Source organism: Cytobacillus sp. BC1816 (genome assembly GCF_051353635.1).
In the GTDB taxonomy this organism is placed as follows: Bacteria; Bacillota; Bacilli; order Bacillales; family Cytobacillaceae; genus Cytobacillus; species Cytobacillus oceanisediminis_C.
This window is the reverse complement of sequence record NZ_CP195611.1, coordinates 2,611,164-2,841,849: the sequence shown is the minus strand read 5'-3', so window position 1 is coordinate 2,841,849 and position 230,686 is coordinate 2,611,164. Positions and strand designations below refer to the sequence as shown.

At 41.3% G+C, this 230,686-nt stretch carries 226 protein-coding genes, 2 other RNA genes and 1 pseudogene (1 of these 229 running past the window's edge); 176 read left to right on the top strand and 53 right to left on the bottom strand.

Annotated elements, in window-relative coordinates; translation table 11 throughout:
- The 12 genes from ACR42H_RS14565 to ACR42H_RS14510 form a co-directional block, all read left to right on the top strand.
- On the top strand, positions 1–143 hold the 3' portion of the coding sequence (locus tag ACR42H_RS14565; protein ID WP_113884831.1) for a (2Fe-2S)-binding protein. It extends 181 nt beyond the left edge of the window; only the last 143 of its 324 coding nucleotides appear in the window; the start codon falls outside the window, past its left edge; its stop codon occupies positions 141–143.
- Positions 133–1,212 carry an NAD(P)/FAD-dependent oxidoreductase gene (locus ACR42H_RS14560; RefSeq protein WP_436371383.1) on the top strand — a complete coding sequence of 360 codons (1,080 nt, stop codon included), beginning with the start codon at positions 133–135 and terminating at the stop codon, positions 1,210–1,212. The genes ACR42H_RS14565 and ACR42H_RS14560 overlap by 11 nt, the downstream gene beginning before the upstream one ends.
- 29 nt (positions 1,213–1,241) lie before the next feature.
- On the top strand, positions 1,242–1,553 hold the full coding sequence (locus ACR42H_RS14555; protein ID WP_436371381.1) for a (2Fe-2S)-binding protein: 312 nt from the start codon (positions 1,242–1,244) through the stop codon (positions 1,551–1,553).
- A gap of 18 nt (positions 1,554–1,571) precedes the next feature.
- Positions 1,572–2,645, top strand: coding sequence for an NAD(P)/FAD-dependent oxidoreductase (locus tag ACR42H_RS14550; RefSeq protein WP_436371379.1), 1,074 nt, complete (start codon positions 1,572–1,574; stop codon positions 2,643–2,645).
- An 86-nt stretch (positions 2,646–2,731) separates the two neighbouring features.
- Positions 2,732–3,067, top strand: a complete 336-nt coding sequence (locus ACR42H_RS14545) for a DUF1904 family protein (protein WP_436371377.1) — start codon at positions 2,732–2,734, stop codon at positions 3,065–3,067.
- A gap of 82 nt (positions 3,068–3,149) precedes the next feature.
- The gene (locus ACR42H_RS14540) at positions 3,150–4,496 is read left to right on the top strand and encodes a M20 family metallopeptidase (protein WP_436371375.1); all 1,347 of its coding nucleotides are present in this window, start codon (positions 3,150–3,152) and stop codon (positions 4,494–4,496) included.
- Between the two features lie 49 nt (positions 4,497–4,545).
- Positions 4,546–6,102 (top strand): ABC transporter substrate-binding protein, encoded by a 1,557-nt coding sequence (locus ACR42H_RS14535; protein WP_436371373.1) that lies wholly within the window; start codon positions 4,546–4,548, stop codon positions 6,100–6,102.
- A gap of 63 nt (positions 6,103–6,165) precedes the next feature.
- Positions 6,166–7,083, top strand: coding sequence for an ABC transporter permease (locus ACR42H_RS14530; RefSeq protein ID WP_436371371.1), 918 nt, complete (start codon positions 6,166–6,168; stop codon positions 7,081–7,083).
- Positions 7,084–7,095: 12 nt separating this feature from the next.
- A complete protein-coding gene (locus ACR42H_RS14525) occupies positions 7,096–8,013 on the top strand; it encodes an ABC transporter permease (protein WP_436371369.1) in 918 nt (305 codons plus the stop codon).
- Between the two features lie 13 nt (positions 8,014–8,026).
- Entirely contained in the window at positions 8,027–9,019 is a 993-nt protein-coding gene (locus ACR42H_RS14520) for an ABC transporter ATP-binding protein (protein WP_436371367.1), read from the top strand.
- Entirely contained in the window at positions 9,016–10,026 is a 1,011-nt protein-coding gene (locus ACR42H_RS14515) for an ABC transporter ATP-binding protein (protein ID WP_436371365.1), read from the top strand. The genes ACR42H_RS14520 and ACR42H_RS14515 overlap by 4 nt, the downstream gene beginning before the upstream one ends.
- Positions 10,027–10,057: 31 nt before the next feature.
- Entirely contained in the window at positions 10,058–11,185 is a 1,128-nt protein-coding gene (locus ACR42H_RS14510; protein ID WP_436371363.1) for an NAD(P)/FAD-dependent oxidoreductase, read from the top strand.
- 61 nt (positions 11,186–11,246) lie between these two features.
- Here ACR42H_RS14510 and ACR42H_RS14505 read toward each other — a convergent pair whose 3' ends face one another.
- The 5 genes from ACR42H_RS14505 to ACR42H_RS14485 form a co-directional block, all read right to left on the bottom strand.
- Positions 11,247–11,384, bottom strand: a complete 138-nt coding sequence (locus ACR42H_RS14505) for a YvrJ family protein (protein ID WP_113884848.1) — start codon at positions 11,382–11,384, stop codon at positions 11,247–11,249.
- Between the two features lie 78 nt (positions 11,385–11,462).
- Complete coding sequence (locus tag ACR42H_RS14500; RefSeq protein ID WP_113884837.1) at positions 11,463–11,681, bottom strand: DUF2922 domain-containing protein; 219 nt, start codon at positions 11,679–11,681, stop codon at positions 11,463–11,465.
- Positions 11,682–11,723: 42 nt separating this feature from the next.
- Complete coding sequence (locus ACR42H_RS14495; RefSeq protein ID WP_113884838.1) at positions 11,724–11,942, bottom strand: DUF1659 domain-containing protein; 219 nt, start codon at positions 11,940–11,942, stop codon at positions 11,724–11,726.
- Between the two features lie 65 nt (positions 11,943–12,007).
- Positions 12,008–12,511 carry a sigma-70 family RNA polymerase sigma factor gene (locus ACR42H_RS14490; protein WP_436371361.1) on the bottom strand — a complete coding sequence of 168 codons (504 nt, stop codon included), beginning with the start codon at positions 12,509–12,511 and terminating at the stop codon, positions 12,008–12,010.
- A 195-nt stretch (positions 12,512–12,706) separates the two neighbouring features.
- On the bottom strand, positions 12,707–13,519 hold the full coding sequence (locus ACR42H_RS14485; RefSeq protein ID WP_436371359.1) for a hypothetical protein: 813 nt from the start codon (positions 13,517–13,519) through the stop codon (positions 12,707–12,709).
- A 531-nt stretch (positions 13,520–14,050) separates the two neighbouring features.
- Here ACR42H_RS14485 and ACR42H_RS14480 point away from each other — a divergent pair.
- Complete coding sequence (locus tag ACR42H_RS14480) at positions 14,051–14,446, top strand: hypothetical protein (RefSeq protein ID WP_113884841.1); 396 nt, start codon at positions 14,051–14,053, stop codon at positions 14,444–14,446.
- A gap of 775 nt (positions 14,447–15,221) precedes the next feature.
- Here ACR42H_RS14480 and ACR42H_RS14475 read toward each other — a convergent pair.
- Together ACR42H_RS14475 and ACR42H_RS14470 are read right to left on the bottom strand one after the other, a co-directional pair.
- On the bottom strand, positions 15,222–15,656 hold the full coding sequence (locus tag ACR42H_RS14475; RefSeq protein WP_113884842.1) for a CBS domain-containing protein: 435 nt from the start codon (positions 15,654–15,656) through the stop codon (positions 15,222–15,224).
- Positions 15,657–16,122: 466 nt separating this feature from the next.
- Positions 16,123–17,532 (bottom strand): YfcC family protein, encoded by a 1,410-nt coding sequence (locus ACR42H_RS14470; protein ID WP_436371356.1) that lies wholly within the window; start codon positions 17,530–17,532, stop codon positions 16,123–16,125.
- Positions 17,533–17,642: 110 nt separating this feature from the next.
- Here ACR42H_RS14470 and ACR42H_RS14465 point away from each other — a divergent pair, with 110 nt between their 5' ends.
- The 7 genes from ACR42H_RS14465 to ACR42H_RS14435 all read left to right on the top strand — a co-directional run bounded on the left by ACR42H_RS14465 (position 17,643) and on the right by ACR42H_RS14435 (position 24,698).
- Positions 17,643–18,440 (top strand): MurR/RpiR family transcriptional regulator, encoded by a 798-nt coding sequence (locus ACR42H_RS14465; protein ID WP_436371354.1) that lies wholly within the window; start codon positions 17,643–17,645, stop codon positions 18,438–18,440.
- A gap of 12 nt (positions 18,441–18,452) precedes the next feature.
- On the top strand, positions 18,453–19,583 hold the full coding sequence (locus tag ACR42H_RS14460) for a M20 peptidase aminoacylase family protein (RefSeq protein ID WP_113885889.1): 1,131 nt from the start codon (positions 18,453–18,455) through the stop codon (positions 19,581–19,583).
- 1 nt (position 19,584) lies between these two features.
- Positions 19,585–20,730 (top strand): o-succinylbenzoate synthase, encoded by a 1,146-nt coding sequence (gene menC, locus ACR42H_RS14455; RefSeq protein ID WP_436371352.1) that lies wholly within the window; start codon positions 19,585–19,587, stop codon positions 20,728–20,730.
- An 830-nt stretch (positions 20,731–21,560) separates the two neighbouring features.
- Entirely contained in the window at positions 21,561–22,079 is a 519-nt protein-coding gene (locus tag ACR42H_RS14450) for a YfiT family bacillithiol transferase (protein WP_436371350.1), read from the top strand.
- 977 nt (positions 22,080–23,056) lie between these two features.
- Positions 23,057–23,464 (top strand): NUDIX hydrolase, encoded by a 408-nt coding sequence (locus ACR42H_RS14445; RefSeq protein ID WP_134177292.1) that lies wholly within the window; start codon positions 23,057–23,059, stop codon positions 23,462–23,464.
- A 427-nt stretch (positions 23,465–23,891) separates the two neighbouring features.
- Positions 23,892–24,491: a hypothetical protein gene (locus ACR42H_RS14440; RefSeq protein WP_436371348.1), complete on the top strand. Its 600-nt coding sequence runs from the start codon at positions 23,892–23,894 to the stop codon at positions 24,489–24,491.
- A gap of 30 nt (positions 24,492–24,521) precedes the next feature.
- Positions 24,522–24,698, top strand: coding sequence for a hypothetical protein (locus ACR42H_RS14435; protein ID WP_436371346.1), 177 nt, complete (start codon positions 24,522–24,524; stop codon positions 24,696–24,698).
- Between the two features lie 195 nt (positions 24,699–24,893).
- On the opposite strand, the gene ACR42H_RS14430 is transcribed toward ACR42H_RS14435, so the two are convergent.
- Complete coding sequence (locus tag ACR42H_RS14430; RefSeq protein ID WP_436371345.1) at positions 24,894–26,642, bottom strand: ABC transporter ATP-binding protein; 1,749 nt, start codon at positions 26,640–26,642, stop codon at positions 24,894–24,896.
- Between the two features lie 617 nt (positions 26,643–27,259).
- On the opposite strand from ACR42H_RS14430, the gene ACR42H_RS14425 reads away from it, so the two are divergent.
- The 9 genes from ACR42H_RS14425 (at position 27,260) to ACR42H_RS14385 (ending at position 35,235) form a co-directional block, all read left to right on the top strand.
- The gene (locus tag ACR42H_RS14425; RefSeq protein ID WP_436371343.1) at positions 27,260–27,550 is read left to right on the top strand and encodes a CBO0543 family protein; all 291 of its coding nucleotides are present in this window, start codon (positions 27,260–27,262) and stop codon (positions 27,548–27,550) included.
- Positions 27,551–27,948: 398 nt separating this feature from the next.
- The gene (locus ACR42H_RS14420; protein WP_436371341.1) at positions 27,949–28,683 is read left to right on the top strand and encodes an urease accessory protein UreH domain-containing protein; all 735 of its coding nucleotides are present in this window, start codon (positions 27,949–27,951) and stop codon (positions 28,681–28,683) included.
- Between the two features lie 170 nt (positions 28,684–28,853).
- Positions 28,854–29,558, top strand: coding sequence for a response regulator transcription factor (locus ACR42H_RS14415; protein ID WP_113885655.1), 705 nt, complete (start codon positions 28,854–28,856; stop codon positions 29,556–29,558).
- Positions 29,555–30,970 carry a sensor histidine kinase gene (locus tag ACR42H_RS14410; RefSeq protein ID WP_436371338.1) on the top strand — a complete coding sequence of 472 codons (1,416 nt, stop codon included), beginning with the start codon at positions 29,555–29,557 and terminating at the stop codon, positions 30,968–30,970. The genes ACR42H_RS14415 and ACR42H_RS14410 overlap by 4 nt, the downstream gene beginning before the upstream one ends.
- Positions 30,957–31,154 carry a hypothetical protein gene (locus ACR42H_RS14405; protein WP_113885653.1) on the top strand — a complete coding sequence of 66 codons (198 nt, stop codon included), beginning with the start codon at positions 30,957–30,959 and terminating at the stop codon, positions 31,152–31,154. Before ACR42H_RS14410 ends, ACR42H_RS14405 begins: the two co-directional genes overlap by 14 nt.
- 4 nt (positions 31,155–31,158) lie before the next feature.
- A complete protein-coding gene (locus ACR42H_RS14400; protein WP_436371336.1) occupies positions 31,159–32,376 on the top strand; it encodes a F510_1955 family glycosylhydrolase in 1,218 nt (405 codons plus the stop codon).
- A 36-nt stretch (positions 32,377–32,412) separates the two neighbouring features.
- Positions 32,413–32,613, top strand: a complete 201-nt coding sequence (locus ACR42H_RS14395; protein WP_243856057.1) for an SHOCT domain-containing protein — start codon at positions 32,413–32,415, stop codon at positions 32,611–32,613.
- Between the two features lie 142 nt (positions 32,614–32,755).
- On the top strand, positions 32,756–32,965 hold the full coding sequence (locus tag ACR42H_RS14390; protein WP_436371334.1) for a hypothetical protein: 210 nt from the start codon (positions 32,756–32,758) through the stop codon (positions 32,963–32,965).
- Between the two features lie 404 nt (positions 32,966–33,369).
- Positions 33,370–35,235: a copper resistance CopC/CopD family protein gene (locus tag ACR42H_RS14385; protein WP_436376940.1), complete on the top strand. Its 1,866-nt coding sequence runs from the start codon at positions 33,370–33,372 to the stop codon at positions 35,233–35,235.
- A gap of 653 nt (positions 35,236–35,888) precedes the next feature.
- Here the strand turns inward: ACR42H_RS14385 and ACR42H_RS14380 are convergent.
- Positions 35,889–36,509 (bottom strand): NAD(P)-dependent oxidoreductase, encoded by a 621-nt coding sequence (locus ACR42H_RS14380; RefSeq protein ID WP_436371332.1) that lies wholly within the window; start codon positions 36,507–36,509, stop codon positions 35,889–35,891.
- 250 nt (positions 36,510–36,759) lie between these two features.
- On the opposite strand from ACR42H_RS14380, the gene ACR42H_RS14375 reads away from it, so the two are divergent.
- Positions 36,760–37,137, top strand: a complete 378-nt coding sequence (locus ACR42H_RS14375; RefSeq protein WP_113881221.1) for a hypothetical protein — start codon at positions 36,760–36,762, stop codon at positions 37,135–37,137.
- Positions 37,138–38,082: 945 nt separating this feature from the next.
- On the top strand, positions 38,083–39,018 hold the full coding sequence (locus ACR42H_RS14370; RefSeq protein ID WP_243856058.1) for a transporter substrate-binding domain-containing protein: 936 nt from the start codon (positions 38,083–38,085) through the stop codon (positions 39,016–39,018).
- Between the two features lie 238 nt (positions 39,019–39,256).
- Here ACR42H_RS14370 and ACR42H_RS14365 read toward each other — a convergent pair whose 3' ends face one another.
- Entirely contained in the window at positions 39,257–39,943 is a 687-nt protein-coding gene (locus tag ACR42H_RS14365) for a YwaF family protein (RefSeq protein ID WP_436376938.1), read from the bottom strand.
- 308 nt (positions 39,944–40,251) lie between these two features.
- Between ACR42H_RS14365 and ACR42H_RS14360 the strand changes: the two genes are divergently transcribed.
- The 10 genes and pseudogenes from ACR42H_RS14360 to ACR42H_RS14315 all read left to right on the top strand — a co-directional run bounded on the left by ACR42H_RS14360 (position 40,252) and on the right by ACR42H_RS14315 (position 47,766).
- On the top strand, positions 40,252–40,719 hold the full coding sequence (locus ACR42H_RS14360; protein WP_113881219.1) for a flavodoxin: 468 nt from the start codon (positions 40,252–40,254) through the stop codon (positions 40,717–40,719).
- The gene (locus tag ACR42H_RS14355; protein ID WP_113881218.1) at positions 40,712–41,599 is read left to right on the top strand and encodes a hypothetical protein; all 888 of its coding nucleotides are present in this window, start codon (positions 40,712–40,714) and stop codon (positions 41,597–41,599) included. Before ACR42H_RS14360 ends, ACR42H_RS14355 begins: the two co-directional genes overlap by 8 nt.
- Before the next feature lie 15 nt (positions 41,600–41,614).
- The gene (locus tag ACR42H_RS14350; RefSeq protein ID WP_113881217.1) at positions 41,615–42,064 is read left to right on the top strand and encodes a flavodoxin; all 450 of its coding nucleotides are present in this window, start codon (positions 41,615–41,617) and stop codon (positions 42,062–42,064) included.
- Positions 42,065–42,096: 32 nt separating this feature from the next.
- Positions 42,097–42,237: an FbpB family small basic protein gene (locus ACR42H_RS14345; RefSeq protein ID WP_243856059.1), complete on the top strand. Its 141-nt coding sequence runs from the start codon at positions 42,097–42,099 to the stop codon at positions 42,235–42,237.
- Positions 42,238–42,770: 533 nt separating this feature from the next.
- A pseudogene (locus ACR42H_RS14340) lies at positions 42,771–43,247 on the top strand (small multi-drug export protein).
- A 314-nt stretch (positions 43,248–43,561) separates the two neighbouring features.
- Positions 43,562–44,188: a GNAT family N-acetyltransferase gene (locus ACR42H_RS14335; RefSeq protein ID WP_436376936.1), complete on the top strand. Its 627-nt coding sequence runs from the start codon at positions 43,562–43,564 to the stop codon at positions 44,186–44,188.
- Positions 44,189–44,333: 145 nt separating this feature from the next.
- Positions 44,334–46,574: an ATP-binding cassette domain-containing protein gene (locus ACR42H_RS14330; RefSeq protein ID WP_113881215.1), complete on the top strand. Its 2,241-nt coding sequence runs from the start codon at positions 44,334–44,336 to the stop codon at positions 46,572–46,574.
- Positions 46,575–46,654: 80 nt separating this feature from the next.
- Positions 46,655–47,377 carry a GNAT family N-acetyltransferase gene (locus tag ACR42H_RS14325; protein ID WP_113881214.1) on the top strand — a complete coding sequence of 241 codons (723 nt, stop codon included), beginning with the start codon at positions 46,655–46,657 and terminating at the stop codon, positions 47,375–47,377.
- Between the two features lie 98 nt (positions 47,378–47,475).
- Positions 47,476–47,601, top strand: a complete 126-nt coding sequence (locus tag ACR42H_RS14320) for a hypothetical protein (RefSeq protein ID WP_436371328.1) — start codon at positions 47,476–47,478, stop codon at positions 47,599–47,601.
- Positions 47,602–47,610: 9 nt separating this feature from the next.
- A complete protein-coding gene (locus ACR42H_RS14315) occupies positions 47,611–47,766 on the top strand; it encodes a DUF3221 domain-containing protein (RefSeq protein WP_436376934.1) in 156 nt (51 codons plus the stop codon).
- Positions 47,767–48,193: 427 nt separating this feature from the next.
- Here ACR42H_RS14315 and ACR42H_RS14310 read toward each other — a convergent pair whose 3' ends face one another.
- Together ACR42H_RS14310 and ACR42H_RS14305 are read right to left on the bottom strand one after the other, a co-directional pair.
- Positions 48,194–48,961: an alpha/beta fold hydrolase gene (locus ACR42H_RS14310; protein ID WP_436371326.1), complete on the bottom strand. Its 768-nt coding sequence runs from the start codon at positions 48,959–48,961 to the stop codon at positions 48,194–48,196.
- A 239-nt stretch (positions 48,962–49,200) separates the two neighbouring features.
- A complete protein-coding gene (locus ACR42H_RS14305; protein ID WP_436371325.1) occupies positions 49,201–49,797 on the bottom strand; it encodes a DUF421 domain-containing protein in 597 nt (198 codons plus the stop codon).
- A 306-nt stretch (positions 49,798–50,103) separates the two neighbouring features.
- Here ACR42H_RS14305 and ACR42H_RS14300 point away from each other — a divergent pair, with 306 nt between their 5' ends.
- From ACR42H_RS14300 to ACR42H_RS14290, 3 genes are all read left to right on the top strand, one after another.
- Positions 50,104–51,114, top strand: coding sequence for a helix-turn-helix domain-containing protein (locus ACR42H_RS14300; protein ID WP_436371323.1), 1,011 nt, complete (start codon positions 50,104–50,106; stop codon positions 51,112–51,114).
- Between the two features lie 38 nt (positions 51,115–51,152).
- Positions 51,153–51,947 (top strand): SDR family NAD(P)-dependent oxidoreductase, encoded by a 795-nt coding sequence (locus tag ACR42H_RS14295; protein ID WP_436376932.1) that lies wholly within the window; start codon positions 51,153–51,155, stop codon positions 51,945–51,947.
- 424 nt (positions 51,948–52,371) lie between these two features.
- A complete protein-coding gene (locus ACR42H_RS14290) occupies positions 52,372–52,869 on the top strand; it encodes a hypothetical protein (RefSeq protein ID WP_436371321.1) in 498 nt (165 codons plus the stop codon).
- Between the two features lie 752 nt (positions 52,870–53,621).
- Here the strand turns inward: ACR42H_RS14290 and ACR42H_RS14285 are convergent.
- Positions 53,622–54,803, bottom strand: coding sequence for an ROK family transcriptional regulator (locus tag ACR42H_RS14285; protein WP_113881207.1), 1,182 nt, complete (start codon positions 54,801–54,803; stop codon positions 53,622–53,624).
- Positions 54,804–54,984: 181 nt separating this feature from the next.
- Here ACR42H_RS14285 and xylA point away from each other — a divergent pair, with 181 nt between their 5' ends.
- The 4 genes from xylA to xylE all read left to right on the top strand — a co-directional run bounded on the left by xylA (position 54,985) and on the right by xylE (position 60,480).
- Positions 54,985–56,316 (top strand): xylose isomerase, encoded by a 1,332-nt coding sequence (gene xylA, locus ACR42H_RS14280; RefSeq protein ID WP_113881206.1) that lies wholly within the window; start codon positions 54,985–54,987, stop codon positions 56,314–56,316.
- A gap of 106 nt (positions 56,317–56,422) precedes the next feature.
- Positions 56,423–57,925 (top strand): xylulokinase, encoded by a 1,503-nt coding sequence (xylB, locus tag ACR42H_RS14275; RefSeq protein ID WP_436371318.1) that lies wholly within the window; start codon positions 56,423–56,425, stop codon positions 57,923–57,925.
- Between the two features lie 21 nt (positions 57,926–57,946).
- Positions 57,947–58,984: an aldose epimerase family protein gene (locus ACR42H_RS14270; RefSeq protein ID WP_113881204.1), complete on the top strand. Its 1,038-nt coding sequence runs from the start codon at positions 57,947–57,949 to the stop codon at positions 58,982–58,984.
- 95 nt (positions 58,985–59,079) lie between these two features.
- Positions 59,080–60,480: a D-xylose transporter XylE gene (gene xylE, locus ACR42H_RS14265; RefSeq protein ID WP_436371315.1), complete on the top strand. Its 1,401-nt coding sequence runs from the start codon at positions 59,080–59,082 to the stop codon at positions 60,478–60,480.
- Positions 60,481–60,614: 134 nt separating this feature from the next.
- Here the strand turns inward: xylE and ACR42H_RS14260 are convergent, their stop codons facing one another.
- The 4 genes from ACR42H_RS14260 to ACR42H_RS14245 are packed head-to-tail and all read right to left on the bottom strand — an operon-like array spanning position 60,615 to position 63,615.
- Positions 60,615–61,001, bottom strand: a complete 387-nt coding sequence (locus ACR42H_RS14260) for a metal-dependent transcriptional regulator (RefSeq protein WP_436371313.1) — start codon at positions 60,999–61,001, stop codon at positions 60,615–60,617.
- A 34-nt stretch (positions 61,002–61,035) separates the two neighbouring features.
- The gene (locus tag ACR42H_RS14255; RefSeq protein WP_113881202.1) at positions 61,036–61,977 is read right to left on the bottom strand and encodes a metal ABC transporter solute-binding protein, Zn/Mn family; all 942 of its coding nucleotides are present in this window, start codon (positions 61,975–61,977) and stop codon (positions 61,036–61,038) included.
- 34 nt (positions 61,978–62,011) lie between these two features.
- Complete coding sequence (locus ACR42H_RS14250; RefSeq protein ID WP_243503323.1) at positions 62,012–62,869, bottom strand: metal ABC transporter permease; 858 nt, start codon at positions 62,867–62,869, stop codon at positions 62,012–62,014.
- The gene (locus tag ACR42H_RS14245; RefSeq protein WP_436376930.1) at positions 62,869–63,615 is read right to left on the bottom strand and encodes a metal ABC transporter ATP-binding protein; all 747 of its coding nucleotides are present in this window, start codon (positions 63,613–63,615) and stop codon (positions 62,869–62,871) included. Before ACR42H_RS14245 ends, ACR42H_RS14250 begins: the two co-directional genes overlap by 1 nt.
- Before the next feature lie 350 nt (positions 63,616–63,965).
- On the opposite strand from ACR42H_RS14245, the gene ACR42H_RS14240 reads away from it, so the two are divergent.
- The 4 genes from ACR42H_RS14240 to ACR42H_RS14225 are packed head-to-tail and all read left to right on the top strand — an operon-like array spanning position 63,966 to position 68,300.
- A complete protein-coding gene (locus tag ACR42H_RS14240; RefSeq protein ID WP_113881199.1) occupies positions 63,966–64,544 on the top strand; it encodes a glycerol-3-phosphate acyltransferase in 579 nt (192 codons plus the stop codon).
- 3 nt (positions 64,545–64,547) lie between these two features.
- Complete coding sequence (locus ACR42H_RS14235) at positions 64,548–66,158, top strand: aminotransferase class V-fold PLP-dependent enzyme (RefSeq protein WP_436371310.1); 1,611 nt, start codon at positions 64,548–64,550, stop codon at positions 66,156–66,158.
- Positions 66,145–67,974, top strand: a complete 1,830-nt coding sequence (locus ACR42H_RS14230; protein WP_436376928.1) for an LTA synthase family protein — start codon at positions 66,145–66,147, stop codon at positions 67,972–67,974. The genes ACR42H_RS14235 and ACR42H_RS14230 overlap by 14 nt, the downstream gene beginning before the upstream one ends.
- 20 nt (positions 67,975–67,994) lie before the next feature.
- Complete coding sequence (locus tag ACR42H_RS14225) at positions 67,995–68,300, top strand: hypothetical protein (protein ID WP_436371308.1); 306 nt, start codon at positions 67,995–67,997, stop codon at positions 68,298–68,300.
- 409 nt (positions 68,301–68,709) lie between these two features.
- Here ACR42H_RS14225 and ACR42H_RS14220 read toward each other — a convergent pair whose 3' ends face one another.
- Positions 68,710–69,186 (bottom strand): DinB family protein, encoded by a 477-nt coding sequence (locus ACR42H_RS14220; RefSeq protein WP_436371306.1) that lies wholly within the window; start codon positions 69,184–69,186, stop codon positions 68,710–68,712.
- Positions 69,187–69,404: 218 nt separating this feature from the next.
- On the opposite strand from ACR42H_RS14220, the gene ACR42H_RS14215 reads away from it, so the two are divergent.
- The gene (locus ACR42H_RS14215) at positions 69,405–70,013 is read left to right on the top strand and encodes a hypothetical protein (protein ID WP_113881194.1); all 609 of its coding nucleotides are present in this window, start codon (positions 69,405–69,407) and stop codon (positions 70,011–70,013) included.
- Here ACR42H_RS14215 and ACR42H_RS14210 read toward each other — a convergent pair.
- Positions 70,010–70,903, bottom strand: coding sequence for an AraC family transcriptional regulator (locus ACR42H_RS14210; RefSeq protein ID WP_113881193.1), 894 nt, complete (start codon positions 70,901–70,903; stop codon positions 70,010–70,012). The two genes, ACR42H_RS14215 and ACR42H_RS14210, sit on opposite strands and share 4 nt — an antisense overlap.
- Positions 70,904–71,008: 105 nt before the next feature.
- On the opposite strand from ACR42H_RS14210, the gene ACR42H_RS14205 reads away from it, so the two are divergent.
- The 5 genes from ACR42H_RS14205 (at position 71,009) to ACR42H_RS14185 (ending at position 77,969) form a co-directional block, all read left to right on the top strand.
- Positions 71,009–71,962, top strand: coding sequence for an EamA family transporter (locus tag ACR42H_RS14205; RefSeq protein ID WP_113881192.1), 954 nt, complete (start codon positions 71,009–71,011; stop codon positions 71,960–71,962).
- Between the two features lie 491 nt (positions 71,963–72,453).
- Complete coding sequence (locus tag ACR42H_RS14200) at positions 72,454–73,455, top strand: LLM class flavin-dependent oxidoreductase (RefSeq protein WP_113881191.1); 1,002 nt, start codon at positions 72,454–72,456, stop codon at positions 73,453–73,455.
- Positions 73,456–74,121: 666 nt separating this feature from the next.
- On the top strand, positions 74,122–75,684 hold the full coding sequence (locus ACR42H_RS14195) for a spore germination protein (RefSeq protein WP_436371304.1): 1,563 nt from the start codon (positions 74,122–74,124) through the stop codon (positions 75,682–75,684).
- Between the two features lie 24 nt (positions 75,685–75,708).
- On the top strand, positions 75,709–76,800 hold the full coding sequence (locus ACR42H_RS14190; protein ID WP_113881189.1) for a spore germination protein: 1,092 nt from the start codon (positions 75,709–75,711) through the stop codon (positions 76,798–76,800).
- Positions 76,797–77,969, top strand: a complete 1,173-nt coding sequence (locus ACR42H_RS14185) for a Ger(x)C family spore germination protein (RefSeq protein WP_436371302.1) — start codon at positions 76,797–76,799, stop codon at positions 77,967–77,969. The genes ACR42H_RS14190 and ACR42H_RS14185 overlap by 4 nt, the downstream gene beginning before the upstream one ends.
- Positions 77,970–78,004: 35 nt before the next feature.
- Here ACR42H_RS14185 and ACR42H_RS14180 read toward each other — a convergent pair whose 3' ends face one another.
- Positions 78,005–78,733, bottom strand: a complete 729-nt coding sequence (locus ACR42H_RS14180; protein WP_436371300.1) for a hypothetical protein — start codon at positions 78,731–78,733, stop codon at positions 78,005–78,007.
- 265 nt (positions 78,734–78,998) lie between these two features.
- Here ACR42H_RS14180 and ACR42H_RS14175 point away from each other — a divergent pair, with 265 nt between their 5' ends.
- Positions 78,999–79,880, top strand: a complete 882-nt coding sequence (locus ACR42H_RS14175; protein WP_436376927.1) for a LysM peptidoglycan-binding domain-containing protein — start codon at positions 78,999–79,001, stop codon at positions 79,878–79,880.
- 32 nt (positions 79,881–79,912) lie between these two features.
- On the opposite strand, the gene ACR42H_RS14170 is transcribed toward ACR42H_RS14175, so the two are convergent.
- Positions 79,913–80,137: a hypothetical protein gene (locus ACR42H_RS14170; protein ID WP_436371298.1), complete on the bottom strand. Its 225-nt coding sequence runs from the start codon at positions 80,135–80,137 to the stop codon at positions 79,913–79,915.
- Between the two features lie 194 nt (positions 80,138–80,331).
- On the opposite strand from ACR42H_RS14170, the gene ACR42H_RS14165 reads away from it, so the two are divergent.
- The 6 genes from ACR42H_RS14165 (at position 80,332) to ACR42H_RS14140 (ending at position 83,350) form a co-directional block, all read left to right on the top strand.
- A complete protein-coding gene (locus ACR42H_RS14165) occupies positions 80,332–80,757 on the top strand; it encodes a VOC family protein (RefSeq protein WP_436371296.1) in 426 nt (141 codons plus the stop codon).
- Positions 80,758–80,793: 36 nt separating this feature from the next.
- Positions 80,794–80,916, top strand: coding sequence for a hypothetical protein (locus tag ACR42H_RS14160; RefSeq protein WP_436371294.1), 123 nt, complete (start codon positions 80,794–80,796; stop codon positions 80,914–80,916).
- A gap of 173 nt (positions 80,917–81,089) precedes the next feature.
- The gene (locus tag ACR42H_RS14155; RefSeq protein WP_436371293.1) at positions 81,090–81,212 is read left to right on the top strand and encodes a hypothetical protein; all 123 of its coding nucleotides are present in this window, start codon (positions 81,090–81,092) and stop codon (positions 81,210–81,212) included.
- A gap of 124 nt (positions 81,213–81,336) precedes the next feature.
- Positions 81,337–81,888, top strand: coding sequence for an N-acetyltransferase family protein (locus ACR42H_RS14150; protein WP_436371292.1), 552 nt, complete (start codon positions 81,337–81,339; stop codon positions 81,886–81,888).
- 217 nt (positions 81,889–82,105) lie between these two features.
- The gene (locus tag ACR42H_RS14145; RefSeq protein ID WP_436371290.1) at positions 82,106–82,750 is read left to right on the top strand and encodes a DUF6944 family repetitive protein; all 645 of its coding nucleotides are present in this window, start codon (positions 82,106–82,108) and stop codon (positions 82,748–82,750) included.
- A gap of 12 nt (positions 82,751–82,762) precedes the next feature.
- Positions 82,763–83,350, top strand: a complete 588-nt coding sequence (locus ACR42H_RS14140; RefSeq protein ID WP_436371288.1) for a DUF6944 family repetitive protein — start codon at positions 82,763–82,765, stop codon at positions 83,348–83,350.
- A gap of 164 nt (positions 83,351–83,514) precedes the next feature.
- Here ACR42H_RS14140 and ACR42H_RS14135 read toward each other — a convergent pair whose 3' ends face one another.
- The 3 genes from ACR42H_RS14135 to ACR42H_RS14125 are packed head-to-tail and all read right to left on the bottom strand — an operon-like array spanning position 83,515 to position 86,652.
- Positions 83,515–84,606 (bottom strand): acetyl-CoA C-acyltransferase, encoded by a 1,092-nt coding sequence (locus ACR42H_RS14135; protein WP_436376925.1) that lies wholly within the window; start codon positions 84,604–84,606, stop codon positions 83,515–83,517.
- Positions 84,602–86,053, bottom strand: a complete 1,452-nt coding sequence (locus tag ACR42H_RS14130; RefSeq protein WP_436371286.1) for an AMP-binding protein — start codon at positions 86,051–86,053, stop codon at positions 84,602–84,604. The genes ACR42H_RS14135 and ACR42H_RS14130 overlap by 5 nt, the downstream gene beginning before the upstream one ends.
- Before the next feature lie 35 nt (positions 86,054–86,088).
- Positions 86,089–86,652, bottom strand: coding sequence for a biotin transporter BioY (locus ACR42H_RS14125; protein WP_113881181.1), 564 nt, complete (start codon positions 86,650–86,652; stop codon positions 86,089–86,091).
- Positions 86,653–86,890: 238 nt separating this feature from the next.
- Here ACR42H_RS14125 and ACR42H_RS14120 point away from each other — a divergent pair, with 238 nt between their 5' ends.
- From ACR42H_RS14120 to ACR42H_RS14025, 20 genes are all read left to right on the top strand, one after another.
- Complete coding sequence (locus tag ACR42H_RS14120) at positions 86,891–87,031, top strand: hypothetical protein (protein WP_166672419.1); 141 nt, start codon at positions 86,891–86,893, stop codon at positions 87,029–87,031.
- A gap of 217 nt (positions 87,032–87,248) precedes the next feature.
- A complete protein-coding gene (locus tag ACR42H_RS14115; RefSeq protein WP_113881180.1) occupies positions 87,249–88,067 on the top strand; it encodes an alpha/beta fold hydrolase in 819 nt (272 codons plus the stop codon).
- A 76-nt stretch (positions 88,068–88,143) separates the two neighbouring features.
- Positions 88,144–88,926, top strand: coding sequence for an IclR family transcriptional regulator (locus tag ACR42H_RS14110; RefSeq protein WP_436371283.1), 783 nt, complete (start codon positions 88,144–88,146; stop codon positions 88,924–88,926).
- 293 nt (positions 88,927–89,219) lie between these two features.
- Positions 89,220–90,497 carry an MFS transporter gene (locus tag ACR42H_RS14105; protein WP_436371281.1) on the top strand — a complete coding sequence of 426 codons (1,278 nt, stop codon included), beginning with the start codon at positions 89,220–89,222 and terminating at the stop codon, positions 90,495–90,497.
- A gap of 146 nt (positions 90,498–90,643) precedes the next feature.
- The gene (locus ACR42H_RS14100; RefSeq protein WP_113881177.1) at positions 90,644–91,180 is read left to right on the top strand and encodes a cupin domain-containing protein; all 537 of its coding nucleotides are present in this window, start codon (positions 90,644–90,646) and stop codon (positions 91,178–91,180) included.
- 152 nt (positions 91,181–91,332) lie between these two features.
- Complete coding sequence (locus tag ACR42H_RS14095) at positions 91,333–92,247, top strand: VOC family protein (protein ID WP_436371279.1); 915 nt, start codon at positions 91,333–91,335, stop codon at positions 92,245–92,247.
- 23 nt (positions 92,248–92,270) lie between these two features.
- On the top strand, positions 92,271–93,062 hold the full coding sequence (locus tag ACR42H_RS14090; RefSeq protein ID WP_436371277.1) for an SDR family oxidoreductase: 792 nt from the start codon (positions 92,271–92,273) through the stop codon (positions 93,060–93,062).
- Positions 93,063–93,088: 26 nt separating this feature from the next.
- Positions 93,089–94,810 (top strand): thiamine pyrophosphate-binding protein, encoded by a 1,722-nt coding sequence (locus ACR42H_RS14085; RefSeq protein WP_113881234.1) that lies wholly within the window; start codon positions 93,089–93,091, stop codon positions 94,808–94,810.
- Positions 94,811–94,824: 14 nt separating this feature from the next.
- Complete coding sequence (locus tag ACR42H_RS14080) at positions 94,825–96,270, top strand: aldehyde dehydrogenase family protein (protein ID WP_436371275.1); 1,446 nt, start codon at positions 94,825–94,827, stop codon at positions 96,268–96,270.
- Between the two features lie 12 nt (positions 96,271–96,282).
- Positions 96,283–97,065, top strand: coding sequence for an aspartate dehydrogenase (nadX, locus tag ACR42H_RS14075; protein WP_113881173.1), 783 nt, complete (start codon positions 96,283–96,285; stop codon positions 97,063–97,065).
- 92 nt (positions 97,066–97,157) lie between these two features.
- Positions 97,158–98,465, top strand: coding sequence for an aromatic ring-hydroxylating dioxygenase subunit alpha (locus ACR42H_RS14070; RefSeq protein WP_436371272.1), 1,308 nt, complete (start codon positions 97,158–97,160; stop codon positions 98,463–98,465).
- Positions 98,466–98,502: 37 nt separating this feature from the next.
- Positions 98,503–99,012 (top strand): aromatic-ring-hydroxylating dioxygenase subunit beta, encoded by a 510-nt coding sequence (locus ACR42H_RS14065; protein ID WP_113881171.1) that lies wholly within the window; start codon positions 98,503–98,505, stop codon positions 99,010–99,012.
- A gap of 15 nt (positions 99,013–99,027) precedes the next feature.
- Entirely contained in the window at positions 99,028–99,813 is a 786-nt protein-coding gene (locus ACR42H_RS14060; RefSeq protein ID WP_113881170.1) for an SDR family NAD(P)-dependent oxidoreductase, read from the top strand.
- Between the two features lie 31 nt (positions 99,814–99,844).
- On the top strand, positions 99,845–100,807 hold the full coding sequence (locus tag ACR42H_RS14055; RefSeq protein WP_436371270.1) for a VOC family protein: 963 nt from the start codon (positions 99,845–99,847) through the stop codon (positions 100,805–100,807).
- 106 nt (positions 100,808–100,913) lie between these two features.
- On the top strand, positions 100,914–101,240 hold the full coding sequence (locus ACR42H_RS14050; RefSeq protein ID WP_113881168.1) for a hypothetical protein: 327 nt from the start codon (positions 100,914–100,916) through the stop codon (positions 101,238–101,240).
- Positions 101,237–101,797, top strand: a complete 561-nt coding sequence (locus ACR42H_RS14045; protein WP_113881167.1) for a hypothetical protein — start codon at positions 101,237–101,239, stop codon at positions 101,795–101,797. Before ACR42H_RS14050 ends, ACR42H_RS14045 begins: the two co-directional genes overlap by 4 nt.
- A 107-nt stretch (positions 101,798–101,904) precedes the next feature.
- The gene (locus ACR42H_RS14040; protein WP_113881166.1) at positions 101,905–102,669 is read left to right on the top strand and encodes an alpha/beta hydrolase; all 765 of its coding nucleotides are present in this window, start codon (positions 101,905–101,907) and stop codon (positions 102,667–102,669) included.
- A gap of 37 nt (positions 102,670–102,706) precedes the next feature.
- Positions 102,707–104,407 (top strand): ABC1 kinase family protein, encoded by a 1,701-nt coding sequence (locus tag ACR42H_RS14035; protein WP_436371267.1) that lies wholly within the window; start codon positions 102,707–102,709, stop codon positions 104,405–104,407.
- Between the two features lie 111 nt (positions 104,408–104,518).
- Positions 104,519–105,481: a bile acid:sodium symporter family protein gene (locus tag ACR42H_RS14030; RefSeq protein ID WP_436371265.1), complete on the top strand. Its 963-nt coding sequence runs from the start codon at positions 104,519–104,521 to the stop codon at positions 105,479–105,481.
- 379 nt (positions 105,482–105,860) lie between these two features.
- Complete coding sequence (locus ACR42H_RS14025) at positions 105,861–106,313, top strand: S1 domain-containing RNA-binding protein (RefSeq protein ID WP_009334297.1); 453 nt, start codon at positions 105,861–105,863, stop codon at positions 106,311–106,313.
- A gap of 303 nt (positions 106,314–106,616) precedes the next feature.
- Here ACR42H_RS14025 and ACR42H_RS14020 read toward each other — a convergent pair whose 3' ends face one another.
- A complete protein-coding gene (locus ACR42H_RS14020) occupies positions 106,617–108,290 on the bottom strand; it encodes a ribonuclease J (RefSeq protein WP_436371263.1) in 1,674 nt (557 codons plus the stop codon).
- 338 nt (positions 108,291–108,628) lie between these two features.
- On the opposite strand from ACR42H_RS14020, the gene ACR42H_RS14015 reads away from it, so the two are divergent.
- The 14 genes from ACR42H_RS14015 to ACR42H_RS13950 all read left to right on the top strand — a co-directional run bounded on the left by ACR42H_RS14015 (position 108,629) and on the right by ACR42H_RS13950 (position 127,759).
- Entirely contained in the window at positions 108,629–109,978 is a 1,350-nt protein-coding gene (locus ACR42H_RS14015; protein WP_436371261.1) for an aspartate aminotransferase family protein, read from the top strand.
- Complete coding sequence (locus ACR42H_RS14010; protein WP_436371259.1) at positions 109,975–111,447, top strand: pyridoxal phosphate-dependent decarboxylase family protein; 1,473 nt, start codon at positions 109,975–109,977, stop codon at positions 111,445–111,447. Before ACR42H_RS14015 ends, ACR42H_RS14010 begins: the two co-directional genes overlap by 4 nt.
- Complete coding sequence (locus ACR42H_RS14005) at positions 111,444–113,225, top strand: IucA/IucC family protein (RefSeq protein ID WP_436371257.1); 1,782 nt, start codon at positions 111,444–111,446, stop codon at positions 113,223–113,225. Before ACR42H_RS14010 ends, ACR42H_RS14005 begins: the two co-directional genes overlap by 4 nt.
- Positions 113,209–113,796 (top strand): GNAT family N-acetyltransferase, encoded by a 588-nt coding sequence (locus ACR42H_RS14000; protein ID WP_436376922.1) that lies wholly within the window; start codon positions 113,209–113,211, stop codon positions 113,794–113,796. The genes ACR42H_RS14005 and ACR42H_RS14000 overlap by 17 nt, the downstream gene beginning before the upstream one ends.
- Entirely contained in the window at positions 113,768–115,096 is a 1,329-nt protein-coding gene (locus tag ACR42H_RS13995; protein WP_436371255.1) for a lysine N(6)-hydroxylase/L-ornithine N(5)-oxygenase family protein, read from the top strand. The genes ACR42H_RS14000 and ACR42H_RS13995 overlap by 29 nt, the downstream gene beginning before the upstream one ends.
- Positions 115,097–115,108: 12 nt before the next feature.
- The gene (locus ACR42H_RS13990) at positions 115,109–116,908 is read left to right on the top strand and encodes an IucA/IucC family protein (protein WP_436371253.1); all 1,800 of its coding nucleotides are present in this window, start codon (positions 115,109–115,111) and stop codon (positions 116,906–116,908) included.
- A gap of 626 nt (positions 116,909–117,534) precedes the next feature.
- Entirely contained in the window at positions 117,535–118,665 is a 1,131-nt protein-coding gene (proB, locus tag ACR42H_RS13985) for a glutamate 5-kinase (protein ID WP_436371251.1), read from the top strand.
- A complete protein-coding gene (locus tag ACR42H_RS13980; protein ID WP_436371249.1) occupies positions 118,656–119,888 on the top strand; it encodes a glutamate-5-semialdehyde dehydrogenase in 1,233 nt (410 codons plus the stop codon). The genes proB and ACR42H_RS13980 overlap by 10 nt, the downstream gene beginning before the upstream one ends.
- Positions 119,889–119,982: 94 nt before the next feature.
- Positions 119,983–121,674: a PrpR N-terminal domain-containing protein gene (locus tag ACR42H_RS13975; protein ID WP_436371247.1), complete on the top strand. Its 1,692-nt coding sequence runs from the start codon at positions 119,983–119,985 to the stop codon at positions 121,672–121,674.
- A 185-nt stretch (positions 121,675–121,859) separates the two neighbouring features.
- Positions 121,860–122,852 carry a 2-keto-3-deoxygluconate permease gene (locus tag ACR42H_RS13970; protein ID WP_436371245.1) on the top strand — a complete coding sequence of 331 codons (993 nt, stop codon included), beginning with the start codon at positions 121,860–121,862 and terminating at the stop codon, positions 122,850–122,852.
- Between the two features lie 14 nt (positions 122,853–122,866).
- Positions 122,867–124,174, top strand: a complete 1,308-nt coding sequence (locus ACR42H_RS13965; protein WP_113881151.1) for a four-carbon acid sugar kinase family protein — start codon at positions 122,867–122,869, stop codon at positions 124,172–124,174.
- On the top strand, positions 124,161–125,168 hold the full coding sequence (gene pdxA / locus ACR42H_RS13960; RefSeq protein ID WP_436371243.1) for a 4-hydroxythreonine-4-phosphate dehydrogenase PdxA: 1,008 nt from the start codon (positions 124,161–124,163) through the stop codon (positions 125,166–125,168). The genes ACR42H_RS13965 and pdxA overlap by 14 nt, the downstream gene beginning before the upstream one ends.
- Positions 125,169–125,310: 142 nt before the next feature.
- Entirely contained in the window at positions 125,311–126,570 is a 1,260-nt protein-coding gene (locus ACR42H_RS13955; RefSeq protein WP_113881149.1) for an ATP-binding protein, read from the top strand.
- A 106-nt stretch (positions 126,571–126,676) separates the two neighbouring features.
- Positions 126,677–127,759, top strand: coding sequence for a hypothetical protein (locus ACR42H_RS13950; protein ID WP_436371241.1), 1,083 nt, complete (start codon positions 126,677–126,679; stop codon positions 127,757–127,759).
- 171 nt (positions 127,760–127,930) lie between these two features.
- On the opposite strand, the gene ACR42H_RS13945 is transcribed toward ACR42H_RS13950, so the two are convergent.
- The 4 genes from ACR42H_RS13945 to ACR42H_RS13930 all read right to left on the bottom strand — a co-directional run bounded on the left by ACR42H_RS13945 (position 127,931) and on the right by ACR42H_RS13930 (position 129,111).
- A complete protein-coding gene (locus tag ACR42H_RS13945; protein WP_436371239.1) occupies positions 127,931–128,218 on the bottom strand; it encodes a hypothetical protein in 288 nt (95 codons plus the stop codon).
- The gene (locus tag ACR42H_RS13940) at positions 128,199–128,525 is read right to left on the bottom strand and encodes a redoxin domain-containing protein (protein ID WP_258549804.1); all 327 of its coding nucleotides are present in this window, start codon (positions 128,523–128,525) and stop codon (positions 128,199–128,201) included. The genes ACR42H_RS13945 and ACR42H_RS13940 overlap by 20 nt, the downstream gene beginning before the upstream one ends.
- An 18-nt stretch (positions 128,526–128,543) precedes the next feature.
- On the bottom strand, positions 128,544–128,711 hold the full coding sequence (locus tag ACR42H_RS13935; RefSeq protein ID WP_166672420.1) for a hypothetical protein: 168 nt from the start codon (positions 128,709–128,711) through the stop codon (positions 128,544–128,546).
- Positions 128,712–128,937: 226 nt separating this feature from the next.
- Positions 128,938–129,111, bottom strand: a complete 174-nt coding sequence (locus ACR42H_RS13930) for an aspartyl-phosphate phosphatase Spo0E family protein (RefSeq protein ID WP_113881147.1) — start codon at positions 129,109–129,111, stop codon at positions 128,938–128,940.
- A 255-nt stretch (positions 129,112–129,366) separates the two neighbouring features.
- Here ACR42H_RS13930 and ACR42H_RS13925 point away from each other — a divergent pair, with 255 nt between their 5' ends.
- The 5 genes from ACR42H_RS13925 (at position 129,367) to ACR42H_RS13905 (ending at position 136,854) form a co-directional block, all read left to right on the top strand.
- Positions 129,367–130,227, top strand: a complete 861-nt coding sequence (locus ACR42H_RS13925; RefSeq protein ID WP_436371236.1) for a glycerophosphodiester phosphodiesterase — start codon at positions 129,367–129,369, stop codon at positions 130,225–130,227.
- Positions 130,228–130,594: 367 nt separating this feature from the next.
- Positions 130,595–131,857: an L-lactate MFS transporter gene (locus ACR42H_RS13920; RefSeq protein WP_113881145.1), complete on the top strand. Its 1,263-nt coding sequence runs from the start codon at positions 130,595–130,597 to the stop codon at positions 131,855–131,857.
- 475 nt (positions 131,858–132,332) lie between these two features.
- Entirely contained in the window at positions 132,333–134,693 is a 2,361-nt protein-coding gene (locus ACR42H_RS13915; RefSeq protein WP_436371234.1) for an FdhF/YdeP family oxidoreductase, read from the top strand.
- A gap of 895 nt (positions 134,694–135,588) precedes the next feature.
- The gene (locus tag ACR42H_RS13910; protein ID WP_436371232.1) at positions 135,589–136,470 is read left to right on the top strand and encodes a LysM peptidoglycan-binding domain-containing protein; all 882 of its coding nucleotides are present in this window, start codon (positions 135,589–135,591) and stop codon (positions 136,468–136,470) included.
- Positions 136,471–136,725: 255 nt separating this feature from the next.
- Positions 136,726–136,854, top strand: coding sequence for a hypothetical protein (locus ACR42H_RS13905; protein WP_436371230.1), 129 nt, complete (start codon positions 136,726–136,728; stop codon positions 136,852–136,854).
- 248 nt (positions 136,855–137,102) lie between these two features.
- Here ACR42H_RS13905 and ACR42H_RS13900 read toward each other — a convergent pair whose 3' ends face one another.
- Positions 137,103–137,594, bottom strand: coding sequence for a CBO0543 family protein (locus ACR42H_RS13900; RefSeq protein WP_113881142.1), 492 nt, complete (start codon positions 137,592–137,594; stop codon positions 137,103–137,105).
- Positions 137,595–137,794: 200 nt separating this feature from the next.
- Between ACR42H_RS13900 and ssrS (ACR42H_RS13895) the strand changes: the two genes are divergently transcribed.
- Together ssrS (ACR42H_RS13895) and ACR42H_RS13890 are read left to right on the top strand one after the other, a co-directional pair.
- Positions 137,795–137,990: non-coding RNA, 6S RNA (gene ssrS / locus ACR42H_RS13895), on the top strand.
- Positions 137,991–138,083: 93 nt separating this feature from the next.
- A complete protein-coding gene (locus ACR42H_RS13890; RefSeq protein WP_436371228.1) occupies positions 138,084–138,794 on the top strand; it encodes a polysaccharide deacetylase family protein in 711 nt (236 codons plus the stop codon).
- A 31-nt stretch (positions 138,795–138,825) separates the two neighbouring features.
- Here ACR42H_RS13890 and ACR42H_RS13885 read toward each other — a convergent pair whose 3' ends face one another.
- Positions 138,826–139,101 carry a YqhV family protein gene (locus ACR42H_RS13885; RefSeq protein WP_436376920.1) on the bottom strand — a complete coding sequence of 92 codons (276 nt, stop codon included), beginning with the start codon at positions 139,099–139,101 and terminating at the stop codon, positions 138,826–138,828.
- 344 nt (positions 139,102–139,445) lie between these two features.
- On the opposite strand from ACR42H_RS13885, the gene ACR42H_RS13880 reads away from it, so the two are divergent.
- A complete protein-coding gene (locus ACR42H_RS13880) occupies positions 139,446–140,144 on the top strand; it encodes a class I SAM-dependent methyltransferase (protein ID WP_436371226.1) in 699 nt (232 codons plus the stop codon).
- Between the two features lie 24 nt (positions 140,145–140,168).
- A complete protein-coding gene (locus ACR42H_RS13875) occupies positions 140,169–140,690 on the top strand; it encodes a GrpB family protein (protein WP_113881139.1) in 522 nt (173 codons plus the stop codon).
- A 107-nt stretch (positions 140,691–140,797) separates the two neighbouring features.
- Here ACR42H_RS13875 and ACR42H_RS13870 read toward each other — a convergent pair whose 3' ends face one another.
- Positions 140,798–141,016: a hypothetical protein gene (locus ACR42H_RS13870; RefSeq protein WP_134177216.1), complete on the bottom strand. Its 219-nt coding sequence runs from the start codon at positions 141,014–141,016 to the stop codon at positions 140,798–140,800.
- Positions 141,017–141,067: 51 nt separating this feature from the next.
- Positions 141,068–141,799: a GntR family transcriptional regulator gene (locus ACR42H_RS13865; RefSeq protein ID WP_113881138.1), complete on the bottom strand. Its 732-nt coding sequence runs from the start codon at positions 141,797–141,799 to the stop codon at positions 141,068–141,070.
- A gap of 285 nt (positions 141,800–142,084) precedes the next feature.
- On the opposite strand from ACR42H_RS13865, the gene ACR42H_RS13860 reads away from it, so the two are divergent.
- The 5 genes from ACR42H_RS13860 to chbG all read left to right on the top strand — a co-directional run bounded on the left by ACR42H_RS13860 (position 142,085) and on the right by chbG (position 146,344).
- Entirely contained in the window at positions 142,085–142,390 is a 306-nt protein-coding gene (locus ACR42H_RS13860) for a PTS sugar transporter subunit IIB (protein WP_113881137.1), read from the top strand.
- Positions 142,391–142,392: 2 nt separating this feature from the next.
- Positions 142,393–143,727 (top strand): PTS sugar transporter subunit IIC, encoded by a 1,335-nt coding sequence (locus ACR42H_RS13855; RefSeq protein ID WP_436371223.1) that lies wholly within the window; start codon positions 142,393–142,395, stop codon positions 143,725–143,727.
- A 12-nt stretch (positions 143,728–143,739) separates the two neighbouring features.
- The gene (locus tag ACR42H_RS13850) at positions 143,740–144,054 is read left to right on the top strand and encodes a PTS lactose/cellobiose transporter subunit IIA (protein WP_436371221.1); all 315 of its coding nucleotides are present in this window, start codon (positions 143,740–143,742) and stop codon (positions 144,052–144,054) included.
- 13 nt (positions 144,055–144,067) lie between these two features.
- Positions 144,068–145,390 carry a 6-phospho-beta-glucosidase gene (locus ACR42H_RS13845; RefSeq protein ID WP_436371219.1) on the top strand — a complete coding sequence of 441 codons (1,323 nt, stop codon included), beginning with the start codon at positions 144,068–144,070 and terminating at the stop codon, positions 145,388–145,390.
- A 255-nt stretch (positions 145,391–145,645) separates the two neighbouring features.
- A complete protein-coding gene (gene chbG, locus ACR42H_RS13840) occupies positions 145,646–146,344 on the top strand; it encodes a chitin disaccharide deacetylase (protein ID WP_436371217.1) in 699 nt (232 codons plus the stop codon).
- 39 nt (positions 146,345–146,383) lie between these two features.
- Here the strand turns inward: chbG and nagE are convergent, their stop codons facing one another.
- Positions 146,384–147,763 carry an N-acetylglucosamine-specific PTS transporter subunit IIBC gene (gene nagE, locus ACR42H_RS13835; RefSeq protein ID WP_436371215.1) on the bottom strand — a complete coding sequence of 460 codons (1,380 nt, stop codon included), beginning with the start codon at positions 147,761–147,763 and terminating at the stop codon, positions 146,384–146,386.
- Positions 147,764–148,053: 290 nt separating this feature from the next.
- On the opposite strand from nagE, the gene nagB reads away from it, so the two are divergent.
- The 3 genes from nagB to ACR42H_RS13820 are packed head-to-tail and all read left to right on the top strand — an operon-like array spanning position 148,054 to position 149,705.
- Entirely contained in the window at positions 148,054–148,791 is a 738-nt protein-coding gene (nagB, locus tag ACR42H_RS13830; RefSeq protein WP_181782252.1) for a glucosamine-6-phosphate deaminase, read from the top strand.
- Positions 148,792–148,805: 14 nt separating this feature from the next.
- Complete coding sequence (locus ACR42H_RS13825) at positions 148,806–149,543, top strand: SIS domain-containing protein (RefSeq protein ID WP_436371214.1); 738 nt, start codon at positions 148,806–148,808, stop codon at positions 149,541–149,543.
- 3 nt (positions 149,544–149,546) lie between these two features.
- Positions 149,547–149,705, top strand: coding sequence for an aspartyl-phosphate phosphatase Spo0E family protein (locus ACR42H_RS13820; protein ID WP_243856067.1), 159 nt, complete (start codon positions 149,547–149,549; stop codon positions 149,703–149,705).
- A 160-nt stretch (positions 149,706–149,865) separates the two neighbouring features.
- On the opposite strand, the gene ACR42H_RS13815 is transcribed toward ACR42H_RS13820, so the two are convergent.
- The 4 genes from ACR42H_RS13815 to ACR42H_RS13800 all read right to left on the bottom strand — a co-directional run bounded on the left by ACR42H_RS13815 (position 149,866) and on the right by ACR42H_RS13800 (position 154,500).
- On the bottom strand, positions 149,866–151,806 hold the full coding sequence (locus ACR42H_RS13815; protein ID WP_436371212.1) for an FtsX-like permease family protein: 1,941 nt from the start codon (positions 151,804–151,806) through the stop codon (positions 149,866–149,868).
- The gene (locus ACR42H_RS13810) at positions 151,796–152,557 is read right to left on the bottom strand and encodes an ABC transporter ATP-binding protein (RefSeq protein WP_113881128.1); all 762 of its coding nucleotides are present in this window, start codon (positions 152,555–152,557) and stop codon (positions 151,796–151,798) included. The genes ACR42H_RS13815 and ACR42H_RS13810 overlap by 11 nt, the downstream gene beginning before the upstream one ends.
- A gap of 250 nt (positions 152,558–152,807) precedes the next feature.
- Entirely contained in the window at positions 152,808–153,812 is a 1,005-nt protein-coding gene (locus tag ACR42H_RS13805; protein ID WP_436371210.1) for a sensor histidine kinase, read from the bottom strand.
- The gene (locus ACR42H_RS13800; protein ID WP_436371208.1) at positions 153,805–154,500 is read right to left on the bottom strand and encodes a response regulator transcription factor; all 696 of its coding nucleotides are present in this window, start codon (positions 154,498–154,500) and stop codon (positions 153,805–153,807) included. The genes ACR42H_RS13805 and ACR42H_RS13800 overlap by 8 nt, the downstream gene beginning before the upstream one ends.
- Positions 154,501–154,611: 111 nt before the next feature.
- On the opposite strand from ACR42H_RS13800, the gene ACR42H_RS13795 reads away from it, so the two are divergent.
- The gene (locus ACR42H_RS13795) at positions 154,612–155,328 is read left to right on the top strand and encodes a sulfite exporter TauE/SafE family protein (protein WP_436371206.1); all 717 of its coding nucleotides are present in this window, start codon (positions 154,612–154,614) and stop codon (positions 155,326–155,328) included.
- A 76-nt stretch (positions 155,329–155,404) separates the two neighbouring features.
- The gene (locus tag ACR42H_RS13790; protein ID WP_436371204.1) at positions 155,405–155,872 is read left to right on the top strand and encodes a hypothetical protein; all 468 of its coding nucleotides are present in this window, start codon (positions 155,405–155,407) and stop codon (positions 155,870–155,872) included.
- A 48-nt stretch (positions 155,873–155,920) separates the two neighbouring features.
- On the opposite strand, the gene ACR42H_RS13785 is transcribed toward ACR42H_RS13790, so the two are convergent.
- Positions 155,921–157,702, bottom strand: coding sequence for a M4 family metallopeptidase (locus tag ACR42H_RS13785; RefSeq protein WP_436371202.1), 1,782 nt, complete (start codon positions 157,700–157,702; stop codon positions 155,921–155,923).
- A 227-nt stretch (positions 157,703–157,929) separates the two neighbouring features.
- On the opposite strand from ACR42H_RS13785, the gene ACR42H_RS13780 reads away from it, so the two are divergent.
- From ACR42H_RS13780 to ACR42H_RS13770, 3 genes are all read left to right on the top strand, one after another.
- On the top strand, positions 157,930–158,643 hold the full coding sequence (locus tag ACR42H_RS13780; RefSeq protein WP_436371200.1) for a DUF4047 domain-containing protein: 714 nt from the start codon (positions 157,930–157,932) through the stop codon (positions 158,641–158,643).
- Positions 158,615–159,151 carry a signal peptidase I SipW gene (gene sipW, locus ACR42H_RS13775; RefSeq protein ID WP_113881121.1) on the top strand — a complete coding sequence of 179 codons (537 nt, stop codon included), beginning with the start codon at positions 158,615–158,617 and terminating at the stop codon, positions 159,149–159,151. Before ACR42H_RS13780 ends, sipW begins: the two co-directional genes overlap by 29 nt.
- 79 nt (positions 159,152–159,230) lie before the next feature.
- Positions 159,231–159,830, top strand: a complete 600-nt coding sequence (locus tag ACR42H_RS13770; protein WP_436371197.1) for a TasA family protein — start codon at positions 159,231–159,233, stop codon at positions 159,828–159,830.
- A 44-nt stretch (positions 159,831–159,874) separates the two neighbouring features.
- Here ACR42H_RS13770 and ACR42H_RS13765 read toward each other — a convergent pair whose 3' ends face one another.
- Both ACR42H_RS13765 and ACR42H_RS13760 read right to left on the bottom strand, forming a co-directional pair.
- Positions 159,875–161,134: a helix-turn-helix domain-containing protein gene (locus ACR42H_RS13765; protein ID WP_113881119.1), complete on the bottom strand. Its 1,260-nt coding sequence runs from the start codon at positions 161,132–161,134 to the stop codon at positions 159,875–159,877.
- A 241-nt stretch (positions 161,135–161,375) separates the two neighbouring features.
- Positions 161,376–162,620 carry a helix-turn-helix domain-containing protein gene (locus ACR42H_RS13760; RefSeq protein WP_436371195.1) on the bottom strand — a complete coding sequence of 415 codons (1,245 nt, stop codon included), beginning with the start codon at positions 162,618–162,620 and terminating at the stop codon, positions 161,376–161,378.
- A gap of 385 nt (positions 162,621–163,005) precedes the next feature.
- On the opposite strand from ACR42H_RS13760, the gene ACR42H_RS13755 reads away from it, so the two are divergent.
- Complete coding sequence (locus ACR42H_RS13755; RefSeq protein ID WP_436371193.1) at positions 163,006–166,518, top strand: S8 family serine peptidase; 3,513 nt, start codon at positions 163,006–163,008, stop codon at positions 166,516–166,518.
- A gap of 61 nt (positions 166,519–166,579) precedes the next feature.
- Here ACR42H_RS13755 and ACR42H_RS13750 read toward each other — a convergent pair whose 3' ends face one another.
- Both ACR42H_RS13750 and ACR42H_RS13745 read right to left on the bottom strand, forming a co-directional pair.
- Positions 166,580–167,782 (bottom strand): MFS transporter, encoded by a 1,203-nt coding sequence (locus ACR42H_RS13750; RefSeq protein ID WP_113881116.1) that lies wholly within the window; start codon positions 167,780–167,782, stop codon positions 166,580–166,582.
- A gap of 1 nt (position 167,783) precedes the next feature.
- Positions 167,784–168,179 carry a MarR family winged helix-turn-helix transcriptional regulator gene (locus ACR42H_RS13745; RefSeq protein WP_113881115.1) on the bottom strand — a complete coding sequence of 132 codons (396 nt, stop codon included), beginning with the start codon at positions 168,177–168,179 and terminating at the stop codon, positions 167,784–167,786.
- Between the two features lie 391 nt (positions 168,180–168,570).
- Here ACR42H_RS13745 and ACR42H_RS13740 point away from each other — a divergent pair, with 391 nt between their 5' ends.
- From ACR42H_RS13740 to ACR42H_RS13725, 4 genes are all read left to right on the top strand, one after another.
- A complete protein-coding gene (locus ACR42H_RS13740; protein WP_436371190.1) occupies positions 168,571–169,290 on the top strand; it encodes a GTP pyrophosphokinase in 720 nt (239 codons plus the stop codon).
- A gap of 14 nt (positions 169,291–169,304) precedes the next feature.
- Positions 169,305–169,730, top strand: coding sequence for a DUF5392 family protein (locus ACR42H_RS13735; protein WP_113881113.1), 426 nt, complete (start codon positions 169,305–169,307; stop codon positions 169,728–169,730).
- A 13-nt stretch (positions 169,731–169,743) separates the two neighbouring features.
- Complete coding sequence (locus tag ACR42H_RS13730; protein WP_113881112.1) at positions 169,744–170,352, top strand: TetR/AcrR family transcriptional regulator; 609 nt, start codon at positions 169,744–169,746, stop codon at positions 170,350–170,352.
- Positions 170,353–170,474: 122 nt separating this feature from the next.
- Entirely contained in the window at positions 170,475–171,740 is a 1,266-nt protein-coding gene (locus ACR42H_RS13725) for an L-lactate MFS transporter (RefSeq protein ID WP_436376788.1), read from the top strand.
- A gap of 173 nt (positions 171,741–171,913) precedes the next feature.
- On the opposite strand, the gene ACR42H_RS13720 is transcribed toward ACR42H_RS13725, so the two are convergent.
- From ACR42H_RS13720 to ACR42H_RS13695, 6 genes are all read right to left on the bottom strand, one after another.
- Positions 171,914–172,045: a hypothetical protein gene (locus tag ACR42H_RS13720; protein WP_436376786.1), complete on the bottom strand. Its 132-nt coding sequence runs from the start codon at positions 172,043–172,045 to the stop codon at positions 171,914–171,916.
- Between the two features lie 12 nt (positions 172,046–172,057).
- The gene (locus ACR42H_RS13715) at positions 172,058–172,273 is read right to left on the bottom strand and encodes a heavy-metal-associated domain-containing protein (RefSeq protein WP_113881110.1); all 216 of its coding nucleotides are present in this window, start codon (positions 172,271–172,273) and stop codon (positions 172,058–172,060) included.
- Between the two features lie 6 nt (positions 172,274–172,279).
- Positions 172,280–172,786, bottom strand: coding sequence for a DUF1641 domain-containing protein (locus ACR42H_RS13710; protein WP_436376784.1), 507 nt, complete (start codon positions 172,784–172,786; stop codon positions 172,280–172,282).
- Positions 172,761–175,751 carry a formate dehydrogenase subunit alpha gene (gene fdhF / locus ACR42H_RS13705; protein WP_436376782.1) on the bottom strand — a complete coding sequence of 997 codons (2,991 nt, stop codon included), beginning with the start codon at positions 175,749–175,751 and terminating at the stop codon, positions 172,761–172,763. The genes ACR42H_RS13710 and fdhF overlap by 26 nt, the downstream gene beginning before the upstream one ends.
- A gap of 634 nt (positions 175,752–176,385) precedes the next feature.
- A complete protein-coding gene (locus ACR42H_RS13700) occupies positions 176,386–176,583 on the bottom strand; it encodes a hypothetical protein (protein ID WP_436376780.1) in 198 nt (65 codons plus the stop codon).
- A gap of 84 nt (positions 176,584–176,667) precedes the next feature.
- A complete protein-coding gene (locus ACR42H_RS13695; RefSeq protein ID WP_436376779.1) occupies positions 176,668–176,802 on the bottom strand; it encodes a hypothetical protein in 135 nt (44 codons plus the stop codon).
- Between the two features lie 142 nt (positions 176,803–176,944).
- On the opposite strand from ACR42H_RS13695, the gene ssrS (ACR42H_RS13690) reads away from it, so the two are divergent.
- The 5 genes from ssrS (ACR42H_RS13690) to ACR42H_RS13670 all read left to right on the top strand — a co-directional run bounded on the left by ssrS (ACR42H_RS13690) (position 176,945) and on the right by ACR42H_RS13670 (position 180,340).
- Positions 176,945–177,141: non-coding RNA, 6S RNA (gene ssrS / locus ACR42H_RS13690), on the top strand.
- Between the two features lie 104 nt (positions 177,142–177,245).
- Positions 177,246–177,386 (top strand): hypothetical protein, encoded by a 141-nt coding sequence (locus tag ACR42H_RS13685; RefSeq protein ID WP_166672422.1) that lies wholly within the window; start codon positions 177,246–177,248, stop codon positions 177,384–177,386.
- 103 nt (positions 177,387–177,489) lie between these two features.
- Positions 177,490–178,467, top strand: a complete 978-nt coding sequence (locus ACR42H_RS13680) for a ring-cleaving dioxygenase (RefSeq protein WP_113881106.1) — start codon at positions 177,490–177,492, stop codon at positions 178,465–178,467.
- A 107-nt stretch (positions 178,468–178,574) separates the two neighbouring features.
- Positions 178,575–179,813, top strand: coding sequence for an MFS transporter (locus ACR42H_RS13675; RefSeq protein WP_436376776.1), 1,239 nt, complete (start codon positions 178,575–178,577; stop codon positions 179,811–179,813).
- 47 nt (positions 179,814–179,860) lie between these two features.
- Positions 179,861–180,340 carry an SRPBCC family protein gene (locus tag ACR42H_RS13670; protein WP_436376775.1) on the top strand — a complete coding sequence of 160 codons (480 nt, stop codon included), beginning with the start codon at positions 179,861–179,863 and terminating at the stop codon, positions 180,338–180,340.
- Positions 180,341–180,525: 185 nt separating this feature from the next.
- On the opposite strand, the gene ACR42H_RS13665 is transcribed toward ACR42H_RS13670, so the two are convergent.
- The 3 genes from ACR42H_RS13665 to ACR42H_RS13655 form a co-directional block, all read right to left on the bottom strand.
- Positions 180,526–181,395 (bottom strand): AraC family transcriptional regulator, encoded by an 870-nt coding sequence (locus ACR42H_RS13665; RefSeq protein ID WP_436376773.1) that lies wholly within the window; start codon positions 181,393–181,395, stop codon positions 180,526–180,528.
- A 257-nt stretch (positions 181,396–181,652) separates the two neighbouring features.
- Positions 181,653–182,024 (bottom strand): VOC family protein, encoded by a 372-nt coding sequence (locus tag ACR42H_RS13660; RefSeq protein ID WP_436376771.1) that lies wholly within the window; start codon positions 182,022–182,024, stop codon positions 181,653–181,655.
- A 429-nt stretch (positions 182,025–182,453) separates the two neighbouring features.
- Positions 182,454–182,732, bottom strand: a complete 279-nt coding sequence (locus tag ACR42H_RS13655) for a hypothetical protein (protein WP_436376770.1) — start codon at positions 182,730–182,732, stop codon at positions 182,454–182,456.
- A 325-nt stretch (positions 182,733–183,057) separates the two neighbouring features.
- On the opposite strand from ACR42H_RS13655, the gene ACR42H_RS13650 reads away from it, so the two are divergent.
- The 12 genes from ACR42H_RS13650 to ACR42H_RS13595 all read left to right on the top strand — a co-directional run bounded on the left by ACR42H_RS13650 (position 183,058) and on the right by ACR42H_RS13595 (position 195,051).
- Positions 183,058–184,266 (top strand): acyl-CoA dehydrogenase family protein, encoded by a 1,209-nt coding sequence (locus ACR42H_RS13650; RefSeq protein ID WP_436376769.1) that lies wholly within the window; start codon positions 183,058–183,060, stop codon positions 184,264–184,266.
- 18 nt (positions 184,267–184,284) lie between these two features.
- Entirely contained in the window at positions 184,285–185,058 is a 774-nt protein-coding gene (locus tag ACR42H_RS13645; RefSeq protein ID WP_113881100.1) for an SDR family oxidoreductase, read from the top strand.
- Between the two features lie 27 nt (positions 185,059–185,085).
- On the top strand, positions 185,086–186,699 hold the full coding sequence (locus ACR42H_RS13640; RefSeq protein WP_436376767.1) for a long-chain-fatty-acid--CoA ligase: 1,614 nt from the start codon (positions 185,086–185,088) through the stop codon (positions 186,697–186,699).
- A gap of 50 nt (positions 186,700–186,749) precedes the next feature.
- Positions 186,750–187,313 carry a TetR/AcrR family transcriptional regulator gene (locus ACR42H_RS13635; protein ID WP_436376766.1) on the top strand — a complete coding sequence of 188 codons (564 nt, stop codon included), beginning with the start codon at positions 186,750–186,752 and terminating at the stop codon, positions 187,311–187,313.
- Between the two features lie 107 nt (positions 187,314–187,420).
- Entirely contained in the window at positions 187,421–188,305 is an 885-nt protein-coding gene (locus tag ACR42H_RS13630) for a 3-hydroxyacyl-CoA dehydrogenase family protein (protein WP_436376764.1), read from the top strand.
- 11 nt (positions 188,306–188,316) lie between these two features.
- A complete protein-coding gene (locus ACR42H_RS13625; protein ID WP_436376762.1) occupies positions 188,317–188,718 on the top strand; it encodes an acyl-CoA thioesterase in 402 nt (133 codons plus the stop codon).
- A gap of 40 nt (positions 188,719–188,758) precedes the next feature.
- Positions 188,759–189,832 (top strand): phosphotransferase family protein, encoded by a 1,074-nt coding sequence (locus ACR42H_RS13620; RefSeq protein WP_436376761.1) that lies wholly within the window; start codon positions 188,759–188,761, stop codon positions 189,830–189,832.
- Between the two features lies 1 nt (position 189,833).
- Positions 189,834–190,574, top strand: a complete 741-nt coding sequence (locus tag ACR42H_RS13615; RefSeq protein ID WP_436376760.1) for a 2-phosphosulfolactate phosphatase — start codon at positions 189,834–189,836, stop codon at positions 190,572–190,574.
- An 8-nt stretch (positions 190,575–190,582) separates the two neighbouring features.
- Positions 190,583–192,358 carry an acyl-CoA dehydrogenase family protein gene (locus tag ACR42H_RS13610; protein WP_436376758.1) on the top strand — a complete coding sequence of 592 codons (1,776 nt, stop codon included), beginning with the start codon at positions 190,583–190,585 and terminating at the stop codon, positions 192,356–192,358.
- A 25-nt stretch (positions 192,359–192,383) separates the two neighbouring features.
- Entirely contained in the window at positions 192,384–193,361 is a 978-nt protein-coding gene (locus tag ACR42H_RS13605) for a quinone oxidoreductase family protein (protein WP_436376757.1), read from the top strand.
- A gap of 118 nt (positions 193,362–193,479) precedes the next feature.
- Positions 193,480–194,253 carry a class I SAM-dependent methyltransferase gene (locus ACR42H_RS13600; RefSeq protein WP_436376755.1) on the top strand — a complete coding sequence of 258 codons (774 nt, stop codon included), beginning with the start codon at positions 193,480–193,482 and terminating at the stop codon, positions 194,251–194,253.
- 12 nt (positions 194,254–194,265) lie between these two features.
- Positions 194,266–195,051, top strand: a complete 786-nt coding sequence (locus ACR42H_RS13595) for an SDR family oxidoreductase (RefSeq protein WP_113881092.1) — start codon at positions 194,266–194,268, stop codon at positions 195,049–195,051.
- A 420-nt stretch (positions 195,052–195,471) separates the two neighbouring features.
- Here the strand turns inward: ACR42H_RS13595 and ACR42H_RS13590 are convergent, their stop codons facing one another.
- A complete protein-coding gene (locus ACR42H_RS13590; RefSeq protein WP_436376754.1) occupies positions 195,472–196,647 on the bottom strand; it encodes an MFS transporter in 1,176 nt (391 codons plus the stop codon).
- Positions 196,648–196,756: 109 nt separating this feature from the next.
- Here ACR42H_RS13590 and ACR42H_RS13585 point away from each other — a divergent pair, with 109 nt between their 5' ends.
- The 33 genes from ACR42H_RS13585 (at position 196,757) to ACR42H_RS13425 (ending at position 230,648) form a co-directional block, all read left to right on the top strand.
- Complete coding sequence (locus ACR42H_RS13585) at positions 196,757–197,797, top strand: P1 family peptidase (protein WP_436376752.1); 1,041 nt, start codon at positions 196,757–196,759, stop codon at positions 197,795–197,797.
- Positions 197,798–198,012: 215 nt separating this feature from the next.
- Entirely contained in the window at positions 198,013–199,371 is a 1,359-nt protein-coding gene (locus ACR42H_RS13580) for an ethanolamine ammonia-lyase subunit EutB (protein ID WP_436376750.1), read from the top strand.
- A gap of 15 nt (positions 199,372–199,386) precedes the next feature.
- Positions 199,387–200,253, top strand: coding sequence for an ethanolamine ammonia-lyase subunit EutC (gene eutC / locus ACR42H_RS13575; RefSeq protein ID WP_113881088.1), 867 nt, complete (start codon positions 199,387–199,389; stop codon positions 200,251–200,253).
- Between the two features lie 180 nt (positions 200,254–200,433).
- Positions 200,434–201,858 carry a sensor histidine kinase gene (locus tag ACR42H_RS13570; protein ID WP_436376748.1) on the top strand — a complete coding sequence of 475 codons (1,425 nt, stop codon included), beginning with the start codon at positions 200,434–200,436 and terminating at the stop codon, positions 201,856–201,858.
- A 2-nt stretch (positions 201,859–201,860) separates the two neighbouring features.
- A complete protein-coding gene (locus ACR42H_RS13565) occupies positions 201,861–202,433 on the top strand; it encodes an ANTAR domain-containing response regulator (protein WP_113881086.1) in 573 nt (190 codons plus the stop codon).
- 182 nt (positions 202,434–202,615) lie between these two features.
- Positions 202,616–203,875 (top strand): ethanolamine utilization protein EutH, encoded by a 1,260-nt coding sequence (eutH, locus tag ACR42H_RS13560; RefSeq protein ID WP_113881085.1) that lies wholly within the window; start codon positions 202,616–202,618, stop codon positions 203,873–203,875.
- Positions 203,876–203,903: 28 nt separating this feature from the next.
- Positions 203,904–204,245: an ethanolamine utilization microcompartment protein EutS gene (gene eutS / locus ACR42H_RS13555; protein WP_436376745.1), complete on the top strand. Its 342-nt coding sequence runs from the start codon at positions 203,904–203,906 to the stop codon at positions 204,243–204,245.
- A gap of 13 nt (positions 204,246–204,258) precedes the next feature.
- The gene (locus ACR42H_RS13550) at positions 204,259–204,759 is read left to right on the top strand and encodes a EutP/PduV family microcompartment system protein (RefSeq protein WP_436376743.1); all 501 of its coding nucleotides are present in this window, start codon (positions 204,259–204,261) and stop codon (positions 204,757–204,759) included.
- Between the two features lie 162 nt (positions 204,760–204,921).
- Complete coding sequence (locus ACR42H_RS13545; RefSeq protein ID WP_436376741.1) at positions 204,922–206,391, top strand: ethanolamine ammonia-lyase reactivating factor EutA; 1,470 nt, start codon at positions 204,922–204,924, stop codon at positions 206,389–206,391.
- On the top strand, positions 206,388–207,752 hold the full coding sequence (locus ACR42H_RS13540; protein WP_436376739.1) for an ethanolamine ammonia-lyase subunit EutB: 1,365 nt from the start codon (positions 206,388–206,390) through the stop codon (positions 207,750–207,752). The genes ACR42H_RS13545 and ACR42H_RS13540 overlap by 4 nt, the downstream gene beginning before the upstream one ends.
- Before the next feature lie 12 nt (positions 207,753–207,764).
- Positions 207,765–208,781: an ethanolamine ammonia-lyase subunit EutC gene (gene eutC / locus ACR42H_RS13535; RefSeq protein WP_113881081.1), complete on the top strand. Its 1,017-nt coding sequence runs from the start codon at positions 207,765–207,767 to the stop codon at positions 208,779–208,781.
- A 12-nt stretch (positions 208,782–208,793) separates the two neighbouring features.
- Positions 208,794–209,447 carry an ethanolamine utilization microcompartment protein EutL gene (eutL, locus tag ACR42H_RS13530; RefSeq protein WP_113881080.1) on the top strand — a complete coding sequence of 218 codons (654 nt, stop codon included), beginning with the start codon at positions 208,794–208,796 and terminating at the stop codon, positions 209,445–209,447.
- Between the two features lie 36 nt (positions 209,448–209,483).
- Entirely contained in the window at positions 209,484–211,013 is a 1,530-nt protein-coding gene (locus tag ACR42H_RS13525) for an acetaldehyde dehydrogenase (acetylating) (RefSeq protein WP_436376737.1), read from the top strand.
- A 16-nt stretch (positions 211,014–211,029) separates the two neighbouring features.
- Positions 211,030–211,323, top strand: coding sequence for a BMC domain-containing protein (locus ACR42H_RS13520; protein WP_009334386.1), 294 nt, complete (start codon positions 211,030–211,032; stop codon positions 211,321–211,323).
- Between the two features lie 30 nt (positions 211,324–211,353).
- Complete coding sequence (locus tag ACR42H_RS13515; protein WP_436376735.1) at positions 211,354–212,007, top strand: phosphate propanoyltransferase; 654 nt, start codon at positions 211,354–211,356, stop codon at positions 212,005–212,007.
- Positions 212,004–212,678: a hypothetical protein gene (locus ACR42H_RS13510; protein WP_436376733.1), complete on the top strand. Its 675-nt coding sequence runs from the start codon at positions 212,004–212,006 to the stop codon at positions 212,676–212,678. The genes ACR42H_RS13515 and ACR42H_RS13510 overlap by 4 nt, the downstream gene beginning before the upstream one ends.
- Positions 212,660–212,932 (top strand): EutN/CcmL family microcompartment protein, encoded by a 273-nt coding sequence (locus tag ACR42H_RS13505; protein WP_421515439.1) that lies wholly within the window; start codon positions 212,660–212,662, stop codon positions 212,930–212,932. Before ACR42H_RS13510 ends, ACR42H_RS13505 begins: the two co-directional genes overlap by 19 nt.
- 1 nt (position 212,933) lies before the next feature.
- On the top strand, positions 212,934–213,320 hold the full coding sequence (locus tag ACR42H_RS13500) for a BMC domain-containing protein (protein ID WP_436376732.1): 387 nt from the start codon (positions 212,934–212,936) through the stop codon (positions 213,318–213,320).
- A gap of 36 nt (positions 213,321–213,356) precedes the next feature.
- Positions 213,357–214,307, top strand: a complete 951-nt coding sequence (gene mdh, locus ACR42H_RS13495; protein WP_113881074.1) for a malate dehydrogenase — start codon at positions 213,357–213,359, stop codon at positions 214,305–214,307.
- Between the two features lie 203 nt (positions 214,308–214,510).
- Positions 214,511–214,702 carry an IDEAL domain-containing protein gene (locus tag ACR42H_RS13490; RefSeq protein WP_113881073.1) on the top strand — a complete coding sequence of 64 codons (192 nt, stop codon included), beginning with the start codon at positions 214,511–214,513 and terminating at the stop codon, positions 214,700–214,702.
- A gap of 1,094 nt (positions 214,703–215,796) precedes the next feature.
- Positions 215,797–216,963, top strand: a complete 1,167-nt coding sequence (locus ACR42H_RS13485) for a pyridoxal-phosphate-dependent aminotransferase family protein (RefSeq protein ID WP_436376731.1) — start codon at positions 215,797–215,799, stop codon at positions 216,961–216,963.
- Between the two features lie 29 nt (positions 216,964–216,992).
- Positions 216,993–217,691, top strand: coding sequence for a hypothetical protein (locus ACR42H_RS13480; RefSeq protein WP_436376729.1), 699 nt, complete (start codon positions 216,993–216,995; stop codon positions 217,689–217,691).
- A gap of 122 nt (positions 217,692–217,813) precedes the next feature.
- Complete coding sequence (locus tag ACR42H_RS13475; RefSeq protein WP_436376727.1) at positions 217,814–219,712, top strand: sigma 54-interacting transcriptional regulator; 1,899 nt, start codon at positions 217,814–217,816, stop codon at positions 219,710–219,712.
- A gap of 12 nt (positions 219,713–219,724) precedes the next feature.
- On the top strand, positions 219,725–221,161 hold the full coding sequence (locus ACR42H_RS13470) for an FAD-binding oxidoreductase (protein WP_113881069.1): 1,437 nt from the start codon (positions 219,725–219,727) through the stop codon (positions 221,159–221,161).
- Between the two features lie 16 nt (positions 221,162–221,177).
- Entirely contained in the window at positions 221,178–222,512 is a 1,335-nt protein-coding gene (locus ACR42H_RS13465; RefSeq protein ID WP_436376725.1) for a (Fe-S)-binding protein, read from the top strand.
- A 356-nt stretch (positions 222,513–222,868) separates the two neighbouring features.
- A complete protein-coding gene (locus tag ACR42H_RS13460; protein ID WP_113881067.1) occupies positions 222,869–223,858 on the top strand; it encodes a tripartite tricarboxylate transporter substrate binding protein in 990 nt (329 codons plus the stop codon).
- A gap of 270 nt (positions 223,859–224,128) precedes the next feature.
- Positions 224,129–224,782: a GntR family transcriptional regulator gene (locus ACR42H_RS13455; RefSeq protein ID WP_436376723.1), complete on the top strand. Its 654-nt coding sequence runs from the start codon at positions 224,129–224,131 to the stop codon at positions 224,780–224,782.
- 157 nt (positions 224,783–224,939) lie between these two features.
- Positions 224,940–226,160, top strand: coding sequence for a CaiB/BaiF CoA transferase family protein (locus ACR42H_RS13450; protein WP_436376721.1), 1,221 nt, complete (start codon positions 224,940–224,942; stop codon positions 226,158–226,160).
- A gap of 19 nt (positions 226,161–226,179) precedes the next feature.
- Positions 226,180–227,001 (top strand): enoyl-CoA hydratase-related protein, encoded by an 822-nt coding sequence (locus tag ACR42H_RS13445; protein WP_436376719.1) that lies wholly within the window; start codon positions 226,180–226,182, stop codon positions 226,999–227,001.
- A gap of 88 nt (positions 227,002–227,089) precedes the next feature.
- Complete coding sequence (locus ACR42H_RS13440) at positions 227,090–227,596, top strand: tripartite tricarboxylate transporter TctB family protein (RefSeq protein WP_436376717.1); 507 nt, start codon at positions 227,090–227,092, stop codon at positions 227,594–227,596.
- Between the two features lie 30 nt (positions 227,597–227,626).
- On the top strand, positions 227,627–229,138 hold the full coding sequence (locus ACR42H_RS13435; RefSeq protein WP_113881062.1) for a tripartite tricarboxylate transporter permease: 1,512 nt from the start codon (positions 227,627–227,629) through the stop codon (positions 229,136–229,138).
- A gap of 18 nt (positions 229,139–229,156) precedes the next feature.
- Positions 229,157–229,699 carry a gamma carbonic anhydrase family protein gene (locus ACR42H_RS13430; RefSeq protein ID WP_113881061.1) on the top strand — a complete coding sequence of 181 codons (543 nt, stop codon included), beginning with the start codon at positions 229,157–229,159 and terminating at the stop codon, positions 229,697–229,699.
- A gap of 118 nt (positions 229,700–229,817) precedes the next feature.
- A complete protein-coding gene (locus tag ACR42H_RS13425) occupies positions 229,818–230,648 on the top strand; it encodes an ABC transporter ATP-binding protein (protein ID WP_436376715.1) in 831 nt (276 codons plus the stop codon).
- The last annotated feature ends 38 nt before the right edge of the window (positions 230,649–230,686 follow it).

Here is a 230,686-nt window from a genome sequence, read left to right as displayed (position 1 = left end):
CGCGCGGGAGATGCTGCAGCTGCTATATGACGATTGACGGTGAGGATCATGTACGGAGCTGCATGACAGTGGTTAAAGATGGCATGCGAATATACCCGAATATGGAAGACCCCGAGGTAAGGAGGGAGATTGATGAAGACTGATGTACTTATTATCGGAGGTGGTCCTGCAGGTCTATCAGCAGCAATTGAGACGGCATCAAGGGGACTGGATGTAACAATTGTTGATGAAGCTTCTCAACTTGGCGGGCAGCTAAACCAGCAGACTCAAACGCTGCGTCCGCTTCCTTCTGTATATGAACCCATGCGTGGCTTTGAATTGGCAAATAAACTAATTGAGCAGATTAAGGGTTTTAGTGTAAAGCCGCTCCTGAACCACCGTGTGGTTGGATTTTACGCTGATGGAAGTGCCGGAATTACCGATGAAGAAAATGTATTCCCGGTAAAAGCAAAAAAGATTATTGTGGCTTCCGGAGCGGCTGAAAAGGCCGTCGCTTTTCCAAAATGGACAATGCCGGGGATTATGACAATCGGTGCTGCACAGACATTGATCAATCGTGATTTTGTGATGGCTGGGAGAGAAGCTGTTATTGTGGGCTCCAGTGATTTTGCCATGGAAACGGCAATGCAGCTGATGGCTGTGGGCACTCGGGTGAAAGCAATCATAGAAAAACAAAGTGAAGCTTCAGCAATAGAGCAGGAAAAAGTGAGTGAACTATCAAGGAATGGAATTCCTTTTTATTTTAATAGTTTTATAAAAGAAGCAAGAGGAAATGGGCAGGTGGAACAAATTGATATTGAACTGCCTGATGAAGTCATTACCCTGAATGTGGACCTCGTTTGCATGGATGGAGGCAGGATGCCCATACTGGATGTTTTTTACCAGCTGGGCTGTTCCTTTGGATTTCATGAGGAGCTGGGCGGCTGGGTCCCGCAATATAGTAATACATTCCAAACCGACAGGGAGGATGTATTTATAGCTGGGAATGCGGCAGGCATCAGCACTCAGGGGCCGTTGCTTCTGACAGGAATGATTGCCGGCATTAGTGTATGTGAAGAATTACAGGCAATCCGCTCGGCAGAGGCAAATGAGATGAGAGAGACACTTTGGAAAGAACTCGGATTATTGGAGTACAAAGAAGTGTACAGCGGAAGAGTCAAACATCTCGAGAACTTTACAAGCCCAATACTGAAAGATCAATTTATCTCCTAGATAGGAAAAGAGAGAAGAAGGTGAATTAGTTGGATAAAACGACGATCATCTGCAGATGTGAAGAAATCAGCTGTGAAGAAGTGGAAGAAGTTATCAGCAATGGCGGAAGGACCTTTGATGATGTTAAGAGGATTACCCGCTGCGGAATGGGTCCTTGCCAGGCTAAAATCTGCACCAGCATGGTGGCAGAAATTATTCACCAGCAGACTGGGCTGTCACTTTCAGAGATTCCGCTGCCGAGGATGAGGATGCCGCTATCCCCCATTAAGCTTGAAACACTGGCAACGAACAGTACATCCTTTAGTGCGGTCAAATCTGTCCTTGATGAGGTGGAAATTTAAGAAGGGAAGGTGAGGTAATTGGAAACAAACTATGAAACAATTGTTATTGGAGGAGGTGTAGTGGGCAGCGGAATTGCTTACCATCTTTCTGAGCGATACAAAGAAGGCGTGCTTGTGCTTGATAAAAAATACCCCATGTCAGGCACCTCCGGATCCACCCAGGCCTGGGTATGGGTACATAATAAAACTCCTTCCTGGTATGCGGAATTTAGTATGTACAGTGCGGAACTCTATCCTTATCTGTCTAAAAAGATTGGGGACGTAGAATACAAACGTACAGGGGGGCTATCACCATTTTTCAATGAAAGTGATCGTGAAAAGGCAGAGAAGCTCGCGGAATCTTATCGAAAAATCGGCATCAAAATCAAAGTCTTATCCAGGGAAGAAGTTCTCGAAAAAGAGCCCTATATGAATCCAGAAGTAGCCGGGGCTACCTACAGCTCCATTGATGGCAATGTCAATCCATTCCGCCTCATTGATATGTATATGAGAGCAGCTAAAAGAAATGGCGTCCGCTATTCTACCTATAATAAGGTAACTGAGATTAAAAAGCACGATGGAAAATATGCAGTTGTATCAGATAATGGGGCGTATGAATGTAGAAACCTTATTCTTGCTGGCGGAACCTGGTCAAGAGAAATCGGTGACATGCTTGGAATTAAGATTCCTGTTAATCAATTAAGAGGGCAGATCCTAGTGTCTGAACCATTAAAGCCTTTCTTAAATTTTACAATCAGCGGATTAAGGCAGGCTAACAATGGTGAAGTACTGATGGGGTATTCAATGGAAGAAGCTGGCTTTAATCGGGCTACAACGCTTGATGTGATTCAGGAAACAGCCAATATGGCAGTCCAATATGTACCCGGATTAAGAAAAGCCAAAATTGTCCGTGCTTTTTCCGGAATCCGGGCAATGCCTGAGGATGGTTTTCCGATTCTTGGTAAAGTGCCAGGCCATGAAAACCTTTATGTAGCCGCCACCCATAGTGGAGTTACACTATCTCCTTTAATTGGTACCCTTATAACAGAGTTAATCATGGATGGGGAAACTTCGATTCCGATCGACAGGTATTCTTTAAGCAGGTTTGGCTAGAGTGAATCATATTAAGTTATAATATTATAACTTTTTTAAAAGGTAGTCAGGAAAAATATTATGTAAACAAAATTGGAGGAAATAAGATGCCGCATTTGTTTATAAGGGGAATATCAGTGGATCAGACTAAAGAGATCAGTACACAGCTGGTTAAAGACCTGGCTCGGCTTTGTGACTGCGGAGAAGATAACTTCACATTGGAAGTTTTGAATTCAACATTTGTGTTTGATAAAAAAGAGGTTTCAGCATATCCATTTATAGAAGTAAAGTGGTTTGACAGGGGCAAAGCAGTTCAAAACCAATTTGCCGGGATTGTTTCGAACCATGTTCAGTCGCTTGGGGTGCCGGAGATAGAAGTCGCATTTTCAGCTTTTTTAGAGGCGGATTATTATTTGAATGGGAAGAGTTTTGCGGAAGATTAAGCAAAGCAATGAAGCAAAAATTATAATGTTATATTTTTATAATTTTGAATCCTGAAGTGTTAGCGGAAGGGGAAACTTGATAATGAATAAAGTTTATCAATTTATTGAGGAAAACTCAGATATGTATATCGAATGGCTGATTGAAGCATGCAATCAGCCTAGTGTTTCAGCTCAAAGTCGAGGGATGCTTGAGATGAAGGAACTAGTAAAAGCTTTTTTGCAAAGAGTGGATGCAAGTGTAGAAGAGATTGAAACTGATGGTTTTCCAATTATTTATGCACATCTTGATAGTGAAAAGGAAAAGACATTAACCTTCTACAATCACTATGATGTGCAGCCTGAGGACCCTATTGAGCAATGGCTTAGTGATCCCTTCAAGGCAGATATAAGAAATGGCCAAATCTTTGTACGAGGTGTTGCGGATAACAAGGGTAATCTTATAGCCCGAATTTGCGCAGTACATGCATACCAGCAAGTGTATGGCAAACTGCCGATAAATATCAAATTTATATTTGAGGGAGAGGAAGAAGTAGGAAGCCCTCATTTGGAATACTTTGCAAACCAATTCCCTGATAAGCTGGAAACTGATGGAATTATCTGGGAAGGGGGAACTCGAGGGGTAAAGGATCGGAGACCACACGTAGGTTTAGGAGTTAAGGGAATTTGCTATGTTGAGTTAATATGCAAAGGAGCCAAATTTGATCTTCATTCCTCTGAGGCTGCAATAATAGAGAACCCAGCATGGAGATTAATCTGGGCGTTAAACTCACTAAAAGATGAACAGGAAAACATTTTAATTGATGGTTTTTATGACGATGTGATTTCACTTAGTCAAAAAGATAGAACCTTCATTCAATCGATGGATTTCAATGAGGAAGAAATAAAGAATTTATATGGCATAAAAAGCTTTCTAAAAAATGTTACTGGAAATGAATTAAAGGAAACTCTAACCGCTGAACCAACCTGTACTATTTGCGGTATAAATTCGGGATATACAGGTGAAGGCTCAAAAACAGTCCTGCCATCGACTGCAATGGTTAAACTTGATTTTCGTTTAGTACCAAACCAGACACCTGAGAAAATAGCAGATTTATTAAGGAAACATTTAGATAAGAACGGGTTTCATGATATAGAGATAAGGCAATCTCACGGGATTCATCCGTTTAACACTGATCCATCTAACCGTTTCGTTGAAGTTGTGCTTGAAAGTGTAGAGCAAGTTTATGTTGAAGCGCCTGTTATTCTGCGAAACTTAGCAGGTTCAAGCCCGATGTATAAAATGCTGAAAAATACCGGCATTCCTGCGGTGCAAATTGGCGTAGCCAATTTGCAGTCAAACTACCACGCTCCAAATGAGAATATTTTTATCGATGACTTTATTCAAGGCATTAAAGTGACTGCAGCAGTGATGAAGAATTTCAGTCAATAGTTAGTTATCTGAAATTTCTAATTAAATAATTAACAGGGGGAAGATGTATATGAAAAAAACATTAAATTATCTAATTGTTTTTTTTCTTATTTCAGCAATTGTTGTTTCTGGCTGCAGCAGTAACACAGAATCCACTGGTGGTAATGATAATGGAAAAGAAGGCAGTGATAAAACAAATCTGGTAATTGCGCAAAGTGCTGATATTACTACTTTAGATCCCCAGAATTCATTAAGCACCAATGGAGATCGTGTTTTCAGAAATATGTTCAGCAGATTGTTTAATCGTGATAGTAAAATGGAGATTCAACAAGAACTTGTTGAAAAATATGAAACTATCGATGATGTTACCTGGCAATTTAAGTTAAAAGAAGGTGTTACTTTCCATAATGGAGACCCATTAACAGCCGAAGATGTTAAGTTTAGCCTTGAAAGAGTAATGAATGATGAGTCTTTAAAGGAGTATCCTTATTTCACTCAAATTAAGGAAGTAAATTCCATTGATGAATTAACTGTTGAAATTGTGACAGATGGACCTATGCCAACTTTATTAAGGTTATTGGCAAAAAGCGGTGCGGATGTAATACCCAAAAAGTACTTCGAGGAAGTGGGACTTGAGGAATTTCAAAAAAATCCAATTGGTTCAGGACCATACAAATATGTGGATTGGAAACGGGATGATAGAGTCATCCTCGAAGCGTATGATGATTATTTTGGTGATAAACCAAAATGGAAAGAAGTTGTAGTCAGGGCAATACCTGAGAGCTCTACCCGTGTAGGTGAATTGCTGACTGGAGGTGTAGATATTGCAACCGATATTCCTCCTAATGAGTGGGATCGGGTGAATGGAGAGAGCGGGATATCACTCATAAATGGGGATACAACACGTGTCATGCTTTTAATGCTTCGCCATACAGAGGGTACTGTTACCGCAGACCCAAAAGTTCGGGAAGCAATTGATCTTGCTATTAATGAGAAGGCTATTGTTGATTCTGTTTTAAAGGGAACTGCTGTTCCAGTTCAATCCAGAGTTCCAGAAGGCGTATTAGGTTCAAATCCAGATTTATATGATTCATATGTGTATGATTTAGAAAAAGCGAAGAGCCTGTTAGCAGAGGCAGGGTATAAAGATGGGCTGGAACTAACATTTACAGCTCCTAAGGGCAGATATCCGCTGGATGGTGAAGTAGCACAATTGGTTGCGAGCATGCTTGGAGAAGCAGGGATTAAAGTGAATTTACAACTGCTTGAGTCTAGCGCCTTCCTGGATGTATATAACTCCAAATCTAACAAAGAATTAATCATGATAGGATTGGCAGATGGCCTCCTCGATGCATCTTACTCATTAGTTCATTACACAAAAGAACGTGCAGCCGGGCAAACAGATTATTATAACGAGGAAGTTGAGAAGCTTTTCCATGATGCAGGCCGTAATCTTAATGAAGATGAGAGGGTAAAACAATATCAGAAAATACAAGAGATTGTAGCCGAAGAAAGACCTCACATTTTTCTTTTCCAGCAAGGAGCCAATTATGGAGTTAGTGATAATGTTCAATTTGAACCGAGATTGGATGAAGTCATAAACTTCTCAGATATCACTATTAAATAATACTATTTGCGGGGCTGGAAAGTTGAAGGTCCAGTCCCGATTTATATTATAGGAGGTCTGGCTTTGAAAAAGTATCTTTTAAGAAGATTTCTGCAAATTATACCAGTCCTATTCATAATCACCTTTGTTGTATTTGTATTGGTATATTTGGCAGGCGACCCAGTCTCTTTAATGCTGCCTGAAGATGCGTCTGAAGCAGATAGAGAGGCTTTGAGAGAAGCCTTAGGGTTAAATGAGCCTTTTGTTTACCAGTATTTCCATTTTATTGGAGATTTGATCACTGGAAATTTTGGGACATCCTTCAGATATAATCAGGAGGCATTGCCCTTGGTTTTAGAGAGGCTTCCAGCAACATTTGAATTAGCTGCAGCTTCGATGCTGGTAGCTATTATTATCGCAATACCCTTAGGAATATATTCAGCAAAAAAGAGAAATAGCTTCATAGATTTATTTATTACCGGGGGATCTGTGCTGGGAAAAGCCATGCCGAATTTCTGGCTTGGAATCATGCTGATATTATTATTGTCCGTAAATTATCAGCTATTCCCCGTTTCCGGCAGAGGATCGGTTATGCATATGGTTTTACCCGCGATAACCCTGGGAACAGGTATCGCTGCAGAAATGACAAGATTAATTCGATCAAGTATGCTAGAAATTTTAAATCAAGATTATATTCGTACAGCTAAAAGTAAAGGTGCAAGTGAAATGAGCGTAGTCTTTAAGCATGCCTTCCGGAATTCATTAATCCCAGTAGTAACAATAATGGGGCTGCAAGTGTCACATCTTGTCAGTGGAGCACTAATAACTGAAACTGTCTTTTCGTGGCCAGGGTTAGGTCTGCTTTTGGTTCAAGCAGTTAATGGAAGAGATATGGCTGTCGTCCAGGCTGCCGTTTTTGTGATTGCCATATTGGTTATTGTTGTTAACCTGATTACTGATATCGTTTATCGTGTTTTGGACCCAAGAATTAATTATTCATAGGAGGTGTATCACATGGAAGCAGAAGTTAAAATGAGTTCCGAAACTACCATAAGCACCGTCCAGAGAAGAAAACCATGGGTAAGATGGGTAAAGCTGCTGCTTCAAAGTAAAACGGGAACTGTGGGGTTCCTCATTGTTTCTTTAGTAATATTTGTTGCAATATTCGCTGACATTTTGGCTCCACATGATCCGGCATCGAATAATTTGGGTGATATGCTAAAGCCCCCTGTGTGGCTAGATGGCGGTTCACAAAATTATATCCTAGGAACAGATAATTTAGGAAGAGATATATTGAGCCGTATTATTTATGGCTCGCGTGTTTCCTTGCTTGTTGGGGTTTTTTCCGTTATTTTAGCCGGTTTCATAGGCATAATAATCGGACTAATAGCAGGCTATTATGGTGGAGTTATAGATAACTTATTAATGAGAATTGTAGATTCATTCCTGGCGATTCCCAGCATTCTTTTTATCCTGGTCGTTCTTGCCGTCTTTGATCCTAGTATTTTGGTTCTGATTATTGTAATTGGATTAACTAATTGGGTTACATATGCCAGAGTTGTCAGGGGAGAGGTCTTAAGTATTAAAGAAAGGGAGTTTGTAAAGGCTTCAAAATCAATAGGTACAAATAGTTTAACCATTATGCTGCAGCATATCCTTCCTAACATCCTTTCTTCATTTATTGTGATATCAACATTAAGCGTTGCTACGACAATAGTTTTAGAAGCATCGCTAAGTTTCCTTGGATTGGGGATTCAACCTCCAGATGTTTCTTGGGGCGGAATGTTAACAGATGGAAGAAACTATCTAGCAACTAATTGGTGGCTTGCTACCTTTCCTGGCATTGCCATAACAATTACAGTTCTTGGGATTATCTTTTTGGGGGACTGGCTGCGAGATGTACTTGATCCGCGAACACAGGTGAAAAAATAGGAGGGATGATCTCTTGAGTGAAACTGATACGTTATTAGAAGTGAAGGATTTGAAAACTCACTTTTTTACAGAGGACGGTGTAATTCCCTCGGTAAATGGAGTTTCTTTTACCGTAAAGAAAGGGGAAACGATTGGCATAGTAGGTGAATCTGGGTGCGGGAAAAGTGTCACTTCACTGTCAATTCTTCAATTGGTAAGTAAGCCAGGAAGAATTGTAGGAGGACAAATATTATTAAATGGAACTGACTTAATGAAAAATTCAAATAAACAAATGAGGAAGATCAGAGGAAATAAAATTTCGATGATTTTTCAAGAACCACTGACATCCCTAAACCCAGTCTTTACGATTGGCAGTCAAATATCAGAATCAATTAGACTTCACCAAAAGATTGATAGAAGAAAAGCGAAAGAACTGGCAATTGATATGCTCTCAAAGGTGGGTATATCAAATGGAGATAATTTGTACAACTCTTTTCCTCATCAATTGAGTGGGGGAATGAGACAGAGGGTAATGATTGCAATGGCTTTATCCTGCAGACCTCAATTATTGATTGCTGATGAACCTACAACTGCTTTAGATGTTACGATTCAGGCACAAATACTTAAACTCATGAAAAATCTAAGGGAAGAATATAATACCTCTATCATAATGATCACTCATGATTTAGGAGTAGTGGCAGAAATGGCAGATCGTGTGATTGTTATGTACGCTGGACAAATTGTAGAACAAAACAATGTATTTGAACTTTTCAAGCATCCAAAACACCCATATACCCAGGGACTTTTGAACAGTACCCCAAAAATTCATCAGTTAAAGGACCAATTAGAATCAATAGAAGGGAACGTTCCCACTCCATCCAACTTGCCAAAAGGCTGCAAATTCCATCCTAGATGTCCGTTTTCAATGGAAAAGTGCAGTCAGCAAGAACCCCCTTTACTTCAAGTGGATTCAGAATCTTTAGTAAGATGCTGGATTCATGAAGGTAAAGAGGTGATAGGACTATGAATAGCATACTAGATGAAAATAGTGTTAATCAGGAGAGCTTATTAAAAATCGAAGGGCTGAAAAAGTATTATGAAACTTCTTCTGATTTTTTTGGCAGAAAAAAGAATTACGTAAAGGCTGTTGATGATATTAGCCTATATGTCAATAAGGGCGAGACATTAGGCATAGTTGGGGAATCAGGCTGCGGCAAATCTACAACCGGCACTACTATCTTAAGAATGCAGGAGCCCACAGACGGAAAAATTTATTTTGAGGGAACAGAATTAACATCGCTGAATCACAATGAGATGAAAAAAATTAGAAAAGACATACAAATGGTCTTTCAAGATCCATATTCATCATTAAATCCAAGAATGAGAGTCTTTGATATTATCGCTGAGCCCCTAAGAACCCATAAAGCTGCTAAAGGGAAAGAGCTTGAAAACATTATATTTGACCTTATGGAAACTGTAGGCCTAGATCGCTCCTTCTCCAAGAGGTATCCACATGAATTTAGTGGAGGACAGCGGCAGCGTATCGGCATTGCCAGAGCCCTTGCTCTAAAACCAAAATTAATTATTTGCGATGAGCCGGTATCTGCACTTGACGTTTCAATTCAGGCGCAAATATTAAATTTGCTAATAGATTTACAGAGGAAATTCAATCTAACGTACGTTTTTATTGCGCATGGAATTCCTGCTGTTAAATATATTAGCGACCGAATTGCGGTCATGTATATGGGTGAAATTGTGGAAATGGCTTTAAAAGAAGATTTATTTAATGAGACCATGCATCCATATACAAAAGGATTAATTTCTGCTGTTCCGGTACCAGATCCAACTTTAAGGGACAGAAAGGACAAATATTATATTCATGGTGACGATCTTCCAAAACAGGCGGAGGATGCAACAGGATGCAAATTTTACTCAAGATGTCCATTCAAGCAGCAAGTATGTAAAGTCGAAAGACCCAAATTAAAACAAGTAAAACATGATCATTTTGTTTCCTGTCATTTTCCATTACAGTAAAAAATTTTTACTAGAAAGGAATGTTTAATCTATGAAAATAGCAGTCATAGGCTCAGGAATTGCAGGTTCAAGTGCAGCCTATCACCTCTCAAGAGAAGGTGCAGAGGTAGTCATTATTGATAAGGCACATCAGGGGCAGGCAACGGCAGCAGGCGCAGGAATCATTTGCCCGTGGATTTCCAGAGTAAATCACAAAGACTGGTACACCATTGCAAAACGAGGCGCTCTTTACTATCCATCTTTAATAGCGAACCTTAAACAAGATGGAGAAGAGGATTTTGGATATAGAATGGTAGGAGCTCTGGCAGTCAGCAGCAGTTCTGATGAGCTGGATGCGATCGAGCAAAGTGTTCGGCAAAAAAGAGCTGAAACCCCTGAGGTTGGGGAGATTACGAGATTATCAGCAGTGGAAGCCCGGGAACTTTATCCTCCGCTCCGCGAGGATCTGCAGGCTGTCCATGTTACAGGTGGAGCCAGGCTGGATGGAAGGCTGTTAAGAGACGCTATGCTAAATGGTGCAAAAAAACATGGTGCAGCAATAATTGAAGGTGAAGGTGACCTTGTATTTCAAAATAATAAGGTTACAGGAGTAAAAGTGAACGGGGAGGTCATTGCGGCCGATGCAGTTATCGTTACAGCCGGTGCCTGGGCTAAAGACTTACTTGCCCCGTTAGGCATTGATCTGAAAATCGAGCCGCAGCGCGGGCAAATTGCCCATCTGGAAATCGACAGTATGGACACCTCCAGTTGGCCGGTTGTACTTCCGCAAAGCTCTCACTATCTAGTGGCTTTCGACCATTCCAAAGTAGTAGTTGGAGCTACCAGGGAAACGGGCTCCGGGTTTGACTATAGACTAACGGCGGCAGGTGTGAAAGAAGTGCTGGATGAGGCATTAGCGGTGGCACCTGGATTAGCTGAAAGCACGCTAAAAGAAGTAAGGATTGGCTTCCGTCCGGCTGGACCTGATATTTTGCCGCTGATGGGTACGGTTCCTGCTGCAGAGGGGCTGGTTATCGCAACAGGATTAGGAGCATCAGGGCTTACGATGGGACCTTACGTGGGTACATTGGCTGCAGATCTTGCTTTGAAAAGAGAGATGGAAATAGATCTATCACCTTATGATCCATTAAGAAAAGGCTTGGAAGCAGAAATAAAATGAAACTAAGAGTTAGGTAAAAAGGAGCTGCCATACTGTTTTAATGGCAGCTTAATTGTTTTTCCTACTCCTTCAATCGATCCGGCAATCCCTGAATGGAAGACACCACAACATCAAGTTTCGCTTCGATCCGGTTCAGCAGAAAAAACGTGACAACGATTGGGAAGCCGAGTTCGCTGATCAATGTAACCATCTGTTCCATACCAGTTGCTCCTTTCTCATGAATTACCTTTACCTGCATTAAAAATGGCCGGGTTTCAAAGAATCCGGCCACTGCACCTTACATTAATTCATAATCAGTTACATTACGCTCAACCAGCCGGACACTATCCGCTGTAATCAAGTCACCGCCATTGCCGATAAAAGCATTGGCAGCAATGATTTGTTCCATAGCTGCTTTCACAGCTTCAGGATCAATCGGCTCGATGGGGTTATCGACGGATAATTTCGTTGGCTTGCCCAGTTCGGACAAAAAAGTCATCTCTAATGATTTAGCCATTTTAATTCCCTCCTTAAAATTTTAGTTTTTTAATAGAATGAATTAGCCCAGGATTTCGAAGCTGTCATTTCTATTCATTTCAGCCAGTGGATAGCTGCATAGTCCAGAGATCGCTTGTCCCACTGAGAAAAGCTGGTCTGCTGTTGCCGATTGCTTTACGCGACTGTAGGTTTTGGACTTGTGGATTGGTTTGCCCTGCGTATTAAGGCCTGTTTCAAACACTAAACGAAGTTTGGAATCAGTGATAATTGCTTGCGCCATCTTTGTTCACCCCCTTTCATGCTCTATATACGAATTATGGGGAGATAAGGACAGGGTAAAATTGATTAATCTTCCAAAAAGCGATTATTTTCCATTATATTTTTCAGCTTCTCACGGGCACCATGCCGCCAGTTTTTGACTGCTGACAGGCTGACTTGTTCTTTTTCAGCTATTTCCTTGACAGACATCTGATCACATAATGTATACTGCAGCCATTTCATTTGATTGGCAGTTAATAGCCCGCATCTTGTTAGCAGCTCGTGTGTATGATCTGTGGCGGGGAATGGGGAGGGGCCTTCAATAAGTTCCCAGAATTCATCTTTCGGATAGAAATATTGTTGGCTTTGTTTATTCTGTCTTGTTAATTCGTTCATGATTTTCCCTTTTACCATACTGTAAGAATAGGAAAAAAAAGTCCCTTTTTCAGCGTCATGATTTTTCCACGCCTGCCAAAGTGAAATTAATCCCAGCTGGTAAAATTCCTCCTTGTTGTTAAAGATGTTCAGGCTATGCATGATTTTATGGATCATTGGATCATATTGGGCTGCTAACTGTTCAAAACTCTCCATGAATATTATCCCTTCAAGGAAAGCGCGCTCTCTATGTATTCCCGGGTAGCTCAAACATAGCGTGTAAAAAATATTTTGGCGAATCAAGAAAAAGTCCCAGTTCAGTGAGTTAACCCCCCTAAGTCCGGAGTTAAGGGGTCCAAGTCCGGACTTAAGGGGTCTAACTCACGAAAAACGGGTAGTTAGCCTGTTTTTTTATTTTTTGTAAAAAAAATTCATGAAGAAGCCATTATCTTCAGCTAAAAACCCCATTTTAAACAAATCCTCAAAGTACATTTCTTCAAATTTCTTAGTCAAAATTCCATAGAAATAAGCGACAGGATTATTAATGGCGCGGGTTTTCATCTTACCGATCAGCTGCTTAAATGAATGGATGGCCGCTGCCAAAACAGCGTTCAAATTTTGTTCACAATTGTTTTTATATGCTGCAATGGATGCCATTTTCCAAAACTCCTCAATTTGCTTTGCTTTCGGAAAAAAGTATTTTACAGTGCTTGTGAATGATTGTGGTACACGATCACTAGTGTAGGTGTGATCAAGGACGGTATCGTTACGTTTATTAATCTTTTGACTTTTATTAGCTTTAGAAAGATTGATAGTTTTATTAGGGTGGTCCAATTTTTCTTTCTTAGGTGGCTCACTCTTGGGAAAACGATTAAAAACATACAAATTACTGGACTGGGACCCGTTTTTTCTCTCTGTTTCAAGTACAGTGATAATCCCTATCTCTAAAGCTTTGGCAATCATCCTTTTAAAAGTGGATCGGGAAATGCCATTTCCGTTATATTCTTCGTGGATGGCTTTTAAAATGGTGCCAATTTTAGCATTGGAGACTCCAGGAATTTTCGCAGCAAAACGAACCAGCCTCTTTAAACCAGCTAGTTCACCTTTTGAGAACTTTTCCTTATGCAGCGAAAGCCACATCTCCACATGCGCATTAAACTCCTGAAGATTCTTAAATTGGGAATATCCTTCAAATTGCTCAATTCTGCCTGATTTTAAATTCATACATATGCACCGCCCTTTCACCTCCTAAATACAAATGAAGGGTGGGGGAAGGACAGGGGGTTTTTGGGTACATTGTGACGAAATCGTGAACGGGGGTGTTTTTTGGAACTAGCTGTTGAAGCGTGGCGACAAAGAATAAAGCTTCATAGGCCATAAAAGATTTATGTAGACTGAGTTTCGCAGGTTCAAAGTAAAACGCACGCCATTTGAAATTCATGTCTACAAAAATTCGAAGGTACAAGTAAAAACGGTCGCCAAGCTAAATAATTATGACCTGCCCTAATATCTTGACAATGATAATCATTTTCATTTAAAATAAACTTTATCAATGATAATCATTATCAATCAATTTAGTTTACATCAAAATAATCTAAACTGAGGGAGGGATATAAGTCGATTAAACATCACATTTGCGGCTGGTGCGGTTATATGGCGGATACTGAATCTGATGAAAATAACGAAGCCCAATGCCCTTGCTGCGGTTTGGATCGTATCGAGGCAGCTGATTATGAAATGTAGGAGAGTTGAAAAATGAGTGAACTTTATATCGCAATAGATCATTTTGATCATCAAATCGATTGCTTTTGCCCGGATGCTGATCATGTGAATATACTGCATTTTCAAAAGGGGGATTTAATTGAGGTCACTCCTGAACGTAAATCTACAATGCTGGGATGGTATGCGCTAGTGGTGATTAATGGACAGCAGGCATTTTTCATGGCTATAGAGGATATTGAGAGATATTTCATGAGTGAATGCATATCATCACAGTTAGATATAGACCTGAAAATCAATTATCTGCAATATAAAATTGATCAGGATCTTGAAGCGGGGGACAAGGACTCTTTTGAAGAGAATAGCAGAAAGCTGAGCGAAACCTGCAGACTGAAAGAGGAATTAGAATATTACATAGCCAAAGCCATCTAAAAGGTGTAAACAGGAATAAAGTTAACGTATCTGAGCGTTAGCTTTATTCCTGTTTATTCCATTTATGTATCCCAATATAGAAAATTTCCACGCATGAAATCTGGCCGCCTGTAAAATACCTTTTTCCTTTTGGATGCAAGGATGTGATTCCTTTTACCAAACCTTTTCACCCTCTCCATATTAGTTACTGGTATTGCAGCAAATTTGCTGTACCGTTTAAAAAAGTGTCAGTCAAATTGTCACAACCCGCCAGTTTTTATGTAGTAGGGACGATGATAAGGATTGGAGGGAATTGCTTGACTTCAAACTCTGAGGTGCCGAAATTAGATCTGATAGATTTAATCAGCGAGCGGCTTAGTCTTATCCCAAAGATGAGGTAGATGAAATAATGAATAATCCATTAGTAATAAGAAGAGAGCCTTTATTTAGATTTTCGCATTATTTTTTTATAAATTACTTACATTACACCTTATTTTAGGGTTTGCTATGGATGGAATTTTTGGTTAATGCTAATTAGTGTTCTAATTAAAAAAGCAATCCTTTTGCTTCAAATCTTCTATTATTTACCCACTAAAAAAGTAAAGAAATACTTCAAATTTTTATATGTATCTATCTATTAATCCTAATGGATTAGGGTAACCCAAATAGAACGTGAAGGTTACAAGTTTACTTTTTGCAACAATTGATAAGACCTTGAAAGACATTTAAAATAATAAGCACAGACCCAATATAGGTCTGTGCTTATTATTTTTTTAAATACCAAAGGAACCCCTTACTACTCTTGCGGTGCAGAAGGAGTTGAAATACTTTGTAATGCCTGTTCTGCCTCATTTGCATATTGGTTCTGTACGGCTAGATCTCCTAGAGCTACCATTCCGACTATTTGTCCATTTTCCACTACAGGCAATCGTCTAATTTGCTGCTGTGCCATTAAATTTGATGCTTGATGAACATCCATATCAGGGGTCCCTTGTACAATTTTCTGTGCAGTCATAACTTGCGAGATTGGTGTTTGAACATTTTCTCCTTGAGCGGTGGTACGAAGTGTTATATCACGATCTGTTACAATGCCAACGATATGCCTGGCGTTATTAACTACAGGGATAGCTCCGATATTATATTGGCTCATTAATGCCGCAGCTTCCTGTACCGTCTGTGTTTCGTTAACTGTAACAACATTTGATGTCATGATATCTTTTAATTGTGCCATAGTAATACCTCCAAATTTTTTTGTTCTTTAGATAGGATGTGGAAAATTGGTGATATTATTTATGATTATTTATCCTATTTTTTTATAAGGCAGCCACTTTCCTATTTTGATTAAAAGAATCACTTGGTATAGTTCTTTCACTGGTAGTTTTACCAATGCTGTTAATAACAAATTTAGAAAAAATCTTGCTTGTCTTTATACTTACTGAGGATCAAAAAGTAAATAGATATTTTTCTATAGGCAGCATTTTTGTTATTTAAATAATCAGAATACAAAAGGCTATGGAGGTACAAGTTGAGTTTAAAAAATGATATTTAAAAAGACATTATGAAGGACAAGTAGAAGGCACTTGTAATTTAATAACAATAAAAAAAGCCTTCTTTCTATAAGAAGAAAAAAGGCTCTTAATTACAGTATACCTTCATTATTATTTTCAAACTGTAATCGGCAGCTCTAAAATCACAATTTAAAAGGGACCCCAATTCATCCACACGCCGATTACAAGGAAAACTGATCCAAGGATGATCCAAATCATAAGTAATGGAAAAATGAACCGGATCCATTTTATCCATGATACACCTGCAATTGCTAAATTCGCCATCAATATCCCAGATGTAGGTGTAATTACATTTGTAAAACCATCTCCCATTTTGTATGCTTGTACGGCAACTTGTCTAGGAATTTCCATAATATCTGCCAACGGAGTCATAATTGGCATTACTATAACGGCCTGGCCACTTCCAGAAGAAACTAAGATATTAAATAATAGGTTGGCAATAAACATTACCAATGCACCCATAACACTGGTAAAAGGTGTCATAAGATTTGCCATTCCCTGAACAATTGTATCTAAGATCTTCCCATCTTCTAAAACTACTACGATGGAACGAGCCATCCCAATAATCATTGCTCCATACACTAATCCCTTAGCACCCTTAAAGAATTCTAATACAAGTTTGTTTGGTGTTATCTTTGCAATGATTGCAGTTCCCACTGCAATTATTAGAAATATTGCAGCCATCTCATTTAGAGACCAATTGTATTGAAAAACCCCAAATACATAGATCCCAATTCCGATTACAAGCCAAAATAACACAAGTTTATGTACACCTGTAAGAACAATTTGTTTATTTAACTGATTTTTCTCTTCAATTTTCGGAAAAGGGGTATTTCCTAATACACTTTTTGCAGGATCATTTTTTATTTTATTGGCATAATAAGCAATGTAGGCAATTGTTGTAATTAGTATTGTGATGTATATGATAATTCGATACCCGATGCCAGAAAACAAAGGCAGCTGGGCAATTTGCTGTGCAGTACCTGTTGTTAGCGGGTCAAGGAAAGCGGTATTAAATCCTGCGTAGGCGCCAAGATATATAATTGAGATTCCCACTATAGCATCCATCTTCATTGAACGGGCCAAGATGATACCAATAGGTATAAATGCAATTACAGCATTAACGATAATCCCTAGGGCTCCAAAAATTGAAAAGAGTATACATACGACCGTTATCAGCAGTAATTCTTTATTTTTTGTTTTTTCAATCGTTTTTAAAATCATAGCATCAATTGCACCAGTCGATTCAATGACGGCAAAAGATCCTCCAATAATCAATACTAGGAAAATCAAAGGAGCAGAACTAATCATCCCTTCTTGAATGGCAAGAAATATATCTATGAGACTTGCAGTTGAGGAATCTATCTGTTTATAGCTATCTGGTACGACCATTGTTATACCTTCGACTTCTTCTCTAGAGAATTCACCAGCTGGGATAAGATAAGTCATAACCGCCATAAGGACTAAAATTCCAAATAAAATAACATACGCATCAGGTATACCCCATTTTAACCCCTTCTTTTCTTTAGTTTTCTCCATTGCAAACACCTCCGTTTGAATTTTCTTAATATTCATTGACTTTTATTATGATAAAGCATAAACTTTATTTTAACAACAATAAATTAAATACTTTATTCTGGAGTTGAAACATGTCTTATATTGAAAAAACAAACAAACACTATGATTCGTTAACGAAAGGATTAAAAAAAGTAGCCGAATCATTACTCTCCAATCCGGTTTTATTTGCCACACACCCAGCTAAAAAAGTAGCTTCTTTAATTGATGTCAGCGAGACAATGGTTATCCGCTTTTGTAAAGCTATAGGGTACATTGGCTTTGCAGAATTACAAAAAGATGTTCAATACAGATTGTTAACGATTCAGCCACCAGGTAAAGAAGTTTCACTTAATACATCTGATTCATTTGAAAGTGTAATGAGTATTGATGAAGGCATCATCCATCAGGTTGCTAAAAATATTGACTGGGATATTGCTAGAAATATTGTTGACCAGATTGTTGGTTCTCGTTCAGTAAAAATAGTGGGGTATTACCAATCTTTTGCTTATGCACACTGGTTTTCATACGTTTTAAATAATCTTCTGGATAACACCACTTTATATCGACCTGAAACTGATGTTGGAATCACTAAAGATGGTAAAGAACATACGGTTTTAATTTTTTCCTATTATCGATATGCTTTGGAATCAATTAGATTAGCAAAAGAGGCAAAATCAAATGGGAATAATATTATCGTCATAACTGATTCACAGATTTCACCAATTGTGGAGTATGGAGATCTCGTTTTAACAATTAACACATCTCAAAAGTCTTTATTGGAAAAAGGTCCTGTAACCTTTTCTGTTTTAAACGCACTTCTGCTCCATATAGCCCAAAAGGTTGGAAAGCTTGATTTTGTGAATCCCACAAATCGATACTATATTCAATGAAAGGTGATAAAAATGGTAGCTTATCTAAGAGAAAAGATTTATGAAACATTTGATTATTTACATTCCCACCCAGAACTAAGCTGGAAAGAAACTAGTACGACAGAATATATTAAAAAGCGTTTGGAACAGGCAGGATGTTCAGTCAGAACGTTTGAGGATTGTACAGGAGTAGTAGGGGATTATGGAAACTTCTCAGGAGATGTGCCAATTGTTGCAATTCGTGCAGACATGGATGCCCTCTGGCAAGAGGTAAACGGTGAATTACAGGCTAATCATTCATGCGGACACGATGCCCATATGACTATGGTTTTGGGCGTTCTCTGGCAAATACAAGAGCAAAAGGGTCTTAAAGACAAAGTCGGTGTAAGGTTTATTTTCCAGCCTGCAGAAGAAGTTGGTGCAGGAGCACTAAAACTAGTAGATAAAGGAATCGTTGATAATGTCGATTATCTATATGGGATTCATCTAAGACCAGTCCAAGAAACACCAGATGGCTATGCTACTCCCGCTATTATGCATGGTGCAACAGGTTCTATGGAATTTGAAATCAGAGGAGATGATGCACATGGTGCTCGTCCTCATTTAACTCATAATGCAATTGAAATCGGAAACTCTATTCTAAATTCCTTTAATACAATTCATCTAGATCCAAATGTGGCTCACACAATAAAAGCTACTCGATTTATTTCAGGAGGAAAAAATACTAATATCATCCCTGGCAGTGCTTCTTTGGCTATTGATTTACGTGCACAGACAAATGAAATTATGGAAAAGCTAAGGCAGAGAGTACTCGAAATTTTACAATCCTCCAGTGAACTTTTTAATACAGATATCGTATTGACGAATGATTATGGAATTGCGGCAGCTGAAGTCAGCAATGAAGCATTAGAAATGGCAGAGCAAGCAATTATTAATTGTTTAGGTGAAGAAAAGCTGGCGGCGCCCCTTATTACACCTGGTGGAGATGATTTTCATTTTTATACGATTAAAAAGCCTCATCTAAAAGCAACTATGGTTGGACTAGGATGTGACCTAAAACCTGGCCTTCATCATCCGAATATGACTTTTAATAGAGATTCCTTACTCAATGGAATAAATATTTTATCTGAAATTATCATTCTACATAGTAAAAAGGAGTGTTGATATGAAAGGAATTTATATAAAAGAGGTGGTACTACATCATACTAGGGTATCTTTGAAAGCCCCATTTACTACAAGTTTTGGCACTATCCAATCTAAAGATGTTTGTATCGTTGAAGTAATTGACGAATCTGGTATCTCAGGTTGGGGAGAAACGGTTACCAGCAATGAACCATATTATAACGAGGAAACAACTTATACCGCAGTTTATATGTTAAAAGATTTCCTTGTTCCTAGAATTCTTCAAAAAAAAATCTCCCATCCTAAAGTAATCCATAACATGCTCTCTTTTGTACGCAGAAACCAAATAGCTAAAGCTGCCCTTGAAACGGCCATGTGGGATGTTTTTGCGAAGAAAAATGGAAATTCATTGTCAGAGGTTCTTGGAGGGATAAAGAAAGAGATAGCCGTTGGAAAAAGCATTGGTATTCAAGAAACACCTGATCAATTAGTTGAAAAGGTAGGGATGTATGTTAAGGAGGGATTTAAAAAAATAAAAGTGAAAATTGCCCCAGGAGCTGACATTGAATATATCGGTGCTGTTCGCAAGAAATATCCCGATGTCCCCCTTATGGCTGATGCTAATTCCGCTTATACCTTAGAGAATATTGAACACCTCAAAAAGTTGGACAAATATAACCTCATGATGATAGAACAGCCTTTGGCCCATGATGATATTATTGATCATGCTATTTTACAGAAAAACATCTCTACACCAATCTGTCTTGATGAAAGTATTCATAGTTATGAAGATGCACGAAAGGCAATTGAACTTGGCAGCTGCAAGATCATAAATATAAAAATCGGCCGTGTTGGAGGGCTCCAGGAATCTATTAGAATCCATGATTTATGTAAAGTACATAATATTCCTGTATGGTGCGGAGGAATGCTAGAGACTGGAATAGCAAGAGCCCATAATATTCATATGACTGCACTATCTAATTTCTCGATGCCTGGAGATACGGCTCCTTCTTCCCATTATTGGAAAGATGATATAGTAAAGCCCGAAATCACAATGGAAAATGGATACATCCAGGTTCCAGAAGAATTGGGAATAGGTTATGAAATTGATCGAGAGAAATTGAAGAAAATATTGACTCATTCCGAAAGAATCTATTCAATTGAATCTACCCACCCAATCCCAGGATAGTTAAAAAAAGATATTTTTTAGAGGAATAATTCATATATCGCTAGGAGTTACAAGGGGTAAAACATCCTTCATAAAATTAGAAGAATTGATTAAACCAAGTCTTTAATAATACAATCGGGTGCTTATGTTCAAAATTAGCTGCTAATCAGGCAGCTTTTTCTTATTCAACAAACGGGGCAGGTTTGTTGAATAAGAGCTTTCTTATAATGAAAGCATTTATAATAATGAGTGTAAATTTAAACTTAAAAATGGAGTGGATAGGGTGTCGGCTTCTATTTTCTAAGGGGGAAGAAAATTAAAAAAGTGGCATTTTTTTATATGGATTTTAATGATAATTGCAACTGTATTAGGTGTGTTCGGACAATCTTTAGCCTATTTTATGGATGAACAAATGGCTAATACATATCCTACGGTATATTATTTAAGAATTTTTAAGGTTATTAGTGTTTTCATTTACTCAGTTAGCCCTTAATTAACATATTTGATTATAAAATTTAAAATATTCATATGAAATTTACTAATATATACATATTGGGCTTTGGAATGCCAGGTACATGTGTATCTATATGGTCACTATTTGTTTGTGCGATGTGGTGGGGTTAGATTATCTAATACTGTATTATTTATATTACTCACAAAACAAATACTTAGTGTTGAATTACGGAGTGATAACTAAAAGTTTGAAAAAAGCTTAGGCTGCTATGCCCTCTTATTCTTCTTTGTTAGTTACGTAACATTGTAAAGGAATTAGAGGATTTGATGGAGAATTCATAGTATTAATCCTTTATTTAGTTAGGCGCAATTATCAAGTGTTTTAGGAGGAAAAGCAGATGGATTTGAAATACCCAATTGGTCAATTTCAATTTGATGGTGAAATTACTAACAATGTTACGAGCATTTGGATAAATGAGATTGAAGATTTACCAAGATTATTACGAGATGCTGTAAGGGACTTAGATAATATAAAGCTAGATACAGCCTATCGTACAGGAGGGTGGACTGTTCGACAAGTAATACATCATCTTGCGGATAGTCATATGAATGCCTATGTTCGCTTTAAATTGGCTCTTACGAAAGAAACCCCTGTAATTAAGCCATATGATGAAACAAGTTGGGCGGAACTATCTGATTATAAATTGTCGATTGATATTTCACTTTCACTTCTCGAAGTATTGCACAAACGCTGGACCTGCCTATTACGTAGTCTAAGTCCAGCTGATATGGAAAAAACATTTATTCACCCTGATTCAGGAGAAGTTTCAATAGGTGAAAATATCGGAATCTACGCTTGGCATGGTAAACATCATCTTGCGCATATTACTTCTTTATGTAATCGTATGGGCTGGTAAGTGTTTAGTTGAATTAATACAATTAAATTACTATAAAATCTGGCTGCCAAAACAGGCGGCTTTTTTCTTTTTGAAATAAAGGGGCAGATTTGACTAATTTTATCATTAAGGAATTTATCCAAGAAGATCTGTATAATCATGATGATAGTATAGAGTCCTTCAATAAGATTCTACACAATATAGGTTCATACTATTTTATTGAAGAATTTGAGGAGAAAAATTGGATGTATTTATCCCAAGATTAATAAATGTAAAATGCAACAAAAGAATTGTCATAAATCAAATTATTTCACTGTTAACAATCTACGAAGCATAAGTTGAGCACCTATGCTTCTTTTGACCTTTTAACTTTCTTCCATTGTGAATACATCTCAAACACTGAAATAAATAAGACGAACCATAAAAACCCATTGTCAAAGGCTATACCAGAAGATGATTGGCCACCTAAAATTGTAAATATCCCCATTAAAATAAGGATATAGATGGTCGAAAAAATTTGCCATTTTAGTATTTCTTTATTGTTTGTGTTTCGGTATTTTTTGAACATCAGACTAAACAAGAAAAGTCCTAAAACAAGTGCAATAAGAACAACTTTTGGAATTGCGTTAGCAAGTGGAATGTTAGGGAAATAGTCATAAACAAATAAGAGGGTAAAAGCCAAAATAACAATAAAATCTAATGGTTTTAGAAATTTAATAAGACTACCCCCTTTTTCTAAATTATACCATATCCCTAATGGTATTCATTTAATAAAAAGCAGCAAAGTTTACGAAAATAGCCTTATTAAAAGATCCCTGGAAACAATTTTTGACGAGAAAAATACATTTGATAAAAGAGCGTTGCGTTGATCTTTATAAGAAAGATTGGAGCTATTTTATATTAAATTCCCTTTAAACTAACGGGGCAGGTTTGTTGAAGAAGGTGAAAGAAAAAAAGCAGCGAATTAATTAAGTATTCTATTAATGCGAGGTCAGGATATGTTACCACCAAAACATATTGTTTCAGCAGCAACTATTGTACTTAATGAGCAAAAAGAGATTTTATTAATTAAAGGTCCTCGTAGAGGATGGGAAATGCCTGGGGGACAGGTTGAAGAAGGAGAATCATTAAAGGACGCTGCAATCAGGGAAACAAAAGAAGAAACTGGTATAGATATTGAAGTTTTAAAATTTTGTGGAGTATATCAAAATGTAAGTGATTCTATATGTAACACATTGTTTTTGGGAAAACCAATCGGAGGAGAACTGACAACATCTCCAGAGAGTTTAGAGGTAGGATTCTTTCCAGTTAAAAAAGCCTTGGAAATGGTCACTTGGAAAAATTTTAGGCAAAGAATTGAGTTTAGTTTAAACGAAAAACTTCATCCTTTTTATATCGAATTTTGATTTAAGATACATTTAGCTAACGGGTGCTTATGTTCAAGATTAGCTGCCAAACCAGGCGGCTTTTTGTTTAATTAAAGGGGCAGGTTAGTTCACAAGTAGTATGATATCATGGAATAAATTAACTGTTTTCATGCAATTTTATGGAAGAACATAAATGAAAATATTTGCACTTAGTGATGTAGAACCGCATTTTTTTAGTTTGCTTTGTTCGTAACGCTCTTTTTCTGTGTCTATGATTATATAGTTTCAATAATCTCAACCTCTCGGAAACAAAATACACTGCTCCAAAAACCCTAAGAAATGCAAAAAACACCAACTATTTTTCTCGATATAATACAGTTAATGGAGTACAAAACAAGGAATAGATTCTGGTACTTACATCTAAGTCCCGTCTGATAATGGTAGTTTTTATATATGAGGTGTCAGTATGATAAATAGAAATCAGCGGATTATTTTATATATTTTTATTGCATTATTTTTGGGTATTTCATGGATAGGAATTTATAAAGAAGTTGGGAATGAAATGCAAAACAGTTATGCATTTTATACGATGATTGTTCCTTGTTTTTCAATTCTTACAGGATTATTTACACTATTAATCGGGAGAAGAATAAATTATTCGGTATCAATAAGTTGGGTAGTCATGACATTGGCGAATATTTTTTTGATTTTCATTGGAATGATAAATTTTAAAAGTGATTTGAGCTATGACACGTTTTTTCTTTTCTGGATTTTAGGTAGTTGGGTTTTACTTACTTTAATTGGAATTGTCAGTGTTAAAGGAGGAAATAAGGAAAACTTAATGCGGAGCATTTACATTACAACAGGCATAGGTTTCATCAGTTTTTATTCACTTTCTTATTTAAATGAAAGACTAACGTCATTAAGTTATATTCATTTTCTAGAAAATATATCAGGTGTTACTATGTTCATTTTCATCTCTTATGCAAAAGTTGTCTTTTTTGCTCTACTAATTATTATAGTTCTTTTTGATGTATATAAAGATGATTTATTAAAAGTTGATTAATCATTGATTTTGAAGGGGTGAGAAAAATCAGTGGGAAACGGTAATAAAAATATTAATCAAAAGCAAGGTAAAGTTCAAAGCATATATAGAATGATAAAAAATCAAAATACAAAAAAGAGTGATGATAATAAATTCGGGGCATTTGGGGTAGTAATTGTTATTATATGGATTATTCTTCTTTCTTTAAATGCAATCTTTGATATATAGATTCGCTACATTCCTAAAAAGGAAAAGAGCTATGAAAATGAGTCCTTGAAGTAATTAAAGCCCCTCTCGGATGAGAAGGGCTTTTGATTTCTTATAAAACTAAAGGGGCAGGTTAGTTTAATAAGAATTACAGAGCTGCAAATTTAGTCTTAGATAAAAAAAATCAGCCCGAATAAGGGCTGATTTATTGTAATATCATAAAGTTAATTCAAACTGACGGGAATATAGGTTGGAATAAACTCCATCGCTTTCAAGTAAAGAATTGTGAGTACCTTGTTCCACAATACCATCCTCAGTTAAGACAATGATCCTTTGAGCATTACGGATAGTTGAAAGGCGATGGGCAATAACAATAGTTGTACGCCCTTTCGCCAGCTTTTCGAGTGATTCCTTGATAATGCTTTCACTCTCGTTATCTAATGAACTAGTTGCCTCATCTAATATGAGAATAGGCGGATTCTTAAGAAATACACGGGCTATACTTACTCTCTGTTTTTGCCCTCCAGAAAGTCTAACTCCTCGTTGACCAATAATGGTGTGGTATCCGTTTGGCAAGTTCATGATAAAATCGTGAGCGTTTGCATCCTTAGCTGCATTTATTATTTCCTCATCGCTGGCTGATGAATTTCCGTAACGAATATTTTCCAATATTGTTCCCCCAAATAGGTAAACATCCTGCTGTACAATTCCTATAGCTTTTCTTAAAGACTGAAGGTCAATAGAGCGGACGTTTTTCCCATCCAGTAATACCTCGCCATTTGTTACTTCATAAAAGCGGGGTATTAGCGAGCAAAATGTTGTTTTTCCAGCACCTGATGGACCAACTAAGGCTATATATTCTCCGGTTCGGATATGAAGAGACAAATTTTCCAAGACATAGCCAGAATTATCTTCATAACGGAAGAAAACATTATTGAACTCTATTTCACCCAGTACTTCTTCCATAGGCAGAGGCACGGCATTCGGTTGGTTTTCGATTGAAGGCTTAAGGTTCATAATTTCCATAAATCGCTGGAAGCCAGTGATTCCTTCCTGAAATTGAGTACTCATATGAGTCAGTTTTTGAATTGGCTCAATCATATAGTTGATATAGAGTAAAAATGTGATTAAATCGGCCAAATCAAATGAGTTGTTTACAATACTGGCACTCCCGATAATAATTACTGTGATTGTAATCAGCTGGATAATTGTTTGAACACTATTGTAAAACTTGGCTTCGACGTTGTAAAACTCTTTTCTGCTCTCAAGGAAACGATTGTTTTCCCGGCTGAACTTCTCAATTTCATAGTGCTCGTTGCCAAATGATTTTACTGCTCGGATTCCTGATAGACTATCCTCTACCTGTGCGTTTACGTCTCCAATCCTTTCTTTGTTTCTTCTTAATGCCTTGTTTTCAATCTTATTAAAATATAAGGAAAGGGCACCTAACAAAGGAAGAAAACAGAAAGCAACAATTGTTAATTGGGAGTTAATAAAGAATAAAATAACAAAGGCTCCAATAAAACGGACTAGGTATTTGAGATAGTCTTCCGGGCCATGATGATACAACTCGGAAAGCAGCAGCAGATCATTAGTAATCCTTGACATAAGTTGACCTGTTTTTTCTTTATCGAAAAAACTGAAGGAAAGCTTTTGCATATGAGCGAACAGTTCATTACGCATATCACTTTCCATTCGAGCCCCAACTTCATGTCCTTTGAAGTCCAAAAAATAGTTTGCTATATTTTGGATTGCTACTAAAACAAGCATTAGCGCGCCAATCCAATAAACTTTAGGTAAGGCGATCGATAAATCTCCTTCCAAAACATTTTTCGTTATATACCTAACAAGTAGCGGAAGTACCAAAGTCACACCTGAGACAATTACTGCACAGGCCAATACTGTTAGATACAACTTTACATATGGTCTGTAATACGAGAGAAATTTTTTCATTGGAAAATCCATAAGTTACCCCTTTTTGTGTTATTTAAATAAACACATATTAGGGGGTACACCGTAAACAATTAAGAGAGTGTTACACCCCAATATGTTTCAACGGATGTGTTAATCATTTTTCGCATGGAAAATTCCTCCTTGACAATTGATATATCAATTATATGTGAGTACTCCAATAAAGTACAGAATATTTAATTAATTGTCATTGCTAATAAAAATAAATGTTTTATGGTTTTGTATTTATACTAACGGCTCAATGATCTGGAAGTAATAATGTACTTATTGCTAAACTTTTTGGTATGCTAAAGGGCGCGTTGTTCCCAGAAGGATTAACGCTTGAGTTCGGTCTGGACTCCAACTTCGACGCTGCGACCGTGGCCTGCCTCGAACCGCTTGAGTAATCCGCCGAGGAGCTATCCGCTTCTTCCGCGGTGACCTCCAAGCAGACTGAAATTGCGATGAAAGTGGTAACATGCAGCTTCCTTGACGTTTTCTTTTTATGAGTCGGAAACACACTTCGGGGTCTAAAAAACTAACGAAGATAGTAAATATCGAGGATGCCGTATATGAATCTAGCTCATTCTAATCTGAAGTAATCTTTCATTTAGAAGAAAACTATATGGAGTTTGACCCTCTCCCTTGAGTCATCCTTACTAATTGTATTTGATGGACCAGTTATAAAGACAAAATATTTGCAATATCCACATCGCTTTCCACCAAAAATATTCGATTCAAATATTGTGTTTCTTTACATACTATGTCCTCTAACATGTGTCATGTACAATCAATTCACCTATAAAATGAAACCATTAAAAAATGTTTTAAGCGTGGTCCTTTTTAGCGGCCCTATGACTCTTTTTGAGAATTGGCTAGAAAAAAACACAAAAGGGGGAGGTTTGTTGAATAAGAAATTTTAATAATTTTACAAATATATACCCATTTCAATAAGAAGGCAACAATGGGGACTATTCATATTGAAAAGTAAAACCAGTGAGGTACTTCCTTACTGGTTTTTTTACTTCAAGTTGGAGTGGGAAATTAATTAATTTGGATAGTATAAAGTTTCAGACTAAACGCTTTAACCAATTCCAAAATACCATTTTGGAATCCAACCCACGAGATATCCACGATTGGTACGTTATTGTCCAATAAATCCTCTGGTTCTCTGGCTAATACAAAAGTCACAGAAAGGTAAAGGCTCCTCATTTTTGGACAAAAAAAAACCAAGATTCAAGATTAGTTTTGAATCTCCATATTTTCTACAAAACTTCCTATTAAAATATGTTGGTGTGAATAGATAGAAAAGGGGAGTTTTATGTATTCGTTTTTCAGTCAAATCAGTAACATTTTCACGCAGCCAATTATAAGTTTAGCCCGAAACTTCGAAACGATGCCTATGCTGTTTGCTTTTCTACTTGGAATTGTCGGCGCCATGGCTCCCTGTCAGTTTTCCGGCAATATCGGAGCCATTACTCTTTATGGAAATAAGTCCTTACAAAGAGGTATAGCTTGGACTGAAGTGATTTTCTTTACTTTGGGTAAAATTGCTGTTTTCTCTGGGCTGGGTCTATTGGTTTGGATGTTAGGGAAAGAGTTTCAGAGAGAGCTGGTTCTTTTTTTTCCCTGGTTTCGCAAAATAATCGGACCAATGTTTGTGCTGGTGGGAATATTTATGCTTGGGCATATAAATTTAAAGGGGACGTGGACCATCTTGGAGATTCCCGAAAGGTTTTTTAAAAACGGGAAACTAGGTTCTTTTTTTATGGGGGTCAGTTTTTCCCTTGGGTTTTGTCCAACCATGTTCGTATTATTTTTTCTATCATTAATGCCAATCGTTCTCTCTACTTCCTATGGGGCTGTCCTTCCCAGTCTTTTCGCTGTTGGAACGTCGCTGCCGCTATTTATAGCCATCTTCTTAATTTGGTATTATGGTGCTGGAGGCTCTGTTCTAAAGAAGGGCAGAAAAATTGGTTCGTATGTACAAAAAGGTGCTGGAGCTATTATGGTTCTTATAGGGATGCTCGATACATTGACCTACTGGACGATTTGAAAAATTTTTAATTCGAGGTAACAATATGGAGAAACTAACATTAACTGGCTTATTTTTGTTGACGACTTTTAGTCCAGTAGGAAGGGCATTCGCCCAAAACGGGGTGGAGAGTCAAATAGGGGGACGTGGGCAGTCTTACAGAAGCATCAGTAACTAGGAGGTATTCCTTGATGAACAAAGACACAGTATTAATTGTTGATGACGAATGGAATATGAGGCAGTTGCTGAAAATTCACTTATCTCCCCATTTTCATATCAAACAGGCAGGGAGCGGCAAAGAGGCTCTATCCTGTTTGGAAAGGGAAGAAGTCGATTTAATTATTCTTGATATCATGATGCCCGAAATGAACGGCTGGGAAGTGTGTGAAAAAGTCAGGGCAAGAAGCGAGGTTCCAATCCTTATGTTAACGGCTCGCGGGGATGTAAAGGATAAGGTGCAGGGCTTAAGCATCGGAGCAGATGATTACCTTGTAAAGCCTTACATCCCGGAGGAACTAGTAGCAAGGTCAAAAGCCTTGATCAGGAGATCCTTGCAGTCCTCTTCCGGTAATACGGAGGAAGAAACAATTGAAATATCTGACCTTAAAGTAAATCGGAGTGAAAGACAAATTTTCGTTGATGATTCCGAAGTGGAGGTAACACCAAAGGAGTTTGATTTACTGGAACTTCTTGCGTTAAATCCAAAAACCATCTTCACCCGAGATATGTTACTAGACCAAATATGGGGGATCAACGGAATTCGTGATATTCGTACAATCGACACCCATGTCAAAAACCTTAGGGAAAAAATAAGGAAAAAAGGACTTTCTTTTAATCCGATAAGAACCGTTTGGGGGAGGGGCTATAAGTTTCAGGCTCCGGATGAAAATGAATGAATAGGAATAGCATTGTTGTCAAGATAGGGACTAGCATTTTATTGATTGTATTGGCAGTTCTCCTGCCATTGGGTTTTATAATGAATCAATTATTTACTGGTTTTTATTTTAATAAAACGCAAGAGCGTATTAATGACTTGTCTGACAGATATGCGGCATCTATCTCATCGCTCAAGCAGGAAGAATTCCTCGATATGTTCGAAACATTGGGAGGCTTAACAGGTCAGCAAATCGTGATTGTGGATGACCAGGGTACGGTGATTGCAAATTCTGGTCTTCCTAGCCTGGCTGAAGGGCAAAGGATAGACGAATCAGCTTTTGCGCTTTTAAAGTCAGGTTCCACTGTACAGGAGATGTACGCTGATCAAAAAATAGGGGAACGTTTTCTTAGCGTCGGCAAGCCTATTTTTTCTAACGACCGATTTATTGGCGCAATCTTTGTTCTGGAACCGGTCGAAGACATGTACCAGTCGGTTGATATGGTTGAAAAAGCAATGGTATTAGCGGGAATTGGTGCGCTTTTTCTAGCCATTGGCTTTATCTTTATTGTGTCAAGAAAATTATCCAATCCTCTGTTGGAAATGGAAAAAGCGACCCGAAACATGGCAGAAGGGGACTTACAGATTCGGTTGGATGCTTCAACAAAGGATGAAATTGGATCCCTGGCTGTAGCCATAAATGATCTTGCGGTAGAGCTTGATCGGTTCCGGTCAAACAGGAGAGAGTTTTTCGCCAATATTTCTCATGAGTTACGCACACCCATTACGTATTTAGAGGGATACGCAAATGTGCTTGAAAATGAACTTTACCAAAACGAAGAGGAAAGACAGCAGTATCTTCAGATTATCCAACAAGAGGTACGACGGATGTCCAAACTCGTTGAAGACTTGTTTGAGCTATCAAAGTTGGAAGAAGGACGGCTGGCTCTCGATTGCGAAGAAGTGGATGTAATGGAGGTCGTAGAAAGTGCTGTAGTAAAAACTCGAATGAAAGCCGAGGAAAAGGGGTTGAAATTAGAATTTCACAAAGAGAACGATCTGCCAAGCCTGTATGCAGATGGCTTAAGAATGGAACAAATTCTGATTAATTTAATCGATAATGCCATCCGATACACTGAATTCGGAAAAATTAGAGTCCGTTTAACAAAGGAATCAAATAATATCATGATATCCGTTATTGATAGCGGTATGGGAATCCCCGAAGAGGATCTTCCATTTTTATTTGAACGATTTTATCGTGTGGAAAAATCCAGATCCCGGGAACTGGGCGGAACAGGTCTTGGTCTCGCCATCGTGAAACAGCTGGTTAAGCTTCAAAGAGGGAGGATAGAAGTAACAAGTGAGGTTGGAAAAGGGACTGCCTTCCACCTGACTTTCCCGGTAGAAAAGAGGGATGAAAATGAAGAAGATTGAAGTATTATTATCTGTTCTTTTAATCGTCACTGGACTTGTTTGCTTGACGATGTCCGGAACGATGATGATTAGGCAGGATATAACGGCGTATTTTAAAACATTTCTACAAACCTGTGCCTGGATGGGTGTTCCCATAATTCTGGCAGGGATTGTTTATTTGATCATTGTAAAGAAAAGGGGATAACAAGGTGAAACTAAAAGGAATTTTATTTTCAATTTTTATGTTTTTATACTCAAGTCCAATCGGTGTCTTGGCACATGGGACGGAAGAAGAGCACCAACAGGAAGTGGCATCTAATACGTTTGCTACCAATGGGCTGCTGGTTTCCGCTGCTATTCTTGTTACGGGCATCATTTCGATTTTTGTAATGAATAGGCGGATGAAAACCCTCAATGTTAAAAAACAAAAAGAGAAAGGAAAACGAGACAGCCTGCAAAAGGGAGTTAAAATTGGGCAATGGGTCTCTATTGTGTCTTTGGTTGGGGTCATTTCATTTGGTATTTTTTCTTTTATTAATACGAAAGCGAAGGATATTGAGAACTCGGTAGAATTAATGCATGTTCACGGCTTAGGTATTACGAATGATGGAGAAGAAATCTATGTACCTGCGCATGACGGCTTGAAAGTTTTCGAGGCTGGAGAATGGAGAAGTGCAAAGGGGGACAAGCACGATTATATGGGATTCTCCATGGTTGATGATGGTTTTTACAGCAGTGGACATCCTGAACCTGGTTCTAGCATGAAAAACCCTTTTGGCGTGGTTAAGAGCAACGATATGGGAGAAAACCTGGAGATTCTGGATTTGTACGGAGAAATTGATTTTCATGGAATGTCTGTTGGCTATAATTCTCATACAATATATGTTTTCAACCCTCAAGCTAACTCCCGAATGGATGATGTTGGACTACACTACTCCATGGATGATACGAAAACATGGGTAAAAGCTGAGCTAAAGGGAATTTCAGGCAAGCTTTCAGCGATTGCTGCACATCCAACAGAAGAAAAGACGGTTGCTCTTGGAACAACAGAAGGAGTATTTGTTTCGCATGACGGGGGGCAAACGGTAAATCAAATCTCGAATCTACCTGTTTCTGGACTTGCCTTCTCTCGTCAAGGAGATTTGTTTGCAGGTTTTGCATCAGATAAAATGGCTATATCCAAGATCAATCTTGAGACAAAGGAACAAACAGCATATGAAATTCCATCGTTAGGCGAGGGAAATGCCATCAATTATATAGCCGTAAATCCAAATGATGAAAATAATATTGTGTTTGCCACGGGTCAAAAGGATCTTTATTTGACCATTAATAATGGAGAAGAATGGGAGAAAATTGCGGATAAAGGAACGGGAATTGCAAGCCATTCATTAACAGGAGAAGGTGAACATGAAGACAATGGGGAGTGAGGTTTTTACCGAATAAAAGAAAGGAGAAGAACAATCATGATGGGATTAGGAATGATGCTGAGCATGCTTTTCTGGATCATTGTCATTGGATTTGCGATTTATGGGTTCATAATGCTTATTGCAAAGCCTTTTGAAAATAGGAACAATAAACCTGAATCGCTATTGAAAGAACGTTTTGCACGCGGAGAAATCAGCGAGGATGAGTACAAGGAAAAAAGACGTGTCTTAAGGGAATAGAATAAACGGAATGTAAAAAAGGGGCTGTTTAAAGGCAGTCCCTTTCCGCTTTTACTGGAAAAATAAAAAGATTTATAAAGTCCATATTTCCTTCAAACTTTATCTTTATCATTAGATTTAGAAAACAAAGGAGGGATTGGAAATGAAAAAGAAAATAGTATTGGTTTTATCTTTTGCCCTTTCATCTATACTGGTCGTTGGTCAGTTCGCTCTTGCGGATAAGCCAGATAGTATGATGAGTGGGAATGGCAATGGGATGATGAATATGATGGAAGCGATGGATTCTCCTGAAGGTCAAAAAATGATTAAAGCTTGTGGAAACTTTATGGATTCTTACAATAGTAAAGAGTAAAAAGTAAAAAGTAAAGGACCTAAGTTTAGGTCCTTTACTGAAAAAGGAGTTTTTATTTGGAATGGTTTTTATACCTGCCGTGTCCTCTTATCAAGCTGCTTTGTATGGAAGGAATGTATTCAGGCGAAAAAACAGAATGCATGCCATAGAAAGATTCAAATGAACCAGCCGACGTAAAAGCACTACAACTCCAAATGAAAAGCTGCAACAGTAAATTGGAAAGCTGATGGAGGAAATAACCAACCGCAAAGGACAGCCTAACGGTTGTCTTTTTTATGGGCTTGATTTAACTGTTGGGTTGGGACAAAATTTAAAATGTAGATTAAATAGGGTCTTTGATAGATCTAAAATGTTTTTGGGAGGCTTTTTGTTTGTTGCACTGTTTTCGATTTTTTATTTTATTTATGGCGTTTGCCCTGCAGCTTATGATTCCAAGCAATAGCAATATAGCTTTTGCTCATTCTGAATTGGAAAAAACCTATCCGCAGGAAGAGAAGACGATATCTGAAGGACCTGAAACTTTTGAGGTTTGGTTTCAGGATCCGGTCGTGACCCATTCGGATTCCATCCAAGTTTTCAATTCAGACGGGGAGCTTCAGGAAACTGGAGCAGTTTCGGTTGACCCGGAGGATAAAACCCACATCCTGACAACATTTAAAGGTGATTTGCCGAATGGAAATTATCTCGCAAGGATTAAAGTTATTGCTTTGGATGGGTATATTTTGAATGAAGAGATACGCTTTACGGTTAAAGAACAAGAGGAGATTTCGGTAGAGGAAGCTTTAGAAATTGTTGATTTTTCCCCAGCGGACGGCGAAATTCTGGATGCCTCTCCTCAGAAAATTGATTTATGGTTCAACCAGCCGGCTGAGATTACAGCTATTGGGTTATTCGATGACCGTCAACAGTCTATTAAGTTAAAAAAACCTTACGCTGACTCAAGTGATCCAACACATTTTATTGTGGAGATAGACGAGAAACTGACACCTGGAACGTACCAGGTTACATGGTATGCCCGTCAAATGGATCCTAAATCTCAGCCTGATAGATTAGATGTCTTTTATTTTGCTGTAGATCAATTTACTCCTATTACGCAAGAGAACACAGGAGAACCCGCCTCCTCTGTTTGGTTTACTAACTTAGGGTTAAAGCAAGTTGGATATTGGCTATTTTTTATCGGAATTACAATCTTGTTCGGAGGGGCTTTTTTCAACGCCTTCATACTGAAAAAAACATGTGATAGGAGATGGAACAAAATATCTCTGCTTATTCTTCTCTTCGTCCTTGTTGGCTGTACTTTTATAATCTCTGTTCAGCAGAAAGAGTTACAATCGCTCACTATCGATCAATTTCTCTCAATAAAATTCGTGTGGATACCAATTGTACAACTCATTTTGCTTGTGACAGGATTTTTCTTTCATAAAATAAAACTTCTTTTCTATTTTGCAGCACTTATTCTTTCCGTATTTATTATTGGTCACGCTCCGTATCCCCGGTATGGAGGATATATAACGATGGCAGTTAATGCTCTACATTTAACGGCGGCTTCTGTCTGGGTTGGTGGGTTGTTTGCGCTTATTTTGATACCTCAAAAAGAAAGAATGAAAGAATGGCTTAAAGATGTTCTCCCGCGGTTTTCAAAATGGGCATTGATTAGCCTTTTTGCCATTATCATAACTGGTTTGGTAATGGTTACTCAATATGTTCCATCTTTTACTCTGGAGAGTTTCATGAAAAGCGAATGGGGGAAATCCATTTTACTAAAAGCTGGTCTTACATTAATCGTTTTACTCATTGGGATTTTTCAGTGGAATACAGTAAAAAAACTGGCTGCTAAGACGATTAATGTTGTGATTACACGGGCGAAAGTTGAAATGATTTACAGCGTCCTGATTTTATTTTTTGCGTCCCTGCTGGTGGTTTCGACACCTAGTGCAGCAGAGCAGGGAGTTTATCCATCTTCAATAAAAAAAGAGGAAGTTGGATTAAGTGTTGAGATCTCTCCGTTATATCCAGGTCTTAACGAGCTTACATTACAGTTTGATAAAGAAAATATAAAACAAGTAGAAGTAACCTTGAGCATGCCGCCAGAATATAATGTCACTTATAACGCCTTTCACGTTGGAAGGGGAGAATTTAAGGTAACCGGAAATTTACTACATGCAGCCGGGACCATGAAATTGAAGGTAAAGGCCACTTTGGATAATGGAACTACAGTAAAATTTCCTTTCAAAATTGTAGTTCCGGGAGAAATGAGTTTAAACGAATAATTTTTAACATTAGGACTTTCATTTCTTTTTCGAAACTGTAAAAAGTCTTGTTAGAACAAATTAAACCTGGTCAAAAAGGAAATGGTGCAGAGCAGTGAAGCGATTTAACTGCCTTTTAGGAAATTACGAGAGTAATCTTTAGAAAATATAGGATTTTGGAATATTCAATTTTATATTTATGATTTGGGTACTATCATTTCACCACATACCTTAATCCATACATTTGCTGCTAATTTAGCTCGGTAGGGGATGCCATTAGCCTGTATACAGGTTCTATTAGGGCATTATGGCCCGCACCGAACACAGCTGTATGCTCATTTATATCATGAAGCAAGAAAAGAACTGTATGATCAGTGAATGTAAAATAAGGGAATGAATGTTCGTGTAATACAAATTAACGCATTCATAAACCTTGTTAAAAAAGTGTCCTATCCCTTGGTATATAAGGGATGGGGCATTTTTAAAATTATATCCTATTTAACGTTAAGAAGGATTAACGCCTTTTTTGTGGGATTTCTATTGAACAAACGGGGCAGGTTTGTGGAAGAAGAAATTGTTTTATAGCAGCTGTTGTGACATTCATAAAGACGGTTTCCCCGTCTATTTGTTTTGTTTATCAAGCTTATCTGTATGAAAGTAGTATAAGAATATTATTAGTAGGCGATACCTACACGTGATTTTATATAATCGCTTGTTTTTATCTGGCTAAATGTAAATTCTGCTGTATCCGGTACGGATATTTCAACTCCATCCTCCGGCAAAAAACTTCGCTCTATACGATATTTGCCTATCCTTTCTCCATCCGGCAAGTAGGTAGGACAGACAATCGTCCATTCGAGGGTTGATTGTTTGAGTATATCATAAACTTTATGATGTTCTTTCGCTGCCCGAGTTGTCTTACGCTTTGATTCACTTGATTGATAACGCAGAGAATTTGGCGTGGTCCTACTTTGCAGGATACCTGCGGTTCCTATAGTTATTATTCGTTTTATACCTTCATTTTCCATTGCTTCTATAATAAGTGGCATACTTTCTGATAGAGTGGTGGTGCCATCAGTATTTAGCGCACTAATAACTATATCAATCCCATGCATAGCACGTACGATATCATCATTATTTAAAACATTCCCTCGAATAATGGTTAAATTTTCATTATTTAATTGAATCTTCTCGGGAGTACGAACTAATACAGTAACATTATGTCTGTCATGAAGGGCATAAGTAACTATTTGCCTTCCAACTCGTCCAGTTGCACCCAAAATTAAAATATTCATAAGAATGAGCTCCTTTTGCAAATACTAATATTTTACTATATAAGTTACTTTATTGTCTTTTTAAACTAACGAGGGCTAAAGTTGAAGATCAAGGTTTGCTTCGGCAGCTTTTTCTTATACGAATAACGGGGCAGGTTTGTTGAATAGCACTAACTTGCGTCCAGTATGGTTATCAAGGGAAATCTATTGGTTTTATTTAGTAAGAATTGTTACCATTAAGGAGCAATCAAGTTAATTTAGAGGTGAGCTTTTGCGAAATAAAAAAGTAATTCTTCCACTTTTAGTTATTGTAATAATTGGGTTCATCATAATATTGAACAATTTATTAACAACAAGCTCTACAACAGCTATCGTTACAGTTTTAGAAAAAAAATATTCAGAAGCAAATGAAGAAGCATTTGTTGTAGTAGTTCCTCCCAATATGAAAATATCTGAAGGTTATCATGAGGAAGCTAAAACTAAAATATTTATTAAAGAACCGATGGTATGGAATTTAATTAAAGAAAATAAAACCTACCTTGTAAACTATAATAATAAACAGAATGGTGTGAGCATACTAGACCACATTCAAAATATTGATGATAATAATGCTATTGATTTAAACCAAACTAAGAATTACTTCAACTAGCAGATGGCAATAGTTGAAGATCCAGGCTGTCCCTATGACAGCTTTTTCTTATTATACTTACTGGGCAGGTTAACGGAAGTTAGGTTTAAGGGGAAAGATTCAAGTAAATGTAAAAATATAAGATTAGAGAAAATATTATTTTAAATAAAAGGTGGGATTTTTTGATTTGGTTTTTATTGGGGTTTTTATTTGTGATATACGTAATTTTTAGTCTTTCAACAATAAAATATCAGTTAAGATCGATTATTAAACACCTTAACATTAATGAAGAACCCTCTAAAGTACCTGATGAGGAAATTGAAAGAGAATTAGAAGAAGACAAAAAGGGGTAGTTTAAAACGTTAAGATTGTGAAGAAATGTACTTAAACAAACGAGGGCGTTAGTTCATCAAGGAACATAAAAAGGATCAAACCTTGATTTATAGCTACAGCATAAACGGAGAAAACCCCTTGGCCACCAAGGGGTTTTCTTTTTGATGGTTCCTTAAAGAGTGTTTGTGCCAACTAGTTTTTTATTCATCGAAGGTTCGATTGTTCCAGCTTTGTACATTGGGCCATTTCAGGCAGAGGTAAATATTCAAAATCAGGGGGAGCATTTATAAGCTTATCCCGTCTTTTTAATTAAGTAAAAAATATTCGGAAACCGTTAAGTAACAATAAAGTCGTTTAAAAAATTATAAGCTTTAAAAAAAGCCGGTCACAAAAAAATACAAACGAGCGCTTTTCTGTAACAAGGAAAGTGCTTCATTACATATTAGGACCATTAGCGGAATATCAGGTGCATAATTAACTTGTCTAAGGGTCGAACGTTATTGTGGTTAAATAATCTAGGGGCTATTTTCCTCGTATAAACGAACTGTTTTATTGAAAATTCGGAAAATAAATTTACTTTAAGTACCTTCCTAAAGATAATAGACATAACCAATTGAATAGGAGGGAAACATTTTGCCAAAAAAAGTATTTATCGTTTTTGCTCTTTTTGCATTATTGATTACCGGAGGGACAAGCCTGTCGCTAGCTGACAGCCAAACCGAGCAGCTTGAGTTAAACGGAAAGACGTTAAGCACGGTTACAGTAAATGGAAATCCTTATGTATCAGTGAAACAGGTAGCCCAGGCTGCAGGAGGGGATGTACATAAAAAGGCCAATACATACGTCATTGGTTCAAGGCTCGACCATATTTTAAAGAAAGGTGTGATTCGGGTAGGTACAACTGGTGACTATAAGCCATTTACGTACTTTAATCCGAAAACAAAAGAGTATGAAGGCTATGATATCGAAGCGGCTAAATTAATGGCAGAAGACCTTGGGGTGAAGATCACATTTGTTAAAACTTCCTGGCCAACCTTAATGGAGGACCTCAATAAAAATAAGTTTGATATAGCGGTTGGCGGGATCAGCCGCAATACCGATCGGCAAAAAACAGCACACTTAACGCATCCTTATATTAATGACGGAAAGGCTCCTTTAATCCGACAGGAAGATAAGGAGAAATATACAAGCTTGGAAGCGATTGACCAGCCAGATGTCACCATCGGCGTAAACCCAGGGGGAACCAACCAAAAATTCGTAAATGCCAACATTACACAGGCAAAGGTTGTCGTAATCGAAAACAATTTGGATATTCCGAATATGGTTGCTGAAGAAAAAGTAGACGTGATGATTACCGACAGCATTGAGGCCATCTACTATGCAAGCCAGGATTCCAGGCTTTATGCAGCTCTGACGGACAATACGTTCACGAAGAGCCAGAAAGGCTATCTTATGCATCGCGGGGATGCAGTATTCCAGAACTGGGTCAATCTCTGGATGGAGGAGATGGAGCTCAATGGAGAATTTGACCGATTAAAAGAAAAATGGATTTACAACAAGGGAGTATAGTAGAAAAGAATAGGCCAGACATCCATATCCTTTGCTATTCTATTAGAAAAAAGAGATGACAGAATAAAATGGGTGGTTTTGCAGCGTATATTATGGAACGAATCTGCAAAAAAAGCCAGCCATATCGCATGTGACAATGAATGTTGAGATTTCAAGACAGGCGAAACTAAAAGGTTTTATAAGGAAAAGCTGCTATCACCTGGCAGCTTTTCTTTTTGACTAAAATCAGCCCATTTCATTAAAAATGGGAACGTCCTTTATGGCTATTTTCCCGTTTTCGCAAGATAAACCATGTGATTAGGCTCAGAACTAGCAGTAAGCTCTCCAAAGAGAAGATATACCATGGATAGGGACCCAATATGTCAAAGAAACTTGGAGTTTCAGGTTTATGACGCAAAAACCAATAATTCCCATTCGTTTGATGGTTAATGAGAAGGATTGCCGGCAAGAGTACATTGATAAATACAATTAGCTTTATGACCGATTGGAATGATGGATAATAATTTCTAGCCCACAAAAAATATAAGGCTGACCATACAACCATCATGTGTGCATAGAAAAAGTGAAAAAAGCGAAAGTGAGGAAAATCGTATGTTAACGCTGGAGTAAATATTGCTTGAGTAGCACCCAATATCGCAATAAAAAACAATAGTTCAAAAATAAATTTTTTTCTAGTCATGAGTAAAAGGATACATAATATAACTCCAATATTACACAATTCCAATGGCATGGACCTGCCAAATTTCCAGACTCCATTCACTAACATCCATACGTGATTTAATATCTCGACCAAAATTAAAGAAATGGCTGATCCAACTTCAAACCTTCTCCATCCATCCCCATTCAGCTTTTTCCGGTAAAGAAAAATAGCAGATGATACAAAAAAAAACACTGCCAATGTAACAAGATGACTGGCTGAAAACATCTCAAAATGGAAATACTTATGACTTTTGCCAAACCACTCCATCTATGCACACCCCAAGTCTTATTAAATAATCAGACATAAGTTGTGCATCTCCTCTATTTTTTATACAGCATTTCGGCTCCACGACGTTCAAGCTTACTCATATCTGCTCAGTTGACTTATGCAACACATATTTCCTCCCTTTGCTTTTTATCACATCACTCAGGAAAAAGGTCACAAAATTAAAAATTTCATTGACACTGATAATCATTATCATTTATTATCAATTTAATAGTAATTGAAAATTATTATCAATTAGGAGGCGAAAAATGAAGGCTTTCATTGGATATTTAAGTATGTCAGGAAATACAGAAGATATGGCATCCATTATGAAAAAAGTTCTTGTCTCTAAAGGGTGTGAAGTGGATATGGAAAGCCTGGAATTGACAGAAATTCATAGTATTCTTGCCTATGACTGTATTTTCATTGGTGCTTATACATGGGGGGATGGCGACCTTCCTTATGAAGCTGAGGATTTTTTTGATGAATTGAATGATCACGATTTAACAGGAATAGATGCTGCGTGCTTTGGTTCTGGTGATCATGCCTATCCAAAATTTTGTGCAGCAGTGGACACGCTTGCTGACAAATTGAGTGAAAGAGGAGCCAATGTTTTTCAGCAAAGGTTAAAAATAGAACTCAACCCTGATACAGATGAGCAAATTCTTGAGTGTAAGCAATTTGCCGAATCTGCCTATGAATGGGCAGTGAAAAATGGGGAGATGGAACATGTTTAATAAGGGCTCCACTGCAGTGCTATCAACCCCAGATCTTCCCTTCATAGTAGCAGTAAAGCAGGCAGGCATTTATTCCTTTGAGGATGGAGACTGGTTCCTTCAGTATGGGTTAACACAAAATATATACAAACTTGTCCAATTAGGTCATTTCATATTCGGCATCGGAGACAATGGCACAATTATCCGGTACGATCTTCAGCGGAAAAAATGGAATCAGACCTCATTCCCAACCGCCCAGCGGCTGTGGGATATTACTGGAAACCAGAGGGGATATATCGTAACACATGGCGGCAGCTGCTTATACATATCAGCTAATTTCGGTTCGGATTGGTCTGTATTAAGTCCATTTCAACATATGTCCCAAAAGCCCCTTATACGATCTCTGTTATACCATCAGGGGAGCATTTATATTGGGACACAAATCAACTCCCAGAATGGAGGGTTATGGAGATATGATGTCAGAAGCGGGGAATTACAGCTTATAAAAAAAGAAAAGCATTCAATGATATCCTCCATTTATAGAGATGAAAATGACCTTCTTATCATTGCAAAGGGAAACGCCCGTTCCGGGATGGGAACAATTGAGATGCTGAATCCTTTTACGAATAGATGGGGTGTATGCCAGCAGCAAATATCAGAAAGAGCTTTCCTGGATATTTTTGAGGCGAATGAAAAAGTATATGCGACGACGAGTCAGGATGAAGATGGTTTTTCAAGAATCTACGAAGTCCATAAGAGTAGAATGTACCTGATTCCCATTGAGACCGTAGCTGGACATGGATTCAGGGGTGCGGGCTTTGATGACCAGCTTTTTATCTGTTCACATAGAGAAAGTAAATGGATCAGCCACAGATATAACACAACAGCATTAATTCATTGATAGGAGTGACGAGGAATGAAAATTGGCGTATTTTATGCAAGTATGTCGGGGAACACAGAAGCAATTGCGGACCTAATCTCGGGGGAGCTGAAGAATCAAAATCATAATGTGGATTTAGAAGATTTTATGAGTGTTCAAAGTGCTTCTGAACTACTAAACTATGAACTTACTTTTATTGGATTGTATACATGGGGTGATGGGGATTATCCTGATGAATGTCTCGATATGATTGAAGAAATCGAACAGCTGGACCTTGAGAATCATCCCTTTGCCATCTTTGGATCAGGAGATACCTCCTACCCTGAATTTTGCGGCGCCCTAGACCACCTTCAAAGACTTATAGAAGAACGGGGGGGAACAGTTGTCGGGAAACCCCTGAGAATAGAATTCAATCCGGAACCGGAGGACGAAGAGGAAATAAAAAAGTTTGTCTCTGAAGCTTTGATGTTAAAGGAAACCTGCTGAGTATGGCAGCGAGTTTAGAAAGGATGGCCTTAATGAAAAAGAAAACATTTCATAAACTCGTAGAAGAAAACATGAAAAATATCCTAAAAGATAAAGATCAATTGGAAGAAATATATCGAAGGATTGATGAAAATATTTTGATGGAGACAGAAAAAACAAGAGAAAATCAATAGAAATATTAAGGCTGGAAAAGGAAAGAAATATGCGTTTCTGCAATATGCAGGGACGCATATTTTAATGTCAGCAGTCCGTTGTTTTCCAGTTGGAGAGAACTGCTTCTGTTTTAAATTTCAAAAAAAATCCCCCCATAGGGAATGAAAGAGTAACTCATTATTTTGATTTTTTCTCATTCGACTTTTCCTTTTGAAGCTTTTCTTTTTCAAGACGCTCTGCATCCTTCTTATATGCTTCCATAGCTTTGTAATAGAGGAAAGTCATTGGTTTTCACCTCCTTACCTGTTTACTTCGTTATCTGAATTCTTTATACCTTCTTCTATTTTTTGTAAATAAAATTTTTGACTGCAGGAAACACCTTTTAAGTAATTTCAGCAGTCTTTGAGTAAAAGGAATACTTAGTTAAAGTCAGGTGGAATAAAGTGACAAAATTGTCACATCCCCATGAGGATTGTTAGGTATTACGATGGTGATTGTATGCTTTTATTCATAAGGTAAGAGTAGGTTGGATTTTTTATTGGAGGGAAGAGATATGCTGGAATGGGCACAAGATGCACCTATATACATACAATATGCCGTATTATTTTTGCTTGCGGCAGCACCCTGGATGGATGTATCAATTGTTGTACCTCTTGGGATTCTTTGGGGACTATCGCCGATCGGAGTCAGTCTTATTGCATTTACGGGAAATCTTCTGTTAATTCTTTTGCTGGGTGCCTTCTTTAAACAGGTTGAAAACTGGCGGCAGGCAAGGAAATTAAGAAAGGGCATTACAGAACCATCAAGAAAAGAAAGACGTTCAAAGGAAATTTGGCAAAAATACGGGATCCCGGGATTAGCATTATTAGCGCCAATATTTGTCGGAACCGATATTGCGGCCATTATTGCTCTGGCATTTGGGGCATCAAAATCGGGAGTGATAAGATGAATGACCATAAGTTTGGCACTCTGGACTATCATTTTTGCTGCAGGTGCAGTGTATGGGTTCAGCTTTTTAAATCTTTTATAAATAAAGTGGCAGGAATTTTGTATTTTGGGTTGAATGTATTTTGGGTTGAATATGAAGTGAAGTTCCAAAGCTGTAAAAAGGGTTTGAAAAGGAGTGATTATTTGATAAATACAACAAACTTTACGGATAGGATAAAAAGAATCATAAAAAATGCCGAACGGGAAGCCAGCTTTTCAGAAAAAAAAGTGCTCCATCCAGTTCATCTGCTTATCGCATGCCTGGAAGAAAAGACAGGGGCACTGGGTGAAATTTCTTTGAAAATCAATTTCAATAAATTTTCTTTAAGTAATTTGGCTGGGAATATAAATGGCAAAATGCAAAGCGAACTTTTTAGCATTACTGTTACAAAAGAAGTGGTGCAGATTTTTGAATCTGCCTTAAATTATATGAAAATGTATAATCAGGTTTATGTTAACGAAGGTCATCTTCTTAAAGCTTTGTTAACAGACTCCTCCTTAAAACACCATTTATCTGAAGAAGATAAGAATACCATTTTAACCCTCGGTACAACCTCAAGAGACATGATCGCTCACCTTGGCAGCTATACCTTCCCCAGGATAAACTCCCAGACTATTCGCAAAGCAAGAAGATATGATGAAATCATGCTGGTAAACTTTGTTAAGGAGAATTTCTCCAAGGAATGGTCTCATACCATTCGCAGCGGATTCCAGAAAGAGAAGCTTTCCATTTATATTGCGCTTAATCAAAATGATGAAATAAATGGATTCGCAGCATTTGATGTCTACCGGAACAAAAAGGGATATTTCGGCCCTATGGGTGTCGTAAAAACCAGCAGGGTTAAAGGCGTAGGAAATGCATTGCTTCATCACTGCTTAAGAGATATGAAAGAAATAGGATATGAATATGCAATTATTGGAGGAGCAGGGCCAATTGAGTTTTATGAGAAAGCTTGCAGGGCTGTTGTTATTCCTTCTATATAATCTTCAATCACAGGAAGAGTCGTTTTTCTCATAAATTTAAAAATAATTAAAGAATATTGTTGCAATTTGATTTTCATTATTGGTATGATGGTTCTCCGCGCATATTTCATACATAAGAAAAGTGATTTTAAAAGGAGCTGATTGTGTGAAGCAGGAATTCATCGAAATTTTCAATGCCAGAGTAAACAACCTGAAACATATTGATCTGCAGATTCCAAAAGGAAAGATCACGATTTTTACAGGTGTCTCCGGTTCAGGCAAATCATCTATTGTTTTTGATACGATTGCCCAGGAAGCAGGCCGGCAGTTAAATGAGACTTACAGCAGTTTTCAGAGGCTTTTTCTTCCGAAATATAGCCGTCCGGAAGCAGATGAAATCAACAATCTTTCTACTGCCGTTGTAGTCGATCAAAAACGGCTCGGCGGAAATGCCCGATCCACACTTGGAACCGCTACAGATATTAATCCTCTTCTTCGCCTGTTATTCTCTCGGTTTGCAGAACCTCATATAGGTTACAGCAACGCATATTCATTCAATGATCCCAGCGGCATGTGCCCGGAATGTGAGGGGATTGGGAGAATTATCACCCTAAACCTTGATGCTGCTCTTGATAAGGAAAAAACCTTAAATGAAGGAGCTATTCTGCTTCCGGGATTTGGACCCGGAACTTGGCAATGGAAGGCGTATGCGGAGTCTGGATTCTTCGATATCGATAAAAAGATTAAAGATTATTCAGAAGAAGAATTTAATAGGCTTGTCTATGCGGAGCCGCAAAAAGTAACAGTCAGTTATATGAATAATGATATGAATGCAACCTATGAAGGCCTGGCAGTCAAATTTATGCGGCAGCATGTGAAGAGGGACAAAGAGACTTCAAAATCAGGCGAGAAGCTCCTGAAAAACTTTAGCACCATGACGAAATGCCCTTCCTGCGAAGGAAAACGGTACAATAATAAGGTGCTTTCATCCACAATCAATGGCTATTCCATTTTTGACCTGACGTCCATGCAATTGGATCAGCTAATTAAAACTCTCCCAAAGATTACATCACCGGAAGCTAAACCAATTGCTGACGGGATCATGGAACGATTGGAAAACCTTTGTGATATTGGGCTGGGCTATATGGATTTAACAAGGGAAACGCCAACACTATCGGGCGGTGAATCCCAAAGGGTGAAAATGGTCAAATATTTATCCAGTAACCTAACCGGCCTCATGTACATATTTGATGAACCCAGCACCGGCCTTCATCCGCGGGATGTCTACCGGTTAAATGAATTGCTGGTTCGGCTGCGTGACAGGGGCAATACCGTACTAGTTGTGGAGCATGATCCGGACGTCATCCAGATAGCCGATCATATCGTTGATGTCGGGCCTCAAGCCGGAACACACGGCGGAGAGATTATGTTTACCGGCAGTTATCAGGATTTCTTATCTTCTGACACTTTGACTGCCAATTATTTAAACCGAAGTGCAGAGATCAACGCCAATCCGAGACCGGTTTCCGAGTTTATGGAAAGCAGGAAAAGCACCCTTCACAATTTGAAGAATGTGAGTCTTTCAGTTCCAAAAGGGGTTTTTACTGTCATTACCGGAGTAGCGGGTTCTGGGAAAAGCACACTTGTGAACGAAGTGTTTGCAAAAGATTTTCCTGAGTCAATCCGTATTGATCAAAGCCCGGTCCACGCCAACATACGGTCCAACCCGGCAACTTTCACTGGCATTATGAATTCGATCCGTAAATCTTTTTCAGATGCCAATGGAGTGGAGAGCGGATTATTCAGCTATAATTCTACCGGGGGCTGTCCGTCGTGCGGAGGCACTGGGACGGTTGAGATCAATTTATCTTTTATGGATACAATGGAAGTCGAATGCAGCGAATGTCATGGAAGCCGTTTTAGGCAGGACGTGCTCCACTACTTATATAAAGGCAAAAGTATTGTTGAAATCATGGAGATGTCTGTAGCGGATGCTGTGGAGTTCTTTGATGCCAAAGATATTCAGAAAAAACTCAAAGCTCTAGAGACTGTCGGTCTTGGCTATTTGTCATTGGGCCAGCCCCTGACCACCTTGTCAGGAGGCGAATGTCAAAGGCTTAAGCTTGCAAAGGAACTGAATACTAAAGGAAACATTTATATACTTGATGAACCAACAACTGGATTGCATATGTCCGATGTCGCTAATATTCTGGACATCATTAATAAATTGGTGGAAAAGGGCAATACCGTTATAGTCATTGAACATAATCTGGATGTTATCCGAAAAAGTGATTGGATCGTTGATTTAGGTCCGGATGGAGGTGCTGGAGGCGGTGAAATCCTGTATGAAGGACCGCCGGCACGAATTTTGGAATATGAGCGTTCGGTTACTGCCCAGCATCTGTAATGGAATAAGTATAAAAGATCAAATGGCCATGGAATTTTTTCAATGGCCATTTTCTTATCACTTATGTGGAGGTGATTACAATGGATGAACTATTAAAAGACCTGAAAGCAGGGGGTGTACATAGTATAAAAAGTGATTCCGTGATTATTTTGGAAATCTTTCAAGATGAACGAATAAGTCCTAATAAAGTAGATTATTTAATAAATAGGCTTCTTACCTTGGATGAGAGCAGCATTGAAAAAGTTAAGCTTGAGTGCCCTCAAGGAATTTTGGATAAATTAATGGTCACGCGAGGAAAAATGAAAGTGATTGGTGAGAGAGTTATATTTAAAAAGCGGTTTGCAGAATGTGAGAATGAAAAAGTCCCTCCTTTTGAAGTTTGGCCGCTCCTTAATAAAAGTTCCATTGCTTTTTTATCTGAAGTTATGAATTTTACTTATGAACAAACTGAGACCTTTTTAAAGACCATGAAGTCAGAGCTTCCTGAACAAGCAGAAAAAATGTTTACGGTTTATACAGTTAATTCTGAACCGGCTGGAGCCGTTTTTCCTCATTTGGAACCAGACCGGGAATGTGAAGGAAGGATTTTTTGGATTGGCATCCACCCTGATTATAAGGGTAAAGGGTATGGTAAGAACCTGCATTTAATTGGGCTCCATAGATTGCAGTATGATTTTAAAGCTGAAAAATATCTCGGGGCAACCCGTGCCGATAATGCAGCCATGAAAAAAGTTATGGCAGCAAATGGATGTATTCAGGAGAGCAATTCTGTTTTTTCCTTAGAGTATTCTTTTTCTGAATAATCAAGAATGATGTATAAAAAACACGGTTGGAGAGAAGCGAAACAATGAAAAGGGTAATAGGCATTTTATTCATATTAGTATTGTTGTTGCTTTGGTTTATGGGAAATTTAAGTCAGCGGTCACAAGTTAATGAAGGAACTGCCACTATGGAAGGAACGATCGTTTTGAATGGAACTATCATCCTCCTGGTTGAAGATAAAGGATTTACGAAGGCAGATGCTTAAAACCAATCAATTAATGAAATAATAGGAGATTATAAATCTGTTTATAAATTGAATAATGCTGTTTTGAGTGGAATAAAGAGTGGAGATAAGGTGAGAATCTGGTTCTCAGAAATACTGGAATCCTTCCCGGCACAAGTGAAGGTGTTAAAAATAGAGAAATTGTAAGAGGAAGAACGTTTTTCATAAAGTTAGAGGTGGGGCAAGTCCGTTAGATATCTTTAAAGATAACCCGCTATTACAAAACCAGCAGAGGTTATTGAGGAAACTATATATAGGATGGAACTCCAGTTGAAGTTGAGTTATATTGTCACCCTATTAAGATAGGGGATACAAGGGCCATCGAAACTTATGTAAAAGACATTATGGAGAGAAAAAAACAAGATAAAGCACAATAGGAAATGAATATACAAATAAATGAGTTTGTTTTATTCGATAAAAATTTTAATAGATCATACAGAGAGTCGTTAATAGTATTCGATAGGGCTAAAGAGGCCATTGTACATAAATTAAACACATATGAATTTTTTCTTTGAGGTGTTACCTGGACATTAATGCTAGGCATCCCCTTAAAAACTTAGAAGGTGATAGGTCTCTATATGGTGTTTACGAATTGAAGAATTAGCTGGTTAAGTTCATTTGCACTCTTTGTCGGGATACGGTGGTCAACATTCTCGATAAAATGCAATTCGTTTTGGGGCAATTTCTCATGTAATTGCCTTGCATATGAATGAAAAGGCTTATCCTTTTGACCATAAACCAATAAGATAGGCAGAATGATCTCATTTAGCTGATTTACACAATTATATTTTAGACTATAACGGTAATATTGCTCGATGTTGCGGTAATCCCCTTTTTTTGCTTCTGAATACATGTGTTTAAACAGTTTTATATTATTTGAATTCTTCCAGGAGATGGACCAGGCTAATAAGCTAATCGCTCCTTTACCTGAAAGCTTTATTCCTAAAGAAATCTTCTTTCTCAAGAAATCATCGTTTACATTGGGCATTGCTCCAATCGAAATTCCCCCTAAAGCTCTTTCAGGAAATGTCAGCATGAATTCTAAAACAATAGAACCGCCCGTAGAATATCCACATAAAAACGCTTTATTTATATGAAGGTGGTCCAATAGCCGAATGATATCCTTACAAATCAGCGGATAGGTTATTGGTTCGGAGGAGTATGGGCTTTTTCCGTGACCGCGTATATCAAAAGTAATTATCTGAAAACTCTTTGAGAGTTCCTCTAATTGATATTTAAAATTTACTGAAGTCAATACAGGCGGGTGGATAAAGACAATCGGAGTTCCGCTTCCTTTTACAGTATAATACAGGCTGGCGCTGTTCATATTCAGCATTGGCATGGATCTGTCACCTCAATTACATATTTTCTTTAACCATTTTGCCGGATAGAAAGGGTGGCAAAGATCATCAATCCATATGGAAATACATGCATGGATTCCCTGCTGCCAGCGACAAAGACTTTCTCTTTACCTGCACAGATGATCTAATAGCCTAATGGGACGCTAAACGATATAAGATAGATTAATTACAAAGAGAGGTCACACGAAAATTCATTCTTGACCGAATTCATTGTCGTTATTTATTGCAGGTGTTTTGGTACATCAGGTGAATTTTTCGTTACAGTTTCAATGAAAATGTTGTCGTAAAGCGGTTTTTGACTGCTTAGATTCACGGGTTGGCCAGTTTGGATCAGCTGAATAAGATTTTGAATATCTTCCTTTGTGGCAGGTTGTTTTTGCGGTTTTAAAATGTATCCCATTTGTCCGCTGGATTCTATAGTTGCGAATTCAACGTCACCGATAGATGAAATTCCTGACTGACGAAGCCGAGCCTCTAATTTATCTACAGGCAGGCGTAACTTTTGCAAGTTCTTTTCATTTAAAGTTCCGTTTTCAATCACGGGAACTGCTTTACCGGAAATAATGGTTTCACCGCCATCAAACTTTAATTGGATGTATTCGATCACAATTAGGCTTAAGATTAGGATCAGAGCAACACCAAAGGTCGCCCAAAGCCCCTTTCCGGTGACAGGTTGAATAAGAAGTGTCCCGATTCCAATCATAATAACTGTTTGAGGTATAGTCATTTGTGAGATCGATCTCCTCCCACTAATTCTTAAGAGGATATTACCAACCAAAAAAATAAGAAGGGTTTGCCATATAAGATTTAAATCCATATTTTTCACCTCGATTTATAATTAGAACTATTGTCTGCAGAATTACATTCTTATATTCAACTAAGATCCTGTTGCAAATTTAAATAAAAGACACAATTTCAATATTTATTAATTTAAGACTCTAATGAAGGTTATGCGTATACAAGAAGCTCATTAATTGTGGCGTCAAATGCTAGTGTATTGTCGTTTTATGCTAGTTACAGAAACGGATTATAAAAGTAAAATGAAATAACTATCCCCTTAACAAACATAGCTACGATCATTTTCTAATAACGTTAATGTGTTGATAGATGAGAGGTGTAATATATGACTTCACATAATCGTATTAAAATTCCGGATGGATTTTGGGCAGGGCTGTACAGACTTGGAATTACAGCTCAAGATGTGGTTAGGAAAGCAAAAATGCCACTTACCGTAATCGCTGAATCTGTTGTTACTACTGATCAATATTTCGCTATATGGCAAGCATATTCCGATATAATCGGTGATATGGAGGATGGGATAATTAAGCTTCCGACAGTATTTGCAGAATCTCAATATCCACCTTCTGTAATGGCAGCTTACCATGCTCGTGACTATCGGGATGCTCTAAAGAGAATGGCTCGTTACAAAGAAATGTGTCCTCCTGAAAATATTCGAATTGAGGAGGAAGGCGGCAGTTGTACAATCGAAGTGGAATGGGTAGATACGGATAAATCTGGTCCACCGTTGCTTGTTGGAACAACACTTGCATTTTTACTGGAGATAGGGCGACGAGGTACTGGTTTGCCTTTAAAAGCGAGCTTAGTAGAATTTAAACATACAATGAATCAAGTACAAGGGATAGAAGCTTACTTTGGCTGCCCTGTTCAGATTGGTGCAAAATGTAACAGATTGACATTGCATAGAGGAGATTTGGATCGCCCATTTGCGTCTTATAATGCTGAATTACTGGAGGTATTAACTCCTGTATTGGACCAAACATTGGAAGAGCAGCAGCGCCGTCATTCTATAACGGAGATAGTTAAGTGGATAGTAAAACGCAGTATAACAGGAGAGCGACCAGAAATACAAGATGCAGCAAGAGAGTTGGGTATGAGCGAACGCACCTTACAGCGCAGGCTAACTGACGAACAAACAAGCTTCAAACAGCTATTGAGAGAAGCCCGGCATGAACAGGCAAAAGAGTACTTGGCAAACCCTTCTTTAGATATAAAAGAAGTGGCTTTTCTTGTAGGGTATAAAGATCAGAGCTCGTTCTATCGAGCCTTTCGCTGCTGGGAAGGTACTACCCCTTTGAATTGGCGTAATAAATATGCAAGTATTTCAATAAACTGAAACCCTCTTAAATGAAAAATTAAAAGGAGAAATATATGATGGAAATGGGATTAAACAATAAAACAGCCTTAGTTACAGGTTCCACCAAAGGAATAGGTAAAGCAATTGCCAAAGAACTTGCCAAAGAAGGAGTTAACGTCCTTATAAATGGACGTCATTATCAAGAGGCAGAACAAACTGTAAAGGAAATTAAATCAGCTTTTCCAGCCACTTCTCCTCAAAATGCTACAGCTGATCTTGTTGATGCCCTACAAAGAGAAGCATTATTTAAAAAATTTCCCAATGTCGATATTTTAATTAACAACATCGGAAAATATGAAATTATGCAATATGCAGATGTTACAGATGAGATATGGGAAGAATACTTCCGTACTAACGTATTAGCCGCAAATGGATTATCCAAATATTATTTAACTAAAATGCTGGAAAATAATGATGGCCGAATTATCTTTATTGCAAGTGAAGAAGCAGTAATGCCTTCTGGACAGATGCCTCAGTATTGTATGACAAAGTCCATGCTTTTATCATTATCAAAAAGCCTATCTAAGTTAACAAAAGGAACGGAAGTTACAATCAATACGATTATGCCTGGACCAACGCTTTCTGAAAATGTACAACAAATTATTGAGGATATTTACAATAATGAAAAAATGCCTTTTTCAGAAAAAGAAAGACAATTTATGATTAATAATCTGCCTCAATCTGAAATACAGCGATTTATTAAACCGCTGGAAATAGGGAGACTAGCTACATTTTTATGCAGTCCATATGCTTCTGCATTTAAGGGATCTCCAATCCGTATGGATGGAGGAATGGTTCCAACCATTTATTAATGGAACTGTAAATGAACATAAGTTTGAATACAATTAAACAATAAGGTTGTTTTATGTTCAAGATTAACTGCAAAATAAGGGGCAGGTTGATTGAGGAAGAAAAAAGGATAGTTATTCACCTGTAAAATAAGTGGAGACGCATTTTCTCATAGAGATGAGAAAAAGGAGACAAATATTTTTTGAGTTAATGGGTGCTATCCTTGATTGGGATAGTGCTTTTTTAGATAAAGGCCAATTTGTTGAGTATAGGAGGAATTGATAAAACGTAAATCTAACCCCAAAATGATGAAGGTAATGGGCAGCTTAGCGGAGGAGAAATGATGATTGTTTATTCTTAGAATACCTTAGATAAAACTTAATACAATGTATTAACATGTTTACCCAGCTTTCAGGCATTACCGTATTAACGTGAGGAGTGAAGTCAATGGAAATTCAAGAAATACTGGAATGGGCTTTTCAGAGGCATCTAAATCCGTTAAGCTGGTATATTCGCCCTGTCTTTTTAATCGTATTGGTTTATTTTGCATATAAACGCAGCTTGAAAGGTGTTATCATAACGTTTGTTTTAATGATGAGCAGTATGGTCTGGTTTCCAGCACCAGAGACGATTAATCAGCAAATGCAGGCAGTTTTGGAATACGAGCAAATGCTCTTAAGTAACCCTATTTCCGCTAGTTTTACGATTGCTTTAATGATGGTTTTTGTGGTTTTAATCTTAATGTCTTTTTGGAAGCATTCCCTTATACTTGGTTTGATCATATTGAATGTTACACTTGTTGGAAAGGTTGGCCTGTCATTACTATTTACAGGCGAGAATGGCTGGGCACCTCTAGGAAACACGATTTTTGGGCTGATTTTGATAAATGGTACCGGTGCGTTCATAATGTATAGAAAACGAAAAAATAAATTAGTAAAGGAATAAACTTTTTCATAAAAAAGCGGCAATTTTTCTTTTAAACTACCATGAAAAGCCCTACTAAATAGACGCAGTTCAATCAGTTTAGAATGCCTGGTCAGTAATTTATTTTTTTGGAAGGAGGCTTCCGAAATGGTTTCCAGTATATCCTAAGTTCTTGAGTCTTCGAACTGAATGCCGAATATTGGACACCGGCCTTTGCTTGTCAAAGTAATCTGCACCTAAATCAACATACATTTCTTTTCTGGTAAGCAGATAATATGCAATACGCACTTTCGGAGAGGTAAAGCCTAAAACCGGTAGTATAAATTAATGCCCTTCTCTCAAGAAGGGCATTAATTTTTCTTTTTCCATCTATTCCGTTTGTTTTTATTGGTGCGATGTTCCCGTGAACCATCCCATTAAATTTTAAGGGTGTTCGATTTCGCCAAATACCTTACAACATCCGCTGGCTGCCCATTTATCACGGAAGGGCTTGCCATAAACATATATGGTGATTAGGGGCAGGTATAAATTGAAACAGTTATAGTCTTCGCAGCCCACGGCTCCGTTCATAGCCAGTACACTGCTATCACATCATTTCTTGCTTTAAACAAGCCTCGTGTTCCCACTGCAGATCCATTACCTGTACAATTCAATCTCACTGCCAATAGTGCTAACCATCCACTATACTAATCTATTAAACCGGTGAATCACGCACCGAAAGAATGTCCCGTATTTATCTGGGACATTCTTTTTATTTCGGCCGATCAATTGGTCTATTTATTCAGGTTTTCCTGCAGATCCGAGTTCAGAAAATTTTCAGTTGCATAAGCGGAGGCTCCAAGTGCTGTGGAGTAGATCGATAAATCTGCAAATGTAATGTTCAGGTTTTTTTGATTAAATTTTAAGGAATGGGAGTCGACAACTTCCATAATTGAATCTTTCAATAATTCTCTGGCAATTGCTAAGCGATTTCCTATAATGATTTGCTCGGGGTTGAATGTATTGATGATATTGTTGATGCCAATGCCGAGGCATCTGCCAATTTGACGGAACAGATCTTTCACTTCCTCATCTTCTTCCGCCATTTCAACTAATGACTCCAGGTTCAGATCATCCCGTTTTAAGGATGATTGAATATTCTTTGCCTGGGTTAGTAGTGCCTGTTCAGAAGCGTACAATTCCCAGCATCCTTTGCTGCCGCATCTGCATTCTTTTCCATCTATATCAATCACCATGTGGCCCATTTCACCGGAGAAGCCTTCAGCGCCCCGATATAGGCTGTTTTGTAAAATAAAGCCGACTCCTATTCCAATACCAGCACTTACATAAATAAGGTTTTCAAACTCTTTCCCGGCACCGAAACGCTTTTCCCCGTATGCTCCGGCGTTTGCTTCGTTGTCGATAATAACGGGAAGGTGAAACTCTGTTTCGATTTCTGCCTTTAAATTGATATCTGTCCAGCCCAGATTAGGTGCCAGCAGGATATTGCTGCCTTCCTTATTGACGATTCCTGGAACACCAATACCGATTCCGATCACACCATACGGGCTCTCAGGGGTAGAGTCCAATAAAGATTGGATAACTTCTTTTATGACAAGTATGGTTTCTTCATATCTCATACTTTTCATATGCTTCAAATTCTCGCTCACAATATTGCCAGATAAATCAGTTATGACACCTAAGATATAATTAACCCCTAAATCAATTCCAATTGCATATCCTGCTCGTTCATTAAAGAGCAGCATAACAGGGCGTCGTCCGCCGCTCGATTTGCCTGGTCCTGTTTCGGAACAGATTTTTTCTTCTATCAGCTCATTGACTAATGAGGAAACAGTTCCTTTAGTCAGTCCCAAATGCTGTGAGATATCAGCCCGTGAGATAGGGGATTGGTCGATGATCGTCTGCAGAACGCGCGATTTGTTTTTCATTTTTACCAGCTGCTGATTCCAAGTCATTATCTTTCTCCTCAAATCCTCAATTTCTTTGTCTATTACAATCATATTCCATTTATACCATAATTAAAAATAAAAATAAAACTTAGTTCATCCAATAGACAAACTAAGTTTATGGTGGTAAAATCGATTTGTAATCAAATGAAAGCGATAACAAATCAAAAAAAAAGATGGAGGAATGAAAATGAACTACTTTAATAATGTAAATGGAGTAAAATACGAAGGTCCAGATTCTAATAATCCATTGGCTTTTAAATATTATAATCCTGAAGAAATCATCAACGGCAGAAAAATGGAAGACATTCTCCGCTTTGCAGTGTCTTACTGGCATACCTTCACTGCGGAAGGCACAGATCCTTTCGGAGATGGAACGATGATCCGTTCATATGACAGATTTTCCGGAATGGATTTGGCCAAGGCGCGTGTAGAAGCATCCTTTGAATTCTATGAAAAACTGAATGTTCCATTTTTCTGTTTCCATGACGCTGATATTGCGCCTGAAGGGAATACATTAAGCGAAACTTTTAAGAACTTAGATGAAATTACGGCCATGATGAAGGAATACATGAAATCCAGCAAAACAAAGTTATTATGGAATACCGCTAATATGTTTTCACATCCGCGCTGGCTTCACGGAGCCGCGACGGCACCTAACGCTGATGTTTTTGCCTATGCAGCAGCAAAAGTGAAAAAGGGACTTGAGATTGGCAAGGAGCTGGGTGCTGAGAACTATGTATTCTGGGGCGGCCGAGAGGGATACGAAACATTGCTGAATACGAATATGAAGCTTGAATTAGATAATCTTGCGCGCTTCTTCCATATGGCAATCGATTATGCAAAGGAAATTGGGTTTGATGCACAATTCCTGATCGAGCCGAAGCCGAAGGAGCCTACTAAACATCAATATGATTTTGATGTGGCAACCAGTTTATCATTCTTGCAATCTTATGGCTTAAAAGACTACTTTAAATTCAATATTGAAGCAAACCACGCGACCCTTGCCGGCCATACATTTGAGCATGAACTGCACACTGCGCGCATAAATGGAATGCTTGGTTCTGTAGATGCAAACCAGGGAGATACCCTGCTGGGATGGGATACTGACGAATTCCCGACAGACATCTATTCAACTGCACTGGCAATGGTAGAAATTCTTAAAAATGACGGCCTTGGAACAGGCGGCCTTAACTTTGATGCGAAAGTACGAAGAGGATCATTTGACCCTGAGGACCTGTTCTATGCTCATATAGCAGGAATGGATACATTTGCGGTTGGCGCAAAAGTTGCACAGCGTTTAATTGAAGATAAAGTATTAGACAACTTTATTGCTGACAGATATAGCAGCTATACAGAAGGCATCGGCCTTGAAATCGTTGAAGGAAGGGCAGACTTCCGCAAGCTTGAAAAGCATGCCCTTCACCTTGAAAAGATTGAAAACAAGTCGGGAAGACAGGAACAGTTAAAAGCTGTCCTAAATAAATACATTCTCGAAGCCTATGCGAGTGTAAAAGCGTAAGAGATTAAGATAAAAAGATTAAATGTACTGGGAATGCAATAGTGCCCCAGTACATTTTTAAAAGTAAAGATTAGCATACATTTCATTAACTAAAGGATGATCAATCATGAAATATGTAATCGGGATTGACCTTGGCACCAGCTCGGTAAAAGTTTTATTAATGAATCAAATGGGAGAAGTATGCAGCGAAGTTTCCAGGTCTTATCCGCTCATTCATGAAAAGTCGGGTTATAGTGAACAGGACCCCGGTGAATGGATTGATAAAACAGCGGCTGCTCTTAATGAACTTACAGAGCAGTTTGATGGAAGTGCGGAAGACATTCAAGGAATCAGTTTTTCAGGCCAAATGCACGGCCTGGTCCTTCTGGATGAAGAGTATAAGGTTCTGCGCAATGCAATCCTCTGGAATGATACCCGAACGACAGAGCAGTGTAAACAGCTCTATGAAATGGCTGGTGAGAAGCGTCTGCTTGAAATCACAAAGAATCCGGCATTGGAAGGATTTACTTTACCAAAGCTGCTTTGGGTGAAGCAGTATGAGCCGGAAGTTTTTGAAAAAGCGGCTGTATTTATGCTCCCTAAAGATTATCTTCGCTTTAAACTGACTGGAAGGATTCATAGTGAATATAGTGATGCAGCGGGTACTTTGCTTCTGAATTCCGGCCGGAAAATGTGGAGTGAAGAGATATGCGGGCTAACCGGGATTGATGTGAATATCTGTCCGCCTTTAGTTGAATCCCATGAATGTGTAGGGACGTTAAAGGATGAGATTGCTGAGAAGACGGGATTATCTCCTTTAACGAAGGTATTTGCAGGAGGAGCTGACAATGCATGCGGTGCGATCGGTTCAGGTATTCTGTCAGATGGCAAAACATTATGCAGCATTGGCACATCCGGAGTCGTTTTATCCTATGAAGAACAGAATAACAAGGATTTTAAAGGGAAAGTCCATTACTTTAATCATGGTGAAGAAAATGCCTATTACACAATGGGCGTAACCCTGGCAGCGGGACATAGTTTGAGCTGGTTTAAAGATACGTTTGCAGAAATGGAATCATTCGACTCCCTGCTGGCTGAAATGAGTGAGGTTCCGATTGGATCGAACGGTCTTTTGTTTACGCCATATTTAGCCGGTGAGCGTACGCCATATGCAGATTCGCAAATTCGCGGAAGCTTTATCGGCATGGACTCCTCACATAATCGAAATGACTTTGTAAGATCGGTCATTGAAGGAATTACCTTTTCTTTAAATGAATCGATTGAAATATTCAGGGAAAGCGGCAAGCTGGTCGATACAATCATTTCAATAGGCGGAGGCGCCAAAAGTGATGCCTGGCTGCAAATCCAGGCCGATATCTTCAATAGCAAAATTGTAAAGCTTTCAAGTGAACAAGGACCTGCTGTAGGTGCGGCTATGCTAGCGGCTTACGGATGCAAATGGTATGAATCTCTGGAAGCCTGTGCTGATGATTTCATAACATACGAAAAGACGTATACGCCAATCCCTGAAAACGTTAAGAAATATCAGGAGCTTTTCCAGATATACAAAGAAGTTTATGCGCAAACCAGGAAGCTGAATGAGGGTTTGTCCGGTTTTAGGAAAAAGTAAGCTGACTTAAGGGAGATCGACATGAACATAACTGAAAGTATCTTTGGCGAATGGAATGGACACAAGATTAAATCCTATACAATCAGCAATGATCATGGAATGAAGGTATCGTGTATCGAATACGGAGGAATCATTACCGGGATATCTGTCCCTGACAGTAAAGGAAATATAGAGAATGTGGTCATGGGGTTTGACACACTTGAAGAGTATATAAATCATTCACCATTCTTCGGCGCTATTATCGGAAGGGTGGCCGGAAGGATAGCAGGCTCGGCTTTCACTCTTGATGGAACTGCTTACCAGCTGCAAAAAAATGATGGGGAACACCATCTGCATGGAGGTGCAGGCGGTTTTCATCATGTGATTTGGGACTCGGACGCCGAAAAGGGTATGAATGAGGCGAATATCAGGTTCTCCTATGTAAGCCCGGATGGGGAAGGAGGGTATCCTGGGACACTTGAGGTAACGGTAAACTATACACTGAACAATGAGAATGAACTGGTTATTAGTTATGAAGCAATATCTGATGAAAAAACGATCATCAATCTGACAAACCATACTTATTTTAACCTTAGCGGGGACTTAAAGAGGGACATTCTTGAGCATGAGGTGACCATGCAAAGTGATCAGTTTCTGGAGCTTGATGAAACATTGATTCCTACTGGGGAATTCATACATGTTGAAAATACACCGTTTGATTTCAGAGCAGGGAAGAAAATCAAAGAAGGCGTAAAGTCCGTCCATCATCAGAACATCCTAGCAGGCGGCGGGTATGATCATCCATTTCTATTAAATACTGGTGAAATGACGGTAGTGGATTCTGCAAGCGGACGAAAGCTGACAGTGGAAACGGATAGGCCGAGTGTTGTTTTATATACAGCTAACATGCTCGGAAATGATTTTCAAATTAAAGGTGTTCAGTCAAAAAGGCATTTGGGGCTGTGTCTCGAAACTCAATGTCCGCCTGATGCCATTCACCATGAAAACTTTCCTTCTATTGTCCTGGAGAAAAATGAGGTCTTCAAAACAAAAACCAGTTTCAAGTTTCTCGTTGTTTAATCATTTCTAATAGAAAGGAGTAAAGATAGATTTGAATTATATTAATGCAAAATTGTAAGCGCTCTATTTTAGTTCAAATCTGTCTTTTACAAACTATGAAACAGAATCGGAACTCTCTATATATTGGTTCACTTACATTGGTTGCTGCGATAGGCGGTTTGCTTTTCGGATATGATACGGCGGTTATTTCCGGAGCTGAAAAGTCACTGGAAATCTATTTGATCAATAGTTTGGGATTAGGGTCGCTCGCTCACGGGGCGACAACCTCGAGTGCTTTAATTGGCTGTATCATCGGCGGTTTAATATCCGGTTATTTTGCGTCGAAGTTTGGGCGGAAAAAATCGCTGATAGCGGCGGCTGTTCTTTTTTTCCTATCCGCCTTAGGCTCCGCTTTTCCTGAATTTTTATTTTTCACTAAAGGGGAACCAACCATCTCGTTATTATTGACTTTTAATCTTTATCGCATTATTGGCGGAATTGGGGTTGGCCTTGCGTCAGCCATTGTTCCCATGTACATCGGCGAAATCGCACCTGCCGAAATCCGCGGACGCTTAGTTTCATTCAATCAGTTTATGATTATTTTCGGGATGCTTGTCGTGTACTTTGTAAACTGGGGGATTGCCAGCGGGCGTCCTTTGGAATGGATCAATGAAGTGGGCTGGAGATATATGTTTGCTTCAGAAGCCATTCCGGCCCTTGTCTTTGGTCTTCTGCTGCTCCTGGTTCCGGAAACACCCCGATACCTGGCCATTAAAAATCATGATGATAAAGCTTTAGCAGTCCTTACGAAAATTAATGGTTCTTCAGAAGCGAAAGCGATCTTGGGTGAAATCAGAAAATCGGTAGCAGCCTCAGCAAATGTTCCGGCAGAAAAGCTGCTTGCATACGGAAAATTAGTGATTGTGATAGGAATTCTGCTGTCTGTATTCCAGCAATTTGTCGGAATAAACGTTGCTTTGTATTATGCACCGCGAATTTTTGAAAGCATGGGAGCAGCAAAGGATGCCTCGATGCTGCAGACAATTGTTATGGGTATCATAAATGTCATCTTTACAGTTGTGGCCATTTTAACTGTAGATAAATGGGGGCGCAAGCCATTATTGATTACAGGTTCCATTGGCATGGCGATCGGAATGTTTGGTGTGGCAGGAATGGCTTTTTCCAATATAATCGGCATGGGCACGTTAATTTTTATTATCATCTACACAGCGTCTTTCATGATGTCATGGGGACCAATATGCTGGGTGTTAATCTCGGAAATTTTCCCAAACAAAATCCGAGGACAGGCAGTTGCAGTAGCTGTTGCTGCACAATGGGCCGCAAACTATTTTATTTCATCGACTTATCCGATGATGATGGAGTTCAGCGGCGGCTTAACTTACGGCTTCTATGGACTGATGAGTGTTCTTTCAGCCATATTTGTATGGAAGTTTGTACCTGAAACGAAAGGGAAGACTCTTGAGAACATGGAGAATATTTGGAAAAGAACTGCCTGATTAATTCCATTAGCTTTTATAATCGTGAAAAAAGAATGTCCCGATGATTATCACATTCGGAAGGGACATTCTTCTTTCTGTTATCTGCTGCTTATACCATTTTCTTTACTAGGGCAAAAAAAACTGCTGAATATTCATGGAACATACCAAGCGTTTTTCTTATTATCTTCTATAAAGCTCTTAATTTTAAAAACAACATCCGTTCCGATATGCATTTCAACTTCACTAACTTTCATCCGGATCAGTTTCTCTTCAACCCCAATTAGTTGAAAAAACTCCATTAAAACCTGATGATCCTGGTAGAGTTTTTGGCCAATCTCCAATCCAGCTTTTGTCAAAGTAACTGTTCCATAGGGCTGAAAGTGAATGTAACCTTCTGTTTTAAGCTTACCGGCCATTTTAGAGGCAGCTGAGACGGTGACTTTCAATACCTTTGCAATGCCGGATATGGTCGCATGCCCATGTGCTTCCTGTAATAGATAAATCTCGAGAATATATCTCTTTGAACTAATGGGGATCACATGTTTCACCTGCTTGCTGGAATAGTGCCCTATACTACTGGGTCAAGCCTTCTTTAATGGTTTTAATATTCCATTCCATCATCGAGATGTACGTATCGCCATCCTCACCCGGCTTTGCCAGAGAGTCTGTAAACACTTTTCCCATGATCGGAACATTGGTTTCATCGGATACGGCTTCCATGCTTCTTGCGTCAATGCTGGTTTCCAGGAAAAGTCCTGTAATTTCTTTTTCATTAATAATATCCACAATTCTTGTAATTTGCTCTGGTGTTCCCTGGTTTTCCTGATTGATTTCCCAGATGTATTCTGCCTGGAATCCGTAGGCTTCGCTGAAATATTTAAAAGCACCTTCACTTGTAACGAGTACCCGTTCGTTTTCTGGAATTTCATTAAATTGTTCGACTGCCTCATCATGCAGCTCTTGCAGCTTTGCGATGTATTCTTCCGCGTTTTTTTCGTAAACCTCTTTGTTGTCTGGATCTGCCTTGATAAGTCCATCTCTGGCATTTTCCGCGTACTTGATTCCATTTCGGATGTCCAGCCAAGCATGGGGGTCTTCTTCACTTTCTTTGCCTTTTGTGGTTAAGTGCATCGCATCAACGCCTTTGCTCATAAGGAAGACTGGCGCATCTTTACCGTCTTTTCCGGCAGTTTCCATCAATTTATTGAACCATGAGTTGCCGGCTTCCAGATTCAGGCCGTTGTAAAATACAGCATCTGCATCGGTTGTTTTTTGCACATCCTCAGGAAGCGGGTCATATTCGTGGGGATTGGAGCCAATAGGTGCTAAACTATGAATCTCAACCAAATCCCCGCCTACATTTTTGACAATGTCATACACAATCGAATAGGTAGTCACAACCTGGATTTTCCCATCTTCATTGGATGATGTGCTGCTTGTTCCGCTGCTGCAGGCTGACAGGAATAACACAGAAAGAAGGGGTGCTGCTAATAAAAGAAAGCCTTTTTTAATCATAGTCTTACCTCCAGAGAATTTGATTTTATTAAAATTAAACTAATGAAGCTCTCTTCTTCTTTACTTTCAGCGTTTTCCATATTAACCCATGCTTAGGTGAGAATAAGAAAACGAGAATAAAAATAGCAGTGGATGATATAACTATCGTTGCTCCTGAAGCTAAGTTGTAGGTAAAGCTAAAGTAAAGTCCCACGATGGATGAAATCACACCAATGCCAGACGCAAGGAAAATCATCATCCACAGCCGCTCGGTTAACAGATAAGCTGCCGCTGCAGGGGTTATCAGCATGGCAACAACAAGGACAATCCCAACTGTCTGGAGAGATGCAACGGTTACCATCGTCAAGAGAGTCATTAGGAAATAATGAATGAAACGCACTGGCAGTCCGTAAGCTGCTCCCATCGTTTCGTCAAACGAGGTGACCAATAATTCTTTGTAAAAGAGGTATACAGCTGCCAATACAATCAGGCTGATGCCCAGTGTGATCCACATGTCTGATAATCTTACAGCCAGTACATTACCAAATAATATATGGTATAGATCTGTACTGCTTTTAAGCATGGTAATAATAATGATTCCTGAAGCAAATGCCGCTGTAAACATAATTCCAATTGAGGTATCATGCTTTATCCGGCTGTTTTGGGATACAAAACCAATGGCGATAGCTGTAATTACTCCGCTTATGACTGCGCCAAAGAAGAAGTTGACTCCCAGCATATATGAAATAGCGACGCCTGGAAGGACGGCATGTGATATGGCATCTCCCATGAGAGCCATTCCTCTGAGGATGATAAAGCACCCAATGACTCCGCAGATAATTCCTACCATAACCGAGGTTAATAACGCTTTTTGCAGGAAACCATATTGCATGACCGCTTCAATAAAAGCCATTATAGCGACACCCCAATCTCATTCATAAAAGCAAATTGCCCCTTGTATGCTTTTGCAATAACTTCAGGTTTAAACACTTCTTCAACCGTCCCATAACTGATCAATTCCTTATTTAGCAGAATTAACTGATTGAAATAATCATTTGCTTTACTTAAATCATGGTGTACCACAATAACGGTTTTTCCTTGTCTGCAGAGCTCCTTCAAAATTTGCACTATGGTTTCCTCACTGGATACATCAACTCCAACAAAGGGCTCATCCAGAAAGAACAAATCCGCTTTTTGAGCAAGTGCCCGCGCGAGAAAAACTCTCTGCTGCTGGCCGCCTGACAGTTCCCCAATCTGCCTTTTGCTGAACTCCTGCATGCCAACTCGCTGAAGACATTCCATGGCCCATTCTTTATCCTTTTTCTTTGGACGGCGGAACAGTTTTAAATGGGGGTAGGTCCCAATAAGAATCGCATCAAGTACAGTGATTGGGAAATCCCAGTCAATGTCATTCCGCTGGGGCACATAGGCGATACTCTTGCGCACTTCTGCAATGGGTTTCCCCATCACTCTTACAGCACCTTTATCCTTTGGTATAAGATTTAACATCGCTTTTAAAAAAGTCGATTTGCCTGCGCCGTTCGGTCCGATAATTCCTACCAGATTACCAGTATTAACAGAAAGGCTAACTCCTGTCACCGCTTCATTTCCAAAATAGGAAACATGCAAATCCTCTATGCTTATTGCTGGATCCTTCATCATTTTAGCCCCCTTTATTTTCCAAATTTAAATTAATTCAAATTAATTGTTTTTGCACAATTATAAGTCACGCGGACAAGATTTATGGATTCATTAAAAAGTTTTGCCTTAATGCAAATTATATGCAATTACTAAACAATGTCAACACAAAATAATTATTTTTACAGAAAGTTTAATCTTGGCATTAAAATAGGGGAATTATGAAATCAGGCTCTGGCAATCAATTTGTTTAATGGTAAAATTAGGGGTGTTATACTATCTTTATCAGTTAATAGATTGTAATTTTGTAAATATATGAAACTTTTTACCCTTTTTGATCGTTTAAATAGTATAAGGCGGGATATGTGCTTATGATCGATGATGTGTGGACTGCCCTGATGGTTATGATCTTTTCTTACACATTAGGGAGCGTAACCGGGGCTTATTATGTAGTTAAATACATAGCAAAAGAGGATATAAGAATAAAGGGGAGCGGGAATGTAGGGGCTACCAATGCAGGCAGAGCAATCGGCAAGAAGGGGTTCTTGCTGACAATAGCCATTGATGCTGTAAAGGCATGGGCAGCTTTATATGTTACTGGACTTATATTTCAAGGTGATGGTTTATTCATTCTTAGTGCTTTTTGTGTACTTATTGGCCATTTGTTTCCCATTCAGCTGGGTTTTCATGGTGGAAAAGGAGTGGTTGTCTACTTGGCTTCTGCCTTGTTTTTGGAACCGGTGACAATAGCGATAATGGCTATCACGATGGGAATTGCCTATGCGGTTCTCCGGAAGTATACACTATCAGGTTTTATCGCCATGGCTTCCATTCCCATAACAGCCTGGGTGATTGGTGATTCATTCATCATTTCTGCAGGCCTTCTGCTGCTGCTTTTGATTGTTTTAATTTCCCATACCCATTTCATCATGCCTAAACATAGGAGGTAAACTGTGAATATAATCTGTAAAATCGCAACCGAACCTAATGAATTTGAACAGATTCATCAGCTGAACTACCAGACATTTGTGGAAGAAATTCCTCAGCATAAGCAAAATGAAGATCAGCATTTAATTGATAAATTTCATAAAGAAAATACATATGTCATTGCCAAGTTTGGCGAGGAAGTTGCAGGAATGATCGCGATCCGTGCCAAAAGGCCATTTTCGCTTGATTATAAGCTTCCTAATCTCGAAGAATACTTGCCTGTAAAGGGAGAATTTTGTGAGGTCCGTTTGCTGTCAGTCAAAAAAGAGTTTCGCAGCACCCGTGTATTTTATCAGCTTTGTGAAAAGCTTGTAGAGCTTTGCCTCGAAAAAAATTATACGATGGCGCTGATTTCGGGCACGGTCAGACAGCTGAAATTGTATAAGCGGATGGGGTTTCTGCCTTTTGGCCCTCTGACAGGTGAGGATGGAGCCCAGTTTCAGCCCATGTATTTAACAAAAGAGAATTTCGAACGTTCAACGAAAGCCTTTGAGCGCTTAATGGCCAGAAATTCGGTACCCGCCGATCAGCATTCATTTTTGCCGGGTCCTGTGCCCATTCATCCAAAAGTGAAAAGGGCTTTTTCAAAAGAAGCCGTATCTCATCGCAATCATGATTTTATCAGCGGTTTGCAAGACTTGCGTTCTCAATTATGCAAGATGACAGATGCCAAATATGCTGAAATTGTTGTTGGCACGGGAACGCTTTCCAATGATCTTGTGGCAGCACAGCTGAAAAACATCGGAGGGGATGGGCTGATCCTGGCCAATGGTGAATTTGGCTTTCGTCTCATTGATCATGCAAGAAGGTTTCAATTATCTTTTCATACAATTGAAAGAGATTGGAATGAGCCTATTGCCCACGAGGAAATAGCTTGCATGCTGAAAGAAAACCCCTCTATAAAATGGGTGTGGACTGTGCATTGTGAAACTTCAACTGGGTATGTATTCGATATCAGAGGCATTCAGGAGCTATGCGAGGAGCATGGTGCCGAGCTGTGCGTGGATGCATGCAGCACGGCCGGAATTTTGCCGTTGAATCTTAAGAATATTTATTTTGCATCGACCGTCAGCGGAAAGGGATTTGGTTCCTATCCGGGTCTGGCAATCGTATTCCATCGTGACAAGATTAAAGGGAACAGTGCAGTTCCAAGATACTTGGACTTAAAGATGTACGAAGAAAACCAAAGCATTCCATACACCCATTCTTCCAATCTGGTCAGCGCATTAAAAGAGAGTATAAAGCTGATAGATTATGAGAAATTAAATCTTTTGGCTGGAAAAGCAAGGATGAGGCTGAAAGACAGCGGATTTTCCGTTCTAGGGGACGATGATTATTCCCCTGGCATCCTGACCATCAGTTTGCCGCAGAGCATTTCCAGCAGGGGATTTGGCGACGCATGCAAACAGAAAGGAATTCTTTTAAGCTATGAAAGCGGGTACCTCCTTGAAAGAAATTGGGTTCAGGTGGCTCTAATGGGGGCACAGGAAGAGCAGAAGGTCATGGCATCCCTCGAAATGATGGCAGGTATTTTAGAAAAACAATATGAAAAGCGGTATGATTATGAAGTTATTTAAAAGGTTTTCACCCATTTGGTTTGCCGTCCTTTTAATCTGGATTAAAACGGTCATTGTATCCTTTATCGGATTTAATCTGCATCCGGAGAACTGGACTGATATTTTATTTATGATTTTAAGCCCGATCGGGGCCATAATGGTCATTCTTGGAGTTAATATTTATTTTAAGCGAAAAGTGAAACCGGCAGCCATTTTTATAACAATGGTTATTTTGACGGGCATTCTTTTTGGGGATTTGCTTTATTATCGTTTTTATACTGATTTTGTAACCGTTCCGATCCTTTTTCAGTTTAAAAATGTCGGAGGGATTGGACCGAGTACACTTGAATTGATTAGCCCGTGGGATCTTCTGTTATTTGCTGATCTGGCCGTTTTTTGGCTTTTCTATATAAAAAGAAAGTCAGTACATGAACAAATCACTGCTAAGTCAAAAAGAGTATACACGGCTGTCAGTGTGTTATTTATATTCATGACCATCATTCTCGGCATGGTGAAAGTGCCTCATTTATTTTCGGAATCCTATAATCGCCAGCAGCTTGTTAAGCATATAGGTTTGTATCAGTATCATCTCTATGATATTGGCATCGCCGCATCATACCCGCTCAATCGCGCTTTTGCCAGTCCATCTGACGCAGAAGCCTCAGCGGAGTATGTCCAATCCCAAGAAGATAAGCCATCAGATTATTTTGGTGCGGCAAAAGGAATGAATGTCGTTCTGATTAGTATGGAGTCCACACAGAATTTTGTTATCAATCAGAAGGTGAATGGCCAGGAAATAACCCCATTCCTTAATTCACTGATTGAAGACAGCTTTTATTTCAGCCAGGTATATGATCAGACAGCACAGGGGAAAACGTCTGACTCGGAATTCATGATCGATACAGGCCTTTATCCATTATCCAGCGGATCTGCGTTTGTCAGAAAAACGGAGAATGCTTATCGAAGTCTGCCGCATATTCTATCTGATGAGAAGTATTACTCAGCTGTTTTCCATGGGAATGACGCTTCGTTCTGGAATCGGGAGGCCATGTATGATTCTCTGGGGTATAATCGTTATTTTTCTAAAGCCGATTATTTGGTCACTGAAGAAAACTCAGTGAACTACGGCATTAAGGATATCCCATTCTTCCAGCAGTCCATTCAGCATCTGGAGAAACTGCAAAAGCCTTTCTATGCCAGATTTATTACATTGACAAACCATTTCCCATTCTTGCTGGAGGAGGAAGATCAGTTCATTCCTGAGGCCAGCACGAGTGAAATGGTCGTCAACCGCTATGTGACAACCGTTAGATATCAGGATGAAGCCATTAAAACATTCTTCCAGGATTTAAAAACAAGAGGACTCTATGAAAATACGATGTTTGTATTGTACGGCGACCATTATGGCATCTCGGACAAATACGAACATGGCGTTCTGGAGCTGCTGGGACAGGAAGATACCATAGTTAATCGCATGCAGCTGCAGAGTGTGCCGCTGATTATTCATGTGCCAGGTGTGGAAGGCAAAACGTTTTCGAACATTGGCGGGGAAATTGATATCAGGGCAACGATCCTTCATCTGCTCGGCATTAGTGCTGAGGATAACTTCAGCTTCGGGCATAACCTTTTTACAAGGGATCCCAATCATCCAGTTATTTTCCGGGATGGAAGCTTTATGGCTAAAGACTATTTTTACAAATCCGGTAAATGCTTCAAAAGCGAATCGGAAGAAGAAACAGATATCGCCAGCTGTGAACCGTTAATGGATATCTCAAGAAAAGAGCTAGGGCTATCTGATGACATTGTGCATGGAGATCTGATGAGGTTTATGGAATAATTGTTGGAGGAAAAGCATGCATGGAAGTGTTTGGGTTTATATTTTTGTGGGGAATCCCATTGCTGCTGATTTGGAGCTTTGTCCTAACGCTTGTCGAAGTTAAGAGAGCAGGCAGCGAAGGACAGTTCCTGGGCAGGACGCTGACATTTATTGGCGGAATTTATCATTATACCATTTCTTCATTTGCAGCATGGATTGGTTTGATTGCCATCGCATTTGGTATTGCAGCCCTGGTAGAGGGGGCCATTTTCGGAGCATTATTTTTTGGTTTATTTGGTGTTTTTATGGTTTATAACTTTTTTCCGAGATTGAATATGCCGGAATGAGATGGAGGTATGTCCTTTTGGGCATGCCTTTTATTTTGGCTGTTTTCATAAAATTGATCAGCCCTTACGCTATGCTCATGTAAACATGAGAAACAGATACCTGAGTAAAGGGCCTGCACATTTCGGACTCGATAAGAAGAAATTTTAGGGTAAGAGTCCGTCTTCGGACAGAAAAAGTGAAAATAAGAGGGAAGGAATCCGAAGTTGGTGCGACTTCGGACAGGAGAAGAGGAAACAGGAGGTAGAGAGTCCGAAGATGGTGCGACTTCGGACAGAAGAAAAGGAAACAAGAGGGAAAGTGTCTGAACCTGTTGCAACTTTGGACCGAAAGTTAGCAAGCAAGTCAGAACCCGTTTCCTGGAATATTCTAAAACGACAGACCCTCTTTATTAAATTCTCTGCCCCAGTTTTAAAACTGTTTTGCAATAGAACGATAAATCTGCTTAATCGTTTCCATGTGCAGCGCTTCATGATAAAAGCCGAACAAAAAAGCTTCCCCGGTTGTGTAGAATGTAATGCCGCCGCGGTTTGTGAAGGGACTTGGCAGTTTGTGTTCCATACGCCCATGAAGAAATGTCTTTATTCTGGATTTTTGTTCGGTTAAGACAGATGCAATTTCGTCGAAAGTAGGCGGTGGTTCGGTCCAATCGGCAGGCTTAGTCCCAGCGCCAAATAACTGTTCATAGTTCTTCGGGACGTTCATTTCTTCACCTGATATTCCAAAGACAAGCTTTTCCTGCACAAATGCAATATGCCCGAAGTTCCAGCGGATGCTATTGTTAAATCCATCTGGAATGATATCGGCCATTTCTTCAGGAATCCGTTTGATCGATTTTTCAGTAATGCCCCGCACTGTTTCCATATGTTCAAAAATAGTCTGTTCCAATACACTCACCCTCCATAATCATACTCATTGCATAATGTTCTAGGAATTCACTTCATTTTCCTACATCTATATTTATTTTTATCTAAAAGAGCTATGAATGAAAATTAATAACCTTAAGTCTCAAGTCCTATAAGCATATACAGCGCAGGCTTCTTAATCTAGAGACCGTGTTTCTTTATTATAAAAATATAAACATATTTTTGATAAGGAGATACGTTATGTCTAATCAAAAAATCTATATACTCCTTACGGATACCGGAACGTTATTTACCCGGCTTATTAAGCTTTACACAAAAAAGCCGTACAATCATGCTTCTATCTCACTTGATCCTGAATTAAAAGAAGTGTACAGCTTTGGCAGAAAAACAGCGAAAAATCCATTCATAGGCGGCTTTGTTAAAGAAAATATACGAGGAGAATTTTTTAGCAACTCTAGATGTACAGTCATTAGCTGTTCTGTTACAGACGCACAGCAGAACAAGCTTAAAGCATTCATAAATAAGATAGAATCTGAGAAAGACGATTACGGATATAATCTGCTGGGGCTATTTGCGATCATGTTTAATAAACAACTCTCAAGAAATAATGCTTTTTTCTGCTCTCAATTTGTAGCAACTGTCCTACAGAGGTGTGAGATTGTCCATTTTACTAAACCGCCATCGCTGGTTATACCGCATGAGTTTATGGAAATGGAAGCTTTCCATGTTGTTTTTAAAGGAAATCTGAAAGAGTATTTTTTGAATTTAGACAGCCGGACTATAGATATAAACACATACATTTCATCCCCCGACCAGGAACAGTTCGGACAATCAATGGCCATTTCCTAAGGTGACTGCAATGAATTCCGATTCTTTTTATACGCTAAAGGTGTCATATTCATAGACTTTCGGAATTTTTCAATAAAGTAACTGCTGCTGTTGAATCCTACTTTAAAGGCAACTTCTGTTACATTGGAGTCTCTTTCTTGAAGCAGAGTGAGACTTTTTTGTATGCGATAATGAATCAGGTAGTTAATGGGTGTCGTCTTTAAGATTTTTTTAAAATATCTGCAGCATTCAGAATTGCTCAGTCTGCCGGCTTTGGCAATATCGGCAAGAGAGACTTTTTCAGCGAAATGCTGATGGATCCAATTCAGCATTTCCTTCATCCGAACATGCTTTTCAACTTCAGCCTGGCTGTATTCCAATTGGAATCCGTTCCTGATTAACTGCTGCCAGATGACCGTCAGCAGACTGGTTATGTTAATCTCATAAAATGGAGAGTTTTCATTAATTAGTTTTTTGATTTCTATGATGCTGTTTAATATGTTTTTCCCCCATTCCTCGCTGTGTTTCAGGATTATGTAAGGAAGATTTGTTGCTGATATGTACGGATATACATAGCTGCTGAATAACTCCTGCGGGAGAAGGAAGTGAGGGGAGACATTTAAACAAATATAAACGCAATCTCCGCTAACATCCTCGGCTGAATGAAGACACCCGCTATTGATGAAAATACCGTCTCCTTCTTTTACCAATAATTTTTCTTCATTGATTTGGACCATAGCTTCCCCTTTTACAGTATGGATAAATTGAATTTCCTCATGCCAGTGCAAAGGGATTTTGCCATGGATATTATCTGCAATCTTCGTTTCGTAGCTGGCCACCGGCAACACCACCGTCCTGTGGCTCGTCAATTCTTTCAGGCTTTTATCCACTTTAAAATCTTTAATCTGCAAAAGAGCCACCTCAATATAGTTATATTTTTTTATTATATTCAGCTATATTTATCACAGGATTTGGATTATTATAACACTATTATTATATTTAAGGTGGAATATAACATGAATGGACGTTCAAGGAGCACGGGTTTATTGCTTGTTATTTTTGGAGCTTCATTTTGGGGTATTGGCGGAACAGTTGCCCAAAAGCTTTTTCAGGAATTTGGAATCTCTGTTGATTGGCTTGTCACTGCCCGGCTTCTGACAGCAGGCATTCTTCTGTTAGCCGTACAATTTTTAATGAAAGACCGCTCACAGGTATTTGGAGTATGGAAGAATAAGACGGCAGCCATCATGCTCTTAATCTTTGGCCTCGCAGGCATGCTGGCTGTGCAGTATACCTATATGGCTTCAATTCATCATGGCAATGCGGCTGTTGCCACATTGCTTCAATATCTTGCACCGGCTATGATTATCATTTACCTGGTTCTGCGGAAACAATCCGTATTTTCGAGACAGGATTTTGTAACAGTTTCTCTTGCTTTAGCGGGATGTTTTTTTCTATTGACTAACGGTTCCGTCTCTCAGCTTTCCGTACCGGCACCTGCTGTTGTGTGGGGAGTTCTATCTGGTGTGGCACTCGCGTTTTATACTTTGTACGCCATCCCGCTGCTGAAGGAATATGATTCCCTTGTCGTGGTTGGATGGGCGATGGTCATTGGCGGATCTGCATTGAGTTTAATCCATCCCCCATGGCAAATGGATTTTGGCAGCTTAACAGCTGAAGCTGGACTGTACTTGTTTTTTGTCATTATTTTTGGAACGATGCTCGCATTCTGGTTTTATATTGAAAGTCTCCAAACCCTTTCTCCAACAGAAACCAGCCTGTTAAGCAGCCTGGAGCCCCTCGCGGCAGTATTTACTACTGTTATCTGGCTGAATGAACCTTTCGGCATGTTCCAGTGGGCGGGAACAGCCTGTATCTTTGGCATGATTCTGCTGCTGGCTTTAAATAAACAGAAACCTGCAAAGAACAGTCATTGTTCTGAAAATGAGGAACCGTTAAGAGTGAGCTGAAAGCCAGTCCCTTTAGAAGGGGGCTGGTTTTTTCTTACTTGGGCTTGGAGCGGAGGTTGGACAACAAAATGATTTCGCTCATAAATCCAAGAAATTCGCTCATAAAAAAGGATTTTCGCCCATAAACCGAAGAAAATCGCTCATAAAAAAGGATTTTCGCTTATAAACCGAAGAAAATCGCTCATAAAAAAGGGTATCTCTTATAAACCGAAGAAAATCGCTCATAAAAAAGGATTTTCGCTCATAATCCAAAGAAAATCGCCCATAAAAAAGGATATACGCTCATAATCCAAAAAAATCGCTCATAAAATAAAAGTTTCGCCCATAAGAAACAAAAATCGCTTATAACAAAATATTTCCGCTTAAAACCTCTAAAATCTAAAATCTTAATAAATTCTCTTCTATAATTTTGCTCACACTAAGCATTATATTTTGCTAAATTTATTTCGGTTGTTAAAATAAAATCAATTCTTCATGAAGGAGATTATAAAATGACTAATATACAAATACCTGTTTCTGTTTTGAATCTTGCCCCAATACGAGAGGGGAAGGACAGCAGGCAGGCAATCGAGGATCTAGCCGATCTGGCTCAGGCAACAGAGGAGATGGGCTACAAACGCTATTGGATAGCAGAGCATCATAATACTCCAACACTGGTCAGTTCTGCCACTGCTATTTTAATAAAACATGCATTGGAACATACAAAAACCATTCGCATTGGTTCAGGCGGGATCATGCTGCCGAACCATGCACCATTAGTTGTTGCCGAGCAGTTCGGAACGATGGCGACGATTTATCCGGATCGTGTTGATCTTGGTCTTGGAAGGGCACCTGGAACGGATATGATGACAGCTAATGCGCTTCGCCGCTCGAAAAATGATTCTGTTTATACATTCCCGGACGATGTTAAGCAGCTGCTGACATACTTTGGTCCATTAGAGGAGCAAAGTTATGTTAAAGCACATCCGGGAGTGGAAACGAACATTCCAATTTATATTCTTGGCTCTTCGACAGATTCTGCCTATTTGGCTGCAGAGCTGGGGCTTCCTTATGTATTTGCCTCACACTTTGCTCCAAGATGGATGGAGGATGCCATCCGGATCTACCGTGCCAACTTTAAGCCTTCGAAGTATCTTGATAAACCATATATGATGGTATGCTTAAATGTCATTGCAGCGGAAACGGATGAGGAAGCCGAATTCTTATCAACCACGATGAAGCAGTTCTTCTTGAATGTTGTCAGAGGAACTTCCATGAAATTGAGCCCGCCAGTCGATGACTTGGATTCGATCTGGAACCCAATGGAGAAGGAAGCGGCAGAGGGAATGTCAAGCGTGACCTTTATGGGGAGCAAAGAAACAGTCAAGGGGCAGCTGGAGCAATTCCAGGATATGTACAATGTCGATGAAATCATGGCGGTTTCTTATATCTATGATGAAGAAAAACAAAAACGTTCATATGAAATATTTAAGGAAATTACAGACGGCAAATGAGCGGGGAAATAATCCCCGCTCTTTTTTTATAGATTTAAAAGGTTTTGAACTTCTTTAGAAGTCCAGTTCAAACCATACATGCGATGTCACAAGACGAGCCTTCAAAAAGGGGAAGAACCCCTTTCTTTCGAGGCTCGTCTTGTGCTTGTGGTCTTGACAATGAAGGCTGCGCCAGAATAATCAGTACAAAGCCAAAAGCAGCAGCTTTAGGGAGTATTTGGTCATGAAGACATTGCCGCGGGTTGTGGCTTATTTAATCTGCGTACCCTTAGAGGGCAAGGAGCTTCCGTTTATCATATTTCTCGGGAAAGCGCAGGATTAGACTTTTCTTGCGCTGAAAGGTCGGATAATGGCCCTTTGTGGCGAAATCGTTGCGCTTACATGAAAAAATAAAAGACTGCATTGGGAACTCTATAAAAATTTTTTAAACATGGTATTTAAATGGATGTTTATATGCAAGAAGTGGAAGCCTAATCACATTAGAAAAATTCCTGTATGGAGAACATGATTTTAGCTATTTAAAGGGTGAATAAAATGTGGAAAGCCATCGTTTCCCATCTGCCTGATTGGGAAGTTTTTTTGCAGAGTTTTGCTGTGATCATTGTACCGATAGGGATTTCAAGGTTTTTTCACAAAATCGGACCTTCAAAGGAGGGTTCTTGAATAATGAAAATGTCCCAAATAAAGAAAAAACCTATTAAAAGCAGTACCATGAAACATGAAAAGAAGAATGAGGATGAAGGCCCTTATGAACTAACGGGTGAAATTCAAAGAGATCTTCAACTATTTAAAAAGGAAATCGGACATAATTCGGACGTTCATTTTCGTGAATTTAATATTGGGCTAACGAGTATACGGGCAGTCCTAATCTATGTTGATGGCCTTTCCGATAAAGAACTGATTGATAAACATATCATGAAGTCGTTAATGCAGGATTTTACAGATGCAAAGGGTGATGCAAGGCACGAGGCAAAAGAGAAATTTACAGTCGATTATATAAAAAGTCATATTCTGTCCCTTGGTGAAATCTCTGCTGCCTCCAAGATAAAAGATACAGTGCCGCAAATTTTAAAGGGATCAGCTGTACTACTCCTCGACGGAGCCTTTGAAATGCTTATATTGGGTATTGCAAATGGGAAAACAAGGAATATTGAAGAGCCTGTTTCCGAGCAAGCTGTCAGAGGACCGCGTGAAGGCTTTACAGAAAATCTCAGCGATAATACAGCTCTCTTAAGGAGAAACGGCGGTACAGAAAAACTGATATTTTCAAAGTTTATAGTTGGAAAGCGCTCCAATAAAGATCTTATTGTTGCTTATATTGAAGATATTGCTAATCCAGCAATAGTTGAGGAAGTAAAGTCCAGAATTCAGCAAATTGACATCGATAATGTGATGGAATCTGGATATGTCGAACAGCTTATCGAGGATAATTTTATGAGTCCTTTTCCCCAAGCGCAGAATACTGAACGTCCAGATAGAGTGAATGCTGCTTTAATGGAAGGGCGGGTAGCGATCCTCCTTGATGGCACTCCTTTTGCACTTCTTGTTCCCGTAACATTCAGCATGATGCTGCAAGCATCTGAGGATTATTATGAACGGTGGATTTCCGGCTCACTTATTCGATTATTGCGTTTTGTGGCCATCTTTATTTCACTTTTTGGGCCGGCACTTTACATCTCTTTCGTTTCGTTTCATCAGGGTTTGATCCCGACTAAATTAGCGATGTCCATAATTGGCACCAGGGACGGGGTACCTTTTCCTTCTATAATAGAAGCTCTGATTATGGAAGTGGCAATTGAAATTCTTCGTGAGGCCGGGCTGAGGCTGCCAAAGCCAATTGGTCCTGCGATCGGCATTGTCGGGGCCTTAATTATTGGGGAGGCTGCAGTTTCAGCTGGAATTGTCAGCCCGATTATGGTCATAGTAGTTGCGGTTACAGCTATTTCATCTTTTGCTATTCCTGAATATAGCTTGGGGATTTCTCTGCGTTATCTTCGTTTTGTCTGCATGTTTTTTGCTGCTGTTTTTGGTTTATATGGGGTTATTTTGTTTTTCCTTTTTATCAGCAGTCATTTAGTCAAGCTCAAGAGTTTTGGGGTACCCTATATCAGTCTGGCAGTTCCTTACCGGCTGAGTGACTGGAAGGACTTTATCGTACGGTTCCCGTTAAAAGTTTTGAAAGAAAGGCCAAGTATGCTTCACCCAAAGGACCCCACCCGGAAAGGATAGACTATTTCACAGGAGGTTATCCGCTTGAAAATTGGTTCAAAGGAAAAGCTTTCAAGTCCTCAAGCTGCTGTCATCCTGGTTAATTATATTCTTGCTGCAGGCATACTTACTTTACCGCGATCTTCTGCAGAAAAATTGGAATCGCCTGATATCTGGATGACAGTAATTCTCGGCGGTCTATTTGCAATGGGAGCTGGGATAATAATCGTAAAGCTTAGCCAAAGGTATCCTGGCAGGACTATTTATAAATATAGTCAGGAAATTGCAGGCAAATGGGCAGGCAGTTTCCTCGGCTTAATTATTATCATTTATTTCTTTAGCCTCGCTGCCTATGAAATAAGGGTTCTTTCAGAAGTAACAAGTCTATTTCTGCTGGAAGGCACCCCTATTTGGGCGATCATTATGCCATTTATGTGGATAGGCCTTTATCTGATCGGCGGCGGTATCGATCCAATTGCCCGTTTATTTGAACTCATTCTTCCGATTACCGTAATCATTTTTCTAATTGTCATAAGCATGAGTATGGGAATCTTTGAACTAGATAATCTCCGTCCTGTTCTAGGTTCGGGAATTACTCCTATAATAAAAGGCGTGAGTACAACAGTTGTCGCTTTTTTAGGAATCGAGATTATGCTTATTATTGTTGCTTTTATGGATAAGCCTGCCCAGGCAGTGAAAGTAGTTTTGATTGGCACAGGAACTTCGATGTTCTTTTATTTGATTACAGTGGTGATGGTTATAGGCGGGCTGTCTGTGGATGGCGTTTTAACCAAAACCTGGCCCACGATTGATCTGATCAGGAGCTTTGAAATTCAAGGGCTTATTTTTGAAAGATTTGAGTCTTTATTGCTGACAATTTGGATAATGCAAATCTTTACAACCTATACAATCACCTTTTATGCAGCTTCGCTGGGCCTTTCTCAAATCTTTAAAAAGAAGATCGGCCCATTTCAGTTTGGCCTGCTGCCTGTTATCTACCTGATAGGCATGATTCCAGCAAATATGAATGAGGTGTTTGCAATGGGGGACATGATCGGCTATTCAGCATTAATTCTATTTGGTGTTCTGCCCCTGGCCTTGCTTATCATTTCAAAAATAAAGGGTGATAAAGCATGAAAATGACTCAGAAAGTCCTGATTTTTATACTGGCGGTTATATCTTTATCGGGCTGCTGGAGCAGCAAAGAAATCGAGGAACTTGGACTGATAATAGGAACGGCAATTGACTTGGACAATGAAGGGGAATTTGAGGATCGGCAAAGCGGGATTGACAATGGTAATGTTTTTAAATTAACGAATCAGCTTATTACGGCAGAGACAGCCAATAATGCAACGAATGGCGGGCAATCACAGGTGAGGGCCTATAAAAATATTACAGAAACAGGAGAAGCGGTTCTCCCTGCGTTAAGAAATATGATTCTGCGAATTGACAAACGTGCTTTTGGAGAACATGCAAAAGTCATTATTATTGGGGAGGAAATTGCCCGCGGCTATAATCTTGAACAGGTGCTGGATTTTTTCCGCAGGGAACAGGAGATGCGGTCAAGTACGCTAATTGTTATTGCCAAAGGCAGTGCAAGTAAAACCCTGGAATCTGCCGAGCCAACTGTTATTCCTGCAATCCAGCTTGTCGAAATGATACAAGGTAAGGAACGAAGCACGAAAATCCTTACTCCCATGCCAATCGCTAAAATGGAAGGACAGCTGAATTCAGGAAATAGCTTTCTAATACAGACAGTTTCGACAGAAAATAACGATAGAAAGCTTACCGGTGCTGCAATGATTGACGGTAATACAAAAACACTCCGGGCATTCTTGAATGATACGGAAACTGAAGGAGTAACCTGGATAAAAGGGAAAGGGAAAGGCGGGCTTGTAAGGAGCTACGATGAAGAAGACAGTCAGCCAATTGTATATGAGAGTTTGTCGATGAAAAGTAAAATAAAACCTTCTGTAAAAGGAGATTCGATTTCTTTCACGGTTAAAATTGAAACAGAAGGGCGTATAGGCGAGCATTGGGATATAAGTGGAAAAGCATTTGACAGCAAATACATGAAAAAGGCGGAAAAAGCTACAGAAAAGGAAATTGAGCGTTTGGTAAAAAATGTACTGGAGAAAACGCAGGAAGAATATAAAATGGATGTGCTGGGATTTGGAAGAAGCCTTCAAATCAGCCATCCCCAGGTGTGGAAAAAGGTTAAAAATAATTGGGATGAAACCTTTAGCGATATACCCGTCGAATTCAGCATTAACGTCTCAATCAAAGAAATGGGTACATCTGGCTAATTAAAGGGCGGCTGCCATTCATTGCAGCTGCCCTTTTATGGTTCAATATATTCTTCTTTATAAAGGGCAGGATTGGCTGCAGTATTCAAACTCTGTGCAGATGCCCACAAATTCGCAAGGAAACGCGGCATCATCTGCTGTGAAGGAAGAGTGCCATATCTGGAAAAGTAAACAAACAGTTTTAAATAAGTTCTTGCATTATGGGGCAGGTGAATTTCCCTTGCGTAGTATTCATTTTCAGTGATGGTCGCAAAAGAACGAGTTTCAAAGCCTGAAATAAACCGTGTGTTTTTTCCTTTGTATTCATTTTGAATGTAATGGATTTTTTTTATAATCGCGGGATCATCAGTGCCATCATAATTGGCCAGTCTTGCCTGCCGAAATGCGGGAACAGAAGACAGGTTTTCTGATAGAGCCAAAGCGTGCCCATATGCTTTATCATGTCCTTCATATAAGGGCTTGAGATTTACATTCTCCATGTTATCCACCAGTGGAAGTTCCTCATTTTTCAAATAGGGCGGCCTGAAAATTTGTCTGGATAGCTTTAGCTCATCATGTGAATCACAAACAAATGAAGTAAAAAAATACCACTGCCCATTGTCATCCATGCTGAGATCATAATCCTGTCCTTCTTTTTCAATCCGGTAATCAATAAAGCGGTCTTCACGGTCGAAAGTAAAATCTGATTGCTCTTTTTCTGCTGGCCTGAATCCAAAAGGAATCTGAATCGGTATACAAACCTCAGAGAAATATTGATTTTTCATGCTGATACACACCTTACATGTTTTTTTTTAGTTTTCCCTGCTATAGAAAATACCCTGCAGAATTCTTAGTCATGCCAAAAAGTAAGGATAAATTCCTTTAGTTATATAAAAATAATAAAAACGGATGGAAAGGACATCGAGAATGAAAAAATGCATTTTTCTAGTCTTCAGTCTTGCATTAATCTGGCAATTCAATTGGACCTCTGTACAGGCCGAAAACAATCCCCGCAATATTTATGAGGTAAAGAAGGGAGATACCCTTACATTGATCGCAAAAAAATATGGATCAACAGCAGGGAACTTAAAGCAATATAACGGCCTGCAGTCAGACAGACTTTTAATAGGACAAAAGCTCCGAGTTCCAATCATGTACAAAGTTGCTCCCGGAGATACACTCTGGAAGCTGGCGGAAAAATTTGATTCCTCCGTGCAGGCGATTAAAGCAGCTAATGGGCTCTCTGCCAATGGTTTGAATGCAGGGCAAAAATTAAAGATAGTTCCTAAGAAATTAGCCATGGACGGAAAGTTCGTCCTGATGACGAGAGAGGAATTCCGCGATTGGATTTTCAATCAGAATTTTACGAGAAAAGTGGCTAAGGTTCAGCAGCATCATACCTATCAGCCATCTTACAGACAGTTCAATGGCTCAAATCATTTTGCTTTAATGAAGGGAATGGAGGAGTATCATGTGAGCGGGATGAAGTGGAGGATGATCAGCCAGCAGCTGACCACTTTCCCGGATGGAAAGGTGGCTGTGGGGCGGCCGTTCGATATTGCACCGGAAGGATCATTCGGACTGCAGAATAAAGAAGTCATGCACAAGATCGAAGCGGATGCGATAGCCATTGAAAATCTCGGCAATTTTGATGGTAATCATATGACTGCTGAACAAAAAGAAACGATCGTGACAGTCACAGCTCTTCTGATGATGAAATATGGCCTGGCACCATCCATTGACAGCATCACCTATCATCATTGGTGGGATATTAACTCCGGTGAACGGGTGCTGGATAGCAGTCATGGTCATGCAGTGAAAACCTGTCCAGGCACTGATTTTTTTGGCGGGAATTCGACTGCAAGCGCTAAGAATAACTTTTATCCTCTAGTCAGGAAAAAAATGCAGGAAATCAGGGGAACATTGCACTAATGAGAAAAACCCGCAGCTGGTGCGGGTTTTTCTCATCGCTTTTTCTTTTTCTTTTTATCATCTTCTGCTGCAAGCTTCGCTTTATTTACACTTTCAAGCTCTACCTGCACATGGATTTTCCTTTCATCTGCAGCCGTTACGCTGGTCACTATGCCTTTTCTTCCTTTGATCTTAACCTCTTCGCCTTGATTTGGAACACTTTTGCGAAGCTGATTTAATAAAACATTTCTCCCATCAAGATAATATACCGTAAACATTCTCATCACGCCTTTTTTCTATGGAATGTGGTACAAGTTATTGCACCTTTCCTATAAAATATAGGCTTAGTGATAAAAATAGACCGATTATATTTATTTTTTTAAATAACAGTTGCGAACGTACGTTCTTTGTAGTAAAATCGATTTTGTATCAAATGTTAAGAAAAGTGAAAAAATTAGGGGAGCTGATTAAAATGACAGTTAAAGTGATTCCTTATTTAGTGATGGACGGAAATGCAAATGAAGCAATTGAATTTTACAGAGATGCATTAGAAGCGGAAGTTTTGTATAAGCAAACATTTGAGGAAGGTCCGGAAAACCCTGAATATCCACTTCCTGAAGAAGCAAAGAACCGCATTATGCATGCAACTGTTAAGGTTGGGGAGAATGAAATTATGTTTAGCGATACATTCCCTGGCCAGAGTCATCAAATAGGCAATCAGGTGACCATTTGCCTCTCTGCATCTGATTCTCAAAAATCGAAGAAATTTTTTGAAGCACTGCAGCAGGGCGGGCAAGTAACGATGCCTCTTCAGGAAACATTTTTCAGCCCTGCATATGGAAGCGTAATCGATAAATTCGGAGTGAATTTTCAAATTTACACGGAGGGCGAGCATTAATACGTTCAGAAATAAAGAACCCACAAGAGATAGATTATGAGCATCGTTAATTATCTTGGATGTAGTGTTATATTGCCAATTAGTGATCCAGAAAGTGATGATGAAATCATCATAGGTGATTTCTTCTTTGATGAAGAAATTCAGAGGAGAGGTACATAAACATCTATCAGCAAAATATATCTACGAAGTAACCTCTAATCAGCACGGCAGTATTTGGTTTAATAAATAATACAAACAGGATTATCCAAAAAGGGCATGAAGAAGGGCAGCGAATATTTAAATCATTATGTGCTATTTTAGATCAGCACCTTTCATCAGGAGATTATTGTGAATTGTATACCTGGGTTGGCGACGAATGGGAGGAACCCGAATACAAGGACAGCATAAACCTTCATGACTTTGATATCAATAAGATTGAAGTGTACGAAAAATCCATGCTTGTCTTAAAAAAATAACTGTCTGATTGAGCCCATTCCTTTATGGAGGAGGAATAGGCTCTTTTTTTAATGAACTTGTTTATTTTGGCATACTCATAGTTCATGAAAGGAATATCTTTCAAGAGAAAGAGAGAGAATTTTTATGATAATAAAATCAAAAGAATACATAGTTAAAAATTTGACCTATATTATTAGATCTGCTACCGAGGAAGATGGAAAGGAACTTTCTAAAGTAAGGGTGCAGATTGATGGAGAAACAGAGAATATGGACCGGGAAGCAGGCGAAGCATACATAGATGAAGCAGGTTTTAAAGAGTTAGTTACTAAGGATTCCATCAGCGGCCGGAGTATATTCCTTGTTGCTGAAGTGAATGGGAAAATTGCAGGCTTCTCCAGATGTGAAGGCAGCGAACTGAAAAGAAGCGGACATAAGGTGGAATTTGGTGTATGTGTGCTCAAGGAATTCTGGGGCTTTGCTATTGGAAAAAACCTTTTAGCACAGTCTATTAAATGGGCGGACTCTAATCATATTAAGAAGATTACTTTAAATGTTCTTGAAACAAACAAGAAAGCGATTAAAATATATGAGCAAAACGGCTTTGAAATTGAAGGAATATTAAAAATGGATAAGCAATTGTCTGATGGCAGCTATTACAGCACCATTGCAATGGGCAGGATTAATGATAAAAGATGAATATTTTTGCTCTAACTCTTGTAGCGAACACATGAAGAGCTATAGCATAAAACATGGCTGAGCCGGCCACCAAAGCACTTAGGTTCGCTGTTTATTGGATATCAAATCCCGGTTTTTATATTCGGACCCCGGAAATAGCTTTCGTCATTTCCGAAACTCCGTACCCCTTATTTATTTAATGAATATAATTTAACATACGCCAGCTAAGGAGTATGTTATGGACAATCAACTAAAAGAGATCGTCGGAGCCACTTTAGCTGCGATCGGAACGATCATTACTGCTATCTCAACCATACCCGCAAAGTCAAAAAAAATGGAAAAACTCTTTGATGGCCTTGATATAGTGGGAAACAGCCTCCAAGGAACAGGTAACGCTCTTGAGGCGGATGGGCAAAGCGGACCATCACTTGAAAAGGTCGGCAATGAGATACAGGCAATCGGAAACAGTATTGTTATTGCCGGATTAACTTTAGACTTAGAGGATGAAAATGAAGAGAAATTAGTGATTGCAGGAAACTGGCTTCAGGCTCTTGGCGGAGCGGCAGCACTTGGAGATGAATTTGAAGATCCAACTGCGGCGGGCCAGATTTTTAATATAAATGGCAATCTGCTTCAATCGATTGGCAATTCACTTCAGGCATATGGAGGCACGATAAATCTCAAGGAAAAAGAGAGGGGTGGATCAGAAGAAAGTGCGAATAATATTATAGCAGTTGGAAGCTGGATTCAGGCAGTCGGATCTGTCTTATCCCTAATCGGCACGATTCAGGAGGAGAATCAGGAGATTTCTTCTGAGAGCAGTGAAGAAAACAATGAACCTGACTCAAAATCTTCTGTATGGCTAAATGAAGAACTTCTTTAGAGAGGGGTAATCATGTATCTAGAAGGAGATGATCTATTAACTATCGGAGCTTATTTTTTGGTTGCGGGTACATTTATTTCAGCAATTGGTGAAACTATGAAGCCAGATCAAAATAATATCAGCAAAAAATTAATCCGGGACGGAAACGGAGTCCAGGCGGTTGGCAATAGCCTGCAGGGATTTGGAAGAATAAGCGCAGCTGAAGGGAATGAAGAAGCAGCAAATTTATATGGAATAATTGGGAGCTTTACGCAGGCAGGCGGCAATTCCATCAACACTGCCGCAAACAATATCGAAATTCAAAATCCATCAGTTTCTGTGTCAGGCTTTAATTCACTGGGCAGTACCATTCAATCGATGGGTGCAGCATTGGAAGCTGCGGGAGTTGCAAACGTAGAAAACAATATGCTCAGCAATCTCGAAACTCTGGGTTACTCATTAATTTCCGTATCGGCCATCCTCGACGCTGTAGGAATTCTTATAGAAGATGAAGAGAGCATACAAAAAAGACTGATTCTGGCTGCAGGGGGATGGCTGGAATTTATAGGTGCCTCTCTTGGCGCTTATGTAATAATCCAGGCACCTGAGGAAACAGTATGATTTCGCATTAATAGAGAAAATAAATGGTTATCATGATGATATCAGTTGATATATGTCGAATATCGATATGCTAGCAGGTGCTATCTTTGTGCGAATGTGTCGAATTTGCGGTGAATGTATGAAAAACCTGGAATAAACCTACTCCAGGCAAACTTACACTTTTATTATACCCCTTCAAACAAAACGGCAACTCCGACGCCTCCTCCGCTTCCAATGGCAGCTAATACATATTTGGAAGGAGGTCTTCTTTGGACTTCATAAAATAATTTTGTAATCATCACAGCACCTGAAGCTCCATAAGGGTGGCCAATCGTTAGAGCACCCCCATTAACATTCAGTTTTTCATATGGGATGGAAAGCTCATTGGCGCATGCTGCGATTTTTGAAGCGAATGCTTCATTAATTTCGATTAAATCAATATCGTCGATTGTTAAATAATTTCTTTCCAGGATAGCTTGTATGGCTGGGACTGGCGCAGATCCCGGATAGTTGGGGTGTACACCAGCTACTGCACTATCGGCAAAACGCAGAATGGGCCTGTATCCATTTTTTTCTGCTGTTTCTTCCTCCATTAGCAGCACAGCAGATGCTCCATCATGGATACCGCAGCTATTGGCTGCTGTTACAGTGCCATCCTTTTTAAATGTAGGCTTTGCACGTTTAAGGAGAGTCTCCATTTTTCTTTTTCTAAAAAACTCTTCATCATGCAGATGGCTTCCAATTGGGATCATTTCTTCGGCCAGCACTCCCTTTTCAAAAGCTTTCCAGCTCCGTTCATAGCTCAATTGTGCATATGTATCCTGACTTTCCCTTGAAATGTTGTATTTCTCGGCTACATTTTCCGCTGCTGCACCCATATCGGGGTCTCCGATTTGGTCCGGGGAGAAGCGGGCTCTTTTGGAAAAGGGGGAGGTGCTGGCACTTTCCGTACCACCCGCTATATAACAAGTCCCGGCACCTCCCTGGATGTAATAGCATGCCAATCGAATGGCTTCAAGACCCGCACTGCATTGCCTGTCCAGGGTTAGGCCCGGAACAGAAAGAGGAAGTCCAGCTTCCAATGCTGACAAGCGGGCGACATTCCCGCCAGGTCCTACGACATTGCCCAAAATGACGTCATCAATTTTTTCTTCCATACCTTCAGCCAGATATTTCAGAAGCGGGGCAGCAAGTTCATGAGGCTCATAGTCCTTAAGCATCCCATTTACTTTTCCAATAGGTGTTCTTTTTGCCTGTACAATCACTGCTTTCTTAATGGCTAATCACCTTTCTTTCGATGGCTTCCTTCAGCTGGGCACGGGCAATTTTTCCGCCGGCTGTGTAGGGCATTTCTTCTGTGAAAATCCATCTGCGCGGAACCTTATAAGAGGCTAAATGTTTTTTACATAGGCGCTTTAACTCAAGTGCATCTGTTTTGCCTTTGATGACTGCAGCTGCAATTTGCCCCCAATATTGATCCTCCAGTCCAATCACAGCAGCCTCCTCGACATCCGGGTGCAAACTGATTACTTTTTCAATTTCTTCAGGAAAGATATTAATAGCTCCATATAATATCATGTTTTTTTCACGGCCGCTGATGTATAAATATCCTTTATCATCAACATAGCCCATATCATCAACGGTGGCCCATCCATCCTGATCCTGTATGGACTGGATTGTTTCATTTGAAAGGTATCCATCGAAAATAAGTTCGCTTCTGACAAATATTTTGCCAATTTCATAAGGAGCGAGCTTCTTGCCTTCTGTTCCTCTAATTTCGATTTCAACACCATAGCAGGGCTTTCCGACTGATCCTGCTATATTTTCATCCGCAAGAAATGTTACATAGCTCAATTCACTGGCTCCATAGAATTCAATCATTGAGAGCTGGTGGAATATTTTGCTGATTTCCAGCTTCGAAGTTTCATCCCATTTCGCACCTGAGGAAAAGATTTTTATCGGTTTCTCTATGATTCTTTTTTCTTTTAAAATAGCTGAAACCATCGTCGGAACTGTATAAAGTGTGCTGATGGGCTGGTCCTCGATACATGAGAGAACCTGGGGTGCACTGAATTTTTCGAGCAGGTGAACTGTTCCGCCCGTACAAAGCGTACTTACAGCTCCATACAAAAAGTGAGAGTGGATAAGTGCGCCTGGAATTAAGACGTTTTCCTGCTTATCCATTTTGAAATCATGCTGATTAACCTTAAAGCTGGCCGCCCAGGATCTATGGGAACGGATAAAGGCTTTAGGGCTGCCGGTCGTGCCTGAAGTAAATCCCATATAAAACGGGCTGTTAGTTTCTGAATCGATGTGAAACGAAGCGCTCTGACGGCGAATTTCCTCCAGGGCATCCTCCCAGATAAGCACGAAAGGGTGCAGGCGGGCAATCTGATCATAGTATTCTTTACCTGTGATCACGATAGAAGGGTTGGATATTTCGATCCGCTGGCTAAGTTCTTCGGCCTTCCATTTTAAGTCAAAAGGTACAGCAGTCCATCCAGCCATGGAGGCACCTGTGAATAATTGCAGAAAAGGAATTCCATTTGGCAGCAGGATTGCTGCAGATTTATTGGTTACAGATAAAGAATTAAGCCAGTTAGCAGTTTTGCAGAGATGAGAGCTCCATTCTTTATAGTTTAAAGTTTGGCTTTTCGAAATGATTGCTGCTTTATATGGAGAATCATCGGCTATTTTTTTTATATTTGCTGTGATATTTGTCAACGGGTTGTTCCTCTCCTTATGGAAAAGGAGACACCTTATAGTGTCTCCAGAGATTTAGAAAATTGCTTATTTATAATCGGATGCTTGAGCAGTCTGAATACCAGGAATGATGCGAGAGTCGCTTTCAATACATCTCCCGGGATATAAACCAGACTTAATTTGATAGCTTCTGCTAGAGGTATATTCATCATAAAGGCCTGTACCGGAATTCCAAAAAGATAGATAAGGAATATGCCGACAGTCAGGTTTATGAGCAGGATATTCTTTAATTTTAACGTTTTGAAGCGTGAGAGTAAATACCCGATAAAAAATGCTGTAAGCGGATAGGAAATCAAATACCCTGCACTAGGCCCGAAGAATACACCAATGCCGCCGCGGCCTCCTGATAATAATGGTGCACCCGCAGCAACCAACAGTAAAAACACTGCCATGCTGATTCCGCCAAGTCTGGCGCCTAAAATACCGCCGGCCAAAAGGACACCAAGTGTCTGCAGGGTAATCGGAACGGGTGTAAAAGATAGCATGATTGGGGGAACAAGACCAAGTGCTCCCATTACTGCAGCAAATAAAGCCACATAAGTCATCTCTTTAACTTTCATAATACCTCTCCAATTCAGATTAATAGGTTAACTGTTTTCATTTTATGGTTAACATAAAAGTTTGTCAACCTGAAAAAAACGAAGTTTACAATTGAGAGAAAGTCAGTTGGTGTAATGCTTGTAAGTCCACCAGTTTATGTTTACTGAATAGCTGCAGCTATTAAATATTAATGTTTATTTTATCTAAAATAAATCAAACTAAGCGGGTATCAAAATATTTTATAGGGGGTTATTTAAAGTGTCCAGAAAAAACAATACACCATCTGATCAAGTTGACCAAAAGGAATTATTGGACGATAAAGTGAAAGATGCCAGAAAAAACAACTTTGAAGAGGACCACGTACGCAGGGTTACATCAAATGGTGCACAAGGTCAATAAGTAACACTTAAAAGCCGAGTTGCAAAATTAAAAACCCGTTCTTATGATCGGGTTTTTATTATTGGTTCAGGAAACGTGTTAACCAAAGGCTGGGGCAATGATATAAGAGATAAGATATTTTTTGACTATTCAGTTGACTATTCCAGAATATGATTTATGATAAGGATAACCGAAACGATGTTTTACTTACAAAACAAACATGTGTGGAGGTTATAAAATGCCATTTATTGATGTGAATGATTTAACGATTCATTATGAAATAGAAGGAAATGGTGAGCCGCTTGTTATTCTTCATGGGCTGGGCAACAATTCACAATCCTGGAAAAAGCAGCTGGAAGGGCTGAGTAAGGAATTTACTGTTATCGCCTGGGATGCGCCAGGCTATGGCAAGAGCTCTGATCCTAGGGAGGAATTTACACAATTCAGCCAATTTGCTGATGTTTTAAAGGGCTTTATTGACGGTTTGCATTATAAAACTGTTAATCTTTTAGGTCATTCAATGGGTTCAGCCATTGCTCTTGATTTCTGCAGCCGTTATCCTGGAATGGTGACCAGACTGATTATTGCCGATGCCACCCGTGGTGCCGCGGGGCAGAGTCATGAAGAAAACGAAAGAAAGCTGAAGAATCGCTTACATAATATTAACACAATGGATCCAAAGGAATTGGCCCAATTAAGGGTCAAAGAACTTCTTGCGCCAAACCCGGATCCAGAAGTTAAGAAGGAAGCAATACGAATCATGTCCCAGGTGAGGCCGATGGGCTATCGCTCTGTGGCCTTCTCACTTTCAAATTTAAATCAAATGGATATTTTACCTTCCATTCTTGTTCCTGTCCTTGTTATTTGCGGGGCATTGGATAAGGTGACTCCTGTAAGCGAATCAGAAATTTTCCATCAGTATATCCCTAATACAATTCTAAAAACCATTCCGAAAACAGGGCATTTATGCTATCAGGAGAATCCGGACTATTTTAATGCCCTTATTTTGAATTTTCTGCAGGGAGCATACAAAAAAGAAGAATTAGCAGAAAGGTAGTCATAGAGAAATATTTCCTTTTTCTATCCTGGTTTTGTTAATATGTTAGTAAAAATGTAAACAGGGGGTGACTTGTATGGCAAAAGAGGAGAAAGAGCGGTATAATGCCAATGCTCTTGTTAGGGGATTGGAAATCTTAAAGCTCTTTAATGAAGAGCGTCCAACTCTGTCACTGGTTGAAATTGCAAAAGAATTGAATGTTAGCCGAACAGTCCCGTATCGATTATTGTATACTCTCCAGTCGCTTGGTTATCTTGACCAGGACGAAAACTCAAAAAGATATAGTTTAACGCCCCAGGTACTAGAATTGGGCTTTTCCTACTTAAGTACGCTAAAACTTCCGGAAATTGCCCAGCCTTATTTGGAAACATTAAGAGATGAAACAGGGGCTTCCTGCCATTTATCTATTCTGGATGGAAATGAAGTGGTGTATGTTGGCAGTGCTCCTGTCAGAGGGGTATCTGCTATTAATGTCAATATCGGACTGAGGCTTCCAGCTCATGCAACAGCAAATGGAAAATTGCTGCTTGCCTATCAGCCGCAGGAAAAGCTGAAACAGCTTTTTTATGAATCCGAATTGAAGCCGTATACGGATCGGACAAAAACATCTCTGGCTGATTTTCAAAATGAAATTGAAATAATCAGGGAAAATGGATACTCCATTACAAAAGGAGAACTTCACCATGGTATTCAATCAGTAGCCGCACCAATATTCGATAAAACTGGCAGTATTATGGCTGCTATTAATGTTGTAGCAACAGAGACAACATTCCATGATGAGTTTATTGAACAAGTAGCGCTTCCTAAAGTGCTTGAGATTTCAAAAAAGTTATCAGGCTATATGGGATATCATCTATAAGAATAGAATTATGGTTAAAAAGCTTGCAGCTGCTGCAAGCTTTTTTGTTTTGTATATAAAACATTTTTTAGTAAATAAAACAAATTGAAATTTCTTATTGACTCAATTTTCGAAAAACTTTACACTATTGATAAGTGGTAAACATTGTTTTGTATATAAAACAAAAAAATCACTGAAAGGAGGGCAAAAAATACCACCCAAAAAAAATTTTTTTATGAAGTATAATATTTGAGAATCGAACGTAATTGAAAGCGGTTGCAAAAATGAATATGTTTCTTGAAAGGGGATCACAAATGCTGAAAGGGAACAAAAGATGGCTCTATATTGCAGTGCCTATATTCTTTTTCTGGTTTTTTGGACAAATTGATAAACTGGGAATCTCGGTTATTCAAACGGATCCTGGCTTCCTAAGTGATCTGGGGCTAACAGGGGCAGACAAAAATGCCAAAATTGGCTTAATAACATTTATCTTTACAATTTCTTACGCCGTTTCAAATATATTTTGGGGCTTTGTTATTGATAAAGCAGGTCCGCGGAAAACGGCAGTATTCGGGCTGTTCATTTGGACTGCGACTATGATTGCAGGCGGTTTGGCATCTTCTTATGAGATGTTTTTAATCAGCAGGGTAATTCTTGGATTTGGTGAAGGGATGATGATTCCTGTTTGCGGAAAATTCATTTCAAATTGGTTTAACCAGCGGGAACTTGGCCGGGCACAATCAACCTGGCTCGCGGGCAATTATTTCGGACCTGCCTGTGGAGCTGTTATTTTGACTTTAGTGCTTGCTACTTTCCATTGGGAAGCTGCGTTTTTCTTCCTGGCTGCTTTTAATCTATTTATTGTTATTCCAATGTTTTGGTTCCTTACTAGGGATACACCTGAAGAACATTATGCAATTGATAAGGAAGAGCTTGCGTATATCCGCAAGTCTGATGGCACTGAAAAACCCAAGAAAAGCTTTGCACAGGACTACCGCTATTGGATCGTCTGGTTTGGCATGTTAATGTCATCGTTTTTGTTTTTCGGAATCAGCATTTGGCTCCCTACTTATCTCGTTGAGGCGAAAAGTTTCTCAAGAGAAGCAATGACGGGGATTACCTCATTATCCTGGCTATTTGCTCTGGGCTTTGTATTATCCTGCGGATTTTTGGCAGACAAAACAAGACGTCCAAGCTTGCTGGCCACGATTCTGTTCAGTTTAACGGCAGTCTTCTTAACGGCAGCTATTTTTGCACCACATCCGGTTCTGGCTGGTATTTGTATGGGACTTGCAATGGGAACTCAAGGCGGGGTCTTTCATTTAAGCAATTTATTTATCGTAAAATTTTCGACCCCGGAAACAGCAGGGCGTGCTGCAGGTCTTATGGGATTCACAAATATTTTAGGCGGTTTTTCAAGCTATATCATGGGATGGATGAGAGACCTTGCAGGCGGGGATTTTGGCCCATCTATCGTTATGCTTATTATTGCAGCAAGCTTAGGCTTTATCGCATATATATTCACAATCAAAAAAGAGGCAGCGGAACTTCGGATGGAGCAATTTCCTCCAAATAGAAAGGTAATTGTGTAAAAGTTTTATATTTGAAACGAAGTTTTAATAATTTAATTTTTCTCAATATTTTTAATTGACATATTAAATATTGGGATTTATTATTATCCTGTAAGTAAAACATTGTTTTATATATAAAACATTAAAAGGATTAGGAGTGATATTAAATGTCAGCAGAAAAATTTGATGTGCAAGCTTTCGAAAAAAAATATGTAGCACGGCTGGAAGACCGGTCACTGGACTGGAATGTTCTTAAATTTCAAGAAGAAATTGATCCAAAATACAAAAGGGCGCAAATGAGATATATTGGCCGCGGAGCTACAGCGAATAATGATTCAAATGTAATTGCAGCGGAACATTTTACACTCAGCACGATGGTGCTTCCAGCTGGATGTGTTGGACCTCTGCATCTTCACGATGATGTGGAAGAAGTATTTTTTATTCTTAAAGGGAGTGTAAAGGCTCTTATTCAGGAACAAGGCAAGGATGAAGTTCATGAAATTCGTTTAAATGAGCGTGACTGCATCAGTTCTCCTCCGGGAGTGTACCGCGGAATTCATAATGATGGCGATGAAGAAGCGTTAATGCTGGTAATGCTTGGAGCAGTAAAACCAAATCTTCCTACATATCCGAAAGGGAGTGCTCTTGAAGAGCTGCGCATTCAGCGTGCGAAAGAGAGAGAAGCTATCATCAACGGAAAATAATAGTTTCTGAAAAACTTGGATTCTAATGAATACAACCGGGATGGTCCGCTAATTTAACTCTGCCGGGTCTTCCCGGTTCCTTTAATAAAAAATGTTTCCTCGGCAGCCAATGATCGGAGGATTGTAAATCTATTATTTTGGAGGTGCATGGGATGTTAGGTATAACTCACTTGAGGCATATAAGTCTCATTACTCCAGTTCTTGAGGAGCAGGCTGAGTTTTACGAGAAAATTTGGGGTCTTGATAAGGTATCCGAAGATGGGGATTCTGTCAATTTCAGGGGTGCTGGTTCAGAGAATCATATTTTAAATTTGAAGCGGGGAGAGAAAGCAGGGCTTCACCATATTGCATTTGGAATGGTTGATAAGAACGCTGTTGACAGGGCTGCGGAGATTCTCGCTTCCAAAGGTATCCCGATTATTTCACCACCGGGCTATTTAAATGAAGAAGGCAAAGGGTACGGCCTTCGCTTTGCTGATCCGGAAAACCGCTGCATTGAACTTTCAGCATGGGTGGAAATGCACACGACAATTTGGAATAAGAAGACTGTTGATCCGGTCAAGCTGAATCATGTGGTCATGAATACGGCAGACCTGGATATGATTACAGACTTTTATACAAATATATTAGGATTCAAGGTTACTGATTGGAGTGAACACCAAATGTCTTTCCTGCGCTGCAACAGGAAGCATCACTCAATTGCCTTCAATCAGGACCAGCATGCATCTGTCAATCATATTGCCTATGAGGTAGACACAGTGGACGAAGTCATGCGGGGGATTTCAAACGTCAGAAAAGCAGGTTATCAGGAGCTTTGGGGGCCTGGACGCCATGGACCGGGAAATAACATATTCTGTTACTTTCAGGATCCTGCCAAATTTGTCATGGAATACACTTGTTATCTAGAAACCATTGAAGATGAGGAAGAATGGGTGGCTCGAGTATGGAAAAGGGTTCCACACCTGATGGATCAATGGGGAATAGCCGGTCCTCCCAAACCGGAAGCACGTGCAGCGATGGGCGGAAAGCCTGATCCAGGCTGGGTTAACGTGAATGCATTAACCTAAAGATATTTGAAAGGGGTATGGTGATGGACTTTGGTTTAAAAGGAAAAACAGCAGTCATAATGGGCGGGACTTCGGGAGTTGGCCTCAAAACAGCAGAAATGTTCCTTCAGGAAGGTGCCAATGTGGCGGTATGCGGCAGAAATGCAGAGAGGAAGGATAAAGCCTTTGACCATTTATTGCTATACGGATCCAGGGAGTCAATCCTTGCTGCCTCTTGTGATGTAACAAATAAAGAGGATGTTATTCGTTTTGTCGATTCGGCAGCATCCCGATTTCAGGGAATTGATATTTTAGTTAATGCAGCCGGACAAAGTGTTATGGGCCATTTCTTCGATATTACAGACGAGCAATGGCAGGAACAGATTCAATTAAAATATTTTGCCATTATCCACGCGGTACGTGCTGTTCATCCTTATTTAGTGAAGCGCGGAGGCGGAAGGATCATCAATATTAATGCAACGCTTGCAAAGGAGCCTGAAAGACATATGGTTGCCACAGCCGCAACAAGGGCAGGTCTTTTAAACTTAAGTAAAACGCTTTCCCAAGAGCTTGCATCAGACAATATCCTGGTCAACTCCGTAAGTCTTGGCCTAATCCGTACCGACCAGTGGGAACGCAGACGATTGAAAAATGCACCTGATATGGATCCCGAAGAATATTACAAAGATCTTGCAGCAAAGCGGGAGATTCCGCTGGGCAGGGTTGGAGAAGCAGAAGAAGTAGCCAGTGTCATTCTCTTTTTAGCCTCAAAGCAGGCAAGTTATGTTTCAGGATCAACCATTGAAACAGCTGGAGCGCTGGGGAAAGCGCTTTAATTTCAAGCAAAGGCAGGAATGTAATGATGAGCCAACAGGAACAATTGGAAATTGCACCGGTAAACGCAAATGAGCAAATGGAATTTACTGCAGCAGATGCAGTTGTGAAGGAACTCGTCCGGGCTGGTGTTGAGGTGGCTTTTGGGATTGTAAGCATTCATAATATGCCGATTTATGATGCCATCCTCCGTGATGGAAGTATACATCTGGTATGCTCGCGCGGGGAGAGCGGTGCGGCAAATATGGCAGATGGGTATGCCCGTGCGACAGGAAAATTGGGGGTGGTCATTACCAGTACGGGAACTGGCTCAGGAAACGCAGCTGGTTCACTGATTGAATCATGGGCAGCCGGCGTTCCGGTCCTTCATTTAACAGGTGAGGTTGCATCCCCCTATCTGGGAACTGGCAGAGGCTATATTCACGAGTGTAAAGACCAGCTGTCTATTATGGAGGGCTCGTGCAAAAAAGCAATGCGGCTACGAAGGCCTGAACAGGCAGCAGCGGTTATCAGGCAAGCGATTAAGGAAGCTGCTGCAGCCCCATCAGGGCCTGTTTCAGTTGAAATCCCGATCGATTATCAATCTGCGATTATTCCGGATTATTCATTGGAAGAAGTGATGGTTTCAGTTCAGGGAAACAGCACATTAACGTATCTTCCAAAAGAGGCGATAACCAAAATCAGCCAAGCCCGCCGCCCGGTTATTTGGGCAGGAGGGGGCGTCATTAGCGCCGGGGCTGCTAAAGAAGTGCAGGAGCTTGCGGAAAGGATCGGGGCCGCCGTTATTACGAGCCAATCAGGGAAGGGCAGCATTCCGGAGGATCATCCTCAATGTATTGGCCACTTTGCCTCCTTTGAATTAACAAAAGATTTAGTGAAGAAATCCGATCTCCTGATTAGCATTGGAGTCAGATTTAGAGGGAATGAGACCTCCAACTGGAAAATAGAAGTTCCTGAAAATCATATCAGCATTGATGCTGATCTGCAGGCAATGAACAGAAATTATGCCGCCGCCATTGGGCTGGCAGGCGATGCTAAGCTTATTTTGAGTAAACTAAATGAAGATTTGGCTAAGGAAGCATCAGCTCCTTCCTCTGAATATTTGGAAGAAGTGCTTTCAGTAAGGAAAGAACTGCGTCTTCAGTTGAGAGCAACGCTTGGACCCTATGAAAAAATAGCTGATTCTATGCGGAATATGCTCCCGCGGGATACTGTATTGGTGCGTGACGTTACGGTACAGGCAAATGTCTGGGGCAGCCGATTATTTGAAATATACGAACCGCGTACATCCATTCATGCTTCAGGAGGAGGGATTGGGCAAGGTTTGCCGACTGCAATCGGAGCCCAAATGGGATGTAAGGATAGACAAGTTGTTTTATTAGCTGGAGATGGCGGCTTCATGGTTAATGTGGGTGAAATGGCTACTGCTGTACAGGAAAATCTTCCGTTAATCGTCATCCTGTTTGATGATGCAGGATATGGTGTTCTCCGAAATATTCAGGATGCCGCCTATGGACGTCAGGTAGCGGTTGATTTAGTTAGCCCTGATTTCGTTTTGCTGGCTCAGTCCATGGGATTTGCATCAGCGCAAATCGGTTCTCCGGAAGAATTCGCGTCCGAGCTGGATAAGGCAATGAACAGGAGAAAACCCTCCATGATCGTAGTGGATATGGAAGCAGTCGGGCCAATGGCGAAACCATTTGGAGGGCCCCCTGGTGCGGCCGAGGCTTTCAAACCGAAAAAGTTGTAAGGGAGTGATTTGTGGTGATTTCGACCTATCCATTTGTTTCAGGAAAATATTTAATAGCTGGAGATTGGATCCAGGCAGAAAATACAGCCCCTGTTCTTAATCCGGCTGATCATCAGGAAGTTGTGGGCGAAGTGGCTTTGTGTACAGAAGAACAGGTTGAATTAGCCATTTCTGCTGCAGCAAAGGCTTTTGGAACCTGGTCTGGAAGTGAGATTGAGGACCGGGCAAACCGGATGAAGCTGGCTGCAGACGAGATTAAAGCAAGTGTCGAAGAGAACGTTACTTTGCTGATTCGAGAAAATGGAAAAGTATTGGTGGAAGCGAAAAAAGACCTTTTGCGCTGTGTCGATATAATGAAGGAAGCTGCCGAGGAACTGCTGGAATGGTGGAAACCTGAATCCATTCCCGGATCCCAGAAGGTCCAAATCCGCAAGCGTCCACGTGGGGTAACGGCGGTAATCTCTCCATGGAACTCACCGATGATCCTTACGTTTAAGCGGGTGATCCCGGCTGTTCTTGCCGGAAACACAGTCGTTGTAAAGCCGGCGACGAGCTGTCCGCTGACGATCATGTCTTTCCTCAAGACAGTAGCTTCTTATTTCCCTGAAGGAGTCATTAATGTTGTAACTGGTTCAGGAGGGGTTATTGGCAACAAGCTTTGCTCTGATCCGCGTATCCGAACCATTGCATTTGTCGGCAGTACTGAGACGGGGAAAGAAATTATGCGAGCTGCTTCAGGCACAGTTAAAAATGTCTACATGGAGCTTGGCGGGAATGATGCGGCTATTATTCTCGAAGATGCCAATCTGGAAGAAAGCGCTATTAAGCGCCTGCGTTTCGGTGTTCTTCGGGCAGCAGGCCAGGTGTGCTCAGCCATAAAAAGGATCTATGTCCATGAATCAAGATACGGGGAGCTGGTAGAAAAGCTTAGAAAAGAATTTCAGCATATTAAGGTTGGAAACGGCATTCAGCCTGATGCTGAGATGGGGCCATTGAACAATAGGTCTCAGTACGAATATGTGAATGGCCTGATCGAACGCGCCAGAAAATCCGGAGCCACAGTCCTCACAGGAGGGATTCAGCATGATCCAGAGTCCTGGGATAAAGGCTATTACATACTGCCAACAATCATTACAGATGTTGATCAAAGTAGTGAAATTGTTCATGCAGAACAATTTGGACCGGTAATTCCGATTCTCACATTTGAAAATAATGAAGAAGCAATCAGCCTTGCAAATGACAGTGAATTTGGTTTAAGGGCTTCTGTTTGGACAGAAGATGAATCCAAAGCAATTGAATTTGCAGACCGGTTAGAGGCCGGTGCCGTTTTCCATAATAACCATACCGTTTTTCAGGATCTCCATCTGGACTTCCCGGGACTAAAGGAAAGCGGACTTTCACGTGAAACGCGGCATTGCGGCCTGGAGTTTTTTGCAGATTCCTATGGTTTTGCCAATTAGGGGGATACCGATATGAAATTAGCCTTAATAGGAGGCGGGAATATAGGCAGGTTCCTTCTCCAAAGCATTAATAAAGACTGCTTAATACCAAATGCGAAAATTATTGGCCTTCATACTCGCCGCCAGGAACAGGCAAAGGAACTATCTCGGGAATTTCATGCGGAAATCTTTGCAGACGTGGAATCCCTTTTAAAATCCGAGGCCGACCTGGTTATTGAAGCCGCAACTGTTGAAGCTGTAGAAGAGTATGCTGCCTCCATTTTGCTGTCTGGTAAAGATCTGGTCGTAAGCAGTGTTGGAGCATTGGCAGACCAGGAATTTTATCATTGTCTTGAAGAAATTTGCGTTTTAAATAATACGAAAATTCATTTGCCATCAGGGGCAATCGGCGGATTGGATGTTCTAAAAGCAGCTAAAGCGATTGGTGAGCTGGATTCTGTCGCCATTATCACCAGGAAGCCTCCTCAGGCACTTCCTGGTGCCCCGCTTGATGGGGAAAAGGTGCTTTTTGAGGGATCTGCCGCCGAAGCCATTAAATTATTCCCTAAGAATATCAATGTTTCCATTATCTTGTCTCTCGCGGGATTAGGTGCCGAGAATACCGGAGTTAAAATCATATCCGACCCAGCAGTAAGGAAAAATAGCCATACGATTGAGGCAGCAGGTTCTTTCGGAAAGCTATCGCTTCAAGTAGAAAATGACCCGATGCCTAATAATCCAAAGACAAGCTACCTGGCAGCTCTAAGCATCCTGGCTTCATTGAAGAATAGGGATGAAATAATCCGGGTTGGTTGAGATGAGTTTGGTGCTATAGCAGGAAGAGAATAGTTTATTCTTTTCCTCGCTCCTTGGAGAAGCTTATTTTAAGACGAAGGGGGAATTTACATATGATTAAAACGACAACTAAGAATTTAGAAGAAATGACCCAAAAAGAAACAATCGGCTACTTAAACGAAACAGTCCAGCCTGAGGCTGGATCCATTCCTGCTTTTATCCTCGCAGATCCTAAGATTTACGATATTGAGCATAAAAAGGTGTTTATGAAAACCTGGCTTTTTATTGGCCATGAATCAGAAATCCCAAATAAAAATGATTATATGTTAAGAGATTTAGCAGGGTACTCGATTATTATTACAAGAGATTCAGAGAATGAAATCCGCGGCTTTTACAATATGTGCACACACCGCGGTATGAAATTATGCCGTGCTGACAAAGGCAATAAATCCTCATTTGTATGTCCTTATCATGGATTTAATTTTAAAAACAATGGTGATCTTATTGGAGTACCTCTGCAGAAGGATATTTATGGAACTGACCTGGATAAGTCCAAATTGGGGCTGCACAAAATAAGGATTGAATCGTATAAAGGCCTTATTTTTGGAACCTGGAATGAAGAAGCCGAGTCTCTTTCAGATTTTCTGGGAGATTTCAAATGGTATTTGGACATTTTAGCCGGACGTGCTGAAATGGAAGTCCTCGGCCCTCCGCAAAGATTTATCATCCATTCAAACTGGAAGGTAGGAGCAGATAACTTTGTCGGCGATTCCTACCACACAATGGTCACGCATGGATCCATTGCAAAATTGGGCATGGTGCCCAGTGCAACCTATTCCAAAAAGGGATACCAAATTCACACAATGAACGGGCATGGTTTAAATCTGGGCACTCCTAATCCTGACTTCGCTTTCCCTGAGGAGCTAAAATCGGAATATCAATCCAATTTAACAAATAAACAATATGATGTGCTGGCCAATTTGAAAAATATGATCGGAAACATCTTTCCAAACCTGAGCTTCCTCATTTCGCATACAAAAGTGAAAGGGCAGCTGATTTCGAATACAACCGTTCGGATGTGGAGGCCAATTGGGCCTGATAAAATGGAAGTGATCGCCTGGTTCCTGGTAGAGAAAAATGCTGCAGACGACTGGAAAAAACGTTCAAGGGATTCCTTCATTTTAACGTTCAGCCCTTCAGGCATTTTTGAGCAGGATGATACGGAAGTTTTTACTGACATAACCGCTGCCGCATCAGGTCCAATGCCTGTTATGAAAGAACTTGTCTACAATTATACGATGGGCATGCACCGGGAACCGGTCAGCGATTTCACCGGTCCGGGTGTTGTCTACGATGATAAGTTTACTGAAGCAAACCAAAGGAACTTCTACCGCTACTGGCTTGATCTCATGAACGAGTAAATAAACTGGAACGATGCCTGAAATGGGGGAATACGGAATGAGTTTAGAGAAAATGCTCGCAACCTATGAATTTGAACAATGGCTCTACAAAGAAGCTGAGCTGCTTGATCATATTGATTTTGATGGCTGGTTTAGCCTTATGCATCCATCCCTGATTTATCAAATGCCTGTACGTGTCAATAAGGAAGGCACCGAAAGGCCAGATTATGCGGAAGATATGTTCTCTTTTAATGATGATATAGATTTGCTTAGCCTGAGAGTTGAACGGTTGAAAACGGATTATGCTTGGGCGGAAATTCCGCCTTCCCGCACCCGCCGCTATGTAAGCAATGTGAAACTGGCAGACTATGTCCCTAATGAAAAAGCATCAGTAAATAGTTATCTTCTAATCTATCGCAGTCGCAGTACAGACATCCATCATGACCTGATCTCAGGGGAGCGCCGTGATGAATTTCTATATGAAGATGGCGTCTGGAAATTGTCCAAAAGGGTTTTCATTGTCGATCAGACTACACTCAATACCAGAAATCTTGCTATTTTTGTTTAAGGAGGAACATCAAGTATGGAACTGCTTAGCGGAAAATCAGTCTATTTGACCGGGGGCGCTTCAGGCATTGGCAAGGCTGTTACAGAGACTTTTATACAGGAAGGAGCCTTTGTAACTGTGCTGGATAAGTCAGCAGCTGGCCTCGGGCAATTGAAGCAGGAATTCGGGGATCGTGTTCTATGCATAGAAGGCGACGTTACTGTATATGAGGATCATGTTCACGCCGTTGAAGCTGCTGTGGAAGCAACGGGAAAACTGGATGTGTTCGTGGCCAATGCCGGAGTATTTGATGGATTTGCCAAATTTAGTGAAGTAACACCAGAGGCCATGTCTGATGCCTATGACCTGTTATTTACTATTAATGTCAAAGGCTATTTTAATGGTGCAAAAGCTTCTGCGGAAGAATTAAAAAAAACGAATGGAAATATGATTTTCACGGTTTCCGGAGCAGGCTTTTACCCGGACGGGGGCGGAGTCTGGTATACAGCAAGCAAGCACGCGCAAATCGGCTTAATGCGCCAGCTTGCCTTTGAATTAGCCCCGGATATCAGGGTAAACGCAGTTGGCCCCGGCGGCACATTGACGGCACTCAATGTCATTGGCCCCCTTAAGCCGTTTGTGAAAGCAGTCGATCCGGATACGAAAGCGAAAAGCATTAAATCCCGGAATCCCCTTCGCATAGCCATGACCAGTGAAGATCATGTAGGAGCGTATCTGCTGCTTGCTTCTGATCAATCCCGTGCCATTACAGGCGAAGTAATTTCGAGTGATGGAGGACTTGCTGTACGGGGATTATCCTGAAGGAGAAGCGTCATTTAGAAGGAGTGTTTTTATGGCTGAAAGCAAAACCACTAAAGCGCCATTAGCAGGAAATCAGGCAATAAACCAGCTGGCATTTGTTGTCCGGGATATTGAAGAGGCATGTGAGGCTTTTTCAAGTTTACTGGGAGTTCCCAAACCTGAGTGGTTTTTAACAGGTGATCAGGAAGTATCAAAGGTAATTTACCGTGGAAAGCCTACTGCATCAATAAGCAAATTAGCTTTTCTAAATACGCCAACTGTTCAATTTGAACTGATTGAACCAAATGAAGAACCAGGCACGATGCGGGAGTTTTTGGATCGGGCTGGAGAAGGCATACACCATATTGCCTTTGATGTGGAATCCATCAGAGAACGAATGCCGTTTTTTGAGGAGAGCGGGTATTCAACACTGCAAAGTGGAGAATTTACATCCAGTGAAGGCAGATATGTTTATGCAGATACCTTGGAAGACTGCAAAATATTGGTTGAACTCCTGGAAAGCTCTGTGGCGAGAAATACTGCAGCTGCCCCTGAGTCACTAAGACCTTTGCTTGGAACAAATAAAGTCGAACAGCTGGCAATCGTGGTAAAAGATCTGGATTTAGCTGCCGATGCTTACTGTAAGCTTCTCGGTGCCGATAAGCCACCCATTATACAATCAGGCCCAAGTGAAACGACACAGGTCATGTTCAGAGGTCAGCCCACAGAAGCTAAATCAAAATATATGTTCATCAATACACCCTTCATTCAAATTGAATTAATCGAACCAGGTGATTCACCAAGTACTTGGCAGGAACATCTGGAGAAATATGGGGAAGGTGTCCATCATATTTCGTTCGTTGTCGATAACCTGGATGAAAAAATCAGATTGCTGGAAGGAATGGGATATCCAGTCATACAAACTGGCAATTTTTTTAATGGGAAAGGCAAATACGCCTATATGGACACAACCTCAACGTTCAAAGTGATTATCGAATTACTAGAGAGGTATTAAATAATATCCGAACGGCTGCACATAAAGTGCAGCCGTTTTTTTAAGGTGGCTTCAATAGCTGATTAATTGTAAAATAATACTATTATAGAAATTATTAGGGGGATATATGTACACTTACGAATCTTTTGTAACAGATGGAGCCTTTACACTATTGAGGCCAGTGATTTCCAGTTTCCTATTAATAACTGTCGTTCTATTCATTCTTGTATGGCTTCCTAAAGTCATGCAGGGTTTCTTGAACGGATTTACGGTTATGGCAATTACAATGATTTCAATCATAGTATCTGGCCAGGTACTATTTTTTGAAGCCATTCTTGCTGATGAGTTAGGGCTGGGAGGAGGAAGCGGATTTTGGATGTTCCTTGTCATTGTCATTCTGGGAATCGTGAGCCCTATTATTTATTTCATAAGACATAGGGAGGCGGGATCGTGACTACTTCTGAAATTAAGAAACTAAGAATCAGGCAGCTCCTGTTCTTAAATGGCAACCTCCTTTTTTTCTTAACCGCTACGTACATTTTACAAAGTTTCATAGATATTACATTTTCACAAATGTTTATTTTCCTTGGCATGATAACTCTGATTCAATCCATTCTGGGATGGGCAAAACGTAATTCCACCAAATCTATTTTTCCTGTTATCGAAAAAGTTGCCATCTATGAAAAAGAAAAAATGGGCAATGAATGGAGTAAGCAGCGCACAGTGGGGAGTATTTGGACTTTGCTTGTCAGCAGCATACTATTTTTCAATGCTTACTTTCATTTTGATTCCGGTGAAATTCTGAGTATTGAGCCGGTATTTTTATTTTTTCTGACAATCGCGATTCTAGTCCTGACCAATATCAGTATGGTCATTCACTCCAGAAAGGTGGATGGTGCTCAATCACTTGCAGACTTCAAAGGGTACACTCGAAACTCTAATGTAAGGGCTATTATCTTTGGTGTATGTTACGTCTTCCTTATCTTTGTATTAATACTTTCTTTAGTCTAACCGCTCCAAATATGATTTGGACGGTCTTTTTTGTTTAAATACAAGTTGACAGGTCGGAATAGTTGGTTATATAATGTGATTAATGAATTCTGAGGGAGGAACAGATTATGAATGAACGTTATCCTGTTTTGGACGGTGCAGAATCCTTCTACTATGAAGGGAATGAGATCGGGATTCTGATCACACATGGTTTTCTTGGAACTCCCCAGAGCGTCCGGTTTTTGGGGGAGTCATTTGCCAAGCTTGGCTATACCGTCTTTGCTCCAAGGCTTAGAGGCCACGGCACACATTATAAAGATATGGAAAAAACCTCTCATGAGGATTGGTTTGCTGAAGCTGAAAAGGGTTATCAATTTCTAAAAGACAGATGCACATCTGTTTATGCTGCAGGTCAATCGATGGGTGGTGCATTGACACTTTGGCTGGCTAATAAATATCCTGAAATTGCAGGTATTGTGTTAATAAATGCCGCTCTTCGGGTTCCGTCTTATGAATATTTAAAGGGGAAAACAAATCCCAGGTACATTGATGAAGGTGCACCTGATATAAAAAAAGAGGATGTAGAGGAAATTACGTACGGGAAGGTTCCGGTCCCCTCCATCTTCGAATTGCAGAAGATCATGGAAAGAACACCAGACTTACTTCCATTCATTAAAACACCTGTATTAGGCTTTAAGTCGATAGAAGATCATGTTGTACCTGCAGAGTGTACAGATTTTATTTTGAAGAAGATTGGCTCAGCTAAAAAGAAAGCTATATCGCTTTATAACTCCTATCATGTGGCATCCATGGACCATGATAAAGAGAAGATTGTTGACATAACTCATCAGTATATTCAGCAGCATCAAGCAGGCAGCTTGTCCTTAGTGTAAGGACAGGCTGTTTTTTATGTTATGAAACTTTTTTAACATGATACCGTATAAAAAGAAAAGGCTATTCAGCCTGTATTGCAGAATCAGACAGTATACTTTACTTGGGAAGAAGAGGATGGAAATGAAGGCGAGAAGCAAATGGCTCCGCATGTACAAAATAATATCTTTGGCACTTTTCATTATATTTCAAATTTACTGGTATAAATGGACCCGCAAATCAGAAGCAGAATGGGGCAATTTATGGTCTGGCATCGGGAAAAGACTCCGGACAACACTTTTTGAATTGGAAGGACTCCTGATTAAGATTGGTCAGTTCATCAGTATTCGTTCTGATTTGCTTCCAAATGCTTTCATCAAGGAGCTGCAAGACCTGACCGATAAGGTACCGCCATCGGAATGGCGTGAAATCAAGAGGATTTTAAACGAAGAGTGGGGCAGCGAGGTCTCTAAAAAGGTGGTAGCGATTGAAAAAGAAGCCATAGCATCAGCTTCGATTGGAGAGGTATATAAAGGCGCTCTGGAGGACGGCTCAATTGTCGCTATTAAAGTGCAGCGTCCAGATATTCAATCAATCGTACATACAGACTTCCGGACCCTAAGGATTCTTGTCTGGTTTGCGGATCGGTTTGTCCCTATTCCTAAGGGATTCATTAATTTAAATGTCCTATTTCAGGAGTTAAAGCAGGTTATTGAGCGGGAGCTTGACTTTACAAAGGAAAAGAATACCCTGCTTTATTTTAAGGAGCGATTTAAAGATAGTGAGATGGTTAAAATTCCCGGCGTGCATCAGGAGCTTTGCACCTCAAAAGTGCTTGTCATGGAATGGGTGGAGGGAACAAGGCTCAATGATTCAGCAGCGATTGAAAAGCTTGAGATATCCCGTCAGGATCTGGCACGCCGTTTGATGAAGATCTTCCTGCCGCAATGGCTGGAACCTGGGATGTTTCATGCGGATCCTCATCCAGGAAATGTGCTGTTTACAAGGGAGGGGCGGATTATTCTTCTCGATTTCGGCATGGCCGGTGAAATTTCAAAAAAAGATGCAGTCTCTTTTCAGAATTTAATTGAATCCATTCTGGCTAAAAACTACAGTAAAGCAGTCGAATGTCTGTCACAGCTGGGATTTTTGCTGCCGGAAGCTAATGCTGGAACAATGGAGAAGCTGCTGTCAGAATGGATGGGATTTGACCTTTCCCAGGTAAAGGATATGGATTTAGTGGCTCTTAAGCTTGAACTAAATGATCTGATCGCTGCTCTTCCGATCCAGGTGCCAACCCGCTTTGTTTTTCTGGGCAGGTCATTTATGACAATAGAAGGGATTGTTCGCCATCTGGCACCAGAAGATGATCTTATTGGCCTTGGCAAACCAGTTTTTACAGAGTGGCTAAGCTCTCAGGGGAATAAATGGTCATTTATTTGGAGCATTATTCAATCCCAGCCGCTCTTTAAAATTTTTCATTCAGCAGCGGAATTCCTGGAAACACCGCGTAAATTGGAAAAAATGAAAGAGGCCGGGCAAAGAAGGGAGTTTCAGTTTACGATCTATGAAAATCGGAAAAAGCAGCTTTTTCAGTTATTCATGCTAGGTTTAACTGGGTCAGGCTTTGGCATTTATTTAGAAGAAATGCTGATCATGCAGTTATCCGCAGGCATCGCAGCCATTGCGCTTGCAGGGTTTGGAGTGAACAGCTGGAGACTGGGAAAATGGCTGAAATATATGCCGGAGAAACGGAGATAATCAAAAGAGCCGTTTTTTGGCTCTTTTTCATTATTTTGATATATAACCAGCCAGTTTATGATAAAATAATTAGTTAGGTAAACAATTATTCGGAAAAGGAGAGTACTCAGTGTGCTAATTCAAATCAATAAACAGCTGGAGAAAATGATGCCATTGATTACTCCAATAAGCGTGGTTCTAGGTGTTATGCTCGCTGGTTATATCAAGGACCTTGCCTTTATCATCCCTTGGGTTTTTGCGTTTATGACGTTTTCAGGCAGTCTGAACTCCAGCTTTAGCAGTTTAAAAGAAATCGTTCATCATCCAAAGCCGCTTTTCCTCATTTTGTTTTTGCTTCATATTTTGATGCCTCTCTTTGCATGGAGCACCGGTAAACTTGCGTTCGGTGATGATTCATTAACCATTACCGGGCTGGTATTGGCTATGGCCATTCCCACCGGCATATCGAGCTTCATCTGGGTTTCCATTTATCGCGGCAATATTCCGCTGACATTGTCCATCATTCTGGTTGATACCTTTCTGTCACCATTTATTGTACCGCTGACATTGTCGGTATTTTTCCAGAAGTCTGTACAGATCGATGCTGTGCCGATGATGGCTGGATTATTTGGCATGATTGTTCTGCCTTCTTTTCTTGGCATGCTTTTCAATCAATTTGCAGAAAAAAGCGCTGCAGCCTTAAGCAGCCGTCTCTCTCCTTTTTCTAAGCTTGGAATGGCCATTGTGGTTATGCTGAATGGAGCAGTCGTCGCCCCGTATCTGAAGGAGGTAAATCTTAAATTGGTCCTCATCGGGCTTGCTGTATTTTGTGTGGCGTTTATGGGCTATCTTATCTCTTTCATCATCGCCAATTTACTGAAATACGATCAGGGCACGACTGTGGCTGTTACGTTTAATGGCGGGATGAGGAATATCAGCGTAGGCTCTGTCCTGGCAGTCACATACTTTCCCGCTCCTGTTGCTGTTCCTGTAGTCATCGGCATGCTCTTTCAGCAGGTATTGGCATCCCTGTATGGGATTATAATGAAGCGTCATTTCAGCAGGAAGGTTCTTCAGGAAGGTCATACTATGTAGGGTTTAAGCTCCTGTTTCAGGAGCTTTTTGTTTGCCATTAAAGGTGCAATTAAGTATTTGTCTAAATTAACCTTCCGCACATAAAATCTAGCTATCCGCACATAAAAAAGCGTTATGTGCACATAAAAATTTTTATCTGCACATAAAAACGCTGCATCTGCACATAAAAATTTTTTTCTATATAAAAGAGTGCCATCCGCATAGAAAATGAGTTAATTTACAGGTATAATAAGCAATTAAATATTTAAATTTGAACAAAAAATATGATTTATTCTTAATTTTAACGGGTAGAATATCGTGAGGATATCGCCGGCGTTGAAATTATCTTAAAAAAAAGTTATAATAAGACGTTGTTAACACTACCGAGGGGGAAGTTTTTTTGTCAATCGAAATTGGAAGTAAGGTACAAGGAAAAGTAACAGGTATTACAAATTTCGGAGCTTTCGTCGAGCTGCCAGGCGGTACGACAGGTCTTGTTCACATTAGTGAGGTAGCTGACAGCTATGTTAAAGATGTGAATGAGCATTTAAAAGTTGGCGATGAGGTAACTGTTAAAGTGCTTAGTGAGAAGGAAGGCAAAATTGCCCTATCCATCAAAAAAGCGGTGGACAGACCGGAAGGCCAATCTTCTTATTCTCAGCGCCCGCCGCGCCAGGGAAGAGATGATCGCCGCGGCGGTTCCAGAGATTTCCGTTCTAAAGGAAACTTTAAGCCGAAGGAAAGCTTTGAAGACAAAATGGCAAAATTCTTAAAATCAAGTGAAGAAAATATTTCTTCATTAAAGCGCAATACTGAAGGTAAGCGGGGCGGCCGAGGCGGACGCCGTGGATAAGCAGCCCTTTAGATAGAGTGAAACTTCAATCAGCGGGTGGTTTCCCCGCTGATTGTTAAGTGAGGCCCAAAGGAAAAGGAACTCTTCGTCAGCATTAGCATCGCACGACCAAAAGCGGACTTTTGGGTTACAAAGTCGTCGCCACAGAACGTGGCGTTCTTAGTCTTTGTTCTGCTTTGGAGCCTATTCGGTCAGTTAGACCGCCACTGATCCACCAAAGATTCCTCTGAATCAAAGGTGGGGGGTCTTACTGTCCGTTAAACTGCGATAAAGGCAAGCCGATTACGGCTTGCCTCTTTTCGTTTAAATTTCAATTATAATCGGCAGGATCATTGGTTTGCGCTTTGTCTTTTCAAATAAATACTGCCCAAGTGATTTCTTAATGCTCTGCTTGATGACATTCCACTGGCTTTTGTCCTGTTCTGGAAGATCATTGACGGTTTTCTCCGCAATCCGGTTTATTTCCCTCAGCAAATCCTCGGATTCCCTTGCGTAGACGAAACCACGGGATATCGTATCAGGTCTTGATATCATTTTGCGCTCACTCTTGCTCATAGTCAGCACGATCACAATCATGCCATCCTCGGACAGCTGCTTTCTGTCGCGGAGCACGATGCTGCCAATATCACCAACACCCACTCCATCAACATAAGTATCCCCGGCAGGTACCCGCCTGGTCTGGCGTGCTTTCCCATTCTCAATATCAACAACCTCCCCATTTTTAATGATAAATGTATGCCCATTTTCAACACCGATGGATTCAGCAAGCAATTTATGATGATGAAGCATTCTGTATTCACCGTGAATCGGGATAAAATATTTGGGCTTCATCAATGTGAGCATAAGCTTTAGATCTTCCTGGTAGCCGTGGCCAGACACATGCATTCCTGTTGAGCTTCCTGAACCGTATATCACGCGGGCTCCCAGCTTGAACAGGTTGTCAATGATTTTTGAGACATCGCGCTCGTTTCCAGGGATTGGGGATGCTGCTAGAATCACGGTATCCTCAGGATGAATCTCTGCATCCCGATAATTTCCGGCAGAGAGTCGTGAAAGGGCAGCCATCGGCTCACCCTGGCTGCCGGTACATAGGATGCACACCTTTTCTGGGGCAAGATTCATCGCTTCTCTTGGATTCACGATCATTCCCTCGGGAACTGTCAGGTATCCGCGTTCAATCGCTACATTCACGACATTTACCATACTTCGTCCAAGCAGGACCAGCTTTCGATTTGTTTTTATCGCAGCGGCCACAACCTGTTGAACACGGCTAACATTGGAAGCGAAAGTTGAGATGATGATCTTGCGTGGTGCTTTCATAAATGCTTCCTCAATGTTTTCCCCGACAATATGTTCAGTTGGCGAAAAGCCAGTCCGCTCAGCGTTTGTGCTTTCTGAAAGAAGGGCGAGCACTCCACTGCGTCCAATCTCAGCCATCCTATGGATATCAGCATGCTCCTGATTTACAGGGGTTAAGTCAAATTTGAAATCTCCCGTATGGACAACATTGCCGCCGGGCGTCTTGAAAACAATTCCAAGACAGTCGGGTATGCTGTGATTCACCTTGAAAAAGCTAACGCCAATTTCCCCGAAATCAAGGCGGGAGTCAGAATCAATATTTATAAGCTCTGAATCACCAAGCAGGCGATGCTCTGCTAATTTTAATTCAATCAGGCCAAGAGTAAATCGCGTGGCATAAACCGGCATATTAATTTTTTTGAGAAGGTAGGCAACCCCGCCAATATGATCCTCATGTCCATGAGTTACAATCAGCCCGCGGATTTTATCCCGGTTCTCTTCAAGGTAAGTGATGTCCGGAATGATCAAGTCGATCCCCAATAAGGTCTCGTCAGGGAATTTCCCTCCAGCATCAATCACGACAATATCGTCATCATATTGGATCACATACATGTTCTTTCCAATTTCATTGATGCCGCCCAGAGAAAATATGGATAGTTGCTTTCCGTTTGACTCCATATGTAAATCCTCCCGCTTTTAGGTTTTTCTTAGCATACCCATTTGGTTGTCTGAAATGTAGAGCAGTGTAAAAAAATTAGTGCCGAATCGGTGACAAAAGACTTAATATGCCGGGTGAAAGTCAATACCGCTTAAAATGGGTCCCAGTATAGAAATTTACCGCGAATATTAATGCGTCATTATCCAACGGAAGACCTGAATTAAAAATAAAAATTTCAAACAGGAAAGTAAATTAGGGAAGAACTCCTATTGACGATGATAATCATTATCATTTAAAGTAATCTCGTAATCAATAATGAGAATCATTTTCAACAATAACAAAGGAGGAACCACTATTTATGAGCATTTTGCAAATAGAGAAAACAAATGATTTTTACTTAAAGCAGCAGGAAATGCGCGAATCGAACGCGCGGAGCTATCCAAGGAGGATCCCGATTGCGATTGAGGAGGCAGAAGGTATTTATGTGAAGGATGCAGACGGAAAAAGGTATATCGATTGCCTTGCGGGTGCTGGAACGCTGGCTCTGGGCCACAATCATCCGGTGGTTACGGAGGCTATTGGGAAGGTTCTGCATGATAAGCGGCCATTACATACGCTGGATCTAACCACACCTGTAAAAGAAGAATTTGTAAGTGAAGTGTTTAATAGTCTTCCTGAGAAGCTTGCTGAAAGGGCAAAGATTCAATTCTGCGGCCCAACCGGAGGAGATGCGATCGAAGCGGCAATCAAACTGGTTAAAACGGCAACAGGCAGAAGGAGCATCCTGTCTTTCCATGGAGGATATCACGGAGCCACACATGGGACAATGGCCCTTTCCGGAAATCTTTCTCCAAAGGAAAAAGTCCAGGGACTGATGCCTGATGTCCACTTTATGCCCTATCCATATGAGTACCGCTGTCCTTTCGGTGTTGGCGGGGAAGAGACACATAAACTCAGCAGCCGCTATATTGAGAATCTTCTTGATGATCCGGAAAGCGGGATACTGCCGCCTGCTGCCATCATTCTTGAAGTGGTTCAGGGTGAAGGCGGTTCAATCCCGGCACCTGTCGAATGGCTAAAAGAAATTCGCCGAATTACAAACGAACGGGATATCCCGCTCATTATCGATGAAGTGCAGACTGGGATTGGGAGAACCGGTAAGCTTTTCGCTTTTGAACATGCAGGCATTGTCCCTGATGTCGTTGTCCTTTCAAAGGCAATTGGCGGAAGCCTGCCATTATCCGTTGTAATCTATGACCAGGCGCTTGATCAGTGGGCTCCGGGTGCGCACATTGGAACATTCAGAGGAAATCAGATGGCAATGGCGGCCGGAACAGCCACACTTCGATATATAAAAGAAAATAAATTAGCCGAAAAAGCTGGCGTTTTGGGCGAGAAATTGATTGCGTCGCTAAAGGAACTGCAGGAGGAATATCCTGAAATTGGGGATGTCCGCGGCAGAGGGTTAATGGTAGGAGCCGAAATTGTAGATCCTTCCGAGCCTTTCAGCCGAAAAGGAGCATGCAAAGCAGATCCGGGCCTTGCAAGCCGCATTCAAAGAGAGTGCTTCATCCGCGGCTTAATCCTGGAAGTTGGCGGCAGACATGGCAGTGTCGTCCGCTTTCTTCCGCCGCTTATCATTACAGAAGCACAACTGGACGAAGTCATTAACATTTTTACAGAAGCTGTAAAGGAAGCAGTGAAATGAATCAATTTAAGGATTATTTTTTATCTCAACACGCTGAAAGCCAGAACAGCTTTCAGCGGATCCTCTCAGAAACGCAGAATTTACTGAGCGAATTTTACCGGCAGCAGCCTAAGGTATTCAATGGCAAAAAGGCAGAAGAGATTGAAAAGGAAATCGCCCTATTAACAAACAGTTCAATAAATGGGGAGTCTCCGTCTTTGGTACTTAAAGAAATTATGGAAAAAGTCGTCAGCAACAGCATCCATGTCACGCACCCTGGCAGCATGGCCCATCTGCATTGTCCCACCCTGATTCCTGCCATCGCGGCTGAATTGATCATCGCTGTACTGAATCAGTCGATGGATTCGTGGGATCAAAGCACTGCGGCTACCTATCTGGAAGAAAAATTGGTGAAATGGCTGGCTGAAAAGCTTTTATTAGCCGATAGTGCGGATGGCACTTTCACAAGCGGGGGGACGCAATCCAATTACATGGGATTGCTGCTCGCTCGGGATCATTTTTGCCAGTCACAGTGGAATTGGGATGTAAAAAAGCTGGGACTGCCTGCTGAAGCACACAAGCTGCGAATTCTTTGTTCAGAAAAAGCCCATTTTACTGTAAGCAAATCAGCTTCCCAGCTGGGACTCGGTGAACAGGCTGTGGTAAAAATCAAGACTGACGCACACATGAGAATGTGTGACTCCACATTAAAAAAAGAGATCCAGCGCCTAAAGTCCAGCGGATATTATCCTATGTGCATCGCAGCCACGTGTGGAACCACCGATTTTGGCAGCATTGATGCACTCGGGGAATTAACAGAAGCCGCCAGTGAAAATGGAATGTGGCTGCATGTTGATGCTGCATACGGTGGAGCTCTGGTTCTGAGCAAAAAACATTGTGGCAAATTGGCTGGAATCAATCTGGCGGACTCAGTGACCATCGACTTTCACAAAATGTTTTATCAGCCGATCAGCTGCGGAGCCTTCTTTGTTAAAAATAAATCCAGCTTTCAGTATCTGTCTTACCACGCAGATTATTTAAATCCCGAAGAAGAAGACCTCGATCATCTGGTAAATAAATCGGTTCAGACTACCAGGCGGTTTGATGCGCTTAAACTCTATATGTCACTGCGGATAGTAGGGGAAAGAGACTTTTCCTGCATGATTGACCATACGATTGAGCTGGCAAAACAAACGGCTCTATGGCTGAAGGAAACGTCTGGGATTGAAGTAATAAATACCGAGCCGGAATTAAATGCCATTGTGTTCCGGTTTACTGATGAAACGGATGCTGATGGACTTAATCTGCACATATATAAAAAACTCCTTCACAGCGGAGAGGGACTGATCGCTAAAACAAAAATAAATGGTTCTCAGTATTTGAAATTTACACTTTTAAACCCGCAGACAACCATGACGGAAGTGAAATTGGCTGTTGAGTCCCTCAGTCAATCTGCGAAAGAGTACAAACAGAAGGAGGAAGCCCTTTGACAAATCATACGGAAATGGCACAGCAGGCAAGCATGCAAAGCTTTTTGAATTGTTACTTAAGAGAAACACAGCATTTTCTGGTGACTGAAAATTGGAAGCCTGACTGGGAGGTAGAGATTTCCTCCAAATGTCTGGAAATTAAACTGGCACATTTGGATATTGTTATTTATGCTGCTGTCAGGCACTGGTCTCTGACTGGCAGGCATACCTTTCATTTTCCGCTCTTAATGAGTGTAAATGGCAAAGAGGTTCCGCTGGATTATGTCACACTTGTATCTTTAATCAGCAAAGAGCTGCTGGCATCGACAGAAAGAGAAGGAGCGGAAGATGAGCTGATGCTGCGGGCGATTCTAAGCTGCCGCAATATTCAGCGCTATTTACAGGAGCGTGAAGGGGATTCAGACAGTCTGCAGAAGACCGACTTTACCTATATTGAAGCAGAGCAGTCGCTTTTATTCGGCCACTTGCTTCATCCCACGCCGAAAAGCAAACAGGGAATGACCTTTGAAGCGGAGTCTTCCTATTCTCCGGAATTAAAGGGAAGCTTCCAGCTTCACTTTTTTAAAGCGGACCGGGCGATTGTTTCTCAAGACTCAGCTGATCAGGCCAGCGCGGAAGAGATCATTATGGAGCTGCTGCAGAGAGATGAAAGATTTAAAGGGAAATTCGGCGGGGATCGGAAATCTGTCTTCATCCCTGTACATCCTCTCCAGGTGCCAGTTTTATTGAAAGACACGGAAGTGCAGGCATTGATTCAGTCAGGGAAACTGCTTTACATAGGTCCTTACGGATTGCCATTTGAAGCGACGTCATCCATGCGTACAGTTTATAGTCCGGATTTCCACTATATGTTTAAGTTTTCCGTCCCGGTGAAAATTACGAATTCGCTTCGGGTGAATTTAGAAAAAGAACTATACAGAGGGGTTGAAGTGACACGGCTGATGCAATCCCAGTTGGGAATTAAATTCCAGGACCTGTATCCTGCTTTCCGTATCATACAGGATCCGGCTTTCATGAACATTCCGCTTAATAAAGAAACATCTGGATTTGAAGTGGTGATCCGTGAGAATCCTTTTTATGAGAATGATAGAAATGCCAGTTTAATAGCAGGCCTTGTTCAGGATCATGCTTTCGGCGGGCGCACTCGACTGGAGGCGATTATCCATGAAATCGCAGAAAAAGAGAATCGGATGGCTTGGGAAGTTAGCCGGGATTGGTTTGAAAAATATTTATCCATTACCCTCGATCCTTTGATTTGGCTCTATGAAACTTATGGGGTTGCCCTTGAAGCTCATCAGCAAAATTCGATTGTCCAGCTGGAAAACGGCTACCCGTCCGCATTCTATTACCGGGATAATCAGGGTTATTATTTTAGTGAATCAAAAGCTGAGCTGCTTGCCGGGATCATTCCGGATGTGAGCCGAAAAAGTTCTACACTCTGCAGTGATGATGTTGCAATCGAGCGCTTCCGCTATTACTTTTTTATGAACCATCTGTTTGGGCTCATTAATGGTTTTGGGACCGCGGGACTCGCTGATGAAGAAGCTCTCCTGGCCATTTTGAAGAAAAAGCTCTTGAACCATTATGAAAAGTCAGGGCGGGAATCTGATTTGCTTAAAAGCTTGCTGGAAATGAAGGAGCTCCCATGCAAAGCCAACCTGCTCACACGTTTTTATGATCTGGATGAACTGGTTGGCTCACTGGAGACCCAATCTGTTTATACAAAAATACCTAATCCGCTGAAGAAGGTGCTGATTGCTGATGAAGCCGGAGTTTAGTATTTATGATCAGGAAGTGAATCAAACCATATCCTTTGTAAAAGTCGAGCTGGAAAGAGATGCAGAGATCCTGCATAAATGGCACCAGGAGCCGCATGTCAGTCCATTCTGGAATTTGAACATTCCTTTTGAAAAATACAGGACCCATTTGGAAGGTTTTTTGGCTGATACACACCAAAAGCTATTTTTAGGCCTGCTGGATGGGGTCCCGATAAGCTATTGGGAAGCGTATTGGGTTAAAGGGGATGTGGTTGAGAGCTGTTATGATCCTCAACCTGAAGACCAGGGAATCCATCTCCTGATTGGTGAACCTGACTATTTGGGGAAAGGATATGCTCTTCCGCTGCTGCGGGCCATGGTTCTTTTTCAATTTTTACACCAGGGGACAGATAAAATCATCGCAGAGCCGGATATTCGCAATAAAAAAATGATTCATATTTTTGAACAATGCGGATTTAAAAAAATGAAGCCCATTGAGCTTCCGGATAAGACGGGCATGCTGATGTTCTGCGAAAGAAAACAATTTGAAAGGAGATGGAGAGATGTCTTTGCAGCAGCAGAAAGTGTATGACCTTATTGGCGTCGGCATCGGTCCCTTCAATCTCGGGCTTGCTGCCATGTTGGAGGAAACAGGAGGGAAGGAGGCCCTGTTTTTTGAACAAAGAACAGAATTCAATTGGCATAAGGGAATGCTGATTGAAGGAACAACCCTTCAGGTTCCATTTTTCGCTGATTTAATCAGCATGGCCAATGTACAGAGCAGATTTACATATTTAAATTATTTACAAACGCATAACAGGCTGTACCATTTTTATTTTCTGGAGAAATTTCATATCCCCCGAAAAGAATACAATGACTATTGCCGATGGGTAGCCGGCCAGCTTACATCCTGCAGATTTGGCTTCCAGGTAGAGAAAATCAGCTCAATAAATGAACTATATGAAGTTGTCGTCAGAAATGTGCAAACAGGTGAAGCCGAATCTTATCTAACAAAACATGTGGCAGTCGGAATTGGAACAAGTCCGTCAGTACCTTCACATCTGGAAAAGCATCTGGGACCGAACGTCATGCATTCTTCTGAGTATATGGAGCGAAAAAGTGAGCTTAAGCAGGCAGGTTCGATCACAGTGATCGGCTCAGGCCAGAGCGCAGCCGAGATATTCTATGATTTGCTGCAGGGGAAGGATGATGGTGCCTATGAATTAAACTGGTTCACCCGATCAAAAGGTTTCTTTCCGATGGAATACAGCAAATTAGGCCTGGAATTTTTTTCGCCGGATTATATCGATTTCTTTTACCGGCTTTCACAGGACAAGAAGGATTCTCTGCTTTCAAATCAGGATCTTCTTTACAAGGGAATCAGCATGAATACGATCGCTGATATTTATGACCTTTTATATGATAAAACAGCATGCGGTGAGAAGCCTCCGATTCATTTGCTCGCCATGACTGAACTTGAAGGGATTGAACTAAGGAATGGCACTCATTTGCTGACATTAAAACATTGTGTTTCTGAAGAATTATTTCAGCTGGAGTCAGATTTCGTCATTTTAGGGACTGGTTATGCACCGTCCATGCCGCATTTTCTTCTCCAGATGCAGGATGAAGTCAATTGGGATGGTCACAATCGCTTCAAGGTCACGCGCGATTATGCTTTGGAGACTAAAACCATGAAAGAAAATAAGATATTCATTCAAAATGGGGAACTTCATACACATGGTGTCGGCGCACCTGACCTTGGACTGGGGGCTTACCGGAACGCTGTCATCATGAAACAGGTATACGGCCGGGAAATTTATCCGGTAAACAAAAAGAATGTGTTTCAGTCGTTTGAAGCGGATGAATCCTGGAATACTGCCGCAATCAGATAAAGGAGGAATAGTATGTTATATATCAATGAAACTGAAGGGATTTTGCAAAAAGAAGTCTGGGAAAACGTGAATCAAAATCTGCTGGCCAAAATGCTTTCAGAGTTTATGTATGAAGATATGATTCATCCCGAGTTAGAAGGTGATGTTTATTTATTACAGACATCCACAGGCCGCAAATACCGATTTAAGGGAGAAAAACGATTATTTGACAGTTTTGACGTAAAAGCGGACTCTATTGAAGCCTGTGAAAAAGACACATGGCATCCAGCCGTCAATGCGATTCAATTTCTCTCTGATATCCAGGAGAGTATTGGCATGTCATCCGAAACAGCAGGGCATCTGATCAGGGAATTGAATCATACCCTGATTGCCGATGCAAATATGAAGGTTCATCACAGAATATCAGCGGATGAACTGACGGAACTTGATTATGCGGAATTGGAAGGCAAAATGACCGGCCACCCTTGGATCACCTATAACAAAGGACGGATCGGTTTTGGCATGGATGATTATTTAAACTTCTCTCCGGAAATGCAGCAAGAAACGAAGCTGTTCTGGATAGCGATCCACAGGGAGCGTTCCCAATTCCAGTCTATTACTGGGCTGAACTATGAAAAGCTGATCGCGAATGAACTTGGTGCTGAGATGACCAGGAGTTTTTCAGACATCATCAGAAAGTATGGATTGGATCCTGCAGATTACTATTTTATGCCGGTGCATGAATGGCAGTGGAAAAACGTTCTGATTCAAAACTTCCCGGAAGATTTGGCGAATAAAAAAATGATCCCTCTTGAAGAAGGAACGGACCATTATCTGCCCCAGCAGTCCATTCGGACATTTGTGAATGTAAGTGAGAAGAGGAAACACCATGTGAAGCTTCCAATGAGCATTTTAAATACACTGGTCTACCGCGGGCTTCCTTCTGAACGGACGGTAATTGCCCCCCAGGTTACTGAATTTATTAAAGGAATTTACGAGAATGACCAGTTCTTAAAGGAAGATTGCGAAGTGGTGCTTCCAGGGGAAATCGCAAGCATCAATGTCGATCATCCTTATTACCATTCTTTAAATGGAGCACCTTACCAGTACAATGAAATGCTGGGTGCTATTTGGAGGGAAAGCATCTATGGGTATTTGAAGGAAGGGGAAAAACCGATTACTCTTGCAGCTCTTCATCATGTAGATGCCAATGGAAAACCGTTTGTTCAGAGTCTGATAGAGAAGTCGGGATTAAGTGTGAATGAGTGGATGAAGCAGTTTTTCAATGTCATCATGCCGCCCCTTCTGCATTTCCTTTATCAGTATGGAACCGTATTTTCCCCTCATGGGCAAAATACGATTCTTATTTTAAAAGATTCACAGCCCGTGAGATTGGCAGTTAAAGATTATGTGGATGACGTTAATATTTCAGACCAGCCATTCCCCGAACTTTTAGGACTGGATGAGAATCTGAAAGCTGTGCTTCGCAGTGAACCGCCTGAAGGTCTGACGCAATTCATTTTTACCGGTCTGTTCATCTGTCACCTCCGTTATTTATCAAACGTGCTGATCAATCATCAATTGATAGAGGAAAAGACATTCTGGTCTTATCTGGCAGAAGCCATTCAAGATTATCAGGCAAAATTCCCGCACCTTGAAGAACGGTTTAAACTGTTTGATTTCTTCAAACCCGAGCTTACTAAACTTTGCCTGAACCGAAACCGAATGGTGGACTATGGCTACGGGGATGGGGAGGACCGCCCGCATGCGTCTGAATTTGGAAAAGTGCACAATGCTTTACATGATATTCAGGATGAAAAGGTGATGGTGTAAAATTTTGTTTCAGTAGATTTTACTCCTTTAAATCAGCGAATTAATTATTGACATAAAATACCGAAGGATGCATAATAATTCTAATTATAAAAAGAAACAACAGCCATGACAGGGAACCAGTAAGTAGAACTCAGGCAAGAAGAGAGCGGGATTCACCGGCTGAAAGATCCTGCAGCCTGCAAAGCTATTGAACCTAGCCCTTGAGCTGCCAGGAAAACCTGGCCGAATTTCCTGCGTTAATGGATTTTCAAAGCGGGCGCTTGCTGTGTGAAGTGCCAATGAAGGTGGTACCGCGAAAGACTAAGCTCTTCCGTCCTTTTTAAAGGGATGGGAGGGCTTTTTTTGCAATTTAAGAAAATATTTTGAATTTCGAGAACTGTATAGCTCCAGCGCCTGCCCCCTCAATGTCACAAGCATGCCTTGTTTCGGCTCCTGGGGACTGGGGTCCTAAGCCGTTTCCTTTCAGATCATACAGGAACAGTCTTATGCCTGTCGTCCCTGGGCCAGTCCCTTCACATTTCGGGGTATCCTCCCAAAAAGGCAAAGGACGCTTTTCCGGGAGGCCCGACTAGTGATTGTCGGGGGCGGGCAAGGCGCTTGCGCTTTTCTCATAGGTGGTGAAGCATGTGAAAAGGGAACGAATTGTTGTAAAAATCGGAAGCAGTTCGCTGACAAATATGAATGGCGGACTTTGTATTGAAAAGCTGGAGGAACATGCGGCTGCCCTCTCCTTGCTGAAAGAGAAGGGGCATGAAGTAATCTTAATTTCATCAGGTGCTGTTGCAGCAGGGTTTGCGGATCTTGGCTATCCTTCACGCCCTGTGACGATCGCCGGAAAACAGGCTGCCGCCGCAGTTGGTCAAGGGCTATTAATGCAGGGATATACGGAAGAATTCAAAAAGCATGGCATCGTTGCGGCGCAATTGCTGCTGACAAGGCAAAACTTCCTGCATAAAGAGCAATACCAAAATGCACATGCAACATTGTCCGAATTATTGAAACGGAATGTAATTCCAATCATTAATGAAAATGACTCAGTATCGATTGAAGAGCTGGCCTTTGGCGATAATGATATGCTGTCCGCGCTTGTAAGCGGCCTGATCCAGGCACAGCGCCTCATTATACTGACGGATGTGAACGGGATATACGATTCAAATCCCCGTACGTGTCCTAATGCAAAAAAGTTCAATTATATTAAAGAAATAACCGATGACTTAATGACTGCTGCTGCAGGAACGTCCTCAAAAGTGGGAACCGGCGGAATGGTAACGAAGCTCGGGGCTGCCAGGACAGCGTTGTCACTGGGTGTGCAAGTTTTCATAGGTGTGGGGAACGGTGCGGAAAAGCTGATTGAGATCCTCGATGGCAAAGGGGATGGGACTTATATTGGTGCCAGCTCCCAGCCGAGTGTCAAAACCTCCAAGCAGTGGCTTGCGCTGCATTCTGTTCCGAATGGGAAAATTGAAGTGGATCACGGTGCTGCACAGGCCATTTTAACTCAGGGAAAAAGCCTGCTGCCTGCAGGTGTCACCGCCATTACCGGTTATTTTCACGTTCATGATGTCGTGGAAGTGATTGGACCTAAAGGAGATTTGATCGGCAAGGGGCAGGTTAATTTTTCATCCGATGAGCTTCGGGCCATAAAAGGGTTATCCAGTTCGGAAGCAATGCAGATTGCTGGAAGCGACCGCCGTGTTGTCATTCATCGTGACCATTGGGTAAGCCAAAAAAGAAAGGAGAAAAGCTCATGGAATTAAATTTAAAAGGGAAAAAAGCAAAAAAGGCAGCGGCAGAGCTGACGAAAATGACTGCGAAACAAAAGAATCGTGCGCTTGAACTGATCTCAGGTCAGCTGATGCACGAGAAGGAGTTTATTTTAGCAGAAAATGAAATGGATCTGGACGCAGGAAAAGAAAATGGAATGAGTGATGCTTTGTTAGATCGTCTTCGTTTGACTGAAGCCCGCCTTCAGGAAATGGCGGACGCATTAATCCAGCTTACTCACCTGGACGATCCGGTTGGGGAGGTTTTAACCTCATGGGAACGTCCGAACGGACTCGCCATTACACAAGTACGTGTCCCGCTTGGCGTTGTCGGCATGATCTATGAAGCGCGTCCAAATGTCACGGTCGATGCATCCAGCTTATGTCTGAAGACAGGGAATGCTGTTATGCTTCGCGGAAGTTCTACTGCCATTCATTCCAATAAAGCAATTGTGAAGGTGATTCATCATGCATTGGAAAAGAGCGACTTGCCGCCTGATGCGGTACAGCTTATTGAGGATACGAGCCGGGAAACTGCTTCGGGGATGTTCAAGCTGAACGAATATCTGGATGTCCTGATACCGCGGGGAGGGGCAAAGCTAATTAAGACAGTTGTTGAAAATTCTACAGTCCCAGTACTTGAGACAGGTGCAGGCAATTGTCATGTCTATATTGATGAAAGTGCTGATAAGGAAATGGCGATAAACATTGCCATCAATGCGAAAACACAGCGTCCTTCCGTTTGCAATGCATGTGAAACGATCATTGTGCACAGAGAGTGGGATGGCCTGAATGATCTTGTACTTGCACTAAAGGAAAAAGGGGTTGCCATTCACGGTGATGAAGGTGTATGCGGGGAAAGAATCATCCCTGCCGTGGAAGAAGATTGGTCCACTGAATATTTAGGCTTAGAAGTCGCGTTGAAATTGGTGAAAAGCGTGGAGGAGGCAATTATTCATATTAACCGCTACGGCACTAAACATTCTGAGGCAATTGTTTCTTCAAACCCTGATAATTTGGAAAAATTCCTGAATGAAGTCGATGCCGCGGCAGTTTACCAGAATGCTTCCACACGCTTCACGGATGGATTTGAGTTTGGGTTCGGCGCTGAAATCGGGATCAGCACCCAAAAGCTCCATGCCCGTGGCCCGATGGGACTGCCGGCTCTGACTTCGACGAAATATATTGTGAAAGGGAATGGGCAGATAAAGGGTTAATCTGCCAAATCCTTTTAAAAAGAAGGATTGACCTATTTTCCTATTTATTGGTGTCCCTTAGAAATGAATGGTAAGATACATTTAGGTGAATGTGATGAAAATAAAGACATTATTTATTGCCCCTTATCCTGCTATGCTTCCATTAATTGAGGAATGCAGGAAAGAGGAAAAAGATTTGGACATTAAAATAGCAACTGGAAATCTGGGTCAGGCACTCCCGTATGTGAAAAATGCCGGGTCTGAAGGAATTGATATGATCATCAGCAGGGGCGGAACAGCAAAGCTGGTCCAACAGGAAACAAATATCCCTGTTATTGATATTCAGGTATCCGGGTATGATATGCTTCGGGTGTTAACCCTTGCCAATGATTTTCCAGGGAAGAAAGCAATTGTAGGCTTTTCCAACATAACGCTAGGCGCCAAAACGATTACTGACATATTGGATATTGGTATAGAGGTTTTTACGATTCAAAGGGAAGAGGAAGTAGAAGCCCTTGTTCATGAACTAAGGGTCAAGGGTTTTGAATTGATCATGGGGGATGTTGTAACTGTTGAAGCTGCTGCTAAAGCAGGGCTCGAGGGAATCCTGATACAATCCGGCCGTGAAGCCATCTTTGATGCGTTCCAAAAAGTGAAATCGGTATATTTTTCTTTTAGCAGAAAACAGCAGGAAAACGACCTTCTCAGAGCAATTATTAAGGAGAATACTGACAATATAATACTTTTTGACAGTAATGCTGAATGTGTATTTGAACAATGGAATTCTTTTTCTTCTCCTCCGATACTCGTAAGTGATTTACAGAGTCTTGTACACCGGCATGGAAAGGCAGAATCCGTTGCAATAATTGAAGGAATTAAGGGAGATATGCTTAAAGTTCAGGTTTCAAGCCTTGAAATTGCCGATGAAATCTATACTCAATTTATTATTACAGAGCTTAACAATATGAAGAGTTCTTCAGAAAATCTTAACGTCGAATCAGTGTCTCAGCTGCCGATGATCATCCAGGAAAGTGAAGCAATGAAAGATTGTCTGGCGGCTATATCTGCAGGAACAAACCGAAATTTATGGCTCTTAATTGGAGCTGCCGGCACGGGAAAAGGATTATTAGCACGCTATATCCATTACTTAAAGCATCAGGGGACTGGTTTGTTGCTTTCTATACATGCAAAGGAAACGAGAAGAGGATTGCCCTTTGATGAAGACATTCGATCCATATATGTTTATGGTGCTGAGGACATTTCAGCAGAAGAGAAACCCCAATTGTTTAAGCAGTATCAGAAATGGGCAGAATCGGGGAAAGAAGTGATTCTCTCCCTATCCAGCGAAAATCCAGAGTTTCATTCCCTTCTTTTTAACGAAGAAACTGTTCGCATCTATATCCCCTCTTTAATAGAACGCAAGGATGATATAAGAGCTTTAACAGCTTATTTTATTGCCCATTTTCATCAGCAGTATGGAACCTCTGCAGTAAAAATCAGAGAGGATGCAATGGAACTGCTGGAAAAATACAAGTGGCCTGGAAATACGGCTGAGCTGAAAGCATTCCTCTTTGATGTCTTGGCAGCTGAGAAAGGCTATACCATCAGTAAGGAAACTGTTTCAAGACAGCTGAATCGCAAGCAGCGTCCTGTCCATATTGAAGATAGTCTGTTATCCGGAACACTCGATCAAATTGAGAAACGAATTATCGAAGCAATTATGAAGGAAGAAAACCAAAATCAAACAAAGGTGTCAAAACGGTTAGGCATTAATCGGTCGACATTGTGGAGGAAGCTGAAGCAGTAATATTCAGCTTCTTTTTTATTTTAATATGTGTTTAAAAATGCAACAATTAAAACAAACCTAGAAAATACCAAACTATTTTTCTGCAAAAAGTGTTGAATTTTGCATTGAAAGCGTTTAATATGAAACTGTAATCGTTTTCACTTATTGTTTAAAATTGAAACATATATAAAGGGGATGTTAAAATTATGAAGATCAAAGCAACTCTTGAGCGTATTCCAGGCGGGATGATGGTAGTTCCGTTGCTAATTGCAGCAATACTTAACACTTTTGCACCTGATTTGCTCCGTATCGGAAATTTTACTCAGGCATTGTTTGTTGACGGTGCATCAGCTTTAATCGCTTTATTCCTATTATGTACAGGTGCTCAAATTAACGTAAAATCATTTGGTGTTTCAATAGGAAAAGGGGCCACCCTTTTAGCAACCAAGTGGGCAGTTGGTGCGGCATTCGGGTTAATCGCTTACATGTTTGCAGGTGAAAATGGTCTTTGGCTGGGTTTAGCTCCAATTGCAATTATTGCAGCTATGACTAACAGTAATGGCGGACTATTCGTCGCACTTGTCGGTCAGTATGGAAGCAAGGAAGACCGTGCAGCTTATTCATTGCTGGCTCTAAATGACGGTCCGTTTTTAACAATGTTAGCCCTATCAATCTTTGGTGCTATGGGCTTTGTTGATGGCATGTTCTCATTGCAATCATTCATTGCCGTACTGCTTCCAATCCTGGTAGGTATGGTATTGGGTAACCTGGATGAAGAAATGCGTTCATTCCTTGATAGTGGAAGCTCCATGCTCATACCATTTTTCGCGTTCGCCCTTGGAATGGGAATTGACTTCAGTGCAATTGTAGACGGAGGTCTATCAGGTATTATCCTTGGACTGTTAACAGTATTCGTAACGGGTACAGCTGGATATCTGGTGTTTAAAGCGTTTAAGTGGAATCCAATTGTAGGTGCTGCTGAAGGCTCAACTGCCGGAAATGCTGTAGCAACTCCAGCTGCCATTGCAGCAGCAAGTGCAGGGTTCGCGCAGTATGCTGAATTGGCTACAGTTCAGGTCGCGGCATCTACTGTGACAACCGCAATCCTGCTTCCGCTGTATATAGCGTTTTTGGTTAAGCGCTTAGAGAGAAAAGGATATGAGTTTAAAGAAGGAAACCTGACGAAAGTTAACGGCTAAAGGATGTGGTTCTTGTGTTTGAAAAATTTGGCATTATTGCGGATGATTTGACTGGTGCTAATGATTCAGGAGTGCAGCTGGCGAAAAAAGGGCTGACTGCCACTGTTATGATGGATTATACCGGGAAAAAGGTTCAATCTGACCCTGATGTCTTAATTGTTGATACTGACAGCCGGGCAAAAACACAAGAAGAAGCATATGAAGCAGTGGAAAAAGCTGCTTCTCTTCTTTTTGAAAAAGGCTATGCTCATGTCTATAAAAAAGTAGATTCAACTTTAAGAGGAAATATATCTGTTGAACTGGCAGCGCTTGAAAAAGTATATCGCCCGGAAATCGTTGTTATTGCCCCTGCATTTCCAAAAATGAATCGTACAACGGTGTCTGGACATCATTATGTAAATGGCAAACTGATTACAGAAACAGAGTTTGGAAGGGATCCAAAGACACCTGTAACGGAAAGCTTTCTTCCTCACATGTTAAAAAAGGATGCAGGAAAGGATATTGCATTGCTTAATCTGGAATTGATCCGCGGAGACAAGGCAGATATTCTTGAATTCATTGAAAGAACTGTTGCGGCGGGGAAAACCTGGATTGTTTGCGACAGTGAAAGGGAAGAGGATCTGCAGGTAATTGCTGAGATTTTCACAAGCCTTCAGAAAAAAACGATTTGGACTGGCTCTGGTGCCCTAGTAGAATATTTACCAGATGCACTAAAGCTAAAATCTCATAAAGAGAATGTTTATGAGGAGAACAATATCAGGAAAACACTCACAGTTTCAGGGAGTCTTTCACAGGTTACAAAAAAACAGCTTGCCCGGATTAGAGAACTTGAGCAATCTTATTTTGCAGAAATCAATCCTGTCCAATTGGTGAATCAGTCAATTGATCTCGAAGAAGTCATTGGAGTAATTGGCCAAAACCAGGCTAATAGCCATTTTGTTGTTTATGTGGATTCTTCCGTTCAGAACCGGGAAGCAGCCCGTATAGCGGGAGAAGCAATAGGATTATCAGGAAAACAGGTTGGTGAAAGGATTGCCATGGGACTGGGGCAAATTGCAAACAAACTTGTAAATAAGTTCCCGGAACTTGACGGCTTGATTTTAACAGGCGGAGACATAGCGAAAGCTGCTTGTTCAGAATTGGGTATTCAGGAAATGGAGCTCCACAAAGAAATAGAACCGGGACTTCCTTTTGGACGGCTCCGGAGCAGGGAAAAAAACTATTGGGCTGTTACAAAAGCGGGGGGATTCGGTAATGAGCAATCCCTGGTTAACGCAATACATTATATGACAAGAAAGGTTGAGTGCAATGAGTCAAACTAAACCAGTAGTAGGCATTACAATGGGGGATGCAGCGGGCGTAGGGCCGGAAATTATTTTAAAAAGCCTGGCAGAATCTGAAATGTATGAAATAAGCAACCCGCTTGTCATTGGTGATAGAAAAATTTTAGAGCGGGCAAAATCATTTGTTGAAAGCGGGCTTGTTATTGAAGCAGTAAAGGCAGATCAGTTAAATGAGATCCCTTATAAGCATGGGGTAGTACATTGCCTTGATTTGGACCTTTTGCCGGAAGACCTCCCTATTGGCCAGGTTTCACCTGCAGCTGGAGACGCAGCATTTCAATATTTGGCTAAAGCGATCGAAATGGCAAAAGAAAATTCGATTGATGCGATCTGTACTGCACCTTTAAACAAGGAAGCATTGCAAAAGGGCGGCCATATGTATCCAGGTCATACAGAAATTTTAGCAGATTTGACCAATACGAAAGATTATTCCATGATGCTATCTGCACCAAACTTACGGGTTATCCATGTGACAACGCATGTCGGAATTATTGATGCAGTTAAAATGATCAATCCTGAAAGAGTGTATCACGTGCTGAAGCTTGCCCATGACACATTGAAAAAAGCCGGGATTGAATCACCTAAAATAGCTGTTTGCGGAATCAATCCTCATGCCGGCGAAAATGGATTATTCGGGTATGGCGAAGAGGAAGAAAAAGTCATTCCTGGAGTGGAAAAAGCACAGGCAGAAGGAATTAATGCTGTTGGGCCGCTGCCGGCTGACACATTATTTTTCAGAGCTGTCCGCGGCGATTTTGATATTGTCGTAGCCATGTATCATGATCAGGGGCATGGGCCAGTTAAAGTATTAGGGCTGGATGCCGGGGTTAATATCACAGTCGGTCTTCCCATCATTCGTACAAGCGTTGATCACGGTACAGCCTTCGATATTGCCGGAAAAGGCATAGCTGACGAGAAAAGCTTAATGGAAGCCATGCGCCAGGCAGTAGAGCTTGCACCAAAGAAGAAATAAGCTTATTTTAACCTGCTCGGGGATTATCAGCACCCCGGGCGGGTTATTTTATAGAATTTAATAGATAAATTTTTTTGAAAATGATATCGTTAACCTCACAATTGATGCTAAAATAATAGAAAAAACACAAAAAGAGGACTATATGAGTAAACGGACAGGTCAAATTTCACTTGTGCTTATTTCAGTTTTATTTACCTCTTATCAATCCATTTTCTCACATGAAGCGTTTTTTACTTTTGATTTTTTTCTATTTACAAGTATTGCCTGGTTTGTCGGCTGGCAGTTTGACAAAAGCAGGTACTTCGCAGAAAAAGCGCGGGCCAGCGAGAAGAGCCACAAATTGCTTCTGGAATCACTGCCAGTTTCCGTGCTCATACATAAGGACTTTGAAATTTTGTATGCAAACTCCGCTGCAGTCGCCGAATTGTCGGCATCAGATAAAGGTGCATTAATTGGCAGGTCGCTTCTTGACTTTATAGAGATGGACTATATGGGCCGTTTGCAGGAGCGTTATCAGTACATTAAGTCAGAGAAGCAGCTTTTAAACAATATAGAATATAAAATAAAACGGTTTGATGGAACCACTAGATTTTTTGAAGTTTCGTCACTTTATGTTGATTTTGAAGGCAAAGAGGCCATACTCTCTATTGGAACTGATATTTCTGATAAAAAAGAGGAGCAGGAAAAGCTCCTGCAAAAATCAGAAAAGCTGGCACTTCTGGGCCAAATGGCTGCTGGAATCGCCCATGAAATCCGTAACCCTCTTACTTCAATTAAAGGGTTTGTTCAGCTCTTCAAGTCAAATAGCCAGAAAGATGAATACTTTGACATTGTACTTTCAGAATTGGATCGCATAAATGGAATCGTTGGTGAATTTTTAGTGCTTGCAAAGCCGACTGCAGACATTTTCGAAAAGCAGGATCTTACTAAATTAATCAACGAAGTGATTCTTTTGAGCAGCACCCAATCCATTTTAAACAATGTCGAAATAGCAGTAGAAAATAATCTCCGCGCTCCAATGATTCATTGTGAAAAGAATCAGCTGAAACAAGTATTCCTTAACGTTATTAAAAATGCCATTGAAGCAATGCCAGGCGGTGGAGAGTTAAACATTAAAGTTCTTAAAAAGACCAGCAACACTATTTCCATTCAGTTCATCGATCAGGGTGTTGGCATATCAGAAGACAGGATATCAAGTCTGGGAGAACCTTTTTATACGACAAAGGAAAAAGGAACCGGGCTGGGACTGATGATTTGCTACAAAATTATCGAAAACCATAGTGGGCGCTTAATAGTCGAAAGTAAAGTTGGGGAAGGCACGAAGATTGAGATAGAACTCCCTTATGAAGGGGATTCGTTACATTCAGAACGTGATCAAAACGGAAACATCCTTTTCATATAGATGGCTGAGCGGGAGCTGACAGTGCATGAAAATGCGCTGTTTTTTTATTATCCGCCGCGAAAGGGTCACTTGCATAAGATGTTATAATTAAAATAAATACATTAAAATGGTGATTATAGTGTTTTATTTCAGTTTACTTGGCCTTCTGTTTATAGGAGCTGTTTTCGTTATTATTCGTAAAAAATTAAATATCAATACTGCTGCAATGGCGGCTGTGATGGCGCTTGGCATTGTGACACAGGGTGTTTTGCTGAATTTCTTCGGTTTGTCCTTCTATTTGGGGAGCGTCGGCAAGATTATGAGCATAGCAGATTTAGCCTTATGGATGGCCATTCTTGTATCGATTGGCATGACCATTTATAAAGGAGAGTTTAAGAAGCTGCATTACGATAATCCAATTAACCGTTTTGGCATTGGAACCTGGGTGGCCGGCACATCGATTTGCGGAATCATGTTCTTCAAGCAATTTGGAGCAGGTGCAGAAGCACAGGCGCTGGCCATTCTGAATGGGGGATTGTGGATTATTTATATTGGGATTAGTTTAATGGGCTTCAAGGAACTCAAGGAAACATCTTTTGGACAGCAGGCACATGGAGTTTTGCTGCTGACGACGGTCAGCACACAATCTCTTGTTCTCCTTTTCAATACTGTCTTTGCAGATGTACCTGGCGTTCTGAATGCTGCTCTTATTTTTTTCGGGCTGCTTTTTTATTCCATCAGTGCGTGGTTTATTCTTAAACGTTATGCCGTTAGCGGCTGGAACTATGCGAAAGATTGGAATAATACCAATTGTATTTTTCACGGTGCCCTGTCCATCAGCGGACTCGCCATGTTTAAATCCGGCCTTGTAACTCATCAGCCGGCTGCCTGGTTTTGGCTTGCCGTTTTCCTGGTTTTCATTGTGATAGAAGTTATAGAAATAGCAAGGCTGGTATGGCGCATTCGAATATATGGCTTGAAGGAAGGCATCTTCACATACGATGTGACACAGTGGAGCCGAATCTTCACTTTTGCGATGTTCTTTACGTTTACCTTTTTCATAGAAACCCCGGTGCAATCAGTAGTCTTGAATACAGGCGTCTGGATCATTTTAATGTTATTGATCATTGAATTATATCTAAGTGTTGACTCTTTAATAAAAAAACATGTTCGGATTCCGTTGACATTCAGAAAAGAAAGATCGGTATAAAAGCAAAGCGCACATAAATTTTTCTATCCGCAAATAAAAATTGCTTATCCGCACATAAATTTGCCTATGCGCATCTAAATTCAAGGTATGTGCAAATAAGTCTGTTCCTTGAATGAATAGTGCATTAAATTAAGGCAATTTTCGAGGCAAGCATTAGTAAATAGCGCTTTTTCACAAAAAAGAGCCAGTCACATGCAATTCTGCAATGCGGCTGGCTCTTTTTAGGCCTTTTGGACGGATTTTCAAATGGGCACTTATCCTGAGTATAGGACAAGTTTGGTTCCGGGAAGGCTGAAGATAAGGAGGCGATGTATAAATGGGTACCTTTGAAGTGTTGTCTTTGATGATCAGTTTCGGTATGTTTGTTATCGCCATGCTCCAGTTCACAAATAGAGACAGGGATTCATGAACACGCTTATCAAGCGTGTTTTTTTCGTCTTTATTTGGAAAGTCCCTCATATTCTTTCTTGATATCTTCTGCTGTTTTATTGATTTCTTCTCCCCAATGGTCATTGACCTTGTTGAACACAATATTGCCTTTTGTATCCATTAAAGCATAGCCTCTATAGGCTGAGTCGCCATTTTTCATATCTGCCCTTTCAATGAGCTTCATTTCAGGGTCTGACACAAATGGGAGGCTGTGCCCCATTTTTTCTTCAAGAGCATTGTACAGCTCAAGCTGCTGCTCAGGCTGATCATTGCTGACGATGTACATGTTGACGTCCATGCCTTCTAATTTATCCATATTCTGATGCAACTCGACCAGTTGCTGCTGACAGAGTCCTCAGGTGTATGTAGTGATAAAAAAGAAAACACTTGGCTTGTCCTGCGGGAAGGTCACTTCATTGCTGGTTTGGTCCTTTAGGGTGATCGCTTCCTGTGCCTGATCTTTACCGCAGGCTGTCAGAACAAGAAGGACGATGGCCAATAAAATCATGAATTTTTTCTTCATAAGATCTCCAATTCCTTGTAGTTGTTATCCTCTCATTATGGCTATATATTTAGTTTTTCTCAATAAAAATGCTTAAGTATACGGATGTTTTTCTCACAGTTATTCCTGAGGAACCATAAAGCCTCCATACGATTAAGCGCTCAATCATAAAACAAACACACCCTTTTTATAAGAGTGTGCGTTTTATGGAATATTTATTACTTTTGAGGTAATAACCGGGGATGCTCTAAAGGATGAATTTGCTTCGCTGCACTTTATAGATGAGCTTATCGAGCTCCTCTGAGTACATGAGCGTTTCAGGGTGTGACAATCCCTTTCTTTTTCCAACAGAAATCATCTTTTTGCGCAGTGCATCGATGTCATGATGAAGTTTTTTTATAGCAGTCGAAGGTGTGGTCATTGATTCGGCTCCTAGTCAGGGGATGAAATACTATATTCTATTATCGACAAATTAAACCGCAAATAAACAGATTCGACAAAACTTATAAAAAGATTACAAGTTTCTACAATAGGGATTTTCTAGTGAATGAGACCTATTCCGAAATGCTTGTATTAATATTCCTGTAAACTATAATTCTTCCAGATTTTACATAGACTTATCACAGGGTTAATATTTCATCCCTATTCTTAATGTGTAAACCATTATAGACAGGGGATGGAGACTTTGAAGAAGAAAATGATTTCAGTTATTGGTGCGGCAGTTATTGGGTTAAATGTATTTGGAGGAGGTGCAGCGTTGGCACAAGATATGCATAAGGACATTGTAAATGTGTCACATCGCGGTGCTTCTGCATATGCACCTGAGCATACAATTGCTTCATATGACATGGGAGAGAAAATGCATGGGGATTATATTGAAATTGATCTGCAGATGACAAAGGATGGACATCTCATTGCGATGCATGACGTGACGCTTGACCGGACGACTAATGGAACAGGGTCCGTAAAGGATTACACTTTAAACGAAATTAAGCAGCTAGATGCAGGCAGCTGGTTTAACGAAAAGTACCCGTATGCATCAAAAGCGGAATACGAAGGCTTAAAGGTGCCGACACTTGAAGAGGTTTTCAAGAAATTTGGAAAAAACAACAGCTACTACATTGAAACAAAATCACCGGATGTTTATCCTGGCATGGAAAAAGAACTGCTTCGACTCATTGATGAGTATAAGATTAATAAAGAGAAACTGCTTGTCCAATCATTCAGCCCTCAAAGTCTTAAAGTGATGAATGAATTGGATCCCTCCATTAAACTGGTTCAATTAATCTCTTATAAAGCAAATGCAGAAATTACCGATGCAGAGATTAAGGAAATCAGGCAGTATGCAATGGGCATCGGACCTAATCATACGTATTTAAATGAGGAATATGTACAAAGGGTTGTGACCAGCGGCCTTGAACTGCACCCGTATACTGTCAATGACAAGGAAAGAATGAAGCAGCTGATTAATTGGGGAGTAACAGGCATGTTCACAAACCATCCGGATTTGCTGCATGATGTGAAAAAAGGGAGATAACTAGACAGAACTCCGGGTATTATTGCCGGAGTTCTTTTTGAATAAAAACCAACACCACTATAGTGAAAAATTGCTAAAAAGGGCTTGAACATGTTATTTCAAAGTGATATGATTTTTAATAGTTCAAAAATCTGTCACATTTTGATTTGAGATAGCGAACCTGTCGTCGGTTAAAATGTCATCAGATTCCTTAATGATTAACAGTTGGTTTTTTAAGCAGCGAATCCTGCTTGATACTAACCGTCAATCCTTCTTCAGCATGCCCAAATTTGGGAATGCGGGAGAGATTGGCGGTTTTTTTATTTCAAGAAACAATCCTGTAACCGCTTTAAAAAGCAGGATACGAGCATTATGAGGGGGAAAAAGAGTGAAAAAGACAAAAAATCGGTGGCTGATTGCCGCCTCGGCCGTAGGGATTCATATCTCAATCGGTTCGGTTTATGCCTGGAGCAACTTTACCAATCCATTGATTGAGCAGTTTGGGTGGACATCAAAGGAGGTACAGCTGACTTTCAGTTTGGCGATTCTATTTTTAGGGTTGTCAGCCGCATTCCTTGGCCACTTTGTTGAAAAGCATGGACCTAAAAAGGCTGGCCTTCTGGCAGCAGGGTTCTTTGGAGCCGGCATGCTTGGAGCCGGTTTGGCAGTAAATATGGGATCATTGCCATTTTTGTACATATCCTACGGTGTTCTTGGGGGAATTGGTTTGGGAGTCGGCTATATTGCACCGGTCTCCACACTGGTAAAATGGTTCCCGGACCGCCGCGGATTTGCAACCGGACTCGCCATCATGGGATTTGGCTTCGCTGCAGCGATAGCGAGCCCAGTCATGGATGGACTGATTAAATCTGTTGGTACAGCAAACACGTTCTTTATTTTAGGTGCAGCTTACTTAATCATCATGACATTATCATCTTTATATTTAGAAAGACCGCCAGCAGATTGGGCACCTGAAGGCATGAAAGAAAAAGCTGCAGCCGGAAAAATCAAAATCAAACAGGATTTGGCACAGTTGACGGCGAATGAAGCAGTAAAGACATCACGATTCTATTATTTATGGATCATGCTGTTCATTAATGTAACTTGCGGAATTGCGATTTTGTCAGCTGCAAAGCCGCTGGCACAGGAAAGTATAGGCCTGACTACAGGAGAAGCAGCAACGCTTGTCGGCGTACTCGGCATCTTTAATGGACTTGGCCGTCTTGCATGGGCATCCATTTCTGATTATATCGGCCGCCCGAACACGTATACGATTTTCTTCGTATCACAGATCGCCCTATTCCTGCTGTTGCCGATAACAAAGGAAGCCATTCTTTTCCAGATTATGCTGGCCATTGTATACACCATGTATGGCGGCGGATTCTCATCCATTCCGGCATTTATCGGTGACGTTTTCGGAACAAAGCAGCTTGGCGCTATTCACGGCTACATTCTTACAGCATGGGCTGCCGCAGGACTTGCAGGTCCCATGTTTGCAGCGTGGATGAAGGATTCAACAGGAAGCTATGCTTCAAGTCTGACAAGCTTCGCAGGACTTTTTGTGGTGGCACTCATTGTGTCAATTCTGATCCGTTTTGATATTAAAAAATTGCGCAAGCAAAATGAAGCAAATGAGCGTATGGCAGGTTAAATTTAATATAAACAGCATTAAAGATATATAGTGTCTAGCTCCAGCGCCTAGCGCCTCGGGTCATAAGCCAAATCACTCCAGAAATCAGGACAAGGAACGCTTCGTCAGCGATTCATCGCTCGACCAAAGCTTGCTTTGGGAGGTTTCCTGCGTGATTCGTCTTATGCCTGCAGGACTTGCACAGGAAGTGCTGGCTTCAACGTTCGCAACAGGACGTGCGGATTTTAGTTGAAGTTCATCTCAGCAAGGCGCTTCCGCTTTTCTTATGGTATGGCACTTGGCAGCGAACCTGCTAAAGACTAACCGCCGCAGAAATCAGCATCTATTAGTTAGCGGCTTTTTGCGGTGGTTTTTTATGAAAAAAAGGGCAAATTTATTCCATTTACCCATATACAATAATAAATGCTATTTAAACATTGGAAATTAAGAGATTCAGGATCTCTATTAAATAGAAAAAATCAAGGGAGTGTTTCAGGTGGGAAAAACAAAACATCCAGGACCTCAGAATAAAAAGGCAATGCCGGATCCGAAGCATTGGGTAAGCCCAATTCCATTTGGGCTTGGCAAAATAAAGCCGAAGCATATGAGGGATACAGCAAAAATCCTATGGGAAAACAAAGATAATATTGGGTATGCTGCAAATATTTTAACGAAAGGTGTGTGTGACGGGTGTGCTCTTGGCGTTTCCGGTCTTTATGACCAGACACTTAAGGGGCCGCACGTATGTACAACAAGGTTGAATGTCCTTCGTTTGAATACTGCCGGTGCGATCAAACCGGAAATTCTGCATGCCGATATCGATGAGCTGCGCAAATATGACAGCACCGAGCTTCGTAAATTGGGGCGCATTCCTTATCCGATGATCCGCAGAAAGGGAGAGCGCTCATTCTCCAGGATCACTTGGGATGATGCCATGAACATGATTGCTGAAAAAATGAAAGTGCTCGATCCTAAACAGTATGCGTTCTACCTGACTAGCCGCGGAATTACGAATGAATCTTATTATGTGGCCGGCAAAGTTGCCCGCTTTCTTGGAACGAATCACATCGATAATGCGAGCCGCATTTGCCATTCACCTTCTAAAACTGCTTTAAAGCGTTCCATTGGAGTAGGAGCTTCGACAGCCAACTACCTTGACTGGATTGGAACGGATGTCCTGTTATTCTGGGGCAGTGTGGCATCAAACAGCTCGCCTGTATCATCTAAATACATGCTTGAAGCGAAGAAGAACGGCACAAAAATTATTGTCGTCAATCCATATAAAGAGCCGGCAATGGACAAATACTGGATTCCGTCAAATCCTGAATCTGCTTTGTTCGGCACCAAAATTGCAGATGATTTTTATCAGGTAAATATCGGCGGCGATATTGCCTTTATGCACGGGATCATGAAACACTGGTTTGAAATGGAGAGAGCGGAGCGCGGTTCTGCCGTCAATCATAAGTTTGTGAACGAGCATGTAAATGGGTACGAAGATTTGAAAAAGAAAGTAAATGAGCAGTCATGGGAAGAGATTATTAAATCTTCCGGTGTAAGCAAAGAGCGTATCATCGAGCTTGCGGAATTGCTGGCGAACAGCAAAAATGCAGTCTATGCCTGGGCTCTTGGCCTGACCATGCATTCTTTTGCGACTGATAATATTTCACAGGTTGCGAATCTTGCTCTGCTTCGCGGTCATCTGGGCCGAAAGCATAATGGGCTTATGCCATTCCGCGGACATTCATCTGTGCAGGGAAGCGGTGAAATGGGAGCAGATCCATTCGTATTGCCTGGCGGTGACTTTTACGGTGATAATTTTACCCGCATTCAAAATCTTTGGGGCTTCGATCTTGAGAAATGGCAGGGTGATATCGTCGGGGTGACACTCGAGAATATCCTGCTCCCAGAGGACCATGAACGGAAAATAAAGCTTTACTATCTTTCAGGCGGTAACTTCCTTGAAACAATGCCAGATCCTGATTTTATCGAAAAAGCTCTTTCAGAACTGGATATTCGTGTTCACCAGGATATTATTTTAAATACGTCTACACTGGTTGATGCGAAAGAAGCAGTCATTGTGCTTCCGGCTAAAACCAGATATGAACAGGAGGGCGGGGGTACTTCCACATCAACAGAACGCATGGTGTACTTCAGCCCGGAAATTGAAGGGAATAAGAATAAAATTGAAGAAGCACGCGAGGAATGGAAAATCTACATTGATCTTGCCAAACGTGTAAAGCCTGAAACTGCTCATCTCGTTGAATTTAAAAATGCACAGGAAATCCGTGATGAAATTGCAGTGGCTAATCCTAGTTATGATGGCATCCAGCACCTGAAAAAAGCAGGTGATGTCTTCCAGTGGGGCGGAGCATGGCTATGCGAGGACGGCGTCTGCCCGACTCCTGACGGAAAAGGCACACTTATTACTGTGGATATTCCCGACCTTGGAAAGAAAGAAGGGCAATTCATTGTAACCTCACGCCGCGGGAAGCAGTTTAATTCCATGGTCTATAAAGAAGTGGACCCGCTGAATGGTGCCGGACGATATGATGTATTAATGAACGCAGAAGATGGAAAGGATTTAAGCATTGCAGAGGGTGAAGGCATCGTTCTTTACAATGGATTCGGTGTATTCCAGGGAAGAGCCAAATTCGTGGACATCGCCCGAGGCAACGTCGAAGTCCACTTCCCGGAAGGAAACTTCCTATTGCCAAGGGGCCGCTACGAAAAATTCGCTGGTATCCCTGACTACAACATCACGGTTACCCTTGAGAAAGCTGACCGCTACAATGCACGCAAAGACGTGGAATATAACGAAAAACATATTGCTGAAGATGAAATTGATGCACCAGCATAAAAGGGAGAGAGATGGCTTAAGGCCATCTCTTTTCTGTGTATTGAGAGGAAATTGCGATTAACGACCAAATTGAATATGATTCACTGAAAATGGCAGTTAAACCGGAAGAATAAAGCCGAAAAGAGAGGTGTCTTAGGGAAAATGGTAGTTAATGTGAGTGAATAAAGCCGAAAAGAGAGCTGTCTTAGGAAAATGGCAGTTAATCATAGTGAATAACGACCAAAAAAGAGAGGCCTAAGGAAAAATGGTAGTTAATCCGAATGAATAACACCGAAAAGAGAGGTGTCTTAGGGAAAATGGTAGTTAATCATAGTGAATAAAGCCGAAAAGAGAGCTGTCTTAGGGAAAATGGTAGTTAATCAGAGTGAATAACGACCAAAAAAGAGAGGCCTAAGGAAAAATGGTAGTTAATCCGAATGAATAACACCGAAAAGAGAACGGCCTAAGGAAAAATGGTAGTTAATCATAGTGAATAAAGCCGAAAAGAGAGCTGTCTTAGGAAAATGGTAGTTAATCCGAGTGAATAAAGCCGAAAAGAGAGCTGTCTTAGGGAAAATGGTAGTTAATCCGAGTGAATAAAGCCGAAAAGAGAGCTGCCTTAGGGAAAATGGTAGTTAATCATAGTGAATAAAGCCGAAAAGAGAGCTGTCTTAGGAAAATGGTAGTTAATCCTGAAGAATAAAGCCGAAAGAGAGCTGTCTTAGGAAAATGGCAGTTAATCCTGAAGAATAAAGCCGAAAAGAGCTGCCTGAAGAAAAATGGCAGTTAATCCGAGTAAATAACGCCAAAAAAATGCAGGAAAACTATATCCACCGCTTTTGCCCAATTTCAAAATAGGCTCGTCCCTCTGCGACATCCATTATTTCCCTTCGTCATATATAGTGAGGTGAAAATAATGAAAAAAATCAAACAGGCAATAGCAGCGGGATTCATTTCTCTGGCGGTTATTTTTTCAGGGGGAGCAGTTTTGGCGGACCACGGCGGAGATAAAGAAATAGCTGTGGTGAATAAAGGGGATACACTATATTCCCTGGCTAAGAAGCATCATATGAGTGTGGCGCAGATTACGGATCTGAATCATTTAACAGGTACGACAATCTATCCGGGGCAGCGCCTCATTCTTTCCGGTAAGGAGGCTGGATATCATAAGATTATTGCCGGATCTTTCAGCAAAAAAGAGAATGCGGAAAAGCGGGCAGCACTATTAAAGAAAAAAGAGATCGCTGCCGCAATTAGTACTGCTGTCATTGATGGCAAAGCCTATTACCGTGTGCAGGCAGGTGCTTTTAAAGATAAAAAGAATGCCGTGAAGCAACTAGAGGCAGTCAAAAAGGCAGGAATTAAAGATGCCTTCATTCTTTCCAAAGAAGCTCTTCATATTTTTGGCTTAAAGCCAGGAGATTCTTATGATGAGATAGCATCCAGAATGGGCAAGCCAAAAAAGACTGAAACCCAGCTCAATATTAAAAGCCTTTACTATCAGGGTGATGGAGCAGGGCTAAGGATAACCTTAAATAAGAAGGATGGTACAATAGGCAGTCTAGCTGTATATCCTGAATATTTAAGCCCGCGTATGTTTCCTGCTCTTCCCTTTACCAGGGATGAAGTAGTAAAAATATACGGTGATGCTAACAAGACAAGAACGGTAACTTGTTATGAATCTGCCAAGTGTGAAGAGTTAACCTACCAGCTGGATCACTTGGAGCTCAAAGCCCGGATTGACAGGGATCAAGCCACTGTTCAGTTTCTTGAATTAACCGATCTCACTGATCGATAATCCAATTGGAGGCCTCCTTTAGCCTCCTTTTTTTAAAGAAATATTCTTCCTTTTGGAGAACTCTTATATATCTGGGTATTTTTCACCGATTCAGAAGGGAAGGTAATGGAGCAAAGCCATTAAAGGAAATTGACGGATCAAATACGCTGGTGTGGGGCGATAAGCCGGAAGTGCTGCCTGAACAGGCAATATCACCCTGACAAGAGGGAAGGATTAAATTTTATTCAATTGTTTATTAGTCAGGTGCTGACATAATTGGTAATGAATCAGATGGGAAAAGCACCGGGTTTTATCTATGCCGAACTAAATGGCGAAATAAAGAAAAGGAAGGGGAATGGGGAGAAAATGACCGTATGGGGCGGAAAGCAGATGCCGAACTTATGAAATCACAATACACATGCTTTTGCGATCAAATTTTTCACATGGATAATCCATCGGAATAACACCAAAAACTACTATCTTACATACTCTGCAAATGAGTCAATCCCTTCCGTCGCTGAGGTGAAAGATATCTTAAAACAGTATGACAGTTTTTATGATAAAGGAGTTCTTGCCAGGAATGCTTCACCACCCAACTTTGGGGAAGATAAGAAGTCTTTAGTGAAAAAATAAAAAACACCAGTTCCCGATTATTATGAAGCTGGTGTTTGTTGGTTTTCCGAAGATTTACGAATTAAACCCATCATTCCGCGTGTCAATAAAAAAGTTGCCATAATGGATATAAAGCTATAGTATGAGTTCCATGATTTTTTATATTTGATTAACTGAGTATATTTTTCAAGAAAATGTTCAGCCATTGCTGAAGGTGCACTGAAGATCAGGGACTTTAACAAAATCCCCTTAAGTCCATTCTTCCTGGTCAGCTGATTAAAATAAACACACGTTACCGGGAATATTATATAGCTGAATAGCACGCTGACATCAAAAGTTTTAAACAGATTTACCGGGTATTTTAGATAGCCTTTACGCACTAACAGATTATCTAAAAAGGTGGCAATATAGCTTTTTAAAAAGAATATGATAAGCCATTCCTTCAATGGGGGCTTTCTAATCAAATTAAAGAAAGACATAATTCCAAATATAAATAACAAACGCAATAGATTTCTTTCGAATTTTCTTCCCAATTGTTAAACCCCCTTTATACACAACCTAAATAGTCTTTCTTTATTATTGTTAAGTTGTTTAACCTGCATTATACGATATTTTCAGAGGTTTCGATTGTAAAAAATACCATTATTTTCGTATAGAGCAGTGTTGGCAGGGGTTTTAAGGAGCAGGAAAACATTTCTATTGAAATCATCACTTTATTATTTTATTATAATAAAACAAGCTGCATTGTACGTAATCATACTAAAGTTTTAACCTTTAAGCTGAAATAGGGAGTTTAACATCGGAACAGGAATGACAAGCCTCTGTCTATATGACAAGGAGGACATGAAGGAATGTTTCTGCGGACACCCACTTTGAGGAGTGGTGGTTTAAAACTTTCTTATAACAGTTACGGCAAGAGCGGCTCCATACTTATATTATCAAACCAGTTTCCAATCGGGGGCTGGTTTTTTTATTATATAGAAATTATAATTACCCTGAAACTATTGCTGTCAGGAGGATATATGAAAAAACTGCTAAAAATCAGTATTTCTATCATTCTGTTTATGGGGATTTGCTTTTTGCTGTTTGAAATTTCCAAGTCAAGGAACTTTCAGTTTTTCGGCGGCCTTGTAAATAAAGCAGAAACAGAGGAAAAAGTGGCAGCACTAACATTTGATGATGGACCAGGCGTCAATACGGAGGAAGTATTGGAAATTCTGCGGGAAGAAGAAATTAAGGCCACTTTTTACCTGACAGGGCATGAGATTGAGCAACATATGAACGATGCCAAAAGGATTGCGGGAGAAGGGCATGAAATTGGCAATCATTCATATTCTCATACACGGATGGTTTTAAAATCTCCCTCTTTTATTAAAGATGAAATTGAGAAAACAGATGATTTGATCAGGCAGACAGGTTATGAGGGAGAAATTCATTTTCGGCCTCCATACGGAAAAAAACTATTTTTTCTTCCTTACTACCTATATAAACAGGAGCGCAAGACGATTTTATGGAACATTGAGCCTGAAAGTCATCCGGAAATAGAAGGGGATGCCGATAAAATCACGGAGCTTGTGGCTGAGAACATAGAACCAGGCTCCATCATTCTTCTTCATGTCATGTATGAGAGCCGAGAAGAGTCTTTGGAATCTGTTAAGAAAATTATTTCTTCATTAAAAGAGCAGGGTTACCATATGACTACGGTTTCGGAATTGCTGAAACATCAGAAGTAGAGCTGTCCTTACAGCTCTTGTTCTTATTGGATTAGTTGCCTTTTACCCCATAAAGAATGCAGCCAACTCCGCAAAGTACCCATAATATCTTGCTTAGTGAAACTTTATCTGCCATTCCAGTTAATCCGATCACTGTCGTCAACAGAAGCACAGGCGGTCCAATCAGGGCAAGTGAACTATTCACAACCAGTGCTTTTTCGATATCATTCATTTTTATAATCAATAGTGCAACAAAAATTTCTATGCCTCCAGAAATAATCCGCAGAATCGCCATCCCAAGAATCGCTTTATCAAGAAAAATAAACATCATGTACCTCCTATACCTTCTTGTCAGTCATTATATGTGAGCTACTCTAAATGAAGGACAAGTTTTAAGAAGAAATTATTTCAGAAATGTTACGAATATGACGAAGCAGTATAGGGGGAAAATCGGCAAATGTGCATAGGGAGCATTTCCGGGCGTTTTCTTATGTTAAAAGACTTTAAGTATTTATTAGACTATTTTTTTGAAAATACCCCCTTACAGAATCTCTAATTGGAAAAATAATGAAGGGTCAGCAGATCATTTTTGCATAAATAATTTATTTTTAACGGAGCTGTAATCCTTGATTATGTTGGTTTTAGTAAAATAAAGGAAAGGGGGGCATTGCCATGGAGAAAGCGATTTTACATTACGATGATTTACTGGAAATGCTGGATGGATTGTTAAGAGAACCAAAAGCCTTCTGGGAAAATTTTTATGAAGACCGGGACAAAGAGATTCCATTTTTCATAGCGAAGGGGCCAGATGAAAACCTTTATGAATATGTTCAAAATGGCTTAAGGCCGGAAAAAACCCTTGAGATTGGCTGCGGTCCAGGGAGGAATGCCATTTTTCTGGCGAAAAATGGAGCGCAGGTGGATGCCATTGATTTTTCCGAAAAGGCGATCAAATGGGCCGCTGAAAGAGCAAAAGAAGCACAAGCCGATATAAATTTTAAACATGTATCTCTTTTTGATTTCCATTTTGAACCTCACACCTATGATTTTATTTATGACAGCGGCATGTTTCATCATCTTCCCCCGCATAGAAGGCTGACATATTTGGAAATAATCAAAGCTGCACTGAAGCCCGGCGGAAAGTTCGGACTTGTTAGCTTTAATACGGATGGCGCGCTTCCTACTCCGGACTGGGAGGTATATCAACACGGCAGCTTAATGGGAGGCATTGGGTATACAGAAGAACGCTTGAAAGTGATCTTTCAAAATGACTTTCATTTCATGGAGATTAGAAAAATGAAAAAGATTCAGCAGCCTAGTAATCTATTTGGAGAAGATTTTTTATGGGCCTGTTTGATGAGGCTAAAGTAGAAGTTTTCAAGTTAGGAGGAAACCATGACAAGGAAAGTGGCAGTTACTCTATATAATCCCGATTGGCCATCCTTATTTAAAAGCGAGGCAGCGCTCCTCAAGAAAATTTTTAAAAGAGAGATTCTAGATATTCATCATATAGGAAGCACGTCCATTCCTGGTCTGGCAGCAAAGCCGGTCATCGATATAATGCCTATCGTAAGCGATATTGAGATGGTTGATCGCTTTAATGAACAAATGATTTCTCTTGGGTATGAACCACGTGGAGAAAACGGTCTGCCTGGCCGGCGGTACTTTCAGAAAGGAGGCAATCAGCGGACCCATCATGTCCATATCTACGGAAAAGGGAGTCCTGATATTACCCGGTATCTTGCTTTTCGTGATTATTTAAGATTGAACGTAAATGAAGCAAAACAATATGGAGCTTTAAAAATGGAGTTAGCGAAGCAGTACCCCTTAGACATTGAGGCATACATAAAGGGGAAGGAAGCTCTGGTGCGGAAAATGGAGATGAAGGCAATAAAGTGGTATGAGTCATTATGCTAAACTAATCCATTATTAGTCTATCAAATAAAAAAAAGTGAGGATACTTATAAAACTTTTTATATGCTGTTCGGGCAGCAAAAGCCTAAGCGCTGTTCGTGCTGTCCGAATTAGACCTGCATTTGAACAGTAATGGCCAAACTGCTGTTCCCGCTGTTCGAACCAGACACACATTCGGACAGTAAAGTCCAAATTGCTGTAGATGTAGTCCGAACCAGACACACATTCGGACAGCAAAGTCCAAATTGCTTAGATGTTGTCCGAATTAGACCCGCATCCGGACAGTATAGGCGAAATTGCTGTTCACGCTGTCCAAACCAGGCCGGCATTCGGCCGCCAACAAGAGACTTCCCGCATTTACAGTATCCTCCGCCAAACTTTTATTCATAATTCCGTTCAATAATAAAATGCGCATAGTCCCCGCGGAACATCGTTTTGGAGTATTCGATTAAGCTTCCATCTTCAATATGGGCATAGGTTTCAAGAACGAAGCATGGTGTTTCAGATTTGATTTTTAACAGACCGCTAATGTCCTCTTCCGGGAATGCGATTTCTAAATGCTCGACTGTCTTTTTGATTTTTAAGTTGTATTGAGTCTGCAGCAAATTGTATAAGGATTTTTCACAGGCCTGCCGGTTCAAGCTGGGGGTCTTTTTCCATGGCAGAAAGGCTTTTTCATATTGAAGCGGCTCGTCATCCGCATATCTGATCCGTTCGAGTACATTGACCGGATCGCCTTCTGACAGCTCAAAGACATCTGCTAGAAAGGGATCGGCAGGGATGACTTCGAGATTTATTACTTTTATAAGCGGGTTTTTTCCCTGCATGGCCATTTGCTTTGAAAAGTTTTCGACTGTAGAAGTCAGCCGCTGCTTAACTTTATTGCTTGATACAAATGTGCCTCTGCCTTGCTGGCGATAAATATGGCCCTCGGAGCTCAGCTGCTGGAGTGCTGTTCTAATGGTCGTCCGGCTGACTCCATATTTTTCACAAAACTCCGCTTCTGTCGGCAATTTTGTATCCGGTTTGTATTCTCCATTTCCAATAAGTTCAAGAATGCTTTCTTTAACCTTCAAGTGAAGGGCACTATCCTCGGTGAAACCGTCTTTCATACCCGTTCCTCCTACTCTGTTCTTCTTTCTATTATTCCATAAAACTTATTGTCATATCAATTATAAATTAACTTGTAATAACAAATTTTAAAAATGTATTGAAAAATTAAATATTTGTCATTACAATTAATTTCAAGCATAGGATATTGATGGGAGGTGAATGACTTCAAAAAGGGAATATTTTTCTTCTTAGTTGACTGAATAATCTGTTTTATCGATGGTACTATTAGGATAAGCAATCATTCTATTATTTTGAAATCGTTTACAAAGTAAAGGGGGTCAATCATGAATATTTTGTTATGCTGTTCGGCTGGAATGTCTACTAGTCTTCTAGTGACAAAAATGCAGGCAAGCGCTGAAAGCCAGGGGATCGACTGTAAAATTTGGGCTGTCGGCAACGGAGAGGTTAGAAGCCATATTGATTCAGCAGATGTACTGCTGCTGGGACCGCAGATTCGGTTTATGACCGAGCAATTGAAGAAGGAGGCAGGCGGCAGGATTCCTGTAGCTCCCATAAACCCAATGCATTATGGTTTATGCAATGGGGAGGAAGTATTAAAGCAAGCTATGTCATTAATAAAGGGTGAATAGTGATGATGACGTTTATTGAGAAATATATCATGCCTTATGCTATGAAATTCGGCAACAACAGGCATTTGCTTGCTATCCGGGATGCATTGATTGGGATGATCGCCATCACGATGGTGGGATCATTTGCTGTCCTGTTTAATAATCTGGGGGAAATCATTAAGCCATACGGCAGGCTCATGGAAAGTATTTTCGGTGAGTCCTGGAAAACACTTGGCGGGGATATCTGGTGGGGCACGTTTGCTTTCTTGACTATATTCGCCGTGTTTGGCATATCCCACAGGCTTGCCAAATCCTATGGGGATGATGGATTCGAGGCCATGCTGGTTGCTGCAGCCTGCTTCTTCCTCTTAGTCCCTCAGGTTGGCCAGGTGCCGGATACGGAAGGCGTCTGGGGGTTCATTGGCTATGGATACTTTAATGCTACAGCTTTATTTACAGGTATTGTGGTGGCACTTCTTGCAACAGAAGTATTTATACGTCTGACCAGGGTAAAAGCCTTTATTATCAGACTGCCGGATGGAGTACCTCCTGCCGTTGCAGGGGCATTTGCAAAATTGGTGCCGGGCATGCTGACGATTTTCATATTTGGAGTAGCAGGCCTTCTATTCAGAAAAATGACAAATGGGGAATTCTTGAATGACTGGCTTAACGCAACCCTTGTCGCACCTTTGACAAATGCAGCTGATTCACTGCCATTTGCGATCCTAATTGTCTTTCTTGTTCATGGCTTCTGGGCGGTTGGCCTTCATGGGCCTAATATTCTTGGAGGAGTTACAACGCCTTTATTCACATCTCTCGGGACTAAAAATACAGATTTGTATGCCCAAGGTGTAGCAGATCTTGATAAGTATGCCATTCTGGCAGGTCCATTCCTGGATGCCTTCGTCTATCTCGGCGGCTCCGGAGCAACTCTTGGCCTCATCATTGCCATGTTTATTGCTGGACGAAAGAGGCACAAGCAAATGCTGGCATTGGGAACACCGCCTGGAATCTTCCAAATCAATGAACCATTATTATTCGGCCTTCCGATCGTGTTAAATCCAATCTGGTTAATCCCGTTTATTTCTGCACCGGTCATCATGACTGTAGTGGCCTATCTGGCTATTAAATGGGGCCTTGTTTATCCGGTCGTTGTGGCAAGTATTCCCTGGGTGACGCCTGCAGGTATTGGCGGCTATCTTGCTACAGGAGGGCATATCTCCGGTGCAGTGCTGGCACTTGTGAATTTAGCGATTTCCATTGCCATTTATCTTCCATTCGTATATGTAACAGGAAAACTAGATGAAAAGAAACTGAAACGGCAGCAGACAGAACAAACACCAACAACTCAAGGTTAGGCGGGTTAAAGAATGGATAAAGAAAAGCTTTATCAAATCTCATTTCAGCTTATTTTGCACAGCGGGAATGCCAGAAGTCTGGCAATGGAATCCATCCAGAAAGCAAAGGCCGGAAAGTTCGAAGCAGCGGAAGCAAAAATCCGGGAAGCCGAGGAGGAGTTCGTGCTGGCACACAGACATCAAACTGAGTTAATTCAGGGGGAGGCTTCCGGGGCTCAGTTCGATCTGCCCATCATTCTTGTCCATGCCCAGGATCATTTGATGAATGCACTGACTGTTAAAGATATGGCACAGGAATTTATCGACTTATACAAGAAACTTGACTAAGAGAGGTAAACGAATGGCACAGCAACCAGATAGTTTAAAAATAGCCGTAATAGGCGGAGGTTCAAGCTATACACCGGAATTAATTGAAGGCTTTATCAAAAGACATCAGGAATTGCCTGTCAGGGAAATTTGGCTTGTGGATGTGGAGGAAGGCAGAAATAAGCTCGAGATTGTCGGCCAATTGGCAAAGCGGATGGTTGAAAAAGCCGGGGTTCCCATACAGATTCAGCTTACTTTAGATAGGAAAAAAGCGCTTAAGAGTGCCGATTTTGTTACAACTCAATTCCGTGTCGGGCTTTTGGAGGCAAGAGCAAAAGACGAGAGAATTCCTCTGAAATATGGAGTGCTGGGCCAGGAAACCAATGGCCCGGGAGGATTTTTCAAAGCACTCAGAACCATTCCGGTCATTATGGAGATCTGCCGTGAAATGGAAGAATTTTGCCCTGACGCATGGCTCATCAATTTTACCAATCCGGCAGGTATGATTACAGAAGCAGTCCTGCGATACAGCAATATCAAAAAAGTGGTTGGTTTATGCAATGTGCCCATTGGGATGGAGATGGGTGCAGCTCAGTTAATGAATGTGGATCACAGCAGAGTAAGAATTGACTTTGCGGGACTCAACCACCTCGTATACGGGCTCGATGTCTATGTCGATGGTGTGAGCGTCAAGGAAGAGCTGCTGAAAAAGCTTACGGACAAAGAACATTCGATCACGATGAAAAATATCCATGCGATGGGATGGGAACCGGAGTTTCTCCAGGCATTGAACGTGCTTCCTTGTCCTTACCATAATTATTACTATAAAACACGTGAAATGGTGGAAGAAGAAGTCAAGGCAGCATCAGAAGGCGGAACTCGGGCTGAAGTGGTTAAAAAGCTGGAGGAAGAGCTGTTCCAGTTATATCAAAATCCAGATCTTGCTGAAAAGCCGCCTCAGCTGGAAAAAAGGGGAGGGGCCTACTACAGTGATGCAGCATGCAGGCTGATTCATTCCATCTATACTGATAAAAGAGATATACAGCCGGTCAACACCCGAAATAATGGTGCCATTGCAGGCATTCCTTCTGAATCAGCTGTTGAAGTCAGCTGCATGATAACGAAAGACGGGCCCAAGCCGTTAACGGTCGGAGAACTCCCAGTTTCAGTCAGGGGACTGGTTCAATCTATTAAATCCTTTGAAAGGGTGACCATTGAAGCGGCCCTGACTGGTGATTATAATACTGCTCTACTGGCGCTGACAATCAATCCGCTGGTGGGTTCCGACAAGACAGCTAAAAAGATACTGGATGAAATGCTCGAAGCCCATCGTAGCTATTTGCCGCAATTTCAATAAATCACAACGCAATCAGGTCCAGAGAGAGTAAAAGCAAGGTTCAGACGCAAATGACTTATATATGGCGCAATAAAGAAACAGAACAGTGCAATTAGAGTAAATCAAGACAAAATCAGCTCCCGAAAGCGTAAAAAAGCAAGTGGAAGACTTAAAAAAAGGCGCAATAAAAAAAGAACAGAGCAATTAAAGTAAAAATTGGCAGGGCAGCAGATCATTCATGCTGCCTTGCAGCTATGTAACCGGAGGAAAATAACCATGATTAAGCTCATTGTTAATGCTGATGATTTCGGCTATAGTCCCGGAGTTAACTATGGAATTTTGCACAGCCACCTATTTGGAATTGTCAATTCCGCCACCATGATAATGAACATGCCCGGAACCGCACAAGCCCTGGCAATGGCCAGACAATACCCAGGTTTACGAACTGGCGTCCATTTAGTCCTGACATGCGGGAAGCCGCTATTATCCCATTTAAAAACGTTAACGAATAAAGATGGATACTTCAGATCACAGGCAGATTTGGACGAAGTATCAGCAGAAGAGCTCGAGCTTGAGTGGACTGCACAGATTGACCGTTTTATCGGGGCTGGTCTTGCGCCTTCCCATTTGGATAGCCATCATCACGTTCACACACGCGAAGAGTTTCTCCCAGTGGTACAAAGCCTGTCCAATAAATACGATCTCCCTTTCAGAGTTAATGGCGCCTTTCCGATTGAAGGGGTCAAAAGCTATTCTAACAGATGCTTATTCGATTTTTACGGAGATGGCATACAGGAAGATTATTTCAGCATGCTGGCAGAAAAGGCGGAGGACGGGGAAACAGTGGAAGTTATGTGCCATCCGGCATTCGCAGATCAATTGCTAATGGAAGGGTCCTCTTATAATTTAAAGCGTTTAAAAGAGCTGGAAATACTGTGCTCCACAAAGCTTCCTCCTGAAATAAAACTGCTATAAGAAAAACAGTGTCCGGAAGAGGACACTGTTTTTTAGTCATTACTTCTTTATTTTCTTCATTTCATCTGCGACAAACTCCACATCTGTTCCAACAATGATCTGAAGGTTTGTCTTGCTTAATTTCATGATTCCTTTTGCACCATGTGCCTTCAGAGCACTTTCCTTAACCTTTTCCATATCAGCAATATTTAAGCGCAGGCGTGTTGCGCAGTTATCAATGGAAGTGATGTTGTCAGCACCGCCAATATCTTTGATAAAATGGCTGGCCATAACTTCATACTTATTATTGCCCTGACTGGCAGGTGCATCTTCTTCTTCTTCAACTACGTCTGTTTCATCTTCACGGCCAGGTGTTTTCAGGTTAAACGCTTTTATTAAGGCATAGAAGATAACGAAGTAAAGAATCGCATAGATAACGCCAATTCCCAATAGCAGCAGCGGCTTTTCAGCGATATTAAAGTTAAGCGCAAAATCGAGTGCGCCTGCTGAGAATGTGAAACCATCGCGGATGCCCAATAGAGAGGTAACCCACATGGAAACACCGGTTAAGATGGCATGCACTCCATATAGAAGCGGTGCGATAAACATAAATGAGAACTCGATTGGCTCCGTAATACCAGTCAGGAATGAAGTTAGGGCAAGACCAATGAACATTCCTGATACTGCTTTTCTTTTTTCAGGCTTAGCTGCTGCAATGATCGCAAATGCTGCAGCTGGAAGACCGAACATCATAACAGGGAAGAATCCAGTCATGTACGCGCCTGCTGACGGGTCTCCGGCGAAGAAGCGGGCAATATCTCCATTAACTCCTTCAAATTCGCCGAATTGGAACCAGAATAAACTGTTTAATACGTGATGAAGACCTAAAGGAATAAGCAGGCGGTTTAAGAATCCAAATAGCCCTGATCCCAAAGCGCCGAGACCAATAATCCAGTTGCCCAATGAATCGATTGCGCCCTGGATTGGAGGCCAGGCAAAACCTGCGATGGCAGCCAGCAGAATCATGGTTACGGAAGTAATAATCGGAACGAAGCGGCGGCCGCTGAAGAATCCGAGCCAATCCGGAAGTTTGATATCATGGAAGCGGTTATATAATAATCCAGCAATAATACCGGCAATAATACCGCCCAGTACTCCCATATTTATATTTTCATCGATGGCAATTGCCCCTTCTGTTAATACAAGAAAACCGATGGCGCCTGAAAGGGCAGCTGCTCCATTGCTGTCTTTCGCGAATCCCATGGCAACCCCGATAGCAAAAATAAGTGCCAGGTTGTCGAAAATGGCATTGCCGGCATTAGCGATAAACGGAATGCCCAATAAATCATCTTGTCCAAAGCGGAGCAGAAGACCTGCGGCAGGCAGGACGGCAATCGGAAGCATTAATGCTTTACCAATTCTTTGTAAGAATCCTAACATATAGATCTCTCCTTAATAAAAAATAATGAATAAGAAAGCGTTTTACTAAACTGTCGTAATCATACCAAAATATAAATATAGTTGTCTATACCATTTTAAAAGAAAAAATTCTAAAGAGCAGGATTTTCGTTCTTATGTTAAGACTTTTCTAACAATGCAATTGGTATAGACAACTATACTTTAAGGTGATACGATATTTAATATAAATGGGTTTATTTAATTACTATATTTTGCATTTAAAAGTGCAAATATATTCTTATTCAGCTTTTTAAGCAAGGAGGAAACTCATGATGGAGATTATTAAAGTAACCAGCTATGAAGAAATGAGTAAAACCGCAGCAGATTATATCATCAGAAAGGTCCGCCAGCATCGTGATGCAACACTGGGATTGGCAACCGGAAGCACTCCTGTGGGAACCTATAAAAGGTTGATTGAAGATCACCGGTGCAATAAAACATCATATAAAAACGTGACAACTTTTAATCTGGATGAATACATCGGTCTTTCTGGGGAAAATCCGCAAAGCTACCGTTATTTTATGGATTCAGTATTGTTTAATCATCTGGACATACAGAAGGAAAATACTTTTGTCCCCAATGGGACGCTTGAGGATTTAAGAGAAGAATGCCGTAATTACGAAAGTAAACTGAAAAACCATGGCGGCATTGATCTGCAAATTTTGGGTATCGGCAATAATGGACATATTGGCTTTAATGAGCCTGGCACGCCTTTTTCATCTATAACTCACATTGTTGATTTAGCCGATTCAACGATTAAAGCCAATGCCAGATTTTTTAATACAATTGAAGAGGTGCCGACACAAGCCATTACAATGGGAATTTCAACGATCATGCAGAGCAGGGAGATCCTTCTTCTCGCTTCAGGTGAAGCAAAAGCGGATGCCATTCAAAAGCTTCTTGGAAATGGTGTTAATGAACATTTCCCGGCATCCATCTTAAAAAATCATCCAAACGTGAAAGTGATTGCCGATGAAGCGGCTCTTAGCGCATCAAAAGTCTCTGTATAAATGGGGTAGTAGCAATGCTTGAGAAATATCTGAATGAAGTAAAAGAATTATTGACCCTTGTAGAAAAAGAAGAAGGTCAAAAAATGAAAAATGCCGCCCGTGCTTTGGCTGAGTGTATTCAAAACAATGGAATTGTCCATGTATTTGGATGCGGACACTCTCATATGCTCGGAGAAGAGCTGTTTTACCGGGCAGGCGGGCTGGCCCCGATTAAGCCTATTTTTGTAGAGGATTTAATGCTTCATAAGGGTGCGGTCCGTTCCTCTTTAATGGAAAAACAAAATGATCTTGCGGGAAGCTTTATGGAAAATGCTGATATCCGGCCTGGTGATGTCGTCATCGCAGCATCAACATCAGGACGGAATCCAGTCCCGATTGATGTAGCTGAAATATCAAAAGAGAGTGGAGCATTTGTTATTGGAATCACATCCCCGCGTTACGCGAATACTCAATCCTCCCGGCACAAAAACGGAAAATACCTATATTCATCTGTGGATTTGACGATCGACAACCATATAGAACCAGGGGACGCATTGATGGAGCATTCGGCTTTGGGGATCCGGTTTGGGTCCGCCTCATCAATTATTGGCTTTGCGATTGTAAACAGCCTGATGGCGGAAGCTGTGGAAGTGATGATTGCAAACGGGTTCGAGCCGCCAATCTTTAAAAGCGGCAATGTAGACGGAGCAGAACAGCATAACCGCGAGCTGGTTAAAAAGTATAAATCCCGAATTCCGCTTCTGGAAGGATAAGAAATGGAATTGATAAAGGCAATTGAACAGACCAGGCAAGCTATGATTGATTGCATTTATTCAAGGGGACTATCTGATGAAATGACCTTGAAATTAAGCAGGGAACTGGATAAGTTAATTGTTGAATCGCAGCTAATGAAAAATGAGACAAGTTGCAAATAGTTGCGAAGAAATTGCAAACAAATCCGCAAAATTAGCAAATAAACTGAGAAAACCTGCAAAAAAACACTGGGAACTGACAAACAAGCTCTGGAAAACTGCAAATATAACCGACTAAAACGAAAAACCGCTCAGGCCTGAATACCTGAGCGGTTTTTCTATTTTATAGTGCATCTTTTATCACTTTTTTCGAATAGATCACAGACAAAATTCCGAAAATCGAATAAAGCACTGTGTAAAGCACCATAACAAGGATCATCGGCATCCAAAGCTCGCTTCCGAAGAAGAACCAGCCGGATTGTACGGCAAAGTAGCTGTGCAGAAGGCCGACGATAAGCGGAATTCCAAAGTTGAAAGCCATTTTGGATTGAATTCCGCTCAGCAGGTCTCCCTGTGTAAAGCCAAGTTTCCGCAGGATTGTATAGTTTGGTTTTTCATCCTCACTCTGATCCATTTGTTTGAAATATAGAATACAGCCTGAAGTGACCAAAAAGGTTAAACCGAGAAAACCGACAATAAACATGATCAGTCCCATGTTCATTTTTTGCCTTGTGCTCATCTCTTGCTGGGAATCGGCTCTGCCGCTGAATTCCATCTCTTTGAAGAGTGTATTGGCTTTTTCAATATCGCTTTCATTCTTTATATCCACTCCGATGAAAATCGAATCTTCATCCTGAATTTCAGGATTAAGGTCAGCTTTCAGCTCTTCATATACCTTCTCATCCACAATAGCAACCGGCAGCCCGCCTGATGTAAAATAAAACGGGAGAACAAAATCTTTTTTTAACCCTAAATATTTTTGTTTAATCGTGTTTGTTTTTCCCATGAACTCGAGTTCTCCTGAGTCCTTGAGCGTCATGAATTTCTGAAGGGCATCATTATATCCTGTCAGCACGGTTTCTTTTGGAGAAAGTTTAATGCCAGCTATGGATGTTTCGCTTACAACCGGCAAGATCATGTTTGGTGAATCAAAATTCATTTCTTCCAGATTGACATCTAGAATGTCCTCCATATCAACATCCACATGCAATAACTCAATACTTTTTTCCATATACTCTAATCCTTCTTTATGAAGTCTCCCTGTAAACTTCCCTGCATCTTCCTTATCAGTAAACGAAAAGTGGGAGGGGAGGCTATCCTGGGCTGATTTTTCCGCTGAGTAGTAAGAAATATAGCTTAAGGACAGCAGCCCAATCGCAAGAGCGGAGACAGTTGTAATAATCGTTAAAAGCAGTGCACTCGACTTCATGCGGAACATGATGGAGGACAATGAAAGCACTTCGTTAACATTCAGGTACCCATCTTTCCTTTTGCGGATCAGGCTGGCGATAAAGCTTACCGATCCTTTGTAGAAAAGATAGGTTCCGATGATAACGGAAGCCAGGATGACCACCATCGCAAGGAACAGCTCGTTCATGGATGTGAAATCCCCGCCAAATAAAAGGGAAGAGATATAATAGCCGGTTATGATCAGGACTAAACCAAGCACGCCCAATATCATTTCCAGCATGGACAGCTTTTTGACTTTTCCTTCTGCAATTGAAACCACCCTGAATAAAGATAGAATGGTTTGCCTTTTGATAAAAACAAAGTTCATCAGCATAATGAAAATATAAATAACCGTAAAGACGATGACAGTCTGCAAAAGCGCCTCACTTGAAAGGTGCAATGATGCAATTCCTTCAACCCCTGTCAACTTAAAAAGGACCATCAGTATTAATTTCGAAACCGAAAAACCGATAAAGATTCCAATGATCAAGGAACCAAAATACAGCATAAGATTTTCCAGGCTAAGAAGCCTGAAAATTTCATTTTTTGTCATTCCTATCAGCTGAAAAAGCCCGATTTCTTTGCTTCGTCTTTTGATAAAAATAGTGTTTGCGTACAGAAGAAAGATGGAAACAATCGCCACGAGCAGGATAGAGGCTGTTTTGATTGCTGCTGCACCTTTTATCGATCCTTTTGCTTCAGACATCGATGGGTCATATTGAAGGGTGACAAAGGCGAAATAGAGCGCGACACTGAAAATGAGTGCGAACACATAGAGATAATAATTTTTCAGATTCTTTTTCAGGCTGCGGAGGATGATGGTATTAATGCTCATGCTGCACACCGCCCAAAACGCCTTGTGTTTTCATAATATCCTTGAAAAAAGACTGTCTTGATTGATCTCCCTTATTCAGCTGAGTATAGATCTGGCCATCCTTGATGAAAATAACCCGGCTGCAGAAGCTTGCCGCCACAGGATCATGGGTGACCATGATAATCGTTGCTTTCCTTTTCTGATTTAAATCACTTAACTTATTCAATAAGTCTGATGCTGATTTCGAATCCAGCGCACCTGTCGGCTCATCCGCGAAAATGATGCTTGGTTCATGTATGAAAGCACGAGCTGCGGAAGTCCGCTGCTTTTGCCCGCCGGAAATTTCATTAGGGTATTTATCCTTTAACTCGAATATTCCGAGCTCACCCGCAACTGCTGCAAACTTTTCATCGGCTTCTTTTTTTGGTGTTTTGCTTACGGAAAGGGGGAGAAGGATATTTTCCTTCACTGTCAATGTATCCAGGAGATTATATTCCTGAAAAATAAACCCGAGATGCTTTTTGCGGAACTGGGCGAGCTGCTTTTCCTTCAGTCTTGTCATTTCCTTTTCTTCAATCTTGATTTCTCCGCCGCTTACACTGTCAATAGACGAGAGTACATTGAGAAGAGTGGTCTTCCCTGAACCTGAAGCGCCCATAATGCTTACAAATTCACCCGTTTCAATTTTCAGATCAATTCCTTTTAATACTTCCTGCCTATTAAATTTATTGCCGTAGCTTTTATGAATTTTTTTGGCTTCTAGTACAAACATGTGTAACCATCCTTTCTTTGATAGCTTTATCGCAGTCTAATGGGCAGTAAGACTCCCCCTTCAAGATTCAGAATGATTCCAAGGAGGATATGAGGTAGTCAAACTGTCCGTAAAGGCCCGACTGGTTCAACTGACAATCAGTGGGGAAAAGAAACCACCACTGATTGAAGTTTCACCTTATTATAGAAGTTTACGTTTATGTAATTCCTTCGATTGAACGAACAAACAGCAAAAGCATGTGACATTTTTGTCACATGCCTGTTATGCTGACGAAATCATTTCGTGTAGGGAAGGTAAGTGTCACGATTGTGCCTTTGCCTAAACAAGACTCCACATGGATTTTTATTTTTAGCTGGTCTGCGGCTTTTTTGGCTAAATACAACCCCATGCCTGTTGCTGCGTTTTCATGGTGATTTGCAGTAGATGTGAACCCTTTCTCAAAGATTCGCGGCAAATCCCTCTGATCGATGCCTCTGCCAAAATCCTGGATCCTCAAGGATATTTTACCGTCAAGTTGGGAACTCGAAATCCAAATATCTGATTCCTCACTATACTTCACAGCATTGGTTAAAAGCTGGCGCATGATAAAACTGAACCACTTTGCGTCGCTCAGAGCTTCTGTTTCTACCAATTCCATTTCAAAGCCAATGCCTTTTTGCATGCACCAGGACTGCAGAGATTTGATTTCACTGAATAGAATGTCTTCAAGATGAATCATTTCAATATACAAGTCATTTTCCATAGAAGGAATCCGCTTTTGATGCAGCTGCTGATCAAGAAGAAGGTGGATGCGCATCCATTCATACGTCAGGGCGGATTTAAGAGTTTGTTCCCCAATCCGGTCTATCATGAGATGCATGGCAGTTAAGGGTGTTTTTACTTCATGAATCCAGGACAGCAGTTCATCCTTTTCCTGCTCGAGAAGTGTCCAGTTCCGGCTGAACTCCTGTTTAAACCGTTCAGTTTGGCTAACCAGGCCCGACTCTATTATTTTTTCAAAAGGGCTGTCAGACTCTGGTATGCTCGATATATCTAAATTATCTTCCCTCTCTGCTACTTCTCTGTAAAATCGTGTTTCTTTTTGATAACGGAGAAAGATGAACCCTGTGAAAATAATTGCAGATAAAAAAGTGTAATATAGGAAGGGCTTAAGGGATATGGCTGAGTCGATATATACTACAAAGGCAGCAAGCACCTGAAGGAAAGCGTACAGCAGGATCCAGCTTAACCTTTCCCTGATATAATTCCTAAACATGTGAGGCGTCCTCTTCAATTGCCATATATCCCTGGCCGACCTTTGTTTCGATTCTGGCGCCAAGCCCGATTTCATCAAGCTTCTTCCTTAGTCTATTAATATTGACCGTTAGAGTATTGTCACTAATGAATCGTTTATCATCCCATAGGCTATTAATGATATCATCCCTGCTGACAATTTGATTTTTTCTTTCAATCAGAAGCTTTAATATGTAAATTTCATTTTTCGTTAATTCAATGCAGCCGCTCTCATTAGTAACGGTATTCTTTTCGAAATCAACCGCCGCACCGCACCAGGTCTTGAAGTTATTCTGAATGGCACTATAGTTATAGACACGTCTGAGAATTGCCTGTATTTTGGCGATCAGGACTTCGAAGTGGAAGGGCTTTTGGACAAAATCGTCAGCCCCAAGCTGCATGGACATGACCATATCGGTTGGGTGATCCCGGGATGACAGGAAAATAATCGGCACATTCGAATGTGAACGAATCATCCGGCACCAATGAAACCCGTCGAATTTCGGAAGCTGGATATCGATAATGACCAAATCAGGCTGTATGCCGGCAAACTCCTTCATGACTCCACTGAAGTCCTGAATTCCATGGACTTCATAAGACCATTGGGAGAGCCGGTCTTTGATTTCTGTAAACAGGGAGGCATCATCCTCAATTAAAAGCACTTTAAACAATCAATTCACCACACTTTTGCATATTCCTTCCATTATTGTATAGGAAAAGCTCAAGGTGTGCCAGATTGTTTCCGCGCTGTGTTAAAATAGGGTAAAAAGCAGGTTTTGTGCATGGAAATCTTTCTTTTCATCCTTATTATTTTAATTGCGTCCATTTTACAGACAAGCACGGGCTTTGGTTTCTCAATCCTGGCCACACCGTTTTTGCTGCTTCTTTTTGAACCTAGAGAAGCTATTCAAATTAATCTAATTTTATCTTTATTGATTTCAGCAGCATTATTTTCTAAAATCAAGAAGGATACAGACTTTGGTGTTTTGAAAAGATTTGCAATTGGAAGTGCAGCCGGGCTGCCGATCGGTATAGCTATTTTTTTATTTTTGGACATTTCCTGGCTGAAGTTAGCTGTCAGTTTCATTATTTTGCTTTTAACGATGCTTTTGATGGCGAATTTCCGTGTGAAAGAAACAAGCCGCAGGGATTATTCAGTAGGCGGCTTGTCAGGAATAATGACATCCAGCATTGGCATGCCCGGCCCACCGCTCCTGTTATATTTTTCAGGAACTGATACCCAAAAAGAGCGGCTTAGGGGAACTACTTTGGCTTATTACTTGTTTATCTACTCGGCCAGTCTGGTATTTCAGGTAATCTTTGCAGGGACCAATAAGACGATTTGGCTTTCAAGCCTGTATGCTTTGCCGCTGGTGCTGCTGGGTCTATACCTGGGGCAAATTTTATTTGCTAAAATTAATCAGCGTTTTTTCAAGGTTTTTACATACATTATATTGATTTTCACAGGGCTTTACCTGCTGGCTGAGAGTTTGAGGTAGATGCCGACTTGAAAGGTGCGGAGCTAATAAAATAGGGCTGATTAGACTTAGGCAAATCACGAAAAGGGGACTGCTCTTGAATAAAAAACTTATCTTTTGGGTTCTGTGCTTCCTGTTTTCATTCTTTGGTTTTTACCTGATAGAACACCTTTTTACGGTAAAGCCGCAAGTGATTTCCGGCAATGGAAATTTAGGCATCCTCGTAATCCTTCTTTTTACACCTGTCTTTATTTCCAGTTGGGTCTATACTTTTAAGCTGGTAAAAGCAAAGATTGTAAAAGATAGTAAAATGACTATAGCAATTTTAGTTTTTTCACTTGCCTGCTGTGTTTTGCTGATGATTGAAATGAACGATTACACAGGTGAGCTGATCACTGCTCTTGGAGGGACACCGGATAACCCGGAATCAAGAATTTACCGTTTTGGCTGGTTCAATCAATACACAAATAGTCTTTACTTTAATGTTTATACCTTTTTTTTATCCCATATCATAACCGTAATTTTAGGCATTCTTTCAGCTATGAGGAGGAAAAAAATACATTAAAAAACTCGCCGCAGCGTGGCGAGTTTCTTTTTGTTTTAAAGGATAAACTTAGTTAACACCAACCGCATCATATGCGGCAATGACAGCCTTTACCTCAGCTGAAGGCTGTCCGTTTTGATCAGGATGCAGGTCTTTTGCTGCCTGGATGGCAGCCTGGCGCATTTGGCTGAAGTCGGAGCTTGCTGCCAGGTAATGGGTAAGTGCTCTATAGAAAATCTTCTCGGCTTTCGTTTTTCCAATGCCTGTTACCGAAACACCGTAATGAGTGCCTCCATCTGTGATCAGGTGGGCAGCTTTGTTGTTGATGCTGCTGTTGATATGGACACCGCCTTTATCAAGCTCCCCCACATAACGTTTGCTGTAGTGATCAGGGTAGTAGCCTGATTCTGTATAGCCTCCAATATAGACAGAAGCCGGGTCACTCATCGAACGAAGACCGTCGCCTGGTGTATTTGGCGTCCAAATATCTTCTCCTAATAACCAAAGATCTTCGCCTGTTTTATTTTCAGCGAAAGCCCCTAAAATATCAGCAATGGATTCATTGATCGCACCGGATTCATTTTCATAAATTAAATCGGCTGTATTGGTGATCACTCCATGTGTCATTTCATGTCCGATTACATCCAGGCCGCCGGACAGGGAAATCATCCTGGTTCCGTCTCCATCTCCGTATAGCATCTGCTTGCCATTCCATGCAGCATTATTCCACTTCGAACCGATATGGACAGTTGAGACTAATTTCATCCCTTCGCCATCAAGGGAATCCCGGCCGTGAACCTTATTATAATAGTCATAAACTTTTCCTGCGTTCACATGGGCAGACACCGCAGAAGGATCATAGAAGAAGTTGTTTCTGCTCTCCACCTCGAATCCGGTCATTCCAAGCAGAGCTGAAAGGATTATAAACGCGTTTTCAGGCATGCGGTTCGCTTTAAATGTATGGACACCTTCAGATCTTGTCCCATCGAATAAATAGTGCGTTCCTGTTTCCGGGTCTTTAACTGCCTGGAATGATTGAAGTGTCCCGAAAATATCCATACCTCTTGCTTGGACAGGTTCTGAAACTGTCGGAAGTGCTTTCGGTGCAGGCTGGAAAGAATCAGTCTGCTGTGCCTCAGGCTGTTCAGGTGAAGATGGTGTCAGTTCCGCGATGGAATTATAGCTATGAATGATGTTTCCAGTTGCGGCATCTACAAAATAATGCCAATAACCCGGGGCCGGCGCTGAAGTGGAAGCTGTTACATAATAAGCCAGATGCTTTTGCCCATTATGCGGATAAATAACAAGTTCTCCATCTATACCATCATAGCTCTTCACTTCTCCAATTTTATCTTCAATGCTGTCCTTTACCTTTTCTAATGCTTCATCTTCGCCCAGTTTCGCATCTGTAGGAATAATGGAACGTGCCAGATTTGGTGTAACTTTGCCAAAGAAGGCTGTCACATTGTTCTTGTCGTCCAAAGCAATGGTCTGCTGTGAACCGTATACAGGAATACCGTTATATTGCTCTACAGTTCTGAAATGGTGTGTGTTTGTTTCCTTATCATTAAATTGATCAATGATTTTGAATTGATCCTTGGCCTCGTAGCCGGCATTTTTGAATAAGTTCGCCTTTGATTGTAGGAACGCATATACAGCTTCTTCCTTGCTCAGTCCTTCAGGAGCTTGCCAGGTCCCAATTATGTAGGAAGGCGTCTTTAATTCCTGATGATACTTAACGATTTCTTCATTTGCCAGCACATTTTTGGCAGGCAGTGATAGTCCCGAAATGGCAAACGAAGCTGCCAGAACTGCAGGGAGGACTCTCTTTTTTAGCTGCTTTCTTTTCAAACTGATCACCTCTTAGTTTGGAATGGTATTTCAAGGTCAATTATTCTGAAAATTACACAAATGGTCAATTGGGTTATAGGGATCTGCGATATGCCTGCCATTCATGAATTCGGAAATCAAAATAGCATGTATTTTGCTTCGGAATACCGCAAAATAACCCAATTTACTTTGCGCATGACCTCTCGTATGCTTGTTCCACGGACACCTTTTCGAGAGGAGAACGGGGGATGAAGAAGGGATTGAATAAACTCATTTTGCCGTGTCTTTGCTGCCTGAGTTTTTATACGGGCACTCAGCTTGTCGGGAAAACAGAAGCTGCCTTTACAAGCCAGGCAGAGGCAAAGCCTATTATAATCTCCACTGCTTTTGTTTTCCCATCCTATATTCACGGGCTTGAGGAGAAAGCCAGGATAAGAAGTGAACAACTAGTAAAAGAGCATGCAGGTTTAGAAACATTTGTGAAGAACGGACTGTTAAATGGGAACGCAGATCCGTCATCCGAATTTTTGAGAAAAAAAGAACAGATAACAGCCAGCTTAGAGGAACTTCATAGAATAAGAGCAGAACTGGAAAAACTGCATCTAAAAGCAGAAAAAAAGGAAGGATATGAGTTTGTAAGTAAAGGTTTTCTTAAAGTAGACAAGCTCCTTCTGCGAATGAATGATTCTCTTACCCTTCAGGACCTGGAACAGCTTTTTTATCAAAAATTGCAGGAGCAAAAGAAGAAGCAGCAGGGAGAGGGCATAAGGACAAAAGAATTGGAAACGGATGAAAAAATAGAAATGCCTATCAGGGAGCAGGAAAATCAGATAATTGAACACAAAAAGCCTGTTGAGGAACAAGCGAATCCAGTGGAAGAACAGAATGTCAGCATGGACAATTCACAGAAGGATGCAGAGGAGGAAATAGCCAATGAAGAAAGCCATGAAAATACTGAGTAAATGTATCAGTGCAGCAGGATTGATGCTCCTGTGCCTGCTTGCTATTTGGGTGATATCCTCAAAAGCATCCGGAGGAGAACCGTCCCTTATAGGGTATCAGGCAAAAGCTGTTTTATCGGGATCCATGGAACCGACTTTCATGACAGGATCCATTATTGTAGTGAAACAGCCGGACAGAAATTTAAAAACGGAAGATATTATTACATTTAAATCAGGAGATAAATTAATTACCCATAGAATTATCGAAGTGAAGAAAACGAAAGCCGGGGTTTTATATCAAACGAAAGGCGACAACAATGACGCTCCGGATATGGAATATGTGCAGCCTGAAAATATAACAGGCAAATATGTGGGTTTTACCATCCCATATGCAGGTTATGCGGCTGAGTTTGCAGCATCCAAAGAAGGGTCCGCACTCCTGTTGTTTATCCCGGGACTGCTTCTGATGCTCTCTGCTGCGAGGACTATTTTTCTGGCTCTTAAAGAATACGAAACTAAAAACGCTTAATACGTCGGTTATGCCTCTTATCTGCCACAGGTAAATAAGAGTTAAATAAATTTATAGTATCCAAAGGAGGAAGTAACACATGGGATTTGCAAAAAAGGTAAGTAAAGGGCTTTTGACAGCTGCTTTAGGTTTTTCATTAATGGGTGGGGGTACATACGCTTACTTCAGCGATACGGAGGTTACGAATAACACGTTTGCAGCAGGTACCCTGGATTTGGCGGTAAACCCTGAAACAATTGTCAATATTGGGGATTTAAAACCAGGTGATGAAGTTTCACGTGAGTTTACCATCACAAATAGCGGCACTCTAGATATCTCTAAGATCTTGCTGCATACAAACTACCAGGTGGAGGATGCAAAGTTAAATGGAGCTGCAAATGCAGATGATTTCGGAAAGCACATAAAAGTCACCATCCTATATAATCAGGCTAACGCAACCGTACAGGTTGCAGAAACTACTTTGCATGAACTGCAATCACAAACTCCGGATTTAACAGCCATTGATAACTTTGTAGGCGGGGGAACAGTTCCGGATGGCCTGGCCCCTGGGGAAACCGATAAAATTATTGTGCTGTTCGAATTTGTGGATAACGGAGGGGATCAAAACGAATTCCAGGGAGATGCGCTGCAGGTGGAATGGAAATTCAATGCAGAACAGGCTGAAGGAACAGTAAAATAGAAAATGGACGGAAAATCCCTTGAAAGAAAATTCAAGGGATTTTTTTACACATTAATTAATTCATTGCCTTCAAGCTGACTGTTCAGATGAATGGCTTTTTCATGATTACCTGTCTCGATGTAATATTCATACAGCTTTTTGCCAAACCTGCGCATAAGAATCATATGTTTAATTTTAACAAATTCAGGGAAAGCCTTTTCTTCCAAATACTTAAAATATTTCTCACGCTGATGAAAAAGCTGATACTTAGAAAGTTTAAATAACGATAAGTATAAAGTGCTTTTAAGCTCCTTTGAAACCTGAATTCCTTCGCATGCTTTTTTAAGGAGAGCTGTTTTGCCGGATAATTTGCCTTCTATACAGGAATTAAGGTACGAGTATAATCGCTGAAGATAAATGATTGTATTCCTGTCAGCTAAACGCAAAGCCTGTTTATAGCATTCCTTTGCCTTAGCATATTGTTCCCTATTAAAATACTCAAATCCTAAATTATTGTAAAGCAGCCCTTTATAGTCATGAAATCCAATTCGTTCGCAGTCCCAGATTAAATGATGATAACGTTCTGCCAGTTTATCCATGTCGGTTAAGATATCACTGCTGATCTGCAGGAGGATAATGGATTCCGCTTTTATCGCCATGGTGTAGTTGTTCGTGTTTTTGAAGTGCTGTAAGGATTTTTCTGCAAACATGTAAGCCATGATTTTTGAATCAATATAATGATAGGCGATTGCCAGGTGATAAAAGTATTCTTCATTGCCATATTCATTAATATTGATATTTTTTAAGACCTGAAGTGCCTTTTGCTGATCCGCGCAATCTGGCTTTATTGCTTGATTAATATAATACATCCCTTGAACATGGTAAAATAAATTTCTCTCAAAAAGGGGGAGGCTAGGAAACACATTGCTAACTTGCTTAATAATCCGGGATGCTTCCTCTAACTCCTGATGCAGCAAATGATATCTTGCCTTTAAAAGCAGATAATGGGCCGCATATTTAGAAGATTGAATAAATGGGGAGCTTTCCAGTTCATTCTTGATTTCCTCAGCCCTGGCTATTCTATACATGATGATGGCCTTATGCCAATCCTGCAAGCGCTTGTCCAGATCCCGGAAGTATTCAATCTCCGTTTGAATGTCAATATTTAAAACGGCAGAGAAAAGTGAAATAATTTCCGGTGAATAAGCAGTTTTCCCTCTTTCAATTTTGCTTACATGGGTAGGAGTACAAATCCCTTCACCTAACATAGCTTGTGTAAGACCAGACTTTTCCCGGTAGAATTTAATAATTTCCCCTTCCAGCATGTGATCCTCTCCTTATCTATTAATAATAGGTGAATAGGCCAGGCGGTTGTCTCTTAAATACTTAATTATCTTTTATCTAAGATTTTCCTTTTTGGGGGAATTTTTAGGGTCAGAAGACATAGATCCTTTGGGGGTGAGTAAACAGCAATAAATCCAAAAGGCTGATTGGGAAGGGTAGAAAAATAGCACAAAAGGAAAAATCTTCTATGGGATATAGAAGATTTTTCTCACGCAATCATGTTTAATGAATTTCGGGTTCAAAGTATTTGGCTGCAAGCCCGCTTGCTTTTTCATGCTGTGACGACTTCCTGTAATAATGAAACAGTTCTTTTTCATATAGAGTGATTAATGTGCTATTCCCTAATTCATGCAGGTGGGGAAGGAATGTGTTTTCTAAAAAGAGATAGTAATCATTAATGTCTTTATCTTCTAGAAGGATATCGAGCATATAAAAAACATATTGATAGGTTTCATTTTGAAATTGTTCAGCTAGCCGGCGGCCATCGTCCAGCAAGGGTCTGAGATCTTGTTTCTTATAATAATCCAGATTAAGGCAGCTATGAACATAGCCTCTAATTGCGCTTAATTTTAAAGGCGGGTTCGGATTAACCTCGGATTGTTCCAATAGCTTTTTGTAAACTTCACTCGCTTCTGAATAAAAGCCTTTTGCAAAGTATTCAACGGCTAGATTATGCCAAAGGTTCATTTCCCTGGCTTCTTCTTTATGAGCCCGGCAGGATTTGATTAATGTATGATACTGCTTGACAGTTTCTTCAAATTGGCAAAGGTCGTATGTGCCCATTTGGATCAGTAAAACGGTTTCTGTATCAAGAATTCTTTTGAAATTATTGGTTTCCCGAAAATAGGACAGTGCAAGAGTGCCATAGTGATAGGCTTTAACTTTATCATTCATCAAATGAGAAGAGGTTGCGAGGTGAAAATAAAATTCATGATTATTATATTCTTTAGGATTAATATTTTTTAAATGGGCAATGGCTTCTTTGCAATTCTGTAAGTTTAGAAAATAAATGCTCCATGTATGTTCGAGAAGATTCCGTTCAAAACGATCAAGTGTGTTCCAAGCATTTTGGCAGCTGTCTAAAAGCGATTTCCCCTTTTCTTGCTCACCTTGCATCAGGTGGTATCGAGCCAAAAGGATTGAATGAAAATATTTTGTTTCCGAAAAATGAAGGTAAGGATTTTGGGCTAATTCCTCTTTAATTAATTCTATATCTTCTTTTTGCTGTTTAACCATGGCATCCAGCCATTCATGGAGTTTAGTCTCAAGCATATCAAACTTTTCAAGCTCTTTTATAAGATCTATGTTCAGCCGTTTACAGATCAGATGTGTGATTTCGGACGAATATTGTGTATGTCCCCGCTCTATTTTACTGATATGAGTCACAGAACAAATCCCTTCGCCCAGCTGTGTTTGGGTCAATCCAGCCCGTTCCCGGTAATATTTTATAATTAAGCCTTCCTTCAAAACAGCATCCCCCCTGTGGTTCTGAATATGATCGTAGCATACCTTATCAGCAAGAAACAGATATCCAGGTATTGTCAGATGTCTGTTTTTTCCAAGAGGTCGTGGGAAATTATTCCTAAGAGATTTTTAAAGGTTTCAATTTGGGGTAATTCAAAAAGTCTTTTTAACCAGGAAGTGAGAAAGTTAATAGAAAATTGATAAGGAAATCTGTCTTTTATACTATTTAAACAGGAAGAGTTCTTTCAAAGTGGATATAAAGTCCTGAATTTAAACGGATCCATCCTTTTAGATTCCCCCAATTTACTTCTCTCAGAGCCGGCAATACAATTAATTTTAAGAAAAGTTAAAAAATATTGAATCTTTCTAGAGGAGAGGGCGGAGAGAAATGAAATTGAAAAAAGGGGTACCCTATAAAGTGCTGGCTTCTGCATTGGCAGCAGCAATGCTATTCGGGGGAACAGTCTCGGCACAAGGAGCTCAGGATGACCAAATCGAGGCACCAAGTGTTGAAGACATTGTTAAGCAGGGGCAGAAAATATTTTTGGAACAGCAATATCAGGCTGATGCCAAGGCAGTGGACAAGCTGGGATATAAGAACCTGACAGAAAAAGGGTTAACGAAACCATATAAGCCAAATGAAATATTACGTGTCATTGTTGAGGTCGAGCAGCCGGCAGGTACTGAAAAAACGAAACAAAGCAAAAAAAGTAAAATGAAGGCAAAACAAGACGAGGTTATATCAGCGCTTTCCAAGAAAAAATCTTTCAAGAAAGTGAAGCATCGCTTTTTTGAGGGGTTTAATGGTTTCAGTCTGGAAACCGAGTTTCGTAATGTAAAAGAAATTCAGGAATTCCCAGGTGTCACAAACGTACATATTGCCAGAACATTTCAGCCATCCATGGGTGCCAGCAAGGAATTAGTGCAGGCACAGAAGGTTTGGGAGGCGCATGGCTATGAAGGTGAAGGGCTGCTTGTTGCTGTAGTTGACTCCGGATTGGACTATACACACCAGGATATGACATTGACTGATGAAGGGAAAGAAAAGCAGAAGTGGTCTGAGGGAGGAATCAACGCAAAACTCGCTGAAACGGCTATTAATGACGTCTGGTATAGTGACAAAGTACCGACAGGATATGACTGGGCAGATGAAGATACAGATGTCATTCCCCGCGGACAATATGGAAGTCCGCATGGTATGCACGTGGCGGGTACTGTAGGCGCTAATGGGGATGAAGAAAGCGATGGGGTAAAGGGGATTGCTCCGGGTGTACAGTTATTAGCTGAAAAAGTATTTTCTGATAATGGCGGAGGAGCTTATGAAGATGATATTATTGCTGGAATTGAACACGCTGTGGCAATGGGGGCTGACGTCATTAACATGAGTCTTGGATCAGATGCAGGCTTTGTTGGAGAAGAAAATGATCCAATCCAAAAGTCAATCCGGGAAGCAACTGAACAGGGCACCCTCGTGGTAGCAGCTGGAGGCAACTCATCCTATAGCACAAATAATAATATTATGGATGCCTCTGCCAAGCCGTATGCAGAAAATCCGGATATTGGAACAGTAGGAGAACCTTCTGTAAGTCCATTTGCGCTATCCGTATCATCCTATGAAAATACTAAATTGCATATGAATGCACTTACTGATGAAAACGGTTTGCAGCTTCCATACCAGGATCAGACCCATGTAAACTTCAAGCTATCAAAAATTCTAACATCAGGAGAAAGCTATGAAATGGTCTATGTAGGGGAAGGGAAGACGGCTGATTTTGCCGGAAAAGATGTTGCCGGCAAAATAGTTGTAGCAAAACCAAATCAGAAATATGGTTTATATTCATATGTACAATCTGAAGCCAGAAAAAATGGTGCCAAGGCGGTTATCCTTGTACCGCCACATGACGAAGCTGATTATCCTTTCTTGTTTTTTAGCCCGTACTTAACTCCTGCAGCAACAACCAGCAAGAAGGATGGGAATGCTTTAATTTCGCAGCTGTCCAAGGGACAAACAGTGAAGATGCAGATGAGCAAAGGTGTTTGGTTGGATAATGCTGATAAAGATAACATGTCAGACTTTTCATCTTTTGGAACGCCGCACACACTTGACTTCAAGCCTGAGTTATCAGCTCCAGGCGGAGGGATTTATTCAACTGTTCCGGGCAATGAATATGAAATAATGAGCGGGACCTCCATGGCAGCACCTCATGTCGCAGGCGGATCAGCTTTGCTGCTTCAGGCTTTATATGAAAAAGGATTGCCGCAATCCAAAGAAACGGCATTAAAAGCGAAAATCGCCTTAATGAATACGTCAAAAATCATTCAGGATCCGCGGGCAAACAGCCAGGTCCCTTACTCACCACGCGTACAGGGAAGCGGATTAATGCAAATACAAAATGCGATCAAAACACCTGTACTTGTCACAAATAAAAATGCTCCTTTGGAACAGGCAGGAGCGGTTGCTCTTAAGGAGATTAATGAGAAAGCACACTTCAAACTGAATGTCGAAGCACTTCGGAATGCTGATGTGAAAGAACTGGAATATAAAGTGTTCGTTGATGTTTTAACAGACGAAACTGAAACAAAAGAGTATGACTTGGATAATGATGGCAAATTAGATGCCAAGGAATATTTAACAATGACCAGCAAGCGGATGTCAGGGGCTTCTGCCATCGTAAATGGAGAAAAAGTGACCAATGAAAAAGGAAAAACATTAAAAGTTAAGCCAGGACAAAACAAAAGTCTGGATGTACAGATTCAATTGCCGGATAGCCTAAAAAAGGGCACATTTGTCGAAGGATATGTCCGTCTTGTACCAACAGGTGAAAACAGTGATGCCGCTGTGCCGCTAACAGTTCCATATATGGGATACTTTGGACAATGGGACAAGCCGCAAAACCTCGACCCAGCTGCCTGGGAAAAAGAAGCTTTCTTAGGGTATACAGTCCTATGGAACGATGAAGGAGCACAGTTTCCGATGGGATATGATCCGTATACTGGTACATTTAATATGGATCGTATTGTGATTTCGCCAAATGCAGTTTTGCCAGGTGTTTTCCCAACTTTTACAGCTCTCCGCAATTTACAAAAGACAGAAATGTACGTGGAGAATGATAAAGGGGAAATGATCAACTATTTAGGCGACTTCAGTGAATATACAGGCAAGCCTTGGAAGTTCCGCAAAAATATCATGGCCTTCCGTGACTATATGATTAACGGCTATTTATGGGACGTTAAGGATCAAAACGGGAATACCGTTAAAGATGGCTCTTATCAATATGTAATCAAAACAACACTTGATTACAAAGATGCCAAACCTCAGGAAGTAAGGCTTCCGGTTCACGTAGACTCAGTTGCACCAATCGTCTCGGATATTCAAGTACAGCCAAAGGACGGCCAATATGAGATTTCCTTTAAATCAGAAGATAACGAAGGGGGAAGCGGCTATAATGGTGCAATCATCTGGTATAACGGGAAGTATATGCCGCTCGAACCTGGTAAAACTTCAGCCCTTGTAAAAGAAGAACCGAAGAGCGTTGTCGTAATGGGTGTCGACCATGCATTTAACCAGAGCTTTGCTGTATGGGGGGATCCTTCCTATATTAATGAAGAAATGCTGGTGAGCTACTTCAGTGTTTATCCTAATAAAAATGTGAATGCAAATACGCCTGCCGGCATCAATGCATTTGCAAACAACCGCGTAAACTGGACAGTGAACATTAAAGATGAAGCAGGAAAAACCGTTGACACTATCAGTGTGGAAAACGAACATGAAATTCACTTGAAGTGGACTCCAGATGCAGATCTTCCAAATGGGACTTACACCATTAATGCGGATGTCTCAAGTAAGCAGGGCTTTAAAGTGACCACGAATCCTAAAACGGTTACAGTATTTCAGAACTAAAATATCAAGAGCCATGGACGGTAAAAGTCCATGGCTCTTGATATTTTGAAATGATTTAGAATCAAGCTGAAACAGATGTGTTCAATTTTTTTAAGGCGGCAGCTTCTTTCTTCCCATGAAGGAAATAATACAAAATGGCTGATAATAAAACAAAGACTGCCATCATTCCATAGAGTTTGCCATATCCTGTAATTGGAATAATGAATCCCAGCAAATAGGGACCAAATCCCAAGCCTGCATCAAGAAAGATAAAAAATGTTGACGTCGCCAATCCCATCCGATGTGCAGGTGTCAGCTTGACGGCCACTGCCTGGGTGCAGGACTGCATATTACCAAAGCCCAGCCCAATTAGCGCTCCAGCCAAAAGCAAGGTAAAACTGCTGTTCGCTGTACTAAGCACAAACATGCCTGCCGCAAATAAAATAAAAGCGGGGTACATAACATAGTTTGCTCCTTTAAGATCCATCAGACGCCCGGTAAATGGCCGTGAAACCAAGACAGCGGCCGAGTAAATGAGAAAGAAAAAGCTCGCGGCCTTGACTAAGCCGACTTCTATCGCAAAAAAATTGATAAAAGAGAGGACCCCGGAATAACCGAATGCGATTGCCAGTGTGATGAATGCAATCGGGACTGCTTTTGGCTCGATAAAGCTGGAAATTTGGAAGCCCTGCTTTTTCACACCTGAGGCTTCTATTGCAGGAACGTATAAAAAGAAGGATGTTATCAGAGCAATGATGCCAATGGCCAGACAGAAGACAAAAATCATTTGGAAAGAAACTTTTTGCATCATCAATAAACCAATAAATGGCCCAACAGCTGTGGCCAGAGTTGTGCTCATGCTGAAGTAGCCAATTCCTTCCCCTTTGCGTGCTGCCGGAATAATTTGTGCAGCGATGGTCCCAGTCGCCGTACTCGCCACGCCTAAAGCAATGCCGTGTATAAACCTGGTAACCAGCAGGAAACCAATACCAATGTTGACGAAATATAAAAGAGTCGTAAGCGTAAAAAAGATCAATCCGATAAAAAGTGTTTTCTTACGTCCGATGTTATCAATGGCTCGCCCGATATATAGCCTGCCAATGAGCGTTCCAATAATAAAGATGCCCGTTACAAGCCCGGCCTGGCTAGTTGAGGCGCTATAGTAATCCACTGCAAAGACAGCAATGGTTACCATCAGCAAATAGAAAATCAATGTTAAGAAAAAATTAACGGATGAAACGATTATAAAATCCTTTGTCCAAAGCTTCGGTCTAGGCTGATTCAATTTATAACTCTCCCTGCATTAAATTTTTGCGGATTTCGCTCATAAGACGAATCCCTTCCAACTGTTCCTCCTCTGAAATTCCTCTTAGAATTTCCTGTTCAAATTCATCAATAGCTGCGCGGACTTCCTGATAAACCTTCCTGCCAGTATCGGTCAGCTGCATTCTTTTTTCCCGTTTGTCTTTAGTCGGAACAGGTTCTAAAAACCCCATTTCCTCCAATTTTGCAATCGTCCTTGTCACCGTTGGTTTTTCAACGCCAAGGTAATGTGAAAGCTCCACCAATGTAACTGAGGCATCATTATTCAAGTAATACATAATGGACCATTGAGCCCGATATAATTGATGCTTGCTTAACGCATTGTTCAGCCTATTCTCAAATGGGCGATACAACAGCACAAGTTGATGAAAAAACCTCTGAAATGTTTCGATCTGAAAAACCTCCCAATTTAGTTACTTTGAGTAATAGTTATCGAGAGTAACTAATTATATATTATACAGCTCTAATCGTTGACATGTAAATAGGCAATACCTTTGATTCTAAAACAGCCCCATAAATCAAAAAAAGGCAAATTTGTGACACAATGTCATACTGTGTTGACGTGTGACACGATGTCATATACAATTCAATTGTAAGGATGACACAGTGTCACATCGAGGTGAAAGCTTTGTCCAAAATTCAAATGATTATTTCTAATTTGCAGAAACAGGGAGTAAATGCTGCAATCTGCAAAAAGCCATCCAGTTTTATGCCGCCAAAAAAACAAGGCAAAAATTCAAAGGAGTCCATATGGCCACAAATACGCCTGAACAAATTACATTGAAGGAACTAAGGACAGATTTAGTGCGTTTTATGATGTCCCACAAGTTCGCATTGGAAGAAATAAACACGAGAATAAATATCCTGAAAGAAGAATTTCAGTATGTGCATGACTATAATCCGATCGAGCATGTAAAATCACGAATTAAATCTCCAGAAAGTATATTTAAAAAGCTGCAAAGAAAAAAATTGGAGATCTCCTTAGAATCCATTAAGCAAAATATTAGGGATATTGCGGGCGTCCGCATTACATGTTCCTTTATATCAGACATTTATAAAATCAAAGCCATGCTTGAAGGCCAGAAAGATATAACGGTGCTCGAATGCAGGGATTATATTCAGCATCCAAAGCCAAATGGCTACCAGAGCCTTCATCTGATTATCCAGCTCCCCATTTTTATGTCTGACAGGGAAGAGATGGTTCCTGTAGAGATTCAAATCAGGACGATTGCCATGGACTTCTGGGCGAGCCTCGAGCACAAGATTTACTACAAGTACAATAAAGAAGTTCCGCAAAGAATAGTGAATGAACTGAAAGAGGCAGCTGACACGGCTTCACGCCTCGATCGGAAAATGGAAAACATCCATGAGGAAATGATTGGTCTGAAACAGCTGGAAGATGATGAAGCCATGATTTTTTCGCCTGAAAGCCTGCAATTCCTGCTGGCCAATAAAGGGATAAAAACTTAAAGGAGACGAAATAGATGCAAGTATGGACAGATATGCCGAATTTCGTAAAAAGAGAACTGGAGCAGCTTGAAGAAAAAGTATCTCCCATTATGAAAAAAGCATCCAGATATATTTTTTGGTCAACACCCTTGATTATTCTGTCATTAATCAATCTCATGACCTTGTTTTTCACCGTTCAGGATGAGAAAACATCACCGTTAGCCATCCTGATTTACGCCATAATTGGTGCGCTCGGATTTGCCCTTTCTAAAGAAGGGAAACATCTGCAGCTGGAAATTCAAAAACTGAGCTCACAGTACATTAGAGAACGGATTACTAAAAGCCAATGGGCTACTGATCATGTTAAAACGAGATATCAAGCATTAATCAATGAGAATCCCAGAAAGGCAGTCCCTTATTTTATCCAATTCTTAAAGGAGGAAAAAAGAGACTGGCAGTAAGGAGGAACCGGACTTGCCAAAAATTACTTTTTTCAATTTGCCTGAAGACAAACGGGAAAACTTAGTCCATGCAGCCAAAAAGGAATTTGCCCGCGTCCCGCTTTATCAGGCATCTATATCCAATATCATAAAAGATGCCAAAATCCCCCGCGGCAGCTTTTATCAGTATTTTGACGATAAAGAAGATGCCTTTTTCTACTTATTGAATAGCCATGTTTCTTCCTATAAGCAGCACTTTCTGGAAACACTGCGCAAAAATAATGGCGATATTTTTGATGCGATGATCGACTTTTATACAACCATCATTACGGAGGTAAAAGAAAATCTGCAGTTTCTGAGGAATTTATTTCTAAATATGACGCATCGAATCGAAAATGTTATGGCGAGAAGCTTCGGTGAAAATGACCTGAATGAGGATTTTAAGAAAATCAGCAATCTGATAAATAAGGAGCGGCTGAATATACAGGACGAGGATGAACTTTTTCATATGATGCAGATCATTTCCTCTGTCACATTCCACAATATCGTGAAAAAATTTGCGGGGGAACTGCCATTCGAAGAAGCTTTGAATAATTACAGAACAGAAATCTATTTATTAAAAAAAGGGTTTGTATCAGGGTAAATTTCGGAAAGCCTGTCTCTAAAAGGATTAGAGACAGGCTTTTTTGGGAAGGTAAAAAATAGCATGGAGCTTATTCCTTATTAGGGGAATAAATAAAACAATATTCAGGAAAGGGGTTAGTTATGGCGAACAAGAATAGATGGCTGATTGCCCTTTCAGCTGTCGCCATTCATTTATCAATAGGTTCGGTGTATGCTTACAGCGTTTATCAAAACCCATTAAAAGAAACGCTTGGCTGGGAAAAAACCGACGTCTCACTGGCATTTACCATTGCGATTTTTATCCTTGGGATTGCGGCAGCCTTTTTTGGCCGGTTTGTAGAAAAGCGGGGACCAAGAGTTTCAGCCATGATTGCCGCAGTCTTCTTTGGAATCGGTATTATTGGGTCCGGATTTGCCATACAGTTGGAGAACTATGTCCTATTCCTGATTTTCTTCGGTGTCATTGGGGGACTGGGTCTCGGCTTCGGCTATATTGCACCTGTCTCCACATTGGTTAAGTGGTTTCCTGACAGAAGGGGACTTGCCACAGGAATGGCAGTTATGGGATTCGGTGCAGGGGCACTGATCACAAGCCCCATTGCAAGCAGATTAATGATCGCAACTTCGATTCCGACAACCTTCTATGTCCTGGGAATCAGTTATTTTATTCTGATGATTTTGGGAGCGCTTTATATCGCAAAGCCGCCTGAAGGATGGGCACCTGAAGGAATGGAGGAGAACAGGGAAGAGCGGCCTGTTAAGGCAGATCTGGCACAGCTGAATGCCAATGAAGCGATTAAAACCAAGCGTTTCTGGCTTCTATGGATCATGATGTTTATCAATATTTCTGCAGGTATCATGATTCTCTCAGTTGCAGCACCAATGGCCCAGGAAATCACTGGGGCAAGCGCCATCACGGCTGCAGGCATTGTCGGCATTATGGGCCTCTTTAATGGAGGCGGAAGAATAGGCTGGGCATCCGCATCAGATTACCTTGGAAGAGGAAATACATATATGACCTTCTTCCTGATCCAGGTTGCTGCATTCTTCATTCTTCCATTTATTTCAAACTCATTGATCTTTTCTGTATTCCTCTATATCATTGTTTCATGCTATGGAGGTGGATTTGCATCGCTTCCGGCCTTTATTGGAGACCTGTTTGGAACCAAACAGCTTGGCGCGATTCATGGTTATCTGCTTACCTCTTGGTCCATCGCCGGAGTGGTCGGCCCTATGCTCGTATCCAGCATATATGAAAATACGCAAAGCTATACGATTACTTTCTATGTATTTGGCACCATGCTTGCCATTGGCTTCATCGTCTCACTCTTGATGAAGCGCGATATCAAGAAAATCAGAACTGCAAAGAAGGAAAAACGGGCAAGCGGGCAGCTTGTTACTGAATAAACCGAAAAGCAGAAGCGCCTTGCCCATCCCCCGACCAGCACAAGACGAGCCGCGCGGTGCCTTTTTGAGAGGATTGATTTTTGATCTCGAGTGGGCAGGCTGCTTGCGCTGGATTGTTCTCGAAGTTCAAAATGCCAGAGAAAAACTCCTGCCGGATTAGCTGGCAGGAGTCTTTATTCATTATCAAATGAAAATGGATGAACACGGTCATTGGAGCAATCCGGGCAAATGATCAGCATATCAAAGCTGTATTTATCTTCCTCCGTTTCCTCCCTGTGCCCGCAGATTTCACAGACATTTGCCAAAGAAACACCCCCTTATTCATCGTTTGACAGAATGTTATATCCGCAGTCTTTGATTGCCTGTTCAAAATCCATGAAGGAAGCAGCATCTTCATCAAATGAAATGACTGCTTCACCATTCCTGGAATTCAGCTTAATCTTCCGGACACCCCAGACATCATTCAGAGCTTTGCTTAGTTTTTCTTCATCTGCCTGATCCATGTTTTCGATGGATACTGTCCGAGTAATCATTCAAAATCACTCTCCTGTTTTATAATGACTGTGCTCTTTTCCCATTTCCCTGCCCATTCCTTTAAGAAATCCAAGCATAGAATTGATGGCCAGATTAATATCAGGATCGCGCAAGGCTTTCATAAGCCCGAGCACTCCGGTTTTTTCATTCCTTTTCATCACTTCTGCAGATTCACCAAGTCCTTTAGTAACAGCACTCATCATGATATTCATCTGCTGGGGATCGAGGGAGCCAAGAAAATCGACGGTATTAAAACCGTTGCGGATGATATTGTGCATGTTCGGCTGGTTTACCTGGTCAATCGCAATGGAAGCTACTTTTTCTTTCGAATGCAGTAATCCTTGAATAATATCAAGTATTCCAGATTTTTGCAGCTGTCCCATGATATCAATGGCCTTTGTGATGGCCTCCCGATTCTGGCTAAGCTGCGTTAAAAGACCAGCTATATCCTGAGCTTGTTCTTCCTGGGCTGAAGGCTGAACCAGCTCAATTTGCTTGATCGCTTTCGCCATCGTAGATACCCTCCTTTTTCAGCAATTCCGGAATGGAGATAAAATCTTCCCGGCTCCATTTTTTTTCTGTTTCTACCCCAATATGCGGCTGAGGGTTCCCAAACCTGAAATTGTGATGAGGAAGCGGTGGGTCGCCGTCCCGTTCCAGCACTTCCATTTTCACCTGCATTTCCTTGTAGTTGGGCGTATGTGTAATTTTGTCATGATAGCTGCTGGTCAGCTTGTTGACTGCTCCCATTCCTTCAGTTGTATGCATTGGCAAATACAGTTCTTTACCCTTTACCTGATCTGTCACCCAAACTTTAACTTTGACATGGCCGTAAGGGGAGGTGAGGCGTACTAGACTGCCTGATTTGATATTCCGTTCGTCTGCCAGCTCAGGAGAAACTTCCAGCCATAGCTCCGGCACCTTATAGGAAATGCCTTCGGATTGATAGGTCATATTGCCTTCATGGAAATGCTCCAGAATTCTTCCATTATTCAAGTGAAGGTCGTACTCCTCTCCGGCTTCAAAAGGAGGAGTCCAATCCACTGTGATTAAGCGGGCTTTTCCATCCGGAAAATGGAACTTTTCCTTATAAAGCAATGGTGTATCCGTTCCATCTGGAGCAACAGGCCAAACAAGGCTTTCCCAGTTTTCAAGGCGCTTGTAGCTGACACCGGCAAATACAGGCGAAAGCTTAGCGGCTTCATCCATGATTTCACTTGGATCTTTATAAGTCCAGTCTGCTCCGAGCTTATTCGCAAGTTCCTGAAAAATGAACCAATCAGGTTTGCTGTCCCCTAGCGGTTCGAAAACTTTATTAAATTTTTGGATCCGCCGCTCTGTATTCGTGAAGGTTCCATCTTTTTCAAGGCTTGGCGCTGCCGGCAGAATCACATCCGCAAATTGGGCCGTCTTCGAAAAGAAAATATCCTGCACGACAAAGAAATCCAGTTTTTCAAACGCTTCGTGTACATAATTGATATTCGAATCCACAAGGCCCATTTCTTCCCCAAAGAGATACATAGCTTTTACTTTGCCAGCCTGGATGGCTTCTACAATCTGATGATTGTTGAGACCAGGGTTTTTAGGGAGTTCAGTGCCCCAGGCTTGTTCAAAGCGGTTGCGGATTTCATCATTTTCTATTGGCTGATATCCCGGAAGCCAGGTAGGCATTGTGCCAAAATCACTCGCTCCTTGGACATTATTGTGGCCGCGAAGCGGGTAAGCTCCTGCGCCTGGTTTGCCAAAATTGCCTGTAACTAAAAGAAGGTTACTGATCGCGGTGCTTGTATCTGTGCCGCCTAAGTGCTGCGTAACACCCATTGCCCATAAAATGCAGGTACCGTTTGCATCATGAATCATTTCAGCAATCCTGATTAATGTTTTCTTTGAAATACCGGTTACTTCCTCTGCATAATCAAGCGTGAATTTTTCAAGGGATTGAATGTATTCATCCGCATGGTTGACACGGGTGTTAAGGAATTCGCGGTCTTCCCACCCCTGGTCGATAAAGTATTTAGTGACAGCAGAGAGCCAGACAAGATCGGTTCCCGGTTTTGGATGAATATGCAAATCAGCCCGCTCTGCCAAATCATTTTTCCGGAGGTCGGCTACAATCAGCTTTTGGTCCGCCAATTTATGCGCCCGTTTAATCCGTGTTGCCAGAACAGGGTGTGATTCTGCCGGGTTCGCACCGACAACAATGATTAAATCCGAGCTTGCAATATCCTTCATCGTTCCGGAGTCACCGCCAATGCCGACTGTACGGATAAGACCCATGGAAGCGGGTGTCTGACAGTATCTAGAACAGTTATCAATATTGTTCGTTTTAAAAATGGCCCTGGCAAGCTTTTGAAACAGATAATTTTCCTCGTTGGAACATTTGGAAGATGCGATAAAACCGAGGGCATCCGGTCCATTTTCTTCTTTGATGTCAGTGAATTTTTCCGCAATCAGAGAGAGGGCCTCATCCCATGTGGCTTCAAAGAATTTTTCGCCTTTTCTGATTAGAGGCTTGGTGAGGCGTTCTTTGCTGTTCACAAAGCTCCAGCCGAACTTTCCTTTCACACAAGTCGAAATTCCATTAACAGGAGCTTCAGGGGACGGCTGAATTTTGAGAATTTCCCGGTCTTTCGTCCAAACCTCGAAGCTGCAGCCGACCCCGCAATAAGTACAGACTGTCTTTGTCCGCTTAATACGGGATTCCCGCATCGCTGCCTCTACATTGGAAATTGCAAAAATCTCTTTATAGCCAGGCTCAACTTCTTTCGTTAAATCAATCATCGGCTCAAGAAGAGGCTTTGGAATATTCGTGAGATAGCCGGCTTTGCCGAGCATTGATTTCTCCATTAATGCATTGCAGGGGCAAACTGTCACACAATGCCCGCAGGATACGCAGGAGGATTCATTTATGGGCACATCCTGATCCCAAATCACGCGCGGCTGCTCCCGGTCCCAGGCGATGCTCAGAACCTCGCTCACCTGCACATCCTGGCATGCCTCCACACAAAGCCCGCATAGAATGCACTGATCCGGCTCATACCGGTAAAAGGGATTCGAAGCATCCTGAGGGTAGGGCTTTGGCTTAAATTCATACTTCTGATGCTCAATCTTAAAATGCTCCGCTGTATTATGCACTACACAATTTCCATTATTGTTATCGCAAACCGTGCAATATAGCTCATGATTTTTCAAGATGCGGGACATACCCTCAAGCTGGGCTTCCTTAGCCAGCTCCGAAACAGAACTTACCCTCAGATTCGGCTCAGCCTTCGTCCCACAAGACCGTTTTAGCTCTCCATCAATTTCTACGTAGCATGTATCGCAAGTCTGAATGACGCCAACTCCTAAATCCGGCTGGGAAGAACAAATCCCCGGGAGAAAATAATTATGATCCCGCGCTGCCTCAAAAATCGACTGTCCCGGTTTTGCTTCAATTTCCTTTTCATCCAGGTAAAAAGTGAATTTTCCTCCGTTCATACAGCACCACCACCTATTCATTCATCCTATTTAAAAAGTATTTGTTAAAAGTGGGAAATGTATTACAAAATGGCCGGAATTGGCAGGGGTTGAAAATAGAAAGTGGGCGCTATGGGTCAAAAGATGAAGACTGTCGCCATAGGTGGTTTATAAAAGTCCAGAAATGGAGAGATGAATAGAAAATGATCGCCATAAGGAGTCTTGGAGCCCAAAAATGGAGAGCGGAGGAGAAAATGGTCGCTATAGAGGGGGGATGAAGCCCAAAAATGGAGAGGCGGGAAGAAAACGGTCGCCATAAAGGCGTCATGAAGCCCAAAATTCAGAGAGAGCGGAGAAAACGCTCGCCATAGAGGAATCATGAAGCCCAAAATTCAGAGAGAGCGGAGAAAACGCTCGCCATAGAGGAATCATGAAGCCAAATAATAAGAGAGAGCGAAGAAAATGGTCGCTATAGAGGGTTGATGGAGCCCAAAAACAGAGGCGAGAAGAAAATGGTCGTCATAGAGGTGTTATGAAGCCCAAAAATGGAGTAGCAAGGAGCAAACGTCCGCCGTAAGGAATCCATGATACCCAAAGAAGAACAAAACCATAACAGTGAAGTTTCATGTCATATCTGCTTTTTAGTTATTAATTATTAGTTATTAGTTATTAGTTCATTCAGGGTTTGGGTATTTTCTTTGTCTAAGGTTCCTAATGAATTTTTTTCTCTGTGAAAAATCGCTGCAGATCCATCTTTCTTGCTGAACCATATTGAGTACTCAGTCAATCTCTCTGGCATATTTTTATCATAAGTAAAGAATAAAGTGGCTATCACATCTTCTTTTTCAGCCATTTGGGGCTTTATGTCTGCCTCCCATTCAATGCTTGAGAATATTTCTCTTAAGGATTTAATCTTTTCTTTTTCAGTTATAATGAATTATTTTTCACTTTTTTCTTGTGAGATATCAACTCTAGTCAGCTGGTCCAGGTCCAATTCATTTGAGGCATCCTTTGAACATCCAATTAAAAGCAAGAAGATAATAATAGATAAAATAATAGGGCTTTTTTTCATTTAAATTCCTCCGGCTGGTTCATTAGTGTAAAATATATTCAACACTAATTGCTCAACCCCTTTTTAAATGTTGTTTTTTTCGTACAATAAAAAGGCTGAGCATGCCTATTGAAAAATCCGCCAGCATCCGTTAATATATAAATACAAGCTGCATTGTTCGTAATCATAATAAAGTTTTAACCTTTAAGCTGTAACAGGGAGTTTTACATTGAAACGGGAATGACAGGCCTTCGTCTATATGACAAGGAGGACAGGCAGGAATGTTTCTGCGAACACCCACTTTGAGGAGTGGTGGTTTAAAACTTTCTTATCCTTATTTACGGCAATGGCGGCTGTACATACGTAAATTAAACCAGTTCCCAAGGGGAGCTGGTTTTTTGCGTTTAGAAATCAAATTTCTGGTTAAACCAAGATAAACGACACATTAACAGGAGATGTAATATATGAAAGAGATTACGGAAAAAAGATATTGCGAAGTCTGCGGAAAAGAAACTGTACACATCGCCAGGGAAGATGCACTTGAAATTGAATACATCTGCAAGGAATGCCATCATGAGGAAGACATCATTAAATCCTTTTTCTAAAGCCACCGATTATTGACACCATTAGTAAGCCATGATAAAGTAAAATTATCTCGAATTAAAGATATTTTATTTTAAGATAAATAACAACGGGGAGGAAGTCCACTTGAATCATTTAAAAGGTATTCACCATGTTACAGCTATTACAAGCAGTGCGGAAAAAAATTATGAGTTTTTCACTTATACATTAGGGATGCGTTTAGTAAAGAAGACAGTAAATCAAGATGACATCCAGACGTATCACTTATTTTTTGCCGATGATGCAGGAAGTCCTGGAACGGATATGACATTTTTTGATTTTCCTGGTATTCCACAGGGATCTCACGGAACGGATGAAATATCGAAAACTTCATTCCGGGTTCCGACAGATGAAGCACTCGAATATTGGGTAAAGCGGTTTGACCGCTTAGAGGTTCCACATTCCGGGATCAAAGAGCAGTTCGGCAAAAACACCCTGTCATTCACGGATTTTGATGACCAAAAATACCAATTGATCTCTGATGAAGACAATAAAGGAGTACCCTCAGGCACACCTTGGCAGAATGGACCTATTCCGCTCGAATATGCGATCACTGGTCTGGGGCCGCTTTTTGTAAGGGTAGCTCAATTTGATTATTTTAAAGAAATGATGGAAAAGGTGCTTCATTTTAAGGAAATTGCTCAAGAAGGAGATTTCCATTTATTCGAAGTGGGTGAAGGGGGAAATGGGGCACAGGTGGTAGTGGAATATAACCCGTCTCTTCCTCAGGCACGCCAGGGGTATGGAACAGTCCATCACGCAGCATTCCGTGTGGAAGATAAGTCTGTTCTCGAGGAATGGGATCAGCATTTGAGAGGCTTTGGCTTCCAGACTTCTGGATTTGTAGATCGCTTCTTCTTCGGTTCTTTATATTCCCGGGTTGCACCGCAGATTTTATTTGAATTCGCGACCGATGGCCCTGGATTTATGGGTGACGAGCCATATGAAACACTTGGGGAAAAACTTTCCCTGCCGCCATTCCTGGAGCCGAAAAGGGACCAAATCGAAAGCTATGTCCGTCCAATCGATACAGTAAGAAGCACGAAGAATTTTGAAAAAGAATAACGAGGCCAAAGGCACCTGTCATTCCACTGCTTTAACGCAGTGGAGGACAGTTGCCTTTTTTTAGCGTATAATGGAGGGTATTCTTTAGAAAATAGGAGCAGAGGGCAGTGGAGAAACATAACAGCAAATACAGGTGGCTTGTCTTTGGCGCGGTTTTATTTACATACTTTTTAATCGTGAGCCAAAGAACAGCACCTGGTTTAATTACTGATCAATTAATGAAGGAATTCGGGGTGACAGCTGCGGCCATTGGGCTCCTGACGAGCATCCAATTTTTCGCCTATGCCAGCCTGCAGGTTCCCATTGGAATATTATCCGACCGTTTTGGCCCTAATGTATTTTTAATCGCCGGGACTCTTTTAAACGGAATCGGCACTTTATTATTCAGTTTTGCTGCGAATGAATACATCCTTTTCGCGGCAAGAATGCTAGTCGGAATAGGTGATGCGACGATCTGGATAAATGTTGTCATCATTTTAGGGAGATGGTTTAAGGTAAATGAATTTGTAAAATTGCTTGGTTTTGCGGGCATGTCCGGGAGCTTTGGATTTTTGCTCGCGACTGTGCCATTTTCCATTTGGATTTCCATATGGGGCTGGCGCATTCCTTTTTTGGCAGTGGGCATTATTTTGACCATCCTCGCCTTATTGCTGTATTTCATTTTAATTATGCAGCCTTCCCGGATGGGCATAGAACCTAAGAAAACAAAAGGTAAGAAGGAGCCAGCAGAGAAAACAGCAAACATCTTAAAGAGAATTTTTTCTGACCGTCAGGCATGGGCTACATTTTTGTGTCACTTTGGCGTGGTTGGCACTTATGTTGGCTTCATCGGTTCATGGGCAGTGCCATATGGAATGGAAATGTATGATTTGACCCGTTCCGAATCCAGCCAGCTAGTCATGATAGGACTGATTGGGGCAATTATTGGTGCTCCGTTAATGAGCTTCATATCAGGACGGATGGGCAGCATCAAACGCCCTTATCTTTTTGCCCACATAATCGTCGTTCTCGGTTGGGCAGTTTTTCTCGTATTCCAAGGCAAACCTCCATATCCGCTCCTGATTGCACTTTTTCTGGTCATGGGTTATGGGAATGGGGCTAGTACGCTGACATTTGCGATTGTCAGAAAATCATTTGACATAAGGGATGTGGGTGTCGTTTCAGGTTTTGCCAACACCGGCGGCTTTCTGAGTGCAGTTTTGCTGCCATTTATTTTCGGAAAAGTTTTGGATACATTTGAAGCAGGATACCAGTATGGATTTATTATTCCGGTCATCTTTTCTTTGATTGGACTGATGGGTGCAGGGTTAATAAAGGAAAAAGGACGCCAATTGGTTAAAGGTTAAATTTATGCTGTATTTTGAGGACAAATATGCAAAAAGGAGACGAGAATATGAAAGCTTTATTAAAAAAAGAACCAAATGGCTATACTGCTGTCTTTGAAAGAAAGCTGAAACATCCCAGGGAAGATATCTGGGCGATGCTTACTGACAATAATCAGCTGAAAAAATGGTTTCCTGAGCTGCAGGCTGAGGATTTAAAGAATGGTGGAAAATTCAAATTTGATATGGGTGATGGCAGCTTTGAGGAAATGGAAATCCTCGGGTTTGAAAAGCCAGCGATCCTTGAATACACATGGGGCGATGATATTGTCCGCTTTGAACTGAATGAATTAAAGGGCGGGACAGAGTTGATTTTGATTGAAAAAATCAGTGAAATAACAGATCATACACCACGGGATCTTGCAGGCTGGCATGTATGTCTTAATGTAATTGGACGTCTGCTTGATGGAGTAAAAGGAGGCAGCCGGAAAGAAGAATGGGAAAATTGGTATGAAGAATATAAAGCAGCAACTGAGACCCTAAAGCAATAATATAGAAAAAGGCTGACAAATTGTACTTAGTAGTTCAGATAATGTGGAGAAAATCCGAAAACACAGGGTAATTAACATTTGTATAAAAAAAGGTGGGGTCAAAATTAAAGGAAACCCCATCCTTTTTTTAATTTTAATGTGTAATATTCGAAAAAACACTTCATTAAATAAAATAATCATCCATTTTAATCGTTAACTTTTTTCTTTACTGCCATCCAAATCTCACTATACACATTTTCCGGTGTACCGTTGTACTTTGTAAAAGAAATACCAGGTAGTTCTACCAGTTCATAATCTGATGAAGGCAGCCATTCAGAATAAATTTTTGCGGTAGTTTCTTGAAGTGTAGAAGGAAATGGTCCTTGGTTAGGGAAAATGGCCCATAAACTTTCTTCAATAGTAATTTGCTCTAAATTATCGAATGGATTTTCTTTTGTAGTTGCAAAACCTATCATGTGTGTTAAATACCCTTTTTCTTCTAAGAAACTTTCATCAAAATCATACGATACATTTAACACTTGATGAGGATATAAATCCGCTAATTGATGCATTTGATTTCTTTGCTGTTCTGTAATTGTCTTGGCCAGTTCTATGATGGCATTATTTTCACCTTCAAATTGAATTGGCACCCTTTTCGATACACCAACTATATTAAACATCTCTTTCTTTTCAATCTTAAATTCCATTGAAATTCCTCCTCTTATATCAATAAAGAATGAATATTTGGGAAATGATTTTTGAATTTTGTTTTTAATCACTTCTGAAGGCAAAAATCCACTCCATTCACGAAAGGCTCTTGAAAATCCTTCGATGGATTGATAACCATATTTGTAGGCAATATCGGTCACTTTTGCACCGTTAATCAGTTCAACATTTGCAACTGATAATCTCCTATTTTTGATGTACTCATTTAATGACATTCCAGCCATATACGAAAACATTCTTTTGAAATGATAATCAGATAATCCTACAATTTTTGATATCTCCTTTCCAGAGATTTCTTCCGTCAAATGTGTTTCAATATAATCCATTAAATGATTGAATTCCTGTAACATTCATTTCCCCCCTTCACAAATACATAATAACGATAAAAATCATAATTCACTCGATATTTTATATACGGAATTTATCGGAACGCATTTCAATTAATTATAGTCATTGTCATTTGGCATTAAGCCTTTTTTAATAGGCTTTGTTAAATAGTATTGTTGTTTTTCAGGCAAAAAAAATGGGAACGACTGATTGGTACGTTCCCGTTCTTATTCCTTTAAAGCACCCGTTAATGAAATAAGGTAATTTATTTATTATAATCTTACCAGTGTACTTGAAGTTTATTGCCATTTGGGTCATAAAAGTGGAAAAAGGCATGACCATTATCTTCTTTTATATCCTCGACCTTAACTTGATTATCAATTAAGTGTTGATGAAATTTAGATAATTCTGGACTTGTAAAGCCAATGCTAAATTCTTGTTCATTATCAATTGTAAAATGTGCAAACGTTTCATCTTCTGTAGGAACTAAGATTAGTAAGAAAGGTCCTTCATTTACTTTTAAAATTGCTAGTTCCTCAGTATTGTTTAGTAACTGGAGCCCTAATACATCTCTATACCATTGTGCAGACATTTCTAAATCTTTTACAGGAATTCTAATATAATGTACTTGTTCAATAAATGATTTACTCATAGCCTTCACTCCTTTATTTAATCAGGTATATCAAATAGTTCCCTTTCTATATACCTTTTTCTTCCGATTATTGAATTAACCTGCCCTTTAGCGGAACAATAAACCTCCTATTATTCGGAAAATTCCGATAACCTAGTTTATCATAAGTAATGTTAACTGAGAAAGAACAACTGTCTAAAACTATTTTGGTTATCGTAAAGTTATCTTTTATATGTTTGATGGCGTATAAGAATTGGAAACAGCTCAAATAATGGTCTAGATATTTAGTCGCTACATCATCAAAACTCACTCGCTCTCGGTAATTTTTGCCCACTCATTATAGAATAAACGTTCGATAAAAACAAATAACAACATTATTCTTTAACAAAGGCTTTTGATAAATAGCACGATCTTATTTGCTTATTCTTTGTGAAAAATAATGCCGGTATTTCACTGCCTTCTTATATGTTCCGATTGTTTTAACAGACAGGTAAGCACTTTTAGCTTCGAGTGTTGTATGTAAGACATCATTTCTTCTTGAGAATTAAATCCATCACCGTCCCTTAACAAGGCAGGAGTCTTGTCTTTCACTTCGATTTCAGGAAATAGGTGTCTTACTTGTTCAGGCTGGGTGTAGGATTTCCCGTAATAGGGAGTTTCTCCCTGAACGGGGGGAACAGCCAATAAAGCAGCAGACAGGAGTACAGCGTTTTTTACTAGTTTTTGCATCGGCTAAGTTCCTACTCTATTTATTTCAAATCAATAATAGATGAAAAATGTTTTAAGTCTTAATTTTGAATAGTATAGATTGAGGTGGTTAGTGGTTGAATTACTTAAAAAGAAGTAAACGTAGGGTTTTAGTTCTAATATAATTCGAGGAACTAAAGTAGAATTGTTTGTAACTAGAAAAAATTTGGCTTTCTTTCCTAAGAAAAACAGGAGTGAAAAACTTAAAATTTATAAATTTTCTGAAAATAAGTTGAATTTTTTCTGATATTGTTTATACTAAACTTGTAACATACCGACCGGTCAGTTAGTAAAGGAGGGATGGAATTTGGATTTTTCCTACTCATCAAAAGTACAGGATCTCATTAGGAAATTGAATGTGTTTATGGAAGAAAACGTTTATCTGAACGAAACATTGTATGAACAGCAATTGAATGAACAGGACAGCCGCTGGAGTGCTATTCCGCCTATTATGGAAGAGCTGAAACTCAAGGCGAAAGACGCTGGGTTATGGAACTTATTTTTACCGGAAAGCGACTATGGCGCAGGACTCACGAACGTGGAATATGCTCCACTTTGCGAAATTATGGGACGATCGATGATTGCACCGGAGATTTTCAATTGCAATGCACCTGATACCGGCAACATGGAAGTGCTCGCAAGATATGGCACCGATCAGCAAAAGAGTGATTGGCTGCAGCCTCTATTAGAAGGGGAAATACGATCTTGTTTTTCAATGACAGAGCCGGATGTTGCCTCTTCTGATGCTGCAAATATTGAAGCCCGGATTGAAAGGCAAGGTACGGAGTTTGTCATTAATGGACGGAAGTGGTGGTCCTCAGGTGCGGGAGATCCGAGATGCAGAATAGCGATCGTCATGGGTAAAACCGATCCAGCAGCCAGCCGTTATGAACAGCAATCTATGATTCTTGTTCCTTTGGATACGCCAGGAGTAAAAATAGAGAGGATGCTTCCGGTGTTTGGCTATGATCATGCTCCCCATGGTCATGCTGAAATTACATACGAAAATGTCAGAGTTCCCGCTGAAAATATGATTTGGGGTGAAGGGAAGGGGTTTGCCATTGCACAGGGAAGGCTTGGTCCAGGACGCATCCATCATTGCATGAGGCTAATAGGGGCAGCAGAGCGTGCTCTTGAAGAATTATGTAAGCGTGTACAAAATCGCATCGCGTTTGGAAAACCGCTCTCTAATCAGGGAGTCATCCAGGAATGGATTGCGGATTCCCGAATTGAAATTGAACAGGCAAGACTATTAACACTTAAAGCGGCCCATATGATGGATACAGCCGGGAATAAAGCGGCGAAAACGGAGATTGCTATGATCAAAGTTGTGGCCCCATCCATGGCTCTTAAGGTAATTGACCGTGCGATTCAGGCTTTTGGCGCTGCAGGAGTCTCTGAGGATGTTCCGCTTGCGGCCTTGTGGGCAAATGCCAGAACACTGAGACTGGCAGACGGGCCAGATGAGGTCCATCGGGCACAGATTGCTAAGCTTGAGTTGAAAAAATACCATTAGGAGAAAGCAGGGAGCCATATGAACGTGATGGATTTATTTGACCTAACCGGGAAAACGGCACTGATTACTGGAGGAGGGCGAGGGCTTGGTGCCCAGATTGCGGAAGGCTTTGCCGAGGCAGGGGCGAATATCGTTCTTTGTTCAAGAAAGGTGGAGGCATGTCAGGAAACAGCTGATCGCCTCGCGATTCTTGGAGTGAAAACTTTAGCTCTATCCTGTGACATAAGTAAACCCGAGGACGTCCATAAAGTGGTCGAAGAAACGGTTAAGGAATTTGGAAGCATTGATATTCTTGTCAATAACAGCGGTGCCACCTGGGGAGCACCTGCCGAAGAAATGCCGCTTGAAGCCTGGCATAAAGTTATCAATGTGAATGTGACAGGGACGTTTTTAATGAGCCAGGCTGCAGGTAAGATCATGATTGAGCAAAAGTCCGGAAAAATCATTAACATTGCCTCTGTTGCCGGCCTTGGCGGCACTGATCCCAGGGTGATGGATACGATCGGCTATAACACAAGCAAAGGCGCTGTTATTACAATGACAAAGGATCTGGCTGTAAAATGGGGCAGGCATGGCATCAATGTGAATGCGATTGCGCCAGGGTTTTTTCCTACTAAAATGTCAGCTGCGATTATTGAGCAGGGGAAAAATCCAATTCTGGAGGCGACGCCTCTCAGACGCTTAGGATCTGAAGACGATCTGAAAGGGGCCGCTTTGTTCCTGGCTTCCCATGCTTCAAATTATGTAACAGGGGACGTATTAATCGTTGATGGCGGAACACATGCAATGTAAATACCGCAAATTTAGGAGGAATTTAGTATGAGCGAGAGGAAAACCTGGCATGCCCGCTATCCTGAATCAATTGCAGCCGATGTAACCATTCCGAGCAAGTCAATGCCTGAGATGCTGCAGGAAGTTACAGCGATGTATCCGCAGAATACAGCTTTATCTTTTTATGGCCGAAAAATGATTTATGCGGAACTTCAAAAAGCCGTCTATGGATTTGCTGCATCACTGCAGAAAAATGGGGTTCAAAAAGGCAGTCGTGTTGCCATCATGCTTCCCAATTGCCCGCAATATGTGATTGCGTATTATGGCACACTTGCAGCAGGCGCGATCGTTACTCAAGTAAACCCGATGCTCGTTGAGCGCGAGATTGAGTATATCATGAATGATTCCGGTGCTGAAACCCTTGTCGTTTTTGATGCTTTATATCCACGCGTAAAGGGGGTACAGAGCAAAACGAAATTAAGAAATGTAATTGTTGTCAGCCTCCAGCAATCAGAAGCAGATTTTTCTCCTGATAAAACGTTTGAAGGTTTTTTACATGAAGGAAAAGGGCAATTCAACCCGGTAAACATTGAGCCTGAACATGATATAGCCGTCCTTCAATATACGGGCGGTACAACCGGACGATCCAAAGGAGCGATGCTGACACATTACAATGTACTCGCCAATGTCGTTCAGTCATATGAATTTTTTAAAGAAAGGACGAAAATAGGCGGGGAAAAATTCTTAACCGTCATTCCGCTTTTCCATGTTTTTGGAATGACTGCCTGTATGAACTTTGCCATTTATACTGCCAATGAATCTATTTTGCTGCCTCGCTTTGAATTGGAGGAAGTGATTAATACGATTAAAAATGAGCAGCCATCTGTATTTCCGGGTGTTCCAACCATGTATGTGGCAATCACCAATCATCCTCGTGCAGAGGAATATGGCATTGACAGCATTGAAACCTGCAATAGCGGAAGCGCGCCAATGCCTGTCGAACTGCTCCGCGATTTTGAAAGAAAAACAGGAGCAAAAATACTCGAAGGCTATGGCTTATCCGAAGCTTCTCCAGTAACCCACTGCAACCCGCCTTTTTCAGAACGGAAGCCAGGAAGTGTCGGAATCGGTTTTCCTTCAACTGATTATAAAGTAGTCGATTTGGCCACAGGAACAGAAGAAGTTCCCAATGGAGAACTCGGTGAGGTCATCATCAAGGGCCCGCAGATCATGAAAGGATATTGGAATATGCCTGATGAGACGGCCGTCACATTACGGGATGGATGGCTCTACACAGGTGATATTGCAAGATTGGATGATGACGGCTTCCTTTATATTGTCGATCGTAAGAAAGACCTGATTATTGCAAGTGGATATAATATTTATCCTCGCGATATCGAGGAGGTGCTCTATGAACATCCTGCAGTTCAGGAGGCCGTAGTCATTGGTGTCCCGGATGCATACCGGGGTGAAACAGTAAAAGCTTTCATCGTGCTGAAAGCTGGCAAAACGATGGCCGAAGAAGATATCATTTCATACTGCAAGCAGAACCTGGCTGCCTATAAAATCCCGTCTGCAGTAGAATTCCGCCATGAGCTTCCAAAGACAAATGTCGGAAAAATCCTTCGCCGGGCTTTACGGGATGAGGTCCGGAGCCACTGATTTTATGTTATAATTCTGTCGATATTTTCTAACAGAAGCGGGGACTAACATTGAAAGAAAAAATTACTGAAAAGAGCATCCGGCTATTTGATCAGAAAGGCTTCAGCGAGACATCGATTCAGGATATTGTCGATAGCATTGGTGTAACGAAAGGGACATTCTATTACTATTTTTCCAGCAAAGAAGAACTTTTGATGGATATCCATCTTCGCTACATTGATGACATGCTGGCCAATCAGCACGAAATCCTCGCGGATGCTTCCAAATCCTGCAAAGACAAACTCTTTGCGATTGTTCAAATGCTGCTCAGGAATATAAAAACACAGGGAGCAAGCGCCAAAGTCTTTTTTAGGGAAATGCGTAACCTCAGTGACGAAAGCTTATCGGAAATCATTCCGAAAAGAGATGAGTTCAGGCTGAATATCGAAAAATTAATAGAAGATGGCAAACAGAACGGAGAGTTCCGTACGAATCTCAACTCCCCGATTATTGCCTTTGGCATCCTAGGTGTCACCAACTGGAGCTATCAGTGGTTCAATCCTGATGGGTCAATATCTGATCAGGAAGTGGCCGAGATATTTACGGAAATGATTTTAAAAGGGATCGAGATTTAGCTATCCGCGAAATTTTGATTTTATCAGCGATAGACAGTAAGAGAGGTAGTCTTACAGCCTCTCTTACTCCTGACATACCAACTGGTCAGTATAAAGGAGGAGAAAAGATGAATGCAAATGATGTTAAGCAAATTACCGTTATCGGTGCAGGGCAGATGGGCCACCAGATCGGAATGCTTTGTGCGCTGGGAGGGTTTGAAACGATTATTCAGGATTTGAACGGAAACGCATTGCAGGATGCTGAGGCAAAGCTTCAAACGATTATGTCTAAATGGGTCTCAAGGGGGAAACTTGCCGAAGATGCAAAAGCCTCTGCATTTAATAGGCTGCGCTTTTCTGCAAGCCTTGAAGAAAGTGTAAGGAACGCCGACTTGATTATTGAAGCAGTAACCGAAAAGCTTGATGTAAAGAAAGAGGTTTTCAGCAAGCTGGAGCAGTATGCCCCTCCCAATGCCATTTTTGCGACAAATAGTTCAACAATCGTTAATAGTTTAATAGCTGGTGAAACGGAGCGGTCAGAAAAAGTCGTCAATATGCATTTCTTCTTCCCGCCTCTCGTTATGGATTGTGTGGAAGTAGTAATGAGTGAACAGACATCGGAAGAAACCGCACAAATAGCTATGGAAGTCTGTAAAAAAATCAACAGGACAGCCGTCCTTTTGAAAAAGGAAATTTCCGGGTTCGTAGCAAACCGCATTCTCGGTTCGCTCCAAAAAGAGGCAGTGGCTTTGTATGAACAGGGAATTGCAGACTATAAAGACATCGATATCATCTGCCGGAAAGCATTGAATCACCCAATTGGCCCTTTCGAGCTTATGGATTTATCCGGACTCGATGTGGCCTATTATGTAATGGAGCAGCGGTATCGTGAGACGGGAGATCCAGCCGATAAACCGTTTGCCTGTGTTGCTGAAAAAGTGGAAAAGGGCGAATTGGGCAGAAAGACAGGCAAGGGGTGGTACGAGTATCATTCAAATAAGATTAAAAGTTAAGGGGTGGCGCCATGCATGAAATGCAGGTAACAGTGAGATTTTGCGAGACTGATGCACTTGGCCATGTCAATAATACCAGTTATTTTATATATCTTGAAGAAGCGCGTGTAAAGTATTTCGAGACGCTTGGCTACAGCATGGATGTGAAAAAATGGAGCTTTATCCTGGCATCCGCTGCATGCGATTTTTTAAGCCAGGGGTATTTTAACCAGGCCCTTACGGTAAAAACGTGGGTTTCAAGAATCGGCAGGAAAAGCTTTAAGCTGAACCATGAAATTGTCTGTACCCACACAGGCGATCTCATTGCCAAAGGGAGCGCCATCATCGTATATTTTGATTTCGGCAAACAGGAGAGTGCAGTTATACCTGATCTGCTTCGCGAAGGCCTTAACCAAAGTATAAGGGAAACATAAATCAAAAAATCTGAATTTTCATTCAAAAGGGAGGAGTCACATGCCTCAGCAAATGAGCCAGGATACCATTCCTATGAGAAAGGGGGAGCAATTGAATACAGCTGCACTGGAAAAATTCCTGCGGAGCGAGATTGGGAACCTTCCAAATGAGCCACTAGAGATTCTGCAGTTTTCCGCAGGGCACTCCAACCTGACATATCAGCTCAAAATGGGAGAATGGGAAGCTGTGCTCCGCAGACCACCGCTTGGACCTGTTGCACTGAAAGCTCACGACATGGAGAGGGAATTCAGAGTGATTTCTCAGATCCATCCCTTTTTCAAGGCAGCTCCGAAGCCGCTCCTTTTCACAGATAATAAAGAAATTGCCGGAGCAGCATTTTTCATTATGGAAAGAAGGCATGGAATTGTTTTAGATACCTCTTTTCCTGAAGGAGTTGCACAAGACGAGGGAGTTTGCAGAGGATTGTCTCAAATTATGGTTGATAAACTTGCCGAACTCCATTCCATTAACTATAAAAGGACAGGTTTAGCTGAAATCAGCAATCCTGATGGATTTATGGAAAGGCAGGTGCATGGCTGGATTGGCCGGTACGAGCGAGCCAAGACAGATGAAGTTTCTGAAGCGGATACACTGAAAAAGTGGCTGATTAATCATATTCCAGTTAGTCCAGAACCTTCCATCATCCATTATGATTACAAACTGAACAATGCTATGTTCAATAAGGATTTGACAGAAATGGCCGGTCTTTTTGACTGGGAAATGTCCACGGTAGGTGATCCGCTGGCAGACCTTGGTGCAGCGATGAGCTATTGGATTCAGAGCGATGATCCCGATTTGCTCAAGTTTGGCTTAGGTAAACCGCCAGTAACTGTTCTAAACGGCTTTTACACCCGCTGGGAATTTATGGAGGCATATGCTAAAAAGACTGGCCGGGATCTCAGCAGCATGAATTTTTATTTAACATTTGCCTACTTCAAGCTCGCCGTTATTTGCCAGCAAATCTATTACCGCTATAAGAAAGGCCAAACAGGCGATGCTCGTTTTTCACAATTCCATACATTCGTTAAAGTGCTCCTGAGACATGCTGTACAGGCTGCAAACGAGAAAAACTGAAATGAAGAAAGTACATGTGATTGTCAGGAAAGAGGATATTTCAGAAGAGAAATTAAGAGAAGGCAGTAAAGTGGCCGTCGTTTTGGATATTCTTCTCGCGACCACGACGATTACTTCAGCTCTTTCAGAAGGAGCTGCGGAAGTCATCCCTGTATTGGATGTTGCGGAAGGGATGAATGCTGCTGCAGGCATGGAGCCGGAGACTTTTGTTCTTGCCGGCGAGACTCACGGGAAACCGATTGATGGATTTGTGTATCCCATTCCAAGCCGCCTCCGTGAAATGGTAAACGGCAAGAAACTGATCCTGTCAACAACAAATGGAACGGTAGCTTTAAGAAAATCAGCCTGTGCCTCAAAAGTCTATATCAGTTCACTATTAAATAATCGGGCTGTTGCTGAGTCCATAAAGGGAGAAGCTGAGACAGTCATCGTTGTATGCTCAGGAAATTCGGGAGAACTCAGTTTGGAGGACTTTTACGGTGCAGGGCACTTTATCGATTGCTTAACCGATTATGAACAATGGGAAATGACCGATTCTGCAAAAGCTGCATTGGATTTTTACCGGGGTGCATCAGGGAGCGCTTTTGATATCCTCTCATCATCCAGGGTAGGCATGCTTTTTGCCCGTCACGGGATGGCAGAAGAATTAGAATTCGCTTCACAGACTGATATGGCAGTAATTGTACCCATTCTGAAAAATGGCAGAGCGGCCATCCTTCAGACCGCTATAAAAGGAGAGTGAATCCATAAATGGAAGAAGTAAAAACTGCTAATCCCGGAGCGAGTTTTTTGTTCACAAAGCTTAATCCTGAAACACTTTTCACACCGGAGGATTTTACGGAAGAGCATATCTTAATCGGAAGAACGGCTAAACAATTTGCTGAAAAAATGGTTCACCCTGAAAAGGAACGGATTGAAAACCAGGAATTTGAGGTGGTAACGGATTTGCTGAAGAAGGCGGGCGGACTTGGCCTCCTGGCACACAGCATCCCCGAAAAATACGGCGGTCTTGGTTTGGATAAAATCAGCAAGGGAATAGTCGGTGAAAACATTGCCTCATCAGGAGGATATGGGGTAGCCCACTCCAATCATACTTGCATTGCGACCCTCCCTATTACTTACTTTGGAACACCAGCGCAAAAAGAAAAATATTTGCCGAAGCTTGCCTCAGGGGAGTACATCGGGGCTTACTGCCTGACAGAACCGAACGCAGGTTCAGATGCCCTATCTTCCCAGACAACGGCTGTTCTGAATCAAGAAGGAACACATTATATCTTGAATGGCACCAAAATTTATATTACTAACGCTGTATTTTCAGATACGTTTATTGTTTACGCTAAGGTGGATGGCCAGCATTTTACCGCGTTTATCGTTGAGCGGGATACACCTGGGCTTTCTCTTGGACCGGAGGAAAATAAGATGGGCATCAAAGGATCTTCAACTAGATCGGTCATTTTTGAAGATTGTCCAGTGCCAGCTGATCATTTGCTGGGCGAAGTGGGCAAAGGCCATATTATTGCTCTGAACGTCCTAAATCTTGGCCGATTCAATTTGGGTTCTGCCTGCATGGGGGCATCTAAAACCGGATTGAAGAAAGCTCTACAATTCACAGTGGAAAGAAAGCAATTTGGAAAATCCATCTTTGATTTTCCGGCTACCAAGGAAAAAGTCGCAAAGATGGCAGGGAGAATTTACGCAGCAGAATCGCTGCAGTATCGTACAGCAAACCTGCTGGAAGAATCGTTAGGAGATTTATATGATTCATCTAATTTAAAGCTTATTGGAAAAAGAATGAGCGAATATGCCACAGAATGTGCGATCTGCAAAGTGTTTGGCTCGGAAACACTCGACTATGCGGCAGATGAAGCACTGCAGCTTCATGGCGGAGCAGGATTTATCAAGGAATACGGAGTGGAACAAATGTATCGTGATTCCCGCATTAACCGTATTTTTGAGGGAACAAATGAGATTAATAGATTGCTGATTCCTACACACCTTTTCCGTAAAGCATTGAAGGGTGATATCGATTTAGCCGCAAGAGTGGAGGAGGCTGTTTTTCAGTTGAGCAAACCTGAACCAATCGGCCAGGCCATTTTTGAAAAAGAAAGAGCAGCAGTTGATACGGTGAGAAACTTATTCCTGTTAAACGCCGGACTCGCTTACGAAGCATTTGGCAGCTCACTTGTTCATGAACAGGAAGCACTTATGAAGCTCGCCGATCTGGCCATTGCCCTGTATGCTTCAGAATCGGCTGTCTATCGTACTTATAAAGCTATTCAAGAAAGGGGTGAAGAAAAAGAAGAATTGAAGATTCTTCTGACAAGGACGTTTATCGAAGGTGCGATATGGGATGCAGAAAGGCTATCCCGTCAGCTTGTATCAGAATTGGCTTCTGAAGGGAAAAGAGGTCAATTGATCGGATTAGTTATTCGTGAATGCGGCAGGTTCAGTTCCTTTGGGAAGGAAAGTGCGAGAAACAGAAGGATTGCTGAGCTTGTATATGATAAAGGCGATTATTGCTGCTAGATATATAGAGAAGGAGTGTTTTAAAATGAAAGCCATCCAATTCAAAGAGTATGGAGGACCTGAAGTCCTTACCTTAATCAACCTTGACCGGCCTCAGCCGACAGGGCGTGAAGTATTAATCGAGGTGCATGCCATTGGAGTGAACTATGCAGATACGGCAAGAAGAGAAGGGCAATACGTTGTGCCGACTCCTCTCCCATTCATTCCTGGTGCGGAAGTAGCAGGTGTTGTCGCTGCAGCAGGTGAAGATGCGAAAATTCCTCTTGGTACAAGAGTGGTTACGTTAATTGAATCAGGCGGATACTCGGAGTATGTAACAGCAGATGAAAGAGGGCTGATTCCCCTGCCGGAAGGATTGGATTTTAAACTGGCTGCGGCTCTGCCCCTGCAGGGATTGAGTGCCTATCATATTCTAAAAACGATGGGCAAGCTTGAAGCGGGTGAAAGCGTCCTTGTCCATGCAGCAGCAGGGGGAGTAGGCACACTTGCTGTTCAGCTCGCAAAATTATTCGGTGCAGGAACCGTCATCGCCACAGCCAGTACAGAGGAAAAACTTCAGCTTGCGAAAGAAATGGGTGCAGATGTTCTCGTAAACTATACAAAAGAAGGCTGGGAGAATGATGTACTCGAAGCAACTGGCGGAAAAGGTGTGGATATTGCACTCGAAATGGCTGGCGGGGAAATTTTTAATAAAACCCTGAAATGCCTTGCAGCCTTTGGCCGCCTTGTCATTTATGGTGTGGCAAGCGGGGAGCAAAGCCGGTTTTATCCTTCTTCTTTAATGGGACGGAACCAATCAGTCATCGGGTTTTTCCTGCCGCAGATTATGAGAAAGCCTGAACTTCTGCAGCCGAGCATGAAGGAATTATTGACATATGCAGCTGAAGGAAAGCTGAAGCTGACAATTGGCGAAATCCATCCTCTTGAGGATGCTGCCAAGGTGCATCAGCGAATGCAGTCGAGACAAACAAAAGGAAAGCTTATTCTTGAACCTGCAAGATAATTGGAAGCCTGCCATTTAACCAGTGGCAGGCTCTTTTTCTATTAAACTGACAGGAATATAAGGATTTGTATAGAACATAAATAGTAGTGCTGATCCATTTTTGTTGAGGGTGATTTATATGGAAAAGGAAGAGGTAAAGAAAAAGGTACAAAACACATTCGGTAAAAATGCAGAAAAATATGTGACAAGCAAAATTCATGGAGATGCGGCTGAGCTTAACCAGCTCGTTCAAACTCTGAATCCGCATAAAGATTGGGTTGTGTTGGATATCGCCACAGGAGGCGGGCATGTGGCCAAAAGTCTGGCACCTTTTGTTTCCCAGGTCTTTGCTGCTGATTTGACAAAAGAAATGCTGGCCAATACCGCACGCCATCTGGAAAGCTATAAAAATATCTGGTATGTCCTCGCGGATGCTGAAGCTTTGCCATTTCTGGATAAGTACTTTGATGCGGTAACCTGCCGGATAGCCCCCCATCATTTTCCCAATCCCGAAAGGTTCATTACTGAAGCTGGAAGGGTTTTAAAACCAGGCGGCCATTTCCTGATGATCGATAACATATCACCTGAAGAAAAAGAGCTGGCTGGTTTTATGAACACTGTTGAGAAATTGCGGGATGACAGTCATTGCCGGTGTTTGTCGACAGGAGAGTGGAGAAAGTTATTTGCTGCTTCCGGGCTGCATGAAACCAACACGAAGAGCAGGAAGAAAACATTTGAATTCCCGTCCTGGGTAAGGCGGACAGCTGAAAGTGACGAACAGATTAGGGCAGTCGAAGATTATATTTTGCAGGCTGATCAAGCAGCGGCGGATTACTTTCAAATCGAATTTCATGACGGCAGGGTGCAATCCTTTAAAGTGGATGAATGGATGGCACTTTGCGTGAAACATTAGGAGGAAATTGTGATGGACTTAAACCTGAAAAATAAAAAAGCGCTAGTGGTGGCTTCAAGCCAGGGACTGGGTAAAGCAATTGCAGCACAGCTTGCACAGGAAGGCGCGAAAGTGATGATCACAAGCAGGGATGAAGCAAAACTGCAAGCTGTTCAAAAGGAATTCCGTGACCACTATAATGTTGAAGTTGAATATCACCGTGCAGATGTGACCAATCCGGAAGATATTAAACAGTTAGTCAAATATACAGCTGAAATACTTGGCGGAATCGATATCTTGATCAATAATGCCGGAGGACCTCCCGGGGGAACGTTTGAATCCCTAACAGATGAAGATTGGGAAAAAGCGTTTCAATTAAATCTATTAAGCCATGTAAGGCTGATCCGAGACGCACTTCCCGAATTAAAGAAAAATGGAGGAAGGATCATTAATATTGCCTCTTCAAGCATTAAGCAGCCGATACCAGGCCTTCTGCTATCCAATACATTCCGTTTGGGCATTGTCGGAATGACCAAAACACTCTCAGAGGAATTGGCAGCTTATAATATCTTAATCAATACAGTAGCTCCGGGAAGGATTTCGACGGATAGGGTTGATTATCTGGATCAGCATAACGCGGACCGGCAAAACATCTCCAAAGAAGAAGTTGCTGAAAGAGCCAAAAGCAATATCCCGCTGCGCAGATATGGAACCCCGGAAGAATTCGCTAACGTTGTCACTTTCCTGGCTTCCGACGCAAGCAGCTATGTGACAGGAAGCTCCATTTTGGTCGATGGCGGGATGGTGAAAGCATTATAGGAGGCTATATTTGTTTGGACAGCTAGTGTGCGAGTCCGAACCCGGGCCAACTTCGGACAGAAAAGTCGAAAACTCCGGTGCGAGCCCGAACCTGGGCTAACTTCGGACAGAAAAGTCAAAAACTCCGGTGAGAGTCCGAACCTGGGCTAACTTCGGACAGAAAAGTCGAAACCCCCGGTGAGAGTCCGAACCTGGACTAACTTCGGACAGAAAAGTCAAAACCCCCGGTATTAGAGTCCAAACCCAGTGCAACATCGGACAGAGAAGACGAAAACCCCGGTGTGAGAGTCCGAACCCAGATCAACTTCGAACAGAAAAGTCAAAACCCCGGTGTGAGAGTCCGAACCCCGCGCACCTACTGGAAAACTCAGCATAAAAAAAGACGATTTTCCGCATTTCCTAGGAAAATCGTCTTTCTCGTTAACCTCGTTTTGTAATCAGGATCCAAATATATAATAGTATGGAGATCACTACCGAACCGGCTGATGCCATATAAATGCTGCTGTAGCCGAACAAATGGGCGATTTGGCCAAAGACCATTGCACCTATCCCAACTCCGAGATCAAAGAAGGAGAAGAACGTTGCGTTAGCCATCCCGCGCCGATTGGCAGGCGCTTCTTTTACAGACCAGGCCTGAAGGGCAGGCTGGACTGATCCGAATCCCAGACCATAAAGAATGGCCGCTATATACATAATCATGCTGTTAGGCAGCCATGCCAGCAGGAACATGGCTGCTAAAATCAGCACCGCACCAGGTAAAAACACCGCCTTATGTCCCCGTTGATCATATAATCTGCCGGCAAAAGTCCGGGAAATCATTAAGGCGATCGCGAACAGCAGGAAATACCAGTGTATTCCGCCTATGCCTTTTTGAGCAGTGTATATTGGAAGAAACGAAGCGATGCCGCCGAAGGTAACGGTAATGAAAAATAAAAGAAATGAAGGCCTTAAGGCACTTTTTTCATAGATATCCCACCGCTTCAAGGGAACACTTTGTCTTTCAGCCTGCTTGTATCTGATTCTCGAAGATAATACCAGCGCGGCTAATCCCAGCAGGGCACAAATTAAAAATAAGAGCTTGAAAGATATAACTCCGGCAAGCGCCAGTCCAAGGGTGGGGCCGAAAGCCAGGGCTATGTTCCCGGAAAGACCGAAGTAGCCCATCCCTTCCCCGCGCCGATTAGCAGGTATCAAATCGGTAGCAATAGTTCCGGAGGCTGTAGTTGAAAAACCCCAGCCAAATCCTTGGACAATCCGTAGGACAAATAAGAAGATTAAACTATTAACAAATCCAAATGAACCAACCGAAAGAACGAAAATCGCAAGGCCCGTTAAATAGACAAACCGCCTTCCCTTTGTCTCCAGCGTATGTCCTGCATAAGGACGCAATAGCAGAGCAGAGAATGTAAAGATGCCGACTACAATACCGATCAGCTGGTCATTCCCACCCAACTTTTCTACAAAAAGAGGGATCGTGGGCAATGTCATTTGAAATCCGAGAAAAATAAAAAAGTTGGACATCAATATGAGCACAAAATCTCTGGACCAAATCTTCTCAGAGCCTGCGTTCTGTTTTTTTGCTATAGTATGAGCCATATAAATCCTCCCAAAAACGATGTAAAATGATTAGGTAATCTAAATATTTTTCTATTATAAATGAAAACAAATGGAAATTCTAATGAATGCCACTTTAAGGAGGAGTCAAATGAAGATTAGAGAAAGAGGAGTAGCGATTGGAAAAGTTGAGCCTGGAAAAAAGAACTGCATTACAGATGTAGAAGGGGTCATGGTAGGCCAAGTCACTCTGGACTATCCTCTCAATGATAATGACCAATATGTCTGTACTGGTGTAACCGCAGTTTTGCCTCATGGCGGAAATTTATTCCGTGAAAAGGTCCCGGCAGCAAGCTATGTCATCAATGGCTTTGGAAAAACGACGGGTCTGGTACAGGTTGAAGAATTAGGACTGATTGAATCTCCCATTATGCTGACAAACACATTTGGAGTTCCAGCGGTTGCACAGGGAACTCTGGAATACTTGTTACGAACCACTCCTGAAATTGGAGACACAACTGGAACGGTCAATATCGTCGTGGGAGAATGCAATGATGGGTATCTAAATTCCATTCGGACACTTCCTGTGAAGCCGGAACATGCATTAACAGCCATTGAAAATGCCAATTCGGAAATAGTGGAGGAAGGTGCGGTCGGAGCAGGAAAAGGCATGGTGTGTTTCGGGTATAAGGGCGGAGTAGGAGCGTCATCGAGACTCATCGGTGAAGAACAAAGCTCAAAGGACTACATAATCGGGTGCCTGGTGGTCACCAATTTTGGCAATAAAGATGAATTTCCATTCAGCAAATATGGCCTGTCAGAAATTCCGCTGGAAACCAAGGAAACGCCAGATGGGTCGATTATGATCATCCTGGCCACGGACGCACCCTTCAGTGAAAGGCAGCTGAAAAGGCTTGCCAAGAGATGCGGCATTGGCCTCGGCCGGACAGGCAGTCATTACAGCAACGGCAGCGGGGATATAGTCATTGCTTTTTCAACTGCCAGAACCATTTCTCACCAGAGCACTGGACACGTTGAAGTTGCCCATTTGATCAGAGACGACCATCCGCTTATGAACAAGCTTTTCCAGGGTGCTGCCGAAGCCGTGGAGGAAGCAATTCTCAATTCCTTGTCCCAGGCAGAAACGACACAAGGGCGGCAGGGAAGAGTGGTGGAGGGGATGTTTTCATAAGACACTTATCTACATCTTAAAAAGTCTATCTTTTCAGTTAATTACTTGATATAATAATGTACAAGTGAAAATACCAGGTGAGGGCGCCTTAATAGGTAAGCTGTTTTATGGCTTATTCTGTTAAGGCGCCTTTTTGTATGGAGCAGATTGTAACCGCTTACTGTAATAATTAGATTTGGTGCAGACCGCGCCCTATACTCGAAGGGAGGCAATTTATGTTTACATGTACATTAAAGAATGAAACCTATCAATTCCATTCAATTGCAGATGTTTTGGCAAAAGCCAGTGAGGAAAAATCAGGGGATAAAATGGCAGGCATTGCTGCCAGATCTTCTCTTGAACGAATGGCAGCCAAAGTGGTGTTAAGTGAAATAACACTAAAGGAAATATATGAAAATCCGGTTATTGCATATGAAACGGATGAAGTAACCCGCATCATATATGATGATCTTAATCTTTTTATTTATAAAGATATCGCAAACTGGTCTGTTGGAGAATTAAGGAATTATATTTTGTCCCACGGTACCAGTACCTCGGATTTGTTCAGAATAAGCAGGGGTCTGACAAGCGAAATGATCTCCGCTGCAGCAAAGCTGATGTCGAGCATTGACCTTGTAATGGCTTCACAGAAAATCAGGCCAACGGCCCACTGCAACACAACGATTGGCGAGCCTGGACGCCTGGCATTCCGCTGCCAGCCAAATCACCCCATTGATAATCCGGAGGGTATTCTTGCATCCATGAAAGAAGGCCTGTCCTATGGTTCAGGTGATGCCGTCATAGGCGTGAACCCCAACAATGACTCTGTTGAATCAGTCTCGAGGATTTTACATATGACACATGATTTTATTCAAAAGTGGGATATTCCAACGCAGAACTGTGTTCTTGCCCATATTACAACCCAAATACAAGCCCTCAAAAAAGGTGCCCCTATCGCTCTTATGTTCCAAAGCCTTGCGGGTACACAGGCGGCAAATGATGATTTTGGAGTTTCAAAGGAAATTCTGGATGAAGCCTTTCAGCTGATGGCCACACAAGGCACATCAACTGGCCCGAATCAGCTATACTTCGAAACTGGCCAGGGATCAGAAGTATCGCTTGATGCCCATCTTGGCATAGATATGCAGACACTCGAAGCACGCACCTATGGATACGCCCGGCATTGGAAGCCGTTCATGGTTAATAATGTATCAGGTTTTATCGGGCCTGAGACAATTTATGACGGCAAACAGGTGATTCGTGCAGATCTCGAGGATCTTTTTATGGGGAAAATGCATGGACTTCCGATGGGGATAGCCCCTACATATACCAACCATATGCAGGCAGATCAAAATGATCAGGAAATTGCAGGGATGCTGACTGCTCTTGCCGGAGCGAATTTTTATATGGGCGTGCCTGGGGGGGACGACGTTATGCTGAGCTATCAGGATACTAGCTATCATGATGATGCAAGCTTAAGAGAAATGCTTGGGCTCCGTCCCCTTCGCGAATTCGAGATATGGCTTGTGAATATGGGAATTATGGAAAATGGCAAACTAACCGAACGTGCCGGAGATCTATCAATTTTTAAGTAGGAAGGGGGAATAGTAATGGATATTCAGACAATCGTGAATCAGGTAATGGAAGAGCTCCAGAAAGAAGGGCAAATTAGAAATAGTCCTATTGTAAAAGAATCTGCCGAAACAAAGGAATCAAAGGTCCGCAATATAAATTATGAAAAGATTAACCAAGTAGGTGTAGAACAGCCAGCCAATCGTGAAGAGATTGAGAAGGTGCAATCCATTACTCCTGCCAGGATTGGGATTGGACATACTGGAACACGTATGAAAACAAAGAATTACCTGGAATTCAGGATAGACCACGCAGCAGCCCAGGACGCAGTGTTTAAGGACGTTTCTGATGATTTGCTGAAAGAATTAAAGCTGCCTGTACTGTTTTCAAAATCTGAAACAATGGACCAATACTTAATGGACCTGGACAGCGGGAGACAACTCAATGAAACATCCAGAAAATGGGCTGCAGAAAATCTTCCGAAAAACAAACAGGTTCAAATCATTGTATCAGATGGACTGAGTTCAACGGGTGTTGAGGCAAATATAAAAGATCTGCTGCCAGCGCTTGTCCAGGGTTTAACATCGAAAAATATTACTATTGGAGATCCTGTTTTTATAAAGCGGAGCAGAGTTTGGATTCAGGATGATTTAGCTTCTATTGTCAATTGTGATTGCGTTATTTCACTCATAGGAGAGAGGCCTGGATTGGCAACCGCTAAAAGCATTAGTGCCTACCTGATATACCAGCCCAATGAGGATACTGTCGAAGCAGATCGCACTGTTATCAGCAATATTCATGAAGGAGGGGTCCCCCCTGTTGAGGCGGGTGCTCATCTGGCCGATTTAATAGAAGTGATATTAAAGCATAAAGCCAGCGGTGTAAAATTAGCACAGCTTAAATAGTATAGGAAGGCAGCAGGATTCCAATTTTTTCAGCTGCCTTTTCCATTCTCCAGGAGAATTCCATAACTGTACCAAATTTCCTATTAAACAATCGAAAACGATGTTGACATTCTTCGGCATTCCCTTTAATATTTTTATATATTCTGACACTTTTAAAAAATTATTGGGAGATCTCCGCCTATGCCAAACTTCTCAGTCGAAGAGTTATGCACTCTTCATACAAGTCTTTCAAATATGGATGTTGAAAGGATTAAAGAGGTCTCTGCCAATCTTTCATTAATTGCCGATCTGAACCAGGCAAACGTTTTTGTTGATTGCCCTACTAAAGAAGGCAAACATGCGATAGTAGTAGCTGAAGCTGCCCCAAATACTGCTAAATCCGTTTATCAGAAGCCTGTCGCAGGCAAGTTCGCCTATGAAGCTTTTGAACCCGCCGTTTTATATACCCTGAGGACAGGAAAGAATATGTTTCTCAATCGCGCCTTGACACAGGAGGGCAAGACGGTGGAGCAAAGCGTGGTGCCGATTAAAGGATCAGAGGACCGTGTCATCGGGGCACTGATTATGGAGAAGGATATAAGTGAGAAGCTTCAGCGGCAGCTCAAATTGGAAGCGTTATCAGAAGCCACTGAAACCCTGAGCGGCATACTGATCGGAATGGCAGAAGATCGGCCGATCATCCCTGAGGTAATCGAGGAATCACTATTCTTTATTGACCATGAAAATAAGGTTGTCTATAACAATCCATCAGCAACTAATCTGATTCACGAAATTGGAAAGGAAGATTGCAGGCCCGGCGTTCCGCTGATTGATTGTTTTCCCTGTATTCAAGAAATTCTTAACGAGCCGGAAGAGCTTCTTGTAAAAGAAATGAAAATGATGAATAAGGTATTCCGTGTTAAGAAAATAAGTCTTGATCTTGCCGGTAAGTCGAATGGAACCTTCATCATACTTAAAGATCTGACAGAGCTCAGGGAAAAGGAGCGCGAGATTGCTGTTAAATCTGTGGCCATACGGGAAATCCATCACCGTGTCAAAAATAACCTGCAGACTGTTGCCAGCCTTTTGAGGCTTCAGATGAGAAGGGGTGTGCCGGAAGAAAGCAAGGTGCATTTCGTGGAAAGTCTGAACCGCATTTCAAGTATTGCTTCGGTGTATGAAATTATTCTCTCGAGCTCAGGTGTGGATGAAGTAGATATTTACAGCTTAATAGAGAAAGTTGGCAATATGCTGGTCCATGAAGCAAAACACGAGCAGAAAAAGATACATATTCAGTACAGGGGACCAAAGCTTTTAATCGACTCTGAAAAAGCTGTTTCCCTGTCTCTCGTCATTAATGAACTTATACAGAATTGTGTAAAGCACGCATTTAAACATATGCATAAAGGGATAGTCGATGTCTGTTTCGAATATTCCAATGATGAAATTAAGGTTAAAGTCATTGATAACGGTGAAGGGTATTCCCCGGAAGCAAAACCTTCTCTAGGCTTAGATATTGTGAAAATGATGATCGAGCATGATCTATCCGGTCATTTTTTAATCGAACGGGCTGAAACAGGGACCATTGCAGCTGTGCAATTTCCCTTTGAAAGGAAGGCGGAATAGCTGTGAAAAAAAGAATTATGGTTGTGGAGGATGAATCGATTGTCCGTATGGACTTAAGCTTAATGCTCCAGGACGCTGGCTATGAAGTTGTAGCTGAGGCTGGCGATGGTGAAAGGGCGGTCGAGCTTGCTTTTTCATTAAAGCCTGATTTAATCCTGATGGATATCAAGATGCCAAATCTGAATGGACTAAAAGCAAGTGAAATCATTTCCAACAAAATTAACACACCCATCCTGATCCTTACAGCATACAGTCAGCGGGAATATATAGATAAGGCCAAACAAGCAAATATACTCGGCTACCTTGTTAAGCCTGTTAATGAAGCCAGTCTGATTCCTGCGGTTGAAATTGCGCTCAGGCAGGCAGAAAATGCAAATGCATTCCGGGAACAAGTGGAATCCATGAATCAAAAGTTAAATGAAAGAAAAATAGTTGAGAAAGCAAAAGGCATTTTAATGCAAAAGTTTAACATGCCTGAAGAAGATGCTTTTAGGAAAATGCGAAAGATCAGCATGAACAAACAGGTTACACTGGAAAATGTGGCAAAGCGTATCATAGTAAAATATAACGCTTAATATCTTTTACAAGTGGATAGAACAGGCAAAGGTGCCATGCGTCTGCAAAAGCTGACGTACGGCACCTTTTTGTCTTTTTACCTATTTTTTTTTACTATCAAACTGATATTTTATCCTATTTTCTTGTAAAGAAGCTGCAGGATTCCGTTAACATACAAAAACTTTTTAGGGAGGGATTTATGATGGAAATGGTAGGCAAAATTGTTATTTACATTATCATGGCTTGTGCAGTAGCTGGAGCATTTGCAGCCATCCGCAACAGTGATGAGGGGTTAGGCAAGCAATTTATGGAGGGGCTTCATGCCGTTGGCCACATTTTTGTTCCGGCTGCAGGGATCATGGCTTCCATTCCATATTTATCGTGGTTTATCGATAAGGTCTGCGGTCCATTTTTTGCTGCAATCGGGGCAGATCCTGCAATAGCTGCAACTGCCATATTGGCAACCGATATGGGCGGCTACCAGTTAGCTGAAGTGTTAAAGCAAACACAGGAAGGCTGGATTATGGCGATGATCGTCGGTTTTATGGCGGGTGCAACCATTGTTTTCTCCATACCGATGGGCCTGGCCATGCTTGATAAGAGAGACCATAAATATATGGCTCTTGGTGTGATGTCAGGCGTTCTGACCATTCCAATCGGTGCTTTCATTTCGAGTGTGATTATTGCCGTTTCCAGTTCAAGTTTCAGGGATTTCATTTCCACATCCGGCGAGGCAAAATATCAGTTCGCGCTCGGTTTGGGACAAATCCTATTGAATTTAAGTCCGCTTTTAATCTTTGTTGTCATGATTGCACTGGGGTTATATTTCCTGCCGGATTTAATGATCAACGGGTTCATGTGGTTTGGACGTATTTTAGATGCGGGAATTAAGCTGGTTTTGGTATTTTCCATCGTGGAAATTTTTACTGGATTATTCTCAACTGTATTTGGAGGATGGGGCTTCCACCCAATTATGGCAGACTCGGAGGATCAGTTCCGGGCGCTTGAGACTGCCGGCTATATTGGGATCATGCTTGCCGGTGCATTTCCGATGGTTTATCTTCTTCAAAAGTATGCCGGCGGCCCTCTGGAGGCTCTTGGCAGTAAAGTGGGATTAAGCAAGGAAGGCAGTGCAGGGATAGTTGCCACAATCGCGAACATCCTTGCGATGTTTAAATTGGTCAGAACAATGCCGCCTAAAGATAAAGTCATAAATATTTCCTTTGCAGTCTGTGCGGCCTTTTTGCTTGGTGACCATTTATCCTTTACAGCAAATTTCCAGCCAACATTAATCCTTCCGATTATAGCCGGTAAAATTTCTGCTGGAATCATCGGAATTGGGTTAGCGTACTGGCTATCTGTACCAAAAGCTCTGGAATTGGAGAAAAAAGACCGTGAAGCTGGCATTATCGGAAAAGATGAATATTTAACAAAGGAAGAAAAAGTAAAAAAAGCAATATAAGCAGCAGTCACCTGGGAGGGCCTAAGCAATGAATGAAGAAAAAAAACGATTTATTCAAGAATTTGTGCCGGGAAAACAAGTAACACTCAGCCATTTAATCGCAAATCCCGATCCGGATATGTTTGAAAAACTGGGAATCCAGCAGGCAGGAGCGTTAGGGATTTTAACACTGACACCAAGTGAAACGGTTATCATTGCAGGAGATCTGGCGACCAAAGCTGCAGACGTGCAGATCGGGTTCCTGGACAGATTCACAGGCAGTCTTGTAATTGTAGGAACCGTATCAGCTGTGCAAATGGCCCTGGAGGAAATCAACCGCTTTTTATCTGAAACACTGAGGTACACTCCTTCGGAAATAACTAAATCATAAGGAGCTGTATATAATGTCCAAAATAAACAGAGCGATGCTGATCGGTTCAATCGGGGCGGGAAAGTCGACTTTAACAAATGCTCTTCTTGGCCGCAAAGCGGAAGCAGTTAAAACACAGGCACTGAACTATTATGACTGGATTGTGGATACGCCGGGGGAATATACTGAAAACCCATTTTTCTATAAAAATATCATGGCTACGGCACTCGAAGTGACCCATATATTATATTTGCAGGATTCTACAAAGCGGAAAACCATTTTTCCGCCGGGTTTTAGCAATGGGTTTAATAAACTGCCAATTGGAGTCGTGACAAAAAGTGATTCTGATCAAGCGGATGTAAACTCAGCAATCAGCAAGCTTAGAAATGCGGTTCCAAAAGGGCCTATTGTCATTACCTCCTCTATTACCGGAAAAGGAATAGAAGAAATACGCTTCCTGGTGAAATGCCATTCATTTCAAGAAATGAAGGATTATGCAGATTCATTGCCGGATGATGTCGTAATTTTCAGATGAAACCCTTTACAAAATGAAGATAATAGAATATATTTTAACTATACAAAAAAATATATCAGGCAAAGGCGCCTTGTATGAACAACCAATTAATGGTTGCTCATATGGGGTGCCTTTTTTTATTTTCCTGCATAATAGTTAATTCGTTGCAGTAAGGCGGGGATCATGTTGAAGCGTTACGATGCACAAAAAGAGAATATTATCAGCGCAGGAATCGACATTGGAACGAGTACCACCAAACTCGTCATCAGCAGATTTTCTCTCATGAATATGGCTGGCGGAACCCATATGCCGCGAATCGAAATTATCGAAAAGGAAGTGCTCTACCGGAGCACGATTTACCGGACTCCTCTTCTGACTCCTTCATCAATTGATATTCAAGCTGTAGAGAGGCTTGTCAGAGAGGAGTATATTACTGCGGGAATCGAGCCGGCAGATATTAAAACAGGCGCTGTCATTATTACAGGAGAAACGGCAACAAAACATAATGCCGAAGAAATGGTCCATTCCTTATCTGACCAAGCAGGAGATTTCCTTGTCGCCACTGCCGGTCCCGATTTAGAAGGTATCATTGCTGCAAAAGGTTCAGGAGCTTATGAATTATCCAAAAAGACTGGAAAAACTGTGGCTAATATCGATATTGGCGGTGGCACTGCCAATGCTGCAGTTTATCGTTCAGGCAGGCTTTGCGGGACATGCACGCTGCATATCGGCGGCAGACTGATTGAATTTTCAGACGGCAAAATAATAAGCATTTCTCCTCCTGTTCAACAAATCCTTCGGCAATGGGGGGCTGATTTAGAAAGAGGAGACAGCAGAAATCACCCTATCATCGGAAAGCTGACAGACTACATGGCAGAAGTAATTGGCCGAATGCTGAGGAAGGATCTTCATCGGGAAGATATGCCTCTGCTTCTGGGACATGATCCAAATTGGACAGAGGAGATAGATTACATCATGTTTTCAGGAGGGATCAGTGAATGCTTGTACCACTTTGAAAACGCTGAATCCTCTCCTGCCCAGTATGACGATATTGGAAAAATGCTTGCGCAGTCTTTACGAAATTGCCGTGAGCTGGCCGCCTTTAAATGGGTGGAACCGGATGAGACGGTCAGGGCAACAGTTCTCGGAGCAGGAACTCAAACCACAGAAATCAGCGGGGCAACCATCCATGCTGAAGGCCATGAACTGCCAATTCGCAATTTGCCCGTCTATCAGATCCGGTTTGATAACAATCTGGAAAAAGGTCTCCACCAGATTCCAGAAGCAGTAAAACAGGCGGTAGAAATTTATGATCCTCAGCAGGAGGGACAAAATTTTGCCCTGTATTTAACCGCGCTGCCATATTTGGGTTTTCGTGATATTCAGGAGTTATCTTCTGTCCTGCTGAAATCCTTACAAGCAAAGCCGATGCCAGAACAGCCGCTTGTTGTCGTATTAGAAAGCGACCACGCTAAAGTCCTTGGCCAGACGATTAAAGTTCAGGAAACAAAGCAAAGTATCGTATGCATCGACCAGATTAAGGTAGAGCATGGCGATTACATAGATATCGGCCACCTGCTTCAAACCAATGTAGTACCTGTTGTCACTAAAACATTGACATTCCATCGGAAAGAAAGGAGGGATTATTTATGAAGCTGCAAACCAGTCATTTAGGAAATGTGTATCAGTTCGAAAATTTAAAGGATCTATTTGCCAAAGCAAATGAAGAAAAATCAGGGGACCGCCTCGCGGGTATCGCAGCGGAAACCGTCCAGGAACGAATTGCCGCCAAATTGGTTCTAAGTCATTTAACCCTTTCTGATATCCGCGAAAATCCTATGCTTTCTCCTGAAGAGGATGAGGTTTCGAGAATTATAGAAAGCGGGATTAATGAACCCGTCTATCAGAGCATAAAAAATTGGTCAGTTGCTGAACTTCGTGAATATATCCTGAGTGATGACACGACAGGGGAAAATATAAAACGGATCAGCAGGGGTTTGAACAGTGAAATGATTGCCGCAGCCGCAAAAATCATGTCTAATCTTGATCTTGTTCATGCGGCAAACAAAATCGAAATACTAACCAAATGCAATATAACGATTGGATATAAAGGAACACTGGCTTCCCGCCTGCAGCCTAATCATCCAACTGATAATGTGGATGGAATGATCGCATCCCTCAAAGAAGGTTTATCCTACGGCATTGGGGATGCAGTGATTGGAATTAATCCGGTGGATGATTCGGTTGAGAGTGTAAAGAGATTGCTTCATGCCACACATGCTTTTATCAAGGACTGGGAAATACCAACACAAAACTGTGTGCTTGCTCATGTAACAGCTCAAATGAAGGCAATTGAACAGGGAGCTCCTGCTGATATGATTTTCCAAAGCATCGCCGGAACAGAGGCTGCCAACCGATCATTCGGAATTACTGCTTCCCTTCTTGAGGAAGCAAATGATATGGCAAGAACTCTCGGCACCGGCACCGGGCCTCAGCGTTTGTATTTTGAAACGGGCCAGGGTTCAGAGCTTTCCGCTGAAGCCCATTTCGGAATTGATCAAATGACACTGGAATCGAGAAATTACGGTTTTGCCCGTCACTATGATCCCTACATCGTAAACACAGTAGTGGGCTTTATTGGTCCGGAGTATTTGTACAATAACAAACAGGTCATTAGGGCCGGGCTCGAAGATCATTTTATGGGAAAAATGCATGGCATCCCTATGGGTGTTGATATTTGCTACACGAATCATATCAAGGCTGACCAGAATGATATTGAAGACCTTGGTGTTCTGCTGACAGCAGCTGGAGTGAATTTTATTATTGCTGCCCCAATGGGAGATGATTGTATGCTCAATTACCAATCCATGAGCTATCATGACGTTGCCACCCTCAGGCAGACGATGAATAAGCAGCCATCTCCAATATTCAGGGATTGGCTTGAGAAAATGGGAATCTTCGAAAATGGAAAGCTGAGCAAAATCGCAGGCGATCCAACCATTTTTTCACGATAGGAGTTGAAAAGAATGAATCCTGAACTGATTGAAAAAGTAACACGCCTTGTTGTGGAAAAACTTCAAGCGCAGGAAACCTCGGATGTGAACGGGCAAAAAAGCAGCGCAGCAGTAAAATTTTGGAGACATACATCATCCCCCGGCACACAGCCATCCAGGATGTCAGAGGAGGTTATCGAGGCTGGAAAACAAGATACAGACGGTCTAATAAAAATTAAAAGCTATCAGAATTCAAATGCTTTTAAAATAACCCCAACAGATAAAGCGAGTCATGATAAGACCGAAAGTTATTCAGGAAAGACAGGCATTGATAATCCCGCAGATCCAGTTGAGCTGGAAGCACTCAAGAGCAAAACACCTGCAAGAATCGGGGTGGGAAGAGCAGGTTCAAGACCGAAGACAGACACATGGCTTAAATTCCGCTTTGACCATGCAGCCGCAGTCGATGCTGTCTATGGAGATGTAAATGACGAGCTTATAAACCGTCTTGGACTCTTTAAAGTCAATACGATGGTGAATGAAAAAGAAGTGTACATCCGCAGGCCCGATTATGGCAGAAAGCTATCAGAAGAAGCCAAAAAAATCATTCTTGCTAAATGCCAAAAGGGACCGGCTGTTCAAATCATTCTGTCTGACGGACTGAGCTCAAGTGCCATTGAAGAAAATGCAGAGGATGTCTATTTATCCCTTCAGCAATCCCTAAAAAGTTTAGGCCTCGATATGGGGACGCCTTTTTATATCGAAAAAGGCAGGGTGGCTGTTATGGATGAAGTAGGAGAACTCCTGAAGCCCAAAGTAGTTGTGTTATTAATTGGCGAACGTCCTGGTCTGGTCAGTGCAGAATCACTGAGTGCCTACCTTTGCTATGAACCCCGAAAAGGAACGATCGAAGCTGACCGGATGGTAATTTCCAATATACATAAAGGAGGAATTCCTCCTGCAGAGGCGGGCGCCTATCTCGGGACGGTCATCCAAAAGGTTATAAAGTATGAAGCAAGTGGTGTATCGCTCGTTAAAAAGGAAGGGTAGGAGGCAGAAAAAATGGGATTAGAACGCATTCATGCTGATATATTGGCTGTTCGGGTGATACCTAATGTGGACTCGGAGCTTGCAAAGCACTTTCAGCTTCAGCCCCATCACCGAAGCCTGGCGATTTTCACCTCTACAGTCGATGACGTAGGCTATACCGCACTCGATGAAGCTACTAAAAGAGCAGATGTCGAAGTGGTTTATGCCAGATCCTTCTATGCAGGTGCTGCTCATGCTTCCGGGCCATTATCAGGTGAAATGATTGGAATTATGGCAGGGCCGTCTCCTGATGAAGTCAAAAGCGGGATGGAGGCTGTCCTGCAGACAGCTGAATCCGATGCATATTTTGAAGCGCTTGATCAGGAAAAAGCGCATGCCATTTATGCACATGTTGTTTCCAGAACAGGGTCCTATCTGTCAAAGGAAGCAGGCATCAAAATCGGAGAGCCTATAGCGTATCTAATAGCCCCGCCATTGGAAGCTGTTTATGGGCTTGACGCTGCTTTAAAGGCAGCGGATGTAGAAATGGTTAAATTTTTCGGGCCGCCTTCGGAAACCAACTTTGGCGGAGGGCTGCTGACCGGCTCCCAATCAGCCTGTCAGGCTGCAGCTGATGCTTTCCGGGATGCCATTTTAGAAATTTCTCAAAATCCTATCAAGTATTAAAAGTTATGAACAATCCCGAAAGGAGTGTGGGGAACCTTGCAATTTGATCATGATCTTCAATCCATGCAGGAAATGAGGGATGCTGTAAAGCGGGCTAAAGAAGCCCAATTAAAGTATTTGGCCTTTACACAGCAGCAAGTGGACGAAATTGTCAAAAAAGCCGCTGATGCTGCATATGCCAAATCACTTGCCCTTGCCCAAATGGCAGTTGAGGAAACAGGGATGGGCATAGTCGAGCACAAAAAAATAAAAAACGAAGTCGGTTCCAAGGCTGTTTATGAATCCATCAAAGATGAAAAGACAGTAGGCATCATACATGAGGACCGTGTGAATAAAGTGACGGAAATTGCCTATCCATACGGTATCATTGCCGGCATTATTCCAACAACTAATCCTACTTCAACTGCCATTTTTAAAGCACTTATTGCTTTGAAAACAAGAAATGCTATTGTTGTGAGCCCTCATCCAAGGGCAGTGAAATGCACAGTTGAAGCGCTAAAAATCGTCAATGAAGCAGCCATACTTGCTGGTGCACCTGAAGGATTGATTGGCTGGATCTCAAAGCCTTCAATGGGTGCAACAAACGAATTAATAAAGCATCGCGATATCAATCTCATTTTAGCAACAGGCGGCGGCGGACTGGTCAGGGCTGCGTATAGCTCAGGCAAGCCTGCATATGGAGTAGGGCCTGGAAATGTACCTTGCTATATTGAAAAAACCGCTAAAGTGGCACAGTCGGTGAAGATGATTGTTGACAGCAAATCCTTTGATAATGGAACGATTTGCGCTACAGAACAATCTATAGTTGTCGATCGCAACATCAAAGAAATGACAATGAGAGAACTCAGAAATAATGGGGCTTATCTCTTGGATAATCAAGAAAAGGCCGCTTTAGAAAAAGTCATTTCGCCTTCAACGGGAAAGCTGAATCCGGATATCGTCGGACAATGTGCTGTTAAAATCGCCTCCATGGCGGGAATCCAAGTCCCTGAAGATACTAGAGTTTTAATTGCTGAAGAAACTGGAGTAGGCAAAGACATACCATTTTCAATTGAAAAACTATCTCCGGTTTTTGCCCTTTATACAGCGGAAAGCTACCAGGAGGCAAAAGAAATCTGCCTGCAGCTCCTTAATTTGGGCGGAAGGGGGCATAGCCTCTCCATTCATACGAATGATGATGCAGTGGCTAAGGATTTTGCACTTGAAATGCCTGTTTCAAGAATGATGGTCAACACGCTGTCCTCGATTGGTGCTGTTGGGGCGACAACCGGATTGATGCCTTCTCTGACTCTGGGATGCGGTTCATTCGGCGGCAACATTACCTCTGACAATGTGACAGCACGTCACCTGATCAATATTAAAAGAATGGCTTATGGTACGAAAGAAGTTACCATCCCCAAACCGGCATCATCATCTTCTATAGCTGAAAAAGAACAAGCCGGCAGCCGGGATGTTGATCATATTGTTAATCAGGTTCTTCAGCAAGTATCGCCAAATGGCGAAGTGGATGCAAAGATGATTGCCGACATGGTCAATCAAGTGATGAAAAAATATCAAATTAACTAATTAGGAGGAAATAAAAATGGCTAGAGAATTAACTGCATTAGGAATGATTGAAACGAAAGGGCTGGTTGCTTCAGTGGAAGCTGCTGACGCTATGGTGAAGGCTGCGAATGTTCATTTAGTTGGAAAGGTGCATGTAGGAGGCGGTATTGTAACAGTCCTTGTGCGTGGTGATGTAGGTGCTGTTAAAGCGGCAACTGATGCGGGAGCTGCAGCAGCACAGCGTGTTGGAGAATTGAAATCTGTTCATGTCATTCCTCGTCCTCATAACGAATTGGAGAGCATTCTTCCAAAAATTGATGCAGAGCTTTAAAACAAGATTACTAAGTTAGGAGCTTAAATCATGAACGAGCAAGCCATTCAATCGATTGTAGAGGAAATAGTCACAAGGCTAACTGGTTCCTCAGGAAAAGATCATTCAATTCCAATGGCTGTCTCTGCCCGGCACTGTCATTTAAGTCAAAGAGATTTGGAGATTCTTTTTGGAACAGGCTATCAGCTTACCAAAAAAGCCGATTTATCTCAGCCTGGCCAATTTGCTGCTAACGAAACGATAACCATCGCTGGACCAAGAGGAAGCCTTGAAAAAGTGCGCATTCTTGGTCCTGCCCGCAATATAACCCAGGTAGAGGTCAGCCGTACAGATTCGATCAAACTGGGGTTGAAACCCCCGCTTCGCGAATCCGGGAATATAGAAGGATCTTCTCCTGTTACTCTGATAGGACCCAAGGGCAGCATTTATAAAAAAGAAGGTCTTATTATTGCACAGGCACACATTCATATGGCTCCGGAAGATGCTGAAACCTTTGGTGTGAAAAATGGGGAATACGTCAAAGTTGAGGCAGTGGGAGAACGTCCCATATCCTTTGGAAATGTGTTAATTAGAATCTCACCCCGGTTTAGACTTGAAATGCATATTGATACTGATGAAGCCAATGCAGGATTGATTACCGGAAAAACAGCAGGCAGGTTAGTAAGGCAAGAGGAAAGCATATGATTGACAGGCATGTAATTGAGCAAATAGTTGAAGAAGTAGTGAAAAATCTATTAGGTGCCAAATCTGCCTCAAATTCTAAAGCAAAACATAATATCCTCGCAGTCGGAGATTTAGGGAAAGTCGATAAAAATCTATTAGAAGTGTTAGAGGAAAACTGGAATGTCCTTCCTTATGACTTTAGGGAAGAAGCTGAGCTGCATACTGTAATGAGGGTTATTTTTCTTGATGCTTCCCAGGACTTGTTTGTGAAAGGGGCACTGGGCATTTGTGATACACCGGAAAGCGAGCTTCTTTCAGCCTGTATTATTGATTATGTCCCTGTTACCTTAATTCCGAAAACGAAACTTTATAAAATTCTGAATGGAGAGAAAAAAACAAACGGGGAGTATTTTTCAAGTTTAATGGAGTATAAGGAAAAGCTGTTAAAGTTTGGGGTTGAAATCAATAGCCTGGAGGATTTTGCAGTGCCAAAGCCTATCAAGGCAGATCAGCCAGACTCAAAGAAGCTGATTACCCAAAGAGATGTTCAAGAATGCAAAATGAATGAAATCCTCGCTGATAAACAGACCATTATAACACCTTTAGCACGTGATACAGCACGGGAATTGGGAAAAAGCATCATTGTAATGGATACAAAAGGGGCTGAAAACACATGGAAATGGGAACGGTAATCGGCAATGTATGGGCCACTAGAAAAGAGGATGATTTAACTGGCCTGAAATTTTTGGTTGTCGAGCCTCATGGTCTTTCAGCAGAAAAATCATTCGTCGCGGTTGACCGTATTGGGGCAGGGGTCGGTGATCAAGTTCTCGTTACGCGTGGAAGTTCGGCTTCTAATATGTCCGGGGATATAAGATTGCCAATTGATGCTTTGATTATTGGAATTATCGATTCTGTTGACGTTGAAAAGAAAGAGGTGAAATAGAATGGCAAGAGCACTTGGCATGATTGAAACAAGAGGGCTGATAGGGTCCATTGAAGCAGCAGATGCCATGCTGAAAGCTGCCGATGTTACACTGTTGAAGCAGGAAAAAGTGGACGCCGCCTTAGTAACGGTATTGGTTCAGGGGGATGTAAGTGCTGTTCAGGCTGCTGTTGATGCAGGTAAGGAAGCAGCAGCCAGAGTGGGTGAACTCGTGTCAGCTCATGTTATACCTCATCCTGATGAAGATATCAAGAAAGCTTTATTAGATGACAGGAAACCAAAGGAAATTAAAAAAGAAGCAGCTCCTGAAGCACCCTCCGTAAAAAAGGGAGGAAGCAAAAAGAAACTGGTATCTTCGGCGGAGCTGGATCACGTTGAAGATAAATAGAGTACTCCACTAGTATGATGAAATGGAGGAACAGCCATGACTTTTAAGAGAAGAAAGATTGCCGTAATAGGGTCAGGCTTTACTGGTGCGACAGCAGCACTTATGCTGGCCCAAAAAGAATTGGGAGACATAATTTTAGTAGACATACCTTCACAGACGAACCCAACAAAAGGCAAGGCCCTTGATATGCTTGAAGCTGGACCGGTTCAGCGCTTCAATGCCAGCATAACCGGCACTTCAAGTTATGAAGACATACAAGATGCAGATTTAGTATTGATTACGGCAGGAATGCCAAGAAAACCCGGAATGAGCAGGGACGATCTAGTCGCTGTAAATGAGAAGATTATGATAGAAGTTTCTCAAAATATAAAAACATACGCCCCGGAAAGCTATATCATTGTATTAAGTAATCCTGTCGATGCAATGACCTATGTCTGCTATAAAACAACTGGTTTTCCGAAAAATAGGGTAATCGGCCAATCGGGTGTATTGGATACAGCCCGATTTAATACGTTTGTGGCTCAAGAGCTGGGAGTCTCCATTGAAGATATTTCAGGTTTTGTGCTGGGCGGTCATGGAGATGATATGGTTCCGCTTGTCAGATATTCATATGCTGGCGGCATTCCGCTGGAGAAAATTCTCCCTGCCGACCGAATCGAAGCGATTGTGGAAAGAACCAGAAAAGGCGGAGGAGAAATTGTAAATCTGCTTGGCCAGGGAAGTGCCTATTATGCTCCAGCAGCTTCAATGGTTGAAATGGCTGAATCGATTCTGAAAGATAAAAAACGAATCCTGCCTTCAATTGCCTATTTAGAAGGTGAGTATGGATACAGTAACATCTATCTGGGAGTGCCTGCAATCCTGGGCGGAAATGGAATAGAAAGTGTCATTGAAATTCCATTGACTGCCGATGAGAAAAAAGCACTGGATCAATCTGTTAAGTCTGTACAAAATGTAATGAGCATACTTGAAACAGCCAAAGCGTAAAAGGCAATCGGGAAAGCTGACCTGTGAGGGAATTAATTCTTCTCATGAGTCAGCTTTTTTGTATTTTGTTTAAACTGTTCACTAACCGGGTACATTGTATTTAACAAGCTTAGCAGCTGCTGACAAAATTTCCAGTAAATAATGATTTGAATAATCTGAAAAATTCTGTTACAATAGAAAAAAGGTCAAGGGGTTGATTTTAAATGGAAAAACGTCTACTTAACTCGCCGCAACAGTCTGAGGAAAACGTCTCATTGTTAGCAGAACAAGTCCTGAATCAAGCTCTGATGGAATACCGAAAAGAAAAGCTTCGCGAAAAAATTGATGAAGCTCTCACTAGCCGAAACAAAGAAGAATTCATCCGCCTAACAGATGAATTAAAGAAGATTTCTTAGAAAGCATAATTCATAATGTAAAAAAGGCAGCCTGTTCGAAAGAATGGGGCTGCCTTTTGTTGTTTAATATATTTTTATGAAAATAGCAAATGATTGCGAAAGTCCAAATTTAAATAATGAAATGCTTCAGCATAATTGCTTACAAAATCCAGACAGGAAGGAAACAATTGCAGTCAAAAACAGTAACTAACGCTGAAAATGGTAGTTAATCGCATGGATTAACAACGAAATCGAGGCCAGTAAGGCGAAAATGGTAGTTAATCTGATGGATTAACGACGAAATCGAGGGCAGTAAAGCGAAAATGGTAGTTAATCTGATGGATTAACGACGAAATCGAGTGCAGAAAGGCGAAAATGGTAGTTAATCTGATGGATTAACGACGAAATTGAGGGCAGAAAGGCGAAAATGGTAGTTAATCTGATGGATTAACGACGAAATCGAGTGCAGAAAGGCGAAAATGGTAGTTAATCGCATGGATTATCGACGAAATTGAGGGCAGAAAGGCGAAAATGGTAGTTAATCGCATGAATTAACAACGAAATGGAGGGCAGTAAAGCGAAAATGGTAGTTAATCGCATGGATTAACGACGAAATCGAGGGCAGAAAGGCGAAAATGGTAGTTAATCGCATGGATTAACAACGAAATCGAGGGCAGTAAGACGAAAATGGTAGTTAATCGCATGGATTAACAACGAAATCGAGGGCAGTAAGACGAAAATGGTAGTTAATCGCATGGATTAACAACGAAATTGAGGGCAGAAAGGCGAAAATGGTAGTTAATCAACACCTAAATAGAATACAGATAAAAATCCCGTCTTTATAACCGCTGTCAATCATCCGAAAATCAGGAATCCTCAAAAAAACCATCGTCATAACGGTATCACCATCCCAAAAGAAGAACCCAATTCATTACATGAAAATTTTTTCACACCACCAGCTGTTTCACCAAACTGTTCCAAATCGTTCCAAAACGAAACACTGAAACACTCATCTAACAAACAAACCTCTATACAAAAGGCATTCAACCTTGGCACGGAAATTGCATCATAACTCATTAGCACGATATATATCAGAAACGATAGGGGAGGAAGCAATGTTTGAAGAAAAATTGGATTTAAGATTACCGGGGCCAGTTCAGGTTCCGAAAGAAATACAGCGTGCCATGCTAAGAAGTTTCGATCATCCTATGATGGATTACCGGAATCCAGCCTTCCAGGATGTACTTCAGGAAACGACTGAAAAGTCCAAAATGATATTCCAGACTGAAAACCTGGTGATCCCTCTTACCTCAAGCGGAGCCTCCGCTCTTGAAACAGCTATTATTAATACGGTTGGTCCCAATGATACGATCATCCTTTGCGTAGTCGGCTATTTTGGTGAGTACCTTCAGGGAATTACAGACCATATCGGCTGCAAAACCGTCCGGGTTGATGCGGAATGGGGAAAGATTGCAGATCCTGAAGATGTGAGAAAAGCATTAAAGGAAAATCCTGAGGCAAAAGCTGTTTTTGCGACACATTGTGAAACATCCACCTCTGCAATCAACAACATAAAAGAGATTGCAGCAGTTGTAAAAGAAACAGATGCCATATTCCTTGTTGATGCGGTCAGCTCGATTGTCGGAACACCCCTGTATATGGATGAATGGGGTATTGATATAGTTGCAACTGGAGGACAGAAAGCATTAATGCTGCCTCCCGGACTTGCATTGATAACCTTGAGTGAAAAAGCCTGGAATGCTGTAAATAATCATCAGTGTCCATCCTTTTATTTTGACCTTAAACTTTATAAAAAAGGACTGGAATCAGGAACTGGAACACCTTATACGCCAAATATATCACTTGTATGCGGACTGCTTGAGGCCTGCAATTTGATAGAAAAAAGCGGAGGAATAGAAGCTGAATACAAAAGACATGCTGCACTTCGGGATATGACAAGGGCAGGGGTGAGGGCATTGGGTCTTGATTTGATGGTGGATGACTCGGCTGCCAGTCCAACCCTGACAGCCGTAAAATTAAATAATGCCGATGAATTCAGAAAGATGATGCGGGAAGAATTCCATATCGCATTGGGAGGCGGTCTTGGAAAGGTGAAGAATCAGATTTTGCGTCTCGGCCATATGGGGTATACGGATGCGGCAGATATGCTGAAGATGTTTGCTGCAATGGAGCTTGCTTTAAAAAAGAGCGGATACGAAGTAGAGTTAGGTGCAGGAGTTTCCGCCGCACAGCGGCATTGGCTCGAAAATCCATTCTGCTAAATTTCTGGTCCTAAGGAGACGTGAGCCGGGTGAATATATTTGAAAAACGACTCGCCGAACTGGCAAATCTCCCTTCAGTTATTCCAGGGGATCAGATCCAGGTGACACCAGATTTCCTATTCGTCAGCGGCCAAAATTCACTTAATGTTATCAAAGCATTTAACAGACAAGGTTACAAAAACGCAAAAAATCCAGCCAAGATTCTGTTTTCTCTTGGAGATGCAGAAAATGAAGCCATCCGTAAGTTCTGTATAGGAAAAGGAATAAGACTAATAGATTGCGGTTTGTCCCAATATTACCGTTCAGAGAATATTCCGATGAATGGAATGGTCATTGCAGGAATAGATGAGGATATTAAGGGTCTGGGAGGAAGGGGGGCCATTCCCATTGTTATTTCTCCGGATTCAATGGCGGCTTGCCTGGCAGCCGGATCATTTAGTATGTTCATACCTGAAACGACTTATATTGAAATCAACGGAGCTTTAACCGGAGAAGGAAACGGAAAATGGCTCTGCACACATCTGCTGGACATTTTTGAAGACAGTTTAATAGGAAATGCAGTGATTATAGGAGGTACGGTTTTTGAACAGCTGAATGATGAGGACCTAAAGGATCTATCCTCTTTTTTTCAGCTCTCCGGCACAGCAGCGGGGATGTGTTCACCAGTGGGCCCGCTTGGCCAGGTTGAAAGCGTGATTAAAATAAAGGCAGAAACTATTCGGATCTAATTTATCAAACAAATAAACTGATTATTATGAAAACTTACCGAAATTTTCCTTGGCATCTGATAAGATTAACTTAATATAATAATAAAACTTGTCCAAGAGAAAAAGGAAAATGAGGTGAAGTGATGTCCGAAATTGCCATTTTAACCCCCATTGACGCGCTGATACAGGTTTCAAAGGAAGCTGCGAAAAAAACAGGAGAAGATGTCGCGATAAGAAAAGTGAGCTTCCGAAATGCAATTGCAGCTGCTAAAGAATTTGAAAAATCCGGCACAGAAGTAATCATCAGCAGAGGAACCCTGGGATTAAAGCTTATTGAGTCCGACCTTGGCATTCCCGTCGTGCAGATTCCCATAACTGGATATGACCTGCTCCGAACTATTAAAGAAGCACAAAAACTCGGACAGAAGATTGGAATAGCCGACACCCGGGATGTTTTGCAGGGGATCCAAACAATTGAATCTGTGCTGGGTTTTTCGATTGAAAAGCATAGCGTAATTGTGCCTGAGGAAGCTGAAGCAGCCGTCGAGGCTCTCAGCAAAAAAGAGATAGATGTCCTCATTGGCAAGAGTATTTTTACAAACAAAGTCAAAAATGATTCGATAAAAACAGTGATATTAACGTCTGGAGAGGAATCGGTCATCCAGGCCATTCTTGAAGCAAGAAGCCTGATTGAAGTAAGGCGCACAGAATTGAAACGAACCAAGGAACTCCAGGCCATTCTTGATTTTATTGCTGATGGGGTAATAGCTGTGGATGAACAAGGGATTATTACAGTATGCAATCCATCCGTTTACAGCATCCTAAACCTTCCCTATGATTCGGTTATCGGCAAGTCGATTGATGATATACTCGTTAATTCACAAATGAAAAAAGTTCTTTCGACTGGTAAGGAAGAACTGAACCGCATCCAGGATGCCAATGGTGTAAAAGTAGTTGCAAATCGAATACCTATCAGGCACGAGCAAAAGGTATTTGGGGCTGTCTGTACATTTCAGGAGGTTCATAGACTTCAGCAGCAGGAGCAGGAAATCCGCAAAAAGCTCCTTCATCGCGGTCATGTCACGAAATACAGTCTAAATAATATTGTCGGGAAAAGCGAGATGTATCAAAAAGCGATCGAAAAGGTGAAGAAATACTCACAGGTGGATTCTACTGTTCTCCTAACGGGTGAAACGGGTGTGGGAAAAGAAGTATTCGCCCATTTAATCCATAGCTTCAGCAAGCGGACGGAAGGGCCATTCGTAGCAGTGAATTGTGCGGCCATCCCTGAAAACCTGCTGGAAAGCGAATTGTTCGGCTACGTCGAAGGAGCCTTTACGGGAGCGAAAAAGGGAGGAAAAACAGGATTATTTGAATTGGCTCATCAGGGAACCATCTTCCTTGATGAAATTGGCGAACTCGCTGAATCCTTACAGGCCCAGCTCCTTAGGGTTTTGCAGGAAGGGGAAGTGATGCGGATTGGGGATGAAAGAGTGATCCCCATTAATATTCGGGTCATCGCTGCCTCGAACCGTGACTTTGAGAAGATGGTGGAAGATGGGAGCTTCCGGGCTGATTTGTATTATCGCCTTAATATCCTTGACATCCCAATTCCGTCTTTGCGTGAAAGGATACCTGATATTCCATTGTTATGCGATTTTTTCATAAAAGAATTGGAACCAGGCATTCGGAGAAATATTAAGGGCTTCACTGCCGAAGCTATGAAAATTATGCAAAGCTATCATTGGCCGGGGAATATACGCCAGCTAAGGAACATTGTCGAAAGAGCGATGATTCTTTCCCCTGAGAATTTGATTGATTCAGAAACTGTTTTAGCTGCAGGCGGGAAAGACTTTTCCAAATTACATGTTATAAAACAACACAGCATTAATGTAGAAATAGATGAAGAAACAAAGCTTCAAAACTATGAGAAAGAGTATATTCTGAACGTGCTGAAGCAAGTTAACGGCAATAAAACAGAAGCCGCAAAAATTCTTGGGATCGGCAGGACGACCCTCTGGCGAAAAATAAATAGTTTATAAGGAGGAGAAAGAATGAATGAAACAATGACACCGCCTCCGCTGGATGATAATGTGATAACCCGATTAAGAAATATCTTCGGAGACGACCGGCTATTAACCAATTGCACTGATATGATGACCTACTCCTATGATGCATCCTTTGAAACTCAACTCCGTCCGAAACTGCCTCAAGTGGCCGTTATTGCGCTGTCAACTGAAGAGGTCAGTGAATGTGTCCGGCTGGCCAACGAATTTAAAATCCCATTATACCCGAGAGGGGCAGCCACCGGGCAAACAGGAGGAGCCGTCCCGGTTAAAGGCGGTATTATGCTGGATTTATCGAAAATGAATCGAATACTGGAGATTGATCACAGGAATATGCAGGCAGTGATTGAGCCGGGAGTCATCCAAAATGATTTAAATGAGGCTTTAAAGCCTTATGGACTAAGGTTTCCTCCTGACCCAGGAAGCGCAAATATGTGCACTGTCGGAGGAATGGTTTCCAACAATTCAAGCGGACTGAGGGCAGTCAAATACGGTGTTACCCGCCATTATGTCCTGGGAATGGAAGTCGTACTCCCCACTGGTGACATCATTGTGACTGGCGGGGCAAAATCGAAGGCGCTTAAATCGGTTTCCGGCTACGACCTTGCACATTTAATGATCGGTTCAGAAGGCACTCTTGGAATTGTAACGCGCCTTCGTCTAAAATTATTGCCGCTCCCTGTCACAAGAGGTATTGTACTATGCTCATTTGAAAGATTGGAAGATGCAGGAGAGGCGGTTAACGCTGTTTTTTCTTCAGGCCTGCAGCCTTCAGCCATCGAAATCATGGACTTTAATTGTACGAAGGCTGTCAACATGATGAAGCCTGAGCTGAATCTTCCTCTGGATAATGAAGCTATTCTTGTTTTTGAAGTGGATGGTGCCAAAGAGGAGGTAAGCTCCCAGGTGAACCGCCTCAGGAAAGTAGTTGAAAAATTCACGAATTATATAAAGTTCAGCGATGAGCCGGATGAGTGTGAAAAGCTCTGGCAGGCAAGGAAGCTTGTTGGTGCTGCTGTTGGACTATTGAAGCCTGGCGGTTTCCGGGTGTATGGCGGCGAAGACATCTGTGTGCCAATTTCAAGACTCCCTGAAACACTGCGGGAGATTCATAATATCTCAGAACGATATGGCATCATCTGCGGAATATACGGCCATGTTGGTGATGGAAATATGCATACCGGACCGGTAGTGAACATGAATAATGAAATGGAAATGGAAAATGTGCAGAAAATGATCGACGATATTCATGAACTGGCAATTAAAATGGAGGGAACGACGACTGCTGAGCATGGAGTTGGAATTGTCCGTGCCAAATATATGGATGTAGAGCATGGCCCAGCCATGGAAGTGATGCGAGCTATTAAAAGGACGCTCGATCCAAATAATATTTTAAATCCAGGCAAGATGGCATTGCCTAACTAGGCAGGAGGTGAATGAAATGAAATTGCTGACGGCGGAAGAATCCATGCAAACATGTGTGCGCTGCGGTGCCTGCCGCAATGTTTGTCCTACATTAAATATCACAGGCAGGGAAGCTGATGGTCCCAGGGGCAGAGTATTGATGGCAAGAAGTCTGATCGAGGGCACTATCCCCGTAAATCAGGAAATCAAAGATCAGCTCGATCGCTGCCTGCTTTGCTCAGCCTGTGTGGATGCTTGCCCTATTGATGTACAGGTTCCTGATATCGTCATGCTCGCCAAGGAGCGAATAGCAGCAGCGGCTGAAGCACCTGTACAAACGGATATTAAAAAAACTGCATATCCGGCAAGGCCTTTTAAAGATTACTTCTTTGACCATGTTCTTGCCAACCAAAAAAGGCTTAATACTGTTGGCAATCTTCTGTGGTTTTATCAAAAAAGCGGGCTTCAATATGTAACTAGAGGACTGGGCATTTTGAAATTCTTCCCAGAACAGATGAGGCAGATGGAAAGAATCACGCCTTCCATTTTGCCGCCTTCAGGGAGGAAACATCATCCTGAGTTTACTCCGAGGGCTGATGAAGAAAAGGCAGCAAGGGGCCGGGTAGCCTTTTTCCATGGCTGCATTATGGATGTCATGTTCAGGGAAACAAACGATAATTCCATTAAATTGCTGTCAAAGACTGGATTTGATGTGGTAACCCCTAAAGCGCAGATGTGCTGTGGAGCACTCCACCATCATAGCGGAAAAAAAGACAGGGCCATTGAATTGGCCAAAGCGAATATACAGGCTTTTGAAGAAGCAAATGTGGATTATATTATTACCAATGCCGGAGGTTGCGGTGCTGCACTTGCGGAATATGCGGATTTATTCCGGGGGGATTACCATTGGCTGGAGAGGGCGAACGCATTCTCTGCTAAAATAAGGGATATCAGTGAGATCATATATGAAAAAGGAGAAATGCCTGTTACTGCCGGCAGAGGTGAAAGAGTGACCTATCAGCCTTCCTGCCATCTGCAATATGTAATGAAGGTGAAGGATGCTCCGGCTAAATTAGTGAAGGGAATTCCAAACTCGGAATATGTGGATCTTCCTGAAAAGAAATATTGCTGCGGGTCTGCAGGAATTTATAATTTATTGCAGCCAAATCTTGCTAATGAAATATTGGATAAGAAAATGTCCAGAGTCAAAGAAACTGAATCAGCTGTTCTAATAACAGCCAATCCAGGGTGTTTCCTCCAAATGAAACTGGGGGTTTATCGTGAAGGAATGGAGGATCAGATAGAAACAAAGCATGTTGCCGACTATCTGATGGAGTCAATTGAAAGGGCAGAATCTGCAGGAAACCAATAAAAGTTTCGAATTGAAACATATGCGTGGACAATTTGTTTCAAAAGAGAACAAGCACAACTAATAAGTGTATTGGAAGGAACTAAGAAATGAAATGCATTAAAAGTCAGAATGTCCGATTAGATTTGAAAACGCTTACGATTTTGATGCCCGTCAAAAAAAATTAATCAAGTTTTTTGCTTTTCGGCACAAAAATTGCATTGAAGTTAAATGAAACTATCCATAAACAGGGAGGTGACGAAACTGTCTGGGGAATAGGTCCATTATAAATGCTATTCATTATAAGTTGTTTTAAAGAAATAACTACGCATTGAATTTACAGAAATTTAAAACTTTTCTTAATTTGGGGGAAAATTAACATGAAATTAAAGAGGATTTCGATTTTGTCTCTTGCAATTGCATTGGTATTCTTTTTGCAGGCATGTAATTCTTCACCTCAGGAAGCAAGCTCGGAGGAAAAGAAAAGCACAGGCAATTATCCCGAGCGGCAGATTGAAATTATTGTTGGCTTTGGTGCGGGCGGCGGGAGTGACAATTTTGCAAGGGCCATTGCAAAAGAACTTAAAGATATTCTTGGTGTAAACATAAATGTTGTGAATATGCCTGGTGCGGCGGGGATCAATTCAGCTGACCATGTGGCTAGGCAGCCGGCTGATGGCTATACCATCTGGTCGGCAACATCCAATCATCCCGTAAATATTGCAGCAGGTGTGGAAAAAAATGATTTGACCAAATTAACCTCTGTCGGAAGGGTGCAAAATGATACCATGACCCTCCAAGTAAAAAGCGATGGCAAGTTCAAGGATATTGATGATCTTATAGCAAAGGCTAAGGAAAAACCTGGTGAGATCACGATAGGCGGTACAGGTTCAGCCGGATTTGATGAACTGGTAGTCAGACAGTTTGAAAAATCTACTGGAACAAAGTTTAATTATATCTCATTTGAAGGTTCTGGAGAGATGACAGCAGCACTGCTCGGGGGACATATCGATGTCATTGCAGAGGAGCCAGGCCCATCGATTGCCCAGCTGGAAAGCGGAGATATTAAGATGCTGATTGCCTTTACTGAAGAGAAAATGGAAGGCTTTGATGACGTCCCGATTTCAACTGAAATGGGGATAGATGTAACAGACGGCCAGGGCAGAGGCTTCATGGTCCACGCAGATACACCGCCTGAAATCATTTCAGCGCTTGAAAAAGCCCTTGAGGAAGCGAAAGATCGCCCGGACTATAAAGAGTATGAAAAAGCCAATTACCTGCACCTTCGGGATGGCTGGCTAAATTCAGAAGAATATAATGCCGAATTTGAAAAACTAATCGACACTTACGGCTCTCTATTAAAAGAATGATTGAATTAAATAGGCGAAAGGCAGAAAATCTGCCTTTTTGCCTCCTGCAAGCTTCATGATAGATTTTCATAGGTTTGCTCGATAGGCTGCTGGAGAATTTTGTCGAAGGAAAACTAGTTTTATATATTCTTAAGAGCTTTTGTTCAGGTTATTGACTGCCATTCAGACTGGCAGATATGATCGCCCTAGAAGCTGTATCCAGGATACAGCACACAGTATACAGAAACAGGAAGAGATAATCATTTCTTCTGAAAAGGAGGATAGGCAAAAATGGTGCAAGGCCTGAAATTTACGCAGCCGCTTTATCAGCAAATCTATGACATTATAAAAAGATCCATTTTGTCAGGTCAATTAAAGCCTGGTGAGAAGGTCAATGTTTCCCATATTGCGGAAAAATATAATATAAGCCGGACCCCGTTAAGAGAAGCGTTGCGCCAGCTGCAAATAGAGGGACTGCTGGTTCAGGATCAGCTGGGGCTTGCTATTGTAAAACTGGATGAAACTGATTTTAAGGATTTATACGAAACTCGCATTATGCTGGAGCCTCAAATAATAGGAATTGTTTTGAAAACGATTACAAAAGAGCAGCTGAATAGCATTGAAGAAATTCTTGAAAAAGCTGAAGATGCCTTTTTGGAAGGAAACCATCTACATTTACTTGAATGGAATGCTAAGTTTCATGATCGGCTCTTGGAAGCAAGCCCAAACAAGCGGGCAGTGCACTTGCTGCAGCAAGTACGTTCATTTCTTTTGCTATACCGGGCCAATATCCTAAAAAACAATGAGCATAATAGAGAAATTCTTAAGGAACATAGCCAAATCCTTCATGCTCTTAAAGCCCGGGACGAGATAGCTGTCTATCAATCCGCAGAAAATCATCTGCGCAACGATCTGGAGCGCGGAATGAATATGATCCGTGAATAAAAAAGGAGCATCTCCATCCGCCAAAATAGAAATGCTCCATCCTCATGAAAATCGAATTTATTATAACATGCACAGATTAGGAATGTATAGAAATGAACAGCTGCCGGTCATTTCGGGCTCACTTCCGAGACAATATTTTCAAAATGGGGTGTTCTGATTGGGACCATTACAAGGAATGAAAATCCTTGATGCATCGCAAATCATGGCTGGTCCGTATTGCACTATGGTCCTTGCAGATCTCGGTGCGGAAGTCATGAAAGTAGAGAAAGTGAACGGCGGAGACGATTCCCGCCAAATGGGCCCATATGTAAATGGGGAATCTACTTGCTTTTTTCAAATAAACCGAAATAAAAAAAGCATAGCATTAAACCTTAAAACCAAAGAAGGAAAAGAAATCTTCTATCAATTGGCTAAAGAAGCAGATGTTGTGGTTGAAAATTACCGACCGGGAGTAACAAAATCACTTGGCATAGACTATGAAAGCCTAAAGAAGATTAATCCTGGGTTAGTCTATTGTTCTATCTCAGGTTATGGCCAGACTGGCCCTTATTCTCATAAGGGCGGGTTCGATCTGGTAGCCCAGGGAATGACAGGGCTTATGAGCATGACAGGAGAAAAAGGAATGCGGCCGATGAAATCCGGCATTGCCGTTTACGATATCGGGGCAGGCATAACTGCAGCCTACTCGGTTTTGGCAGCTTTTATCCATAAGATGAAAACAGGGGAAGGACAGCATGTGGATATTGCCCTGGCTGAGATTGGACTTCCATGGTTTACGTGGGAGGCAGGGGCCTATTTTGCCGAAGGAACGATACCGGAAGCAACCGGCTGGAGGCACCGTGTGTCTGCTCCTTACCAGGCTGTTAAAACAAAATCGGGTTATATGATGCTTGGATGTGCCAATCAAAGGACCTGGGAAAGATTTTGCGAGGACGTTGCCGGAAAGCCTGAATGGCTGGCGGATCCGCGCTATAAAACCAATTTATTGAGAAACAAACATGTGAGTGAGCTGGAAGAAGATATTGAGGCTGTATTAATGCATCAAGATACCCGGCATTGGATTGATCTCTGTGAAAAAGCAGGAGTACCTGCGGGACCAATCAACAACTTTGCAGAGGCGGTTCAGGATCCGCATTATGAAGCCAGAGGCATGATTCAGGAAGTGGAGCATCCATTAATAGGAAAAATGAAGATGATTGGCATTCCTGCAAAATTTTCAAAAACTCCAGGTGAGGTGAAAACCCCCTCTCCTCTCTTCGGACAGGACACGATTGAAGTGTTGAATGGTTTGGGGTATGACGAAGATTCCATAAGAAATTTAACAAAGTCCGGGACTGTGAAGACCATGGATGAAAGGCCCATCCTGAATAAAAAATAGCAGAAAGGTCGTTAGCGATATGTCTAAGAATTTGGAAGCATTCAGCGGGGATAAGACGTACAGTGAACCGGTTTATCTTCAGGTTGAAGGAGAAATTGCATTCATATGCTTCAACCGGCCGGATAAAAGGAATGCCCTCAGTTATGAAATCTGGTTAAGGATTCCGCAGCTTATCGAGGAATGCGAAAATGATGCCAATGTAAAAGTAATCATTTTTAAAGGGACTGGATCTGCTGCTTTTTCGGCAGGCGCAGATATCAGCGAATTTAAGACGTTAAGGTATACCGCAGAAGGTGCTGAAAAGTATAACAAGGCAACGATGATAGCAGAAAAATCAATCATGGATGCATCAAAGCCAACGATTGCGATGATACAGGGTTTTTGTGTTGGCGGAGGATGTGAAATTGCGGTTGCCTGTGATTTTAGATTCTCTGATGAACAGGGCAAGTTCGGAATTACTCCAGCAAAGCTTGGCCTAGTATACAATACACCGGGAACCAAAAATGTTGTAGATCTTGTCGGCCCGGCGAAAGCCAAAGATATTCTTTACACAGGAAGGCTTCTGGATGCCGGGGAAGCGTATCAGATCGGTCTTATCGATCGTATATATCCTGCAAGAGCCATTAAAGAAGAAACGGTCAGATATGCAGAGTTAATTTGCAGAAATGCCCAGCTGTCAGTCAGGGGTTCAAAAAAAATCATTAATGAAGTGCTTGCCGGGGCCATTGAAGATTCACCTGAAACAGCCGAGCTTGTCATTGACTCGTTTCTTTCAGAGGATTATCGGGAAGGGGTGCGTTCATTTTTGGAAAAACGGAAGCCTGACTTTAAATATTCTTAAGTGGATGGGTAATGAATTGTGATTTAAATGGAAGGGAGGCTAACAGCCTCCTCCAATTTACTTATTAAATTTTTTGGGGGGATAAGAGATGCAGCTGGAACGAAATCTTTCAATAATCATGATAGTCTTTTCGTCTTTTTTTCTGGTTTTGTCACTCCAGGTGGAAAATAGGACAGGGAATTTCATTTCTGCAGGAACATGGCCAGCAGCTTTAATGATCCTGATGCTAATTCTATCGGTTATCCTGCTGATGAGGGCTCTAAAGATGAAGAATGTTCAGAATATAAAGGGAGATGACAATGATTCAGCAGATGCAGATAATGAAGATAAGCTCGTTCATCCGAAAAAGTTCTTCCTCTTGTTTGCTGTTCTTGCAATCTATATCTTTATTCTAGGTTATGTTGGTTTTATTGCTGCGACGATTCTGGGGATTTTTGTAATGGCGCTTTTGTTTGGAATGAAAAGCTATATTCGAGCTCTGCTGACAGGTACTCTGGCAACTGCCGGTTCTATCGTGCTGTTTCCTATTTTATTGAATTTGCCTTTCCCGCGGGGAACCGGGATTTTTTATTCACTTAGCTTGCTGTTTTATTAATAGCCAACTTTAATAAAAGAGGTGAACTTAATGATAGAAGGACTTTTAGGCGGTTTTGGCAATCTTTTTCAGCCTTTTAATTTTTTCATTCTTATGGTCGGTGTCCTGCTTGGTTTCATTGGAGGAGGGATTCCGGGTATAAGCGGAACCATGCTGGTCATTATTCTTCTTCCTGTCAGTTATGCAATGGATCCGGCTGCAGCCTTTTTGCTGCTGACCTCCATTTATGCCACATCTGTTTTTTCAGGGTCCATAAGCGCTATTCTGTTTAGAACCCCAGGCACACCGGAAGCGGTGGCAACCGTTTTCGACGGGTATCCCATGGCCAAGAAGGGTGAAGGGGGGAAAGCCCTCGGAATTTCCATCTTCAGTTCTGCCACAGGGGGTGTCTTTGGAACGCTGGTATTAATCTTTTTGACGCCGCTGCTCGCCTCTTTTGCTCTAAGATTTTCGTCCCCGGAGTATTTTGCATTGGCACTAATGGGACTGACTGTAGTGGCTTCCTTGAGTGCAGGCAATCTGGTTAAGGGATTCATCGGTGTTTCCTTCGGATTGTTTATTGCCACTATTGGCATCGATACAATGACCGGTGTGCCAAGATTCACCTTCGGATCAGGCCAGTTAATGTCGGGCATTGACTTCATCCCTGTTCTGATTGGATTATTCGCTATATCAGAGGTGCTGAGAAGAGTCCAGCAGGTCCACAAGGTGAATGCAAAGCAAAAAGTGAGTTCCGAACTTCCAAACTGGAATGTCATGAAACGGATATCTGGCGTCATTGGACGTTCTTCCTTATTAGGTGTGTTTATTGGAATCCTTCCGGGAATAGGTGCAACTACTGCTGCCATGCTCAGCTACAGTGAAGCTGCACGGTGGTCAAAAAGATCAAAAGAATTTGGAACTGGAATTCCAGAAGGGGTTGCTGCACCCGAATCTGCCAATAATGCCGCCGCAATGGGTGCCATGGTTCCTTTGCTTTCCCTGGGAATTCCGGGAAGCGCGACAACTGCCATATTGCTCGGCGCCTTTATACTTCATGGAATCCAGCCGGGACCTTTGATGTTTTCAACACAGGGTTCACTTATCTATACCATCCTGATTGGGCTGCTTGTTGCAAACTTGCTGATCTTACTCATTGCCAAACCGTTTATTTCGGTATTCTCTAAGATTTTGCAAGTGCCCTATACGATCATTGGACCACTCATCGTTCTCTTTTGTATTGTTGGCACATTCGCAGTCAGGAATTCGATTTTTGATGTGGCAATGATGCTGGTATTCGGGATTATCGGCTACTATCTGGAAAACGCCAAATTCCCGCTGGCCCCCATCGTGCTTGGCGTTGTGCTCGGTCCCATTGCTGAAGACCAGTTCAGAAGGGCTATGCAAATGTCAAACAATGATATTTCCATCTTCTTCACACGGCCGATTGCCTTAACCTTCATCATTCTATCAATCATCAGTATTTTGTATCCGCTGATTAATAAGTGGATTAAGAAGCGTAAAAACGATGCGAGCGGTACAGATCAAACTGTGGCTTCATAAGAAGGAGGCGTTCCGGAAATGATCTTTGATTTTGAAGGACTGAAGCCAGACGTTCATGAAACCGTCTATTTGGCACCTAACACCTATATCATCGGCAATGTAAAACTGGAAGCTAATGTATCCATTTGGTTCAATTCTGTGCTGCGCGGGGACAATGATTCCATCAGAATCGGAAGGGGCACCAATATACAGGAGGGAACGATGATTCATGTTGATGAAGGTTACCCTGTCAGCATTGGACAGAATGTCACAATCGGACATAATTGTGTGATTCATGGCTGTACCATTGAAGATGGTGCCCTGATCGGCATGGGAGCGATTATACTTAACGGTGCCATCATTAAGAATGGTGCAGTGATTGCGGCAGGAGCAGTAGTAGGGGAAAACAAAGTGATTGAGAAAAGCATCCTTGCTGCCGGCGTACCTGCAAAAGCGTTAAAGCCGGTAAAGGAAGAACTGCAGGAGCGTATCCTGGCAGGTGCAGAGTTTTATCAAAAAAACGCTGTAAAGTTTCGCCGGGCTGGTATTGCTTCAGGGATGATTGATGCAGAAAATAAGTAATTTTTAAAAGGATGAGCTGAGACACAGGATTTCCAGCAGGTGCTATGGAAGTCTTTACTGTCATCAGCTCTATTTATTTTAAATTGTTCCGTTATAAAAAGATCGAAGGAGGATAAGAATGAGTCACGTGAATAGCAGCAGTATTATTTCACTGGATGAGATAAGCTGGAAAAGAAATGGAAAGAAGATACTGAACAACGTTTCATGGAACGTCAGAAAAGGAGAACATTGGGCCTTATTAGGCTTGAATGGATCAGGGAAAACAACGATTCTGCAGATGATTACAGGCTATCTGTGGCCTAATGGCGGGCAAGTTTCAGTATTAGGCAATCTTTATGGCAAGACGAATATACCAGAGCTTAGAAAATCCATTGGCTGGGTAAGCACATCCCTGGATGATAAATTTCAATTCCGTCCATCGGAAACCGCCCTTGAAATTGTCTTAAGCGGGAGATTTGCCTCTATCGGCCTTTATCAAGAAATAACACAGCAGGAATTGGAAAAAGCAAAGGATTTAATGCTGGAGTTCAATATTAGCCATGTCCAGAATCAAAATCTCACATCCCTCTCACAGGGTGAAAAACGAAAAGTGATGATTGCAAGATCCTTAATGGCTTCACCAAGGCTGCTTATTCTCGATGAACCATGCAATGGGCTAGATATCTATTCGCAGGAAGAATTGCTTCGCTCGATTGAAAAAATGGCTGCTCATCCCGATGGTCCCACGATTATTTATGTTACCCATCATATTGAGGAAATTGTTCCTTCGATAACCCATGCCATGCTGCTGAAGGAAGGAAACGTCATTTCACAAGGCATAAAAAGAGAAACTTTGACAGATTCGCTCCTTGAAGAAACATTCCGTGTACCAATAACAGTAGATTGGGAAAATGGGCGTCCTTGGGTACGGGTAAAAGATGTATCTCAGTTTACCGAGGCTGGATACTGATGAAACCTATTTGCCTGGCAGAATGGCAAACGGTTGAT

Excerpts from the sequence above, each read along its gene's own strand:
- ACR42H_RS14560 (WP_436371383.1), top strand. The coding sequence starts at position 133 with ATGAAGACTGATGTACTTATTATCGGAGGTGGTCCTGCAGGTCTATCA.
- ACR42H_RS14545 (WP_436371377.1), top strand. The coding sequence starts at position 2,732 with ATGCCGCATTTGTTTATAAGGGGAATATCAGTGGATCAGACTAAAGAG.
- ACR42H_RS14540 (WP_436371375.1), top strand. The coding sequence starts at position 3,150 with ATGAATAAAGTTTATCAATTTATTGAGGAAAACTCAGATATGTATATC.
- ACR42H_RS14535 (WP_436371373.1), top strand. The coding sequence starts at position 4,546 with ATGAAAAAAACATTAAATTATCTAATTGTTTTTTTTCTTATTTCAGCA.
- ACR42H_RS14525 (WP_436371369.1), top strand. The coding sequence starts at position 7,096 with ATGGAAGCAGAAGTTAAAATGAGTTCCGAAACTACCATAAGCACCGTC.
- ACR42H_RS14515 (WP_436371365.1), top strand. The coding sequence starts at position 9,016 with ATGAATAGCATACTAGATGAAAATAGTGTTAATCAGGAGAGCTTATTA.
- ACR42H_RS14510 (WP_436371363.1), top strand. The coding sequence starts at position 10,058 with ATGAAAATAGCAGTCATAGGCTCAGGAATTGCAGGTTCAAGTGCAGCC.
- ACR42H_RS14505 (WP_113884848.1), bottom strand. The coding sequence starts at position 11,384 with ATGGAACAGATGGTTACATTGATCAGCGAACTCGGCTTCCCAATCGTT.
- ACR42H_RS14500 (WP_113884837.1), bottom strand. The coding sequence starts at position 11,681 with ATGGCTAAATCATTAGAGATGACTTTTTTGTCCGAACTGGGCAAGCCA.
- ACR42H_RS14495 (WP_113884838.1), bottom strand. The coding sequence starts at position 11,942 with ATGGCGCAAGCAATTATCACTGATTCCAAACTTCGTTTAGTGTTTGAA.
- ACR42H_RS14490 (WP_436371361.1), bottom strand. The coding sequence starts at position 12,511 with ATGGAGAGTTTTGAACAGTTAGCAGCCCAATATGATCCAATGATCCAT.
- ACR42H_RS14485 (WP_436371359.1), bottom strand. The coding sequence starts at position 13,519 with ATGAATTTAAAATCAGGCAGAATTGAGCAATTTGAAGGATATTCCCAA.
- ACR42H_RS14480 (WP_113884841.1), top strand. The coding sequence starts at position 14,051 with ATGAGTGAACTTTATATCGCAATAGATCATTTTGATCATCAAATCGAT.
- ACR42H_RS14475 (WP_113884842.1), bottom strand. The coding sequence starts at position 15,656 with ATGGCACAATTAAAAGATATCATGACATCAAATGTTGTTACAGTTAAC.
- ACR42H_RS14470 (WP_436371356.1), bottom strand. The coding sequence starts at position 17,532 with ATGGAGAAAACTAAAGAAAAGAAGGGGTTAAAATGGGGTATACCTGAT.
- ACR42H_RS14465 (WP_436371354.1), top strand. The coding sequence starts at position 17,643 with ATGTCTTATATTGAAAAAACAAACAAACACTATGATTCGTTAACGAAA.
- ACR42H_RS14460 (WP_113885889.1), top strand. The coding sequence starts at position 18,453 with ATGGTAGCTTATCTAAGAGAAAAGATTTATGAAACATTTGATTATTTA.
- menC (WP_436371352.1), top strand. The coding sequence starts at position 19,585 with ATGAAAGGAATTTATATAAAAGAGGTGGTACTACATCATACTAGGGTA.
- ACR42H_RS14450 (WP_436371350.1), top strand. The coding sequence starts at position 21,561 with ATGGATTTGAAATACCCAATTGGTCAATTTCAATTTGATGGTGAAATT.
- ACR42H_RS14445 (WP_134177292.1), top strand. The coding sequence starts at position 23,057 with ATGTTACCACCAAAACATATTGTTTCAGCAGCAACTATTGTACTTAAT.
- ACR42H_RS14440 (WP_436371348.1), top strand. The coding sequence starts at position 23,892 with ATGATAAATAGAAATCAGCGGATTATTTTATATATTTTTATTGCATTA.
- ACR42H_RS14430 (WP_436371345.1), bottom strand. The coding sequence starts at position 26,642 with ATGGATTTTCCAATGAAAAAATTTCTCTCGTATTACAGACCATATGTA.
- ACR42H_RS14420 (WP_436371341.1), top strand. The coding sequence starts at position 27,949 with ATGTATTCGTTTTTCAGTCAAATCAGTAACATTTTCACGCAGCCAATT.
- ACR42H_RS14415 (WP_113885655.1), top strand. The coding sequence starts at position 28,854 with ATGAACAAAGACACAGTATTAATTGTTGATGACGAATGGAATATGAGG.
- ACR42H_RS14410 (WP_436371338.1), top strand. The coding sequence starts at position 29,555 with ATGAATAGGAATAGCATTGTTGTCAAGATAGGGACTAGCATTTTATTG.
- ACR42H_RS14405 (WP_113885653.1), top strand. The coding sequence starts at position 30,957 with ATGAAGAAGATTGAAGTATTATTATCTGTTCTTTTAATCGTCACTGGA.
- ACR42H_RS14395 (WP_243856057.1), top strand. The coding sequence starts at position 32,413 with ATGATGGGATTAGGAATGATGCTGAGCATGCTTTTCTGGATCATTGTC.
- ACR42H_RS14390 (WP_436371334.1), top strand. The coding sequence starts at position 32,756 with ATGAAAAAGAAAATAGTATTGGTTTTATCTTTTGCCCTTTCATCTATA.
- ACR42H_RS14385 (WP_436376940.1), top strand. The coding sequence starts at position 33,370 with ATGGCGTTTGCCCTGCAGCTTATGATTCCAAGCAATAGCAATATAGCT.
- ACR42H_RS14380 (WP_436371332.1), bottom strand. The coding sequence starts at position 36,509 with ATGAATATTTTAATTTTGGGTGCAACTGGACGAGTTGGAAGGCAAATA.
- ACR42H_RS14365 (WP_436376938.1), bottom strand. The coding sequence starts at position 39,943 with ATGTTTTCAGCCAGTCATCTTGTTACATTGGCAGTGTTTTTTTTTGTA.
- ACR42H_RS14360 (WP_113881219.1), top strand. The coding sequence starts at position 40,252 with ATGAAGGCTTTCATTGGATATTTAAGTATGTCAGGAAATACAGAAGAT.
- ACR42H_RS14355 (WP_113881218.1), top strand. The coding sequence starts at position 40,712 with ATGTTTAATAAGGGCTCCACTGCAGTGCTATCAACCCCAGATCTTCCC.
- ACR42H_RS14350 (WP_113881217.1), top strand. The coding sequence starts at position 41,615 with ATGAAAATTGGCGTATTTTATGCAAGTATGTCGGGGAACACAGAAGCA.
- ACR42H_RS14345 (WP_243856059.1), top strand. The coding sequence starts at position 42,097 with ATGAAAAAGAAAACATTTCATAAACTCGTAGAAGAAAACATGAAAAAT.
- ACR42H_RS14335 (WP_436376936.1), top strand. The coding sequence starts at position 43,562 with ATGCAAAGCGAACTTTTTAGCATTACTGTTACAAAAGAAGTGGTGCAG.
- ACR42H_RS14325 (WP_113881214.1), top strand. The coding sequence starts at position 46,655 with ATGGATGAACTATTAAAAGACCTGAAAGCAGGGGGTGTACATAGTATA.
- ACR42H_RS14320 (WP_436371328.1), top strand. The coding sequence starts at position 47,476 with ATGGGAAATTTAAGTCAGCGGTCACAAGTTAATGAAGGAACTGCCACT.
- ACR42H_RS14310 (WP_436371326.1), bottom strand. The coding sequence starts at position 48,961 with ATGCCAATGCTGAATATGAACAGCGCCAGCCTGTATTATACTGTAAAA.
- ACR42H_RS14305 (WP_436371325.1), bottom strand. The coding sequence starts at position 49,797 with ATGGATTTAAATCTTATATGGCAAACCCTTCTTATTTTTTTGGTTGGT.
- ACR42H_RS14300 (WP_436371323.1), top strand. The coding sequence starts at position 50,104 with ATGACTTCACATAATCGTATTAAAATTCCGGATGGATTTTGGGCAGGG.
- ACR42H_RS14295 (WP_436376932.1), top strand. The coding sequence starts at position 51,153 with ATGGAAATGGGATTAAACAATAAAACAGCCTTAGTTACAGGTTCCACC.
- ACR42H_RS14290 (WP_436371321.1), top strand. The coding sequence starts at position 52,372 with ATGGAAATTCAAGAAATACTGGAATGGGCTTTTCAGAGGCATCTAAAT.
- ACR42H_RS14285 (WP_113881207.1), bottom strand. The coding sequence starts at position 54,803 with ATGACTTGGAATCAGCAGCTGGTAAAAATGAAAAACAAATCGCGCGTT.
- xylA (WP_113881206.1), top strand. The coding sequence starts at position 54,985 with ATGAACTACTTTAATAATGTAAATGGAGTAAAATACGAAGGTCCAGAT.
- xylB (WP_436371318.1), top strand. The coding sequence starts at position 56,423 with ATGAAATATGTAATCGGGATTGACCTTGGCACCAGCTCGGTAAAAGTT.
- ACR42H_RS14270 (WP_113881204.1), top strand. The coding sequence starts at position 57,947 with ATGAACATAACTGAAAGTATCTTTGGCGAATGGAATGGACACAAGATT.
- xylE (WP_436371315.1), top strand. The coding sequence starts at position 59,080 with ATGAAACAGAATCGGAACTCTCTATATATTGGTTCACTTACATTGGTT.
- ACR42H_RS14255 (WP_113881202.1), bottom strand. The coding sequence starts at position 61,977 with ATGATTAAAAAAGGCTTTCTTTTATTAGCAGCACCCCTTCTTTCTGTG.
- ACR42H_RS14250 (WP_243503323.1), bottom strand. The coding sequence starts at position 62,869 with ATGGCTTTTATTGAAGCGGTCATGCAATATGGTTTCCTGCAAAAAGCG.
- ACR42H_RS14245 (WP_436376930.1), bottom strand. The coding sequence starts at position 63,615 with ATGAAGGATCCAGCAATAAGCATAGAGGATTTGCATGTTTCCTATTTT.
- ACR42H_RS14240 (WP_113881199.1), top strand. The coding sequence starts at position 63,966 with ATGATCGATGATGTGTGGACTGCCCTGATGGTTATGATCTTTTCTTAC.
- ACR42H_RS14230 (WP_436376928.1), top strand. The coding sequence starts at position 66,145 with ATGAAGTTATTTAAAAGGTTTTCACCCATTTGGTTTGCCGTCCTTTTA.
- ACR42H_RS14225 (WP_436371308.1), top strand. The coding sequence starts at position 67,995 with ATGGAAGTGTTTGGGTTTATATTTTTGTGGGGAATCCCATTGCTGCTG.
- ACR42H_RS14215 (WP_113881194.1), top strand. The coding sequence starts at position 69,405 with ATGTCTAATCAAAAAATCTATATACTCCTTACGGATACCGGAACGTTA.
- ACR42H_RS14205 (WP_113881192.1), top strand. The coding sequence starts at position 71,009 with ATGAATGGACGTTCAAGGAGCACGGGTTTATTGCTTGTTATTTTTGGA.
- ACR42H_RS14200 (WP_113881191.1), top strand. The coding sequence starts at position 72,454 with ATGACTAATATACAAATACCTGTTTCTGTTTTGAATCTTGCCCCAATA.
- ACR42H_RS14195 (WP_436371304.1), top strand. The coding sequence starts at position 74,122 with ATGAAAATGTCCCAAATAAAGAAAAAACCTATTAAAAGCAGTACCATG.
- ACR42H_RS14185 (WP_436371302.1), top strand. The coding sequence starts at position 76,797 with ATGAAAATGACTCAGAAAGTCCTGATTTTTATACTGGCGGTTATATCT.
- ACR42H_RS14180 (WP_436371300.1), bottom strand. The coding sequence starts at position 78,733 with ATGAAAAATCAATATTTCTCTGAGGTTTGTATACCGATTCAGATTCCT.
- ACR42H_RS14170 (WP_436371298.1), bottom strand. The coding sequence starts at position 80,137 with ATGTTTACGGTATATTATCTTGATGGGAGAAATGTTTTATTAAATCAG.
- ACR42H_RS14165 (WP_436371296.1), top strand. The coding sequence starts at position 80,332 with ATGACAGTTAAAGTGATTCCTTATTTAGTGATGGACGGAAATGCAAAT.
- ACR42H_RS14160 (WP_436371294.1), top strand. The coding sequence starts at position 80,794 with ATGAGCATCGTTAATTATCTTGGATGTAGTGTTATATTGCCAATTAGT.
- ACR42H_RS14150 (WP_436371292.1), top strand. The coding sequence starts at position 81,337 with ATGATAATAAAATCAAAAGAATACATAGTTAAAAATTTGACCTATATT.
- ACR42H_RS14145 (WP_436371290.1), top strand. The coding sequence starts at position 82,106 with ATGGACAATCAACTAAAAGAGATCGTCGGAGCCACTTTAGCTGCGATC.
- ACR42H_RS14140 (WP_436371288.1), top strand. The coding sequence starts at position 82,763 with ATGTATCTAGAAGGAGATGATCTATTAACTATCGGAGCTTATTTTTTG.
- ACR42H_RS14125 (WP_113881181.1), bottom strand. The coding sequence starts at position 86,652 with ATGAAAGTTAAAGAGATGACTTATGTGGCTTTATTTGCTGCAGTAATG.
- ACR42H_RS14115 (WP_113881180.1), top strand. The coding sequence starts at position 87,249 with ATGCCATTTATTGATGTGAATGATTTAACGATTCATTATGAAATAGAA.
- ACR42H_RS14110 (WP_436371283.1), top strand. The coding sequence starts at position 88,144 with ATGGCAAAAGAGGAGAAAGAGCGGTATAATGCCAATGCTCTTGTTAGG.
- ACR42H_RS14105 (WP_436371281.1), top strand. The coding sequence starts at position 89,220 with ATGCTGAAAGGGAACAAAAGATGGCTCTATATTGCAGTGCCTATATTC.
- ACR42H_RS14100 (WP_113881177.1), top strand. The coding sequence starts at position 90,644 with ATGTCAGCAGAAAAATTTGATGTGCAAGCTTTCGAAAAAAAATATGTA.
- ACR42H_RS14095 (WP_436371279.1), top strand. The coding sequence starts at position 91,333 with ATGTTAGGTATAACTCACTTGAGGCATATAAGTCTCATTACTCCAGTT.
- ACR42H_RS14090 (WP_436371277.1), top strand. The coding sequence starts at position 92,271 with ATGGACTTTGGTTTAAAAGGAAAAACAGCAGTCATAATGGGCGGGACT.
- ACR42H_RS14085 (WP_113881234.1), top strand. The coding sequence starts at position 93,089 with ATGAGCCAACAGGAACAATTGGAAATTGCACCGGTAAACGCAAATGAG.
- nadX (WP_113881173.1), top strand. The coding sequence starts at position 96,283 with ATGAAATTAGCCTTAATAGGAGGCGGGAATATAGGCAGGTTCCTTCTC.
- ACR42H_RS14070 (WP_436371272.1), top strand. The coding sequence starts at position 97,158 with ATGATTAAAACGACAACTAAGAATTTAGAAGAAATGACCCAAAAAGAA.
- ACR42H_RS14065 (WP_113881171.1), top strand. The coding sequence starts at position 98,503 with ATGAGTTTAGAGAAAATGCTCGCAACCTATGAATTTGAACAATGGCTC.
- ACR42H_RS14060 (WP_113881170.1), top strand. The coding sequence starts at position 99,028 with ATGGAACTGCTTAGCGGAAAATCAGTCTATTTGACCGGGGGCGCTTCA.
- ACR42H_RS14055 (WP_436371270.1), top strand. The coding sequence starts at position 99,845 with ATGGCTGAAAGCAAAACCACTAAAGCGCCATTAGCAGGAAATCAGGCA.
- ACR42H_RS14050 (WP_113881168.1), top strand. The coding sequence starts at position 100,914 with ATGTACACTTACGAATCTTTTGTAACAGATGGAGCCTTTACACTATTG.
- ACR42H_RS14040 (WP_113881166.1), top strand. The coding sequence starts at position 101,905 with ATGAATGAACGTTATCCTGTTTTGGACGGTGCAGAATCCTTCTACTAT.
- ACR42H_RS14035 (WP_436371267.1), top strand. The coding sequence starts at position 102,707 with ATGATACCGTATAAAAAGAAAAGGCTATTCAGCCTGTATTGCAGAATC.
- ACR42H_RS14020 (WP_436371263.1), bottom strand. The coding sequence starts at position 108,290 with ATGGAGTCAAACGGAAAGCAACTATCCATATTTTCTCTGGGCGGCATC.
- ACR42H_RS14015 (WP_436371261.1), top strand. The coding sequence starts at position 108,629 with ATGAGCATTTTGCAAATAGAGAAAACAAATGATTTTTACTTAAAGCAG.
- ACR42H_RS14010 (WP_436371259.1), top strand. The coding sequence starts at position 109,975 with ATGAATCAATTTAAGGATTATTTTTTATCTCAACACGCTGAAAGCCAG.
- ACR42H_RS14000 (WP_436376922.1), top strand. The coding sequence starts at position 113,209 with ATGAAGCCGGAGTTTAGTATTTATGATCAGGAAGTGAATCAAACCATA.
- ACR42H_RS13995 (WP_436371255.1), top strand. The coding sequence starts at position 113,768 with ATGTCTTTGCAGCAGCAGAAAGTGTATGACCTTATTGGCGTCGGCATC.
- ACR42H_RS13990 (WP_436371253.1), top strand. The coding sequence starts at position 115,109 with ATGTTATATATCAATGAAACTGAAGGGATTTTGCAAAAAGAAGTCTGG.
- ACR42H_RS13980 (WP_436371249.1), top strand. The coding sequence starts at position 118,656 with ATGGAATTAAATTTAAAAGGGAAAAAAGCAAAAAAGGCAGCGGCAGAG.
- ACR42H_RS13975 (WP_436371247.1), top strand. The coding sequence starts at position 119,983 with ATGAAAATAAAGACATTATTTATTGCCCCTTATCCTGCTATGCTTCCA.
- ACR42H_RS13970 (WP_436371245.1), top strand. The coding sequence starts at position 121,860 with ATGAAGATCAAAGCAACTCTTGAGCGTATTCCAGGCGGGATGATGGTA.
- pdxA (WP_436371243.1), top strand. The coding sequence starts at position 124,161 with ATGAGTCAAACTAAACCAGTAGTAGGCATTACAATGGGGGATGCAGCG.
- ACR42H_RS13955 (WP_113881149.1), top strand. The coding sequence starts at position 125,311 with ATGAGTAAACGGACAGGTCAAATTTCACTTGTGCTTATTTCAGTTTTA.
- ACR42H_RS13950 (WP_436371241.1), top strand. The coding sequence starts at position 126,677 with ATGGTGATTATAGTGTTTTATTTCAGTTTACTTGGCCTTCTGTTTATA.
- ACR42H_RS13945 (WP_436371239.1), bottom strand. The coding sequence starts at position 128,218 with ATGAGGGACTTTCCAAATAAAGACGAAAAAAACACGCTTGATAAGCGT.
- ACR42H_RS13935 (WP_166672420.1), bottom strand. The coding sequence starts at position 128,711 with ATGAAGAAAAAATTCATGATTTTATTGGCCATCGTCCTTCTTGTTCTG.
- ACR42H_RS13930 (WP_113881147.1), bottom strand. The coding sequence starts at position 129,111 with ATGACCACACCTTCGACTGCTATAAAAAAACTTCATCATGACATCGAT.
- ACR42H_RS13925 (WP_436371236.1), top strand. The coding sequence starts at position 129,367 with ATGGAGACTTTGAAGAAGAAAATGATTTCAGTTATTGGTGCGGCAGTT.
- ACR42H_RS13910 (WP_436371232.1), top strand. The coding sequence starts at position 135,589 with ATGAAAAAAATCAAACAGGCAATAGCAGCGGGATTCATTTCTCTGGCG.
- ACR42H_RS13890 (WP_436371228.1), top strand. The coding sequence starts at position 138,084 with ATGAAAAAACTGCTAAAAATCAGTATTTCTATCATTCTGTTTATGGGG.
- ACR42H_RS13885 (WP_436376920.1), bottom strand. The coding sequence starts at position 139,101 with ATGTTTATTTTTCTTGATAAAGCGATTCTTGGGATGGCGATTCTGCGG.
- ACR42H_RS13880 (WP_436371226.1), top strand. The coding sequence starts at position 139,446 with ATGGAGAAAGCGATTTTACATTACGATGATTTACTGGAAATGCTGGAT.
- ACR42H_RS13875 (WP_113881139.1), top strand. The coding sequence starts at position 140,169 with ATGACAAGGAAAGTGGCAGTTACTCTATATAATCCCGATTGGCCATCC.
- ACR42H_RS13870 (WP_134177216.1), bottom strand. The coding sequence starts at position 141,016 with ATGCCGGCCTGGTTTGGACAGCGTGAACAGCAATTTCGCCTATACTGT.
- ACR42H_RS13865 (WP_113881138.1), bottom strand. The coding sequence starts at position 141,799 with ATGAAAGACGGTTTCACCGAGGATAGTGCCCTTCACTTGAAGGTTAAA.
- ACR42H_RS13860 (WP_113881137.1), top strand. The coding sequence starts at position 142,085 with ATGAATATTTTGTTATGCTGTTCGGCTGGAATGTCTACTAGTCTTCTA.
- ACR42H_RS13855 (WP_436371223.1), top strand. The coding sequence starts at position 142,393 with ATGATGACGTTTATTGAGAAATATATCATGCCTTATGCTATGAAATTC.
- ACR42H_RS13850 (WP_436371221.1), top strand. The coding sequence starts at position 143,740 with ATGGATAAAGAAAAGCTTTATCAAATCTCATTTCAGCTTATTTTGCAC.
- ACR42H_RS13845 (WP_436371219.1), top strand. The coding sequence starts at position 144,068 with ATGGCACAGCAACCAGATAGTTTAAAAATAGCCGTAATAGGCGGAGGT.
- chbG (WP_436371217.1), top strand. The coding sequence starts at position 145,646 with ATGATTAAGCTCATTGTTAATGCTGATGATTTCGGCTATAGTCCCGGA.
- nagE (WP_436371215.1), bottom strand. The coding sequence starts at position 147,763 with ATGTTAGGATTCTTACAAAGAATTGGTAAAGCATTAATGCTTCCGATT.
- nagB (WP_181782252.1), top strand. The coding sequence starts at position 148,054 with ATGGAGATTATTAAAGTAACCAGCTATGAAGAAATGAGTAAAACCGCA.
- ACR42H_RS13825 (WP_436371214.1), top strand. The coding sequence starts at position 148,806 with ATGCTTGAGAAATATCTGAATGAAGTAAAAGAATTATTGACCCTTGTA.
- ACR42H_RS13820 (WP_243856067.1), top strand. The coding sequence starts at position 149,547 with ATGGAATTGATAAAGGCAATTGAACAGACCAGGCAAGCTATGATTGAT.
- ACR42H_RS13815 (WP_436371212.1), bottom strand. The coding sequence starts at position 151,806 with ATGAGCATTAATACCATCATCCTCCGCAGCCTGAAAAAGAATCTGAAA.
- ACR42H_RS13810 (WP_113881128.1), bottom strand. The coding sequence starts at position 152,557 with ATGTTTGTACTAGAAGCCAAAAAAATTCATAAAAGCTACGGCAATAAA.
- ACR42H_RS13805 (WP_436371210.1), bottom strand. The coding sequence starts at position 153,812 with ATGTTTAGGAATTATATCAGGGAAAGGTTAAGCTGGATCCTGCTGTAC.
- ACR42H_RS13795 (WP_436371206.1), top strand. The coding sequence starts at position 154,612 with ATGGAAATCTTTCTTTTCATCCTTATTATTTTAATTGCGTCCATTTTA.
- ACR42H_RS13780 (WP_436371200.1), top strand. The coding sequence starts at position 157,930 with ATGAAGAAGGGATTGAATAAACTCATTTTGCCGTGTCTTTGCTGCCTG.
- sipW (WP_113881121.1), top strand. The coding sequence starts at position 158,615 with ATGAAGAAAGCCATGAAAATACTGAGTAAATGTATCAGTGCAGCAGGA.
- ACR42H_RS13770 (WP_436371197.1), top strand. The coding sequence starts at position 159,231 with ATGGGATTTGCAAAAAAGGTAAGTAAAGGGCTTTTGACAGCTGCTTTA.
- ACR42H_RS13765 (WP_113881119.1), bottom strand. The coding sequence starts at position 161,134 with ATGCTGGAAGGGGAAATTATTAAATTCTACCGGGAAAAGTCTGGTCTT.
- ACR42H_RS13755 (WP_436371193.1), top strand. The coding sequence starts at position 163,006 with ATGAAATTGAAAAAAGGGGTACCCTATAAAGTGCTGGCTTCTGCATTG.
- ACR42H_RS13740 (WP_436371190.1), top strand. The coding sequence starts at position 168,571 with ATGGCCACAAATACGCCTGAACAAATTACATTGAAGGAACTAAGGACA.
- ACR42H_RS13735 (WP_113881113.1), top strand. The coding sequence starts at position 169,305 with ATGCAAGTATGGACAGATATGCCGAATTTCGTAAAAAGAGAACTGGAG.
- ACR42H_RS13725 (WP_436376788.1), top strand. The coding sequence starts at position 170,475 with ATGGCGAACAAGAATAGATGGCTGATTGCCCTTTCAGCTGTCGCCATT.
- ACR42H_RS13715 (WP_113881110.1), bottom strand. The coding sequence starts at position 172,273 with ATGATTACTCGGACAGTATCCATCGAAAACATGGATCAGGCAGATGAA.
- ACR42H_RS13710 (WP_436376784.1), bottom strand. The coding sequence starts at position 172,786 with ATGGCGAAAGCGATCAAGCAAATTGAGCTGGTTCAGCCTTCAGCCCAG.
- fdhF (WP_436376782.1), bottom strand. The coding sequence starts at position 175,751 with ATGAACGGAGGAAAATTCACTTTTTACCTGGATGAAAAGGAAATTGAA.
- ACR42H_RS13700 (WP_436376780.1), bottom strand. The coding sequence starts at position 176,583 with ATGGCTGAAAAAGAAGATGTGATAGCCACTTTATTCTTTACTTATGAT.
- ACR42H_RS13695 (WP_436376779.1), bottom strand. The coding sequence starts at position 176,802 with ATGAAAAAAAGCCCTATTATTTTATCTATTATTATCTTCTTGCTTTTA.
- ACR42H_RS13685 (WP_166672422.1), top strand. The coding sequence starts at position 177,246 with ATGAAAGAGATTACGGAAAAAAGATATTGCGAAGTCTGCGGAAAAGAA.
- ACR42H_RS13670 (WP_436376775.1), top strand. The coding sequence starts at position 179,861 with ATGAAAGCTTTATTAAAAAAAGAACCAAATGGCTATACTGCTGTCTTT.
- ACR42H_RS13665 (WP_436376773.1), bottom strand. The coding sequence starts at position 181,395 with ATGTTACAGGAATTCAATCATTTAATGGATTATATTGAAACACATTTG.
- ACR42H_RS13660 (WP_436376771.1), bottom strand. The coding sequence starts at position 182,024 with ATGAGTAAATCATTTATTGAACAAGTACATTATATTAGAATTCCTGTA.
- ACR42H_RS13655 (WP_436376770.1), bottom strand. The coding sequence starts at position 182,732 with ATGCAAAAACTAGTAAAAAACGCTGTACTCCTGTCTGCTGCTTTATTG.
- ACR42H_RS13645 (WP_113881100.1), top strand. The coding sequence starts at position 184,285 with ATGAACGTGATGGATTTATTTGACCTAACCGGGAAAACGGCACTGATT.
- ACR42H_RS13640 (WP_436376767.1), top strand. The coding sequence starts at position 185,086 with ATGAGCGAGAGGAAAACCTGGCATGCCCGCTATCCTGAATCAATTGCA.
- ACR42H_RS13630 (WP_436376764.1), top strand. The coding sequence starts at position 187,421 with ATGAATGCAAATGATGTTAAGCAAATTACCGTTATCGGTGCAGGGCAG.
- ACR42H_RS13625 (WP_436376762.1), top strand. The coding sequence starts at position 188,317 with ATGCATGAAATGCAGGTAACAGTGAGATTTTGCGAGACTGATGCACTT.
- ACR42H_RS13620 (WP_436376761.1), top strand. The coding sequence starts at position 188,759 with ATGCCTCAGCAAATGAGCCAGGATACCATTCCTATGAGAAAGGGGGAG.
- ACR42H_RS13615 (WP_436376760.1), top strand. The coding sequence starts at position 189,834 with ATGAAGAAAGTACATGTGATTGTCAGGAAAGAGGATATTTCAGAAGAG.
- ACR42H_RS13610 (WP_436376758.1), top strand. The coding sequence starts at position 190,583 with ATGGAAGAAGTAAAAACTGCTAATCCCGGAGCGAGTTTTTTGTTCACA.
- ACR42H_RS13605 (WP_436376757.1), top strand. The coding sequence starts at position 192,384 with ATGAAAGCCATCCAATTCAAAGAGTATGGAGGACCTGAAGTCCTTACC.
- ACR42H_RS13600 (WP_436376755.1), top strand. The coding sequence starts at position 193,480 with ATGGAAAAGGAAGAGGTAAAGAAAAAGGTACAAAACACATTCGGTAAA.
- ACR42H_RS13595 (WP_113881092.1), top strand. The coding sequence starts at position 194,266 with ATGGACTTAAACCTGAAAAATAAAAAAGCGCTAGTGGTGGCTTCAAGC.
- ACR42H_RS13590 (WP_436376754.1), bottom strand. The coding sequence starts at position 196,647 with ATGGCTCATACTATAGCAAAAAAACAGAACGCAGGCTCTGAGAAGATT.
- ACR42H_RS13585 (WP_436376752.1), top strand. The coding sequence starts at position 196,757 with ATGAAGATTAGAGAAAGAGGAGTAGCGATTGGAAAAGTTGAGCCTGGA.
- ACR42H_RS13580 (WP_436376750.1), top strand. The coding sequence starts at position 198,013 with ATGTTTACATGTACATTAAAGAATGAAACCTATCAATTCCATTCAATT.
- eutC (WP_113881088.1), top strand. The coding sequence starts at position 199,387 with ATGGATATTCAGACAATCGTGAATCAGGTAATGGAAGAGCTCCAGAAA.
- ACR42H_RS13570 (WP_436376748.1), top strand. The coding sequence starts at position 200,434 with ATGCCAAACTTCTCAGTCGAAGAGTTATGCACTCTTCATACAAGTCTT.
- eutH (WP_113881085.1), top strand. The coding sequence starts at position 202,616 with ATGGAAATGGTAGGCAAAATTGTTATTTACATTATCATGGCTTGTGCA.
- eutS (WP_436376745.1), top strand. The coding sequence starts at position 203,904 with ATGAATGAAGAAAAAAAACGATTTATTCAAGAATTTGTGCCGGGAAAA.
- ACR42H_RS13550 (WP_436376743.1), top strand. The coding sequence starts at position 204,259 with ATGTCCAAAATAAACAGAGCGATGCTGATCGGTTCAATCGGGGCGGGA.
- ACR42H_RS13545 (WP_436376741.1), top strand. The coding sequence starts at position 204,922 with ATGTTGAAGCGTTACGATGCACAAAAAGAGAATATTATCAGCGCAGGA.
- ACR42H_RS13540 (WP_436376739.1), top strand. The coding sequence starts at position 206,388 with ATGAAGCTGCAAACCAGTCATTTAGGAAATGTGTATCAGTTCGAAAAT.
- eutC (WP_113881081.1), top strand. The coding sequence starts at position 207,765 with ATGAATCCTGAACTGATTGAAAAAGTAACACGCCTTGTTGTGGAAAAA.
- eutL (WP_113881080.1), top strand. The coding sequence starts at position 208,794 with ATGGGATTAGAACGCATTCATGCTGATATATTGGCTGTTCGGGTGATA.
- ACR42H_RS13520 (WP_009334386.1), top strand. The coding sequence starts at position 211,030 with ATGGCTAGAGAATTAACTGCATTAGGAATGATTGAAACGAAAGGGCTG.
- ACR42H_RS13515 (WP_436376735.1), top strand. The coding sequence starts at position 211,354 with ATGAACGAGCAAGCCATTCAATCGATTGTAGAGGAAATAGTCACAAGG.
- ACR42H_RS13510 (WP_436376733.1), top strand. The coding sequence starts at position 212,004 with ATGATTGACAGGCATGTAATTGAGCAAATAGTTGAAGAAGTAGTGAAA.
- ACR42H_RS13505 (WP_421515439.1), top strand. The coding sequence starts at position 212,660 with ATGGAAATGGGAACGGTAATCGGCAATGTATGGGCCACTAGAAAAGAG.
- ACR42H_RS13500 (WP_436376732.1), top strand. The coding sequence starts at position 212,934 with ATGGCAAGAGCACTTGGCATGATTGAAACAAGAGGGCTGATAGGGTCC.
- mdh (WP_113881074.1), top strand. The coding sequence starts at position 213,357 with ATGACTTTTAAGAGAAGAAAGATTGCCGTAATAGGGTCAGGCTTTACT.
- ACR42H_RS13490 (WP_113881073.1), top strand. The coding sequence starts at position 214,511 with ATGGAAAAACGTCTACTTAACTCGCCGCAACAGTCTGAGGAAAACGTC.
- ACR42H_RS13485 (WP_436376731.1), top strand. The coding sequence starts at position 215,797 with ATGTTTGAAGAAAAATTGGATTTAAGATTACCGGGGCCAGTTCAGGTT.
- ACR42H_RS13475 (WP_436376727.1), top strand. The coding sequence starts at position 217,814 with ATGTCCGAAATTGCCATTTTAACCCCCATTGACGCGCTGATACAGGTT.
- ACR42H_RS13470 (WP_113881069.1), top strand. The coding sequence starts at position 219,725 with ATGAATGAAACAATGACACCGCCTCCGCTGGATGATAATGTGATAACC.
- ACR42H_RS13465 (WP_436376725.1), top strand. The coding sequence starts at position 221,178 with ATGAAATTGCTGACGGCGGAAGAATCCATGCAAACATGTGTGCGCTGC.
- ACR42H_RS13460 (WP_113881067.1), top strand. The coding sequence starts at position 222,869 with ATGAAATTAAAGAGGATTTCGATTTTGTCTCTTGCAATTGCATTGGTA.
- ACR42H_RS13455 (WP_436376723.1), top strand. The coding sequence starts at position 224,129 with ATGGTGCAAGGCCTGAAATTTACGCAGCCGCTTTATCAGCAAATCTAT.
- ACR42H_RS13445 (WP_436376719.1), top strand. The coding sequence starts at position 226,180 with ATGTCTAAGAATTTGGAAGCATTCAGCGGGGATAAGACGTACAGTGAA.
- ACR42H_RS13440 (WP_436376717.1), top strand. The coding sequence starts at position 227,090 with ATGCAGCTGGAACGAAATCTTTCAATAATCATGATAGTCTTTTCGTCT.
- ACR42H_RS13435 (WP_113881062.1), top strand. The coding sequence starts at position 227,627 with ATGATAGAAGGACTTTTAGGCGGTTTTGGCAATCTTTTTCAGCCTTTT.
- ACR42H_RS13430 (WP_113881061.1), top strand. The coding sequence starts at position 229,157 with ATGATCTTTGATTTTGAAGGACTGAAGCCAGACGTTCATGAAACCGTC.
- ACR42H_RS13425 (WP_436376715.1), top strand. The coding sequence starts at position 229,818 with ATGAGTCACGTGAATAGCAGCAGTATTATTTCACTGGATGAGATAAGC.